Source organism: Microbacterium sp. GW821-FHT01D02, assembly GCF_059422585.1.
In genome coordinates, this window is sequence record NZ_JBWKXB010000003.1 from 392,133 (window position 1) to 616,004 (window position 223,872).

General features: G+C 69.3%; 218 protein-coding genes and 5 tRNA genes (2 of these 223 running past the window's edge). 121 read left to right on the plus strand and 102 right to left on the minus strand.

Going from position 1 to position 223,872, the window contains the following annotated elements; genetic code table 11:
• Positions 1–128, plus strand: partial view of a hypothetical protein gene (locus AC07VM_RS15425; protein ID WP_494912087.1) — the 3' portion only. Its footprint begins 397 nt before the window's first position; only the last 128 of its 525 coding nucleotides appear in the window; the start codon falls outside the window, past its left edge; the stop codon is at positions 126–128.
• A gap of 171 nt (positions 129–299) precedes the next feature.
• Here AC07VM_RS15425 and pdxY read toward each other — a convergent pair whose 3' ends face one another.
• Complete coding sequence (gene pdxY / locus AC07VM_RS15430) at positions 300–1,151, minus strand: pyridoxal kinase PdxY (protein WP_494912088.1); 852 nt, start codon at positions 1,149–1,151, stop codon at positions 300–302.
• A gap of 46 nt (positions 1,152–1,197) precedes the next feature.
• Positions 1,198–2,505, minus strand: coding sequence for an aminotransferase class I/II-fold pyridoxal phosphate-dependent enzyme (locus AC07VM_RS15435; protein WP_494912090.1), 1,308 nt, complete (start codon positions 2,503–2,505; stop codon positions 1,198–1,200).
• 91 nt (positions 2,506–2,596) lie between these two features.
• Here AC07VM_RS15435 and pdxS point away from each other — a divergent pair, with 91 nt between their 5' ends.
• Together pdxS and pdxT are read left to right on the plus strand one after the other, a co-directional pair.
• A complete protein-coding gene (gene pdxS / locus AC07VM_RS15440; RefSeq protein ID WP_494912092.1) occupies positions 2,597–3,490 on the plus strand; it encodes a pyridoxal 5'-phosphate synthase lyase subunit PdxS in 894 nt (297 codons plus the stop codon).
• On the plus strand, positions 3,480–4,091 hold the full coding sequence (pdxT, locus tag AC07VM_RS15445; protein WP_494912093.1) for a pyridoxal 5'-phosphate synthase glutaminase subunit PdxT: 612 nt from the start codon (positions 3,480–3,482) through the stop codon (positions 4,089–4,091). The genes pdxS and pdxT overlap by 11 nt, the downstream gene beginning before the upstream one ends.
• Before the next feature lie 76 nt (positions 4,092–4,167).
• Here the strand turns inward: pdxT and AC07VM_RS15450 are convergent, their stop codons facing one another.
• The 3 genes from AC07VM_RS15450 to AC07VM_RS15460 form a co-directional block, all read right to left on the minus strand.
• The gene (locus tag AC07VM_RS15450) at positions 4,168–5,115 is read right to left on the minus strand and encodes an aminoglycoside phosphotransferase family protein (protein ID WP_494912095.1); all 948 of its coding nucleotides are present in this window, start codon (positions 5,113–5,115) and stop codon (positions 4,168–4,170) included.
• A gap of 115 nt (positions 5,116–5,230) precedes the next feature.
• Entirely contained in the window at positions 5,231–5,917 is a 687-nt protein-coding gene (locus AC07VM_RS15455) for a carboxylesterase family protein (protein ID WP_494912097.1), read from the minus strand.
• A gap of 47 nt (positions 5,918–5,964) precedes the next feature.
• The gene (locus AC07VM_RS15460; protein ID WP_494912098.1) at positions 5,965–7,335 is read right to left on the minus strand and encodes a pyridoxal phosphate-dependent decarboxylase family protein; all 1,371 of its coding nucleotides are present in this window, start codon (positions 7,333–7,335) and stop codon (positions 5,965–5,967) included.
• 104 nt (positions 7,336–7,439) lie between these two features.
• On the opposite strand from AC07VM_RS15460, the gene AC07VM_RS15465 reads away from it, so the two are divergent.
• The 9 genes from AC07VM_RS15465 to AC07VM_RS15505 all read left to right on the plus strand — a co-directional run bounded on the left by AC07VM_RS15465 (position 7,440) and on the right by AC07VM_RS15505 (position 16,774).
• Positions 7,440–8,042: a hypothetical protein gene (locus tag AC07VM_RS15465; protein WP_494912100.1), complete on the plus strand. Its 603-nt coding sequence runs from the start codon at positions 7,440–7,442 to the stop codon at positions 8,040–8,042.
• A gap of 108 nt (positions 8,043–8,150) precedes the next feature.
• Positions 8,151–8,912: a YebC/PmpR family DNA-binding transcriptional regulator gene (locus AC07VM_RS15470; protein ID WP_267418550.1), complete on the plus strand. Its 762-nt coding sequence runs from the start codon at positions 8,151–8,153 to the stop codon at positions 8,910–8,912.
• Positions 8,913–8,957: 45 nt separating this feature from the next.
• Positions 8,958–9,539 (plus strand): crossover junction endodeoxyribonuclease RuvC, encoded by a 582-nt coding sequence (ruvC, locus tag AC07VM_RS15475; RefSeq protein ID WP_267414604.1) that lies wholly within the window; start codon positions 8,958–8,960, stop codon positions 9,537–9,539.
• Positions 9,540–9,548: 9 nt separating this feature from the next.
• Positions 9,549–10,169: a Holliday junction branch migration protein RuvA gene (gene ruvA, locus AC07VM_RS15480; RefSeq protein WP_494912102.1), complete on the plus strand. Its 621-nt coding sequence runs from the start codon at positions 9,549–9,551 to the stop codon at positions 10,167–10,169.
• Complete coding sequence (ruvB, locus tag AC07VM_RS15485) at positions 10,162–11,187, plus strand: Holliday junction branch migration DNA helicase RuvB (protein WP_267414600.1); 1,026 nt, start codon at positions 10,162–10,164, stop codon at positions 11,185–11,187. The genes ruvA and ruvB overlap by 8 nt, the downstream gene beginning before the upstream one ends.
• Before the next feature lie 72 nt (positions 11,188–11,259).
• Complete coding sequence (locus tag AC07VM_RS15490; protein ID WP_267414598.1) at positions 11,260–11,661, plus strand: preprotein translocase subunit YajC; 402 nt, start codon at positions 11,260–11,262, stop codon at positions 11,659–11,661.
• Positions 11,662–11,716: 55 nt separating this feature from the next.
• Positions 11,717–13,465, plus strand: a complete 1,749-nt coding sequence (gene secD, locus AC07VM_RS15495; protein ID WP_494912104.1) for a protein translocase subunit SecD — start codon at positions 11,717–11,719, stop codon at positions 13,463–13,465.
• Positions 13,465–14,454 (plus strand): protein translocase subunit SecF, encoded by a 990-nt coding sequence (gene secF, locus AC07VM_RS15500; RefSeq protein ID WP_267414594.1) that lies wholly within the window; start codon positions 13,465–13,467, stop codon positions 14,452–14,454. The genes secD and secF overlap by 1 nt, the downstream gene beginning before the upstream one ends.
• Before the next feature lie 67 nt (positions 14,455–14,521).
• On the plus strand, positions 14,522–16,774 hold the full coding sequence (locus AC07VM_RS15505) for a RelA/SpoT family protein (protein WP_267414592.1): 2,253 nt from the start codon (positions 14,522–14,524) through the stop codon (positions 16,772–16,774).
• Here the strand turns inward: AC07VM_RS15505 and AC07VM_RS15510 are convergent.
• Both AC07VM_RS15510 and AC07VM_RS15515 read right to left on the minus strand, forming a co-directional pair.
• Entirely contained in the window at positions 16,761–17,312 is a 552-nt protein-coding gene (locus AC07VM_RS15510; RefSeq protein WP_267414590.1) for a type IV toxin-antitoxin system AbiEi family antitoxin, read from the minus strand. The genes AC07VM_RS15505 and AC07VM_RS15510 overlap by 14 nt on opposite strands.
• A 64-nt stretch (positions 17,313–17,376) precedes the next feature.
• Positions 17,377–18,729 (minus strand): DUF349 domain-containing protein, encoded by a 1,353-nt coding sequence (locus tag AC07VM_RS15515; protein ID WP_494912105.1) that lies wholly within the window; start codon positions 18,727–18,729, stop codon positions 17,377–17,379.
• 214 nt (positions 18,730–18,943) lie between these two features.
• Between AC07VM_RS15515 and AC07VM_RS15520 the strand changes: the two genes are divergently transcribed.
• Positions 18,944–20,812 carry an NAD(P)/FAD-dependent oxidoreductase gene (locus AC07VM_RS15520; protein WP_494912106.1) on the plus strand — a complete coding sequence of 623 codons (1,869 nt, stop codon included), beginning with the start codon at positions 18,944–18,946 and terminating at the stop codon, positions 20,810–20,812.
• A 25-nt stretch (positions 20,813–20,837) separates the two neighbouring features.
• Here the strand turns inward: AC07VM_RS15520 and AC07VM_RS15525 are convergent, their stop codons facing one another.
• On the minus strand, positions 20,838–21,128 hold the full coding sequence (locus AC07VM_RS15525) for a hypothetical protein (RefSeq protein WP_494912107.1): 291 nt from the start codon (positions 21,126–21,128) through the stop codon (positions 20,838–20,840).
• A gap of 127 nt (positions 21,129–21,255) precedes the next feature.
• Here AC07VM_RS15525 and AC07VM_RS15530 point away from each other — a divergent pair, with 127 nt between their 5' ends.
• From AC07VM_RS15530 to AC07VM_RS15745, 44 genes are all read left to right on the plus strand, one after another.
• Positions 21,256–22,641: a replication-associated recombination protein A gene (locus AC07VM_RS15530; protein WP_494912108.1), complete on the plus strand. Its 1,386-nt coding sequence runs from the start codon at positions 21,256–21,258 to the stop codon at positions 22,639–22,641.
• Positions 22,642–22,823: 182 nt separating this feature from the next.
• The gene (rpsD, locus tag AC07VM_RS15535) at positions 22,824–23,453 is read left to right on the plus strand and encodes a 30S ribosomal protein S4 (protein WP_105670943.1); all 630 of its coding nucleotides are present in this window, start codon (positions 22,824–22,826) and stop codon (positions 23,451–23,453) included.
• 111 nt (positions 23,454–23,564) lie between these two features.
• The gene (locus tag AC07VM_RS15540) at positions 23,565–23,753 is read left to right on the plus strand and encodes a hypothetical protein (RefSeq protein WP_105721276.1); all 189 of its coding nucleotides are present in this window, start codon (positions 23,565–23,567) and stop codon (positions 23,751–23,753) included.
• Positions 23,754–23,808: 55 nt separating this feature from the next.
• Positions 23,809–26,469, plus strand: coding sequence for an alanine--tRNA ligase (alaS, locus tag AC07VM_RS15545; RefSeq protein ID WP_494912109.1), 2,661 nt, complete (start codon positions 23,809–23,811; stop codon positions 26,467–26,469).
• Complete coding sequence (ruvX, locus tag AC07VM_RS15550; RefSeq protein ID WP_267414570.1) at positions 26,466–26,939, plus strand: Holliday junction resolvase RuvX; 474 nt, start codon at positions 26,466–26,468, stop codon at positions 26,937–26,939. The genes alaS and ruvX overlap by 4 nt, the downstream gene beginning before the upstream one ends.
• Positions 26,940–26,941: 2 nt before the next feature.
• Entirely contained in the window at positions 26,942–28,465 is a 1,524-nt protein-coding gene (gene mltG / locus AC07VM_RS15555; protein WP_267414568.1) for an endolytic transglycosylase MltG, read from the plus strand.
• The gene (locus tag AC07VM_RS15560) at positions 28,462–29,268 is read left to right on the plus strand and encodes a shikimate dehydrogenase (protein WP_494912110.1); all 807 of its coding nucleotides are present in this window, start codon (positions 28,462–28,464) and stop codon (positions 29,266–29,268) included. Before mltG ends, AC07VM_RS15560 begins: the two co-directional genes overlap by 4 nt.
• 78 nt (positions 29,269–29,346) lie before the next feature.
• The gene (gene aroC, locus AC07VM_RS15565) at positions 29,347–30,576 is read left to right on the plus strand and encodes a chorismate synthase (RefSeq protein WP_494912112.1); all 1,230 of its coding nucleotides are present in this window, start codon (positions 29,347–29,349) and stop codon (positions 30,574–30,576) included.
• Positions 30,560–31,078: a shikimate kinase gene (locus AC07VM_RS15570; protein WP_267414563.1), complete on the plus strand. Its 519-nt coding sequence runs from the start codon at positions 30,560–30,562 to the stop codon at positions 31,076–31,078. The genes aroC and AC07VM_RS15570 overlap by 17 nt, the downstream gene beginning before the upstream one ends.
• Complete coding sequence (gene aroB / locus AC07VM_RS15575) at positions 31,075–32,163, plus strand: 3-dehydroquinate synthase (protein WP_494912114.1); 1,089 nt, start codon at positions 31,075–31,077, stop codon at positions 32,161–32,163. Before AC07VM_RS15570 ends, aroB begins: the two co-directional genes overlap by 4 nt.
• Entirely contained in the window at positions 32,160–32,597 is a 438-nt protein-coding gene (aroQ, locus tag AC07VM_RS15580; RefSeq protein WP_267414560.1) for a type II 3-dehydroquinate dehydratase, read from the plus strand. The genes aroB and aroQ overlap by 4 nt, the downstream gene beginning before the upstream one ends.
• 55 nt (positions 32,598–32,652) lie before the next feature.
• Positions 32,653–33,213 (plus strand): elongation factor P, encoded by a 561-nt coding sequence (efp, locus tag AC07VM_RS15585; protein ID WP_267414559.1) that lies wholly within the window; start codon positions 32,653–32,655, stop codon positions 33,211–33,213.
• Between the two features lie 3 nt (positions 33,214–33,216).
• Positions 33,217–33,627 carry a transcription antitermination factor NusB gene (gene nusB, locus AC07VM_RS15590; RefSeq protein WP_267414557.1) on the plus strand — a complete coding sequence of 137 codons (411 nt, stop codon included), beginning with the start codon at positions 33,217–33,219 and terminating at the stop codon, positions 33,625–33,627.
• 47 nt (positions 33,628–33,674) lie between these two features.
• Positions 33,675–36,635: a DEAD/DEAH box helicase gene (locus AC07VM_RS15595; RefSeq protein WP_494912115.1), complete on the plus strand. Its 2,961-nt coding sequence runs from the start codon at positions 33,675–33,677 to the stop codon at positions 36,633–36,635.
• A gap of 81 nt (positions 36,636–36,716) precedes the next feature.
• Positions 36,717–38,294, plus strand: coding sequence for a Rieske 2Fe-2S domain-containing protein (locus tag AC07VM_RS15600; RefSeq protein ID WP_494912117.1), 1,578 nt, complete (start codon positions 36,717–36,719; stop codon positions 38,292–38,294).
• A gap of 84 nt (positions 38,295–38,378) precedes the next feature.
• Positions 38,379–38,909 (plus strand): bifunctional pyr operon transcriptional regulator/uracil phosphoribosyltransferase PyrR, encoded by a 531-nt coding sequence (pyrR, locus tag AC07VM_RS15605; protein WP_267414552.1) that lies wholly within the window; start codon positions 38,379–38,381, stop codon positions 38,907–38,909.
• Entirely contained in the window at positions 38,906–39,871 is a 966-nt protein-coding gene (locus AC07VM_RS15610; protein WP_267414550.1) for an aspartate carbamoyltransferase catalytic subunit, read from the plus strand. Before pyrR ends, AC07VM_RS15610 begins: the two co-directional genes overlap by 4 nt.
• A complete protein-coding gene (locus AC07VM_RS15615; protein ID WP_494912119.1) occupies positions 39,868–41,172 on the plus strand; it encodes a dihydroorotase in 1,305 nt (434 codons plus the stop codon). The genes AC07VM_RS15610 and AC07VM_RS15615 overlap by 4 nt, the downstream gene beginning before the upstream one ends.
• The gene (locus tag AC07VM_RS15620) at positions 41,169–41,681 is read left to right on the plus strand and encodes a PH-like domain-containing protein (RefSeq protein WP_494912121.1); all 513 of its coding nucleotides are present in this window, start codon (positions 41,169–41,171) and stop codon (positions 41,679–41,681) included. The genes AC07VM_RS15615 and AC07VM_RS15620 overlap by 4 nt, the downstream gene beginning before the upstream one ends.
• On the plus strand, positions 41,678–42,856 hold the full coding sequence (gene carA, locus AC07VM_RS15625) for a glutamine-hydrolyzing carbamoyl-phosphate synthase small subunit (RefSeq protein WP_267414544.1): 1,179 nt from the start codon (positions 41,678–41,680) through the stop codon (positions 42,854–42,856). The genes AC07VM_RS15620 and carA overlap by 4 nt, the downstream gene beginning before the upstream one ends.
• Positions 42,856–46,143 (plus strand): carbamoyl-phosphate synthase large subunit, encoded by a 3,288-nt coding sequence (carB, locus tag AC07VM_RS15630; RefSeq protein WP_494912123.1) that lies wholly within the window; start codon positions 42,856–42,858, stop codon positions 46,141–46,143. The genes carA and carB overlap by 1 nt, the downstream gene beginning before the upstream one ends.
• Positions 46,140–46,985, plus strand: a complete 846-nt coding sequence (pyrF, locus tag AC07VM_RS15635; protein ID WP_494912125.1) for an orotidine-5'-phosphate decarboxylase — start codon at positions 46,140–46,142, stop codon at positions 46,983–46,985. The genes carB and pyrF overlap by 4 nt, the downstream gene beginning before the upstream one ends.
• Positions 46,978–47,889, plus strand: a complete 912-nt coding sequence (gene gmk / locus AC07VM_RS15640) for a guanylate kinase (RefSeq protein WP_494912127.1) — start codon at positions 46,978–46,980, stop codon at positions 47,887–47,889. Before pyrF ends, gmk begins: the two co-directional genes overlap by 8 nt.
• 66 nt (positions 47,890–47,955) lie before the next feature.
• Positions 47,956–48,210: a DNA-directed RNA polymerase subunit omega gene (gene rpoZ, locus AC07VM_RS15645; protein WP_017204385.1), complete on the plus strand. Its 255-nt coding sequence runs from the start codon at positions 47,956–47,958 to the stop codon at positions 48,208–48,210.
• Positions 48,211–48,298: 88 nt separating this feature from the next.
• Complete coding sequence (gene metK / locus AC07VM_RS15650; RefSeq protein WP_494912128.1) at positions 48,299–49,492, plus strand: methionine adenosyltransferase; 1,194 nt, start codon at positions 48,299–48,301, stop codon at positions 49,490–49,492.
• Positions 49,493–49,508: 16 nt separating this feature from the next.
• The gene (locus tag AC07VM_RS15655) at positions 49,509–51,467 is read left to right on the plus strand and encodes a primosomal protein N' family DNA-binding protein (protein WP_494912129.1); all 1,959 of its coding nucleotides are present in this window, start codon (positions 49,509–49,511) and stop codon (positions 51,465–51,467) included.
• A gap of 18 nt (positions 51,468–51,485) precedes the next feature.
• Positions 51,486–52,406: a methionyl-tRNA formyltransferase gene (gene fmt, locus AC07VM_RS15660; RefSeq protein ID WP_494912130.1), complete on the plus strand. Its 921-nt coding sequence runs from the start codon at positions 51,486–51,488 to the stop codon at positions 52,404–52,406.
• Positions 52,403–53,899: an RsmB/NOP family class I SAM-dependent RNA methyltransferase gene (locus tag AC07VM_RS15665; protein ID WP_494912132.1), complete on the plus strand. Its 1,497-nt coding sequence runs from the start codon at positions 52,403–52,405 to the stop codon at positions 53,897–53,899. Before fmt ends, AC07VM_RS15665 begins: the two co-directional genes overlap by 4 nt.
• Positions 53,900–53,903: 4 nt before the next feature.
• On the plus strand, positions 53,904–54,584 hold the full coding sequence (rpe, locus tag AC07VM_RS15670; RefSeq protein ID WP_494912133.1) for a ribulose-phosphate 3-epimerase: 681 nt from the start codon (positions 53,904–53,906) through the stop codon (positions 54,582–54,584).
• Positions 54,581–54,844, plus strand: a complete 264-nt coding sequence (locus AC07VM_RS15675; protein WP_267414526.1) for a phosphoribosyl-ATP diphosphatase — start codon at positions 54,581–54,583, stop codon at positions 54,842–54,844. The genes rpe and AC07VM_RS15675 overlap by 4 nt, the downstream gene beginning before the upstream one ends.
• Before the next feature lie 38 nt (positions 54,845–54,882).
• On the plus strand, positions 54,883–55,725 hold the full coding sequence (gene hisG, locus AC07VM_RS15680; RefSeq protein ID WP_494912134.1) for an ATP phosphoribosyltransferase: 843 nt from the start codon (positions 54,883–54,885) through the stop codon (positions 55,723–55,725).
• Complete coding sequence (gene hisF / locus AC07VM_RS15685) at positions 55,725–56,486, plus strand: imidazole glycerol phosphate synthase subunit HisF (protein WP_494912135.1); 762 nt, start codon at positions 55,725–55,727, stop codon at positions 56,484–56,486. Before hisG ends, hisF begins: the two co-directional genes overlap by 1 nt.
• On the plus strand, positions 56,483–56,890 hold the full coding sequence (gene hisI, locus AC07VM_RS15690; RefSeq protein WP_494912137.1) for a phosphoribosyl-AMP cyclohydrolase: 408 nt from the start codon (positions 56,483–56,485) through the stop codon (positions 56,888–56,890). Before hisF ends, hisI begins: the two co-directional genes overlap by 4 nt.
• Positions 56,887–57,474 carry a Trp biosynthesis-associated membrane protein gene (locus AC07VM_RS15695; protein WP_494912138.1) on the plus strand — a complete coding sequence of 196 codons (588 nt, stop codon included), beginning with the start codon at positions 56,887–56,889 and terminating at the stop codon, positions 57,472–57,474. Before hisI ends, AC07VM_RS15695 begins: the two co-directional genes overlap by 4 nt.
• Before the next feature lie 47 nt (positions 57,475–57,521).
• Positions 57,522–57,752, plus strand: a complete 231-nt coding sequence (locus AC07VM_RS15700) for an HGxxPAAW family protein (protein WP_267414514.1) — start codon at positions 57,522–57,524, stop codon at positions 57,750–57,752.
• Complete coding sequence (gene trpC / locus AC07VM_RS15705) at positions 57,752–58,525, plus strand: indole-3-glycerol phosphate synthase TrpC (RefSeq protein WP_494912139.1); 774 nt, start codon at positions 57,752–57,754, stop codon at positions 58,523–58,525. The genes AC07VM_RS15700 and trpC overlap by 1 nt, the downstream gene beginning before the upstream one ends.
• On the plus strand, positions 58,525–59,826 hold the full coding sequence (gene trpB / locus AC07VM_RS15710) for a tryptophan synthase subunit beta (RefSeq protein ID WP_267418549.1): 1,302 nt from the start codon (positions 58,525–58,527) through the stop codon (positions 59,824–59,826). Before trpC ends, trpB begins: the two co-directional genes overlap by 1 nt.
• Positions 59,823–60,626, plus strand: coding sequence for a tryptophan synthase subunit alpha (trpA, locus tag AC07VM_RS15715; protein ID WP_494912141.1), 804 nt, complete (start codon positions 59,823–59,825; stop codon positions 60,624–60,626). Before trpB ends, trpA begins: the two co-directional genes overlap by 4 nt.
• Before the next feature lie 10 nt (positions 60,627–60,636).
• Positions 60,637–61,683 (plus strand): prolipoprotein diacylglyceryl transferase, encoded by a 1,047-nt coding sequence (gene lgt, locus AC07VM_RS15720; RefSeq protein WP_267414508.1) that lies wholly within the window; start codon positions 60,637–60,639, stop codon positions 61,681–61,683.
• Between the two features lie 143 nt (positions 61,684–61,826).
• Positions 61,827–66,350, plus strand: a complete 4,524-nt coding sequence (gltB, locus tag AC07VM_RS15725; RefSeq protein WP_494912143.1) for a glutamate synthase large subunit — start codon at positions 61,827–61,829, stop codon at positions 66,348–66,350.
• Positions 66,343–67,809 (plus strand): glutamate synthase subunit beta, encoded by a 1,467-nt coding sequence (locus tag AC07VM_RS15730; protein WP_494912145.1) that lies wholly within the window; start codon positions 66,343–66,345, stop codon positions 67,807–67,809. The genes gltB and AC07VM_RS15730 overlap by 8 nt, the downstream gene beginning before the upstream one ends.
• Before the next feature lie 57 nt (positions 67,810–67,866).
• Positions 67,867–69,315: a pyruvate kinase gene (gene pyk / locus AC07VM_RS15735; protein WP_267414503.1), complete on the plus strand. Its 1,449-nt coding sequence runs from the start codon at positions 67,867–67,869 to the stop codon at positions 69,313–69,315.
• A gap of 109 nt (positions 69,316–69,424) precedes the next feature.
• Positions 69,425–70,081, plus strand: coding sequence for an esterase/lipase family protein (locus AC07VM_RS15740; protein WP_494912147.1), 657 nt, complete (start codon positions 69,425–69,427; stop codon positions 70,079–70,081).
• Positions 70,082–70,117: 36 nt separating this feature from the next.
• Positions 70,118–70,672, plus strand: coding sequence for a hypothetical protein (locus tag AC07VM_RS15745; RefSeq protein ID WP_494912149.1), 555 nt, complete (start codon positions 70,118–70,120; stop codon positions 70,670–70,672).
• 77 nt (positions 70,673–70,749) lie between these two features.
• On the opposite strand, the gene AC07VM_RS15750 is transcribed toward AC07VM_RS15745, so the two are convergent.
• Positions 70,750–70,832 (minus strand) — tRNA-Leu (locus AC07VM_RS15750).
• A 101-nt stretch (positions 70,833–70,933) separates the two neighbouring features.
• Between AC07VM_RS15750 and AC07VM_RS15755 the strand changes: the two genes are divergently transcribed.
• Positions 70,934–71,554, plus strand: a complete 621-nt coding sequence (locus AC07VM_RS15755) for an ANTAR domain-containing response regulator (protein WP_017202127.1) — start codon at positions 70,934–70,936, stop codon at positions 71,552–71,554.
• A 4-nt stretch (positions 71,555–71,558) separates the two neighbouring features.
• Positions 71,559–72,122: a GNAT family N-acetyltransferase gene (locus AC07VM_RS15760; RefSeq protein ID WP_494912150.1), complete on the plus strand. Its 564-nt coding sequence runs from the start codon at positions 71,559–71,561 to the stop codon at positions 72,120–72,122.
• Here the strand turns inward: AC07VM_RS15760 and AC07VM_RS15765 are convergent.
• Positions 72,097–72,525 carry a hotdog fold thioesterase gene (locus tag AC07VM_RS15765; RefSeq protein ID WP_267414492.1) on the minus strand — a complete coding sequence of 143 codons (429 nt, stop codon included), beginning with the start codon at positions 72,523–72,525 and terminating at the stop codon, positions 72,097–72,099. The two genes, AC07VM_RS15760 and AC07VM_RS15765, sit on opposite strands and share 26 nt — an antisense overlap.
• A gap of 45 nt (positions 72,526–72,570) precedes the next feature.
• Here AC07VM_RS15765 and polA point away from each other — a divergent pair, with 45 nt between their 5' ends.
• The 7 genes from polA to AC07VM_RS15800 are packed head-to-tail and all read left to right on the plus strand — an operon-like array spanning position 72,571 to position 81,876.
• Positions 72,571–75,204 carry a DNA polymerase I gene (gene polA, locus AC07VM_RS15770; protein ID WP_494912151.1) on the plus strand — a complete coding sequence of 878 codons (2,634 nt, stop codon included), beginning with the start codon at positions 72,571–72,573 and terminating at the stop codon, positions 75,202–75,204.
• A gap of 41 nt (positions 75,205–75,245) precedes the next feature.
• On the plus strand, positions 75,246–76,922 hold the full coding sequence (locus tag AC07VM_RS15775; RefSeq protein WP_494912153.1) for a DUF885 domain-containing protein: 1,677 nt from the start codon (positions 75,246–75,248) through the stop codon (positions 76,920–76,922).
• Positions 76,923–76,976: 54 nt separating this feature from the next.
• Entirely contained in the window at positions 76,977–78,011 is a 1,035-nt protein-coding gene (locus AC07VM_RS15780; RefSeq protein ID WP_494912154.1) for an LLM class flavin-dependent oxidoreductase, read from the plus strand.
• Positions 78,012–78,058: 47 nt separating this feature from the next.
• Positions 78,059–79,411 (plus strand): MFS transporter, encoded by a 1,353-nt coding sequence (locus AC07VM_RS15785; RefSeq protein ID WP_494912155.1) that lies wholly within the window; start codon positions 78,059–78,061, stop codon positions 79,409–79,411.
• A gap of 35 nt (positions 79,412–79,446) precedes the next feature.
• Complete coding sequence (locus AC07VM_RS15790; protein WP_494912156.1) at positions 79,447–80,202, plus strand: SGNH/GDSL hydrolase family protein; 756 nt, start codon at positions 79,447–79,449, stop codon at positions 80,200–80,202.
• A gap of 31 nt (positions 80,203–80,233) precedes the next feature.
• Entirely contained in the window at positions 80,234–80,980 is a 747-nt protein-coding gene (locus tag AC07VM_RS15795) for a formylglycine-generating enzyme family protein (protein WP_494912157.1), read from the plus strand.
• A gap of 56 nt (positions 80,981–81,036) precedes the next feature.
• The gene (locus tag AC07VM_RS15800; RefSeq protein ID WP_494912158.1) at positions 81,037–81,876 is read left to right on the plus strand and encodes an arginase family protein; all 840 of its coding nucleotides are present in this window, start codon (positions 81,037–81,039) and stop codon (positions 81,874–81,876) included.
• Here the strand turns inward: AC07VM_RS15800 and AC07VM_RS15805 are convergent.
• The gene (locus tag AC07VM_RS15805; protein WP_494912159.1) at positions 81,854–82,276 is read right to left on the minus strand and encodes a GNAT family N-acetyltransferase; all 423 of its coding nucleotides are present in this window, start codon (positions 82,274–82,276) and stop codon (positions 81,854–81,856) included. The two genes, AC07VM_RS15800 and AC07VM_RS15805, sit on opposite strands and share 23 nt — an antisense overlap.
• An 18-nt stretch (positions 82,277–82,294) precedes the next feature.
• The gene (locus AC07VM_RS15810) at positions 82,295–83,620 is read right to left on the minus strand and encodes an MFS transporter (protein ID WP_494912161.1); all 1,326 of its coding nucleotides are present in this window, start codon (positions 83,618–83,620) and stop codon (positions 82,295–82,297) included.
• A 74-nt stretch (positions 83,621–83,694) separates the two neighbouring features.
• Here AC07VM_RS15810 and AC07VM_RS15815 point away from each other — a divergent pair, with 74 nt between their 5' ends.
• Entirely contained in the window at positions 83,695–84,063 is a 369-nt protein-coding gene (locus tag AC07VM_RS15815) for a VOC family protein (RefSeq protein WP_494912162.1), read from the plus strand.
• Between the two features lie 19 nt (positions 84,064–84,082).
• On the opposite strand, the gene AC07VM_RS15820 is transcribed toward AC07VM_RS15815, so the two are convergent.
• The 5 genes from AC07VM_RS15820 to AC07VM_RS15840 form a co-directional block, all read right to left on the minus strand.
• Positions 84,083–84,526, minus strand: coding sequence for a hypothetical protein (locus tag AC07VM_RS15820; protein ID WP_494912164.1), 444 nt, complete (start codon positions 84,524–84,526; stop codon positions 84,083–84,085).
• 38 nt (positions 84,527–84,564) lie between these two features.
• Positions 84,565–85,095, minus strand: coding sequence for an RNA polymerase sigma factor (locus AC07VM_RS15825; protein ID WP_267414468.1), 531 nt, complete (start codon positions 85,093–85,095; stop codon positions 84,565–84,567).
• Positions 85,092–85,679 (minus strand): hypothetical protein, encoded by a 588-nt coding sequence (locus AC07VM_RS15830; RefSeq protein WP_494912166.1) that lies wholly within the window; start codon positions 85,677–85,679, stop codon positions 85,092–85,094. The genes AC07VM_RS15825 and AC07VM_RS15830 overlap by 4 nt, the downstream gene beginning before the upstream one ends.
• A gap of 145 nt (positions 85,680–85,824) precedes the next feature.
• Entirely contained in the window at positions 85,825–86,340 is a 516-nt protein-coding gene (locus AC07VM_RS15835; RefSeq protein WP_494912167.1) for a hypothetical protein, read from the minus strand.
• A gap of 35 nt (positions 86,341–86,375) precedes the next feature.
• Complete coding sequence (locus AC07VM_RS15840) at positions 86,376–86,915, minus strand: AAA family ATPase (protein ID WP_494912168.1); 540 nt, start codon at positions 86,913–86,915, stop codon at positions 86,376–86,378.
• 1,319 nt (positions 86,916–88,234) lie between these two features.
• Between AC07VM_RS15840 and AC07VM_RS15845 the strand changes: the two genes are divergently transcribed.
• The gene (locus AC07VM_RS15845) at positions 88,235–88,960 is read left to right on the plus strand and encodes a tyrosine-protein phosphatase (RefSeq protein WP_494912169.1); all 726 of its coding nucleotides are present in this window, start codon (positions 88,235–88,237) and stop codon (positions 88,958–88,960) included.
• 78 nt (positions 88,961–89,038) lie between these two features.
• On the plus strand, positions 89,039–89,884 hold the full coding sequence (locus AC07VM_RS15850) for a class I SAM-dependent methyltransferase (RefSeq protein ID WP_494912170.1): 846 nt from the start codon (positions 89,039–89,041) through the stop codon (positions 89,882–89,884).
• Positions 89,885–89,932: 48 nt separating this feature from the next.
• Here the strand turns inward: AC07VM_RS15850 and AC07VM_RS15855 are convergent, their stop codons facing one another.
• From AC07VM_RS15855 to AC07VM_RS15865, 3 genes are read right to left on the minus strand one after another with little or no spacing between them, the layout of a single operon-like run.
• Positions 89,933–92,290: an ATP-binding cassette domain-containing protein gene (locus AC07VM_RS15855; RefSeq protein WP_494912171.1), complete on the minus strand. Its 2,358-nt coding sequence runs from the start codon at positions 92,288–92,290 to the stop codon at positions 89,933–89,935.
• A gap of 30 nt (positions 92,291–92,320) precedes the next feature.
• Positions 92,321–92,731 (minus strand): VOC family protein, encoded by a 411-nt coding sequence (locus tag AC07VM_RS15860; RefSeq protein ID WP_267414454.1) that lies wholly within the window; start codon positions 92,729–92,731, stop codon positions 92,321–92,323.
• A gap of 5 nt (positions 92,732–92,736) precedes the next feature.
• Positions 92,737–93,135, minus strand: coding sequence for a helix-turn-helix transcriptional regulator (locus AC07VM_RS15865; protein ID WP_494912403.1), 399 nt, complete (start codon positions 93,133–93,135; stop codon positions 92,737–92,739).
• 183 nt (positions 93,136–93,318) lie between these two features.
• Between AC07VM_RS15865 and AC07VM_RS15870 the strand changes: the two genes are divergently transcribed.
• Complete coding sequence (locus AC07VM_RS15870) at positions 93,319–93,915, plus strand: HdeD family acid-resistance protein (protein WP_494912172.1); 597 nt, start codon at positions 93,319–93,321, stop codon at positions 93,913–93,915.
• A gap of 66 nt (positions 93,916–93,981) precedes the next feature.
• Here the strand turns inward: AC07VM_RS15870 and AC07VM_RS15875 are convergent, their stop codons facing one another.
• On the minus strand, positions 93,982–94,746 hold the full coding sequence (locus AC07VM_RS15875; protein WP_494912173.1) for an SDR family oxidoreductase: 765 nt from the start codon (positions 94,744–94,746) through the stop codon (positions 93,982–93,984).
• A 122-nt stretch (positions 94,747–94,868) separates the two neighbouring features.
• On the opposite strand from AC07VM_RS15875, the gene AC07VM_RS15880 reads away from it, so the two are divergent.
• From AC07VM_RS15880 to AC07VM_RS15895, 4 genes are all read left to right on the plus strand, one after another.
• The gene (locus tag AC07VM_RS15880) at positions 94,869–95,342 is read left to right on the plus strand and encodes an NfeD family protein (RefSeq protein ID WP_267414448.1); all 474 of its coding nucleotides are present in this window, start codon (positions 94,869–94,871) and stop codon (positions 95,340–95,342) included.
• A 9-nt stretch (positions 95,343–95,351) separates the two neighbouring features.
• Positions 95,352–96,284, plus strand: a complete 933-nt coding sequence (locus AC07VM_RS15885) for an SPFH domain-containing protein (RefSeq protein WP_267414446.1) — start codon at positions 95,352–95,354, stop codon at positions 96,282–96,284.
• Complete coding sequence (locus AC07VM_RS15890) at positions 96,281–97,057, plus strand: glycerophosphodiester phosphodiesterase family protein (protein WP_494912174.1); 777 nt, start codon at positions 96,281–96,283, stop codon at positions 97,055–97,057. Before AC07VM_RS15885 ends, AC07VM_RS15890 begins: the two co-directional genes overlap by 4 nt.
• Before the next feature lie 122 nt (positions 97,058–97,179).
• Positions 97,180–97,563, plus strand: a complete 384-nt coding sequence (locus tag AC07VM_RS15895; RefSeq protein WP_267414442.1) for an RNA polymerase-binding protein RbpA — start codon at positions 97,180–97,182, stop codon at positions 97,561–97,563.
• Here the strand turns inward: AC07VM_RS15895 and lnt are convergent.
• Genes lnt through AC07VM_RS15940 form a run of 9 tightly spaced genes read right to left on the minus strand, consistent with a single transcriptional unit; the run spans position 97,560 to position 107,280 of the window.
• Positions 97,560–99,083: an apolipoprotein N-acyltransferase gene (gene lnt, locus AC07VM_RS15900; RefSeq protein ID WP_494912175.1), complete on the minus strand. Its 1,524-nt coding sequence runs from the start codon at positions 99,081–99,083 to the stop codon at positions 97,560–97,562. The genes AC07VM_RS15895 and lnt overlap by 4 nt on opposite strands.
• Positions 99,084–99,094: 11 nt before the next feature.
• On the minus strand, positions 99,095–101,569 hold the full coding sequence (locus AC07VM_RS15905; protein ID WP_494912176.1) for a DEAD/DEAH box helicase: 2,475 nt from the start codon (positions 101,567–101,569) through the stop codon (positions 99,095–99,097).
• Entirely contained in the window at positions 101,566–102,324 is a 759-nt protein-coding gene (gene tatC, locus AC07VM_RS15910) for a twin-arginine translocase subunit TatC (RefSeq protein WP_267418547.1), read from the minus strand. The genes AC07VM_RS15905 and tatC overlap by 4 nt, the downstream gene beginning before the upstream one ends.
• 57 nt (positions 102,325–102,381) lie before the next feature.
• Positions 102,382–102,615 (minus strand): twin-arginine translocase TatA/TatE family subunit, encoded by a 234-nt coding sequence (gene tatA, locus AC07VM_RS15915; protein ID WP_267414437.1) that lies wholly within the window; start codon positions 102,613–102,615, stop codon positions 102,382–102,384.
• 44 nt (positions 102,616–102,659) lie between these two features.
• Entirely contained in the window at positions 102,660–103,643 is a 984-nt protein-coding gene (locus AC07VM_RS15920; protein WP_267414435.1) for a helix-turn-helix transcriptional regulator, read from the minus strand.
• Entirely contained in the window at positions 103,640–104,632 is a 993-nt protein-coding gene (locus AC07VM_RS15925) for a helix-turn-helix transcriptional regulator (RefSeq protein WP_494912178.1), read from the minus strand. The genes AC07VM_RS15920 and AC07VM_RS15925 overlap by 4 nt, the downstream gene beginning before the upstream one ends.
• Positions 104,632–105,561, minus strand: coding sequence for an FKBP-type peptidyl-prolyl cis-trans isomerase (locus AC07VM_RS15930; protein WP_267418502.1), 930 nt, complete (start codon positions 105,559–105,561; stop codon positions 104,632–104,634). Before AC07VM_RS15930 ends, AC07VM_RS15925 begins: the two co-directional genes overlap by 1 nt.
• Positions 105,562–105,571: 10 nt before the next feature.
• Entirely contained in the window at positions 105,572–106,591 is a 1,020-nt protein-coding gene (locus tag AC07VM_RS15935; protein ID WP_494912180.1) for a tRNA (adenine-N1)-methyltransferase, read from the minus strand.
• On the minus strand, positions 106,588–107,280 hold the full coding sequence (locus AC07VM_RS15940) for an HAD family hydrolase (RefSeq protein ID WP_267418500.1): 693 nt from the start codon (positions 107,278–107,280) through the stop codon (positions 106,588–106,590). The genes AC07VM_RS15935 and AC07VM_RS15940 overlap by 4 nt, the downstream gene beginning before the upstream one ends.
• Before the next feature lie 81 nt (positions 107,281–107,361).
• Here AC07VM_RS15940 and AC07VM_RS15945 point away from each other — a divergent pair, with 81 nt between their 5' ends.
• Positions 107,362–108,210 carry a PAC2 family protein gene (locus AC07VM_RS15945; protein ID WP_267418498.1) on the plus strand — a complete coding sequence of 283 codons (849 nt, stop codon included), beginning with the start codon at positions 107,362–107,364 and terminating at the stop codon, positions 108,208–108,210.
• Positions 108,211–108,232: 22 nt separating this feature from the next.
• On the opposite strand, the gene AC07VM_RS15950 is transcribed toward AC07VM_RS15945, so the two are convergent.
• Positions 108,233–109,057: an undecaprenyl-diphosphate phosphatase gene (locus AC07VM_RS15950; protein WP_267418496.1), complete on the minus strand. Its 825-nt coding sequence runs from the start codon at positions 109,055–109,057 to the stop codon at positions 108,233–108,235.
• Positions 109,058–109,099: 42 nt separating this feature from the next.
• Positions 109,100–110,395 carry a M20/M25/M40 family metallo-hydrolase gene (locus AC07VM_RS15955; protein ID WP_267418494.1) on the minus strand — a complete coding sequence of 432 codons (1,296 nt, stop codon included), beginning with the start codon at positions 110,393–110,395 and terminating at the stop codon, positions 109,100–109,102.
• Between the two features lie 114 nt (positions 110,396–110,509).
• Here AC07VM_RS15955 and AC07VM_RS15960 point away from each other — a divergent pair.
• Both AC07VM_RS15960 and AC07VM_RS15965 read left to right on the plus strand, forming a co-directional pair.
• Positions 110,510–110,592 (plus strand) — tRNA-Leu (locus AC07VM_RS15960).
• A gap of 173 nt (positions 110,593–110,765) precedes the next feature.
• A complete protein-coding gene (locus AC07VM_RS15965; RefSeq protein ID WP_494912183.1) occupies positions 110,766–112,106 on the plus strand; it encodes a DUF1254 domain-containing protein in 1,341 nt (446 codons plus the stop codon).
• A 15-nt stretch (positions 112,107–112,121) separates the two neighbouring features.
• On the opposite strand, the gene AC07VM_RS15970 is transcribed toward AC07VM_RS15965, so the two are convergent.
• A complete protein-coding gene (locus AC07VM_RS15970) occupies positions 112,122–113,219 on the minus strand; it encodes a VIT1/CCC1 transporter family protein (protein ID WP_494912185.1) in 1,098 nt (365 codons plus the stop codon).
• Positions 113,220–113,364: 145 nt separating this feature from the next.
• Positions 113,365–115,107 (minus strand): DEAD/DEAH box helicase, encoded by a 1,743-nt coding sequence (locus AC07VM_RS15975; protein ID WP_494912187.1) that lies wholly within the window; start codon positions 115,105–115,107, stop codon positions 113,365–113,367.
• A gap of 149 nt (positions 115,108–115,256) precedes the next feature.
• On the opposite strand from AC07VM_RS15975, the gene AC07VM_RS15980 reads away from it, so the two are divergent.
• The gene (locus AC07VM_RS15980; RefSeq protein WP_494912188.1) at positions 115,257–116,084 is read left to right on the plus strand and encodes an SGNH/GDSL hydrolase family protein; all 828 of its coding nucleotides are present in this window, start codon (positions 115,257–115,259) and stop codon (positions 116,082–116,084) included.
• Between the two features lie 4 nt (positions 116,085–116,088).
• Here AC07VM_RS15980 and AC07VM_RS15985 read toward each other — a convergent pair whose 3' ends face one another.
• Positions 116,089–116,889, minus strand: coding sequence for a TrmH family RNA methyltransferase (locus AC07VM_RS15985; RefSeq protein ID WP_494912190.1), 801 nt, complete (start codon positions 116,887–116,889; stop codon positions 116,089–116,091).
• Between the two features lie 113 nt (positions 116,890–117,002).
• On the opposite strand from AC07VM_RS15985, the gene AC07VM_RS15990 reads away from it, so the two are divergent.
• Both AC07VM_RS15990 and AC07VM_RS15995 read left to right on the plus strand, forming a co-directional pair.
• Positions 117,003–117,842: a Sir2 family NAD-dependent protein deacetylase gene (locus AC07VM_RS15990; RefSeq protein WP_494912191.1), complete on the plus strand. Its 840-nt coding sequence runs from the start codon at positions 117,003–117,005 to the stop codon at positions 117,840–117,842.
• Positions 117,839–118,426: a histidine phosphatase family protein gene (locus tag AC07VM_RS15995; protein WP_267418484.1), complete on the plus strand. Its 588-nt coding sequence runs from the start codon at positions 117,839–117,841 to the stop codon at positions 118,424–118,426. The genes AC07VM_RS15990 and AC07VM_RS15995 overlap by 4 nt, the downstream gene beginning before the upstream one ends.
• A 10-nt stretch (positions 118,427–118,436) precedes the next feature.
• Here AC07VM_RS15995 and AC07VM_RS16000 read toward each other — a convergent pair whose 3' ends face one another.
• The 5 genes from AC07VM_RS16000 to AC07VM_RS16020 are packed head-to-tail and all read right to left on the minus strand — an operon-like array spanning position 118,437 to position 124,371.
• On the minus strand, positions 118,437–119,243 hold the full coding sequence (locus AC07VM_RS16000; protein ID WP_494912193.1) for an HpcH/HpaI aldolase/citrate lyase family protein: 807 nt from the start codon (positions 119,241–119,243) through the stop codon (positions 118,437–118,439).
• The gene (locus AC07VM_RS16005) at positions 119,240–119,725 is read right to left on the minus strand and encodes a MaoC family dehydratase (RefSeq protein ID WP_494912194.1); all 486 of its coding nucleotides are present in this window, start codon (positions 119,723–119,725) and stop codon (positions 119,240–119,242) included. Before AC07VM_RS16005 ends, AC07VM_RS16000 begins: the two co-directional genes overlap by 4 nt.
• Before the next feature lie 10 nt (positions 119,726–119,735).
• Positions 119,736–120,887: an acyl-CoA dehydrogenase family protein gene (locus AC07VM_RS16010; RefSeq protein WP_494912196.1), complete on the minus strand. Its 1,152-nt coding sequence runs from the start codon at positions 120,885–120,887 to the stop codon at positions 119,736–119,738.
• Between the two features lie 2 nt (positions 120,888–120,889).
• The gene (locus tag AC07VM_RS16015) at positions 120,890–122,812 is read right to left on the minus strand and encodes an ATP-binding protein (RefSeq protein ID WP_494912198.1); all 1,923 of its coding nucleotides are present in this window, start codon (positions 122,810–122,812) and stop codon (positions 120,890–120,892) included.
• A gap of 5 nt (positions 122,813–122,817) precedes the next feature.
• Positions 122,818–124,371 carry a carboxyl transferase domain-containing protein gene (locus AC07VM_RS16020; protein WP_494912200.1) on the minus strand — a complete coding sequence of 518 codons (1,554 nt, stop codon included), beginning with the start codon at positions 124,369–124,371 and terminating at the stop codon, positions 122,818–122,820.
• Positions 124,372–124,481: 110 nt separating this feature from the next.
• On the opposite strand from AC07VM_RS16020, the gene AC07VM_RS16025 reads away from it, so the two are divergent.
• Entirely contained in the window at positions 124,482–125,087 is a 606-nt protein-coding gene (locus tag AC07VM_RS16025; RefSeq protein WP_267418478.1) for a TetR/AcrR family transcriptional regulator, read from the plus strand.
• On the opposite strand, the gene AC07VM_RS16030 is transcribed toward AC07VM_RS16025, so the two are convergent.
• The 3 genes from AC07VM_RS16030 to pdhA are packed head-to-tail and all read right to left on the minus strand — an operon-like array spanning position 125,080 to position 128,563.
• On the minus strand, positions 125,080–126,438 hold the full coding sequence (locus tag AC07VM_RS16030; protein ID WP_494912201.1) for a dihydrolipoamide acetyltransferase family protein: 1,359 nt from the start codon (positions 126,436–126,438) through the stop codon (positions 125,080–125,082). The two genes, AC07VM_RS16025 and AC07VM_RS16030, sit on opposite strands and share 8 nt — an antisense overlap.
• A complete protein-coding gene (locus AC07VM_RS16035; RefSeq protein WP_494912203.1) occupies positions 126,435–127,445 on the minus strand; it encodes an alpha-ketoacid dehydrogenase subunit beta in 1,011 nt (336 codons plus the stop codon). Before AC07VM_RS16035 ends, AC07VM_RS16030 begins: the two co-directional genes overlap by 4 nt.
• Positions 127,442–128,563 (minus strand): pyruvate dehydrogenase (acetyl-transferring) E1 component subunit alpha, encoded by a 1,122-nt coding sequence (pdhA, locus tag AC07VM_RS16040; RefSeq protein ID WP_494912205.1) that lies wholly within the window; start codon positions 128,561–128,563, stop codon positions 127,442–127,444. The genes AC07VM_RS16035 and pdhA overlap by 4 nt, the downstream gene beginning before the upstream one ends.
• A 171-nt stretch (positions 128,564–128,734) precedes the next feature.
• Between pdhA and AC07VM_RS16045 the strand changes: the two genes are divergently transcribed.
• Positions 128,735–129,208 (plus strand): Lrp/AsnC family transcriptional regulator, encoded by a 474-nt coding sequence (locus AC07VM_RS16045; protein ID WP_267418470.1) that lies wholly within the window; start codon positions 128,735–128,737, stop codon positions 129,206–129,208.
• Here AC07VM_RS16045 and AC07VM_RS16050 read toward each other — a convergent pair.
• Positions 129,180–130,079, minus strand: a complete 900-nt coding sequence (locus AC07VM_RS16050; RefSeq protein ID WP_494912206.1) for an alpha/beta fold hydrolase — start codon at positions 130,077–130,079, stop codon at positions 129,180–129,182. The genes AC07VM_RS16045 and AC07VM_RS16050 overlap by 29 nt on opposite strands.
• A 66-nt stretch (positions 130,080–130,145) precedes the next feature.
• Here AC07VM_RS16050 and AC07VM_RS16055 point away from each other — a divergent pair, with 66 nt between their 5' ends.
• The 3 genes from AC07VM_RS16055 (at position 130,146) to AC07VM_RS16065 (ending at position 132,318) form a co-directional block, all read left to right on the plus strand.
• Positions 130,146–130,871, plus strand: a complete 726-nt coding sequence (locus AC07VM_RS16055; protein WP_494912208.1) for a 3'-5' exonuclease — start codon at positions 130,146–130,148, stop codon at positions 130,869–130,871.
• A gap of 40 nt (positions 130,872–130,911) precedes the next feature.
• The gene (locus AC07VM_RS16060) at positions 130,912–131,826 is read left to right on the plus strand and encodes a helix-turn-helix transcriptional regulator (protein ID WP_267418464.1); all 915 of its coding nucleotides are present in this window, start codon (positions 130,912–130,914) and stop codon (positions 131,824–131,826) included.
• A gap of 174 nt (positions 131,827–132,000) precedes the next feature.
• Positions 132,001–132,318, plus strand: a complete 318-nt coding sequence (locus AC07VM_RS16065) for a DUF7882 family protein (RefSeq protein ID WP_494912210.1) — start codon at positions 132,001–132,003, stop codon at positions 132,316–132,318.
• Between the two features lie 44 nt (positions 132,319–132,362).
• On the opposite strand, the gene AC07VM_RS16070 is transcribed toward AC07VM_RS16065, so the two are convergent.
• Positions 132,363–132,623: a DUF6458 family protein gene (locus tag AC07VM_RS16070; RefSeq protein ID WP_267418462.1), complete on the minus strand. Its 261-nt coding sequence runs from the start codon at positions 132,621–132,623 to the stop codon at positions 132,363–132,365.
• A 118-nt stretch (positions 132,624–132,741) separates the two neighbouring features.
• The gene (locus AC07VM_RS16075) at positions 132,742–133,962 is read right to left on the minus strand and encodes a globin domain-containing protein (RefSeq protein WP_494912211.1); all 1,221 of its coding nucleotides are present in this window, start codon (positions 133,960–133,962) and stop codon (positions 132,742–132,744) included.
• A gap of 128 nt (positions 133,963–134,090) precedes the next feature.
• Between AC07VM_RS16075 and AC07VM_RS16080 the strand changes: the two genes are divergently transcribed.
• From AC07VM_RS16080 to AC07VM_RS16090, 3 genes are all read left to right on the plus strand, one after another.
• Positions 134,091–134,747: a winged helix-turn-helix transcriptional regulator gene (locus AC07VM_RS16080; protein ID WP_494912212.1), complete on the plus strand. Its 657-nt coding sequence runs from the start codon at positions 134,091–134,093 to the stop codon at positions 134,745–134,747.
• Between the two features lie 197 nt (positions 134,748–134,944).
• Positions 134,945–136,372: a DHA2 family efflux MFS transporter permease subunit gene (locus tag AC07VM_RS16085; RefSeq protein WP_494912214.1), complete on the plus strand. Its 1,428-nt coding sequence runs from the start codon at positions 134,945–134,947 to the stop codon at positions 136,370–136,372.
• A gap of 98 nt (positions 136,373–136,470) precedes the next feature.
• Complete coding sequence (locus AC07VM_RS16090) at positions 136,471–136,905, plus strand: universal stress protein (protein WP_494912215.1); 435 nt, start codon at positions 136,471–136,473, stop codon at positions 136,903–136,905.
• 110 nt (positions 136,906–137,015) lie between these two features.
• Here AC07VM_RS16090 and AC07VM_RS16095 read toward each other — a convergent pair.
• Positions 137,016–137,089 (minus strand) — tRNA-Ile (locus AC07VM_RS16095).
• A gap of 30 nt (positions 137,090–137,119) precedes the next feature.
• On the minus strand, positions 137,120–137,656 hold the full coding sequence (locus AC07VM_RS16100; RefSeq protein WP_494912216.1) for a gamma carbonic anhydrase family protein: 537 nt from the start codon (positions 137,654–137,656) through the stop codon (positions 137,120–137,122).
• Positions 137,657–137,786: 130 nt separating this feature from the next.
• Between AC07VM_RS16100 and AC07VM_RS16105 the strand changes: the two genes are divergently transcribed.
• Entirely contained in the window at positions 137,787–138,272 is a 486-nt protein-coding gene (locus tag AC07VM_RS16105) for a Dps family protein (RefSeq protein ID WP_494912217.1), read from the plus strand.
• A 74-nt stretch (positions 138,273–138,346) separates the two neighbouring features.
• On the opposite strand, the gene AC07VM_RS16110 is transcribed toward AC07VM_RS16105, so the two are convergent.
• Genes AC07VM_RS16110 through AC07VM_RS16130 form a run of 5 tightly spaced genes read right to left on the minus strand, consistent with a single transcriptional unit; the run spans position 138,347 to position 143,230 of the window.
• A complete protein-coding gene (locus AC07VM_RS16110) occupies positions 138,347–139,843 on the minus strand; it encodes an amidohydrolase (protein ID WP_494912218.1) in 1,497 nt (498 codons plus the stop codon).
• Complete coding sequence (locus AC07VM_RS16115) at positions 139,840–140,481, minus strand: FMN-binding negative transcriptional regulator (RefSeq protein WP_494912219.1); 642 nt, start codon at positions 140,479–140,481, stop codon at positions 139,840–139,842. The genes AC07VM_RS16110 and AC07VM_RS16115 overlap by 4 nt, the downstream gene beginning before the upstream one ends.
• A 39-nt stretch (positions 140,482–140,520) precedes the next feature.
• Positions 140,521–141,519: an Fpg/Nei family DNA glycosylase gene (locus AC07VM_RS16120; protein ID WP_494912220.1), complete on the minus strand. Its 999-nt coding sequence runs from the start codon at positions 141,517–141,519 to the stop codon at positions 140,521–140,523.
• 1 nt (position 141,520) lies between these two features.
• Positions 141,521–142,006 (minus strand): ribose-5-phosphate isomerase, encoded by a 486-nt coding sequence (locus AC07VM_RS16125; RefSeq protein WP_267418449.1) that lies wholly within the window; start codon positions 142,004–142,006, stop codon positions 141,521–141,523.
• A 39-nt stretch (positions 142,007–142,045) separates the two neighbouring features.
• A complete protein-coding gene (locus AC07VM_RS16130; RefSeq protein WP_494912222.1) occupies positions 142,046–143,230 on the minus strand; it encodes a ferrochelatase in 1,185 nt (394 codons plus the stop codon).
• A 179-nt stretch (positions 143,231–143,409) separates the two neighbouring features.
• On the opposite strand from AC07VM_RS16130, the gene pepN reads away from it, so the two are divergent.
• The 4 genes from pepN (at position 143,410) to AC07VM_RS16150 (ending at position 149,302) form a co-directional block, all read left to right on the plus strand.
• Positions 143,410–145,962, plus strand: a complete 2,553-nt coding sequence (gene pepN / locus AC07VM_RS16135) for an aminopeptidase N (protein WP_267418447.1) — start codon at positions 143,410–143,412, stop codon at positions 145,960–145,962.
• A gap of 156 nt (positions 145,963–146,118) precedes the next feature.
• Positions 146,119–147,192, plus strand: a complete 1,074-nt coding sequence (locus tag AC07VM_RS16140) for a mechanosensitive ion channel family protein (RefSeq protein ID WP_267418544.1) — start codon at positions 146,119–146,121, stop codon at positions 147,190–147,192.
• On the plus strand, positions 147,189–147,638 hold the full coding sequence (locus AC07VM_RS16145; RefSeq protein ID WP_324170131.1) for a globin: 450 nt from the start codon (positions 147,189–147,191) through the stop codon (positions 147,636–147,638). Before AC07VM_RS16140 ends, AC07VM_RS16145 begins: the two co-directional genes overlap by 4 nt.
• Positions 147,635–149,302 (plus strand): FAD-binding dehydrogenase, encoded by a 1,668-nt coding sequence (locus AC07VM_RS16150; RefSeq protein WP_494912224.1) that lies wholly within the window; start codon positions 147,635–147,637, stop codon positions 149,300–149,302. The genes AC07VM_RS16145 and AC07VM_RS16150 overlap by 4 nt, the downstream gene beginning before the upstream one ends.
• Positions 149,303–149,451: 149 nt before the next feature.
• Here the strand turns inward: AC07VM_RS16150 and AC07VM_RS16155 are convergent, their stop codons facing one another.
• The gene (locus tag AC07VM_RS16155; RefSeq protein WP_494912225.1) at positions 149,452–150,123 is read right to left on the minus strand and encodes a DUF8185 domain-containing protein; all 672 of its coding nucleotides are present in this window, start codon (positions 150,121–150,123) and stop codon (positions 149,452–149,454) included.
• A 49-nt stretch (positions 150,124–150,172) separates the two neighbouring features.
• On the opposite strand from AC07VM_RS16155, the gene AC07VM_RS16160 reads away from it, so the two are divergent.
• A complete protein-coding gene (locus tag AC07VM_RS16160; RefSeq protein ID WP_494912227.1) occupies positions 150,173–151,066 on the plus strand; it encodes an acyl-CoA thioesterase in 894 nt (297 codons plus the stop codon).
• Positions 151,067–151,121: 55 nt separating this feature from the next.
• Here the strand turns inward: AC07VM_RS16160 and AC07VM_RS16165 are convergent, their stop codons facing one another.
• The 4 genes from AC07VM_RS16165 to AC07VM_RS16180 all read right to left on the minus strand — a co-directional run bounded on the left by AC07VM_RS16165 (position 151,122) and on the right by AC07VM_RS16180 (position 154,459).
• Positions 151,122–151,607, minus strand: a complete 486-nt coding sequence (locus AC07VM_RS16165; protein WP_494912229.1) for an acyl-CoA thioesterase — start codon at positions 151,605–151,607, stop codon at positions 151,122–151,124.
• Between the two features lie 7 nt (positions 151,608–151,614).
• The gene (ettA, locus tag AC07VM_RS16170) at positions 151,615–153,294 is read right to left on the minus strand and encodes an energy-dependent translational throttle protein EttA (RefSeq protein WP_494912231.1); all 1,680 of its coding nucleotides are present in this window, start codon (positions 153,292–153,294) and stop codon (positions 151,615–151,617) included.
• Between the two features lie 62 nt (positions 153,295–153,356).
• Complete coding sequence (locus tag AC07VM_RS16175) at positions 153,357–153,854, minus strand: DUF6993 domain-containing protein (RefSeq protein WP_494912233.1); 498 nt, start codon at positions 153,852–153,854, stop codon at positions 153,357–153,359.
• Positions 153,855–153,931: 77 nt separating this feature from the next.
• On the minus strand, positions 153,932–154,459 hold the full coding sequence (locus tag AC07VM_RS16180; RefSeq protein WP_494912235.1) for a single-stranded DNA-binding protein: 528 nt from the start codon (positions 154,457–154,459) through the stop codon (positions 153,932–153,934).
• A 205-nt stretch (positions 154,460–154,664) separates the two neighbouring features.
• Between AC07VM_RS16180 and AC07VM_RS16185 the strand changes: the two genes are divergently transcribed.
• Positions 154,665–154,934, plus strand: a complete 270-nt coding sequence (locus tag AC07VM_RS16185; RefSeq protein ID WP_267418436.1) for a hypothetical protein — start codon at positions 154,665–154,667, stop codon at positions 154,932–154,934.
• A gap of 101 nt (positions 154,935–155,035) precedes the next feature.
• Here the strand turns inward: AC07VM_RS16185 and AC07VM_RS16190 are convergent.
• Positions 155,036–155,108, minus strand: a tRNA-Arg gene (locus AC07VM_RS16190).
• A gap of 87 nt (positions 155,109–155,195) precedes the next feature.
• On the opposite strand from AC07VM_RS16190, the gene orn reads away from it, so the two are divergent.
• The 6 genes from orn (at position 155,196) to AC07VM_RS16220 (ending at position 157,823) form a co-directional block, all read left to right on the plus strand.
• The gene (gene orn / locus AC07VM_RS16195) at positions 155,196–155,822 is read left to right on the plus strand and encodes an oligoribonuclease (protein WP_267418435.1); all 627 of its coding nucleotides are present in this window, start codon (positions 155,196–155,198) and stop codon (positions 155,820–155,822) included.
• Between the two features lie 36 nt (positions 155,823–155,858).
• Positions 155,859–155,931: transfer RNA gene (locus AC07VM_RS16200), tRNA-His, on the plus strand.
• A 91-nt stretch (positions 155,932–156,022) separates the two neighbouring features.
• A complete protein-coding gene (locus AC07VM_RS16205) occupies positions 156,023–156,652 on the plus strand; it encodes a LysE family transporter (protein WP_267418433.1) in 630 nt (209 codons plus the stop codon).
• A gap of 39 nt (positions 156,653–156,691) precedes the next feature.
• Positions 156,692–157,039, plus strand: a complete 348-nt coding sequence (locus tag AC07VM_RS16210; RefSeq protein ID WP_267418432.1) for a metallopeptidase family protein — start codon at positions 156,692–156,694, stop codon at positions 157,037–157,039.
• Complete coding sequence (clpS, locus tag AC07VM_RS16215; RefSeq protein WP_267418431.1) at positions 157,036–157,332, plus strand: ATP-dependent Clp protease adapter ClpS; 297 nt, start codon at positions 157,036–157,038, stop codon at positions 157,330–157,332. Before AC07VM_RS16210 ends, clpS begins: the two co-directional genes overlap by 4 nt.
• Positions 157,329–157,823, plus strand: coding sequence for a DUF2017 family protein (locus AC07VM_RS16220; protein ID WP_494912237.1), 495 nt, complete (start codon positions 157,329–157,331; stop codon positions 157,821–157,823). The genes clpS and AC07VM_RS16220 overlap by 4 nt, the downstream gene beginning before the upstream one ends.
• A gap of 12 nt (positions 157,824–157,835) precedes the next feature.
• On the opposite strand, the gene AC07VM_RS16225 is transcribed toward AC07VM_RS16220, so the two are convergent.
• Genes AC07VM_RS16225 through gatC form a run of 6 tightly spaced genes read right to left on the minus strand, consistent with a single transcriptional unit; the run spans position 157,836 to position 163,390 of the window.
• On the minus strand, positions 157,836–158,417 hold the full coding sequence (locus AC07VM_RS16225; RefSeq protein WP_494912238.1) for a nucleoside/nucleotide kinase family protein: 582 nt from the start codon (positions 158,415–158,417) through the stop codon (positions 157,836–157,838).
• Positions 158,401–158,718, minus strand: a complete 318-nt coding sequence (locus AC07VM_RS16230; protein ID WP_031206169.1) for a hypothetical protein — start codon at positions 158,716–158,718, stop codon at positions 158,401–158,403. The genes AC07VM_RS16225 and AC07VM_RS16230 overlap by 17 nt, the downstream gene beginning before the upstream one ends.
• A gap of 37 nt (positions 158,719–158,755) precedes the next feature.
• Positions 158,756–160,012, minus strand: a complete 1,257-nt coding sequence (gene dinB / locus AC07VM_RS16235; RefSeq protein ID WP_267418428.1) for a DNA polymerase IV — start codon at positions 160,010–160,012, stop codon at positions 158,756–158,758.
• 47 nt (positions 160,013–160,059) lie between these two features.
• Complete coding sequence (gene gatB / locus AC07VM_RS16240) at positions 160,060–161,577, minus strand: Asp-tRNA(Asn)/Glu-tRNA(Gln) amidotransferase subunit GatB (protein WP_494912240.1); 1,518 nt, start codon at positions 161,575–161,577, stop codon at positions 160,060–160,062.
• Complete coding sequence (gatA, locus tag AC07VM_RS16245; RefSeq protein WP_494912241.1) at positions 161,577–163,094, minus strand: Asp-tRNA(Asn)/Glu-tRNA(Gln) amidotransferase subunit GatA; 1,518 nt, start codon at positions 163,092–163,094, stop codon at positions 161,577–161,579. The genes gatB and gatA overlap by 1 nt, the downstream gene beginning before the upstream one ends.
• Positions 163,091–163,390, minus strand: coding sequence for an Asp-tRNA(Asn)/Glu-tRNA(Gln) amidotransferase subunit GatC (gene gatC / locus AC07VM_RS16250; RefSeq protein ID WP_494912242.1), 300 nt, complete (start codon positions 163,388–163,390; stop codon positions 163,091–163,093). Before gatC ends, gatA begins: the two co-directional genes overlap by 4 nt.
• Before the next feature lie 67 nt (positions 163,391–163,457).
• Between gatC and AC07VM_RS16255 the strand changes: the two genes are divergently transcribed.
• Entirely contained in the window at positions 163,458–165,158 is a 1,701-nt protein-coding gene (locus tag AC07VM_RS16255) for a long-chain-fatty-acid--CoA ligase (protein ID WP_494912243.1), read from the plus strand.
• Between the two features lie 47 nt (positions 165,159–165,205).
• A complete protein-coding gene (locus tag AC07VM_RS16260; protein WP_494912244.1) occupies positions 165,206–167,059 on the plus strand; it encodes a DEAD/DEAH box helicase in 1,854 nt (617 codons plus the stop codon).
• Between the two features lie 65 nt (positions 167,060–167,124).
• On the opposite strand, the gene ligA is transcribed toward AC07VM_RS16260, so the two are convergent.
• The 3 genes from ligA to AC07VM_RS16275 are packed head-to-tail and all read right to left on the minus strand — an operon-like array spanning position 167,125 to position 171,779.
• The gene (ligA, locus tag AC07VM_RS16265; RefSeq protein WP_494912245.1) at positions 167,125–169,458 is read right to left on the minus strand and encodes an NAD-dependent DNA ligase LigA; all 2,334 of its coding nucleotides are present in this window, start codon (positions 169,456–169,458) and stop codon (positions 167,125–167,127) included.
• Positions 169,459–169,496: 38 nt separating this feature from the next.
• A complete protein-coding gene (gene mnmA / locus AC07VM_RS16270) occupies positions 169,497–170,594 on the minus strand; it encodes a tRNA 2-thiouridine(34) synthase MnmA (protein ID WP_494912247.1) in 1,098 nt (365 codons plus the stop codon).
• Positions 170,595–170,603: 9 nt separating this feature from the next.
• Positions 170,604–171,779 (minus strand): cysteine desulfurase family protein, encoded by a 1,176-nt coding sequence (locus AC07VM_RS16275; RefSeq protein WP_494912249.1) that lies wholly within the window; start codon positions 171,777–171,779, stop codon positions 170,604–170,606.
• Positions 171,780–171,879: 100 nt separating this feature from the next.
• Here AC07VM_RS16275 and glgX point away from each other — a divergent pair, with 100 nt between their 5' ends.
• From glgX to glgB, 3 genes are all read left to right on the plus strand, one after another.
• On the plus strand, positions 171,880–173,952 hold the full coding sequence (gene glgX, locus AC07VM_RS16280) for a glycogen debranching protein GlgX (protein WP_494912250.1): 2,073 nt from the start codon (positions 171,880–171,882) through the stop codon (positions 173,950–173,952).
• A gap of 65 nt (positions 173,953–174,017) precedes the next feature.
• A complete protein-coding gene (locus tag AC07VM_RS16285; RefSeq protein ID WP_494912252.1) occupies positions 174,018–176,090 on the plus strand; it encodes an alpha-1,4-glucan--maltose-1-phosphate maltosyltransferase in 2,073 nt (690 codons plus the stop codon).
• Positions 176,087–178,291, plus strand: a complete 2,205-nt coding sequence (gene glgB, locus AC07VM_RS16290; RefSeq protein ID WP_494912253.1) for a 1,4-alpha-glucan branching protein GlgB — start codon at positions 176,087–176,089, stop codon at positions 178,289–178,291. The genes AC07VM_RS16285 and glgB overlap by 4 nt, the downstream gene beginning before the upstream one ends.
• Before the next feature lie 57 nt (positions 178,292–178,348).
• On the opposite strand, the gene AC07VM_RS16295 is transcribed toward glgB, so the two are convergent.
• Both AC07VM_RS16295 and AC07VM_RS16300 read right to left on the minus strand, forming a co-directional pair.
• Positions 178,349–179,272, minus strand: coding sequence for a tetratricopeptide repeat protein (locus AC07VM_RS16295; RefSeq protein ID WP_494912254.1), 924 nt, complete (start codon positions 179,270–179,272; stop codon positions 178,349–178,351).
• The gene (locus tag AC07VM_RS16300; protein WP_267418415.1) at positions 179,269–181,197 is read right to left on the minus strand and encodes a DUF8094 domain-containing protein; all 1,929 of its coding nucleotides are present in this window, start codon (positions 181,195–181,197) and stop codon (positions 179,269–179,271) included. The genes AC07VM_RS16295 and AC07VM_RS16300 overlap by 4 nt, the downstream gene beginning before the upstream one ends.
• 180 nt (positions 181,198–181,377) lie before the next feature.
• On the opposite strand from AC07VM_RS16300, the gene AC07VM_RS16305 reads away from it, so the two are divergent.
• Positions 181,378–182,439, plus strand: coding sequence for an AI-2E family transporter (locus AC07VM_RS16305; protein WP_267418414.1), 1,062 nt, complete (start codon positions 181,378–181,380; stop codon positions 182,437–182,439).
• Between the two features lie 16 nt (positions 182,440–182,455).
• On the opposite strand, the gene AC07VM_RS16310 is transcribed toward AC07VM_RS16305, so the two are convergent.
• The 9 genes from AC07VM_RS16310 to rpsB form a co-directional block, all read right to left on the minus strand.
• Positions 182,456–183,172 carry an alpha/beta hydrolase gene (locus tag AC07VM_RS16310; RefSeq protein WP_267418541.1) on the minus strand — a complete coding sequence of 239 codons (717 nt, stop codon included), beginning with the start codon at positions 183,170–183,172 and terminating at the stop codon, positions 182,456–182,458.
• Positions 183,173–183,174: 2 nt separating this feature from the next.
• The gene (locus tag AC07VM_RS16315) at positions 183,175–183,462 is read right to left on the minus strand and encodes an Rv1322 family protein (protein WP_267418413.1); all 288 of its coding nucleotides are present in this window, start codon (positions 183,460–183,462) and stop codon (positions 183,175–183,177) included.
• A 9-nt stretch (positions 183,463–183,471) separates the two neighbouring features.
• Positions 183,472–184,173 carry an aggregation-promoting factor C-terminal-like domain-containing protein gene (locus AC07VM_RS16320; RefSeq protein ID WP_494912257.1) on the minus strand — a complete coding sequence of 234 codons (702 nt, stop codon included), beginning with the start codon at positions 184,171–184,173 and terminating at the stop codon, positions 183,472–183,474.
• Between the two features lie 48 nt (positions 184,174–184,221).
• The gene (locus tag AC07VM_RS16325; protein ID WP_267418411.1) at positions 184,222–184,800 is read right to left on the minus strand and encodes a DivIVA domain-containing protein; all 579 of its coding nucleotides are present in this window, start codon (positions 184,798–184,800) and stop codon (positions 184,222–184,224) included.
• Entirely contained in the window at positions 184,800–185,945 is a 1,146-nt protein-coding gene (locus AC07VM_RS16330; protein WP_494912259.1) for a phosphatidate cytidylyltransferase, read from the minus strand. Before AC07VM_RS16330 ends, AC07VM_RS16325 begins: the two co-directional genes overlap by 1 nt.
• 5 nt (positions 185,946–185,950) lie before the next feature.
• Positions 185,951–186,505 (minus strand): ribosome recycling factor, encoded by a 555-nt coding sequence (frr, locus tag AC07VM_RS16335; RefSeq protein ID WP_267418409.1) that lies wholly within the window; start codon positions 186,503–186,505, stop codon positions 185,951–185,953.
• A gap of 68 nt (positions 186,506–186,573) precedes the next feature.
• Entirely contained in the window at positions 186,574–187,290 is a 717-nt protein-coding gene (pyrH, locus tag AC07VM_RS16340) for a UMP kinase (RefSeq protein WP_017830711.1), read from the minus strand.
• 91 nt (positions 187,291–187,381) lie between these two features.
• Entirely contained in the window at positions 187,382–188,209 is an 828-nt protein-coding gene (tsf, locus tag AC07VM_RS16345) for a translation elongation factor Ts (RefSeq protein WP_267418406.1), read from the minus strand.
• Between the two features lie 45 nt (positions 188,210–188,254).
• Entirely contained in the window at positions 188,255–189,196 is a 942-nt protein-coding gene (gene rpsB, locus AC07VM_RS16350; protein WP_267418405.1) for a 30S ribosomal protein S2, read from the minus strand.
• Positions 189,197–189,502: 306 nt separating this feature from the next.
• Between rpsB and AC07VM_RS16355 the strand changes: the two genes are divergently transcribed.
• A complete protein-coding gene (locus AC07VM_RS16355; RefSeq protein WP_494912261.1) occupies positions 189,503–190,027 on the plus strand; it encodes a peptidoglycan DD-metalloendopeptidase family protein in 525 nt (174 codons plus the stop codon).
• A 23-nt stretch (positions 190,028–190,050) separates the two neighbouring features.
• Here the strand turns inward: AC07VM_RS16355 and AC07VM_RS16360 are convergent, their stop codons facing one another.
• The 9 genes from AC07VM_RS16360 to AC07VM_RS16400 all read right to left on the minus strand — a co-directional run bounded on the left by AC07VM_RS16360 (position 190,051) and on the right by AC07VM_RS16400 (position 197,117).
• Positions 190,051–190,953: a tyrosine recombinase XerC gene (locus AC07VM_RS16360; protein WP_494912262.1), complete on the minus strand. Its 903-nt coding sequence runs from the start codon at positions 190,951–190,953 to the stop codon at positions 190,051–190,053.
• 60 nt (positions 190,954–191,013) lie between these two features.
• Positions 191,014–192,207, minus strand: a complete 1,194-nt coding sequence (gene dprA, locus AC07VM_RS16365; RefSeq protein ID WP_494912264.1) for a DNA-processing protein DprA — start codon at positions 192,205–192,207, stop codon at positions 191,014–191,016.
• Entirely contained in the window at positions 192,204–193,733 is a 1,530-nt protein-coding gene (locus AC07VM_RS16370; RefSeq protein ID WP_494912265.1) for a YifB family Mg chelatase-like AAA ATPase, read from the minus strand. Before AC07VM_RS16370 ends, dprA begins: the two co-directional genes overlap by 4 nt.
• Positions 193,730–194,092 carry a YraN family protein gene (locus AC07VM_RS16375; protein ID WP_494912266.1) on the minus strand — a complete coding sequence of 121 codons (363 nt, stop codon included), beginning with the start codon at positions 194,090–194,092 and terminating at the stop codon, positions 193,730–193,732. Before AC07VM_RS16375 ends, AC07VM_RS16370 begins: the two co-directional genes overlap by 4 nt.
• Positions 194,093–194,214: 122 nt before the next feature.
• Positions 194,215–194,541: a DUF2469 family protein gene (locus AC07VM_RS16380; protein WP_017830719.1), complete on the minus strand. Its 327-nt coding sequence runs from the start codon at positions 194,539–194,541 to the stop codon at positions 194,215–194,217.
• Between the two features lie 71 nt (positions 194,542–194,612).
• Positions 194,613–195,272, minus strand: a complete 660-nt coding sequence (gene rnhB / locus AC07VM_RS16385; RefSeq protein WP_494912268.1) for a ribonuclease HII — start codon at positions 195,270–195,272, stop codon at positions 194,613–194,615.
• Positions 195,269–195,994 (minus strand): signal peptidase I, encoded by a 726-nt coding sequence (gene lepB / locus AC07VM_RS16390; protein WP_267418365.1) that lies wholly within the window; start codon positions 195,992–195,994, stop codon positions 195,269–195,271. Before lepB ends, rnhB begins: the two co-directional genes overlap by 4 nt.
• Before the next feature lie 118 nt (positions 195,995–196,112).
• The gene (gene rplS / locus AC07VM_RS16395; protein ID WP_017830722.1) at positions 196,113–196,460 is read right to left on the minus strand and encodes a 50S ribosomal protein L19; all 348 of its coding nucleotides are present in this window, start codon (positions 196,458–196,460) and stop codon (positions 196,113–196,115) included.
• Between the two features lie 168 nt (positions 196,461–196,628).
• On the minus strand, positions 196,629–197,117 hold the full coding sequence (locus AC07VM_RS16400) for an MFS transporter permease (protein ID WP_494912269.1): 489 nt from the start codon (positions 197,115–197,117) through the stop codon (positions 196,629–196,631).
• Between the two features lie 110 nt (positions 197,118–197,227).
• Here AC07VM_RS16400 and map point away from each other — a divergent pair, with 110 nt between their 5' ends.
• Both map and AC07VM_RS16410 read left to right on the plus strand, forming a co-directional pair.
• Positions 197,228–198,010, plus strand: a complete 783-nt coding sequence (gene map, locus AC07VM_RS16405; protein WP_494912270.1) for a type I methionyl aminopeptidase — start codon at positions 197,228–197,230, stop codon at positions 198,008–198,010.
• Positions 198,011–198,062: 52 nt separating this feature from the next.
• Positions 198,063–198,656 (plus strand): histidine phosphatase family protein, encoded by a 594-nt coding sequence (locus AC07VM_RS16410; RefSeq protein ID WP_494912271.1) that lies wholly within the window; start codon positions 198,063–198,065, stop codon positions 198,654–198,656.
• 19 nt (positions 198,657–198,675) lie between these two features.
• Here AC07VM_RS16410 and trmD read toward each other — a convergent pair whose 3' ends face one another.
• The 4 genes from trmD to rpsP are packed head-to-tail and all read right to left on the minus strand — an operon-like array spanning position 198,676 to position 200,687.
• Entirely contained in the window at positions 198,676–199,395 is a 720-nt protein-coding gene (gene trmD, locus AC07VM_RS16415; protein WP_494912272.1) for a tRNA (guanosine(37)-N1)-methyltransferase TrmD, read from the minus strand.
• A gap of 19 nt (positions 199,396–199,414) precedes the next feature.
• Positions 199,415–200,032, minus strand: coding sequence for a ribosome maturation factor RimM (rimM, locus tag AC07VM_RS16420; RefSeq protein WP_267418359.1), 618 nt, complete (start codon positions 200,030–200,032; stop codon positions 199,415–199,417).
• Positions 200,016–200,246, minus strand: a complete 231-nt coding sequence (locus AC07VM_RS16425; RefSeq protein WP_017830729.1) for an RNA-binding protein — start codon at positions 200,244–200,246, stop codon at positions 200,016–200,018. Before AC07VM_RS16425 ends, rimM begins: the two co-directional genes overlap by 17 nt.
• A gap of 6 nt (positions 200,247–200,252) precedes the next feature.
• Positions 200,253–200,687 carry a 30S ribosomal protein S16 gene (rpsP, locus tag AC07VM_RS16430; RefSeq protein ID WP_267418358.1) on the minus strand — a complete coding sequence of 145 codons (435 nt, stop codon included), beginning with the start codon at positions 200,685–200,687 and terminating at the stop codon, positions 200,253–200,255.
• Positions 200,688–200,896: 209 nt separating this feature from the next.
• Here rpsP and AC07VM_RS16435 point away from each other — a divergent pair, with 209 nt between their 5' ends.
• Entirely contained in the window at positions 200,897–202,048 is a 1,152-nt protein-coding gene (locus AC07VM_RS16435) for a glutamate--cysteine ligase (protein WP_267418357.1), read from the plus strand.
• 11 nt (positions 202,049–202,059) lie between these two features.
• Here AC07VM_RS16435 and AC07VM_RS16440 read toward each other — a convergent pair whose 3' ends face one another.
• Positions 202,060–203,031: a sugar-binding transcriptional regulator gene (locus tag AC07VM_RS16440; RefSeq protein ID WP_267418356.1), complete on the minus strand. Its 972-nt coding sequence runs from the start codon at positions 203,029–203,031 to the stop codon at positions 202,060–202,062.
• A gap of 103 nt (positions 203,032–203,134) precedes the next feature.
• Here AC07VM_RS16440 and AC07VM_RS16445 point away from each other — a divergent pair, with 103 nt between their 5' ends.
• The 3 genes from AC07VM_RS16445 to glpK all read left to right on the plus strand — a co-directional run bounded on the left by AC07VM_RS16445 (position 203,135) and on the right by glpK (position 207,247).
• Entirely contained in the window at positions 203,135–204,844 is a 1,710-nt protein-coding gene (locus AC07VM_RS16445; RefSeq protein WP_494912273.1) for a glycerol-3-phosphate dehydrogenase/oxidase, read from the plus strand.
• A 92-nt stretch (positions 204,845–204,936) separates the two neighbouring features.
• Complete coding sequence (locus AC07VM_RS16450) at positions 204,937–205,692, plus strand: MIP/aquaporin family protein (protein ID WP_267418354.1); 756 nt, start codon at positions 204,937–204,939, stop codon at positions 205,690–205,692.
• A 40-nt stretch (positions 205,693–205,732) separates the two neighbouring features.
• Positions 205,733–207,247, plus strand: coding sequence for a glycerol kinase GlpK (gene glpK / locus AC07VM_RS16455; RefSeq protein WP_267418353.1), 1,515 nt, complete (start codon positions 205,733–205,735; stop codon positions 207,245–207,247).
• Between the two features lie 7 nt (positions 207,248–207,254).
• Here the strand turns inward: glpK and AC07VM_RS16460 are convergent, their stop codons facing one another.
• Positions 207,255–208,181 carry a LysR substrate-binding domain-containing protein gene (locus AC07VM_RS16460; protein WP_494912274.1) on the minus strand — a complete coding sequence of 309 codons (927 nt, stop codon included), beginning with the start codon at positions 208,179–208,181 and terminating at the stop codon, positions 207,255–207,257.
• A gap of 78 nt (positions 208,182–208,259) precedes the next feature.
• Between AC07VM_RS16460 and AC07VM_RS16465 the strand changes: the two genes are divergently transcribed.
• Positions 208,260–209,177 carry an EamA family transporter gene (locus AC07VM_RS16465; protein WP_494912275.1) on the plus strand — a complete coding sequence of 306 codons (918 nt, stop codon included), beginning with the start codon at positions 208,260–208,262 and terminating at the stop codon, positions 209,175–209,177.
• Between the two features lie 7 nt (positions 209,178–209,184).
• Here AC07VM_RS16465 and ffh read toward each other — a convergent pair whose 3' ends face one another.
• The 4 genes from ffh to AC07VM_RS16485 all read right to left on the minus strand — a co-directional run bounded on the left by ffh (position 209,185) and on the right by AC07VM_RS16485 (position 212,546).
• On the minus strand, positions 209,185–210,744 hold the full coding sequence (gene ffh, locus AC07VM_RS16470) for a signal recognition particle protein (RefSeq protein WP_494912276.1): 1,560 nt from the start codon (positions 210,742–210,744) through the stop codon (positions 209,185–209,187).
• Between the two features lie 13 nt (positions 210,745–210,757).
• A complete protein-coding gene (locus tag AC07VM_RS16475; protein ID WP_494912277.1) occupies positions 210,758–211,264 on the minus strand; it encodes an RNA polymerase sigma factor in 507 nt (168 codons plus the stop codon).
• On the minus strand, positions 211,261–211,893 hold the full coding sequence (locus tag AC07VM_RS16480; protein ID WP_494912278.1) for a hypothetical protein: 633 nt from the start codon (positions 211,891–211,893) through the stop codon (positions 211,261–211,263). Before AC07VM_RS16480 ends, AC07VM_RS16475 begins: the two co-directional genes overlap by 4 nt.
• A 65-nt stretch (positions 211,894–211,958) precedes the next feature.
• A complete protein-coding gene (locus AC07VM_RS16485; protein ID WP_267418346.1) occupies positions 211,959–212,546 on the minus strand; it encodes a TetR/AcrR family transcriptional regulator in 588 nt (195 codons plus the stop codon).
• Positions 212,547–212,645: 99 nt separating this feature from the next.
• Between AC07VM_RS16485 and lipB the strand changes: the two genes are divergently transcribed.
• Positions 212,646–213,299, plus strand: coding sequence for a lipoyl(octanoyl) transferase LipB (gene lipB, locus AC07VM_RS16490; RefSeq protein ID WP_494912279.1), 654 nt, complete (start codon positions 212,646–212,648; stop codon positions 213,297–213,299).
• Positions 213,296–214,285 (plus strand): lipoyl synthase, encoded by a 990-nt coding sequence (gene lipA, locus AC07VM_RS16495; RefSeq protein WP_267418343.1) that lies wholly within the window; start codon positions 213,296–213,298, stop codon positions 214,283–214,285. Before lipB ends, lipA begins: the two co-directional genes overlap by 4 nt.
• Positions 214,286–214,321: 36 nt before the next feature.
• Here lipA and AC07VM_RS16500 read toward each other — a convergent pair whose 3' ends face one another.
• The 3 genes from AC07VM_RS16500 to smc are packed head-to-tail and all read right to left on the minus strand — an operon-like array spanning position 214,322 to position 219,346.
• Positions 214,322–214,822: a DUF2004 domain-containing protein gene (locus AC07VM_RS16500; RefSeq protein WP_267418342.1), complete on the minus strand. Its 501-nt coding sequence runs from the start codon at positions 214,820–214,822 to the stop codon at positions 214,322–214,324.
• Positions 214,823–214,866: 44 nt separating this feature from the next.
• A complete protein-coding gene (ftsY, locus tag AC07VM_RS16505) occupies positions 214,867–215,739 on the minus strand; it encodes a signal recognition particle-docking protein FtsY (RefSeq protein ID WP_494912281.1) in 873 nt (290 codons plus the stop codon).
• A gap of 58 nt (positions 215,740–215,797) precedes the next feature.
• Positions 215,798–219,346: a chromosome segregation protein SMC gene (smc, locus tag AC07VM_RS16510; protein WP_494912283.1), complete on the minus strand. Its 3,549-nt coding sequence runs from the start codon at positions 219,344–219,346 to the stop codon at positions 215,798–215,800.
• 527 nt (positions 219,347–219,873) lie between these two features.
• Here smc and AC07VM_RS16515 point away from each other — a divergent pair.
• The 4 genes from AC07VM_RS16515 (at position 219,874) to AC07VM_RS16530 (ending at position 223,421) form a co-directional block, all read left to right on the plus strand.
• Complete coding sequence (locus tag AC07VM_RS16515; RefSeq protein ID WP_494912285.1) at positions 219,874–220,158, plus strand: hypothetical protein; 285 nt, start codon at positions 219,874–219,876, stop codon at positions 220,156–220,158.
• Positions 220,159–220,225: 67 nt separating this feature from the next.
• Positions 220,226–221,305, plus strand: a complete 1,080-nt coding sequence (locus AC07VM_RS16520) for a GNAT family N-acetyltransferase (protein ID WP_494912286.1) — start codon at positions 220,226–220,228, stop codon at positions 221,303–221,305.
• A gap of 101 nt (positions 221,306–221,406) precedes the next feature.
• The gene (locus tag AC07VM_RS16525; protein WP_494912288.1) at positions 221,407–222,102 is read left to right on the plus strand and encodes an ABC transporter ATP-binding protein; all 696 of its coding nucleotides are present in this window, start codon (positions 221,407–221,409) and stop codon (positions 222,100–222,102) included.
• Positions 222,099–223,421, plus strand: a complete 1,323-nt coding sequence (locus AC07VM_RS16530; RefSeq protein WP_494912289.1) for an FtsX-like permease family protein — start codon at positions 222,099–222,101, stop codon at positions 223,419–223,421. Before AC07VM_RS16525 ends, AC07VM_RS16530 begins: the two co-directional genes overlap by 4 nt.
• Positions 223,422–223,460: 39 nt before the next feature.
• On the opposite strand, the gene mutM is transcribed toward AC07VM_RS16530, so the two are convergent.
• Positions 223,461–223,872 carry the final stretch of a bifunctional DNA-formamidopyrimidine glycosylase/DNA-(apurinic or apyrimidinic site) lyase gene (gene mutM, locus AC07VM_RS16535; RefSeq protein ID WP_494912290.1) on the minus strand. Its footprint extends 452 nt past the window's final position, so only the last 412 of its 864 coding nucleotides appear in the window; the start codon falls outside the window, past its right edge — the gene reads right to left on this strand; its stop codon occupies positions 223,461–223,463.

Consider the following 223,872-nt stretch of genomic DNA (forward strand, 5'->3'; position numbering starts at 1 on the left):
AGGAGAGCGACCCCGGCCTGCCGTTCATGCTCGGTGGCCTCGCGATCTCGGGTATGCAGTACCTGTGCCCCGCCGACTACCCCGACTGGATCGCGGCGTATCGAGAGCTCCCGATCCCTACCGGGTGACCGAGTGACCGGGTGGAGCGCGTTTCGTCTCGCTGCGCTCGCTCAACGACCGGGTGGTGTGCGTTTCGTCTCGCTGCGCTCGCTCAACGACCGGGCGGTGGGCGAAGGCCTCCCGCCCGAACGGACGGTCGTTGAGCGAGGAGCGCAGCGACGAGACGAAACGTCCCCGGGTCAGCGCACCTGACGCGCGGTGAACTGCATCTGCGGGTTGGCGTAGAACTCCTGCGCCTCGACGAGCTGCAGCTCGCGCTCACCGGACTCCAGCGTCGCCTTGAGCAGGTCGTAGACGCTGGACGCGGTGCGCTCGAGCGCGGTCTTGGCGCTCCCGGTCTCGACATAGTGCGCGGTGAACAGTGCCGCCGTGACATCGCCCGAGCCGTTCGCCTTCATCGGCAGGTGCGGGGTCTGCACGATCCAGGCGCCGTGCTCATCGGCGGCGAGCATCTCGATCGTGCCCTCTTCGCGGTCCGGGCGCTCCACGCTCGTCACGAGCACCGTGCGCGGACCCATCGCGTGCGCGAGGTCGACCGAGGCGAGCGTCGACTCCAGCGTGTCCGGCTCGGTGTCGGTGAGGAAGCCGAGCTCGAACTGGTTCGGCGTGATGATGTCGGCGACCGGCACCACGCGTTCGCGCAGGAGCACCGGGATGGCCGGGGCGACGAAGCACCCGGACTTCGCGTTGCCCATCACCGGGTCGCACGCGTACAGGGCATTCGGGTTGGCGGCCTTCACGCGGGAGACCGCGTCGATGATCACGTCGCCGATGCCCTCGCCGCCCTGGTAGCCGCTGAGGATGGCATCGATGCCGCCGAAGACACCACGCTCCTCGATACCGGTGATCACCTCGCGCACGTCGTCCGGGGCGATCAGGGGTCCGCGCCACGCGCCGTATCCGGTGTGGTTGGAGAAGTTCACGGTGTAGACCGGGAGCACCTCGACGCCGATGCGCTGCAGCGGGAAGACGGCGGCGGAGTTGCCGACGTGACCGTAGGCCACGGCCGACTGGATGGAGAGGATCTTCATTCTCCGGTCCTTTCGTACTGGGCGGGCCGGTGCCCGCACGGGATGGTCATCGCCCGGCGGCGACGAGGTCGGCGACGAGTGCCTCGGCATCGTCGTCGGACAGGTCGTGCACGGTCAGGCGCAGATGGTGCGACGGCTCGGCGCGGTCGTCGAGGGCGAAGTCGTCGCCGGTGCGTGCGAGCCACCCGCGCCGCATCAGACGGTCGGCGACGGTCCGGGCGGGCTGCCCGAGCTCGACCCACAGGCTCAGCCCGTCGGATGCCGTCGCGTCGATGCCTCCGGCGCGCAGTCGATCCGCGAAGGCGGTGTTCCGCTCCGCGTAGTGCGCGGCCGCGCCGGCGACCTCGGCCATCACGGACTCGTCGGTCAGCTGCGTCAGCGCGAGGCGCTGGAGCAGGTGGCTGACCCAGGTGGTGCCGGGGCTCAGCCGCATCGCGAGGCGCTCGGCCGTCTCGGCATCGGTCGCGGCGATCGCGAGGCACATGTCGGGGCCGAGGAACTTCGACACCGATCGGACGAGCGCGAAACGGCGGTGGTCGGGCCCGATGAGCGACTCGTAGGGCCGCTGGGACAGCATCGAGAAGTGGTCGTCCTCGATGATCAGCACGTACGGGTGGTCGGCGAGCACGGCGCGCAGCTCTGCCGCCCGCGTCGCGGTGAGGCTCGCTCCGGTCGGGTTCTGCGCCCGCGGGGTGCAGATGACGGCGCGGACACCCGCGTCCAGCGCCGCGCGCAGCCCGTCCACGGTCATGCCTTCGGAGTCGACGGGTACCGGGACCGCGCGGTAGCCGCCCAGTCGCACGGTGTGGATGCTCGCCAGAAAGCAGGGGTCCTCGAGAGCCACCGCGTCGTCGCGCATCAGCGCCTGTGCGAGCAGCCGCTCGACCGCGTCGACGGCTCCGCTGGTGATGGTGATGCGGAAGTCGACGTCGGCCAGGTCGGTCGCGATCCACCGCCGCGCCCACTCGTCGAGTCCGCGATCGATCACGGGCTCTCCGTACAGCACGGGGCGCGAGGCGATCGTCATCAGGGCCGGTGCCGGGTCGGGGATGAGGCGCGGGTCGGGGTTGCCCGTGCCGATGTCGCGCAGCACGGTGTCGGGGGCGTAGCCCTCCTGCGCCACCGTCTCGAGTCCGGCCACGACCGTGCCGGCGCGGCCCCGCGAGATCACCAGGCCGGCCTGCGCGAGCTGCCGGTACGCGGCGACGGCGGTGTTGCGGTTGACGCCGAGCGTGGCCGCCAGCTCCCGCACCGGAGGCAGCAGGCTGCCGGGCTGGAGGATTCCGCGGTCGCGCAACGCCCGCACGCTGTCGGCGATCTCCGACGCGGTGGTGCCTGTGATCTGGTCGCTCATGGTCCTCCTCTGCGATTCTAGGTCGAATCGGACAGTGCTATGTTTGACATAGATCAAACCCGACTTCGGTGCATCCGACAGGAGTTCCCCCATGACCGATCAGACCACCACCGGATCCTCGCGCGTCAAGCGCGGCCTCGCCGAGATGCTCAAGGGCGGCGTCATCATGGACGTCGTCACGGCTGAGCAGGCGAAGATCGCCGAAGACGCCGGAGCCGTCGCCGTCATGGCGCTCGAGCGCGTGCCCGCCGACATCCGCGCTCAGGGCGGCGTCTCGCGCATGAGCGACCCCGACATGATCGACAGCATCATCGACGCGGTCTCCATCCCGGTGATGGCGAAGGCCCGTATCGGACACTTCGTCGAGGCACAGGTCCTGCAGGAGCTCGGCGTCGACTACATCGACGAGTCCGAGGTGCTCTCGCCCGCGGACTACGTCAACCACATCGACAAGTACGGCTTCACGGTGCCGTTCGTGTGCGGTGCCACCAACCTGGGCGAGGCGCTGCGCCGCATCAACGAGGGCGCCGCGATGATCCGCTCCAAGGGCGAGGCCGGCACCGGTGACGTCTCCGAGGCGATGAAGCACATCCGCAAGATCCGCGGCGAGATCGCCGCCCTCACGGCTCTCCCCAAGGACGAGCTGTTCGTCGCGGCCAAGGAGCTGCAGGCGCCCTATGAGCTCGTGGCCGAGATCGCCGAGACCGGCAAGCTCCCCGTCGTGCTCTTCGTGGCCGGAGGGGTCGCGACCCCGGCGGATGCCGCGATGATGATGCAGCTCGGCGCCGACGGCGTCTTCGTCGGATCGGGCATCTTCAAGTCCGGCAACCCGGTCGAGCGCGCCAAGGCGATCGTCAAGGCGACGACGTTCTACGACGACGCCAAGGTCATCGCCGAGGTCTCGCGCGGTCTCGGCGAGGCGATGGTCGGCATCAACGTCAGCGAGCTTCCCGCACCCCACCGGCTCGCCGAGCGTGGCTGGTAACACCCGCGTCGGAGTGCTCGCGCTGCAGGGCGACGTGCGCGAGCACGCCGCCCTACTCGCGGGCCTCGGTGCCGACGTCGTGCTCGTGCGTCGCCCCGAGGAGCTGGCCTCGGTCGACGGGCTCGTGCTCCCCGGCGGCGAGTCCAGCGTGATCGACAAGCTGTCCCGCATCTTCGGCATGCAGGGTCCGATCCGCGAGCGCATCGCGGCGGGACTTCCGGTCTACGGGACGTGCGCGGGGCTCATCCTCCTCGCCGACACCGTGCTCGACGGGATCGACGGGCAGGAGTCCTTCGGCGGGATGGACGTCGAGGTGCGCCGCAACGCCTTCGGACGGCAGACCGAGTCGTTCGAGACGGAACTCGACGTCCCGGTGCTGGGGGAGCAGGCCGTGCGGGCGACGTTCATCCGCGCGCCGATCGTCGAACGCGTCGGGTCGCACGTGGACGTGCTGGCCTCGCTCGCGGACGGCACGATCGTCGCCGTCGAGCAGGGGAGTCTCCTCGGCACGAGCTTCCATCCCGAGGTCGATGGGGAGACGCGCTTCCACGAGCGCTTCCTCGAGAAGGCACGTGCGTTCGCGGGAGTCGGCGCCCGATAGCCTGCATCGCGATCACTCGACCGCGAGCGTGCGGAGTGTCTCGCTTCGAAGGGCTGCTGCCGTCGGCGCGAGAGCGTCACGCCGCGCGATTCTGATCCCGTCGGAGAAGCGCGGCGAGCCACCGCAGGGCGGGGAGCGCCTGCGCGCGCTGGAACGCCCGGAGGCCGGGAAGCTGTGGAATCTCAGGCTGCGCCTGCTGGTACCAGAGGAATGACGCGAAGGCGGAGATCACGGGGAGCAGGGCGGCCTGGGGTGGCGCACCGTGCTCTTGGAAGACGCCCCATGCTTCCTCGCAGGACGGCCCGCCGGACGCCTCGACGCTCGGCAGCAGACAGGGCAGGTCGATCCACGCGGCCCCCCGGCGCGCGTGCGGCCAGTCCAGCAGGTGTGCTCGCCCGTCGCTGATCAGGATGTTGTCGGCGCGCACGTCGTCGTGCACGATGACGTCGCCGCGCAGTGCGTCGCCGAAGCCCTCTTCGAGGCGTAGGAGCTGCGGCATAAGAGCCGGCAGATCGTGTGGCAGTGCGCCGAGGAGGTGCGGGTCCGCCGCGATCTCCTTCCAGCGGGTGAAGCTCGGGACCATATGGTCCTCCGCCCGGGGCATCTCCGTCGGCGCGGGGGTGGCCGCCAGGGTTCGCAGCGCGCGCGCCACGGCGTGCAGGTCCTGGATGGTCCACGGCTCGCCCGGGTGGTGCCCATCGATCGCCTCGATGACGAGTGCGGCACCCACGGCATCGTCGACGGCGGCGAGAAGGCGCGGGGCGATCGGGGTCGGCAGATGAGCGAGGGTGCGCATCTCCTCGCGAAGGAAGAGCAGGGAGTCCGCGTGCCAATCGGCAGCAGAGGCTTTGACGAACGCGTGACCGGTGGTGGTCGTCACGACACCCGCGTACGAGGCGCTGAAGCCGCCGTGAGCGGGTTCGTCCGTCACGAAATCGCCGCCGATCACCGCGACGATCTGCGCACGGAGGGGGAGGGGAAGACTGGCCCAGGCGGGTCGGAGGCGGTCCGCTCCTGCGTTCATCGTGCCGAGCCCCCTGCATCGTGACGGTCCCGCCGGTGCGGAAGTTCCTCGACGCTAGCAGGGATGGGAGCGAACGGGCGCGACGCGACTCGAGCGGCGTGCGACCGCCCGAGCGTCAGGACGCGCGCCGCTGGGAGAGCAGCCAGTCGTAGAGCTCGGGGTTCTCGTACGTCTCGGTCCAGGAATCGTGACCGACGCCGGCGTATCGCGTGAACCGCGCGTCGGCCCCGAGCGTCCGGAGCTCGGTCACGATCTGCTCCGTGGCGGAGATCGGCACGACATCGTCGGCGTCGCCGTGGAACGCCCAGACGGGCAGGCTGCGGATCGGCGCCGCGCTCTGCATCCACAGTCCGCCGCAGACGGGCGCGATCGCGGCGAACCGATCCGGGTAGCGCACCGCCAGGCTCCAGGTCCCGTATCCGCCCATGCTGAGTCCGGTCACCGAGACGCGGGCGGGATCGATGCGGTGTGCGGCGACGACCTCATCGAGCAGGACGGACAGGGTCGAGAGCTCGGTGACCCACTGACTCGACTCGGCGCACTGGGGCGTGACGAGGATGAGGGGGAACTCGTGGCCGGCGTCCGCCAAGCTCGGTGGGCCGTGCACCGCGGCGAGGTCGAGGTCGGAGCCGCGTTCGCCCGCACCGTGCAGGAACAGGACGAGAGGCCAGAGCCGGTCCGGATCGGCGTCGTACTCGTCCGGCAGATGCACGAGGTATCGCAAGGAGTCCGCCGGTGTCGGCTCGCCGTCGCGGACGTCCGATGAGCGGTCGGCAGGAGTGATGTGTCGCGATCGGCGCATGCATCCATCCTGCTCCACTCGCGCGGTTCGTGAGAGAGCGGGATGCGCTATGCGGCGACCAGCGCGCGGATCGCCTGCACGGTGCGCTCGATGTCGGCCGGGGTCGTCGCCCAGGACGACATCGAACAGCGCAGAGCCGCGCGCCCTCGCCACTCGGCGCCGGTGAGCGCCGCGGTGCCCTCGTCCAAGATCGCGGCGCCGAGCGCTCGCGTGGCGTCGTCGGAGTCCACGCGGAACATCACCTGGGTGTACTCGACGTCGTTCAGGATCTGCACGGCATCGATCGCCGCGAGCCCGGCCGCCATGGCCACGGCGTTCGCGTGCAGGCGGTCCAGCAACCCGGCGATCCCCGAACGTCCCAGGCTGCGGAGCGCTGCCCACGCCGGCACGCCGCGCGCTCGACGCGAGAGCTCCGGGGTGACGTCCCACGGGTCGAGCCCTGAATAGATCAGATAGTCGCCTCCGGTGCGGAACGCGGCGATGGAGTCGGCCGGATCGCGCACGATCGCCATGCCGCAGTCGTACGGCACGTTCAGCGTCTTGTGGGCGTCGGTCGCCCAGGAGTCGGCGTCCGCCATGCCGGTCGTGAGACGGCTCAGGGCGGGAGACGCTGCCGCCCACAGACCGAAGGCCCCGTCGATGTGCACCCAGGCGCCGTGTCGGTGCGCGATCGGGATCAGCGCGGCGAAGTCATCGAAGGCGCCGGTGTGCACCTCTCCCGCCTGCAGACACACGATGAGGGGTCCCTCTCCGCCGACGAGAGCCTGCTCGAGCCCATCGGCGCTCATGCGTCCCTGGCCGTCCGAGGGGACGACCGTCAGCTCCGCGCGCCCGATCCCCAGGAAGCGTGCGGCGCGGTCGACGGAGCCGTGTCGGTCGGCGCCGACGACGAAGCGCAGCGGGGGAGAACCGCGGAATCCCTGCTCGGCGACGTCCCATCCCGCGCGCGCCAGCGCAGCGTGCCGCGCGGTGGCGAGGCAGGTGAAGTCGGCGAGCTGCCCACCCGTGACGAAGCCGACGCTGGCGGTCGCCGGGAGACCGAAGAGGTCGAGCATCCACTGCCCGGCGACGCGTTCCATCGCGACCGTGGCGGGTGTGAGGGTCGACGATCCCGAGTTCTGATCCCACGCCGAGACGAGCCAGTCCGCGGCCAGGGCTGCCGGATGGGTGCCGCCGATCACGAAGCCGAAGAATCGGCCGCCGGGGATCGCCACGAGCCCGGGATCGGCCAGCACGGCCATCTCCTCGATCACTGCCGGGGCGTCCAGTCCGTGGTCGGGGAGCGGGCCGCCGAACTCGGCCAGCATGTCGTCGAGTGATGCCCGAGGCCACACCGGTCGCTCGGCGACCGAGTCCAGGAAGCGGAGCGCGGCGTGATGCGCGGCGTCGAGCGCACGAGACCTGTCGTCAGGAGCCATCCCGTTCATGCCTCAGGCCTACACCCGGGTGCCGTCTCGCGCCAGAGGCCGCACGCTCGCGCCGGCTCGCGAGGAGCCCGATGGTCATCAGTAGGCTCGATCACATGATCAGCGCACGGGAATGGCAACTCATCGGCCTGAACAACCTCTACATGAATCTGCAGCGACTGCATGTCTACGATCGCGCTTCGGCGATGATCAGCGGCACGGCCGAGGACGAGGCACGGACCACTGCGCTCCGCGGATGGATGGACGCGATCGTGGCGGCCCTGGAGCCGACGCTGCAGGGCCGCGAGCTCGACCAGGCGACGCAGGAGTCCCTGCTGCCGCTGGCGCCCTGGCTTCGTGACGAGGTCGCGCGCTATTACGCGCTGCACGACCCGACCGCCCCGTTGCGGGAGCAGGCCGCGTTCGGAGCAGCCCACGTGCTCGCCTGCGACTACCAGGCGAAGGGCGAGCGAGCGATCGCCGAAGCGGTCGACAAGCCCGGGGATGCCGATCGCCTGCTGCAGCGCGTCCCGATGATGATGGCGCTGGTCCGTCAGGCGAACGCCGCCGTCGGAACCTGTGCCGCGGGTGAGCCGAGCGACGAGATCGCGGGGTACATCACCGAGCACGTCCGGGTCGCGCGTGGCGACGAATCGCGCATGATGCTGCAGATCGGCGCTGCCCCGGTGACGCTGCAGGGCCGAGACCCGCGCGAATGACGGCCGTGTGGTCGTCCGCCACGGTCGCCGCTCGGGCGACCGTGGCTTTTCGATAGAATGGACGACGCCCTGGGCACGCTCCGGGGCGGATACGACGAGCGGAGACTTATGTCCGGGCATTCCAAGTGGGCGACCACGAAGCACAAGAAGGCCATCATCGACTCCAGGCGCGCGAAGTCCTGGGCCAAGCTCATCAAGAACATCGAGGTCGCGGCGAAGCTCGGCGGCCCCGACCTCGCGGGCAACCCCACGCTCTTCGACGCGGTTCAGAAGGCCAAGAAGACCTCGGTCCCCAAGGACAACATCGACCGCGCGGTGAAGCGCGGTGCGGGCATCGGCGGCGAGGCCGTCGAGTACCTGTCGATCATGTACGAAGGCTACGGACCCAACGGCGTCGCCCTCATGATCGAGTGTCTGACCGACAACAAGAACCGCGCGGCCGCCGAGGTCCGCACGGCTCTCAGCCGCAACGGCGGCACGCTGGCCGACCCGGGCAGCGTCGCCTACAACTTCAGCCGCAAGGGCGTCATCGTCGTCGGCTCCGAGGGCACGACCGAGGACGACGTCATGATGGCGGCGCTCGAGGCCGGTGCCGAGGAGATCGAGCCGCACGCCGAGGGCTTCGAGGTCATCACCGAGGCGACCGACCTGGTGGCCGTGCGCTCGGCCCTCCAGGAGGCCGGCATCGACTACGAGTCGGCCGACGTGGAGTTCGTCCCGAACCTCAAGGTCGAGATCGACGCCGACACCGCCCGCAAGATCTTCCGCCTCATCGACGCGCTCGAAGACAGCGAAGACGTGCAGAACGTGTTCACCAACTTCGACCTCACCCCCGAGGTGCAGGCCGAGCTGGAGAACGACGAGGCCTAGGCGCGCCACACGCCCCGTGTCGGTTCCGCCGCCTAGCCTGGAGGAGTGACCTCCTCTCTGCGCGTCCTGGGCATCGACCCGGGGCTCACCCGGTGCGGCGTCGGCGTGGTCGACGTCGACGGCTCGCGCCGCGGCACGCTCGTCCACGTCGGGGTGATCCGGTCCTCGCCGGATGCGGAGACCGGCGATCGTCTCGCGATCGTCGCCGCCGGCATCCGTGCCGTGATCGCCGAGCATCGTCCGGATGCGGTGGCCGTCGAGCGGGTGTTCGCGCAGCAGAACACGCATTCGGTCATGGGGACGGCGCAGGCCAGCGGCGTGGCGCTGCTGATCGCCGCCGAGTCCGGGCTGCCGGCCGCCACGCACACGCCGAGCGAGGTCAAGGCCGCCGTGACCGGCTACGGCGCGGCCGACAAGCGGCAGGTGCAGACCATGATCGCGCGCATCCTGCGCCTGGACGCGCTCCCGCAGCCCGCGGATGCCGCCGACGCCCTCGCCATCGCCCTGTGCCATGCCTGGCGTCGAGGGGGCCCCGCAGCCTCCGGGCAGGGTGCGCTGACGCCCGCGCAGCGCGCCTGGGCCGACGCGGAGCGTGTCGCTCGTAGTTATGTTCGAGCCACCCCGTAGGCTGAGCAGATGATCTCCTCTCTGCACGGCGTCGTCCTGCACACGACGTCCGATCAGGTCGTCATCGACGTGGGCGGGGTCGGGTTCTCCGTCGCCGTTCCCGCCGACGTGGCGCACACCGCCACGGTGGGGGAGAAGCTCCTCCTGCACACGAGCCTCATCGTCCGCGAGGACGCGCTGTCGCTGTTCGGATTCGCCGATCGCGGTGAACTGGAGATCTTCGGCCTGCTCATCAGCGTCACCGGGGTGGGACCGAAGTCCGCTCTCGGCGTGCTGTCGCATCTCACGGCCGACCAGATCGCCGAGGCCGTCACCGCCGAGGACGACGCGCCGTTCCGACGGGTGTCCGGCATCGGCCCCAAGACGGCCAAGCTCATCGTGGTGCAGCTGGCCGGCAAGGTGCACGCCCTCGCGAGCCCGTCGAAGCCGGCATCCGGGGGAGCGACCGACGTCGTGACGCAGGTCGCGGCGGCGCTCATCGGTCTCGGCTGGTCGGAGAAGGTCGCCACCGAGGCCGCGACACAGACGGCCACGGATGCCACCGATGCGGAGCGCGGCTCCGTCGCGGCGCTGCTCCGGCGCACCCTCGCCCTCCTCGGCCCGGCGCAGGGAGGCCAGGCGCGTGTCTGACCCCCTCGACGCCTCCGAGCCGTCCGACGAGACCGAGCTCGCGATCGAGGGCGCCCTGCGTCCGACGAGCCTCGGCGACTTCGTGGGGCAGCAGAAGGTCCGCGGTCAGCTGCAGCTACTCCTCGACGCCGCCCGCATCCAGAGCCGCCCCGCCGATCACATCCTGCTGGCGGGCCCTCCGGGGCTCGGGAAGACGACGCTCGCGATGATCGTGGCCCACGAGAGCGAGCGCCCCCTGCGCCTCTCCAGCGGTCCCGCGATCCAGCACGCCGGCGATCTCGCCGCGCTGCTCTCCAGCCTGGTTCCCGGCGAGGTCCTCTTCATCGACGAGATCCACCGCATGGCGCGCTCCGCCGAGGAGATGCTCTACCTCGCGATGGAGGACTACCGGATCGACATCATGGTCGGCAAGGGGGCGGGGGCCACGAGCATCCCGCTCGAGCTCTCGCCGTTCACGCTCGTGGGCGCGACGACGCGATCCGGCCTGCTGCCGAACCCGCTCCGCGACCGATTCGGCTTCACCGGGCACCTCGAGTTCTACGAGGAGTCGGAACTGGAACAGGTGATCGCCCGCTCCGCCGCCGTCCTCGGCGTGGATCTGCCGACCGACTCGCTCTCGGAGATCGCCCGCCGCTCGCGCGGCACACCCCGCATCGCGAACCGCCTGCTCCGCCGGGTGCGCGACTACGCGCTGGTGCACGGCGGCGGTGCCGCGACGATCCAGGACGTCCGTGCGGCGCTGGAGCTCTACGACGTCGACTCGATCGGTCTCGATCGGCTGGACCGGGCGGTGCTCGAGGCGCTCGTCCGTCGCTTCCGCGGGGGACCGGTGGGCCTGAGCACGCTGGCCGTGGCCGTGGGTGAAGAGGCCGAGACCGTGGAGAGCGTGGTCGAGCCGTACCTCGTGCGTATCGGCTTCCTCGGCCGCACTCCGCGCGGGCGCGTCGCCATGCCGGAGGCGTACTCGCACCTGGGCGTTCCGCATCCGGACGGGATGCTTAAGTTGGATGACCTATAATCGCTGAAGACTTCCCGGTTACCTTCGCGCGCCCAAAGGCTGGAGCGTGCACCTGAGAAAGGCGCTTCCCCCATGCCCATGGAATTCCTGCTCTTCGGCCTTCTCGCCGTCCTCCTCATCTTCATGATCTTCAACACGCGCAAGCGTACGAAGCAGATGAAGGCCGAGCAGGAGGAGAAGGCCACCAAGACCGTCCCCGGCGCCAAGGTGCTGCTGCAGGGCGGCATCTACGGAACGATCGTCGCGTACGACCCCGAGGACCTCGACACCCCGGCCCTCGTCGAGATCGCTCCCGGAACCATCATCGACGTGCACAGCCAGGCGATCCTGCGTGTGGTCGAGCCGAAGGACGTCGTCGTCGAGTCGCCGGTCGACGAGATCGACGAGCCCGTCGCTGACGAGTCGATCGCGCCCGCCGTCGAGACTCCCGAGGAGACCCGCGCCCGCCTCGAGCGCGACGCCGACGACAAGTAAGTCCGCGGCCGGCGCGGCCGCTCGGATCCCCGTCCTTCCAGAAAGCTGAACACACGTGGCTTCATCCTCTCCCGTCCGTCACGCCTGGCGGGTTCTGCTCGGCCTGCTCCTCGTGACCGGCGTGCTCTTCGGCATCAACTCGCTGGGCGTGTACGTCCTCAAGGACGGTGACGGGGATCCGGTGAGCTCGTGGGCTCCCGAGCTCGCGCTCGACCTCCAGGGCGGCACCCAGATCGTCCTGAGCGCCGAGACGGAGGACGGGGCGGATCCCACGCAGGATCAGCTCGACCAGGCCGCGGCGATCATCCGCCAGCGCGTCGACGCCTCGGGCGTGGCCGAGGCCGACATCACGACCGAGGGCGGACGGAACATCGTCGTCCAGATCCCGGGTGAGGCCGACGCGCAGACACGTGAGCGCATCCAGGCCAGTGCGCAGCTCGAGCTCCGGCCCGTGCTGTACACCACGGCCGCCGGCACCGAGTTCGTCGGCGAGGACGGGAACTCGACTCCCTACCCGAGCCCGGACCCGACGCTGAACGCCACGCCGACGGCCAAGCCGACGGACGCGAGCGACCTGTCCTGGGTCACGGAGAAGCTCGCCGCGGAGTTCCAGGCCTACGACTGCGCGAGCCCCGACAACGATCCGGCACGCGAGCCGAAGGACAAGCCGCTGATCGCGTGCTCGCCCGACGGCACCCAGAAGTTCCTCCTCGGGCCGACAGAGCTCGACGGCACGGCCATCACCGATGCGTCGGCGGGTCGCGACCAGAAGTCCGGCGCGTGGATCGTCCAGCTGACCATGAACGGCGAGGGCGGCGACGCCTTCGGCAAGGTCAGCACGCGCCTGAACCAGAACCGCATCGACGGCCTCTCGCCCCGCGATCAGTTCGCGTTCGTGCTCGACGGCCAGGTCATCAGCGCCCCGCGGATGAACGGTGTGATCCTCGACGGACGCCCCAGCATCTCGGGCAGCTTCACGCAGGAGTCCGCGACCACTCTCGCCGATCAGCTGAAGTTCGGCGCCCTGCCGCTCAGCTTCACGGTGCAGAGCTCGGACACGATCTCCGCGACGCTCGGAACGCAGCAGCTCCAGATCGGCCTGATCGCGGGTCTCATCGGCCTCGCGCTGGTCGCGATCTACTCGCTCATCGTCTATCGCGCCCTCGGTTCGGTGATCATCGCCTCGATCACCGTGATGGCGGTCCTGACGTACATCATCATCTGCATCCTCGCGTGGCGGCTCGGCTTCCGCCTGTCGCTCGCGGGCGTCGCCGGTCTGATCGTCTCGATCGGATTCACGGCCGACTCGTTCATCGTCTACTTCGAGCGAATACGAGACGAGCTGCGAGACGGCAAGTCCATCACCGCGGCGGTGGAGGACGGCTGGGGTCGTGCGAAGCGCACGATCTACATCTCGAAGTCGATCAACATCCTGGCCGCCGTGGTGCTCTACATCCTGGCCGACGCCACCGTGAAGGGCTTCGCGTTCACGCTCGGACTCACGACACTCATCGACGTGTTCATCTTCGTGATCTTCACGCACCCCGTGATGCAGCTGCTCGCCAGGACCCGGTTCTTCGGCGGCGGACACAAGCTCTCCGGTCTCGACCCGGAAGCGCTCGGCGCCGTCTACCGCAGCCGCTCGCAGTATCGGGAGGTCGCGACGGCGTCCGCCGGGCGCGGGGCGAAGAACACCCGCTCCCGCGGCGAGGCGGAGCGCAGACAGACCATCGCGGAACGCAAACGCGCGGAAGCGCTCGCGGGCGATAAATCCTCGAAAGCCGGAAGTGAGGGAGACGACTGATGCCTTCCATGAATGAGTTCGGCAACAATCTCTACTCGGGCAAGACTTCTTTCCCGTTCGTCGGCAAGCGCCGTCTGTGGTTCATCATCGCGATCATCCTCGTCGTCGGGTCCGCGCTCGTGCCGTTGGTCCGTCCGATCCAGTTCTCCATCGAGTTCACCGGCGGATCGCAGTTCACCGTGCAGGACCCTGCGACCACCGATCAGGACACCGCCACGACGGCCGTGCAGTCGGTCGTCCCGGGCGCGGCGACCAAGGTCGTCGTCCTCAACGGCAAGGACATCCGCGTCCAGACGGACCAGATGAGCGCCGAGGAGACCCAGCAGGTCGCCGAAGCCCTGGCCAAGGCGTACGAGGTCGAGCCCGCCGATGTGACCTCCTCGTTCATCGGCCCGGCCTGGGGCGAGAACGTCACGAAGCAGTCGCTGTGGGGTCTCGCGATCTTCCTGGCCCTGACCTTCCTGATCCTCGCGATCTACTTCCGAACCTGGAAGATGTCGGCCGCGGCCATCCTCGGCCTGCTCGACGTGCTCGTGATCACCGTCGGCGTGTACGCGCTGGCGGGCTTCGAGATCTCCCCGGCCGCCGTGATCGGCTTCCTGACGATCCTCGCGTACTCGCTCTACGACACCACCGTCGTGTTCGACAAGGTGCGTGAGAACACCACGGAGGACGGCGAGAAATCGGGCCGGCTCTTCGGGGAGTCGGTGAACCTCGCGGTGAACCAGACGCTCGTGCGATCGATCAACACCTCGGTCGTCGCGGCACTCCCGGTCGGTGCCGTGCTCTTCATCGGTGCTCTCTGGCTCGGTGCCGAGTCGCTCACGGACATCTCGCTGTCGATCTTCGTCGGCATCCTGGTCGCCACCTACTCGACGCTGTTCGTCGCCGCGCCGCTGTACTCGCTCTTCCGAGAGAACGAGCCGCAGATCAAGGAGCGCGACGCGCGCGTGCGGGCGGCCCGCGAGCGGGCGGCGATCGACGCCTGAGCGGTCCCCTCGGCGGGCGCTCGGCCCGTACAGCACGCGTAGGATGAACTGATCGGGAGGTGAGTTGATGGCGGAACCGCAGACGTCATCGCAGGGTTCGAGTCTGCGACGACTGGTTCCCCGCATCTTCTCCCGCGCGTCCCGGATCAACGACCTCGACAACCTGATCCGCACCGTCCGTGCGAACCACCCCAAGGGTGACTTCTCCGTCATCGAGCGCGCCTACGCGGTCGCGAAGGAGAAGCACGAGGGACAGAAGCGGCAGAGCGGCGAGCCGTACATCACGCACCCGCTGGCGGTCGCGCAGATCCTCGCGGAGCTCGGGCTCGGGCCGCGTGCGGTGGCGGCCGCGCTCCTGCACGACACGGTCGAGGACACCGGTTACGCCCTGACCGACCTGACCGCCGAGTTCGGCGACGAGGTCGCGATGCTCGTCGACGGCGTGACCAAGCTCGACAAGGTCAAGTACGGCGAGAGCGCGCAGGCCGAGACGGTCCGCAAGATGATCGTCGCGATGTCGAAGGACATCCGGGTCCTGCTCATCAAGCTCGCCGACCGTCTGCACAACGCGCGCACCTGGGGCTTCGTCCCGCCGGAGAAGGCGGCGAAGAAGGCCAAGGAGACCCTCGAGATCTACGCGCCGCTGGCCAACCGCCTCGGCATCCAGGCCATCAAGTCCGAACTCGAAGACCTCTCCTTCGCGGTGCTGCACCCGAAGATCTACAACGAGATCCACAGCCTCATCGCGCAGCGGACGCCGCAGCGCGAGAAGTACCTCAACCAGGTGGTCGAGGAGATCGACGAGGACCTGCGCGATCTCCGCATCCGCGGCAAGGTCGTCGGGCGCCCGAAGCAGCTCTACTCCGTTTACCAGAAGATGGTCATCCGCGGACGCGAGTTCGACGACATCTACGACCTGATCGGCATCCGCGTGCTCGTCGCCTCCGTGCGCGACTGCTATGCGGTGCTCGGCGCGATCCACGCCCGGTGGACCCCGCTGCCCGGACGGTTCAAGGACTACATCGCCACCCCGAAGTTCAACCTCTACCAGTCGCTGCACACCACGGTGATCGGCCCCGCGGGCCGGACGGTCGAGATCCAGATCCGCACCCACGAGATGCACCAGCAGGCCGAGTACGGTGTGGCCGCGCACTGGATGTACAAGGAGCGGATGAACGGCGGCGGCAAGACCGAGGTGCGCGCCTCCGACACCGACATGGCGTGGCTCGCGCACATCTCCGACTGGCAGGCCGAGACGGCCGACCCGGGGGAGTTCCTCGAATCCCTCCGCTTCGAGATCGGCGCGAAGGAGGTCTACGTCTTCACGCCGAAGGGACGCGTGATCGGACTCCCGTCCGGGGCGACCCCGGTGGACTTCGCCTACGCCGTGCACACCGAGATCGGCCACCGCACGATGGGTGCCAAGGTCAACGGCCGCCTCGTGCCACTGGAGTCCGAGCTCAAGAGCGGCGACGTCGTCGAGGTGTTCACCTCGAAGAACCCCGACGCCGGTCCCAGTCAGGACTGGCTCGGCTTCGTCGCGAGCACCCGTGCCCGCAACAAGATCCGCGGGTGGTTCACGAAGGAGCGCCGCGAAGAGGCGATCGAGCAGGGCAAGGAGGCCATCGCCCGCGCGATGCGCCGACAGAACCTGCCGCTGCAACGTCTGATGAGCCATGACTCGTTCACGGAAGTGGCGCGGGGCATGCACTACGAAGACGTATCGGCGCTCTATGCCGCTGTCGGCGAAGGACACGTCTCCACCCAGTCGGTGCTGGAGAAGGTCACGGCCCTCGTCGCGGCGAACGATCCGACGACCGGCGCCATCGATCTCCCCGGCAGCGTTCCGACGCGGGAGCCGCGATCCGGCGACTCCGGTGTGCTCGTGCGCGGAGCCAACGACATCCTCGTGAAGCTGGCGAAGTGCTGCACCCCGGTTCCGGGCGACGCGATCGTCGGTTTCGTCACCCGGGGCAGCGGCGTCTCCGTGCACCGCGCGGACTGCGTCAACGTCAAGGCGCTGAGCGCGGAGCAAGACCGTTTCGTCGAGGTGTCGTGGGCGCCGACCACCAAGAGCGTGTTCCGCGTGCAGATCCAGGTCGAGGCTCTCGACCGCTCCGGGCTGCTCTCCGATGTCACCCGGGTCCTCAGCGAGCACCACGTCAACATCCTCTCGGCGACGGTGTCGACCACCGACGAGAGGCTGGCCCTGAGCCGGTTCGTGTTCGAGATGGGCGACGCCGTGCACCTGGACCGGGTGCTCAATGCCGTGCGGCGCATCGACGCCGTGTACGACGTGTACCGCGTCACCTCGTCCTGACGGCGAGCCTTTCGAGCGCAGCCAGGCCCGCCCGGCTTCCCGGTACGCGCCGGCGTGCACGGAGCGCTTCTGCCGCAGCCTCGGCCGTGCCGGGGCAGGCGACGGCGAGGCGGCTCATCCAGGTCAGCACCCGAGGATCGCGATGCAGCGTGGTCGCGAGATCGAGCATGGTCCGCGTCGGGGTCGTGACCGGGATCCCGCCGATCATCGCGACGTCGACGGCGGGGACCATGGTGTCGTGGAAGATCAGGCGCGCGCAGGTCAGGGGGCGGAGGCGTCGCTCGACGCAGCGCCGCACATGATGCACACCCGGGGCAGCGTCACCGGCGCCGTGGATCCAGGCGGCGGTCGGTCCGCAGGCGGCCGTGCCCGCCTGCACGAGCGTGGCGATCGCGCCGGCGCGGACATCCGGACCCTCCACCAGGTCTGCCGGGATGTAGGCATCGCCGACCTCGACCACATGACCGTCGAGCCGGGCGGCGCTCAGCTCGGACTGGCTCAGCCGCCCGCCCGGAACATACAGAAACGCGGGGTGCATCACGCCAGTCTGGCGTAGTGCACCCCGCGTCTTCGGTGGTCGCGGGCGACTGTGGAGAAACCGCTCAGCCGCCGAGAGCGTTCAGCCAGGCGCGGCGCGCCTCGAGGGCGTCTGCGGCTTCCTTCGCGGCCTTCTTGTTGCCGGCCTTCTCCGCGGCGGCGACCTCGGCCTCGAGCTTCTCGATGGCCTCGAGGAGCTGCGAGCTCATGTCGTTCGCGCGTGCCTTGGTCTCGGGGTTGTTCTTCTTCCAGTCCACGTCCTCGCGGGCCTTCAGACCCTGCTCGATCGTGCGGAGCTTGTCATCGAGGGCACGCTCCTTCTCGCGCGGGAAGATACGGCCGATCTCGTCCCACTGACGCTGGATGCCCGTGAGGAGGGCCCGAGCGCGCTTGATGTTGGACTCGTCGGCGACGGCCTTGGCCTCTTCGAGGAGTGCCTGGCGCGCTTCGATCTTCGGAGCGGACTCGGCCTCCTCCGCCGCGGACTGCTCCGCGCGGGCCGCGTAGAGCGCGTCGCCGGCCGCCTTGAAGCGGGCCCAGAGAGCGTCGTCGGCCTTGCGCCCTGCGCGCCCTGCCGCCTTCCACTCGTCGAGCAGCGTGCGGTAGGCGGGAATCCCGTCGGTGCCGCGCGGGGCGAGAGCCTCGGCGCGCTCGACCAGGCGGGTCTTCGCGTCGCGGGCGCTCTTGTGCGCGTCGTCGAGCTCGGAGTAGAACGCGCGGCGCTGCTTGTCGACCACGGCGCGAGCGTCGCGGAAGCGCTTCCAGAGCTGCTGCGAGATGCCCTTCGAGAGACGGGGGCCGTTCTGCTGCTGGGCCTGCCAGGCGTCGAACAGCTCACCGAGCTCTGCGGTCACCTGCTTCCACTGCACCTTGCTGAGGTCGCGGGCGGCGATGGCCTCGGCCTTCTCGACGAGAGCGGTGCGCTCGGCGATCGCCTGGTCGACGAGCTCCTTGGCCTGCTGCGCCTCCTGCTCGGTCGCCTCGGAGAGCGAGGAGGTGAGGGCGGTGAGTCGGTCGCGCAACCCGGCGAGGTCGCCGACGGCAGCCGCATCGGTCGCCTCGTCGATCAGGTGCGAAGCCTGCTTGGCGAGGTCGCTCGCCGTGGCGCCGCCTGCCTGCTGGCGCTGTTCGAGCGCGTGCACCTTGAAGGCGATGTCGTCGAACTTGCGGACGAAGTACGCGAGAGCCTCGTCCGGCGTCCCGTCGGGGTACTGGCCGACGACGCGCCAGGCATCGCCTTCGCGGACCTCGACGGTGCCGTCTTCGGAGACACGGCCCCAATCGGCGGATGTCGACGACGATGCCGGCACCGGGGCGACGGGCGCGACGGCAGCCGGTGTCGGCGCCTTGCGGGGCATCGGCACAGCGGGCGGTGCGGGAACGGGCGGAGTCGGCTTCGAGGGCTCGGTGGCAGACACGTGATTCTCCTTGCGCGGTAGGGCCGCGGGAGGCGGAAAGGACGAGGCTCAGCCTAGTACGACGGAGCGCCCGGGGTGAGGCCGCCGGAGCGGACCCGACCGTTATCGATCTGTGAGGAGAACGTTCGCCGGAGGACACACCCGCCGTCACATGCGGGAAACATGAGGCTCCTATCGTCGCGAGGACGACAGCCTTCCGGTCGACAGGAGCACGATGACAGAGACCGCATCCTCGGCGCGCCGCATCCTGGTCGTGGGAGCGGGGGTCGCGGCGCACCGGTTCGTCGCGTGTCTGCTCCGCGACCCCGGCGCCCCGGTGCGCGTGACGATGATCGGCGAGGAGGGCCGTGGGCCGTACGACCGGTCCGCGCTCACGAGCCTCCTCTCCGGTGCCGATCCCGCGGAGCTCGAGCTCGACCGGGCGGTGCTCCGCGACGATCGCGTGCGTCTGATCCGCGACGAGCGGGTGCTGCACATCGACCGCGCCCGCCGCACGGTGCGGACGCGTTCCCGACGCACCTATGCGTACGACGCCCTCGTCCTGGCCACGGGGTCGTACGCAGCGCGGGTCGCCGTCGAGGGCTCGGAACTCCCGGGATGCTTCGTGTTCCGCTCGATCGAGGACGCGGAGGCGGTGCGGGACTTCGTGGCGTCCCGCAGCCGTGAGCGCGGCCGTCCGCTCCGTGGCGCCGTGATCGGCGGTGGGCTGCACGGCCTGCGGGCGGCGCTCGCGCTGAGCGGGATGGGCGTCTCCACGACGGTCGTGCAGTATCCGGATCGCCTCCTGTCCGCGCACCTCGATCCGGTCGCCGCGAGCACCGTGCGCGCGGCCGTGGAAGCGCAGGGCGTGACCGTGCGCACGCGCACCCGCACGACGCGCCTGGACCCCGATGAGTCGGGTGCCGTCACCGCCCTCGAGTTCCAGGACGGCACTTTCGAACGCGCGGACGTCGTGGTCTTCACCGTCGGTGTGCGTCCGCGCGACGAGCTGGCCCGCAACGCCGGCCTCGCCGTGGATCCTCGCGGGGGCGTGGTCATCGACGACGGCTGCGGGACGTCCGACCCGCACATCCTCGCGATCGGGGAGGTGGCCAGGCTCGACGAGCGCGAGGTGTCCTTCGCCGGTGCGGCCCAGGTGATGGGCGAGGTGGCGGCCGCACGCGTGCTCGGTGGCGACGAGCGTCTCCTCCGGGTCGCCGAATCGGTGCACGCGACGCTCGGCGGGGTCGCGTTCGCGAGCTTCGGCGACCCGCTGCTCCGCGTCGGCGCCGTCGAGGTCGTGACGCACCGGGACACTGCGGCGGGCGTGTACCGGAAGCTCGTGTTCAGCGACGACGCTCGGACGCTGCTGGGCGGGATCCTCGTCGGCGATACCGGCGATCACGAGGCCCTCCGCGCGGCGGTCGGGTCGCCGGTGAGCGCGGACGTGGCGGCTCAGCTGCTGCCCGCCGAGGATGGGGCGACCGACGACCTCGGGATCTGCGACCATATCGGCGCATCGCACGCACGCCTTGTCGCGGACCTGCACTCCGCCGACGTCTCCCGGTTCAGCACCGCACGTCCGCTTGTCGGACGCGACGGCTGCGACGACTGCACGCTCGCGATCGCGCGCGCACTCCTCGACCTCGCCCGCTCGCGCGCGGGCTGGAGCGGGGTGGCCGAACCTCTCGCTGCCGTGCGTCCCACGGCACCTCTCCGGACGGACGGGACCTGGACGGTGCGGCCGTGGACCCGAGAGATGATGCTCTCCCCGGCAGATCTCGTCGCGCTGGGCCGGATCGCCGAGGAGTTCCGCCTGCAGCCACGGATCGTCGAGGCCGGGATCGAGCTGCACGGGGCGCGGCCGGCGCAGCTCGCGCCGCTGATCGAACGGCTCGCGGCCGCGGGGCTGGCGCCCGGCGACGGGGAGAGGGCAGCAGGCGAGACGCGGCCGGCGACGGAGCTTCGACCGGACAGTAGTCCGGAAGCTCCGGGCCGATCCGATTCCGCGCAGGGGAGGCGTGCGTCGGCTCCCGTGGCGTCGCGAGGAGCGGTATCCGTCGCGAACGGCTGGGGCTATCGACTCGTCGGCGCCGAACCCTGATCGGGGAACGCCGGTGGAGTCGGGCTCACTCCGCGGGCGTCTCGGTGGGGACGGGGGTCGGCGACTCGGTCGGAGCCGTCGTCCGCTGGACGGACGGCGACGGCGAGGGAGCGGGTTCCGGTGCGGTCACCTGCGCATGCATGACCTGGCTGACGATCGCGGCGACGACGATGAGTGCGCCGACGACTGTGGCGATGGTGTTGTCGCGCACGCGACGCCGGACCTGTCCCTCGTGCCAGAGGTTGCGCGCGGTGTGCAGTCGCGCGCGCTCCGCCGAGGTGCGTGCCTGTGCGTTCTTGGAACCGCGTGCGGCCATGCCCGTGAATCTCCCGTCCGGACGCCGCTCCACGACGTCGCCTGAGAGCCTACCGGGAGGCGCGGGATCGGCCGAAGTGCCGGGGCCCGCAGGCCGAAGTGTCGGGGCCCGCAGGTAGCCTGGAGGGATGACGTCCCCTGCCGCACTGCTCTCCGGGCAGACGCCCCTCGCCGTGCGCATGCGTCCGGTCTCCCTCGCCGAGGTCGCGGGGCAGCGGCACCTGCTGCGGGCCGGATCGCCCATCGTGGCTCTCGCGGATCCGGAGGCGACCTCGCCCGGTGCGGTGTCCATCATCCTGTGGGGTCCTCCCGGCACGGGGAAGACCACGCTCGCGCAGGCGATCGCCCGCTCTTCGGGGCGTCGTTTCGTCGAGCTCTCCGCGATCACGGCCGGGGTGAAGGACGTACGGGAGGTGATGCAGGAGGCGATCACACAGCGCGACCTGTACGGCCAGACCACGATCCTCTTCCTCGACGAGATCCACCGGTTCACGAAGGCGCAGCAGGACGCGCTCCTTCCCGGTGTCGAGAACGGCTGGGTCATCCTGATCGCCGCGACGACCGAGAACCCGTCGTTCTCTGTCATCTCGCCGCTGCTGTCGCGTTCCCTGCTCCTGACCCTGCAGCCGCTCACCGACGACGACATCGGGCTCCTCGTCGACCGGGCGGTCGCCGATGCCCGAGGGCTCAACGGCGCGGTCACGCTCAGCGACGAGGCGCGCTCCTCCCTGGTGCGACTGGCCTCGGGCGATGCGCGGCGCGCCCTCACCGGACTGGAGGCGGGCGCGGCGGTCGCGCTCTCCCACGCGTCGACCGGTGACTCCGAGCAGCCCTCCGACGACGAGGCCGATCCCGACGCGGCCGATCCCGACGCGGTGCCCGAGGTGTCGGCCGACGACGTCGCGCAGGCCGTCGACAAGGCGCTGCTGCGCTACGACCGGCAGGGCGACGAGCACTACGACGTCATCAGCGCGTTCATCAAGTCGATCCGGGGGTCCGATCCGGACGCGGCGCTGCACTACCTCGCGCGCATGATCGAGGCGGGGGAGGACCCGCGCTTCATCGCCAGGCGTCTGGTGATCTCCGCCTCCGAGGACGTCGGCCTCGCCGACCCCCACGCGCTCGGCATCGCGGTCGCCGCCGCCGACGCGGTCGCCTTCATCGGGATGCCGGAGGGGCGCATCCCCCTCGCCGAGGCGACCGTGTACCTCGCCACCACGGCGAAGTCGAACGCCGCGTACGTCGGGATCGACGCCGCGATCGCCGACATCCGCTCCGGCGGCTTCGGCCGTGTGCCGCTGCACCTGCGCGACGCCCACTACCCGGGGGCGAAGCGCCTCGGACATGGGCGCGGCTACGTGTACTCGCACGACAGCGAGTACGGCATCGTGCCCCAGCAGTATCTGCCGGACGAGCTCGACGGGCGGCGCTACTACGAGCCGAAGAATCTGGGCGCGGAGCGCGACATCGGGGCGCGTCTCGAGCGCATCCGTCGCATCCTCGGTGACCGCTGACCCTTCCGATCGGGCCGCGAGCGACGATCTGTTAGACTTGAGCGGCTCGAAACCGAGTTTTCGGGCATCTCCTCGTTCACACCACACCTTGCTGGCGCCCCGGCGTGCGCTCCAAGGCAGAACGCGGGTGATACGTCCGTGAGTCGTGAAAGACGCGACCACGTCATCGGAAGGACAACTTCGTGACCACGAAGTCCCAGGACCGCCGCAAGGTGCGTCTGAGCCGTGCCCTCGGCATCCCGCTCACCCCGAAGGCAGCCCGCTACCTCGAGAAGCGTCCCTACGCTCCGGGTGAGCACGGCCGCACCAAGCGCAAGGCCGACAGCGACTACGCCGTCCGTCTGCGTGAGAAGCAGCGTCTGCGCGAGCAGTACGGCATCCGCGAGAAGCAGATGCGCAACACGTTCAACGAGGCCCGTCGTCAGGACGGCCTGACCGGTGAGAACCTGGTCGAGCTCCTCGAGATGCGTCTCGACGCTCTCGTCGTGCGCTCGGGCTTCGCCCGCACCACGGCTCAGGCTCGCCAGCTCGTCGTGCACCGTCACATCCTCGTCGACGGCCAGCTCGTCGACCGCCCGTCGTTCCGCGTGAAGCCGGGCCAGCTCATCCACGTCAAGGCCAAGAGCGAGGGCACCGAGCCCTTCCAGGTGGCAGCAGCCGGCGGTCACGCCGAGGTCCTGCCCCCCGTTCCGGGCTACCTCGAGGTCGAGCTCGACAAGCTCCAGTCGCGTCTGATCCGTCGTCCGAAGCGCGCCGAGGTCCCCGTGACCTGTGAAGTGCAGCTCGTCGTCGAGTACTACGCGGCTCGCTGATCCAGCGAAAGAGCAATCAGGCAGGAGGCGTCGGGATTCCCGACGCCTCCTGTCGTTTCCGCATACGATGGTGACACCGCGCCTTCGCGGGTCAAGGGCAAGGATGACGACATGAAGAGCTTGCAGTGGTTCCTGATCGGTGTGATCGGCGGCTTCGTCGCGGCTCACTTCATGAACAAGGACCCGCGCGGTCATGACATCCTCGCCGAGGTCGACGCCCGGATCAACGGGTTCACCGCGATCATCGGCGACGCCTACCGCGAGCAGGAGGCACGGCTCACGGAGCCGGGCAAGAACTGAACCACCGCAGCAGCGCTCCGGCGCGGCATCTTCACGCAAGGACACCCGGCACTCTATGAAAACTGCGGATATCGCGCAGCGTTACCTCGACTTCTTCGAGAAGAACGACCACCTCATCGTCCCCTCCGCCTCGCTGGTCAGCGACGACCCGTCCCTGCTGTTCACCGTCGCCGGAATGGTGCCGATGATCCCGTATCTCACGGGCGTCGTCCCCGCGCCGCATCCGCGCATCGCCGACCTGCAGAAGTGCATCCGCACCAACGACATCGAAGAGGTCGGTCGCACCGCCCGTCACGGCACGTTCTTCCAGATGCTCGGCAACTGGTCGTTCGGCGACTACTTCAAGGAGGGCGCGATCCGCTACGCCTGGGAGCTGCTCACGAGCTCCGAGGCGGACGGCGGGATGGGCTTCGACGAGAAGGACCTCTGGGTCACCGTCTACGAGACAGACGACGAGGCCGAGTCGATCTGGCGGGACATCATCGGTCTGAAGCCGGAGCGCATCCAGCGCCTCGGCCGCGCCGACAACTACTGGAACACGGGCCAGCCCGGCCCCGGCGGCCCCGACTCCGAGATCTTCTTCGACCGCGGGCCCTCCTACGGCAAGGACGGCGGCCCGGCGGCGGATGACACGCGCTTCCTGGAGATCTGGAACCTCGTGTTCATGCAGGACTTCATCGAGAACATCCGCGGGAAGACGGAGTTCGACATCGTCGGCGAGCTGCCGATGAAGAACATCGACACCGGCATGGGCCTCGAGCGCGTCGCGTTCCTCAAGCAGGGCGTCGAGAACATGTACGAGACCGACCAGGTGCGCCCGGTCCTCGACCGCGCGGTGGAGCTCTCGGGCCGTCGCTACGGCGCGTCGCACGAGGACGACGTCCGGTTCCGCGTGATCGCGGACCACGTGCGCTCCTCGCTCATGCTGCTCTCCGACGGGGTCCGCCCGTCCAACGAGGGACGCGGATACATCCTGCGTCGTCTCATGCGCCGCACGGTGCGCGCCATGCGCCTCCTGGGCGTCGACGCCCCGACCTTCCCCGAGCTGTTCGCCGCGTCGCGCGACGCGATGAAAGAGGTCTACCCGGTTCTCGAGAAGGACTGGTCGGTGCTCTCCGCGTCCGCCTTCGCCGAGGAGGAGACGTTCCGTCGCACCCTCGTCGCCGGCTCCACGATCCTCGACCTCGCTCTGGACGAGACGAAGAAGGGCGGCGGGAAGACCCTGAGCGGACCCGAGGCCTTCCTGCTGCACGACACCTACGGCTTCCCGATCGACCTCACGCTCGAGGTCGCCGAGGAGGCGGGCCTCGACGTCGACCGCGTCGCTTTCGACACGCTCATGCAGGAGCAGCGTCAGCGCGCCAAGGACGACGCCCGCAACCGCAAGCGTCAGCTCGCGGACGTGTCGGTGTACCGCGACCTGCGCGCCCTGGGCGAGACCGGCTTCGACGGCTACACGGCCCTCGAGGTCGAGTCGCGCGTGCTCGGGCTGCTCGTGGACGGCGCCCCCGTGCGCAGCGCGTCCGAGGGACAGATCGCCGAGGTCGTGCTCGCCGAGACCACGCTGTACGCGGAGTCCGGTGGACAGGTCGCCGACAAGGGCACCATCGTCGGGCCGGGCTATGTGCTCGAGGTGCTCGACGTGCAGAAGCCCGTGCCGGGTCTGATCAGCCACACCGTCGAGGTGACGCGGGGCAGCGTGGCCGTCGACGATATCGCGACGACCGTGGTGGATGCCGCGAACCGTCGTGCCGCTCGCCAGGCGCACTCCGCCACGCACCTCGTGCACGCCGCCCTCCGCGACACGCTCGGACCGACCGCGACGCAGGCGGGTTCGCTGAACCGTGCCGGCTACATGCGGTTCGACTTCTCGTGGTCGCAGGCGCTCTCCGCCGACACCCGCAGCGAGATCGAGGAGATCACGAACCGCGCGGTGCAGGACGCCCTCGAGGTGACCACCCGCATCGTCTCGCTCGACGAGGCGAAGGACGCCGGCGCCATGGCACTGTTCGGCGAGAAGTACGGCGACGTGGTGCGCATGGTCGACATCGGCGGCCCCTGGTCGCGCGAGCTCTGCGCCGGCACCCACGTCAGCACGAGCGCCGAGATCGGGCTCGTCAGCCTCGTCGGAGAGTCGTCGGTCGGCGCGTCCAACCGCCGCATCGAGGCGCTCGTCGGCGCCGACGCCTTCCGCGAGCTCGCCGCCGAGCGGGCGATCGTGTCGCAGCTCACCAGCTCGCTCAAGACGCCGCGGGAGCAGCTGCCCGAGCGCATCGCCGATCTCTCCGCGAGCCTCAAGGCCGCGGAGAAGCGCATCGCCCAGTTCGAGGCGAAGGAGCGGGCCGGACAGATCCCCGCGATCGTCGAGGCCGCGTCCCGCATCGGCGCCTTCCGTCTGGCCGCGCAGAACCTCGGCGAGGCGGCCTCGGCCGATGACGTGCGCGATCTCGTGAACGGTGTCCGCGATCGACTCGGTTCCGATGCGGCCATCGTCGCACTCGGCGCGGTCGTCAACGGGCGTCCCGTCGTGGTCGTGGCGACCAACGATGCCGCACGCTCCGCCGGTGCGAAGGCGGGCGCGCTGGCCAAGCGCGCCGCCGGAGTCCTCGGCGGTGGCGGTGGCGGTCGAGACGACGTCGCACAGGGCGGCGGCGCGGACGCGTCGGCTCTGCCGGCGGCGCTCGAGGCCATCGCACAGGAGCTGCACGTCGCGTGAGCGGATTCCGCCGCGGGGTGCGGCTCGGCATCGACGTCGGTCGGGCGAGGGTCGGGGTGGCGCGCTGCGACCCGGACGGGATGCTCGCCGTACCGGTGGAGACGGTTCCCCGCGATGACGCATCGATCGCCCGACTCGTCGAGATCGCGGGGGAGTACGAGCCGCTGGAGTTCGTCGTCGGACTGCCGGTCAACCTGCAGGGTGCGGACACCGCGTCGACCACGGATGCGCGGGAGTTCGCCGCGGCTCTGCAGGAGCGCAGCGGTGTCCCCGTCCGCCTCGTGGACGAGCGCCTCAGCACCGTGACCGCACACGCGGCACTGCGAAGTTCCGGGAGATCTCAGAAGAAGTCTCGTAGCATTGTGGATCAGGTCGCCGCCGTGGTGCTTCTGCAGCAGGCGATCGACATGGAGAAGAGCACCGGAAACCCGGCCGGTGCCGCCATCTCGCCTGACGAGGAGCACGCCTGACGATGTCCGAACGCGACAGCGCTACGCCCCGACACGACGCCGACTCCCGCTTGGGGGACCTGTTCGAGAACCTGCCGGAGCCGACCCGTCAGATCCCGACGGTCGACAACAGCGCCCCTGCGCCCGGCTCGCGTCGCGCCGCGCGGGAGGCGGCTGCCGGTTCGCCCTCGTCGCCGACCCCTGCGGGCGCTCCGACGGATCCGTCGCCCGTGCCGGTCCGCGCGTCCGCCGATGACGCCGTCGCTTCCGAGACCGAGACGCCGTCGGTGACGCCCGTCCGCGCATCGGCCGATGCGGCGGACACTCCGACTCGCGCCGTACCGCAGGTGGACCCTGCCCTCGCCGCTCCCGTCGCGCAGCCGGATCCGGACCCCGTCATCGGCGGCGGTCTCGACGACCTGTTCGCTCCGCACGACGACCACGTCGACGCGCGACCGAAGAAGAAGCGACGCAAGGGATGCCTGATCGCGCTGATCATCGTCCTGGCGATCCTCGGCGGCATCGCGGCCGCCGGCGTCTGGGTGGCCAACACCTACGGCGACAAGATCGCCGACGCCATGGGATGGGGCGAGCCGAAGGACTGGGAGCCGGGTCTCGCGACCGGTGAGGCCCTCGTGACGATCAAGCAGGGCGACACCGGAGCGCCGGTGTCCGCCGCCCTCTACGAGGCGGGCGTCACGAAGACGGAGGACGTGTTCTACGACTATCTGGTCGATGAGAACATCGACGTCACGTTCTACCCGGGCGTCTACCGCCTGCAGGAGAAGATGACGGCCGAGGCCGCTCTGGCCGCGCTCCAGAACGACGAGAACAAGATGGCGAACGCGGTGTCGGTCTCCGAAGGCGGGACGGTCGTGTCGTCGCTGCCCAGCATGGCGGAGACGCTCGGCATCCCGCTGGCCGACTTCGAGGCCGCGGTCAAGGATCCCTCCGCCTACGGCGTCGACGCGCAGAGCCTCGAAGGCTGGCTCTTCCCCGCGGTGTACGAGTTCGATCCCGGGGTGACGGCTCCGCAGGTGATCCAGCGGATGGTCGACCGCACCCGTGAAGCGCTCGATGCCACCGGTGTGCCGGCCGCAGACGCGGAGCGCGTGCTGACGATCGCCTCGATCATCCAGCGCGAGGGTCTGACCGCGGATTTCCCGAAGGTCTCGCGCGTCATCCAGAACCGTCTCGACATCGACATGAAGCTGCAGATGGATTCGACGGCCCAGTACGGCTACGGCACCCTGCACGAAGGCGTCGTCTCCAGCTCGGCCGAGGCTCTCGCCGATCCGAACCCCTGGAACACCTACGTGCACACGGGGCTCCCGGTGACACCGATCGCGAGCCCGAGCGATGCGGCCATCAAGGCGGCGATGCACCCCGATGACGGTCCGTGGCTGTACTTCGTCACGATCAACCTCGCGACGGGGGAGACGCAGTTCTCGACGACGTACGACGAGCACCTCGCCGGCGTGGAGAAATGGCGCGCCTGGTGCCGCGACAATCCCGACAACAACGGATGCGCGGCCGGATCGCAATGACCCGTCTGGCGGTCTGGGGCGACCCGATCGGGCACTCCAAGTCGCCCGCCCTGCACGCGGCCGCGTACCGGGTGCTCGGTCTCGACTGGGAGTACGGGCGGCGTCAGGTTCCCGCTGAAGGATTCGCGACGGCGCTCGCTCAGCTCGACGGCACGTGGCGTGGTCTCTCCCTCACGATGCCGCTGAAGGAAGAGGCGTTCCGCGCGGCAGCGACGCGGGATCGGCACGCGGACCTCACCGGAGCCGTCAACACCCTGCTGCTCAGTGCGCGCCCCGCCGGCTTCAACACCGACGTGGGAGGCATCGTCGACGCGCTGGCAGAGGCCGGCATCGGCGACGTGGAGACGGTGCGCATCCTCGGCGCGGGCGCGACCGCGGCGTCGGCGCTGGTCGCCGTCGCGGAGATCGGCGCGGCGCGAGTGGATGTGCGTGCCCGACGACCGGAACGCGCGGCGCCGTTGATCGATCTCGGAGAGCGCGTCGGCGTCGTCGTCGAGGTCTCCGCGCTCGACGATCCGGTCCTCGGTGTGGACCTGACGATCGCGACCCTGCCCAGCGGAACCGTCCTCGCCACGGAGACCGCGGCGGTGCTGGCCGCGAGCGGCGGAGCCCTCTTCGACGCCGCGTACGCCCCGTGGCCCTCGTCCCTCGCGTCCGTCTGGGGGGACGCTCCTGCGATCTCCGGGCTCGGGATGCTGCTGCACCAGGCCGTGCGCCAGATCCGGATCTTCCGCCACGGCGACCCGTCCGTCGCCCTGCCCGACGAGGCCGACGCCATCGCCGCCATGCGCGCCGCCCTCTGATCCGCGTCGCTCCGGCGAAACGGCCCCACGGACGAAACGCGGCGCGGCGAGGGTGCGAACACATGGGAGACTGGAGCAATGCTCCGCGTGCTCACGGCCGGCGAATCGCACGGCCCAGAACTCATCGCCGTCATGGAGGGTCTGCCCTCCGGCGTTCCGGTGTCGTCCGAGGCCATCCAGGCCGACCTCGCTCGTCGCAAGCTGGGCTACGGCCGCGGCTCGCGCATGAAGTTCGAGCAGGACGAGCTGACGCTCTCCGGCGGCGTCCGTCATGGCAAGAGCCTCGGCAGCCCGATCGCCCTGCGCATCGGCAACACCGAGTGGCCGAAGTGGATCGAGGTCATGAACCCCGAGCCCGTCGAACTCACCGACAAATCCCGCGGACGCAGTGCTCCGCTGACGCGCCCGCGCCCCGGACACGCCGACCTCGTCGGCATGCAGAAGTACGACTTCGACGAGGCCCGTCCGATCCTCGAGCGCGCCAGCGCCCGCGAGACCGCCGCACGCGTGGCCCTCGGTGCGATCGCGCGCTCGTTCCTGGGCGAGCTCGGCATCCGCCTCGTCAGCCACACGCTGTCGATCGGACCGGTGCAGGTCCCCGCCGGATCCCCGCTCCCGACGCCGGACGACGTCGACGTCCTGGATGCCGATCCGCTGCGCTGCTTCGACCCCGCGACCTCCGCGTCGATGGTCGCCGAGGTCGATGACGCGAAGAAGGACGGCGACACGCTGGGCGGCATCGTCGAGGTCCTCGCCTACGGTCTTCCGCCGGGACTCGGTTCGCACGTGCAGTGGGACCGGCGTCTCGACGCGCGCCTCGCGCAGGCGCTCATGAGCATCCAGGCGATCAAGGGCGTCGAGGTCGGCGACGGCTTCGAGACCACGCGCCGCCGGGGTTCCGCTGCACACGACGAGCTGTTCGCCACGGCGGACGGCATCACGCGCGGATCCGACCGCGCCGGTGGCACCGAGGGCGGTATGTCCACGGGAACCGTGCTCCGTGTGCGCGCCGGCATGAAGCCGATCGCCACGGTCCCGCACGCGCTGCGCACGATCGACATCGCCACGGGCGACGACGCCACCGCCCACCACCAGCGTTCCGACGTGTGCGCCGTGCCCGCCGCGGGCGTGGTCGCCGAGGCCATGGTCGCGGTCGAGCTCGCGAACGCCGTGCTGGAGAAGTTCGGCGGCGACAGCATCCGAGAGACGCGCCGCAACCTCGAGGGGTACCTCGCCGGCATCCCCGCGGAGCTGCGCACGGCACCCGCGTCCGAGGCGGCGCTCATCGCGCATGACGAGCGAGGCTGATCCGCTGACGCTGGTGCTGGTCGGCCCGATGGCCGCCGGCAAGACCAGCGTCGGCAGGCGCGTGGCCCGCCGGCTCGGCGTCGCCTTCATCGACACCGACAAGCGCATCGTCGCGACGCACGGTCCGATCCCCGGCATCTTCGCCGAGCACGGCGAGGCGCATTTCCGCGACCTGGAGCGCGCCGCCGTCGCCGAGGCGTTGGCGGAGGGCGGAGTGATCTCGCTGGGCGGAGGAGCGGTGACGGAGGCGGCGACGCGCGACCTGCTGCAGCAGCACCCGGTGGTGTTCCTGACGGTGAGCGCCGAGGCCGTGGCCGACCGGCTGCGCGGCAGCAACCGCCCGCTGCTGGCGGGGGAGGACCCGCTCGAGCGGTGGAAGAGGATCTTCGAGGAGCGTCGGGGGTGGTACGCCGAGGTGTCATCGGCGACCTTCGACACCTCACGTCGTCCGATGCAGAAGATCGCGGACGAGATCGTGGCATGGAGGAGAGAGCAGCGATGAGCACGACGACCATCAGCGTCACGGGGAACGACGCCTACGACATCACGATCGGACGGGGGATCCTCGACCGGGTCTCGGCGGCCCTCGCGCCGGGCGTGCGCAAGATCCTCGTCGTGCACCCGCCGACACTCGCGGCCCGTGCCGCCGAGCTGCGCGACAGACTGCTCGCGGACACGGCCGACGGCCCCCGTGAGGTGCTGCTCGCCGAGATCCCGGATGCGGAGCAGGGCAAGCGCATCGAGGTCGCGGCCTTCTGCTGGCAGGTCATGGGGCAGGCGGACTTCACGCGCAGCGATGCCGTCATCGGCTACGGCGGGGGCTCGGTCACCGACCTCGCCGGCTTCGTCGCCGCGACCTGGCTGCGCGGCGTCCAGCTGATCCAGGTACCGACCACCGTCCTCGGTCTCGTCGATGCGGCCGTCGGCGGCAAGACCGGCGTGAACACCGCGGAGGGCAAGAACCTCGTCGGTGCGTTCTGGGCGCCGAGCGCGGTGGTGGGCGACCTCGACGAGCTCGCGAGCCTCAGCCCGAACGAGGCGACTGCGGGATTCGCGGAGGTCGTGAAGGCCGGGTTCATCTGGGCGCCGGAGATCCTCGACATCATCGAGGCCGACCCGACCCGCGCGGTCGACCCGACCAGCGAGGAGTTCCGTCGCACCGTCGAGCTCGCGATCGACATGAAGGCGAAGGTCGTCTCGGACGACTTCCGTGAGGCGGGGCTCCGCGAGATCCTCAACTACGGGCACACGCTCGGGCACGCGATCGAGCACGCCGAGCGCTACCGCTGGCGTCACGGCGCGGCGATCTCGGTGGGCATGCTGTACGCGGCGGAGCTCTCCCGTCTGGCTGGACGCCTCTCGGACGCGGCCGCCGAGCGTCACCGCACCATCCTCGAGTCGCTGGGCCTTCCGACCTCGTACCGGGCCGGCGCGTGGCCGCAGCTGCTCGCGACGATGCAGCGCGACAAGAAGAGCCGCGGCGGGATGCTGCGCTTCATCCTGCTCGACGACATCGCGAAGCCCACCGTGCTGCAGGCTCCGGACGAGTCGCTGCTGTTCGCGGCCTACCAGGAGGTCGGCGCGTGAGCCGCCGCATCCTCCTCGTGAACGGACCGAACCTCAACCTGCTGGGAACGCGCGAGCCCGAGCTGTACGGAACGGCCACGCTCGCCGACGTGGAGCAGCTCACCGCGGATGCCGCGGCCGAGGTCGGCTTCGAGGTGGCCGCCGTGCAGAGCAATCACGAAGGCGTGCTGATCGACGCGATCCACGCCGCACGCGAGGACTGCGTCGGCATCGTCATCAACCCCGGGGGTCTCACCCACACCTCCGTCGTGCTGCGCGACGCGCTCACCGGAGTGTCCCTGCCGTTCGCCGAGGTGCACATCTCCGACGTGTACGCGCGCGAGGAGTTCCGGCACCACTCCTACCTCGATGACGTCGCCGCGGTCCGCGTGGTCGGACGCGGCGTCCAGGGCTACGCAGACGCCGTGCGACAGCTCGCCGCACTCATCCCTTAGAATCGACTGTCGGCCTCGTCCGACCCCGCAGACTCACGAACGGAACTCGCAGCGCATGGCATCTACCGCAGACATCAAGAACGGCGTCGTCCTCAGCATCGACGGGCAGCTCTGGAGCGTCATCGAGTTCCAGCACGTCAAGCCCGGCAAGGGTGGCGCGTTCGTGCGCACCAAGCTGAAGAACGTCGTCTCCGGCAAGACGGTCGACCGCACGTACAACGCGGGCGCGAAGATCGAGATCGAGAACGTCGACCGCCGCGACTACACGTACCTGTACACCGATGGCGACGGCTACGTCTTCATGGACCAGACCGACTTCGATCAGATCACGGTCGGCGCCGCGACGGTGGGCGACGCGAAGAACTTCCTGCTCGAGAACCAGCAGGTGACCATCGCGATGAACAACGGCAACCCGCTGTACATCGACCTCCCCGCGTCCGTGATCCTCGAGGTCACCTACACGGAGCCCGGCCTGCAGGGCGACCGCTCGTCGGCCGGCACCAAGCCCGCCACGCTCGAGACCGGCTACGAGATCCAGGTGCCGCTGTTCCTCGAGACCGGCACCAAGGTCAAGGTCGACACCCGCACGGGTGACTACCTCGGCCGCGAGAAGTAAGGCGTGAGCGCCCGGACGAAGGCGCGCAAGCGCGCTCTCGACATCCTGTTCTCCGCCGATGTGCGCGGTGACGACCTCGCCGTGACCCTGGCCGCCGAGGCCAAGCGCGCGGCGAGCGAGCCCGCCCGCGAGGCCTCCTGGCTCTATGCGCGGGAGATCGTCGACGGCATCATCGATGCGCGCGACGAGATCGACGAGCAGATCACCACGCACAGCAGGGACTGGAAGCTGGAGCGGATGCCCGCCGTCGACCGCGCCCTGCTGCGCATCGCCGTGTGGGAGATCCTGCACAACGACGAGGTGCCGACGGCCGTCGCGATCGATGAGGCCGTCGAGCTCGCGAAGGAGTTCTCGACCGACGACTCCGGTGCGTTCGTGCACGGCGTCCTCGCCCGGGTGGCCCGCGCCGCCTGACCCGTCCGACACGAGGCACTGTCGGCGGTGTCGGAGAGGATGGGGACATGCCCCTCCCGAACGACGCCTCCCGCCCGGAGGGCTCGTCGTCCGCAGACTGGCGTTCCATCCTCGGAGCCCCGCGTGAGGATGCGGCGACGCCGCTCGCGCTGGGGGTCGAGCTCCGTGTGCGCGACGGGCGTGGGGCGAACCCCTGGGCCTCCCGCCCGCAGCGGACTGCGAGCGCGCGCGACGTGGCGAAGCGCACCGGCGAGATCCTGCTCGGCATCCGGCCGCTCGAGAAGAGCGCGGCGACCGGCGCCTGGGTGCAGGGAGCGGCGACCTGGGACGCGGTGCGACGATCGCCGACGCAGTACGGACGCGACCGCTCCCGATGGTTCGCCGATCTGCTCAGCATCGCGCGCGACACGCTGCTCTCCGGAACGGCGGGCGACTGGCTGGTCGCCGACCTGATCGAGTCCGGGCTGCTCTGGGGCCATCTGCGCGCGGCGGCCGACGTCGACATCCCGCTCATCGCCACACAGAAGAGCACGACCGTCGTGCTCGCCGAACGCGCCTCGATCGGCGCGACGGTCGGGCGTGACGACGGGGGTGAGCTCGTCGTACGCCCGGACATCATGATCGACGGCCGCGACGCCGACCCCGCCGACGTGCAGACGATCGGTCACAGCGGGCTGTACGAGGTCGCGCAACACGGCACGAAGCTGCGCGTGACGCTCGCCGAGGCGCCGATGGCGGAACCGGTGCACGCGCTGCTCGCCGCCAGGACCGGGCTCGAGGTGCCCGCGCGCGACGAATCCGCGTTCTTCCGCGACGCCTATCCGCTGCTCGCCCGTCGGATCGAGGTGCGTCCGCTCGGTCGCGTCGAGCTGCCGGAGCTGCCCGCACCCCGACCGGTGCTCGACCTGTCCTTCCTGCGCGGCGACACGGTCAAGTACACGTTCGAGTGGGATTACCGCGGGTTCGGACGGGTCCCGTTCCCGCCGGGCGGAGACGCCGTGCGCGACATGGCCGCCGAAGATGAGCTCCGCGATGCGCTCCAGGCGGTCTGGACGGAGCATCTTGGAGAGACGATCGCTCCGACGGGATCGTTCCATGACGTCGCCGCGGCCGAGTTCGTCACCCGCACGGTGCCCGCGCTCGAAGCCGAGGGTGTCACTGTCTCCGTCTCGGGCCGTCGCAAGAGCTATCACGAGCTGACGGGCGAGCCGGAGATCACCGTGACGACGGTCGAGAGCACGGACCCCGACTGGTTCGACCTCGGGGTGCTGGTCAAGATCGATGGGCGCACGATCCCCTTCGAGCCCCTGTTCACGGCGCTCAGCAAGGGGAAGAAGAAGCTCCTCCTCGTCGACGGCAGCTACTTCTCCCTGAGCCACCACGCCCTCGATCGTCTGCGGGAGCTGATCGACGAGTCGGGCGAGCTCGACGAGTGGGAGACCGGCCCCCGGATCAGCCGTCACCAGACCGACCTGTGGGAGGACTTCGAGGATCTCGCCGACGAAGCGCTTCCCGCGGTGACCTGGCGCGCGACCGCAGAGGGCCTGCGTCGCGCGGGGTCGGTCCCCGAGGTGCCCGTACCCCGCGGCGTCACAGCCGAACTCCGTCCGTACCAGAGGGAGGGCCTGAACTGGCTCGCCTTCCTCTGGGGCCATCGCCTCGGCGGCATCCTCGCCGACGACATGGGCCTGGGGAAGACGCTGCAGCTGCTCGCCCTCATCGTGCATGCCCGTGAGTCGGGGGAGCGGCGCCCCTTCCTCGTCGTGGTGCCCACCTCGGTGCTCTCCACCTGGCGGGACGAAGCTGCGCGCTTCGCCTCGACAATGCGCACGCTGCTCAGGGCCAGCACCCAGGGGCCGCGGCTGGCCGATGCCATCCTCGACGTCGACCTCGTCATCACGACCTATGCCGTCGCCCGACTCGACGAGACCGAGTACGCAGGAGTCGAATGGGCGGGGCTCATCCTGGACGAGGCGCAGTTCGTGAAGAACCCGGAGACGAAGCTGCACCGTGCGGTCGCATCGTTCCGCGCCGACGTCACCTTCGCCGTCACCGGCACGCCGATGGAGAACAGCCTCAGTGAGCTGTGGGCCCTGTTGAAGCTCACGGCCCCCGGTCTCTTCGCCTCGGCGCGCAAGTTCCGCGAGCGGTACATCCAGCCGATCGAGCAGGGGAAGGTGCCGGAGAACGAGGAGGGCGGGGCCTATCGCCAGCGTCGCCTCGAGCAACTGCGCCGACGGATCCGCCCGCTGCTCCTGCGCCGCACCAAAGAGCTCGTCGCCCCCGAGCTTCCGCCCAAGCAGGAGCAGATCCTCGAGGTCGAGCTCAGCGCCTCGCACCGCGCCCTCTACGAGACGGTCCTCCAGCGCGAGCGCCAGAAGGTGCTGGGGCTGCTGGAAGACCTGGACCGCAACCGCTTCATCGTGTTCCGTTCGCTCACCCTGATGCGCATGCTCAGCCTGGCGCCGGGACTCATCGACCCCGAGGATGCCAAGATCGGCTCCCGCAAGCTCGATGTTCTGCTCGAGCGCGTGATCGAGCTGCAGGCCGAGGGGCACCGGGCGCTCGTCTTCAGCCAGTTCACGACGTTCCTCGACATGGCGGCCGCGCGTCTGGAGGCGGCCGGCATCCCCTATGCGCACCTGGACGGATCGACCCGCCATCGCCAGAAGGTCGTCGAGGGCTTCACCTCAGGGGAGCAGCCGGTCTTCCTGATCAGTCTGAAAGCCGGCGGTTTCGGCCTCACACTGACCGAGGCCGACTACGTGTTCCTGCTCGACCCGTGGTGGAACCCGGCCGCCGAGGCGCAAGCCGTCGACCGCACGCACCGCATCGGGCAGGACAGCCAGGTGTTCGTCTACCGGATGATCGCCACCGGCACGATCGAGGAGAAGGTGCTCGACCTGCAGCGCCGCAAGGCGCGCCTGTTCACGGCGGTCCTCGACGACGAGGCGCTGTTCGCGCAGTCGCTCTCCGCCGACGACATCCGAGGACTGTTCGAGCGCTGACCGGAATACTCACGGCCGAGTCGACCGGGCGCACAGGGAGCCCTCGGTACAATCGAACGGTTCACTTTCGGGAGGAATGCAATGCGGATCACGGGACTCGGCCACGCCGGGATGTTCATCGAGACGTTGGGCGGGAACATCATCTGCGACCCGGTCCTCGGGCCGTCGTTCTACGGATCCTGGTTCCCGTTCCCCGACAACCGCGGTCTCGACTGGGAGCACTTCGGGCGCGACGCCGACTTCCTGTGGATCTCGCACCGCCACCGTGACCACTTCGACCCGAAGCTCCTCGAGCGGTACATCCGCAAGGACATCGAGGTGCTGCTGCCGGAGTACCCGACCGACGACCTCGAGAAGGATCTCCGCGCGCTCGGCTACACCAACATCACGTACGCCCCCGCGGGCCAGGTGATCCAGCGCGGCGAGCTCAAGATGATGATCACGCCGCTGCGCGCTCCGAGCGACGGGCCCATCGGCGACTCCTCCCTGAGCGTCGACGACGGCACCGGATCGGTGCTGAACCAGAACGACTCGCACCCGCTCGACCTCGAGAAGCTGCTCGACTTCGGCAAGCCCGACGCCTACTTCACGCAGGTCTCCGGCGCGATCTGGTGGCCCATGGTCTACGACCTGCCGCTGGATGCGAAGCAGAACTTCGCCCGCCTCAAGCGCGAAGCCCAGAACAAGCGCGCCATGTACTACATCGAGAAGGTCGACGCCCCGCACGTCTTCCCGATGGCCGGCCCGCCCATGTTCCTGCGCGACGACCTGTTCGACTTCAACGGCCTCGGCAAGAACGGCGAGTCGATCTTCACGGATCAGAAGCAGTTCCTCGCGCACATGAAGGAGCTCGCGCCGCAGTACGACGGCCAGCTCTTCATCCCCGGCACCGTCGTCACGGTCGACGGGGGAGTCGTCACGAGCGAGCAGACCCTCTACACCGAGGCCGAGATCTCGCACATCTTCGATGAGAAGTGGGAGTACCTCGAGGAGCAGCGCGCGTCCCGTCAGCAGGAGATCCGCGATGAGGAGGCATCCCGCGCCGAGATCATCCCTCCCGCCGAGATGCTCGAGGCGATCAAGACCTGGTGGGAGCCGCTGCTGAAGAAGTCCCGCACGATCCGGCTCGGCGTCGGCGGATGCGTGCGCTTCCGCATCGGCGACCTCGACATGGTCGTGGACTTCCCGCGCGCGAAGGTCCGCGAGTACGCGGGCGAGGAGTGCGTGTACTGGTACACGATCCCGGCCGACCTCGTCTCGACGAACATCGTCGACCACGAGATCGACTGGTCGAACTCGATCTTCCTGTCGATGCAGTTCTCGGTGGGCCGCAGCGGCAAGTTCAACGAGTTCCTCACCACGTTCCTCAAGTGCCTGTCGGTCGACCGCATCGAATACGTCGAGAACTGGTACCAGGAGCAGACCGACCAGACCGAGGACGCCGAGATCGGCGACTGGGTCGTGCAGCGCCGCTGCCCGCACCTCCGCGCCGACCTCACCCGTACGGGAACGGTCGACGAGGACGGCATCCTCACGTGCAGCATGCACGACTGGAAGTGGGACCTGAAGACCGGTCGTTGCCTGTCGACCGCCGGGCATGCGATCCGCTCCTCCAAGATCGACGAGGTCACCGACCCCGTGCTGCAGGAGGCGAGCTGATCCGCCGGAGTCGCCGCGCTCCGATAGACTGACGTCACAAGCAACCTTTAACACCGTCCTGTGAGGCGGAGAAGGGAGCGGCCGATGAGCATGCGCACTGTGCTGCACGAAGCCGACATCTCACGAGCGTTGACCCGAATCGCGCACGAGATCCTCGAGTCCAATCGAGGGGCCGAGAATCTCGTCCTGCTGGGCATCCCGACCCGCGGCGTCACTCTCGCCCATCGCCTCGGCCTGCTGATCAGCGAGATCGCCCAGCAGTCCGTCCCGGTCGGCTCGCTCGACGTCACGCTCTTCCGCGATGACCTCGCCAAGCACCCGACCCGCTCTCCGCAGCCCACCGAGATCCCGGTCGGCGGCATCGACGGCAAGACCGTCGTGCTCGTCGACGACGTGCTCTTCTCCGGGCGCAGCATCCGCGCGGCGCTCGACGCGATCCAGTCGATCGGCCGCCCGGCCGTCGTACGCCTCGCCATCCTCGTCGACCGCGGCCACCGCGAGCTCCCGATCCGTCCGGACTTCATCGGCAAGAACATCCCCTCCGCCCGCACCGAGCGGGTCAACGTACGCCTCTTCGAGAACGACGGGGCCGAGGAGGTGACGATCGGCGAATGAGACACCTCCTCGACACCCGCACGCTCGACCGCGCCACCGCGCTGCGCATCCTCGACGTCGCGGAGGACATGTCCGACACGCAGTCCCGGGAGGTCAAGAAGCTCCCGACGCTGCGCGGCAAGACCGTCGTGAACCTCTTCTTCGAGGACTCGACCCGAACCCGCATCTCCTTCGAGGCCGCGGCCAAGCGCCTGTCCGCCGATGTGATCAACTTCGCCGCGAAGGGCTCCAGCGTCTCGAAGGGCGAGAGCCTCAAGGACACCGCCCAGACCCTCGAGGCCATCGGCGCCGACGCGGTCGTGGTCCGTCATCCGGGCTCCGGTGCGCCGCAGACCCTGGCGACGAGCGGCTGGATCTCCGCCGGGGTCGTGAACGCCGGGGACGGCACGCACGAGCACCCGACGCAGGCTCTGCTCGACGCGTTCACGATCCGCAAGCGTCGTTTCGGCGCCGACAGCCGCGGCCGGGACCTGAGCGGTCTGCGCGTCGTGATCGTCGGCGACGTCCTGCATTCGCGGGTCGCCCGCTCGAACGTGTGGCTGCTCACCACGCTCGGCGCGGAGGTCACTCTCGTGTCTCCGCCGACGCTGGTGCCGCAGAACGTCTCGCTGTGGCCGGTCCGTGTCGTCTACGACCTGGATCAGGCGCTGGCGGACGAGCCGGACGCGGTGATGATGCTGCGCATCCAGCTGGAACGGATGAATGCGGCGTATTTCCCGACTGAGCGGGAGTATTCCCGTCGCTGGGGCCTGGACGCACGGCGTGTGGCCGCTCTTCCGAGCGGTAGCATTGTGATGCACCCCGGACCCATGAACCGGGGACTGGAGATCTCCTCGGAAGCAGCCGATTCCCCCCGCTCGACGGTGCTGGAACAGGTCACGAACGGGGTGTCCGTCCGCATGGCGGTGCTGTACCTGCTGCTGGCAGGGGAACGAGACGACGAACGAGGGGGAGACCTGTGAACGAGACCCTCGTCATCACCGGTGCACAGCTGCTCGGCGCGGAGAGCGCCGACATCATCATCGAGGACGGCCGGATCGCCGAGATCGGCAGCGGACTGCACCGCTCCGGCGCCCGGGTCATCGACGCGGCGGGACTCGTCGCGCTGCCGGGCCTTGTCGACCTCCACACGCATCTGCGCGAGCCCGGCTATGAGGCCTCCGAGTCGATCCTCACCGGGACGAGGGCTGCGGCCGCCGGCGGTTTCACCGCCGTCTTCGCGATGCCCAACACGTCGCCGGTCGCCGATACCGCCGGCGTGGTGGAGCAGGAGCTCGCCCTCGGCGAGGCCGCGGGCTACGCCACGGTGCAGCCCATCGGAGCCGTCACCGTCGGCCAGAAGGGCGAACGCCTCGCCGAACTGGGTGCGATGGCGACCTCGCGCGCACAGGTGCGCGTCTTCAGCGACGACGGATTCTGCGTGTTCGACCCGCTCATCATGCGTCGCGCACTCGAATACGTGAAGTCCTTCGACGGCGTCATCGCTCAGCATGCGCAGGACCCCCGCCTCACCGAGGGGGCGCAGATGAACGAGGGCACGGTCTCGGCGGAGCTCGGCCTCGCCGGCTGGCCCGCCGTCGCCGAGGAGTCGATCATCGCCCGCGACGTCCTGCTCGCCGAGCACGTCGGCTCGCGGCTGCACGTGTGCCACCTCTCGACCGCGGGTTCGGTGGACATCATCCGCTGGGCCAAGAAGCGGGGGATCAACGTCACCGCCGAGGTCACCCCGCACCACCTGCTGCTGACCGACGAGCTCGTCCGCGGCTACGACGCGCGCTACAAGGTGAACCCGCCGCTGCGCCGCGAAGAGGATGTCCTCGCGGTGCGCGAAGGCCTCGCGGACGGCACGATCGACATCGTCGCGACCGACCACGCTCCGCACCCGAGCGAGCACAAGGCCTGCGAGTGGCAGGCGGCCGCGAACGGCATGGTGGGTCTCGAGAGCGCGCTGCGCGTGGTGCACCAGTCGATGGTGCAGACCGGACTCATCGGCTGGTCGGACGTGGCGCGGGTCATGAGCTCGACGCCGGCGCGGATCGGTCGCCTCGCGGGGCACGGCACTCCGCTCGAGGTCGGGCAGCCCGCGCAGATCACGCTCTACGACGCCTCCGTCGACGGAGTCTTCACCGAGGCCGACCTCCACGGTCGCAGCGTGAACTCGCCGTACCTCGGCCGGGCCCTTCCCGGACGGGTGGAGTACACGCTCCACGGCGGCGTCCTCACGGTCGACGGCGGCAGCGTCGTCGCGGAGCTCGGCGCATGAGCGCTCGGGATCTGGCCGTCGCGATCACCATCGCGGTCGCCCTCCTGGTGCTCCTGGTCATGCTCCTCGCCTGGCGACGACGAATCCGCCGCGACTCCGTGTACACGGCCCCGCTGGGCGTTCCGGAGCACGCGGAGGTCACCCGTCGCGACGAGGTGCTGTACGTGTCCACGACACGACACGGACAGCCGCTCGAGCGCCTCGCGGTGTCGCCTCTCGCGTACCGGGCGCGCGGCGAGATCGCCGTCACGGATCGCGGCATCGCCCTCTGCCTCGACGGCACGCCGACGGTCTTCCTCGCGACCGACCGGATCGTCTCCGTCGACCGCGCCACGGTCACGATCGACCGCGTCGTGGAGCCCGGCGGCCTCGTGCGCATCGCGTGGCACATCGACGACGACACCATCGTCGACAGCTACCTGCGCCTCGCCACCGGCGACCCCCAGAACCTCATCTCCGACCTGCAGCGGCTCGTCCCCGCCGCCCCCGACACAGGAGCAACGTCATGACCCTCTCGACAACCTCCGGGCAGGCCCCCGCGGCCCAGCTCCCCGATCCCGCCGTGCTCGTCCTGGAGGACGGCACCCGCCACCTCGGACGCGCCTACGGCGCCCGCGGCCGCACCCTCGGCGAGGTCGTCTTCGCCACCGGCATGTCCGGCTACCAGGAGACGATCACCGACCCCTCGTACGCCGGCCAGATCGTGCTGCAGACCGCTCCGCACATCGGCAACACCGGCATGAACGACGAGGACGCGGAGTCCCGCCGCATCTGGGTCGCCGGCTACATCGTGCGCGACCCCTCGCGCGTCGTGTCGAACTGGCGCGCGAACGCCTCGCTCGACGACGTGCTCGTCGAGGACGGCGTCGTCGGCATCAGCGGCATCGACACCCGATCGATCACCCGCCACATCCGTTCGGCCGGCTCCATGCGCGGCGGCATCTTCTCGGGTGCGGACGCCGCACTCGACCCCGAGGAGCAGGTGCGCATCGTCCGCGAGGCGCCCGAGATGGCAGGACGCAACCTGTCCGCCGAGGTCTCGGTCGACGTCGCCACGGTGACGACCGCGATGGGGGAGCGGATCGGCAACCTCGCCGTGCTGGACCTCGGTGTGAAGCAGGCGACGATCGACAACCTCGCCGCGCGCGGCTTCGAGGTGCACGTGCTCCCGCAGAGCGTGACGATCGAGGAGATCCGCGCGATCGATCCGGTCGCGGTCTTCTACTCGAACGGCCCCGGCGACCCCGCGGCCTCGGGCGACCACGTCGAGCTACTGCGCTCGGTGCTCGACGACGGGCTGCCGTTCTTCGGCATCTGCTTCGGCAACCAGCTGCTCGGTCGCGCCCTGGGACTCGGCACCTACAAGCTGCCCTTCGGCCACCGTGGCATCAACCAGCCGGTCCTCGACAAGGAGACCGGCAAGGTCGAGATCACGGCCCACAACCACGGCTTCGCGGTCGAGGCGCCGATCGAGGGCACCTTCGACAGCCCGAACGGCTACGGCAAGGTCGAGGTCAGCCACGTCGGCCTCAACGACAACGTCGTGGAGGGCCTGCGCGCCCTCGACATCCCCGCCTTCTCGGTGCAGTACCACCCCGAGGCGGCAGCGGGACCGCACGACGCCAACTACCTCTTCGACCGTTTCCGCGACCTGGTCATCGCGAGCAAGAAGGACGCCAAGTAATGCCCAAGCGCGACGACATCAACTCCGTCCTCGTCATCGGCTCCGGCCCGATCGTCATCGGCCAGGCCTGCGAGTTCGACTACTCCGGCACCCAGGCGTGCCGCGTGCTCCGCGAGGAGGGCGTCCGGGTCATCCTGGTCAACTCCAACCCTGCCACCATCATGACCGACCCCGACTTCGCCGACGCGACGTACATCGAGCCGATCACGTGGCAGGTCATCGAGACGATCATCGCCAAGGAGCGCCCCGACGCGATCCTCCCGACCCTCGGCGGTCAGACGGCGCTGAACGCCGCGATCGAGCTGCACAACCACGGCATCCTCGAGAAGTACGGCGTCGAGCTGATCGGCGCCAACTTCGAGGCGATCAACAAGGGCGAAGACCGTCAGATCTTCAAGCAGCTGGTCCTCGACGCCGGTGCCGACGTGGCGGACTCCCGCATCGCGCACACGATGGACGAGGTGCTGGCCGCCGCCGGCGAGCTCGGCTACCCGCTGGTGGTCCGCCCGAGCTTCACGATGGGCGGCCTGGGTTCCGGCTTCGCCTACGACGAGGAAGACCTCCGCCGCATCGCCGGCGCGGGTCTGCGCGACTCGCCCACCACCGAGGTGCTCCTGGAGGAGTCCATCCTCGGCTGGAAGGAGTACGAGCTCGAGCTCATGCGCGACACCGCCGACAACACGGTCGTCGTCTGCTCCATCGAGAACGTCGATCCGGTCGGTGTACACACCGGCGACTCGATCACGGTGGCTCCCGCCCTCACGCTCACGGACCGCGAGTACCAGAAGATGCGCGACATCGGCATCGACATCATCCGCGCCGTCGGCGTCGACACCGGTGGCTGCAACATCCAGTTCGCGGTGGACCCGTCCAACGGCCGCATCATCGTGATCGAGATGAACCCGCGTGTGTCGCGCTCCAGTGCGCTCGCCTCGAAGGCCACCGGCTTCCCGATCGCCAAGCTCGCGGCCAAGCTCGCGCTCGGCTACCGCCTCGACGAGATCCCGAACGACATCACGGGCGTGACCCCCGCCAGCTTCGAGCCGACGCTCGACTACGTGGTCGTCAAGGTCCCGCGCTTCGCGTTCGAGAAGTTCCCGGCCGCCGATGCGACCCTCACCACGACCATGAAGTCGGTCGGCGAGGCGATGGCCATCGGCCGCAACTACGCGACCGCGCTGCAGAAGGCGCTCCGCTCGCTGGAGAAGCGCGGGTCGAGCTTCCACTGGGGCGTGGAGGAGCGCTCGGTGGAGGAGCTGCTCGAGATATCGAAGATCCCGACCGACGGCCGCATCGTCACGCTGCAGCAGGCGCTGCGCAAGGGCGCGACCGTCGAGCAGGCGTTCGACGCGACCGCGATCGACCCGTGGTTCCTCGACCAGATGGTCTTGATCAACGAGGTCGCCGAGATCGTGCGCACGGCCCCCGAGCTGGATGCCGCGACTCTCCGCTACGCCAAGGAGCACGGCTTCTCGGATGCGCAGCTCGCCGAGCTCCGCGGCATCACCGAGGCCGAGGTCCGCGGCGTGCGCCACGGGCTCGGCATCCGCCCGGTCTACAAGACGGTCGACACCTGCGCCGGCGAGTTCCCGGCTCTGACGCCGTACCACTACTCGAGCTACGACTTCGAGACCGAGGTGGCGCCGTCCGAGCGGACCAAGGTCGTCATCATCGGCTCGGGCCCGAACCGCATCGGTCAGGGCGTCGAGTTCGACTACTCGTGCGTGCACGCCTCGTTCGCGCTGTCGGACGCCGGCTTCGAGACCGTCATGGTCAACTGCAACCCCGAGACGGTCTCGACCGACTACGACACCTCCGACCGCCTGTACTTCGAGCCGCTGACGCTCGAAGACGTGCTGGAGGTGCTCGACGCAGAGGCGGCGAGCGGCACCATCCTCGGCGTCGTCTGCCAGCTCGGCGGACAGACCCCGCTCGGTCTCGCGAAGGGCATCGAGGCCGCGGGCTACACCGTGCTCGGCACCAGCCCCGAGGCGATCGACCTGGCGGAGGAGCGTGAGCTCTTCTCGCGCCTGCTCGACGAGGCGGGTCTCGTGGCACCGCGCAACGGCACCGCGATCGACGTCGAGGGCGCCGTGCGCATCGCCGAGGAGATCGGCTACCCGGTGCTGGTGCGCCCGAGCTTCGTCCTCGGCGGCCGCGGCATGGAGATCGTCTACGACACCGCCTCGCTGCGCGACTACTTCGTGCGCACCGCGGGCGAGGTCGTCATCGAGGAGGGCAAGCCGCTCCTCGTGGACCGCTTCCTCGACGATGCGATCGAGCTCGACGTGGACGCGCTCTTCGACGGCACGGACCTGTACATCGGCGGCGTCATGGAGCACCTGGAGGAGGCCGGCATCCACTCCGGTGACTCCAGCTGCACCCTGCCGCCGGTCTCGCTGGGCCGCACCGACGTCGACCGTGTGCGCGAGGCCACCCTCGCCATCGCGAAGGGCGTCGGCGTGCGCGGACTGCTGAACGTGCAGTTCGCCATCAGCGCCGGTGTGCTCTACGTCATCGAGGCCAACCCCCGCGCCAGCCGCACGGTCCCGTTCGTGTCGAAGGCGCTGGGGATCCCGATGGCCAAGGCCGCGAGCCGCGTCATGACCGGTTCCACGATCGCTGAGCTCCGCGCCGAGGGCATGCTGCCCGAGCAGGACGGCTCGCGGGTTCCGCTCGACGCCCCGGTCTCGGTCAAGGAGGCCGTGCTCCCGTTCAAGCGCTTCCGCACCGCGGACGGCAAGACGGTCGACTCCGTCCTCGGCCCGGAGATGCGCTCCACCGGTGAGGTCATGGGCATCGACCGCGACTTCCCGACCGCCTTCGCCAAGAGCCAGGCCGCGGCGTACGGCGGCATGCCGACCTCGGGAACCGTGTTCATCTCGGTCGCCGACTCGGACAAGCGTGCCGTGATCCTTCCGGCGCACCGCCTGCAGCAGCTCGGCTTCACGATCGTCGCGACCGAGGGCACCGCCGAGATCCTCTCGCGCAACGGCATCGCGGTGACCGTCGTCGAGAAGTACAGCGCGACGCAGGAGTCCGGGGCGAAGAACATCGTGGACCTCATCAACGAGGGCGAGATCGACATCGTCGTGAACACCCCGTCCGGTGGGGCGGCCCGTGCCGACGGCTACGAGATCCGTGCCGCGGCGGTCGCCGCCGACAAGGCCCTGTTCACGACCATGGCCGTGCTGGGCGCGGCCGTGAGCGGGATGGACGCCGCCCACGAGGGCTTCCAGGTGAAGAGCCTCCAGGAGTACGCGCTGGACCGGAAGGCGGCACTGTGAGCGAAGGCTTCGGCGAGCGGGTCCGCTCCGCGCTGAGCGTGCGCGGACCCCTCTGCGTCGGCATCGACCCCCACGCGGCACTGCTCGCCGCGTGGGGGCTCGCCGACGATGCGCAGGGCGTCCGGGAGTTCGGCCTCCGCACCGTCGAGGCGGCGACCGGACGCGTCGGCATCGTGAAGCCGCAGGTCTCGTTCTTCGAGCGCTTCGGGTCGCAGGGCATCGCGGCGCTGGAAGACGTCCTCGCCGCGGCGCGTGCAGCAGGTCTGATCGTGATCGCCGACGCCAAGCGCGGCGACATCGGCTCCACGATGGACGATTACGCGCGCGCCTGGCTCACGCCGGGCTCTCCTCTGGAGGCCGACGCGCTGACCGTGAACCCGTTCCTCGGCGTCGGCGCCCTGGCCGGGACGTTCGCCCTCGTTCAGGAGCACGGGAAGGGGCTGTTCGTGCTCGCCGCGACCAGCAACCCCGAGGCCGAGGGGCTCCAGCGGTCCCAGAGCCCGTCCGGCGCGACCGTGTCCGCGTCGATCGTCGCGGAGGTCTCGGAGCGCAACGCCGCGGCCGCCCGCGCGGGGGAGTGGGGGAGCTTCGGCTTCGTCATCGGCGCGACCGTGGACTGGGCCGCGGCCGGCATCGAGCCGTTCGCGCCCCTCGCCCCGATCCTCGCCCCGGGCTTCGGCGCCCAGGGCGCGACGCCCGCGGATCTCCGGACGCGCTTCGGTGCGATGTCCGACGCCGTGATCGCGAGCGAGAGCCGCAGCATCCTCTCCGCCGGCCCCACGGATCTGGCCGAGGCCATCTCCGCGCGCGCCTCCGAGTACCTCGAGGTGGCCGGTGTCTGACGTGCAGAGGACCGTTCCCGAGGTCGACCGAGCCGCTGCCGCGCGTCGCGCCGTCGAGCGACGCCGTGCCAGGGCCTCCGTCAAGCGCGACCTCACGATGCGGGTGGTGACTCCCCAGGCGGTGCTGCACCGGGCGACGGCGGATGCCGATTCGGTCGAGGGGTCGATGCGCATCACCGACTTCCTGCTGGCTCTCCCGGCGATCGGCGCCGGCAAGCGCGATCGCGTGTTGGAGGAGCTGCAGATCTCCCCGGTGAAGCGACTCGGAGGCCTCGGCGCCCGTCAGCGCCGCGTGCTGGAGGAATGGCTCGACTCCCGGTTCCCCGTGCCGTCTCCGCGTGGCGCGCGCAGCCGTCTGCTCGTGCTCGCCGGCCCGACCGCCGTCGGCAAGGGCACGGTGGCCGCGCACATCCGGGAGCACAACCCGGAGATCCACCTGTCGGTGTCGGCGACCACCCGGCCGCCGCGTCCGGGCGAGGTCGACGGTGTGCACTACTACTTCGTCGACGACGCCGAGTTCGACCGGCTGATCGCCGAGGACGAGCTCCTCGAGTACGCGGTCGTCCACAACAAGTCGCGCTACGGCACCCCTCGCGCCCCGATCGACGCGGCTCTCGCCGAGGGGAAGACCGTCCTCCTCGAGATCGACCTGCAGGGTGCGCGCCAGGTGCGGCGCGCCGAGCCGGCCGCGACGCTCATCTTCCTGCTGCCTCCGAGCTGGGACGAACTGGTGCATCGCCTGGTCGGCCGCGGCACCGAGGGAGCGGAGGAGCGGGCCCGTCGCCTGCGCACCGCGAAGGTCGAACTGGCCGCCCAGAACGAGTTCGATCACCTCATCGTGAACGAGGACGTCGCCACTGCGGCCCACGAGGTCGTAGAATTGTCTTCAAGCTCTGCGCGCTGAGCGTCTTCGCGCGCCTTTCGCACCGTTTTCCGCGACGATCCCGTCGCCTGATCAGGAGGTCTCACCATGGCCGGACACAACAACGGAATCATCGATCCCCCCATCGACAACCTGCTCGACCGCGTCGACTCCAAGTACGAGCTCGTGATCTACGCCGCCAAGCGCGCGCGCCAGATCAACGACTACTACTCGGACCTGCACGAGGGAAACCTCTTCGACAACGTCGGCCCGCTCGTGGACTCCTCGGTCGAGGACAAGCCGCTCACCATCGCGCTGCACGAGATCAACGAGGACAAGCTCCGCCTGCGTCACGCAGAGTGATATTCGAGACCGCGCCTCCCTTCTGTCGGAGGCGCGGTCCAGAATGGGTGCAACACCCTCCCACCGTCCGTCCCGTTCTGGAGAATCGATGAGCGCGCTGCGTCTGTTCACGTCCGAGTCCGTCACCGAAGGGCACCCGGACAAGATCTGCGACCAGATCTCGGACAGCATCCTCGACGGCCTCATCGCCAAGGACCCGGGCTCCCGCGTCGCGGTCGAGACCCTCGTCACCACGGGACTGGTGCACGTCGCCGGCGAGATCCGGACCGAAGCCTACGTCGACATCCCGACGATCGTCCGTCAGGTCGTCAACGGCATCGGCTACACGTCGAGCGACACCGGCTTCGACGGTGACTCCTGCGGCGTCAGCGTCTCGGTGGGCGAGCAGTCGACCGACATCGCCCACGGCGTCGACAGTGCACAGGAGCATCGCGACGGCTCGTCGATCGACCCGCTCGACGGTCTCGGCGCGGGCGATCAGGGCATCATGTTCGGCTTCGCGACGAACGAGACCCCGCAGCTCATGCCGATGGCCGCCTGGACCGCGCACCGCATCGCCGAGCAGCTGACGGCCGTGCGCCGCAGCGGCGTGCTGCCGTTCCTGCGCCCCGACGGCAAGACCCAGGTGACGCTCGGCTACGACGGCTTCACCCCGAAGACGGTCGATGCCGTCGTGCTGTCGACGCAGCACCACCCCGACATCTCGCAGGACGAGCTGAAGGCGCAGATCCGCGAGCACGTGATCGACCCGATCCTGGCCACGACCGGTCTCGACCTCGACGACGTCACCTACTACATCAACCCCGCTGGGCCGTTCGTCACCGGCGGCCCCAAGGGGGATGCCGGCCTCACCGGCCGCAAGATCATCATCGACACCTACGGCGGAGCGGCGCGTCATGGCGGCGGCGCCTTCAGCGGCAAGGACCCGTCGAAGGTCGACCGCTCCGGCGCCTACGCGACGCGCTGGGTGGCGAAGAACGCGGTGGCCGCGGGCCTCGCCGACCGCCTCGAGGTGCAGGTCGCCTACGCGATCGGCGTCGCGCGCCCCGTCGGGCTGTACGTCGAGACCTTCGGCACCGGCAAGGTGTCCGACGAGGTCATCACGCGGGCGATCTCCGACGTGTTCGACCTGCGCCCGCAGGCCATCATCGAGCAGCTCGATCTGCTCCGCCCGATCTACGCCCAGACGGCGGCCTACGGTCACTTCGGCCGCGAGCTCCCCGACTTCACCTGGGAGCGCACGAACCGCGCCGAAGAGCTGCGCCGCGCTGCCGGGCTCTGATGGGACCGCGGTCCTGATGCCTCCGGAGAGCCGGCGCATCGCGCGCGTGCTCCTCGACTCACCCTTGCCGCAGCTCGATCGACTCTTCGACTACGCGCTGCCCGCCGAGCTCGGCGATGTCCCCCTGGGCGTCCGCGTCCGGGTGCCCCTCCGCACGGCCGGGCGCGTGATCGACGGCTATGTCGTCGAGATCGACACCGAGGACGACGCCGACCGCCCGCTCTCCGAGGTGGAGAGCGTGGTGTCGCCGGTCCCGGTGCTGCCGGAGCGCCTGCATACGCTCGCACGTCGCGTCGCCGATCGCGCCGCGGGATCGGCCTCGGACGTGCTGCGTCTCGTGATCCCGAAGCGACAGGTGCGCGTCGAGAAGGCGTGGACCGCCGATACGCCGGCCGCGACGCCGACTCCCGAGGCGCAGTCCGTGGCGGACGAGGCCGTCGCGCTCTACGACGGTCTCGGTGCGGTCCTCGACGAGGGCGGCCGCGCGGCGGTGGAAGCCGTTCCTCAACTCGTCGACGGCGTCCAGGGCTGGGCGCGACTGCTGGCCGCGGCGGCCGCGCGGATGCTCACCGCCGGGAAGTCGTCGATCCTCATCGCGCCCGACCATCGCGATCTCGATCGACTGCTCGCGGCCCTCGACACGCTCGTGCCCGCCGATGCGGTCGTACGCCACGACTCGCGACAGACGAACCCGGACCGGTATCGCGCGTTCCTCCGCACGCTCGAGGACGCCCCCTGCATCGTCGTGGGCAACCGATCCGCCGTCTATGCGCCCGTCGTGGCCGGTCTCGTCGCGATCTGGGACGACGGCGATCCGCTGCTGGGCGAGCCGCTGGCCCCCTACGTCAACGCCCGCGACGCCGCGCTCGTGCGGCGGGAGCTCGAGGGGTCGGCGCTCGTGTTCGCCGGGCACACCCGCACCACCGATGTGGAGCGGCTCGTCGTCCTCGGCTGGCTGCAGGACATCACCGCCGTCCGTCGTGTGCTCCCTCGCGTCGTCCTCAGCACGCCGCAGGAGATGGAGCAGCCGACCGCGCAGCGGATGCCCTCTTCCGCGTTCCTCGCCGCACGCAACGCCGCGGCCGAGGGGCCGGTGCTGGTGCAGGTCTCGCGTCCCGGTTTCTCCCCGTCCCTCGTCTGTGCGGAGTGTCGCGCTCCGGCTCGCTGTCCGCACTGCGGTGGCCCCCTGGGCGCGCGGCATCGCGGTGCCGTTCCCGTCTGCGGATGGTGCGGTCGTGGCGCGAGCGCCTGGACGTGCCCCGCCTGCTCCTCCACGAAGCTGCGCCTCGCCTCGTCCGGGAGCGAACGCACCGCCGACGAGCTCGGACGCGCGTTCCCGGGCGTGCGGGTGATCGTCGCGGACAGCGCGCACCCGGTCGAGCGGGTCGACGCGAAACCCGCACTCGTCGTGGCGACACGCGGCGCCGAGCCGATCGCCGACGGCGGCTACCGCGCAGTCGTTCTGCTCGACGGCCCCCGCATGCTCCAGGCGCCCGACCTCCGCATCGCGGAGTCCTGCCTGCGCTGGTGGTCGAACGCCGCGGCTCTCGCGGCGCCCGGGGCGCCCATCCACCTCGTCGGTGTGAACGGTGCGGCGGCGAAGGCGCTGGCCACGTGGAATCAGGCCGGCCACGCGCGCTCCGAGCTCGAGAGCAGGGCGCCCCTGCACATGCCGCCGACGACCCGTGTGGCCCTGGTCCAGGGCTCGGTGCCCGCCGTCGGCCGGGCCCTCGCCGCGCTCACGGAGCTCGCCGTGCCGGGCGATGCCGTGCTGGGTCCGGTCCCCGTGGAGTCCGACGACATTCCGCCCCGCGTGCGCGCCCTCGTCCGCTTCGACTACGGCGCCGGCACCCGGGTGGCGACCGCTCTGCGCGCCGCCGTGGTCGCCGAGGCCGTGAGCGGCCGCCGGGGGAAGGGCCGTGCCACCAAGAGCACGCTCTCCGTCCGCCTCGATATCCTCGAACCAGAGCTCTGACCCTTCCGGAGAACCTTCATGCGCCTCGTCTTCGCCGGCACACCCGCTGCTGCCGTGCCCACCCTCCGCCGTCTGGCGACCTCCCACGAGATCGCCGCGGGCGTCACGCGGCCCGATGCCCCGCTCGGACGGAAGCGTGTGCTCACGCCCTCTCCGGTCGCTCAGGCGGCGGTCGAGCTCGGTCTCCCGGTCATCAAGGCCGCGCGCCTCGACGACGCCGCGACCGCCGAGATCTCCGCCCTCCAGGTCGACCTCGGGGTCATCGTCGCCTACGGCGGACTGGTGCGCGAGCCGCTGCTCTCCGCGCCGAGGGCCGGATGGATCAACCTGCACTTCTCGCTGCTGCCGGCCTGGCGCGGTGCCGCCCCCGTGCAGCGCGCGCTGATCGCCGGCGACCGGGTGCTCGGGGCGAGCGTGTTCCAGCTCGTTCCGGAACTCGATGCCGGCGACGTCTTCGCGCTCCGGGAGATCGAGGTCCCCGCGACCGCGACGGCCGGCGAGGCGCTCGAGGTCCTCGCCCAGGATGGTGCCGAGCTCACCGCGGAGGTCGTCGCAGCGATCGCGGACGGCACAGCCACGGCACGTCCGCAGGAGGGCGAGCCGAGCTTCGCGGCCAAGCTCACGCTTGCTGACGGTCTGCTGGACTGGCACGAGCCCGTCGAGACCGTGTTCGCACGCTTCCGTGGCGTGACCCCGGAGCCGGGCGCGCACACCACCGTGGACGGACAGCCCTTCAAGGTGCTGGAGGCCGCCCCTGCTGCAGACGCGGAGCCGCTGGCGCCCGGGCGATTCCGCGGTACCAAGTCGGCCTTGCACATCGGCACGGGCTCCACGCCGCTGGCGGTCACGCGGGTGCAGCCCGCCGGAAAGGGCGCGATGAACGCGGTCGACTGGTGGCGCGGACAGCGCGGCGGCGACGAGCTGCAGGCCGGCTCATGAGCGACGACGCACGCGGCCGCCGGTCGCCGCAGCCGCACGGTCGACGCTCATCCGGTCGGCCTTCGGGCGACGGGAGCCGCGCGGGACAGCGCGGGCCCACACGCACGGTGCAGCCCGCGAGGCGAGTCGCGTACGACGTGCTGCGCGCGGTGTCGGAGACCGATGCCTACGCCAACCTCGTGCTCCCGACGGCGATCGCCGAGGCACGACTCGGTCCGCAGGACGCGGCTCTCGCGACCGAGCTCACGTACGGCACCCTGCGTCGGCTCGGCACCTACGACGCGATCATCGCCGCCGCAGCCGATCGCTCGGCCGACAGCATCGATCCCGCCGTGCTCGATGCCCTGCGACTCGCCGTCCATCAGCTCCTCGCGACACGGGTGGCCTCCCACGCCGCGGTGAACGAGTCCGTGAACCTCGTGGCCACGGCGGCCGGTCGTGGCGCGTCGAGCTTCGCGAATGCGGTCCTCCGTCGCATCACCCGGGATTCGGGGGAGGCGTGGCAGGAGCGCATCGAAGAGGAGGCGCGGTCCGATGACGAGCGTCTGGCGCTGCGGTCGGCCCACCCGGTGTGGGTGATCCGAGCGCTCCGTCGGGCCCTGGCGGCGGAGGGGCGCGGTGACGAGCTCGATGCCCTCCTCGAAGCCGACAACGCCTCGCCGGAGGTCACCCTCGTGGCGCTCCCGGGGCTCGCGGAGCCCGGCGAGCCGCACCTCCCGTACGCGCCGACGGCCTTCGCATCGCCCGGTGGCGATCCGCGTCGATCCGTCGAGGCGTCGGGCGGCACCGTCCGCGTGCAGGACGAGGGCTCGCAGCTCGTCGCTCTCGCCCTGGCCGGTGCGGCTCCGATCGCCGAGGGGGAGCGGTGGCTCGATCTGTGCGCCGGTCCCGGTGGGAAGACGGCGCTCCTGGCAGCGGTCGCCCGGGAGCACGGCGTCACCCTGGAGGCCAACGAGGTCGTGCCGGTGCGCGCGCGCCTGGTGCGCAAGGCTCTGCGGGCGGTGCCGGGCGAGGTCGTCGTGCACGAGGAGGACGGCCGTGAGCTCGCCGCCGCCCGCCCCGGCGAGTTCGATCGGATCCTGGTCGATGCGCCGTGCACCGGACTGGGGGCGCTCCGCCGCCGCCCCGAGGCGCGGTGGCGGAAGTCGCCGGCTGACGTCGCAGAGCTGGTGCCGCTGCAGGTCGAGCTGCTCTCGGCCGCGCTGGAGGCGCTGGCTCCGGGCGGCATCGTCGCCTACGTCACCTGCTCGCCCCATCTCGCCGAGACCACCGGCGTCGTGCAGGAGGTGCTGCGCGGGCGCTCCGACGTCGTGGAGCTCGACGCACGTCAGGCCGTCGCCGACGTCGCGGTGTCTCCGATCGATCTCGCGGAAGAGGGCCGATCGAGCTCGGGCAGCGCGCAGCTCTGGCCGCACCGTCACGGCACCGACGCCATGTTCCTCGCACTCCTGCAGCGCACCGGAACGACGAACACCTCTGGGAAGGAAGACTAGGACCGTGGAACTGCCCCGCGCCCCGCGCATCAACCCGAGCATCCTCGCCGCCGACTTCGTGAACATGCAGGCGGATCTCGCCCGGATCGCGACGGCCGACTTCGCGCACGTCGACGTGATGGACAACCATTTCGTCCCGAACCTGACGTTCGGCCCGCAGATGGTCGAGCGGATCCAGGCGACGAGCCCGATCCCGCTCGACGTCCACCTGATGATCACGGACCCGGAGCGGTGGGCTCCCGGCTACGCCGAGCTCGGCGCGGCCAGCGTCACGTTCCACCTCGAGGCGGCCGCGGATCCGATCTCCCTCGCCCGGCGACTGCGCGACATCGGATCCCGTGCCGGCGTGGCGGTCAAGCCGGGGACCCCGGTCGAGGGCCTGTACGACGTGCTCGACGAGTTCGACCAGATCCTCGTGATGACGGTCGAGCCGGGCTTCGGCGGACAGAGCTTCATGCCCGAGACGATGCCGAAGCTCCGTGCACTCGCGGACGAGGCGCGTCGACGCGGATCGCAGATCTGGCTCCAGGTGGACGGGGGGATCTCGGACTCCACGATCGAGCTCGCCGCCGCCGCCGGCGCCGACACGTTCGTCGCCGGGTCCGCCGTGTATGGCGCCGATGACGTCGAGGCGGCCGTCACCCGGCTCAGAGACCTCGCGCGAGCCGCTAGCCTGGAACCGTGAAGACTTTCGACGAGCTGTTCGCCGAGCTCAGCGTCAAGGCCGAGACCCGTCCTGAGGGATCGGGCACGGTCGCCGAGCTCGACGGCGGCGTGCACACGATCGGCAAGAAGATCGTCGAAGAGGCCGCCGAGGTGTGGATGGCGTCCGAGTACGAGTCCCAGGAAGCCGCTGCCGAGGAGATCTCGCAGCTGCTCTACCACCTCCAGGTCATGATGATCGCGAAGGGTCTCAGCCTGCAGGACGTCTACCGACATCTGTGATGCGCTCCGTTCCTCTCCTCTCGAACTGAAAGCCATCCATGCTGCGCATCGCTGTTCCCAATAAGGGCTCGCTCTCCGAGACCGCCGCCGACATGCTCGCCGAGGCGGGCTACGCCGGTCGACGCGATCCCAAGACCCTGCACGTCGTCGACGCCGAGAACGACGTCGAGTTCTTCTTCCTCCGTCCCAAGGACATCGCCACGTACGTGGGCTCCGGCGCCATCGACGTGGGGATCACCGGACGTGACCTCCTGCTCGACGCCCGGATGCCCGGTGCTCGCGAGATCGAGGCCCTCGGCTTCGCCGGGTCGACGTTCCGGTTCGCCGCGCCGACCGGCCGCTACACCGATGTGAGCGAGCTCGACGGGCTGCGCATCGCCACCTCGTACCCGGGTCTGGTGGATGCATTCCTCGACGAGCGCGACATCGCGGTCGACCTGGTGCCGCTCGACGGTGCCGTGGAGTCCGCCGTCCGCCTGGGCGTCGCCGATGCGGTCGCCGACGTCGTCGAGACCGGCACCACGCTCCGTCAGGCGGGGCTCGAGGTGTTCGGCCCGGTCATCCTGGAGTCGGAGGCCGTGCTCATCGCCGGCCCGGTCGATGCCGAGGGTGCCGACACTCTCCTCCGTCGCCTGCGTGGCGTGATGGTCGCCCGTCGCTTCGTGATGATCGACTACGACCTCCCGGTCGCCCTCCTCGACGATGCCGTGAAGATCGCCGGCGGCGTCGAGTCGCCGACCGTCTCGCCGCTGCGCGACCCCGAATGGGTCGCGGTGCGGGTCATGGTGGCGCGTTCGCGCGTCAATCCCGTGATGGATGCGCTCTACGCCCTGGGCGCGCGGGCGATCCTGGTCACGGCCATCCACAACGCGAGGCTCTGATGGCCCTCGCCTGTCGGGTCATCCCGTGCCTCGACGTGGCCGACGGCCGCGTCGTCAAGGGCGTGAACTTCGAGAACCTCCGCGACATGGGCGATCCCGTCGAACTGGCACGGCACTACGCCGCCCAGGGCGCGGACGAGATCACGTTCCTCGACGTCACGGCCACCGTGGATGCGCGCGCCACCACCTATGACGTGGTGCAGCGCACCGCGGAGCAGGTCTTCGTGCCGCTGACGGTCGGCGGGGGAGTGCGCACGGTCGACGACGTCGCCCGGCTGCTTTCTGTCGGCGCGGACAAGGTGGGCGTCAACTCCGCCGCGATCGCGCGTCCGGAGCTGCTCGGTGAGATCGCGGACCGCTTCGGCGCGCAGGTGCTCGTCCTGTCGCTCGATGTGAAGCGCGCCCCGACGACGTCCTCCGGTTTCGTGGTCACCACGCACGGCGGCCGCACGCAGACCACCCTCGATGCCCTCGACTGGGCGCGCGAGGCGGTCGAGCGCGGTGCCGGTGAGCTGCTCGTGAACTCGATCGACGCCGACGGCACCAGGGACGGTTTCGATCTCGAACTCGTCGGTCTGATGCGAGAGGTGGCATCCGTCCCCGTCATCGCCTCCGGCGGCGCAGGACACGCCTCCGACTTCGCTCCGGCCATCAAGGCGGGCGCGGATGCGGTCCTGGCCGCGAGCGTCTTCCACACCGGCGCGCTCACCGTCGGCGACGTCAAGGACGCGCTGCGCGCGGAGGGAGTGCTCGTACGATGAACGCCGCAGATGGTGCAGACGGCCTCGACCGGACGGCGGCGCACGGCTCCTCCGTGGAGGAGCGCATCGCGCAGGTCGCCTTCAACGGGGACGGCCTCGCGCCCGTGATCGTGCAGCAGTGGGACACCCGCGAAGTGCTCATGCTCGCCTGGGTGGATGCGGAGGCGCTGCGCCGCACGCTGACCTCGGGACGTGCGACCTATTGGTCGCGGTCACGTCGGGAGTACTGGCGCAAGGGCGACACGTCCGGGCACATCCAGGTCGTGCACGAGGCGCGACTCGACTGCGACGGCGACGCCATCCTGCTGCTGGTGGCGCAGACCGGTCCCGCATGCCACACCGGCACCCGCACCTGTTTCGACACCAACGATCTCGAGGCCATCGCCGGGACGGACCAGCCATGACCTTCGCACAGCGCGGCCGTTCGCTGTCCGTCTCCGGATTCCTCCTCGCCGGTGCGATCGGCATCATCTCGTCCACCCAGACCTGGTTGACGGTCGAGCGCGCCGATGCCGGTGAGGCGATCCTGGTGCCCGGCGCCTCCGCACTCGTGCTGCTCGCCCCGCTCAGCCTCGCGGTCCTGGCGCTCGGCGCCGCGCTCGCGATCGCGGGCAAGGCCGTGCGCGTCGTGTTCGGCGTGCTCGCCGGGGCGACCGCCCTGTTCCTCGGCTGGTCGACGCTTCAGCTGCTGCTGGCCGAGCCCTTCGGTGCGGTCGCGGCGACCGTGACCGAGGTGACGGGTCTCGCCGGCGGCGATGCGGTGCACGAGGTCGTGACGCGCATCGTGCCGTCCGCCTGGCCGTACATCGCACTGGTCGGCTGGGTGATCCTGCTCGCCGCATCGATCGTGGTGCTGGTGACCTGGCGTGGATGGAAGGCCGGCGGACGGCGGTATCGCACCGACCAGGCCGCCGTGGTCCACGACGGACCCGTCGACGCCGTCGATTCCTGGGACGAGCTGTCCCGGGGAACCGATCCGACGCGCTGACCCCGATAGACTGATTCCGAACTGCACGTCGTCCCCCGGAGGAGAACATGACCAACCCGATCGCTGACCCCGGCCACGGACACTCGCCTGCAGCCTGGACCGCCGTCGTGATCATGCTGGTCGGCGTGACCGCCGGCACCGTCGCATTCTGCTTCGAGCAGCCCATCCTCGTGGTGATCTCGGTCGCGCTCATCCCGATCGGCGCGATCGTCGGCTGGGCGCTCTCCAAGGCCGGCTACGGCGTGAAGGGTCCGAAGTACGCTCCGAAGGCGCACTAATGGTCCTCGCCGACCTGACGGCCGGCGCTGTCGCAGACGCTGAGCGTCGCGCTCTGTCGCGCCCCCTGGCCGTCGTCGAGCGGGAGGCGCTCGCGCGTCCTGACGCCAAGGACGCGCTGTCGTTCCTGGCACCCGCCGACCGGGTGAAGATCATCGCCGAGGTCAAGCGGGCGAGCCCGTCCCGCGGCGCTCTCGCGGACATCCCCGATCCTGCGCACCAGGCGTCTCTCTACGAGACGGGTGGGGCCTCCGCGATCAGCGTCCTCACCGAGGAACGCCGCTTCGGCGGCAGCCTCGCCGACCTCGAGGCCGTCACGGCCCGGGTCGCGCTGCCGGTGCTGCGCAAGGACTTCATCGCGACCCGGTACCAGGTGCTCGAAGCACGGGCGGCCGGTGCCGACCTGGTGCTGCTGATCGTCGCCGGTCTCGAGCCCGATGTGCTTCGTGACCTCTTCGGCTTCATCGGCGAGCTGGGCATGACGCCCCTCGTCGAGACGCATTCCGCCGAGGAGCTCGAGGCGGCCATCGACCTCGGCGCACCGCTGATCGGCGTGAACGCCCGCGACCTCAAGACCCTCGAACTCGACCGCGACCTCTTCGGGCGCCTGGTGGAGCGGATCCCCGACACAGCGGTGAAGATCGCGGAGTCCGCGGTGCTGACGCCCGCTGACGTCGTGCACTACCGCTCTGCGGGTGCCGACGTCGTCCTGATCGGCGAGGCACTCGTGACCGGCGACCCCGTCGCCACCCTCAAGAGCTTCCTGGAGGCATGATGCGTCGTACTGAGCGAGCCGAGCGAGTCGAAGGAAGCCTGCGCGATCAGCACGGCCCCTTCTTCGGCGATTTCGGCGGCCGTTTCATGCCCGAGTCGCTGATCGCCGCGATCGACGAGCTGACCGTCGCGTACGAGGAGGCGATCGTCGATCCGGAGTTCCGGGCCGAGCTCGCGCACCTGCTCAGCTCTTACGCCGGGCGACCGTCCGCGATCACCGAGGTTCCGCGCTTCGCGGAGCATGCGGGGGGCGCGCGCATCTTCCTCAAGCGGGAAGACCTGAACCACACGGGATCGCACAAGATCAACAACGTGCTCGGACAGGCACTGCTCACCAAGCGTCTCGGCAAGACCAGGGTCATCGCCGAGACCGGTGCAGGACAGCACGGTGTCGCGACCGCCACAGCCGCTGCGCTGTTCGGGCTGGAGTGCACCATCTACATGGGCGAGGTCGACACCGAGCGCCAGGCGCTCAACGTCGCACGCATGCGCCTTCTCGGCGCCGAGGTGATCCCGGTCACCTCGGGCTCGCGCACGCTCAAGGACGCGATCAACGACGCATACCGCGACTGGGTGGCGTCGGTCGAGACGACCAACTACATCTTCGGCACCGCAGCGGGACCGCACCCGTTCCCCGCGATGGTCCGCGACTTCCAGAAGATCATCGGCGAAGAAGCTCGCGCACAGCTGCTCGACGAGGTCGGACGACTCCCCGACGCCGTGGTCGCCTGCGTGGGCGGCGGCTCCAACGCCATCGGCATGTTCGATGCGTTCCTCGACGACGAGGGCGTCAAGCTCTACGGCGTCGAGGCGGCGGGAGACGGCGTCGACACGGAGAAGCACGCGGCATCGATCGAACGCGGGCGCCCCGGGGTCCTGCACGGCGCGAAGACCTATGTGCTCCAGGACGAAGACGGGCAGACGGTCGAATCACACTCGATCTCCGCCGGCCTCGACTACCCGGGCGTCGGACCCGAGCACTCCTGGCTCGCCGACATCGGTCGGGCCGAGTACATCCCGGCGACCGACGACGAGGCCATGCAGGCACTGCGTCTGCTCAGCCGCACCGAGGGGATCATCCCCGCCATCGAGTCGGCGCACGCCCTCGCCGGCGCGCTGCGCATCGGCCGTGAGCTGGGTCCGGACGGACTGATCGCCATCTGCCTCTCCGGCCGCGGCGACAAGGACATGGACACCGCGGCACGCTACTTCGAGCTCTACGACGAGGCCGCTGTGGCGCACGACGTGACCGAGGAGAGCGACGAGGAAGACCAGGCGTCGAAGGGGGAGCCTCAGCTATGAGCCGCGTCGAAGAGGCGATCCAGCGTGCGCAGGACGCCGGCCGCAGCGCATTCGTCGGTTACCTCCCGGTCGGATTCCCGGATCTGGAGACGAGCATCCAGGCCGCCATCGCGCTGGCCGAGAACGGCGTCGACATCATCGAGCTGGGCCCGCCCTACAGCGACCCGGTCATGGACGGCGCGATCATCCAGGAGGCGACGACCAAGGCTCTGGCCGCGGGCTTCCGGATGGCCGACCTGTTCACCGCGATCCGCGAGATCACGGCCGCGACCGACGTGCCGGTGCTCGTGATGACCTACTGGAACCCGGTCATGCAGTACGGCATCGACCGGTACGCGGACGACCTGCTCGCCGCGGGTGGCGCGGGGCTCATCACCCCGGACATCACGCCGGAGGCGGCAGGGGAGTGGATCGCCGCCAGCGAGCGGACCGGCCTCGACCGTGTCTTCCTCGCGGCCCCGACCTCCTCGGACGAGCGTCTCGACCTGGTCGTGAAGTCGTCGACCGGATTCGTGTACACCGTCTCCACGATGGGTATCACGGGCGAGCGCACCGAGCTCGACCGCGCCGCCCGCACCCTGGTCGGCCGCCTGCGCGAGCACGGCGCCCACCGCGCGTGCGTGGGCATCGGCATCTCGACCGCCGAGCAGATCGCGGGGGTGTCGGAGTACGCCGACGGCGCGATCGTCGGCACGGCACTCGTCCGCGCCCTCCGTGACGGCGGTGTCCCCGCCCTCGCCGAGGTCACCCGAAACCTGGCAGCCGGCACCTCGTCGGCCCGCCCCGATCCCGAGAACTAGAATCGCACTCATGTCACTCGCGTTCCCCAGCACCGTCACCAACGTGCTCGCCAGCATCCCGAGCCCCCCGAGCTCTTACTGGGACTTCGGGCCCGTACGGATCCACTTCTACGCGCTGTGCATCATCGCCGGCATCATCGCCGCGACGCTCCTCACGAACCGCCGCCTGACGAAGCGGGGTGCGGAGCCGTGGGTCGTCATCGACATCTCGATCCTGGCCGTGCCGCTGGCGATCATCGGCGCGCGCATCTTCCACGTGCTCACCCACCCGAACTTCTACTTCGGCGAGGGCAGGAACACCTGGAACCCGTTCGAACCCGGCTCCGTCTGGGCGATCTGGGAGGGCGGGATCGCGATCTTCGGAGCTCTCATCGGCGGCGCGATCGGCGCCTACCTGGGCTGCCGCTGGACGGGCATCCGCTTCTGGACCTTCGCCGATGCGCTGGCGCCGGGCCTGCTGCTGGCCCAGGCCATGGGCCGCTTCGGCAACTGGTTCAACCACGAGCTCTTCGGACTCCCCACCGACCTCCCTTGGGGTCTCGAGATCCCCACGACCTACCCGTGGAACGGTCAGCCCAACACTGCGTTCCCCCCGGGTCTCCCCGAGGGCACACTGTTCCACCCGACCTTCCTCTACGAGGTGCTCTGGAACGGTCTGGGCGTCATCGTCCTGCTCTGGCTCGGACGCAAGCTCTTCTTCCAGTGGGGGCGCCTGTTCGCGATCTACCTCATCTGGTACAGCGCCGGCCGCGTCGTCTGGGAGTCCATCCGCATCGATCCGAGCGAGATCATCCTCGGTCTGCGCAGCAACGTCTGGGCGGCGATCATCGGCATTCTCGTCGGCCTCGCCATCCTGATCGTGCAGACGCGTCGCCACCCCGGACTGGAGCCCTCGCCGTACCAGCCGGGCCGCGAGAAGACCGACCCCGACGCTGATGTACAATCGCAGAACAATCCCTCTGACTTCGTGGACGTGAGCGAGCCTCCGACCGAAGAAGTCACCGCAGGAGCCACCGCCACAAGCACTGCTCCCACGAGCGAGGACGGCTCCCGATAACGCCGCCTCGTGGCGGGAGAACCATTGCACTGAACGAGCGGGCCGACGTCGTCCCCGGGTTTCACTCGAAGATCTGAGGACGGTAACTGGTGTACTTCCAGCCCCCTTACGGCGCCTCTGGCGCATACCCCCCGAAGCAGGGCATGTACAACCCGGCGTTCGAGAAGGACGCCTGCGGCCTCGCCATGGTCGCGACTCTGCGCGGCGAAGCCGGGCACGACATCATCGCGTTGGCCCTCGAGGCCCTGCGCAACCTGGAGCACCGCGGAGCCATCGGCTCGGATGCGGGCACCGGGGACGGCGCCGGCATCCTGACGCAGATGCCCGATGAATTCCTCCGCGCAGTCGCCGGCTTCGAACTGCCGCCCGTGGGGGAGTACGCCGCTGGACTGGCCTTCCTGCCTCGCGATTCGAGCGAACGCCGCCAGCAGAAGGCAGGGATCGAGAAGATCGCCCGTTCCGAGGGGCTTCGCGTCCTCGGCTGGCGTGAGGTCCCCACCGCCAACGAGAACCTCGGCAAGCTCGCCGATGAGGCGCGTCCCGCCTTCGAGCAGCTGTTCGTCAGCGCCGGCGGAGCGACCCACACCGATGCACCTCTCACCGGCATCGCCCTCGACCGCGTCGCCTACCGTCTGCGCAAGCGTGCGGGCCACGAGCTCGGCGCCTACTTCGTCTCGCTCTCGGCGCGCACCCTCGGCTACAAGGGCATGGTCACCACGCTGCAGCTCGAGCCGTTCTACCCCGACCTGCAGGATGAGCGCTTCGCCTCGGAGCTGGCCGTCGTGCACTCCCGATACTCCACGAACACGTTCCCGTCCTGGCCGCTCGCCCAGCCGCTGCGGATGCTCGCGCACAACGGCGAGATCAACACGGTCGGCGGCAACCGCAACTGGATGCGCGCCCGCCAATCGCAGCTCGAATCCGAGCTCCTCGGGGACGTCGCTCCGCTGCTCCCGATCTGCACCGACGGCGCCAGCGACTCCGCTTCGTTCGACGAGGTCCTGGAACTGCTGACCCTCACGGGCCGGAGCCTGCCACACGCGATCATGATGATGGTCCCGGAGGCGTACGAGAAGCAGGCCGACATCACGCCGGAGCTGCGTTCGTTCTACGAGTACCACTCGAACCAGATGGAGCCGTGGGACGGTCCCGCCGCGCTCATCTTCACCGACGGCACGCTCGTCGGCGCCACCCTCGACCGCAACGGCCTCCGCCCGGGGCGCTGGACCGAGACCACCGACGGCCTCGTCGTGATCGGGTCCGAGACCGGCGTGCTGCAGTTCGAGCCGGAGCGCATCAAGCGTCGCGGTCGTCTGCAGCCGGGCAAGATGTTCCTGGTCGACACCTCCCAGCGCCGCATCGTCGAGGACAGCGAGATCAAGCACGACCTCGCCACCATGCACCCGTGGCAGGAGTGGCTCGACGCCGGTGCCGTCCGGCTCGCCGAGCTGCCCGAGCGCGAGCACATCGTGCACCCGCCGGCCTCGATCACTCGTCGCCAGCGCACGTTCGGCTACACCGAGGAAGAGGTCCGCATCCTCCTCACGCCGATGGGCCAGACCGGTGTCGAGCCGCTCGGCGCCATGGGATCGGATACGCCGATCGCCGTGCTCAGCAAGCGTCCGCGCCTGCTGTTCGACTACTTCACGCAGCAGTTCGCGCAGGTCACCAACCCGCCGCTGGACTCGATCCGCGAAGAGGTCGTCACGAGCCTCAAGCTCGGCCTCGGCCCGGAGAGCAACCTCCTCTCGTGGGGACCGGAGCACACGCGCACGGTGTCGCTCGACTTCCCGGTGATCGACAACGACGAGCTCGCGAAGATCCGCCACATCGACAAGGCGATGCCGGGTCGGTCGAGTGCGACCATCCGCGGTCTCTACCACTTCGATGCCGGCCCCCAGACGCTCCAGGAGCGCCTCACCGAGATGTGCGCGGAGGTGGACGCGGCGATCGAGGACGGCGCGGAGTTCATCATCCTGTCCGACCGCGACTCGAACAAGGACCTCACGCCGATCCCGTCGCTGCTCATGGTGTCGGCGATCCACCACCACCTGATCCGGCGCGAGAACCGCATGAAGGTCGGACTCATCGTCGAAGCCGGAGACGTCCGCGAGGTCCACCACGTCGCGACGCTGATCGGCTACGGCGCCTCCGCCGTCAACCCGTACCTGGCGATGGAGACGGTCGAGCACCTCGTGCGCACCGGATACATCACGGGCATCACGCCCGAGAAGGCCGTCAAGAACCTGATCTACGCGCTCGGCAAGGGCGTGCTGAAGATCATGTCGAAGATGGGCATCTCCACGGTCTCGTCGTACGCGGGCGCTCAGGTGTTCGAGGCGATCGGCCTCAGCCAGGAGTTCATCGACGCGTACTTCACGCGGACCGAGTCCAAGCTCGGCGGCATCGGCATCGAGGAGATCTTCGCCGAGAACCAGGCGCGGCACGACTACGCCTACCCGGAAGACGCGGCGGCACGCGCGCATGAGCGTCTGTGGACCGGCGGCGAGTACCAGTGGCGCCGGGACGGCTCTCCGCACCTGTTCAACCCGGAGACGGTGTTCAAGCTGCAGCACTCCACCCGGACGCGCCGTTACGACATCTTCCGCGAGTACACGAAGCTCGTCGACGATCAGGCGGCGGAGCTGAAGACCCTGCGCGGTCTGTTCACGCTGCGCACCGGCACCCGCAAGCCCGTCCCGCTGGACGAGGTCGAGCCGGTCTCCTCGATCGTCAAGCGCTTCTCCACCGGGGCGATGAGCTACGGCTCCATCTCCCGCGAGGCGCACGAGACACTGGCGATCGCGATGAACAGCATCGGCGCCAAGTCGAACACGGGCGAGGGCGGCGAGGACCAGGACCGTCTGGTCGACCCCGAGCGTCGCAGCGCGATCAAGCAGGTCGCCTCCGGGCGCTTCGGAGTGACCAGCCTGTACCTCACCGAGGCCGACGACATCCAGATCAAGCTCGCCCAGGGCGCGAAGCCGGGCGAGGGCGGTCAGCTGCCCCCGACCAAGGTGTACCCGTGGGTGGCGCGCACGCGTCATGCGACGGCCGGTGTGGGACTCATCTCCCCGCCGCCGCACCACGACATCTACTCGATCGAAGACCTCAAGCAGCTCATCTTCGACCTGAAGCGGGCGAACCCCGAGGCGCGCATCCACACCAAGCTCGTGAGCCAGTCCGGTATCGGCGCGGTGTCGGCCGGTGTCGCCAAGGCGCTCAGCGACGTCATCCTGGTCTCCGGCCATGACGGGGGCACGGGCGCGAGCCCGCTGAACTCGCTCAAGCACGCCGGCACCCCGTGGGAGCTCGGCCTCGCCGAGACGCAGCAGACGCTCATGCTCAACGGCATGCGCGACCGCGTGGTCGTGCAGGTCGACGGCCAGCTCAAGACGGGTCGCGACGTGATCATCGGCGCGCTGCTCGGTGCGGAGGAGTTCGGTTTCGCGACCGCTCCGCTGGTCGTCAGCGGCTGCATCATGATGCGCGTCTGCCACCTCGACACGTGCCCGGTCGGTGTCGCGACGCAGAACCCAGTTCTGCGCGAGCGCTTCACGGGCAAGCCGGAGTTCGTCGTGAACTTCATGGAGTTCATCGCCGAGGAGGTGCGCGAGCTCCTCGCCGAGCTCGGCTACCGGTCGCTCGACGAGATCGTCGGCCGTGCCGACCTCATCGAGGTGAACGCGGCCGTCGAGCACTGGAAGGCCGAGGGACTCGACCTGACGCCGGTGCTCGAGGGGCCGGTCTTCCCGGCCGGGGAGCCGCGCCGCAGTGCGCGGACCCAGGACCACGAGCTCGAGAAGCACTTCGACGTGCAGCTCATCGACATCGCGAAGGGGGCGCTGCTCAACGGCGAACCCGTCGTGGTGGAGCTGCCCATCGCCAACACCGAGCGTGCTGTCGGAACGATGCTGGGCCACCAGGTCACCTCGCGCCACGGTGCGGCCGGTCTGCCGCAGGGCACCATCGACGTCACACTGCACGGAACGGCGGGGCAGTCGCTCGGCGCGTTCCTGCCGCCGGGCATCGTGCTGCGCCTGGAGGGCGACGCGAACGACTACGTCGGCAAGGGCCTCTCGGGTGGTGACATCACGATCCGTCCGCCGCGCGGGTCCGCGATCGCTCCGCACGAGAACGTGATCGCCGGCAACGTGATCGGATACGGCGCCACCTCGGGGACGATGTTCCTCTCCGGTGTGGTCGGCGAGCGTTTCCTCGTCCGCAACTCCGGGGCGACCGCGGTCGTCGAGGGTGTGGGAGACCACGCACTCGAGTACATGACGGGCGGATTGGCCGTGATCCTCGGATCGACGGGACGCAACTTCGGCGCCGGCATGTCCGGGGGAGTGGCGTACGTGCACGCGCTGGACACCAGCAAGGTGAACGCGCAGTCGCTCGGCAGCGGCGAGCTGCTGCTCGAGCCGCTCGATCGGGCGGATCTGGAAGTGCTGCGCAGCCTGCTGGTCGCGCATGTGGAGCGTACGGCCTCGCCGCGCGCGGCTGCTCTTCTCGAGAGCTTCGAGGAGAGCGCTGCAGAGTTCGTGAAGGTGCTGCCTCGTGACTTCGCCGCCGTGCGGAGCATGCGCGAGGAGGCGCTGGCCGAGGGGATCGACCCCGACGGCGACATCGTGTGGAACCGCATCCTGGAGGTGACCGGTGGCTGACCCCAAAGGCTTTCTGAAGGTGACCGAGCGGGAACTCCCCGCACGACGTCCGGTGCCGGTGCGCATCATGGACTGGAAAGAGGTCTACGAACCGGGCGACAAGCAGGTCCTGCGTCGTCAGGCCGGCCGCTGCATGGACTGCGGTGTGCCGTTCTGCCATCAGGGCTGCCCGCTCGGCAACCTGATCCCGGAGTGGAACGACCTCACGTGGCGCGGCGAGGGCCGCGAGGCGATCGAGCGTCTGCACGCGACGAACAACTTCCCGGAGTTCACCGGCCGGCTGTGTCCCGCGCCGTGCGAGAGCTCGTGCGTCCTCGGCATCAACCAGCCGGCGGTCACGATCAAGCAGATCGAGGTCTCGATCATCGACGAGGCCTTCGCCAAGGGCTGGGTCGAGCCCGAGCCGCCGGAGCGTCTGACCGGCAAGACGGTCGCCGTCGTCGGATCGGGCCCCGCGGGTCTCGCTGCCGCCCAGCAGCTCACGCGCGCCGGGCACACCGTCGCCGTGTTCGAGCGCGATGACCGCATCGGCGGCCTCCTGCGCTACGGCATCCCGGACTTCAAGATGGAGAAGACGCAGCTCGAGTCTCGTCTGCGCCAGATGCAGGAGGAGGGCACCCGCTTCCGTGCGGGCGTCGAGATCGGCAAGGACATCTCCTGGGCCGACCTGCGCGCCCGGTACGACGCGGTCGTCATCGCGACCGGCTCCACCGTGCCGCGCGACCTGGCCATCCCCGGCCGCGACCTCGACGGCGTGCACTTCGCCATGGAGTACCTGGTGGAGTCGAACCACGCCGTGGCGGGGGACAAGGTTCCCGACCAGATCAGGGCGGAGGGCAAGCACGTCATCGTGATCGGCGGCGGCGACACCGGTGCGGACTGCATCGGCACCGCACACCGTCAGGGGGCGCTCAGCGTCACCAACCTCGCGATCGGCAAGCAGCCGGGCGACGCCCGTCCCGACCATCAGCCGTGGCCGATGATGCCGACCCTGTTCGAGGTGTCCTCTGCGCATGAGGAAGGTGGCGAGCGGGTCTTCCTCGCGTCCACCGTCGAGTTCCTCGCCAACGAGGTCGGCGAGGTCCGCGCACTGCGCGTCGCCGAGACCGAGTACATCGACGGACGACGCGTTCCCAAGAGCGGCACCGAGCGGGAGATCCCGGCCGACCTCATCCTGATCGCCATGGGCTTCACCGGTCCGGAGCAGGACGGCTACACCGAGGAGACGCTTCCGCAGGTCACCGACCGTGGCTCCTTCCGCCGCGATGCCACGTACGAGTCGACGGTTCCGGGCGTGTTCGTCGCCGGCGACGCGGGTCGTGGGCAGTCACTCATCGTGTGGGCGATCGCGGAAGGACGCGCGGCGGCGGCGAATGTCGACCGGTTCCTGATGGGTACCACCGTGCTCCCCGAGCCGGTGCGCCCGAGCGATGTCGCGATCGGCCTCCAGCCCGCGTAGGCTGAGGGCGGCACCGTCGCCTGATTTACATCCCCCATTTCTACCCTGGAGTATCTGTTGAGACGCGCGAAAATCGTCGCCACCTTGGGCCCCGCAACTTCCACGTATGAGACGGTGCGCGCACTGATCGATGCGGGGGTGGACGTTGCGCGACTGAACCTCAGCCACGGTGACTACTCCGTGCACGAGAACAACTACGCCAACGTGCGTCGCGCGGCGGAGGACGCCGGCCGTCCCGTCGCGATCCTCGTGGACCTGCAGGGCCCGAAGATCCGTCTCGGCAAGTTCGAGGACGGCCCGTACGAGCTCGCCAAGGGCGACATCTTCAAGATCACCACCGAAGACATCATCGGCAACAAGGAGATCTGCGGAACGACCTTCAAGGGACTGCCGCAGGACGTCCGGCCCGGTGACTTCCTCCTGATCGACGACGGCAAGGTCCGCGTCGAGGTCGTGGAGACCGACGGCGTCACCGTCACGACGAAGGTCATCGTCGCCGGTGCCGTGTCCAACAACAAGGGCATCAACCTCCCGGGCGTCGCGGTGAACGTGCCCGCCCTGAGCGAGAAGGACGAGGATGACCTGCGCTGGGGTCTGCGCATCGGCGCCGACCTGATCGCGCTGTCGTTCGTGCGCAACGCCGCCGACGTCACCCGCGTGCACGAGATCATGGCCGAGGAGGGCGTGAAGGTCCCCGTCATCGCCAAGGTCGAGAAGCCGCAGGCCGTCGAGGCGCTCGAGGAGATCGTCGACGCGTTCGACGCGATCATGGTCGCCCGTGGCGACCTGGGCGTGGAGCTGCCGCTCGAGGCCGTGCCGATCGTGCAGAAGCGCGCAGTCGAGCTCGCTCGTCGCAACGCGAAGCCCGTCATCGTGGCGACCCAGATGCTCGAGTCGATGATCAACAGCCCGGTGCCGACGCGCGCCGAGACCTCGGATGTCGCGAACGCCGTCCTCGACGGTGCAGACGCCGTCATGCTGTCCGGCGAGACGTCCGTCGGCGACTACCCGGTCGTCGTGGTCGAGACGATGGCCCGCATCATCGAGTCGACCGAGGAGCACGGCCTGGAGCGCATCGCGCCGCTCACGAGCAAGCCCCGCACCCAGGGTGGTGCGATCACCCTCGCCGCACTCGAGGTCGCCGAGTTCGTCGACGCGAAGTTCCTCTGCGTGTTCACGCAGTCGGGCGACTCCGCTCGCCGTCTTTCGCGTCTGCGGTCGCGCATCCCGATGATCGCGTTCACGCCGGAGCCCGGCATCCGCCGTCGTATGGCGCTCACGTGGGGCATCCGTTCGACGCTCGTCGACATGGTGCAGCACACCGACCTGATGTATCACCAGGTCGACGAGTATCTGCTCGGAAACGGCCTCGCCGCCGAAGGTGACAAGGTCGTCGTGATCTCCGGTTCCCCTCCCGGAATCATCGGATCGACGAACGACCTTCGCGTGCACAAGGTCGGCGATGCGATCCGCGGCGCGGCACCGATCTACAAGGCCGGCGTCTGACGTACAGCATCCAGAGGGGGTGGGGCTTCGGCTCCGCCCCCTCTGTCGTGCGCGTCGGGTAGCTTTCAGTCATGGATCTGCATCGTCGTCGGGGGAGCACGTCATCGGCGTGCTGAGGAAGGCGGGCTGGTGGATCGCCGACTACGTCTACGCGGGCTCCTGGCAGCTTCGTGCCCTCTTCGATCGCACGGACCCCGCCTCCTTCGAGTCCGGTGACGGTCCGCACATCGTGGTCCTCCCCGGGGTGTACGAGACGTGGAAGTTCATGCAGCCGCTCGTCACGGCTCTCCACGAACGCGGACACCCCGTCCACGTCGTCGACACCCTCGCGCGGAATCAGCGTCCGGTAGCGGACATGGCCGCGGCGGTGGCCGAGTTCCTGGAGCAGCGCGGCTTGACCGACGTGATCCTGGTCGCGCACAGCAAGGGCGGGCTCGCCGGGAAGCTCGTCATGACCGGGGCCGCGGGGGAGAGGGTCCGCTCCATGCTGGCGATCGCGACGCCGTTCGGAGGCTCACGCTACGCGCGGCTCATGCTGTCCCGCACCCTCCGCGAGTTCTCGCCGGAGGCCCCGTCCATCGTGGGTCTCGCGCTGCAGCTGACGATCAACGAGCGGATCGTGTCGATCTACGCGGCGTTCGACCCCCACATCCCCGAGGGGAGCGAGCTGGCCGGCGCCAAGAACGTGCGCCTCGACACCGGTGGCCACTTCCGGATCCTCGCGCATCCCCGGGTGCTGGCGGAGCTCGCCGTTCTCGCCGAATGACCTTGGATGATTGCCTCGGCTCGATACGATCGCAGCATGACCGACACTTCTCGCCTTGCCTTGGCGACCACCGGCGTCGCCGCTGCGCTGCTGTTGAGCGGATGCTCTTCCGCGCCAGAGGCCGCAGTGACGCCGGCGCCGACAATCACCGTCACGGCGACAACGGAGGCCGAGGTGCCAGCGCCTTCCCCGGAGGTCACGCTGCCCGCTGCGGACGATCTCAGCTGCGACACGATGCTCGAACCCCTCGTGGTCGACACGATGGAGGCGATGAACCTGACGTCGCGGGCCAAGCCGCTGGGCACGAGCATCGGCGAAGTCTCGGGTCCCTCCCTCTCTTGTGGATGGGGCTTCGACGGTCAGATGCATCCGATTGCGGCATATGGCTGGGGAGCGATCACTGCGGAGGAGCGAGATGCACTGATTGCTGCAATGGCGCCCCAAGGCGGCTCGACCGTTACCACCGACGCCCGGGGAACCTGGGAGGTCGACATTCCCGGACCCTCGCCGCTCGTCTTCCTCGTTGCAGACGACTGGGTAGCTTTCGCACCGAGCGTTGAACTCATCGATGCGATCGTCTGGACGCGCTGACACCAACTGATGCGTGTGCTCACGTTGGTGAGGCTCGGCCGTTCACGGGACCGGGGACGACAGACGTCGATGGAGGGTGCCGGCGGTGGGACTCGAACCCACACGCCCTTTCGGACAAAGCATTTTGAGTGCTCCGCGTCTGCCATTCCGCCACGCCGGCTCGTGTGTCGCGTCTACGACTGTAGCGCAGGGGGCGGACGGGATTCGTCCGCGCCGACCGCCTACGGCCTGCTGACAGGGGCACTCCACTAGGATGGTTCTGTGACCGAGCACGAAGAACAGGCTGAGCAGCCCACGTCATCCGCACCCCGACGCGTCGTCGTCGCCGAAGACGAATCGCTGATCCGTCTCGACATCGTCGAGATCCTCCGCGACAACGGCTTCGATGTCGTCGGCGAGGCCGGTGATGGAGAGACCGCCGTCGCGCTCGCGACCGAGCTGCGCCCCGACCTGGTGATCATGGACGTCAAGATGCCGCAGCTCGACGGCATCAGCGCGGCCGAGAAGCTGCACAAGGGCAACATCGCACCCGTCGTCCTCCTCACGGCGTTCAGCCAGAAGGAGCTCGTGGAGCGCGCCAGCGAGGCCGGTGCCCTCGCCTACGTCGTGAAGCCGTTCACCCCGAACGATCTCCTCCCCGCGATCGAGATCGCGCTGGCCCGTCACGAGCAGATCATCACGCTCGAGGCCGAGGTCGCCGACATGGTCGAGCGCTTCGAGACCCGCAAGCTCGTCGACCGGGCCAAGGGCCTGCTCAACGAGAAGATGGGCCTGAGCGAGCCCGAGGCGTTCCGCTGGATCCAGAAGGCGTCCATGGACCGCCGTCTGACGATGCAGGACGTCGCCAAGGCGATCATCGAGCAGCTCGCTCCCAAGAAGTAGAGCGGTGTTCCGACTCGACTCGGAGCACATCCTGCGGCCGGTCCGCCTCGGCGACGGGGCCGCCCTCGCACTCGCCTACTCGGAGAACCGGGAGCACCTCGCGCCCTGGGAGCCGACGCGCGATGAGAGCTTCTTCACGGAGGCATCCCAGGAGCAGCACGCGCAGCAGTGCGTGGACGACGCCGCTGCCGGACGGAGCGTCCGACTCGTGATCGAGTCCGACGACGGCGAGATCCGCGGACGGATGAACATCAACAACATCGTCCGCGGGGCGTTCTGGAGCGCCGATCTCGGCTACTGGGTCGGAGCGTCCCGGCTGCGACGGGGACTCGCGAGCCGCGCCGTCGCACGCACCGCGGAGTACGCACAGGATGAGCTGCGGCTCCACCGGATGCAGGCGGCCACACTTCTTCACAACGTCGGATCCCAGCGGGTGCTGCTCGGCAACGGCTTCGAGCGCATCGGGCTCGCGCCGAAGTATCTACGCATCGCGGGGGAGTGGCAGGACCACCTGCTGTTCCAGCTGCTGCTGGAGCAACCGCTCAGCTCGCGGCGGGAAGGTCCTTGATCATGTTCGTGATCCGGATCGTCGAGCACCGTCGGCCCTGATCGTCGGTCACCACGATCTCGTGGACGGTGATGCTGCGCCCGAGGTGCACGGGCGTGCAGACTCCGGTGACCACTCCGGAGGTCGCTGAACGCGTGTGGGTGGCGTTGATGTCGACGCCCACAGCGAGTCGGCCTGCTCCGGCGTGCAGATTGGCGGCCATCGACCCCAGCGATTCGCCGAGCACCACGTATGCGCCGCCGTGCATGAGGCCGACGGGCTGCGTGTTCCCCTCGACCGGCATGGTCGCGACGCAGCGATCGACGCTGAACTCCACGAACTCCATGCCCATCTTCTCGGCCAGCGCGCCCATCCCGCGGGCCGTGGCCCAGTCGAGTCCCTCGCTCGTCGCGACGTCGCTCATGCATCCTCCTCAGCGGGTGTCTGTCGTCCTCGTTAGGCTGACAGGGTGACGGACTCCGCAAAGCCTACCCTCATGGTCGTCGACGGCCACTCGCTCGCCTATCGTGCCTTCTTCGCCCTCCCGGTGGAGAACTTCACGACCAAGGACAACCAGCACACGAACGGCATCTACGGCTTCCTGTCGATGCTGGTCAACCTCATCAAGGCCGAGCAGCCGACGCACTTGGCCATCGCCTTCGACACCTCGCGTCACTCGTTCCGGACCGACGAGTACCCGGAGTACAAGGCCACCAGGTCGGAGTCGCCGCAGGAGTTCAAGGGGCAGATCCCGCTCCTCCAGGACTGCCTCGCCGCGATGTCCATCCCCGTCCTGACCAAGGAGGGCATCGAGGCCGACGACATCCTCGCGACCCTCGCGTCGCAGGGTGCCGAGCAGGGCTTCGACGTCCTCGTCGTCTCGGGCGACCGCGACACCATCCAGCTCGTCAACGACGACGTGACGCTGCTGTATCCGTCGGTCCAGGGCGTCTCTCAGCTCAAGCGATACGACCCGACGACCGTGCAGGAGCGTTACGGCGTCCGCCCGGAGCAGTACCCCGACATCGCGGCGCTCGTCGGAGAGACCAGCGACAACCTGCCCGGCGTGCCGAAGGTCGGCGAGAAGACCGCGGTCAAGTGGCTCACGCAGTTCGGCTCGCTCGACGACCTGATCGCCCGCGCCGATGAGATCAAGGGCGTGGTCGGCGGCAACCTGCGCGACCACATCGATGACGTCCGTCGCAACCGCAAGCTCAACCGTCTCCTGACCGATGTGGAGCTTCCGGTCGGACCGGCCGATCTCGCGGTGGCTCCCATCGATGCACAGGCCGTTCGCGACATCTTCGCGCGGCTCGAGTTCCGTACCCTCCTGCCTCGCGTGTTCGAGGCAGTCGGCGCCGGTGAGGTCGCGGACGATCCGGCCTCCGTGGTCGTGCTGCCGGTCCCGGGCGAGGTCTCTCCCGCCGAGCTCGCGACCTGGGCTGCGGCGCAGGAGGGGGATGTGGCACTCCGCCTGACGACGCAGGGCGGCGCTCCGGTGCGCATCGGCGCCGCCACCCTCACCGAGCTGCGCGAGGCGGACTGGACCGATGCCGCGGCCGACGAGCTCCGCGGCTGGCTCGAGTCCGATGGTGCGAAGGTCCTGCACGACGCGAAGCCCCAGGTGAAGGCTCTGGTGCGCCAGGGCATCCGCCTCGGTGGTCTCGCCTACGACACGAGTCTCGCCGGCTGGCTGCTGCGGCCGAGCTTCCCCGACAAGACGCTCTCCGATCTCGTCGAGCGCTACCTGGGGGAGAAGCTCCCCGAGGCCGACCCGTCCCAGCTCGTGCCCGAGACCGAGGGGGCGACACCCTCGCAGGAGGCGTGGTTCTCCCTGCGCGTCGCCGATGCCCTTCGGGAGGACATCCCCGAATCCGTGGCGAAGGTCCTGGTCGACATCGAGCTGCCGACCCTGCTGACCCTCGCCGATATGGAGGTGGCGGGCGTCGCGGTCTCCCACGAGGTGCTGTCGACGTTCTCCGGCGAACTCGCGACGCGGGCTGAGGGCCTCGCGCAGGAGGCGTTCACGGTCGTGGGGCGCGAGTTCAACCTCGGTTCCCCGAAGCAGCTGCAGGAGGTCCTTTTCGAAGACCTGCAGCTCCCGAAGACGCGCAAGACCAAGACCGGGTACTCGACCGATGCCGCCGTCCTCGCCGACTTGCAGGAGTCGCACCCGCACCCGTTCCTGAGCCTGCTCCTCCAACACCGCGAGGCCACCAAACTCCGTCAGATCATCGAGTCGCTCGACACGGCGATCGGGGATGATCACCGCGTGCACACGACGTACGTGCAGACCGGAAGCCAGACCGGGCGGCTCTCCAGCACCGACCCCAACCTGCAGAACATCCCGGTGCGCACGGAGGAGTCCCGCCGCATCCGCAGCGCGTTCCAGGTGGGCGCGGGCTACGAGGCGCTCCTCACAGCGGACTACTCACAGATCGAGATGCGCATCATGGCGCACCTGTCGGGCGACGAGGGCCTGATCGAGGCGTTCAACAGCGGGGAAGACCTGCACCGCTTCGTCGGCGCCCGTGTGTTCGGCGTCGAGCCGAGCGACGTGACGCCGGCGATGCGCACCAAGGTGAAAGCGATGTCCTACGGGCTGGTCTACGGCCTGTCGGCGTTCGGGCTCTCCAAGCAGTTGCGCATCGAGCAGTCCGAGGCCAAGCAGCTGATGGTCGAGTACTTCGCGCGCTTCGGCGCCGTGCGCGACTACCTGCGGGCATCGGTCATGAAGGCGAAGGAGGTCGGTTACACCGAGACGATCTTCGGCCGCCGTCGCCCGTTCCCCGACCTCGCCAGCCCCAACCGCGTGCTGCGCGAGAACGCGGAGCGCGCCGCGCTCAACGCGCCGATCCAGGGCAGTGCCGCCGACATCATGAAGATCGCCCTCCTGCACATCCACGATGATCTCCGCACCGAGGGACTCGCCTCGCGCGTCCTGCTGCAGATCCACGACGAACTCGTGGTCGAGGTCGCACCCGGGGAGTGGGATGCCACCGAGCGCATCGTCCGCACCCGGATGGGTGACGCGGCGACGCTGTCGGTGCCCCTCGACGTGCAGGTCGGTCGCGGTCGGGATTGGAACGAAGCCGCGCACTGAGGTCCCCGTGCGGAAGGGGGTCGGGGATTAGGCTGGAAGGCATGACTTCAGCTCCCCGCACCCCCACCGCCATCGACGCCGTCGCCGATGAATGGGTCGACACGATCGCGGTTCTGGCACCCACTCTCGGGACCTACATCGGCCGCGACGAGGTAAACGACCGCTTCGGCGACCTCAGCCCTGCAGGCCACGAGGAGATCGCCGCAGCGACCCGCGTCACGCTCGACCGGCTCTCGGCGCTGGAGCCCGTCGACGCGATCGACGAGGTGACCAAGACGGACCTCAGCGCGGAGCTGCGGCTGGACCTCGAGCTGCACGATGCGAAGTGGCACCTGCGCGACCTCAACGTCATCGCCTCCGCCGCGCAGGACGTCCGCTCCGCATTCGACCTGATGCCGACCGCGACCGTCGACGACTGGGATGTCGTCTCGACCCGACTCGCCGCCGTCCCCGCGGCGCTCCGTGGATACGTCGAGACCCTCAGGACCGGTATCGCGGAGGGCGTCATGCCGGCGCGCCGCCAGGTGACCGAGGTGGCGATGCAGATCGATCGCTACACCGCCGACGACGGGTTCTTCGCCGCGTTCGTCGCGCACGCCGATCCGGACGAGGGCCAGCTCCCGGCGTCGCTCGCGCGTACTCTGGCGGACAACTCCGCGGCCGCCCGCGTCGCCTACGACGAGCTGCGTCGCTTCCTCGCCGAGGAGCTCGCCCCCGCTGCCGGCGAGGTCGATGCCGTCGGCCGGGAGCTGTATGCGCTGAACTCCCGTCGCTTCCTCGGCGCGACGATCGACCTGGACGAGACGTACGAGTGGGGCCGTGAGGAGCTCGAGCGCATGGTCGCCGAGCAGACGGCGATCGCGAACGAGATCCTGCCCGGCGCGTCCGTCGAGGAGGCCGTCGCGCACCTCGAGGCCGACCCCGCCCGGAAGCTCGTCGGCACCGACGCGCTGCAGAAGTGGATGCAGGAGACGAGCGACCGCGCGGTCGCCGAGCTCGGCGCCTCCCACTTCGACATCCCCGAGGCGATCCGCACGCTCGAGTGCATGATCGCGCCGACGCAGGAGGGCGGGATCTACTACACCGGACCGACCGACGACTTCTCGCGTCCCGGTCGCATGTGGTGGTCGGTGCCGGAGGGCGTCACGGAGTTCGACACCTGGCGCGAGCTCACCACCGTGTTCCACGAGGGCGTTCCGGGCCACCACCTCCAGATCGCCCAGGCCGTCTACAACCGCGCCGAGCTCAACTCCTGGCGCCGTCTCCTGGCCGGCACCTCGGGTCATGCCGAGGGCTGGGCGCTGTATGCGGAGCGCCTCATGGAACAGCTCGGCTACCTCGACGACCCGGCCGACCGCCTGGGCATGCTCGACGGACAGCGGATGCGCGCGGCACGCGTGGTCCTCGACATCGGCGTGCACCTGGGCAAGCCGCGTCTCGACGGCACCGGTGTCTGGGATGCGGAGTACGCCCTCGACTTCATGCGCCGCAACGTGAACATGTCCGATCAGTTCGTCCAGTTCGAGGTCAACCGCTACCTCGGGTGGCCCGGACAGGCGCCGTCCTACAAGGTCGGCCAGCGCATCTGGGAGCAGGTCCGCGACGGAGTGCGCGCCGCACAGGGCGACGACTTCTCCTTCAAGGACTTCCACAAGCGTGCGCTGGACATGGGAGGCGTGGGCCTCGACACGCTCCGCACCGCGCTGCTTCCGCGCTGACGGGAATGCGGCTCGGGTCGCGTGTGTTCATTCACCTGAATGGAAAGGGATGACATGGGCATCGAATTCGGGCTGGACACCTTCGGCGACATCACGAGGGACGCGGACGGAGAACTCCTCACCGGAGCGCAGACGATCCGCAACATCGTCGCGCAGGCGGAGCTCGCCGACACCGTCGGCGTGGACTTCTTCGGCGTGGGGGAGCACCACCGCACCGAGTTCGCGGTCTCCGCGCCGGAGATGGTGCTCGCTGCGATCGCCGCACGGACCGAGCACATCCGCCTCGGCACCGCGGTGACGGTGCTCTCGTCCGACGACCCCGTCCGCGTGTTCGAACGCTTCTCGACCCTCGACGCTCTCTCCAACGGTCGCGGCGAGGTCGTGCTGGGCCGCGGATCCTTCATCGAGTCCTTCCCGCTGTTCGGCTACGACCTGCGGGACTACGACGCGCTGTTCGAGCAGAAGCTCGAGCTCTTCGTGGAGCTCCTCAAGGAAGAGCCGGTCACGTGGTCGGGGACCATGCGCGCGTCGCTGGAGAACGCGAACGTCTTCCCCAAGACGGAGAAGGGCCTCCGCACGTGGGTCGGCGTCGGCGGCAGTCCCGAGTCCGTCGTGCGGGTCGCCCGCCACGGCCTCGGTCTCATGCTCGCGATCATCGGAGGTCCGGCAGGGCGGTTCAAGCCGTTCGTCGACCTGTACCACCGCTCCGTCGCCTCGTTCGGCACCACCTCCCACCCCATCTCGGTCCACTCGCCCGGACACATCGCCGAGACGGACGCGGAGGCGTGGGATGCCGCGTACTCCGGATTCGAGGCGATGAACAACACCATCGGCCGCGAGCGCGGCTGGCCCGCGTACAGCCGTGCTCGGTTCCAGAACGACGTCGGGCCGGAGGGTGCCATCTACTCGGGGTCGCCCGACCGGGTGGCCGCGAAGATCGCCGACACCGTCACGACGCTGGGGCTCGGCCGGTTCGATCTGAAGTACGCCACGGGCACCCTGTCGCACGAGTCGATGATGCGGAGCATCGAGCTCTACGGCACCGAGGTGATCCCGCGGGTGCGGAAGATCCTCGCAGCCCGCGACTGACGACATCTCGCGCGGACCGTCCGGCGCTCGGCTCTACGATGAGGGACATGGCCAACACCGCCCTGCCGAGCCGCTCATCGCTGGCTGAGCGCCTGGACGTCCTGCCGTTCACGCGTCGACACCTTCGCCTGCTGACCGGGTCCGGACTCGGCTGGGCGCTGGATGCGATGGATGTCGGGCTGATCTCGTTCATCCTCGCCGCACTCACCCAGCAGTGGGACCTGAGCAAGAGCGACGCGGGCTGGATCGCCTCCATCGGCTTCCTCGGCATGGCCATCGGCGCCACGCTCGGTGGTCTCCTGGCCGATCGCTTCGGACGCCGACAGGTGTTCGCCCTCACGTTGCTCATCTACGGCGTCGCGACCGGCGCGAGCGCGCTCGTCGGCGGCCTCGCCGCCCTGCTGGTGCTGCGGTTCCTCGTGGGCCTCGGACTCGGTGCAGAGCTCCCCGTCGCGTCGACGTACGTCAGCGAGTTCGCGCCTGCCCGCATCCGCGGTCGGCTGATCGTGGTGCTGGAGGCGTTCTGGGCGCTGGGTTGGACGGCGGCGGCCGTCATCGGGTTCCTCGTCATCCCGGCATCCGACGACGGCTGGCGCTGGGCGTTCGCGCTGGGAGCGATCCCCGCCGTGTACGCGCTCTTCGTGCGCTGGCGGATGCCGGAGTCGCCACGCTGGCTCGCGTCGCGGGGACGTATCGCGGAGGCCGACCGCATCGTCTCTGCGTTCGAAGCGGATGCCCGTGTCGTCACCGCCCCGGCCATCCGGAAGGAGCCCGCCTCCCGCGCGATCGCCGTCACGGCGCGCGCGCGACTGGCGACGCTTTGGAACCGCGAGTTCCGGGTACGCACCCTGTGCCTGTGGCTGGTCTGGCTGGGCGTGAACTTCGCGTACTACGGCGCATTCATCTGGATCCCGAGCATCCTGGTGGATGCGGGCTTCGACCTGGTGCGCTCCTTCGGCTTCACCTTGATCATCACTCTCGCCCAGCTGCCGGGCTACGCGGTGGCCGCATGGCTGATCGAGGTGTGGGGGAGGCGTCTGACGCTCTCGGTCTTCCTCGTCGGGTCTGCCGTGTCCGCCGTCCTGTTCGGCACCGCCACGGCGGAGAGCGCGATCATCATCGCCGGCATGGCGCTGTCCTTCTTCAACCTCGGCGCCTGGGGTGCCCTCTACGCCGTGACGCCGGAGATCTATCCGACGTCGCTCCGTGGGACGGGCGCCGGCTGGGCGGCCGGGGTGGGGCGGATCGCGTCGATCGTGGCGCCCCTGTCGGTTCCGGCGCTGCTCGCGGCCGGGGGAGCACCGCTGCTGTTCGCGATCTTCGGCTGCTGCTTCCTCGGCGCGGCAGCTGCGGCATGGGGGCTCGTCGATCGGGGCGGCGCGGCGCTCGACGACCGTTGACGCCCGCTGTCGGCGTACCGCAATAGGCTGGTCCGATGGCAGATGTGCGCTTCGTGGCGATCGGCGACTCGTTCACCGAGGGAGTCGGCGACGTCCTTCCCGACGGGCGCGAGCGAGGGTGGGCCGACCTCGCCGCGCAGGGATGGGCCGACGCCGCCGGCCACCCGATCCAGTACGCGAATCTCGCGATCCGCGGCAAGCTCGCCTGGCCGATCGTCGAGCAGCAGCTCGAACCCGCACTGGCGCTGCGTCCCACGCACCTCTCGTTCAACGGCGGCGGCAACGACATGCTGCGACCGCGGACCGACGTCGAGCACATCGCCGATGCGTTCAGCCGGGTGCTGCGCCGCTGCGACGAGGAGGGCGTGACCATGATCCTGCTGTCCGGCGCGAACCCCAGCGGTCAGCTCCCGATGGGGTCGCTCGTGCAGCGGCGCGGAGATCTGCTGTCGGATGCGGTGCTGCGACGGATCGAGGAGCGCCCCGACGTGATCCGCGCCCTGAACTGGCCTGATCGGGAGCTCTCGCGCGGCGCCTACTGGGCCGATGACCGTCTGCATATGAACGCGTCCGGTCATCATCGGGTGGCCGCACGGGTGCTGCACGCTCTCGGCTTCGAGCCGCCGGAGACGTGGTGGGCTCCGAGTGATCGGATGGGGGCAGGGCCGTCCGGCATCGCGTACTATCGCGAGTTCGTGGGCCCGTGGGTGCGCCGTCGCGTCACGCGCACCTCGTCCGGCGACGGACGCACCGCGAAGTACCCGACCTGGGTCGAGCGGGTTCCGTCGTGAATCGTCCTCGACCGACGCGACGAGCCACCGCGTGAGCGACATCGAGCTGGCGCGCATCTCCGCGGGGTCGCTGACGATGACGGATGCCCGCCGTGCCGAGCAGCACCACGTCGCGCTCGAGCCCTTCGAGATCGGCGTGTATCCGGTCACGGAGGAGCAGCTCGCGGAGGTGCTGGGTGTCCCGGCGCGGCACCCCGACCGCCCGGCCGCCGACCTCAGCTGGCTGCGCGCCGTGCACTTCTGCAACGCGGCATCCGAGTGGGAGGGCCTCGATCGGGTCTACCTGTTCGACGGCGAGGACGTGAGCTGGGACACGACGGCGGACGGCTACCGGCTTCCCACCGAGGCCGAGTGGGAGTATGCGTGCCGGGCCGGTTCCACGGGCCCGCACTACGCCCCGCTGGCGGACGCCGCCTGGACGAGTGCGGACGGCGTCCGGTCACCGCAGAACGTCGGTGGCAAGCTGCCGAACCTGAACGGTCTGTTCGACACCCTCGGCAATGTCTGGGAGTGGTGCTGGGACCTGTTGGATCCGGCGCGCTACGACGACTACCGCGTGTTCCGTGGCGGCGGTTTCGCCGATGACGCCTGGAGCGTCCGCGCTTCGGTCCGCCGCGGGGGAGCACCGCGCATGCACCATGAAGACGTCGGGCTCCGGCTCGCGCGCGGCGCGTTCGACACACCGGATCGTGCGCAGGGCTGGTCGGCCTCCGCCGACCGCGAGCGTGCGGCGCTGGACGGCCCGCTCCCTTCCGGGTGGACACCGCGCCGAGCCTGAGCGCTCTGCCGCTGCTCGCTTTGCCGGGACAGGGCGGCGGATGCCAGGCTGGTGTCATGACATCCGCGTACTCCCTCATCGTCTCTCAGGGACGTGTCGCCGACCGCACCGACGGCGCTCTCATCGGTGCACGTCGCGTCGGTGCGGCTCTTTCGACGCTCCTGGCCGTCGAGTCCGTGGTCGTCGGCACTCCGTCGGCGGGCACGGTCGATGACTGGACGGTGGCGCTTCCCGAGGCTGCGGGGACCCTGACGGGGCTGCGCGACGCGCTGGGTGACGCCATCGGCCGAGGGACGACTCCGGTCCTGGTGACCAACACGTGCGCGGCGAGCCTCGGCACCCTGCCGACCGTCGCGGAGCGTCACCCCGATGCCGTCCTGCTATGGATCGATGCGCACGGAGACTTCAACACCCCGGAGACCACCGAGTCCGGGTACCTGGGCGGCATGGTCCTCGCGGCGGCATGCGGGCTCTGGGACAGCGGTCATGGTGCGGGCATCGATCCGCAGCAGGTGATCGTGGTCGGCGGACGCGACATCGATCCCGCGGAGGCGGATCTCCTGGACGGCGCCGGCGTGACCGTGCTCTCCCCGGCCGAGAGCACTCCTGAGCGGATCCGCGAGCTGGTCGCCGGGCGCCCGGTCTGGATCCATGTGGACTGGGATGTCCTCGAACCGGGCTACATCCCTGCCGCGTACCGCGTGGGCGGGGGGCTGCTGCCGCACGAGGTCGCGGCGATCTTCGCGGCGCTGCCGGTGGAGTCCGTCCGCGGAGTCGAGCTCGCCGAGTTCGAGGCCGGCGACGCGGAGGTCCCCGAGCACGTGAGTGTCGAGCTCATCGTGGAGACCGTCCAGCACCTGCTCCGCTGCCGTCTCAGTCCGCGGTCAAGCTCTTGATCATGTAGCGGTTCGGATCCGCCGGCGGGGCGAAGCCGTACTGTGCGTACAGGCCGTGCGCGTCGGCCGTCGCGAGGACGATGCGACGCAGCGGCAGAGGCTCCAGGTCGGCGACGACACCGGCGACGAGCATCTTGCCGACACCCGATCCGCGCACGCGCTCATCGACGAAGACGTCGCAGAGCCACGCGAACGTCACGCTGTCGGTCACGACCCGTGCGTAGCCGACCTGCTCCCCGGCGGCATCCCAGACGCCGTAGTTGCGCGAGGCATCGATCGCCGCGTCCTGTGCCTCCCGTGGGCGTCCCTTCGCCCAGTAGGACTGCTCGCTGAGCCAGCGATGCACGCGGGCGCGGTCGATTCTCGTCGAGTCGTGGGAGAAGGTGAAGTCGGAGGCCACGCCTCATCCTAGAAGGATTCAGCGGCGTCGCTCGGGATCGAGCCCCATGCGGATGCGGGTCCGCTTGCGTTCGATCAGGATGAACACGGTTCCGAGGATCCAGAGCGGAATCGGCATGAGGAAGGCGATCCGGAAGGCCTCGAGCGTGTAGGTCTCGGGAGTGCCGGCGCCCTGCAGGTCGAGGACGAGACCGATCAGGAAGATCGCGATGAGGGCGGCGATGAAGCCGCCGGCGTTGGTGACGCCGGTCGCCGTGCTCAGACGATGGGTGGGGTTGTGCGTCCGCGCATGGTCGAACGCGATCATCGAGGCCGGGCCTCCGGTGGCCAGGGCGACCGCCAGCACGTACAGGAGCCAGATGGGAGCGGTGTCGGGGAGCGCGATCACGGCGATCCACGCGGCCATCTGCACGCCGACGGCCGGGAGCACCAGTGCCAGTGACCGGTGGTTCGGGAGGCGTCGTGAGAGGTCTCCGATCACCGGTCCCAGAAGCATGCCGGCAACGACATATACGGAGATGATGCCGGCGGCATGCGCGGTGTCGAGGCCCTCTGCGGCGGTGAGGAAGGGCATTCCCCAGAGCAGGACGAAGGCCGTGCCCGCGAACGGCGTGGTGAAGTGCGACCAGAAAGCCAGTCGGGTGCCGGGATGGGCCCAGGCGGCACGGATGCCGACCCCGGTGTCGATCGCGGAGGTGACGACGCGGACGACGCCCGTGTCGGTGTTCACCGTGACGTCGGCGCCGCTCTCGGCGGGATGGTTGCGGATGACGAGGGCCACGAGGATCGTGAAGAGGACACCGAGCCCGGCGATGCTCCCGAACGTGATGGTCCAGCTCGTCGCGTGCAGCAGCGCGGCGAGGGGCACGAGGGCGATGAGCTGGCCGGTCTGCCCGATGATGCCGGTGAACTGCACCATGAGGGGTCCGCGCTGGGCGGGGAACCAGGTTGCGACCAGGCGGAGGACGGCGGGGAAGATCGCCGCGTCGCCGGCGCCGAGCAGAACGCGAGCGAAGATGGCGATCCCGATGCTGGGGGAGAGGGCCATGGTGAGCTGGCCTGCCGCCATGAGGAGCATGCCGATCGTCATGATCGGGCGCGAGCCGAAGCGGTCGAGGAGCACACCGACCGGGATCTGCATGCCGCCGTAGACGGCGAGCTGCACGACGGCGAAGAGCGCGAGGGTCGACGCGTCGGCCTGGAACCTGTCGGCAGCCTCGACGCCGACCGCGCCGAGCGAGGTGCGGTTGGTGATCGCGAGCACATAGGCTGCGACGCCGACCGACCAGATCACCCAGGCTCGCCACCCCGGAGTCGACACGGGGGAGGGGGAGACCTTCGGCACGTCTCCACGCTACTCCTGTGACGGCGTCGCTCCGATCGGAGCGCCGTGTCGGATGCCGGCGCTAGCCTGACCGCATGACCACCTCACCTCTGCACCATTCGATCGACTACGTCGAGCTCGTCGTCACCGACCTCGATGTGGCCAAGCGCTTCTTCACCGCGGCGTTCGGCTGGAGCTTCAACGACTACGGCCCCGGCTACGCGGGCATCGCCTCTCCGCGTGGGGATGGCAGCGAGGTCGGCGGGCTCCTGCTGGCCGACGAGCCGCGACCGGTGGGCGGACCGCTCGTGCTGCTCTACTCGGATGACCTCGACGCCACGATGGATGCAATCGCGGCAGCGGGGGGCACCATCCTGCAGCAGCCGTACGAGTTCCCGGGCGGCAGACGACTCCACTTCGCCGATCCGACGGGGAACGAACTCGGCGTCTGGTCCGCGCAGTAGTTCCGGCTCAGGGAGCGACTCAGGGCACGACGGCGCCTCGATCGCCGACGCGGGTGACCTCCACCGTCTGCTCGTCGTCGAAGTCGGTGAAGATCAATCGGGAGGTGTCCGGCACGGTGGAGCCGACCGACGCGGCTGTGAAGACGTGGGTCGTCGGGCCCATGTCCGCGGTGCACGGGCCCTCGGAAGGGGGCTCGAACGTGGCGATGAACTCGCCGTCCTTCTTCTCGACGGATGTCGCCATGGCGGGGCAGCTGGAGCTTCCCCACGTCACGACGTCGACACCGCCGTCGTCGTAGGCGACCACGACGGGTCCCTCCGTGAACGGAGCGATCTCGACGCCCGCCGGCGTCCCCGGACGGCGCTCGTCGGCCACGCCTATGGACGGAACCATCGAGCAGGCGGCGAGGCCGACGAGGAGAGCGACTCCGCCGACGCTGATGAGTCCGCGCCTCAGGTGCATGACGACAGCGTAGCGACTGCGCCGAACGCCCGAGGGGTTCACCGTCCGTCGAGCGCGTAGGTGACGTCCCGGAGTTCCTCGCGCAGCCGCTCGCGCGCGCGGTGGTAGCGGCTGCGGACGGTGCCTTCCTTCATCCGCAGCACACGGGCGATCTCGACGAGCGGGAGACCATCCCAATGGCGGAGTGCGATGATGTCGCGATCCGTCTGGTCGAGCAGGCGGAGTGCCTCGTGCAGTTCCCCGAATGCCGTGGGATCCGCGAAACCCGAGGCCTGCTCCGTCGAGAGCTGGCTGCGGAGACGGTCCGCGAGCGCGTGGTGCCTCGCGGCGCCGCGACGATGGTGGAGCAGGACGTTCCTGGCGATGCCGAACATCCAGGGACGGATCTCGTCGTCGTCGTCAGGCAGCGCATTCGCGCGCTTCCAGAGGGCGAGCAGGGTCTCGGCAAGGAGATCCGCGGCGAGGTGGGCCGGATCGACACGTCGCACGAAGTAGGCGAGGAGCGCAGGGGAGTGCTCCGGAACGGCTCGCTCGATGCGCCGCCGCTTCTCGTCCGCCCGCCCGCTCACTGCTCGTCCACCCGGCAGCTCAGCCCCATGGCGCCGATGGCGACGGTGTCGCCGTCTTCGCCGAGTTCGAGCACATGGGGCAGGACCGCTTTGGTCATCTCGACGAGCGCGGGGTAGAGCTCGTTGCCCACCCGCTCCTCGCTGTCGGTATCGCCCGGGACGGCGGTGCCCTGCGCATAGAGCTGCTGGCCGAAACCGGTCCAGTCGCGCGCTTCGAGCGAGGCGTCGAGTGCCGCCAGATCGCCGTCCTCGGCGTTGCGCAGCTCGATGTATGCGCCGCAGTTCTCCGAGTGACCCTCATCCGTCGTGTATTCGACCGGAATCCGGATGGTGCGTTCATAGCCGTCCGGCAGACTCACCCAGGGCCACACCGAGAGCTCCGCGGTGGTGATGCTCGCGGCGCCGGTGAGCGCCACTGCCCCCAGCACGATCACCGGAACGAACCACCGCGGCCGCGGCATCCGGCCCCGTCGCAGGCGCGCGGGCCTCGTCTCGCTCGCCAGCACGGTCGCCGCCTGCGTCACAGCGGCGGGCAGCGGTGCGATCGATGCCGCGAGCAGGTCGTCGAGCTCCGTATCCTTCATGTCCACTCCATTCGTCGTCTGCACCTACATTCCCGGCAGGGGGCGAAACGTTGCACGACGGGGGATCGATCTTTTCGCGGAGGCGAGGAGTGGGCGCGCGGGGGTGAACCGATGGAGAACACGTGACCGCACTGCACGGGTGCGATCAGTAGTTGAAGCAGCGATCGGAGTCCGGCGTGGTCTCCGGCTCGCCCTGATAGAGGATGAACCAGTTCTCTGCGGTCGCCAGGTCGACCTGAGCGTCGAGCAACGTGCAGGTGTACAAGACGCCGCCCTCGCTCCGGAAGTCAGCGAATATCCGGTTCATGTTGCACGGGGACTCGCGGTCCGACGTCAGCGTGATCTGGTTTTGCGACAAACCGTCGCCCTCCTCCCAGGTGCCCGAGAAGTCGATGGTCTCTCCTCCGCGCAACTCGGCCGCTGTGCGCGGTGGGTGCCCGCTGCAACCCACGTCCAGCGGCCACGCGGTCGCCTGGAACGTCCCATCGTCGGCGAGTTGGAGTGTCGCGGGGAGGTCGCTTCCCGCGCGCCATGTTCCGTACGCATCCTCCTCGGTGAGGTTGAAGTCGGAGTCCCCACAGGCCGCCAGGACCAGTGCGAGAGGGAGGCACGCAAGGAGGGCAGCGAATCGACGGTTCCGCGTGGATGGGAGGGTGGCCACGAGCCCATCATGTCGCAGCGGAGAGCTTCATGGCATCACCGGGGAGCTGAACGCTGAGGGCCGAGGTCGTCGAGGATCGACGAGACGAGTTCGTCGACCGACGTCTCCCGCCCGATCCTTCGTTCCTCATACCAGGGGAGTGGTTGCCACCCGTCGTACCAGTCGCGGAGTTGCGGCTCCCCGAAGGCCGTCGCGAGCGGACGACTGGCATGTCGACGAAGGGTCTCTTCGAGGCCGACGTCGAACTGATAGATGCGTGTGACCCCGCGATGATCACGATGCAGGTTCTCGAAGGGTGCGGAGTAGTCGCGCAGATTGAAGACGCCATCCAGGATCACGTCGTAGCCGAGGTCGAGAGCCTGGCGGGCGGCTGCGGTGATCAACGCGCTCGCATTCCTCGACAGCCGGCGGGAGTCGGTGTCGTGAAGCAGCTCGCGACGTACATAGTCCTGATGGATCAGCGCGACCCGCGGACCGAGAAGCGGCCGTAGTGCGAGCGCCGTCGTCGTCTTGCCGGAACCGGAGTCGCCGCGAAGGATCACGAGACGCGTCTGCGCATCACCCACCGGAGTCATCGCACCATTGTCGCAGTGCTCGCAGGGGAGCGCCGTTCCGGCGGTGTGACGACGTGAACTGACATAATGTGCATTATCGGATAATCGTCATTCACTAAGATTTCGCCGATCTCGCTTGTTCGTAGCGTTGGATCGCGCTGCAATACGAAGAAGGCCCACGTGCGAACGTGGGCCTTCTTCGTATTGCTGGTCAGCGGCGACGTGTCGACGTTCAGCCGGGACGATCTTGCCTCGCTCGACTTCCGCCGATGCGGACTCGAGTGCGTGGACGAGCGTCTTGTTCGAGAGCAGTCGTCGTTCGTAGTCCGAGATGACGGTGACGGGTTCGAGGGTGACGGGGCCAGCTCGCGGTTCAGTGCAGCGATTGCTCACCGCGTCATGAGATCAGACAGTTCTTTAGCCGCACTGGAGCTTGTAATCGCCGGAGCTGAGCTGAGCTGACGCAGCGGTGACATCCTTGGCCCCAGAGGCTTTGAAATACGAGACAACGCGGAACGTGTGCTGCCCGGTCCCATTGCATTTGTACTGGACACTTTTTTGCACTATGTTCCACGCGCCAAAACTCTCGAAGGCTTTAGTGACGGGAACCCAGAGCCACCCGTTATGCATGAAAACGATGGACCTGATGTACGTCTTGGTGACGGCTCCCCCAACAACTAGAGATTGCTGGCTTCGCGCCCACTGAACCGGAGGGGAACCCCTGTCCGGATGATCTCTTCCACATTTGTCCCACCGCAAAATAACAATTTCCTACTACCGTCGCTCTCGTGGTCGCACCTGGCGTCGATTCAGGAGCGCCGATGCTCGTGTCCGACCCAAGTGCATCCATCTCCGCGTCCGTCATCACCACCGCATCAGCAGGAAGTGGTGTTCCATCCGGGTAGACGAGGTACTCGTCGGGAACGTCCGCCGAGCTCACCGCTGTGAGTGGCGGGAGGTCGGGCGCGTCGTTCTCTGATTATGACGCGCGGTAGGAGAGTCGTAGCCTCTACTGCGAATAAAGAGGCCCATCTGTTCCTGCGACCCGATAAGGCACAGAGACGGGGGTAAGCAGAACTGAGAGTCCGCTATCAGCCGCATACTTTTCCTGGAATTCGTACGCGTCGCTTTCGACGTCAAAAACGCCGATGAAACCAGGAGTTTCTTCCAAGTACACGATCCACACCATCATAAATGAAATGTATCACTTTCGACCCAGTGGCCGCTGGCTAATCTGACATGAGATACATTATCGGCTATATCTCGAGAGGGGTCATGGCGCAGCGCCCCGGCGGAATGCAGCACGGAGACGAACCGTGGTCGGATGCGAGACTGTTGCGATGACAAGCACCCTCCGCATCGCCGGCCTGGCCAACGCGCGCGACCTCGGTGGCCTCGAGCGTGCCGACGGGACGGTGACGCCGTCAGGCGTTTTCGTCCGCGCAGAACGACTCGATCTCGTCGATGCATCCGGCTGGGACGAGCTGCAGGCTGCGGGTGTGCGCACCATCATCGATCTGCGTCGGCCCGATGAGCACAGTGGAGACGTGCCGTCATCGATCACCCGCACCCGCGTGGACCTCGACGGCGACGACGTCGAGTTCTGGGCGGCATACGAAGCCGATGGCCGGTGGGGTACTCCGCTCTACTATCTCGATCACCTCCGCGAGCTCCCCGAGCGGCTCGGAGACGTCCTGACGGCGATCGCCACTGCCGACGACGGCGCGATCCTCTTCCACTGCTCCGCCGGGTGGGATCGCACGGGTCTCGTGTCCGCGGTTCTCCTCCGGGCGCTCGACGTCACGACCGAGGCCGCAGTCGCGGACTACCTCGCCTCGTTCGGAAACGCCGGCGAGATGGAGATCCTGCACGGGCGATCCTTCGAGGTCGCCGAACGCCACGAGATCCTGAGGCGGTTCGGGCACACGCCGGACTCGGCGTTTCGGGACATGTACGAGCATCTGGACCTCGACGCGTGGTTCCGCGCGGCCGACGTGGACCAGAGTACGCGCGCGGTGATCGAGACCTGGCGTGGGGCAGCACCAGCGAACCGCGTCTCTCGGTGAGGTACTCCCCCTGCGCATCATTTTTTGGGATACCAAAGCATCGCTCGTCTCTCTGGAGCGCCTCGGTAGGCTCGAACCGTGAACGGAAGCAACGTCGACATCGACTGGGAGTCCGCCCGCCACGCGAACAAGGAAAACTGGGAGGACCGAGTTCCCGTCCACGCGGAGGCCTACGGGCTCGACGCCTTCGACGATCCCGAGCACCTGAGCGACGTCGTCCGTGACGATCTCGCCTCGCTGATGCCCTTCCTCCCGCCAGCTGGGCTGTCCGGGCTCGACCTGTGCCACCTGCAATGCCACATCGGCACCGACACGGTCTCTCTCGCCCGCGCTGGCGCGACGGTCACGGGCGTCGATTTCTCCCCGGCCGCGCTCCGCACCGCCCGGGAGTTCGCCGCCCGACTGGGAATCGAGGCGACCTGGGTCGAGACCGATGTCCTGGATGCGCGTGCCGCGGTCGCGGGCGACTTCGACGTCGTCTACACGAGCATCGGGACGGTCACCTGGCTCGATGACTTGGATCGGTGGGCTGCCCAGATCGTCGCGCTGCTTCGTCCCGGCGGTACGTTCTTCATCCGAGACGGCCATCCCGCCCTCTATGCGCTGGACGAAGAAGCCCCGGCGCTGACCACCCGCTATTCGTACTTCGCAACCGGACATGCGCAGCAGTGGGACGATGACTCTACCTATGCCGGCGACGGGCGCATCGCGCACGCCCGCACCTATGAGTGGCCGCACGCCCTGTCGGAGATTCTCGGCGCGCTCCTGCGGGCCGGCCTCCGGCTCGTGCACTTCGACGAAGGACGAACGCTGCCGTGGCGCTTCAGCGAGCGGATGGTCGAGGTTCCCGGCGGCTATGCCTGGCCGGAGGCCGAACGTGACCTCCTGCCGTGCACGTACACGATCGTCGCCCGACGCGACTGAACCGAGTTGCCCGAGCCCGGCGCGCGTCGGGTACGCCCCTCCCCTGCCTCAGGCACCCACGTACTCCGCGAGGTGCTCCCCCGTGAGTGTCGACTTCTGGGATACCAAATCACTCGGCGTTCCCTCGAAGACGACCTTGCCGCCGTCGTGACCGGCACCCGGACCGATGTCGATGATCCAGTCCGCGTGCGCCATGACCGCCTGGTGGTGTTCGATCACGATCACGGTCTTGCCGGCGTCGACGAGTCGATCCAGCAGACCGAGGATCTTGTCGACATCGGCGAGGTGAAGTCCCGTCGTGGGCTCGTCGAGCACGTACACGTCGCCCTTCTCCCCCATCTGGATCGCGAGCTTGATGCGCTGGCGCTCACCGCCCGACAGCGTGGACAGGGGCTGGCCGAGTGACAGGTAGCCGAGCCCGACGTCTTCCATCCGGCCGAGGATCGCCGCGGCGGCCGGGAGCTTGGCCTCGCCGTCGCTGAAGAAGACCCGCGCCTCGGACACCGGCAGGTCGAGCACCTCGGTGATGTCCTTGCCCGCGAGCTTGTACTCCAGCACGCTCGCCTGGAAGCGCTTGCCACCGCAGTCCTCGCACGGCGTCTCGATCGTGTCCATGAAGCCGAGTTCCGTGATGATCACGCCGGCGCCCTTGCACGACGGACATGCCCCCTCGGAGTTCGCGCTGAACAGGGCCGGCTTCACGCCGTTGGCCTTCGCGAACGCCTTGCGGATCGGCTCGAGAAGGCCGGTGTAGGTCGCCGGGTTGCTGCGCCGGGAGCCCTTGATGGCGGCCTGGTCGATCGCCACGACGCCCTCCCGCTTCGACACAGAGCCGTGGATGAGCGAGCTCTTGCCGGAGCCCGCCACGCCCGTCACCACGGTGAGCACGCCCGTCGGGATGTCGACGTCGACATCCTGCAGGTTGTTCGCGGTGGCGCCGCGGACCTCGATCGCTCCCGCCTTCGAGCGCACCGAGTCCTTCAGCTGTGCGCGGTCCTCGAGGTGATCGCCGGTCTTGGTGCCGCTGGCCTTGAGACCCTCGACCGTGCCCTCGAAGCAGATCTCCCCGCCGGCGCTGCCCGCCCCCGGCCCGAGGTCGATGACGTGGTCGCCGATCGCGATGGTCTCCGGCTTGTGCTCGACCACCAGGACGGTGTTGCCCTTGTCCCGCAGCTGCAGCAGCAGACCGTTCATGCGCTGGATGTCGTGCGGGTGCAATCCGATGGTCGGCTCGTCGAACACGTAGGTGATGTCCGTCAGAGAGGAGCCGAGGTGGCGCAGCATCTTGATGCGCTGCGCCTCTCCCCCGGACAGGGTGCCCGACGGCCGCTCCAGGCTCAGGTAGCCGAGACCGAGTGTGACGAACGCGTCGAGGTTCGCGCTGAGCGCCTGCAGCAGCGGACCGGCTTCCGGAAGATCGAGACCGCGCACCCACGCGGCCAGGTCGGTCACCTGCATCCGGCAGGCGTCCGCGATGCTGACGCCCTCGATCTTCGACGAGCGTGCGCCCTCCGTGAGGCGCGTCCCGTCGCACTCCGGGCACACCGCGAACGTGGCGACGCGTTCGACGAAGGCGCGGATGTGCGGCTGCAGGGCGTCGAGGTCCTTCGAGAGCATCGACTTCGTGATCTTCGGGATCAGTCCCTCGTAGGTCATGTTGATGCCGGAGATCTTCACCTTCGTGACCTCGCCGTAGAGGAAGAGGTGCCGCTGCTTCTCGGTGAACTGCGAGATCGGCTTGTCCCCCGGGTAGAAGCCCGACTGTGAGAAGCCCTTCACCATCCACCCGTCGGCGGTGTACCCGGGCACCATGATGGCGCCCTCGTCGAGGGACTTCGACTCGTCGACGATCTGCGCGAGATCGAGGTCGGACACCGCTCCCCTCCCCTCGCATCGCGGGCACATCCCGCCGAGGTAGATCGCGTCCTTCACGATCTTCTTCTCGCCGCCCGGGCCGGTCATCACGCCGCTGGCCTTCTGCGTGGGGATGTTGAAGGAGAACGCCGTCGGACCGCCGATGTAGGGGTGGCCGAGCTTGCTGAACAGGATCCGCAGCATCGCGTTCGCATCCGTGACGGTGCCGACGGTCGACCGCGGGTTCGCTCCCAGACGCTCCTGGTCGACGATGATCGCCGTGGTCAGCCCCTCGAGCACGTCGACGTCGGGGCGCGGGACCGAGGGCATGAACCCCTGCACGAACGCGCTGTACGTCTCGTCGATCATGCGCCGGGACTCCGCCGCGATCGTGTCGAAGACGAGCGAGCTCTTGCCCGAGCCGGAGACGCCGGTGAACACGGTCAGCCGTCGTTTGGGGATGTCGACGCTGACGTCCTTCAGATTGTTCTCGCGTGCGCCCTGCACACGGATCAGATCATGGGTGTCAGCGGGATGCTCGTCAGCAGTCATCGGTGTCTCTCGGTCGGTGCAGCAGAGGGTTCAGGCGGTCTGGTTGATACGGAGCAGGTTGCCGGCGGGGTCACGGAAGGCGCAGTCGCGGACGCCGTAGGGCTGGTCCATCGGCTCCTGCACGACATCGGCGCCGCCCTCGACGAGGCGCTCGAACAGGCCGTCGACGTCGTCGCTGGCCAGGGTGAGCGCCGCATAGCTGCCCTTGGCGATCAGCTCGAGGATCGTCTGACGCTCGGCGTCCGTGATCCCGGGGTCGGTTGCCGGCGGATGCAGCACGATCGAGGTCTCCGGCTGGCCCTCGGGGCCGACGGTGAGCCAGCGCAGCCCGTCGTAGCCGACGTCGTTGCGCACCTCGAAGCCGAGGGCGTCGCGATAGAACGCGAGGGCCGCATCGGCGTCGGTGTGCGGGAGGAAGGCGTAGTGGATGCTGATGTTCATGGTGTTCACGTTAGGTGCGCATCGGTGCGCGGCGCTTCTCGATTCCTGATCGGTCTGGTGACCTGCTTCGCCTGGAACGAGGGGATCCCCTCGACGTTCGCGGCGCGTTCACGGTACACGCTGGGTGCGACACCGACCAGCTCCGAGAATCGCGTGCTGAAGGTGCCGAGCGACGAGCAGCCGACTTCGAAGCAGACCTCCGTGACGGACAGGTCGCCTCGTCGCAGCAGCGCCATGGCGCGTTCGATGCGCCGCGTCATGAGATAGGAGTACGGCGACTCCCCGTAGGCTTCCCGGAACTGCCTGCTCAGATGCCCCGCCGACATGTGCACGCCCCGCGCGAGGGCCTCCACGTCGAGGGGCCTCGCGTACTCCCGGTCGATGCGATCCCTGACCTTCCGCATCACGACGAGTTCGCGCAGGCGGGATTCGTCCACGGCTTTCACGAGTCGATCTTGCCATGTCGCCGGAAGTCGCGACATGACGGCGAGAAACGCGGGCGGAGACATCTCCCCCGCACGGACCCGGGAGAGCGCTACCCTGAGGGTGCATCCTCACAGGATCTTCTCAGAAAGGGGTCCCCCACCATGTCTGAACCGCTCACCCAGGCGAAGTCGGTGTTCAAGTCGATCCGCGTCACGCTGGCCGTCGCCGGTGTCCTCGCGCTCATCGCCGGAATCGTCCTCCTCGTCTGGCCGGTGAAGTCCGCGGTCATCGTGACGGCCATCTTCGCCTCGTATCTGATCATCGCCGGCCTCGTGTACATCGGGCTCGGCATCTTCTCGAGCAGCAAGGGAGGATGGGCCCGTGTCGGCCACATCGTCCTCGGTCTGCTCTACATCGCCGCCGGCGTCATCGCGTTCTTCAACCTGAACGTCGCCGCCGCCACGCTGGCCTTCGTCGTCGTGATCTTCATCGGTGTGAGCTGGATCGTGGACGGAGTCGTCGCCCTGACGCTCCTCGGCCGCGACGGCTCGCGCGTGTGGACGGTCATCTACGCGATCCTCAGCATCGTGGCCGGAATCATCGTGCTGTTCTCGCCGCTCATCGCCGGCTTCGCATTCTGGCTGCTGCTCGGCATCTCGCTGGTCGTCCTCGGCATCATCCAGATCGTGCGTGCCATCACGCTCGGCAAGGATGAGAAGGAGTACGTCTCCGCTGTGCAGGGAGACCCGGTCAGCTGACCCTCCCCCGACACGAATCGGCCCCGTCCTGCGCGATGCAGGACGGGGCCGATTCCGTGGGGACTGCTATTCGGCGACGAAGGCGCTGACGTCGCCCACGAGGCGCGTGTTGTCCGCCGGGACCGGATCCACGGCGGCCTTGGCGACCTCCGCCGCGAACTCGGAGACGTTGTAGAGCTTGCCGGCCGACTCCCGGCGCTCGGCGATCGCGCCCGGGTTCGCGCGCTCCAGCAGGGTGGCCGTGATCGTGCCCTCGATCATGTCGCCGGAGACGACGGTGAAGCCGATGCCCTTCTCGGCGAGGCCGGGGGTGAGCTCGCGGAGAGCGTCCTCGCCGGCACGCTTCGACAGCGCCACCGGCTCGTACTCCGGCATGGTCGGCGTGGTGCGGATGAAGTGCGCCTGGTGGCTGGTCACGAACACCACGCGTGCACCCTCGCCCAGGAGGGGCGTGGCGGCGTTGAGGACGTTGAGCTGGGCGTCGCGGTTGAGCGTGAGCGCGTAGTCCTCGGCCATGCCGGACTCCATGCCGCCGGAGGCGTTGAGCACCAGGACGTCGAGACGACCGTACGCGGCGCGGATGGCCTCGAACATCTCGGCGACGGATGCCGGGTCGGTGAGGTCCGCACCGACGACGAGGGCGCGGCGTCCGAGCTCACGAAGCTGCGCGGCGAGCTTCTCCGCTCGGGGAGCCTTGTTGCGGAAGTTGATGACGACGTCGGCTCCGGCCTCGGCCAGGTAGCGCACGGTGTCGGCGCCGATGCCCCGCGATGAACCGGTGACAAGGGCGACCTTGCCGTCGAGGGATCCTGCGGGAAGAACGTCGGTCACGGTGACTCCTCATGATGCGTGAAAACGCCGTGATCGCACGGCCCTCACACACTACCAAGCGCGCGCTGCGGCACCGGGATCGGCGGTCCCCCGCGTGATACGTTGACCACAAAGGAGGCCGCATGGACAACTTCACGACATTCGTCACGTTCATCGACCATTGGGCTTGGATCGGCTGGCTGGTCCTGATCGCCGTCTTCCTCGTCATCGAGATGCTGTCGCTGGACTTCACGTTCCTGATGCTGAGCTTCGGAAGCGTCGTCGGTCTGGTCACCGACCTGATCGGCGTGCCGGTCTGGGTGCAGGTGATCATCGCCGCGGCCGCCGCCGCGCTGTTCATCCTCTTCCTGCGCCCACCGCTCCTCAAGCGCCTGCGCCGTGGGGAGGATCCCACCAAATCCAACGTCGACGCTCTCGTCGATCTGCGCGGGATCGCGCTGCACGAGATCACGCAGATCTCCGGTCAGGTCAAGCTCGCCAACGGCGACACCTGGACGGCCCGCAGCGCCTCGTCCGTGCCGATCCCTCCGGGTGCACCCGTCGCCGTGAGCGCGATCAACGGCGCCACCGCCATCGTCCGTCCCGTCAACGACTAGGAGAACTCCGTGAACGACGCATCGTTCATCCCCACCGCGATCCTGTGGATCCTCGTGATCGCGGTGATCATCTTCGTGGTGGTCACCGTCGCCCGCGCGATCCGCATCATCCCGCAGGCAACCGCCGGAGTCGTGGAGCGCCTCGGCCGCTACCACAAGACCCTGACCCCCGGTCTGAACGTGCTGGTCCCGTTCATCGACCGTCTGCGTCCCCTGATCGACATGCGCGAGCAGGTCGTCTCGTTCCCCCCGCAGCCGGTGATCACCGAGGACAACCTCGTGGTGTCGATCGACACCGTCGTCTACTTCCAGGTGACCGACGCCCGGGCCGCGACCTATGAGATCGCGAACTACCTGGGCGCCGTCGAGCAGCTCACGACCACCACTCTGCGTAACGTCGTCGGTGGCCTCAACCTCGAAGAGGCCCTCACCAGCCGTGACAACATCAACGGTCAGCTGCGCGTCGTGCTCGATGAGGCGACCGGGAAGTGGGGCATCCGCGTCGGCCGTGTCGAGCTCAAGGCGATCGACCCGCCCATCTCCATCCAGGACTCGATGGAGAAGCAGATGCGCGCCGAGCGCGACCGCCGCGCGGCCATCCTGACCGCGGAGGGCACCAAGCAGTCCGCGATCCTCGAGGCCGAGGGTGCTCGTCAGGCCGAGATCCTCCGCGCCGAGGGTGACAAGCAGGCCGCTGTGCTCCGTGCACAGGGTGAGGCCGAGGCCATCCAGAACGTGTTCAGCGCGATCCACCAGGGCGAGCCGGACGACAAGCTCCTCGCCTACCAGTACCTCCAGATGCTCCCGAAGATCAGCGAAGGCCAGTCCAACAAGCTGTGGATCATCCCGAGCGAGCTCACCGAGGCGCTCAAGGGCATCGGCAGCGCCTTCACGCCGAAGCCGGGCCAGCAGGGTCCCACCAACACACTGCCGGGCGCGTGACGCACCCGTACTTCACGAAGACGCGGCATCCCCGAGTCCTCGCCCATCGCGGTCTCGTCACCGCGGCGGGCGAGGATTCGGGCGTCTGGGAGAACTCCGCCGCCGCGTTCGCCGCCGCTCACGCCGCCGGCGCCGAGTACGTCGAGACCGACTGCCAGGTCACCGCGGACGGCGATGTGGTCCTGTTCCATGACGCGACGCTCGAACGACTCGTCGGCGACCCCCGGGCCGTGCGCGAGGTCCGCACCCGCGAGCTGCGTGCCGTGTTCGCCGATCACGGCGGCCTGCTCACCGTGGCCGAGGCGTTGACCTCCTTCCCCGACGTCCGGTTCAACATCGACGTGAAGACGTCGGCGGCGGTCGAGCCACTCGGGCCGATCCTGGCCGAGCACACGCATCGGGTGCTCGTCACGAGCTTCTCGGATGCGAATCGTCGCGCGACCCTCGCGTCGGTGCTGAGAGCCGGTGCGGAGATCCGGCCCGCGACGTCCGGAGGCAGCAGGACGATCGCCGCGCTGCGGGCGCTCTCCGCTCTCCGCCTCTCCCCCGTTCGTGTGCTGCGAGAGGTCGACGCACTCCAGATCCCGGAACGATACGGCGCGCTGCGGGTGCTCACCCCCGCACTCCTCCGCGCCGCGCATCGACACGGCGCGGAGGTCCACGTGTGGACGGTCAACGACCCCGAGACGATGCGCCGACTCGTCGAGGTCGGCGTCGACGGCATCGTCTCCGATCGGGCCGACGTCGCTCTCAAGACGCTCTCTCCTCGCTAGCTCGACGCGCCCCATAACCTCCGCCGCTGGGATTACCCTGTGAATCCCGCCGAGAAGACGCTCGCGTGGATGAAGCGCACAGGCTGGAGCGTTATACCTGACAGCGACGAGAGGACCACAAAATGGCAGATCGCAGCCTGCGCGGCATCCGACTCGGCGCCCAGAGCCTACAGAGCGAAGAGGGCGTCGTTTTCATGGAGCGCCGTGAGACCACCTACACCTGTGACACCTGCGGCCACGTCACGAACCTCATGTTCGCGGCAGACGCCGAACCGCCCCAGACCTGGGAATGCCGCGCATGCGGCGCCGAGGCCCGCCTGAATGTCGACGGCCACGCCGTGACGCTCGAGGCCAGCGACGAGAAAGCCGCCCGCACGCACTGGGACATGCTCCTGGAGCGTCGTACCCGCGCAGAGCTCGAAGAGCTCCTGGAAGAGCGCCTCGCGTTCATCCGCGCCCGCCGCGGTGCCGGCGAGGACCCGACCCGCGAGAAGATCGGCGCCTAGCGCTTCCGGGCGCGCCACCACCCGAGGCCGAGCGCGCCCAACCCGCCCCAGAGCAGGATCATCTGGATCCAGGGGCCCAGGACAACCCCCGCCGTGAGGCCGGACCGGAGCTCGACATCTTCGAGCATCGCTCCGGCCTCTCCTGCGTCCAGGCTCGTGACCGTGGTCCCGTCTGCGCGGATGACCTGGCTCGTCCCGACCGTCGAGACGTTCACGACGCTGCGTCCGGTCTCGATCGCGCGCATGCGGGCGAAGGCGAGCTGCTGCAGATTCTCGTCGGTGCCGCGGAAGTCGGCGTTGTTCGTCTGGAACACCAGGACCTGGGCGCCGTCGCCGATGCCTTCCCAGATGACGTCGTCGTAGATCACGTCGAAGCAGATCGCGAGACCGACCAGCACCCCGTCGACATCCATGATGGGCGGGTTCGATCCGGGGGTGTACTCCCGCTGGATGAGCCCGATCAGATCGGGGACGATCGCGTTGTAGAAGGCGCGATCCGGGACGTACTCCCCGAACGGCACCGGGTGGCGCTTGTCGTGGGTCTGGGTCGCGGTGCCGTTCGACGTCCACAGCATCGAGGTGTTGAAGTACAGGCCGTCACGACCGGTCGCCGCGTTGGCCAGCAGCGGCGCGTCGATCCTGTTCGTGATCAGGGTCATGCGTCTCGCGAGAGCGTCGTTCTGGAACGGGTCTCCGTCGAGCGATCCCTCCGGCCACACCAGCAGGTCGACGTCCTCTCCGTAGAGCGGAGCGGTCGCGTCGGTCTGGGCCTGGATGACCGAGAACGGCTCGCGATCGTCGAAGTACCCCGTCGGACCGTTTCCCTGAACGGCTGCGATCCGCATGGAACCGGTCGACGAGGTGGGGAACAGCGGCGTGAAGAGCAGGACCACGACGAGCGCAGCGGGCGCGAGGACGCGCAAAGGACGACGCCAGGCGCGCAGTCGCACGACCTCGATGAGCATCGCGACGAGCAGCACCATCAGGAAGCTGAGTCCACTGACGCCCAGCCACGACGAGATCGGCGCGAGCGGGCTCTCCGCCTGGCTCATCCCGATGCGCGCCCACGGGAAGCCCCCGTACGGCCAGGAGCCGACGAAGAGCTCGCGACCGACCCAGAGGGCCGCGACGGTCGCCGGAAGGCCCAGAAGGCGCCCTGCAGCGCCGGGGAAGGCTCGTGGGAGCCAGCGATAGGCCAGGGCGATCGGGATCAGGGCCAGGGCGGTCAGGCCCCCCTCGACGACGCTGAGAGCGCCCCACGGGATCGGGCCGAGGTAGCGCGAGGTCCACGAGACCAGGAGCCCGAAGAAGAGGATGCCGTAGACGAGTCCGACCAGCAGCGCGCCCCCGAAGCGCCTCCCGATCAGGGAGAGCAGCAGCAGGGCGGTCGCGGGGAACGCGAGTGCCCAGACCGCCGCCTCCGGGTAGGCGAGATTCATCAAAAGAGCGGCGAGAGCGGCGGCCAGCACCGCGGCCCAGAGCGGGAGAAGGGCGCGCTCGCGCGCTCGGGACTCGGACATCCCCTCCATTGTCACATCGACGAGTAGGCGACGATGCCGCGCCGGACGCCGTCGAGCGCGGTCCGCGCGGTGCGCGCGAGGGCCCCGTCCTCCGCGACGATCGAGAGCTGGTCGAGCAGATCGATGGTCTGCTTCGCCCAGCGCACGAAGTCACCGGCGGCCATGTCCGCGTCGATGAGGACCCGATCGAGAGATCCTCCCCGTGCCCACGCGTGCATCGCGCCGGCCAGGCCCGCGGCGAGCGGCTCGCTACCGGGCAGGTGATGGTCCTGTTCGAGATCGTCGAGCTCGGCCCAGAGCGTCGTCGTCTTCTCGTAGGCGGTACGGAACGCGCCGCGGGGAAGGCCCCGCTCCCCCGCATTCGCCTCATCGCGTCGCGGCTCATACACGAGACAGCACGCCATGGCGGCGAGAGACGGGGCGTCGAGACCGGCCCACAGGCCCTGTCGGAGCGACTCGGCGACGAGGAGGTCGCGTTCGCCGTAGATGCGGCGCATGGTGCGTCCGGCCTCCGTCAGCGCGGTCTCGCCGTCGACCTCGGTCAGATAGTCCAGAGTCTCCAGCACCTCGACGACGCGATCGAAGACGCGCGCCACCGTTCCCGTGCGCGTCTCGATCTGGCGACGGATGCGGTCGGTCTGCCTCTTGAGCTTCCAGTAGCGCTCGGCCCACCGGGCATGCGCCTCGCGATCGGGGCATCGATGGCACGGATGGCGCTGCATCTGGGTGCGCAGGGTCTGGATGCGCTTCATGCGCTTGTCGCGGGAGGCTCGGGGCGCCTGCGAATCCTGACGGTTCTTCTTCTCCAGATCGCTCAGCTCGCGACGGATGGCCGCATACTCCGGGAAGTCGCCGTGCTCGCACGCCATCGCGCTCTGGTAGCCCGCCAGGGACTCCTCGGCCTCCCGCACCTGACGGGCGAGCCCGACGACCGCACGGTCCGCCTGGAACTGCGCGAACGACGATTCCAGGATCTGTCGAGCCCTCGTCTTGCCGAACATGTCGATGAGGTTCACGGCCATGTTGTACGTCGGTCGGAAGCTGGAGTTCAGCGGGTAGGTACGCCGAGAAGCGAGCGCCGCGACCGCCTGCGGGTCCATCCCCTCGGTCCACTGGACCACGGCATGGCCCTCGACGTCGATGCCGCGACGACCGGCACGGCCGGTGAGCTGGGTGTACTCCCCCGACGTGATCGCGACGCGGGCCTCGCCGTTGAACTTCTCCATCTTCTCGAGCACGACCGTGCGCGCCGGCATGTTGATGCCGAGCGCCAAGGTCTCGGTGGCGAAGACGACCTTCACGAGCTTGCGCTGGTAGAGCTCCTCGACGACCTCCTTGAACGCGGGCAGCAGCCCCGCGTGGTGGGAGGCGACGCCGCGCTCGAGGTTGTCCAGCCACTCCCAGTAGCCGAGCACGTCGAGGTCCTCGTCTTGCAGCGTCCTGGTGCGGTCCTCGACGATCGAGCGGATCTCGGTGCGCTCCTCCGTGGAGGTCAGTCGCAGTCCGGATCGGCGCACCTGCTGGACGGCGGCGTCGCAGCCGACGCGGCTGAAGATGAAGAAGATGGCCGGCAGCAGGTTGGCCCGCTCGAGGAGGCGGATCACGTCGGGACGGTCCATCCGCTCGATCCGCTGCGTGTTCCCGGGGCGAACGGGTCGTCGGCCCCCGCGATGCGGGCGCTTCGCCTGACGTCCCGCATGCCGATCGCTGCGATAGGACTGCGCCTGCCGGTTGCTCTCGTACGTCGAACCCGTCGAGGAGCGGAAGCGCATCAGCTCCTGGTTCACCTTCGCCGTCGCCAGGCCCGCGCGGTCGTCGAACAGGGGAAGGAGGTCGTCGCGCACGAGCACGTGCTGCTCCAGCGGAACCGGGCGGATCTCGGAGACGATCACCTCGGTGTCCCCGCGCACGGTGTCGAGCCAGTCGCCGAACTCCTCCGCGTTCGAGACCGTGGCGCTCAGCGAGACGAGCCGCACCTGCTGCGGCAGGTGGATGATGACCTCTTCCCACACAGCGCCGCGGAAGCGGTCGGCGAGGTAGTGGACCTCGTCCATGATCACGTAGCGGAGATCACGCAGCGCCGCCGAATCGGCGTAGATCATGTTCCGCAGCACCTCGGTGGTCATCACCACGATGCGCGCGTTCCCGTTGATGTTCGTGTCGCCGGTGAGGAGCCCGACCTGATCGGCGCCGTAGACGTCGACCAGCTCGCGGAACTTTTGGTTGGACAGCGCCTTCATGGGCGTCGTGTAGAACGCCTTGTCGGCCGGAGTCCGCATCGCGAGATGGATCGCGAACTCGCCCACGATCGTCTTGCCCGCGCCGGTGGGCGCTGCGACGAGCACGCTGCGGCCGTTCTCCAGGGCGTGGCATCCGGCAACCTGGAAGGGATCGAGATCGAACTTCTGCAGGGCGGCGAACGCGGCGGACTCGGGATGCTCCGCCGCCTGCTGGGCCTGGGCGTACCTCTCGGAGGGCGAACTCATGCCGCGTCCGGCAGCAGCCCCGACGCCGCTTCGCGCTTGCGCTTGCGACGGTCGAAGAGCAGCGAGAGACCGGCGGCTGCGAAGAAGAGGACGATGAGGATGCCCGCGAGCATCAGCATGCTGATGACATCGGCGGCGGGGGTTGCGAGGGCAGCGAAGACGGTCGCGATGATGATGGCGACACGCCAGCCCTTCAGGATCGCCCGGCCGGACATGATGCCCGCGACGTTTAGAGCCACCAGGAAGACCGGGAGGACGAACGAGATCCCGATCACGATCATGAGCTTGAAGATGAAGTCGTAGTACTCCTGCGCCTGGAAGAGGTTCTTGGCACCCTCCGGCGTGAACCCGGCCATGAGCTCGATGATGTGCGGCTGGATCATCACACCGACGTAGCAGCCGGCGAAGAACAGCGGCACTGCCGCGGCGACGAAGGAGACGGTGTAGCGGATCTCCTTGCGGGTCAGTCCGGGCATGATGAACGCCCAGATCTGCCACAGCCATACCGGCGCCGAGATGAACAGACCCAGCGAGAAGGCGATCCGCATCCGCATGTCGAAGGGACCGGTGATCGTGGAATACACGAGCGCCGCGACATCTTCGCCGCGTTGCTCCGCGATGTCGTTGATCGGCTTGGTGATGAAGCTGATGACCGGATCGGTGATGAGGAACGCGATGACCATGCCGACCACCAGCGCCAGCGCTGCGTACATCAGACGCTTGCGCAGTTCGACGAGATGCGCACCGAGCGACATCCGCCGATCCCGCTCAGCCTTCGGCTTCACGGTCGGTTCGATGGCTGCCACGGCCGGTCAGGCGCGAGGCGGAGTCTCAGGCTCGGAACCAGGGTCCTTCACCGTGGGGTCGACAGAGGTGGAGTCCGCACGACCGGCGTCCTCTTCCTTCATCGCCTTCATCTCGCCCTTGAAGACGCGGGCGGACTGACCCATGCTCTTCGCGAGCGCCGGCAGCTTGGCAGCACCGAAGAGGAGAAGGATCACGGCGAGCACGATGAGCAGGTGCCAGCCTTGCATTCCAGCGAACATGTCGAGATTCCCGTCGTTGGTGGGCGTTCGGTTCAGTCTACAGATCAAATCCGTGCATCGGGGCTGCGGTAGAGCGCGAGTCCGGCAGACGCCCAGTCGCGTGTCGCCGTTCGGGCGATGCCCGGATCGAGCACTTCCATCGCACCGCCGAAGCGTGCCGCGAGCCGTTTGATGCCACGGGGGTCGGCGAGATGGAGCCGAGCCGTCACGGATCCCTCTCCCGCATCGATCGCCTCGGACGGGAGGAACCCGTTCAGCAGCGGGGCGAGTCGCTCCGGCACGCGCACGGTGACCTCGCGTTCATCGTCGAGCCCGGCGAAGGCCTCCGGGACCTGGTCGCCGCCGTGGGTGATCGGGATGTCGGTGAGGCTCGGCGCGCTCACCCGGTCGAGGTGGAACGTGCGCATCGCCTGGCGAAGGTGGCACCAGCCCTGCAGGTACCACTGGCCGTTCGTGATGAGGATCTGCACGGGGTCGACCGTGCGTGTCGTCGGCGACGCATCCGGCGCCTGATAGGTGAAGGAGATCGCGACGCCCTCGTGGAGACCGCGGGCGACCGCTTCGCGGACCTCATCGACGGCGCTCGGAGCGACGACGACATCGGCGGGCGCGTCCGCGGCGCCTCGCGAGAGCTTCGAGATGAGTCCGGCGACGAGCCCCGAATCCGAGACGGCCGGTACGGCGGCGACCATCTGCAGTCCCGCCAGGAGGGCCGCAGCCTCGCGCGCGGTGAATCGTGGCACCCGCCGGAGGGCGACATCGTTGGTGATCTCGATGACGTCTTCGAGGTCGAGCAGATCCCAGTTGATGTCGAACATCTCCTGGGGCTGCTGCCAGTAGCCGGACTCACCGGGGAGTCCGATCACGGTCAGCTTCTCGACCATGCCCCGCATCTCCTGCGGGGTCACGCCGAACTCCTCGGCCGCCTCTGCGAGTGAGACCTGGCCGTGCTCGAGCAGGTACGGCACGAGCGTCAGATACAGCCGGACGCGCTCGGCGGCGAGCAGCGGCTTCGACTTCGCGCTCATCGTGCCTCCTCGATGTCCGTGTGGGTGTCGACGACTGCTCGGAGGCGCGCGATCACGGCATCCCGCAGCGGCGCGGGCTCGACGACGCGGACCTCGGGTCCGTACGACGCGAGCTCGTCGGCGAGGATGTGCAGGTCGACGAACGGCACGCGGATGCCCTGGGCCGCGGAGGTGGCGCGCCGTCCGAGACGGAGTGCCGCCTCGGTGCCCGGCGTGATCTCCAGAAGGGCGGAGTTCTCGGCTGCGACGCGCTCGAGTCCGGCCAGAGCCCGCTCCCCTGCGCCGTCGCGGAGCACCGGGTCGAAGGCGGTCGGGCTGACCTTGACATCGCCGACGATGCGGCTGAGCAGGAAGGTGCGATCCTCCTCGACGTTGACATCCACGCCGAACACATGCCAGCGTGCCTCGTAGTCGACCAGAGCGAGCGGTCGGATCCGCCGCCGACGAGGAGCGTCCTCCCCCGGCTTGAGGTAGTCGAACGTGACCACCTTGGAGCGCTCGATCGCATCCTGCAGCGGCGAGAACGCGGCGTCCCGCGCGGTGATGCGCGGCGCGAAGCCGATGATCGGCTCGTCACCGTCGATGCCCAGTGCACGGATCTTGCGCACCCCGGACTGAGCGTCACCCGAGACCGACTCCGCGCTCCACACGCTTCCGGCCAGCCGCAGCACCGCCAGCTCCGCGGGAGAGAACTCGATGTCGCTGGGCAGGTCGTACTCGGCCTGCGGAATGCGATAGCGGGCTTCGCGGAGGTCGTTCGGGTCGGCGGCGTCGCCGATCGTCTCGATCGGGACGCCCAGCGTTCGCAGCTCGTCCTTGTCGCGCTCGAACATCTTCTCGAGCGCGTCGGATCGCGTGCCGGCGTCCGCGCGCTGACGATAGCCGGAGACGTTGTCGAGGATCTGCTGCTTGGTCAACCCGATCTCCGTGGCCATCAGCGCCACGACGAGATTCGTCAGGCGCTCCTCCGCGGGGATACGGGTGGCCATCACTGCGTCGGCGCCGTGACTGCGCCCAGGATGTCGACCACGTAGGCGACGGCCTGTCCGCTCTCGCCGGCGGGCGTCACGACCAGGATCTGCGATCCGACGGTCTGGCCGATCAGGGCCTCTCCGACGGTCGGGGCGGACTTCGAGAGGTCGCCGGTGGGGCTCTGGCCCCAGGTGGTGGTGATGACCTTCTTGCTGTCCCAGCCGACGGCCGTGACGTTGAGCAGCGGGAGCTGGCCGGCCTCGACCTTGTCGCCGTCCCCCTTGATGAGGGTCTGCACGACCTGCTTGGTCGGGGCGGCGCTGTCCGGGATGATCACGCCGGGCGTGCCGTCGGAGGCGCGCACCACCGTCGGCATGCCCTTCGCGTCGTTGAACTGCAGCGTGCCCTCGGCGCGGGAGAGGTACACGTCGACGACGTCGATCACGAACACCGCATTGTCGTCCGCGGAGAGCCCGAAGGCCTGGAGGTTGTTGGCGCCGAAGTCGTCGGACGTGAGACCCGCGACGATCCGCGATCCGGCCGTCGCGCACTCGAACACGTCCGCGAGCCCCGGGGACTGCTTCGCCCAGAATGTGGCGGACGAGACGTTGCCGCGATTCCCGTCGTACGGAGTCGAGTAGACCTTCTTCCCCGTCTCGCCGCTGAAGATCGAGAGCTCGACCACGAGCAGCTGCTGGTCGGTGAGGATCTCCCGCCCGTCGCCGACGGTCGCGTCCGCGAACGACGACTTCTTCAGGTGCAGCGGCGAGTAGACGTCGACGTCCGGCGCGGACCCGACGTCACCCGAGACGCTGACCGCATCCAGGATGTCGGTTCCCCCGGCAGCACGATCGCAGGCGACGCCGCCGGGCGCCGCGGCGGTGCACCCGGTCAGGGCGAGGACGGCAAGGCTGAGAGAGGCCAGAACGGCGGACGTTTTACGCACGCGCTCCAGTCTATTCCGTCGCGTGCCCGGAATCGCGCGAGGCAGCGGCAAGGCGCGCCCCCTCCGCGGCCTTCTCGGCTTCTCGGGCGCGCTTGCGCAGGTTCTTGTCGCTGATCTCGCGATCGCCGACGGCGCCGGGAGTCCAGAGCTCCACGTCCTCATCTCCGTAGCTGCTCTTCGACGCGCGTCGCTTCACCGACGGTGCCACCGCGCCCGGGGCGAGCCTGCGTGCGGTGAGGAGGAACCCGGTGTGCGCGACCATGCGGTGGTCCGGCCGCACGGCCAGACCCTCGACATGCCAGCCGCGGACCATGGTCTCCGAGGCATCGGGGTCGGTGAAGAGGCCGGTGGAGCGGATGTACTCGGCCACCCGGGAGAGCTGCGTCGCGGTCGCCACGTAGCAGAGGACGACCCCGCCGGGGGTGAGCGCATCGGCGACGGCGTCCATGCACTCCCAGGGAGCGAGCATGTCGAGGACCACGCGGTCGACCGAACCCGCGGTCACCTCGTTCGGCAGCGCCTCGACGAGATCTCCGACGACCACGCGCCAGGTGTCGGGCGACTCGCCGAAGAACGTCTCGACGTTGCCGCGGGCCACATCGGCGAAGTCCTCGCGACGCTCGAAGGAGATCAGGCTGCCGTCGTGACCGACGGCGCGCAGCAGCGACAGCGAGAGCGCTCCGGAGCCGACGCCGGCCTCCACCACGACGGCGCCGGGGAAGATGTCGGCCTGCATCACGATCTGCGCGGCGTCCTTGGGGTACACGATCGCCGCACCGCGGGGCATCGACATCGCGAAGTCGCGCAGCAGCGGGCGCAGCGCCAGATAGTCGTGCCCGGAGCTGTTGGCGACCACGGAGCCGTCGGGCAGGCCGATCAGATCGCGGTGCCGGAGCACTCCCTGGTGCGTGTGGAGCTCTCCGTCCTCACGGAGCGTCACGGTGTGCAGACGGCCCTTCGGACCGGTGAGCTGCACGCGGTCGCCGATGCGGAAGGGTCCGCTCGGACGGGGAGCGCGGGAAACGGTCATCGGGTCGCTCCCGTCATGGTGCTCTTCTCGTCGTAGAGGTCGGCGAGGTCATCCGCTCCGCGACCCGCGAGGGTCGTCCAGAGCTCATGTGCGCCGAGGTGGTCCAGCGGCACGATGTGCGGCACGGCCAGCGTCACGGCGCCCGAGGCGAGTCCGGCACGGACACCCGTCGGGGAGTCCTCGATGACCACGACGTCCGCGATGTCCACGTCGAGGAGGGCCGCTGCCTGCAGGTAGGGCTCGGGGTGGGGCTTCGGGTTGTCCACGTCGTCGCCCGCGACGACGATGTCGAACGCCTCGAAGTCGATCAGTTCGACGACGTTGAGGGCCATCCGCCGCAGCGACATCGTCACCAGGCCGGTCGGGATGCCGGCGTCCCGCAGATCGCGCAGCAGCTCACGGGCCCCGGGGCGGAACGGGACTCCCTGGGTGCGCAGGGACTCCTGCACCATGTCCGTCAGGTGCGAGACGATCGCCTCGGCCTCCATCGCGACGCCGGCCTTCTGCAGGATCGCGGCGCTGTCGAGGAGGCCGCTGCCCACGAGCTGCAGTGCGTCCTCGTGGCTCCAGGTGCCGCCGAAGGACTCGACCAGCGTCGTCTCCGCCGCCATCCAATACGGTTCGGTGTCGACGAGTGTTCCATCCATGTCCCAAAGGACCGCGCTGGGCTTTCTGCTCACTGAACCCATGCTAGCCGGGGTGCCGCCCGCATCCCGTCCTCGCGGACTAGCCTGGAAGGATCACGACCGCGATCTCGAAGGGAGCCCTCGATGGATGTTCTCGGTCCGCGCATCGTCATCGCCGCCTTCGACGGCTGGAACGATGCGGGTGAAGCAGCGAGCGGTGCCATCGAGGCGCTGCGTGCATCGACGGAGTACGACCTCGTGCACTCCGTCGACCCCGAGCTGTACTTCGACTACCAGTACACGCGCCCGTCGACGCGGATGGACGCGGAGGGACGCCGACAGCTCACCTGGCCGGAGGCGGGGCTGTGGCGCCCGCGCGACCCCGGTCCCGGCCCCGAGTTCTGGCTCCTCACCGGCGCCGAGCCCGCGCGCACCTGGCAGGCGTTCGCCTCGGAGTTCATCGACGTGGCCCTGCGGGACGACATCACCGGTCTCGTGACGCTCGGAGCGATGCTCTCCGATGTACCGCACACCCGACCGATCTCGATCTTCGCCTCCAGCCAGAACGAGCAGGTGCGGGAGTCGCACGGTCTCGAGCGTTCGCTGTACGAAGGCCCGGTCGGGATCCTCACCGTCTTCGAGCACTTCGCTGAGAATGCGGGCATCCCCACGGCCAGCCTGTGGGCCAGCGTCCCGCACTACGTCGCCTCCGCGACGCCTTCGCCGAAGGTGACGCTCGCACTCCTGGATCGCCTCGAGGAGCTCACCGGCGTCGACGTCGACCGCCAGACGCTCCGCACCGAGGCCGCCGCCTGGGAGGCATCGATCGACGCCGCCGCGTCCGAGGACGAGGACATGGCGGAGTACATCCGCCAGCTCGAGCGCACCCGCGACACGTGGGACTCCCCCGAGGCGTCCGGCGACGCGATCGCGCAGGCGTTCGAGCGTTACCTCCGTCGTCGCGACGACGGCCCGGGCGACCGCAAGCGCTGAACCGCCCGGCGGCGAGGCCGGCTCAGGCCGCGATCACGCCGGTGCCGAGGAGCACCAGCAGCACGCTGCCGAGCAGGATCCGGTAGATCACGAAGGGCAGGAAGCTGCGCTTCGAGATCCAGTTCATGAAGAACGCGATCACACCGAGGGCGACCACGAACGCGATGCCGGTGGCCGCGAGGGTGTCGCCGAAGGAGAAGAACGACGGCTCGTCCCAGCTCTTGAACACCTGGTAGAAGCCGCTGCCGAACACGGCGGGGATCGCGAGCAGGAACGCGTAGCGAGCCGCAGCAGCGCGCTCGTACCCGAGGAACAGCCCCATCGTGATGGTGCCGCCCGACCGGGAGACGCCGGGGATCAGGGCGAGGGCCTGCGCGAACCCGAAGGCGATGCCGTGCGGGTAGGTCAGGTCGTCGAGCTTGCGGCGCTTCGCTCCGACGTAGTCGGCGATCCCGAGCAGGATGCCGAACACGATGAGCATGATCGCCACGATCCACATCGAGCGGAGCACGGTCTCGATCTGGTCCTGGAACAGCAGGCCGAGCACGACGATCGGGATGCTGCCGATGATGATCAGCCACCCCATCCGGGCGTCCGGATCGTTGCGGGGCGCCTTGCCGACGAGCGAACGGCACCACTGCGTGATGATGCGCACGATGTCACGCCAGAAGAACACCACCACGGCGGCTTCGGTGCCGATCTGCGTGATCGCCGTGAAGGCCGCCCCAGGGTCCTCCCCCGACGGCAGGAAGGTGCCGAGGATGCGCAGATGGGCGCTGGACGAGATCGGGAGGAACTCGGTGAGTCCCTGGACGATGCCGAGGATCAGTGCTTCGAGCAGGTGCATGGAAGAGCCTTCAGGTCAGGGACGGCACGGAGCGCGCGGCGCTCAGAACGTGCGCAGCAGATCGGCCAGCACCCGCTGACCGAAGACAAGCGATTCTACGGGCACTCGCTCGTCGACACCGTGGAACATGCCTGTGAAGTCGAGGTCGGCCGGCAGCTTGAGCGGCGCGAAGCCGTAGCCGGTGATGCCGAGGTAGGCCAGCGCCTTGTTGTCGGTGCCGGCGCCGAGGAGATACGGGATCACGGGGATCCCGGGGTCGTGGCGGCCGATGCTGGCGACCATGGCCTCGACGAGGTCACCCTCGAAAGGCGTCTCCATGCCGATGTCCCTCACCACCGTCTGGATCTCGATGTCGTCGCCCACGATCTGCTGGAGCTCGGCGAGCACATCGTCCTCGGTGCCGGGGATCACGCGGACGTCGATCAGCGCCTCCGCGCGCTCGGGGATCACGTTGTGCTTGTAGCCGGCGGTGAGCGCCGTGGGATTCGTGGTGGTGCGGAACGACGAGCGGAGGAAAGCCTCCGCAGGACCTGCGGCGGACGCGAGGGCATCGGGATCGTCCGTGCTGCGTCCGGTGAGCTCGCTCAGGCCGTCCAGCAGGGCCTTCGTCGTCGCCGTGAGGCGGATCGGCCACCGCGTCCGTCCGATGGCCGCCACGGCCTCCGCGAGCTTGGTGACGGCGTTGTCGTCGTGCAGGCGGCTGCCGTGGCCCGCACGCCCCTTCGCGACCAGACGGATCCAGATCAGCGCCTTCTCGCCGACCTGGAGCAGGTAGGCGCGACGGTCGTCGACCGTGATGGAGTACCCGCCGACCTCGCTGATGGCGGCCGTGGCGCCCTCGAACCACTCGGGGCGGTCCTTCACCACGAGTGCGGAGCCCTCCACCCCGCCGTTCTCCTCGTCGGCGAAGAACGCCAGCACGAGATCGCGCTCCGGCTGCTCTCCCGCGCGGAGGATCTCGGCGACGGCCGTGAGGATCATCGCGTTCATGTTCTTCATGTCGACCGCGCCGCGGCCCCACAGCATCCCGTCCTGCACGATCCCGGCGAAGGGATCGACGGTCCAGTCCTCGGGCATCGCCGGTACGACGTCGAGATGCCCGTGCACGACCAGGGCGGGCTTGTCCCTGTCACGACCGCGGACGCGGGCCATCACGTTGGTGCGGCGCGGGATCGGCTCGTAGTACTCGACCTCGAGGCCGAGTTCCTCGAGGTACGCGCCGACGTACTCCGCAGCCTCCCGCTCGCCCTTCGCATTCCCTCCGCCGAAGTTGGAGGTGTCGAAGCGGATGAGGTCGCTCGCGATGCGCACGACCTCGGGAAGCGAGGGATCGATCATGTGCTCAAGGCTATCGAAACGGCGAGCCACGCCCGGGCGTACCGCTCGGTTCGAAGCCCGCCGGATATCGTGCTAATCTCATTCTTCGGTCGGCAACGATCAAATCCAACACCTGCGCGGGTGGCGGAATGGTAGACGCGCTACGTTGAGGTCGTAGTGCCCGTAAGGGCGTGGGGGTTCAAGTCCCCCTCCGCGCACAGACAGCCCCGGAGCATCCCTGGTTCACCAGGAATGCTCCGGGGCTTCTTCGTATCTGCCCCTCTTTCCCTCCGCGGGTGGTCCCGTCGGGCGCCTCGTCGTCGCCGTATGCCTCATCCGGTATGGATGATCCCTCGATCCTGATCTCGCGCCGTGTGGCTAGCCTGCGTGCATGACCGACCTCGACGCAGACCGTGCCGCCATCCTCCAGGCCTACCTCTACGGATTCCCGCTCGTCTTCAACCTCGATCAGGTGATCCGCTACACGACGACGGGGGTCGGAGCGAACCCGGCCGCCCCCTTCAACACGTTCAGCCACGCCCGCACACTCGCCGGGCCCGACGACACCTTCGTCACGATCAACAACGACACGCTGTATTCGATGGCGCAGGTCGACCTGAGCGTCGGACCGGTCGAGCTGCGCGTGCCGGACACGGCCGGGCGCTACTACGTGCTGCAGTTCGTCGACGCCTGGACGGACAACTTCGCCTACGTCGGCCATCGCGCGACGGGGACGGCCGCGGGCACATTCCTCCTGGTCCCGCCGGAATGGTCGGGAGACGCCGGTGGCCTGACGGTCATCCGGTTCCCCACCACCGTGGCCTCGATCGTCGGCCGGTGGGCCGTCAGCGACGATGCCGACCTTCCGACCGTGCACGCGCTCCAGGACGCGACGACCCTTCGGCCGCTCGACGACGGGGCCTCCCCCGCGGGCCTGGCCGAACCGGACCCGCTCGTCCCGGAGAGCGCGCGCTTCCTCGAGAAGCTCCGGGTCTGGTCCCAGCAGTTCCCGCCGGCGCCCCGCGACGTCCCGCTGCAGGACTCACTCGCCGCGACGGGCATCACCACGACCGGCCCCTCGCCGTATGCGTCGATCTCCCTGTCCGAGGCCGCCCGGCTCGTGGGAGACCTGGACGCGGCGAAGGAGGTGCTGCACACGGCCCTGACCCACGGGTCCAGTCCCGAGGAGAACGGGTGGAAGCTCACGTTCCACGCGTTCGACTACAACCTCGACTACTTCGAGATCGGCGCGCTCGACGATGATCGATTCAAGATGAGCGACCCGAAGCTGCGCATCGTCGAACGCGCGGCCGCCGCCCTCGGAGGCCTCTGGGGAAACCACCCTTATGAGGCGGCGTACATCATGACCTACGTCGACGACCGTGGTGAACAGCTCACGGGTGCACGGACGTACACGCTGCGGCTCGATCCCCCGCCGCCCGTCGCCGCTTTCTGGTCGCTCACGATGTACTCGGTTCCGGACTTCTACCTCGTCGAGAACCCGATCGCCCGCTACTCGATCGGCGATCGGACGCCGGGGGTCGTCCGCGACGAGGACGGGGCCCTGACCATCACGATCAGTCATGAGCCGCCGGCCGAGCCCACCGCCGCGGCGAACTGGCTGCCCGCGCCGGCCGGTGACTTCCGTCCGGTGATGCGGATGTACGAACCCGACGCGTCCGTCCTCGACGGCGGCTACACGTTCCCCGCGATCACCCGCTCTGACGGCTGACGGGACGATCCTCGATCAGACCGCACCCACGCCGAAGAGGAGACCGAGGACGTAGGTGATCGCGGCGGCGCCGAAGCCGATCGCGAGCTGGCGCAGGGCGCGACGCAGGGGCGGGCCGCCGGAGAGCACACCGACCATGGCGCCGGTGCTGAGCAGGGCGATGCCGACCAGCACGAGCGCCACGATGATCGCCGTCGCGCCCTGGAGGCCGAAGATCCACGGCAGCACGGGGATGATCGCGCCGGACGCGAAGAGGAGGAAGCTGGAGATCGCGGCCGTCCAGTCGCTGCCGACGATCTCGTGGTCGTCTCCGCTCTGGATGTTCACCGGTCCGGTCGCCGCGCGACGGACACCGGCCTGCGCCGCCTCCACGATACGGTGCGCCCGCGCCAGGGACTCCTGCTGGTCCATGCCCCGCGCGCGGTAGACGAGTGCCAGCTCGTTCTCATCGATGTCCAGGTCGACCGCGGCGGCCGCCGCATCCTCGTTCGCCTCAGTCGCGGCCAGGAGCTCGCGCTGGGAGCGCACCGAGACGAACTCCCCTGCCCCCATCGACAGGGCGCCGGCCAGGAGCCCCGCGATGCCGCTGAAGAGCACGAAGCCGGAGCTGACCCCGGTGGCGCCGATGCCCAGCACGAGCGCGAGGTTGCTCACCAGACCGTCGTTGGCACCGAACACGGCGGCGCGGAACGAGCCGGAGAGCCGGCGACGACCGCGGGCGGCGAGACCGCGGACGACCTCGTAGTGCACCTTCTCATCGGCCCGCATGGCGGGCGTCGCGTACTGCTCGGAATCGTAGGGAGAGCGAGCCTCAGCGCTCTGTGCGAGAGCGAGGACGAAGATCGATCCGAACCGTCCGGCCATCCACCCGAGCATGCGGGAGCGGATACCGGCACGAGGCAGACGTGCGGGTTCGGAGCCGAGCAGGTCCAGCCAGTGCTGCTCGTGGCGGCGCTCGGCATCGGCGAGGCTGAGCAGGATCTCCCGCTCCTCCCCCTCTCGGCGCGCGGCGAGCTTCTGGTACACGGCGCCCTCGGCGCGCTCCTCGACGAGGTAACGGGCCCAGCGCCGGCGATCGGCGGGGGTCGGGTCGGCGGCAGCAGGGGCTGTCATGGTTCCTCCAGGTGGGGCAGTGCCCGGAGCGCGGGCAACCGTTCCACGCTATCCGCGCCGCCGGTCGGACACCTCGCTCAGCCGCGGATTGACAGCATTTCGGGGCTCCGAAGCGCGGCAGCGGACGTGGCCCGAGACGCACCCGTCAGGAGCGGACGCGCTTGCGCAGGACCTCGATGCGCGACTGCAGCTGCGTCACGGTCGCCTGCGCCACCGCGGGCCCGCCGCAGATGCGCCGGAGCTCCGCGTGGACGGCGCCGTGCGGCTCGCCCTTCTGCCGGGCGTACAGACCCACGAGACTGTTCAGCAGCTGCCGCTGCTCCTTGAGCGTGCGATGCAGGGGCGGGGGCAGCGTCGTGGTCTCGGTCGGTGCCGTGGAGGCCTCGCGCGCCTCACGCAGCCGCGACTGCCGGCTCTGACGCTGCATGAGCAGCTCGTGCACGTGCTCGGGCTCCAGGAGTCCGGGGAAGCCGATGAACTCCTCCTCCTCCGGCGTACCGGGTTCGGCCAGCTGTCCGAACTCCTGCCCCTCGAACACCACACGGTCGAAGTGCGCCACGGACGAGAGCGCCTGGTAGCTGAACTCCTGGGTCAGCGCATCGGAGGTCTCCTCCTCGCGATTGGCGCTCTCGAGGAGCGAGTCGTCGAGGCCGTCCTCCTCCTTCGACTGCCGGTCGAGCGCGTGGTCGCGCTGCTTGTCCATCTCGTTCGCGAGCCCCATCAGCACGGGCACCTGCGGAAGGAACACGCTGGCGGCCTCACCCCGACGTCGGGCCCGCACGAAGCGGCCGATCGCCTGCGCGAAGAACAGCGGCGTGGACGACGACGTCGCGTACACGCCCACGGCGAGACGGGGGACGTCGACGCCCTCGGACACCATGCGCACGGCGACCATCCACCGCGAGTCGTTCGCGCTGAACCTCTCGATCCGCTCCGAGGCCGTGGCGTCGTCGGAGAGCACGACGGTCGCCTGCTGGCCCGTGATGCTGTGCAGGATCTTGGCGTAGGCGCGCGCGACCGTCTGGTCGGTCGCGAGCACGAGTCCACCGGCATCCGGTACGTGATGTCGGATCTCGGTGAGACGTCGATCGGCCGCCGACAGCACCGCCGGCATCCAGTCGCCCTCGGGGTCGAGCGCCGTCCTCCAGGCCTGCGACGTCACGTCCTTCGTGTTGTCCTGACCGAGGTGCGTCTCGAGTTCATCGCCGGTGGTCGTGCGCCAGCGCATCTTGCCCGCGTACATGTGGAACAGCACGGGGCGGACGACGCCGTCGGCGAGTGCCCGGCCGTAGCCGTAGTTGTAGTCGGTGCGGGAGATGCGCGCACCGGACTCGTCCGGGTGGTACTCCACGAAGGGAATCGGCGCCGTGTCGCTGCGGAAGGGGGTACCGGAGAGGAGGAGGCGGCGCTTGGCGGGTCCGTAGGCATCGCGGATCGCGTCGCCCCAGCTGAGCGCGTCGCCGCCGTGATGCACCTCGTCGAGGATGACCAGGGTCTTCGCGTCTTCGGTGAGGTGCCGGTGCACCGAGGACTTCGCCGCGACCTGCGCGTAGGTCACCACCGCACCGTGATAGTGCCGCGCCGGCGCCCAGTCGCTGTTGCGGAACCGCGGGTCGAGGCGGATGTGCACGCGTGCGGCGGCGTCGGCCCACTGCGTCTTGAGGTGCTCGGTCGGGGCGACCACGATGATGCGGTTGACCTCCCCCATGCGCATGAGCTCGACGGCCAGCGTGAGGGCGAAGGTGGTCTTTCCTGCGCCGGGGGTGGCGGCGACGAGGAAGTCCCGCTGGTCCGCCTCGAAGTACTGGTCGAGCGCCTCCTGCTGCCAGGCGCGCAGCTTGCTTGCGGTTCCCCAGGGGGCGCGCTGAGGAAAGGACGGAGAGAGCATCGAGTCCACGATAATCGCTGCCGCGGACACTGGATCACTCGCCACGGTTCCCGCGCGTGCCCCTCCCCCGGACGTGCCGCTGCGGGTAGGCTCTGTCTCTGCGCTGCGGCCACCGTCGCGGGCGCAGAACGTTCGCGAAGGAGAGCTGGATGACCGACCAGGATTCGCCTCGGACCCCCTACGTCCCCAACGAGACCGCGCACCCGTGGCGCCGTTTCGTCGCCGTCGGAGACTCCTTCACGGAGGGCATCGGCGACCCTGATCCGGCGCATCCGGGCAACCACCGGGGCTGGGCGGACCGCGTCGCCGAGGTGCTCGCCGCCCAGGTCGACGACTTCGCGTACGCGAACCTCGCCGTCCGCGGAAAGCTCATCGCCCAGATCGTCGCCGACCAGATCGAGCCCGCCGTCGCCCTGCGCCCCGACCTGGTGTCGATCTGCGCCGGCGGCAACGACGTGATCCGCCCCGGCACCGATCCCGACGCGATCGCGAGCCAGCTCGAGGACGCGGTGTCCCGCCTGTCATCGACCGGAGCCGCCGTCCTCCTGTTCACCGGCATCGACACCGGCTTCACGCCCGTGTTCCGTGCGTTCCGCGGCAAGGTAGCCATCTACAACGAGAACGTCCGTGCCATCGCCGAGCGCCACGACTGCATCGTCGCGGACCAGTGGGCGCTCAAGGTCGTGCAGGATATGCGCTTCTTCGACGACGACCGGCTGCACTACAACGCTCTCGGACACCACGAGGTGGCACGGATGGTGCTGCGTGCGCTCAACGTCCCGAACGACCTGGAGGCCATGCAGCCCGAGCCGTTCCCGCTGCGCACCTGGCGGGAGGCGCGATCCGAGGACCTCGGCTGGGCGCGCGAGCACCTGGTCCCCTGGGTCCTGCGTCGGCTGCGGCACCAGTCATCGGGCGACACGATCACGGCCAAGCGCCCCGAGCCCTCGCCGGTGATCTTCCCCGAGCGGGACTGACGGGTCAGCTCTTCACGGCCCAGAGGGCGACGGCCGCAGCCGAAGCCACGTTCAGCGAGTCGACGCCACCCGACATCGGGATCGTGACGACCGTGTCGGCGTGATCGAGCACCGTGCGGGAGAGACCGTCGCCCTCGGATCCCATCACGAGGGCGACGCGTTCGGGTCGGTCGGCGACATAGGCTTCGAGGGTGACCGCGTCGTCGCGCAGGGCCAGTGCCGCGATGTCGAAGTGCGCGGCGTGGAGGTCGGCGACGGCGGAGTCCCAGTCCGTGATGCGGGTCCACGGCACCTGGAAGACGGTGCCCATGCTCACGCGGACACTGCGCCGGTAGAGGGGGTCCGCCCCTCCCGGGGACACGAGCACGGCGTCCGCACCGAGACCGGCGGCCGCGCGGAAGGCCGCACCGACGTTCGTGTGGTCGCCGATGTTCTCCAGGATCAGCACGACGGTGGCGCCCTCGAGCACCTCACCCACGGTCGGCAGGGCCGGACGGTGCATCGACGCGATCGTCCCGCGGTGCACGGCGAAGCCCGTCACCGCTTCGGCCACCTCGTCCGGGACGACGTAAACCGGGACGTCGAAGGTGCCGACGATCTCGCGGATGTCCTCCACCCGACGCTCCTGCACCAGGACCGAGCGCGGACGATGACCCGCCGCGACCGCACGGGCGATGACCTTGGTCGATTCGGCGATGTACAGGCCGCCGGACGGCTCGGACAGGGCGCGGAGCGCGGTGTCGGTGAGTCCGCGGTAGTCGTCGAGTCGAGGGTCGTCGGCATCCGTCACAGGCAGCAGTTCCACGGGGTCCACTCTGCCACCGCACACCGGCCGCGCCGAACCCGGGGCGTCGGACGGCCCCTCCCGCGGGAAGCCCCGTCCCGCCCGCACGCCGTAGACTCGCTCGAGGAGGTCCTGTGAGCGTGTCGAACACCGCCGAGCTGTCGGCCACCATCGCCCACGCCGCCGAGCTGCTGCGCGACAGGCGCATCGCACTCCTGACCGGCGCCGGCATCTCCACGGACTCGGGCATCCCCGCGTACCGCGGAGAGGGCTCCCGGACCCGCAGCGACCCGATGACGATCCAGACCTACCTGGGTGACGAGGCCGCGCGGCGTCGCTACTGGGTCGGCGGGCACCTCGGCTGGCGCGCCTTCGCGCAGGCCGGGCCGAACGCGGGACACATCGCCCTTGCGCAGATGGAGGCGTCGGGGCACGTCTCGGGCGTCATCACCCAGAACGTCGACGGCCTGCACCTTCGGGCGGGCAGCTCGCACGTGATCGAGGTGCACGGCACCATGCGTCGCGTCCTGTGTCTGCGGTGCGGCCAGGTCTTCGACCGCCGCGACATCGCCGTGCAGATCGAGGAGCTCAATCCCTGGATCACCGTGCCGGAGAACGTCGCGCTCGCCCCGGACGGCGATGTGCTGCCGGAGAGCACGGAGGGCTTCATCGTCCCCGTCTGCACCGTGTGCGGCGGGATGCTCAAGCCCGACGTCGTGTTCTTCGGCGAGTACGTCCCGCAGGACCGCTTCCGTGCGGCGGAGTCGCTGCTGCGCTCCAGCTCCGCCCTGATCGTCGCCGGCTCCTCGCTGGTGGTCAACTCCGGTGTGCGTCTCGTCGAGCGCGCGCGCCGCCGCAGCATCCCTCTGATCATCGTCAACCGCGAGCCGACGCGTGCGGACGCCTGGGCCGATGTCACCATCGCCGCAGGCACCAGCGACGTGCTCCCCGCACTTCAGGAACTCCTCTCGTGACCCACCTCACCCTCGTCCGCCATGGCCAGACCGACTGGAACCTCGCTCGTCGCATCCAGGGTTCCACCGACATCCCGCTGAACGACACCGGGCGGGAGGATGCACGCTGGGCGGCAGAGAAGCTGGCCGGCAGCACGCATCACGCCGTCTACACGAGTCCGCTGCTGCGAGCCAAGGAGACCGCGGAGATCATCGCGGAGCGCCTCGGGCTGGAGGTGGTCGGTGTCGTGCCCGACATCCGCGAGCGGGAGTTCGGCGACGGCGAGGGCATGCTCGTCGAGGACTACATCGCGACCTACGGCGACTGGCATGCCGAGGTACCCGGTGCCGAGTCGCTGCAGGAGGTCGGCGAGCGTGCCATCACCGCCCTGCACGCCATCGCGCGCGAGGCACGCCGCCGGTCCACGCCTCGGGCGGAATCGGTCATCGTCGTCGCGCACGGTGGAGTGATCCGCGCCGTCATCGATCATGTCTCCGGCGGCACTCTCCCCCGCGAGGGCGAAGTGCTGCGCAACGGATCGGCGCATCGCTTCGTCGCCGCACCCGGCTACCTGCGTCTGCTCGAGGAGTCGCCGGTTCTCTGACCGGATGGCTTCAGCCCGCGCGGGAGATCACCGAACGCGCGTGTCGGAGCACCGGCTCGTCGATCATGCGCCCCCGGAAGCGGAAGACGCCCCGCTCGCTCCGCGCCGCCTCCAGCACCGCGTGCGCCCAGGCCACGGCGTCGCCGTCCGGCCGATAGGCGGCGCGGATCGCCGCGACCTGGTTCGGATGGATGCAGGCGGTGGCGCGGAATCCGGACGCCGCGGCATCCACGGCCTCGCGCTCGAGTCCCGCCGCGTCATCCAGGTCGATGTGCACCGCGTCGATCGCGGACTTGCCGTGGGCGCCCGCCTCGAGGAGCACGCGGGACCGGGCGTAACGGGCGATCTCCCGGTACTCGCCGTCGGCGTTCCGTGACGAGGTGCCCCCGAGGGACGCGACGAGATCTTCCGCGCCCCACATCATCGCCACGACCAGCGGATGGGCGGCGATGCGGTCCGCGGCGTGGATGCCACGGGCGGTCTCGCACAGGGCGATCAGCGAGTACCCGTCGTCGAAGCCGGACAACGCCTCGGGGCTCTCGGTCTTCGCCACCATCACGGTGCGGAAGTCGGTCCGTGCGAGCGCCTCGAGGTCGGCGGCGAAGGCATCGCTGTCGGGGGCGTTCACACGCACGATCACGCGCGCCGGGTCGAGGTCGGCGGTGATCACGTTCCCCCGCGCGGTCTCCTTCGCGTCCGGCAGGACCGCATCCTCCAGGTCGAGGATGATCGCGTCGGCCCTCTCCAGCGCCTTGCGGAAGCGCTCGGGACGGTCGGCGGGGCAGAACAGCAGCGCGGGTCCGAGGTCGAACGTCATGCGGCGGATCCTTCCGGAAGGCAGCGGACCAGCACGGAGCGCACGGCCGTGGCCACGACGGTGTCGTCCTGGTTGCGACCGGTGTGGGCGATCTGCACGATGCCCTGACCCGGCCGGGACGACGAGAGGCGTCGGTCGACGATCACGCTCTCGGTGTACAGCGTGTCCCCCGCGAACAGGGGATGCGGGAAGGTGATGTCGCCGAAGCCGAGCTGCGCCACCAGCGTGCCCTGCGTCAGCTGCGCCACGGAGGCGCCGACCATGGTCGAGAGCGTCCACATCGAGTTCATGAGCCGCGCGTGGAACGGCTCCTGGGCGTCGGCGAAGGCCGCGTCGAGATGCAGCGCCTGCGTATTCATGGTGAGCGTCGTGAAGAGCACGTTGTCCGCCTCCGTGGCGGTGCGCCCCGGGCGATGCAGGTAGCGGGCATCGAGCTCGAACTCCTCGTAGTACAGGCCCCGCTGGAGGATGTCGTGCGTCATGATGGCCACGCTACCCGGCGAGGCCGAGCCCGCGGGCGATGACGAGCAGCTGCACCTCGGTCGTGCCCTCGCCGATCTCGAGGATCTTCGAGTCGCGGTAGTGCCGACCCACGGGGAACTCGTTCATGAAACCGTTCCCGCCGAAGATCTGGGTCGCATCTCGGGCGTTGTCCATGGCCGCCTCGCCGCCGACGAGCTTCGCGATCGCCGCCGCCTCGGCGAACGGCTTCCCCGCATCGCGCAGCCGGGCGGCGTGATGCCATGCGAGCCTGGCCGTGTGCACGCGGGCTCGCATGCGTGCGAGGGTGAATTGGGCGTTCTGGCGGGTGCTGAGTGCGCTGCCGAAGATCGTGCGGCTCTTCGCGTACTCGACCGCCGCCTCCAGGCATCCTTCCGCCGCGCCGGTGGACAGTGCCGCGATGGCGATGCGTCCCTCGTCGAGGATGCTGAGGAAGTTGCGGAAGCCGGTGCCCCGCTTCCCGACGAGGTTCGATGCGGGCACGCGTGCGCCGTCGAACGTGAGCGGGTGCGTGTCGGACGCGTTCCAGCCGACCTTGTCGTAGGGTGCCTCGACGGTGAAGCCCGGTGTGCCGTTCGGGACGATGATCGTGGAGATCTCCTTGCGCCCGTTGTCGGCGGTGCCGGTGACCGCGGTCACGGTGACGAACCGCGTGATCGGGGTGCCCGAGTTGGTGATGAACTGCTTCGAGCCGTCGATCACCCATTCGTCGCCCTCCAGCCGGGCGGTCGTCCTCGTCGCGCCGGCGTCGCTGCCCGCTTCCGGCTCCGTGAGTCCGAACCCCGCCAGCGCCCGTCCGGCGAGGAGGTCGGGCAGCAGCTCCTCGCGCTGCGCCTCCGTGCCGAACCGGAAGATCGGCATCGCTCCGAGACTCACCCCCGCCTCGAGGGTGATCGCGATGGACTGGTCCACGCGACCCAGCGCCTCGATCGCGATGCCGAGTGCCATGTAGTCGCCGCCCTGGCCGCCGTATTCCTCCGGGAACGGCAGGCCGAACAGGCCCAGGTCGCCCATCTGCGATACGACGTCCATCGACAGCGTGTGCGTGCGGTCGGCCTCGTAGGCCTGAGGGGCCACGACGGTGTCGGCGAACTCACGCACCATGGCGGCGAGCTCGCGCTCCTCCTCGGACAGGTCTTCCATGATCAACTCTCCTCCGTCGTCACACGGGCGACCGGTTGGTCGCGCCGCACCTGATCGCCCACGGCGACCAGCAGATGCACCACGCCGTCGTGCGGCGCGAGCACCTGGTGCTCCATCTTCATCGCCTCGATCGCGACCAGCGGGTCGCCGGCCGACACGGTGTCGCCGTCCGAGACGTGCACGGCGACCACACTGCCCGGCATGGGTGCCCGTCCCTCCGGCTCCGTCGCCGCCGAACCCGCCTCCCGGGCGGCGAGACGACGCAGCATCCGCTGTCGTCGGTCGAGCGGGCGCAGTCGGACCGTGTGGCCCTCCTCCGCGACCCACACCGCCCCCTCGGCATCCACGGCGGCACGCACGGGACGTCGCGAAGCCGCTCCCGGAGCAGACTCGAGCTCGACCGTCTCGTCGTCGTCGGTGAGCGCCACGAAACGTCCTGATGCCACGCTCTCGGCCCCGAGCCGCCACCCCGGTCGCTCGCGCCACAGATCGCTCGTGCGGGGCGGAGTGCTCGGCACCGCGACGGCATCCGCGGCCGCCGCGAGCTGCGCGGACGAGGGGTGCTCGACCGCCAGGGGCAGCAGGGTCTCGATGAGGCCGGTGTCGAGGTCCCCCGCGACGACCCGCGCGTCACGGCAGAGCCGGCGGAGGAACGCGATGTTCGTGTCCACGCCCAGCACGACCGTGCGGGCGAGAGCGTCGTCGAGCCGCGCGAGGGCGGTGGCGCGATCGTCGGCGAACGCGATCACCTTGGCGATCATCGGGTCGTAGAACCCGGTCACCTCGCTGCCGGTCTCGATCGCGGCGTCGACGCGCACCCCGACCGGCTCCTCGAACAGCAGGACCGTGCCGGTGGAGGGGAGGAAGCCGCGCTCGGGCGACTCCGCGTACACCCGCGCCTCGACCGCATGGCCGCGGAGCCGGGGAGTGACGTCCAGCGCGAGCCCATCCGCGGCCCGGAGCTGGAGGGCGACCAGGTCGAGACCGGTGACCTCCTCGGTCACCGGATGCTCCACCTGCAGCCGCGTGTTCATCTCGATGAAGAAGACCTCGTCCGGCGCGTCGGCATCGACGAGGAACTCCACGGTGCCGGCGCCGACGTACTCGACGCTCTCCGCGGCGAGCACCGCGGCGGACAGCAGTCGCTCACGCGTGTGCGCGGGGATGCCGGCGGACGGCGCCTCCTCGATCACCTTCTGATGGCGACGCTGGAGCGTGCACTCGCGCTCGCCGAGGGCGACGACCGTCCCGTGCGTATCGCCGAACACCTGCACCTCGATGTGCCGCGGGCGGCGGATGAGCCGTTCGAGGATGAGGGAATCGTCCCCGAAGGCGGATGCCGCGACCCGTCGCGCCGACGCGAGTGCAGCTCGGAGACCCGCCGCGTCCGCGACGACCTCCATGCCCTTCCCGCCGCCGCCGGCACTCGGCTTGACGAGGAGCGGGTACCCGACCCGGTCGGCCTCCTCGGCGATCTCGAGATCGGACAGCCCCTTGGCGTCGAACCCGGGGACGACGGGCACACCGTAGCGCAGCACGTGTTCACGAGCGCGCGCCTTGTCCCCCATGATCTGCAGGGCGTCGACGGACGGACCGATGAACACGATGCCGCTCTCTGCGCAGGCCTCGGCGAGTCCGACGCTCTCGGAGAGGAAGCCGTAGCCCGGGTGGATCGCCTGCGCCCCCGTGCGGCGGGCTGCGGCGATCACCGCATCGATGTCGAGGTAGGAGTCGGAAGCGGGTGCGGGGCCGATCCGCACGGCGACGTCGGCCTCGCGCACATGCGGTGCTGCGGCGTCGGCGTCGCTGTAGACCGCCACGCTGCGGATCCCGAGGGCGCGCAGGGTGCGGATCACGCGGCGGGCGATCTCCCCGCGGTTGGCGACGAGGACGGTGTGGAAGGAGACGGTGTTCGACGGCGACATGGCACTCACATCCGGAAGACGCCGAAGCGCGGCTCGGGCAGCGGACTGCGGGCGACGACGTCGAGGGCGAGGCCCAGGAGGTCGCGGGTCTGCGCGGGATCGACGATGCCGTCGTCCCACAGGCGGGCGGTGGCGTAGTAGGGCTCGCCCTGGTTCTCGTACTGCTCGCGGATCGGGTCCTCGAATGCGGCGCGCTCGTCACCGGTCCAGGACTCCCCTCGGGCGGTGAGCTGATCCTCCTTGACGGTGGCCAGGACCGACGCGGCCTGCGCCCCGCCCATGACCGAGATCCGGCTCGCGGGCCAGGTCCAGAGGAACCGCGGCGAGTACGCGCGCCCGCACATCGAGTAGTTCCCCGCACCGAAGGAGCCGCCGATGATGACGGTGAGCTTCGGCACCCGGGTGCTGGCGACAGCGGTGACCATCTTCGCGCCGTCCTTCGCGATCCCTCCGGCCTCGGCGTCGGACCCGACCATGAAGCCCGTGATGTTCTGGAGGAAGAGGAGCGGGATGCCGCGCTGGTCGCACAGCTCGATGAAGTGCGCCCCCTTGAGCGCGGATTCGCTGAACAGGACCCCGTTGTTCGCGACGATGCCGACCGGGTGACCGTGGAGGCGTGCGAAGCCCGTGACGAGCGTGGTTCCGTACGCCGGCTTGAACTCCAGGAACGTGTCGCCGTCGACCAGACGCGAGATCACCTCGTGCACGTCGTACCCGGCGTTCACGTCGACGGGGACGACGTCGTACAGCGGAGTGAGCTCGGACGGCGGTCGACTGCGCTGCACCTCCCAGGCGGGAGCCGCGGGCGGAGGGAGCGTGGCGACGATGTCGCGGAGGATCTCGAGAGCGTGCTCGTCGTCCTCCGCCAGGTGATCGACGACACCGCTCCGTCGCGCGTGCAGCTCGCCGCCACCCAGCTCCTCCGCCGTCACCACCTCGCCGATCGCGGCCTTCACCAGCGGCGGGCCGCCGAGGAAGATGGTGCCCTGTCCGCGCACGATCACGGTCTCGTCGCTCATGGCGGGAACGTAGGCGCCACCGGCCGTGCACGAGCCGAGCACCGCCGCGAGCTGCGGGATCCCCTCGGCCGACATACGGGCCTGGTTGAAGAAGATCCGGCCGAAGTGCTCCCGATCGGGGAAGACCTCGTCCTGTTTCGGCAGGAACGCTCCTCCCGAATCGACCAGGTACAGACAGGGCAGGCGGTTCTCGAGCGCGATCTCCTGCGCGCGCAGGTGCTTCTTCACCGTGAGCGGGTAGTACGTGCCGCCCTTCACGGTCGCGTCGTTGCAGACGACCATCACCTGGCGTCCGTGGACGAGCCCGATGCCGGCGATGACTCCGGCGCCCGGCGCCTCTCCCCCGTAAAGTCCGTCGGCGGCGAGCGGTGCGACCTCGAGGAAGGGGCTGCCCTCGTCGAGCACCCGCGTGACGCGGTCCCGAGGGAGCAGCTTGCCGCGCGACACATGCCGCTCGCGAGACGCCTCCGGTCCCCCGCGGGCGGCTTTCGCGAGGCGCTCGCGCAGCTCCTGCGCGAGGGACTCCTGGGTTGCGGGCATCGTGACGTCCTCCTCGACTCACGTTCGCGCGGGCGAGCCCTGGCGCGGTGCAGGCATTCTCGGTTAGTGTTCACTAACCCGTTCGATCAGGTTAGCGAGGATTAACTGAGATGACAAGCCCGGTCACCGCCCGCGACCGCGCCAAGGCCGAACGGTCCGACGCGATCCTGCACGCTGCCGCACGACTCTTCGCCGCGCGCGGCTACAGCGGCGTGAGCCTCGAGGACATCGGGGCAGCCGTGGGCGTGTCCGGTCCCGCCGTGTACCGTCACTTCGCCGGCAAGCAGGCCCTGCTGGGGGCGGTGCTGGTGAAGGTCAGCCAGGACCTCATCCATGGCGGGGGTCGTGTGGCCGAGGAGGCTGCCGCCCCCGATGAGCGGATGCGTGCGCTGATCCGCTTCCACGTGGAGTTCGCCCTCGGCAACGCCGAGGTCATCCAGGTGCAGGACCGCGACGTCGCGTTCCTGTCCTCCGCCGACCGCGCCGAGGTCCGCCGTCTGCAGCGCGCCTACATCGAGCTCTGGATGGACGCGCTCTCCCCGCTGCATCCGTCCGACGCCGACACGGATCGGGACGAGCTGCGTCTGCGGGTGCAGGCGTGCTTCGGTCTGATCAACTCGACCCCGCACAGCACCCGGGCTGCCGCCCGACGCCACTCCGCCACCGCGACCGTGCTGGTCGCGATGGCGGAGGCCGCACTGCGAGCGCCTAGCTGAGCAGCATCGCCCGTCCGGGCTCCTCGAGGATGTCGGCGACGTCCTTGAGGAACCGCGCCCCCTCGGCTCCGTCCACCAGACGGTGGTCGAACGAGAGGCTCAGGGTCATGACCTGACGCAGGGCGATGTCTCCCCGGAACTCCCACGGCTGTCGGCGGACGGCGCCGACAGCGAGGATCCCGGACTGACCGGGCGGGAGGATCGGTGTGCCCGCGTCGACTCCGAACACCCCGATGTTCGAGATCGAGAAGGTCCCGCCGGCGAGTTCGGCCGGGGAGGTCTTCCCCGAGCGCGCCACCTCTGCGAGAGTCTTCACGGCGTCGGCCAGCCCCACCAGGGTCAGGCGTTCCGCGTCGCGGATCATCGGGACGATGAGGCCCCGCTCCGTCGCCGCGGCGATCCCGAGATCGACGTAGTTGTGCTGAACGATCTCCCCGGCGGGCTCGTCCCAGCGCGAGTTCAGACCCGGGGTCCGACCGAGGGCGAGGCACACGGCCTTCGCCACGACGGCGAGTGGACCGATCCGGTGCTCGCTCAGCGAGCGGTCGTCGCGGAGCTTCGCGAGGAGGTCCATGGTCGCCGTCACATCGACGGTATGGAAGACCGTGACGTGCGGTGCCGTGAACGCGCTCTGCACCATCGCCGCCGCCGTGTGCTTGCGCACTCCGCGGATGGGGATGCGCGTCTCGCGCTCGTCCGCCGCGAGTGCCGCCGGGCTCGACGGTACGGAGGTCGCGATCGACGGCGCCTCGTCCGCTCGTGTTCCGCGTGCACCGGTGCGTTCTGCATAGGCGTCGACGTCGGCGCGGGTGATCAGCCGGTCGCCGACTTCCGAGGCCACGAGGACGAGGTCGATACCGAGCCGCTTGGCGTGCGCGCGCACCGGAGGCGTGGATCGCGGCCGCTCGACGACGGAGTCGATCGCCACGGTCGGGGCCGCATCATGCGGTGCCGCCTCGAGGACCGCCGTGTCGACGACGGCGGGCGTGCCACCGATGCGGCGCGCTCGGCGAGCTGGCCTTCCGGCAGTCGTGGGGGCGGCCCCGTAGCCGACGAGGTTCGGTTGCGCCTTCTCGGCACCGTCGTCGGACGACACCGGAGCTTCCTCTTCACCGACGACGTCGAACGCGATCAGCGGTGCACCGACGGCGACGGTCTCCCCCGCCTCCGCATGCAGTGTCGAGACCGTCCCCTCGTACGGCGACGGCAGCTCCACCACGGCCTTGGCCGTCTCCACCTCCGCGAGCGTCTGGTTGAGAGCGACCTGGTCCCCGGGGGCGACCAGCCACTGCACCACCTCGGCCTCGGTGAGTCCCTCGCCGAGGTCGGGAAGCCGGAACTCCGCGATCATGCGTCCGCTCCCGTCAAGCTGTTCGGTCGGTCGAGCACGCGGTCGACCGCGTCGAGCAGCCGGTCGAGGTCGGGCAGGTGGTACTTCTCGAGCTTCGCGGGCGGGTAGGGCACGTCGTGTCCGGTGACCCTCAGGGGCGCGGACTCCAGGTACTCGAAGCACCGTTCCGTGATGCTCGCGATCACCTCGGCGGCCACCCCGGCTTCGCGCGACGCCTCGTGCGCGACGACGACCCGTCCGGTCTTGCGGACGGATGCGGCGACGGAGTCGTAGTCGACCGGCGAGAGCGAGCGCAGATCGATCACCTCCAGCGAGATCCCCTCGTCCTCGGCGGCTTCCGCCGCCTGGAGTGCGGTGCCGACCATCGCGCCGTAGGTGATCAGCGTGGCGTCGGTACCCGCACGCACCACCCGTGCCAGGCCTATCGGCGGCGCGTCGGCCAGCGGAGCCTCGAGGTCGACCTCTCCCTTGTGGTGGTAGAGCCGCTTCGGTTCGAAGAAGATCACCGGGTCGTCGGAAGCGATCGCCTGACGCAGGCTCCGGTACGCATCCTCGGGGTTCGAGACGGCGACGACCCGGAGGCCGGCGGTGTGCACGAAGTACGCCTCCGGGGACTCGGAGTGATGCTCGGCCGCGCCGATGCCGCCCGCCCACGGGATGCGGATCGTGATCGGCATCTTCACGCGCCCCTGCGTGCGGTAGTGGAGCTTGGCCACCTGCGCGACGATCTGGTCGAACGCGGGATAGACGAAGCCGTCGAACTGGATCTCGACGACCGGACGGTATCCACGGAAAGCCAACCCCACCGCGGTCCCGACGATGCCGGACTCGGCCAGGGGCGTGTCGATCACCCGGGCGGCGCCGAACTCGTCGAGCAGACCGTCGGTGATGCGGAACACGCCGCCGAGTCGGCCGATGTCCTCGCCGAGGAGGACGACCTTGTCGTCGTCCCTCATCGCCTGACGGAGGCCGGCACCGAGCGCCTTGCCGAGGGTGAGTTCGGTCATGCTCCGGCCTCGCTCTCGAAGCTCGCGAGGTAGGCGGCGTACTCGTCGCGCTGCCGGTCGAGACCGGTGTGCGGTTCGGCGTAGACGCCGTCGAAGACGGCGAGGGGCGGGCGCGTCACCATGCCGAGGCACGCGGCGCGCATCTCCTTCGCGACGATGTCCGCTGCCGCCTGCGTGTCGGCGAGGTGCTCCTCCGACAGGTCCCCCCTCGCGCGCAGGTGGGCCTCGAGCCGGGCGATCGGGTCGCGCCGGCGCCACGACTCGAGCTCGGCCTCATCGCGGTACCGGGTCGGGTCGTCGGCCGTCGTGTGCGGGCCCATCCGGTAGGTCACGGCCTCGATGTAGGCGGGCCCCTTGCCCGAGCGCGCGTGCTCCAGGGCCCAGCGCATGGCGGCCATGCAGGCGATGACGTCGTTGCCGTCGACCCGGACGCTGGGGATCCCGAAACCGGGCGCCCGTCCGGCGATCGGGTACTGCGACTGGACCGACACCGGCTCGGAGATGGCCCAGTGGTTGTTCTGGCACACGAAGACCACGGGCGCCTGGTACGAGGAGGCGAAGATCATCGCCTCGTTGACGTCGCCCTGGCTCGTCGCACCGTCTCCGAAGTACGTCACCGCCACCTCGGCCGCGCGGTCGTGCTGGATGCCGAGCGCGTAGCCGACGGCGTGCAGCGTCTGCGCGCCGATGATGATCTGCAGCGGCGCGACGCCGAGGGCAGCGGGGTCGTATGCCGCCCCCTCTTCTCCGCGCCACATGCGGACGTAGTCGCCCGGCTGCGCGCCGCGCGCATAGATGACGCCGGTCTCGCGGTAGCTGGGGAACACGTAGTCCTCCGGGGCGAGTGCCCTGGCGGTGCCGATCTGCGTCGCCTCCTGACCCTGGCAGGGTGCCCAGAGGCCGAGCTGACCCTGTCGCTGCAAAGCGACGCCCTCGGCGTCGATGCGGCGGAGGATGACCATGTCGCGGAGCAGGGAGCGCAGCTGCTCCGCATCGACGTCGGCGACGAACGGGTCGAGCCGGGAGTTCGCGATGCGGGTTCCATCCGGCGCCAGGATGCGCTCGGCGAGCTCCAGATCCTGGGCGGTGTCTGCGATGGGGGTGATCTGCGGTGACATCGTCGTCCTCCTCGTCCTCGGCGGCCCTCGTGAGGCTCCGCGCACTGATGTCGGCGTCATCACCGGCATGGTCTGAGAGTACGTCTGCTGCACACCTCGCTCAAGCATTCGAGATCGCCTTGAGCATGTTGCTCAATATGCGTCCTATCGGTGCTGCTAGGGTTTGGCACTATGCCAGGACTGGACCGCATCGATCTCGAGCTTCTCGCCGCTCTCGCCGACGACCCGAGGACCACGATCGTCGCGCTGGCGGAGAATCTCGGCCTCTCCCGCAACACGATCCAGGCGCGGATGGCGCGCTTGGAGCAGACCGGCATCTTCCTCTCCTACGAGAGGTCGTTCTCACCGGATGTGCTCGGCTTCCCCCTGCAGGCCTTCGTGAGCATCGGCGTGCGCCAGACGGAGTTGCCGCGGATCATCAACGAGCTCGCCCGCATCCCCGAGGTCGTGCAGGCGCACGGGCTCAGCGGCTCCATCGACCTGCTCGCGCGGGTCGCGTGCCGCGACGCACGTCACCTCTTCGACACCGATGCGCGCATCCTGTCGATCGAGGGCGTCGAGCGGACCGAGACCTCCCTCGCGATGGGCGAGGTGATCCCGTTCCGGGTCGCCGGGCTCATCGGCCTCGCGCGACGGGAATCCTGAGGAAGCGTCGCACGGCACCCGCAGCCTCGGCCGGCGTCTCGTAGTGGATGAGGTGCCCCACATGGGCGATCTCGACGAGCGACGCCTCGGGGAACAGCGTGGCCAACGTGCGCTCGGCCTCGATGGGGGTGATGTCATCGCGTTCGGCGGCGACGAGCAGCGTGGGCACGTCGATCGCGGGGGCGAACTCACTGACGTCGTGGGAGACGCTCGCCACGAAGGCGTCCCGAAGCACATCTCGGTCCGAGAATCGTGAGAAGTAGGTGTCGTGCTGGTCGTGGATGAACCGACGCAGCCCCGGGTCGTTCGTCTTCGCCATCGTGATGCTCATCACGCGGACGATGATCCGGTTGCGCAGCAGCGCGGTGCCGAGCTTCTCCGGGAGCCGGGCGCCGAGGGCGTAGTAGAGCACCGCGAGGCGCGTCATCAGGCCCTTCGGCCCCTCGAGCGCGGGCGCACCGATCGGGTTGAGCAGGATCAGACGCGGCGTCTGCAGTCCTCGGGCGACGGCGGCGGACGACACGATCGATCCGAACGAGTGTCCGAGGATGACGGCGCCCGGAGCGACCGCCGCGGCGAAGTCGGTGAGCCACCCGGCATACTCGTCGAGGTCGTGTCTGCGGCCGGGCAGCGGCGCCGATTCCCCGAATCCGGGGAGATCGGGGGCGACCACCCGCACCTCCGGAAGGTAGGCGAGCACGGGTTCGAGACCGTGGTGCTCGCCGCGGAATCCGTGGACCGCGACGACCGTGGTCTCGGCGTCCTCCGGCCCGTACACCCAGTAGGCGGTGGTCGCACCGCGCACCTCGACCTCGAAGCGGCGCACGGGGAGGCGACGAAGACGATCCGCATAGGGGGAAGGCACGGTCATGCTCCGAGTCTACGAGTCGCCGTGCGCCTTCTCCTGAATGTCGGCGCCCGGCCATAGCGTGGGGACATGCCGTCCGGTCTCGCCCTCCCCGCGTGGCTCACCCGCGTCGGGGTGTTCGACCTGGAGACCACAGGGGTGGATGTGACGACCGACCGTGTCGTCACCGCATACGTGGGCGTGCTCGATGCCGAGGGTCGCGAGATCGCCGCGCGGTCCTGGTTGGCCGACCCGGGGGTCCCGATCCCCGAGGGCGCCACCGCCGTGCACGGCATCACGACGGAACACGCGCGGTCGCATGGTCGTCCCGCTCGCGAGGTCGTCGCCGAGGTCACCGCGGCACTGCGCTCGTTGTTCGACCAGGGCGTGCCCGTGGTGGCCTACAACGCGTCCTACGACTTCTCCCTGCTCGCGTTCGACGCCGTCCGGCACGATGTGGAACCGCTGGCCGACCCCTCGCCGATCATCGATCCGCTCGTGATCGACAAGGCGTACGACCGCTACCGCCGGGGGAGGCGCACACTCGAGGTCGTGGCCGCCCACTACTCGGTCGCACTCGAAGCCGCCCATGAGGCATCCGCCGACGCGATCGCCGCCGGTCGCGTGGCCCAGGCGCTGGCGCGTCAGTTCGCCCTTCCGGAGACGCCGATCGAGCTGCACACCCACCAGATCGGCTGGGCGAGATCACAGGCTGCGAGTCTCACCGAGTACTTCGTGAGCATCGGGCGCCTCGACCCCGAGGATGCTCTCGACGGAACGTGGCCCGTACGATCGATTCGGCCCGTCACCGGCTGAAGCCCCGACAGACGACGGCGCGGAGAACAAGGAGGAGCGCATGCAGTTCACCTCCACGGATGTGGAGCAGGTGGAGTCCACGTGGCAGCAGTACGTACCCTCGTCGTCGCTCCAGCGCGCTGATCCGCACCGCTTCCGCTTCGACTGGCGATCCGAAGACCTCGACGACGCGACGCTCGTGAACTACCGGCTCGCCGCGCAGGTGCACTCGACCGCCGAGCCGCACGACCAGATCCTCGTGTGCCGCGTCGACGCTCCCACCGCCCGCGTGTGGGCCGGTCGCGACACCCTGGATGCCCGTTCGCCGTGGATCTCCGACGGCACCCGGGTCGACGCGGAATGGGACCGTACCGCCGACGTCCGGGCCGTGATCTTCGATCGTCGGGCCGCCGAGGACCTTGCGCGGCAGCTCACCGGAGACGACCGGAGCGAACTGCGCGCGGCCGGACTCGTCCCCCACTCCCCCGCTGACGCGCATCGCTGGGAGAAGTCGTTCGCGTACGTCGAGCAGCTCCTCGGGACGGCGGGAGCGGAGCCCCTGCTGCGCGCCGAGCTCGAGCGGCATGCCCTGATGATGACGCTCTCGGCATTCCCCACGACCTTCAGCGATGCGCTCCGTCGACCCGCTCAGCGTTCCGGTGCGCCGGCGTCCGTCCGCCGCGCCCTGGCGTACATCGATGAGAACGCGCACCTCCCCATCACGATCGACGAGGTGGCGGCCGCGGCCTACATCTCGACGCGGGGTCTCCAGTACGCGTTCCGCCGCGCTCTCGACATCACGCCGGCACAGGCGCTGCGTCGCGCTCGGCTCGAGGGCGCCCATCGGGATCTGCAGGTCGGCGGCGCCCGCTCGGTGGGCGAGGTCGCCCGTCGCTGGGGATTCAGCAACTCGTCGCGCTTCACCGCCGCGTACCGAGAGGCCTACGGCGTTCCACCTGCGCTGCCCGCTCCGTGACACCAGGCGAACACTCTGTTCGCCTGCGACGGCGGGTCGACGCCCGACGCCGGAGCCTGCGCGCTGTCCTGGCTAGAGTTCGAGTACCCGGACCGCGCTTCTCGGTCCTTCGCGCATGCCCTCGAGGAGTCCCATGGTCCGTCCCCCGCACACCGCCGAACCCGTCACTCGCTGATGGGTAGCCTCTATTACGGAGACGCGAAGACACCGATCCAGATCGATGACCGTGCACTCGCGCATCTGAAGGTCGTCATCGCCACCAAGCTCCGTCGCAACGAGAGCTTCACCCTGTCCTGGCGGCACCCGGAAGGGGACGCGCCCGGGCGATCGACGCTGTGGCTGCACCCGTCGATCCCGCTCCGCTTCGTGTTCCAGGAGCCGGAATCACCGGAGCTGAGCAGGAAGTGGATCGAGGAGCTGGCCCACTCGGCGAGTTCGAGCGGCGGGATCATGCTCGTGGAGGAGCACCTGGAGAGCACGCCGACCGACTGACGGCTCCGCGTCGCTCCGTGCGCGGATGCCGCCAGCCGTCCTGCTCACACCGGCTCGTCGCCGCTGGAGCTGACCGATCGGCGCGTCGTCGGCTCGCCGGTGGCGGGATCGACGAACGTGCGGGACACCGTCTCCGTGCGGCGGCGACGCGCCAGCAGCACGATGCCGATGAGGAAGATGAGGACGCCGGCGCCCATCAGGATGTAGCCGACCATGTCCAGGTCGATCCACGGTACGTCCACGTTCACCGCGAAGACGAGGATCGCTCCGATCACGAAGAGGGCGATTCCACTTCCGATGCTCATGATGCCTCCCGTTCTGCGGCCCGCTGCCGCACATCACGAGGATGGCGTCGAGCGTCGATCCCGAGGAGGGGGTTGACAGCGCCCCGCCCCTTTCTTCGCCCACGCCGTGCGCGGGCCCTCAGGCGGCGTCGGTGCCGGGCTGCCGGGCCCACAGGTCCGGCCCGAAGACCTCATAGGAGATGCGGTCGGCCGGCACTCCACGGGCCATCAGGGTCTCCCGTGCGGCGCGCATGAACGCGAGCGGCCCGCACATGAAGACCACCGCGTCGTCCGGGAGCTCGACCTCGGCGAGGTCCATGCGTCCGGGAAGCGCGGGGTGCAGCGTGGGCGCGAGTTCCGCGTCGGACTCGTACCAGTTCTGTGCGCGGGCATCCTCCATCGCGAGCACCTGGCGGCGGAGCGTGGCATAGAGCGCGTGGGTGTCGTGCGCGCGATCGGCGTGGAACAGACGCACCGTGCGCGACGGCGATCGGCGTGACAGGTCTTCGAGGATGGCGGCGATCGGGGTGATGCCGATCCCGGCCGAAACGAGCACGAGCGGATGCTCGGCGTCGTCGAGGACGACGTCTCCCGCGGGCTGCGACACGTCGAGCACGGTGCCGGGATGCGCGTTCTCGTGAAGCCAGGTCGAGACCTGCCCGGCCGGCGTCTCGCCATCGCCGCGCACGCGTTTGATGGTCACGCGCAGGGTGTCGCCGCGGGGGCCGGACGAGATCGTGTACTGGCGGGGCTGGCGCGCCCCGTCCGGGAGGTCCACGGCGATCGCCACGTACTGTCCGGTGCGGTGCGGCGCCACTTCGCCGGTCACGGGCGCCAGGAGCAGCGAGATCACGTCCGGCGACTCCTCGATCCGCTCCACGACGCGGTGCGCGCGCCACGGCTGCTCCGGGTCGGTCCCGCCCAGCGCGTAGAGCTTGGCCTCCTCCGCGATGAGGGAGCAACCGAAGAGCCAGTAGACCTCGTCCCAGGCGGCGCGCACCTCGGGTGTGACGGCGTCTCCGAGGACGACACCGACGGCATCGAGGAGATGATGTCCGACGATCGTGTACTGCCGCGCCTGGATCCCGAGCGACACGTGCTTGTGGGCGATCCGCTGCATGATCGGTGTGAAGTCCGGTGCCTCCGGGTCGATGAGGTGCACGGCGAAGGCGACGACCGATGCGGCGAGGGCCTTCGGCTGCTCGCCGATCGCCTGATTCGCGCGGTTGAAGACGCGGAGCAGCTCCGGGTGCGCGGCGAACATCTCCCGGTAGAACAGCGTCGTGATCTCGTCGGCATGCTGCGCGACGACCCCGGCGGTGGCGTGGACGATGGACTCGGACTCCGGGGAGAGCGTCATGACTCCCCTTCTCGTGTTCGTCATGATCTCCACCCTCGCCGACCGTGAACGAAGGCACCGCCGGTTCCACCGGGTTATTTCCGGTCGAACATCCAGCGCGTACAGGTCGCCGCGCCTACGCTCACCACATGCCTCGTCGCGCTCACGACTTCCGCGGACTGACACAACCCCGTCGGCTCCGTCTGCTCCGCATCGTCCAGGAGAAGCCCGGACGCTCCGCCCGCGCGCTCGCCCAGGAGAGCGGCATCCCGCTCAACACCGCTCGGGATCACCTCCGGGTCCTGGAAGACGAGGGCCTGATCCGGAGCGAGACGCTGAGGGCGGGAACGCGCGGTCGTCCGCCGGTGGTGTTCCACCCGGTCCACGAAGCGTCATCGAGTTCCGTGGCCGCTGCGCGTGTCGAAGGCGCGATGACGCGAGGCCGGATGTACCGCGCGACGACGTCCGCCGGCGCGAGGAGACTCGACGCCGACGCGTTGCGCCAGGTCGACGTGCTGTATGAGCACCTCGACGACGTGGGCCTTGATCCCGTCGTCGATGAGGATGCGCTGCGGATCGACCTCGTCCCCTGCCGCTATCGGCGACAACTCGCCGAGGATCAGGATCTCGTCTGCGACGTGCATGCTCAGCTCGTGCGCGACGTGCTCCGGCAGAGCGGTGGGCCGCTGGAGGTGCAGCGTCTGGACCCCTTCGTCACCGAGCACCGCTGCCTGCTGCTGCTCACTGCTTCGGGTCACCAGAACGACGTCGACGACCATGAAGACGGAGAAGACACGCGAGGCTGAGTCCTCCCCGGAGTAGTCGCCCTGTGTGGTCGTCCTGTGCAATCGGCCCTCTGCGAGTTCCCCGTCGTCTGCGCCCGCCCTTCGCCGACTCCGCTGTGTCTTCGTCGATGGATCTATACCGTACCCCCCTAGGGTATGGTTCCGGAGGAGGGATTCCCCTCTCCACTCCTTGCCTCCTCGTCGAAACGGAGCACGTCGTGTCAGCGTCATCCTCAAGAAGTCCCGCCCGCTGGTGGGGACTCACCCTCATCGCCCTGGCGCAGTTCATGGTGATCATGGATGCATCGATCATCGGAGTCGCACTGCCGCGCATGCAGGCGGATCTCGGCTTCAGCCCGCACACCCTGTCCTGGGTCTTCAACGCCTACGTCATCGCCCTCGGTGGTCTGCTGCTGCTCGGCGGCCGACTCTCCGACCTCTTCGGGCCGCGGAAGATGTTCGCGATCGGCTGGGTCGTCCTCGCGATCAGCTCGCTCGTGGCCGGCTTCGCCGGAAACGTCCCTGTGGAACTGCTCGGCCGCATCCTGCAGGGCGTCGGCTCCGCGCTGATCGCCCCGGCCGCACTCACACTGCTGATGATGATCTTCGGCTCCAACCCCAGGGAGCTCACCAAGGCCATGGCCTTCTACGGTGCGGCGGCCCCTGCCGGTGGCACCGCCGGGGTCTTCCTCGGCGGCGTCATCACCGAGTTCGCCTCGTGGCCCTGGGTCTTCTTCATCAACGTGCCGATCGCCGTGATCGTGCTGGCCGTGATGTGGAAGGCACTCCCCGGCGGCAAGCTCGGCGCACGCGGATCCGTGGACATCCTCGGGGCTCTCACCGTGACACTCGGTCTCGCGGCCCTCGTCTACGGCATCGTGCGCGCCGAGGTCGCCGGCTGGGCATCGGCGGAGACCTGGATCGCGATCGGCATCGGCGTCGTCCTGCTGGTGCTCTTCGTGATCATCCAGAGGGTGAAGCGTGACCCGCTGATGCGCCTGTCGATCTTCCGGTCCCCGAATCTCGGGGCCGCGAACATCGCGCAGGTCCTGCTGGGCGCTGCCTGGGTGCCCATGTGGTTCTTCCTGAACCTCTACCTGCAGCAGGTCCTCGGGTTCTCCGCGTTCCCCGCGGGAGCCGCCCTGCTGCCGATGACCATCCTGATCATGATCGGGATGATCGTGCTCGCCCCGCGCATCATCGCGGCGGTCGGCCCCAAGGTCCCGATCGTTCTCGGCCTGATCATCTTGGCCGCGGGACTCGGCTGGATGGCATTCATCCGCCCCGACGGCAACTACTGGGTGGATGCCTTCGGGCCCTCCCTCGTCGTGGCATTCGGACAGGCTCTCGCCTTCATCCCGTCCCTGCAGACCGCGATCTCGGCGGCTCGACCCGAGGAAGGGGGCCTCGCCTCCGGCATCGTCAACACCAGCTACCAGGTCGGTTCCGCGATCGGGCTCGCCGTGGTCTCGGCGATCGCGGCAGGCTTCGGGTCGGGGCAGCTCGACGACCCCGTCGCTCTGACGAGCGGGTACTCGGCGGCGTTCATCGCCGCCGGCTCCATCGCGCTGCTCGGGGCCCTGCTCACGCAGATCCTCTTCCGCACGAAGAGGTCCGCCCACGCGATCGACACCCGCCAGGTGTAGCGATCACGCTGCCGCGCACGCGAGCCCGGCAGCTCCACCGCAAAGGGGGTGCCCGGGAGTCCCCGGGCACCCCGCCCCGAGATGAGAGAAGAACACACATGTCCACTCCCCGACTCCTGATCGCCTACGACGGCTCGACGAATGCGAAGAGCGCGGTCGAGACCGCCGCATCACTGTTCCCCGGCGCCGAGGCCGTCCTGCTCTACGCCCGACAGCCGATGGAGAGCTTCGCCGCCCATCTGCAGGGCCACCCGGATTTCGAGAACCTGCAGGGGCTCGCCGCCGCGGACCTGGACGCGTCCGAGCTCGTCGCTTCCGAGGGCGCGGAACTCGCGCGGGCGCACGGGCTGAAAGCCGAGCCGCTCGTCTCATCGACGGTCTCGACGGCATCCGAGGCCATCATCGAGGCGGCCGAAGAGCTCGACATCACCCTGATCGTGCTCGGCTCGCGGGGACTGCGGGGCCTCAAGGCCACGCTGCTGGGCAGCACCTCCGCGAACGTGCTCCACCAGGCCACCAGGCCACCCTGGTGATCCCTTCGGACGCCGTGGCGCGAGCTCGCAACGAGAGCAGAGCCACCGGAGACCACGCCTGAGTCGTATCGCCCCGGGGAAACCCGGAAGCGGGGCGCGGACTCGACGGGTAGGGCGGGCGGGACTTGAACCCGCGATCGTTGGGTTATGAGCCCACTGCCTTAACCAGCTTGGCCACCGCCCCGTACGGATCTCAGCCTATCGGTCGGGGCGTTCAGACCGGAGTCGCCGCCGCGTGGGTCTGCGAGTGGCCGAGGTAGATGTCCGCGTTCGCGATCAGACCGGCGCGCTCGTCCTCGTCGAGGGCACGACGCACCTTCGCCGGCACACCGGCCACGAGTGATCCGGCGGGGATCTCGGACCCGCCGAGGACCACGGCGCCGCCGGCGATCAGGCAGCCCGCTCCGATGACGGCACCGTTGAGGATGACCGCGCCCATGCCGACCAGCGTGCCGTCTCCGATCGTGCACCCGTGCACGACGGCGTTGTGCCCGATCGAGACCTTGGCACCCACGACCACGGGATGACCGGAGTCGACGTGCACCGAGACGTTGTCCTGCACGTTGGAGCCCGGTCCGATGACGATGCCTGCCGAGTCCCCGCGCAGCACGGCGTTGTACCAGACGCTCGAGCCGGCGGCGAGCGAGACGTCTCCGATGATGCGCGCGCCATCCGCCACGAACGCCGATCCGTCGATCGACGGCGCGCTCCCGGGAAGGGCGAGGACGGAGGCTTCGGCGGCGATGCTCATGAGGCGAGACTACCCTCACTGCCGCGGAAAAACGCGGAAGTGAGCCGAGCCTCAGCTTGCTTGCGGAATGTCTGAGGCTGAGTAGCGTTGTCTACATCAGATACGAGAATCCGTTCCGGAGGAGCACAAGATGAGCAAGGCACAGACCGTTTCCACCACCGCCATCGACCCGACCGTGGCTGCCGGCGCAGCCCAGTTCCTCTCCCCCGTCGTGCTCGGCCTCCAGGCCCTGACCGTCAACGGCAAGCAGGCCCACTGGCACGTCCGCGGCGCCAACTTCATCGGCGTCCACGAGCTGCTCGACACGATCGTCGCGCACGCCGGCGACTTCGCCGACACGGCCGCGGAGCGCATCGTCGCCCTGGGTCTGCCGATCGACGCGCGTGTGAACGCCGTCTCGGAGAAGGCCGGCGCCACCGCGGTCCCCGCAGGCTTCACCCCGTCGGACGACCTCGTCCGCGCGGTCATCTCCGACATCGACGCCATCCTCGTTGACGTCAAGGCTGCGGTCGAAGGCCTCGACGAGGTCGACCTGACCAGCCAGGACGTCGCGATCGAGATCCAGCGCGGCCTCGAGAAGGACCGCTGGTTCCTGGTCTCGCACATCGCCGCCTGATCAAGGTCGCCTGACACTCGAAGGGGTGGTCCTCGGTTCTCCGAGGACCACCCCTTCGTCGTGCGTTCCGCGGGTTACGCGGTGTGCGTGACGTGACCGGCCAGCACCGTGGCGACGACCGGCATGGACCGGAGACCCTCCCCCGTCGCGGTGCGCGGGTCGACGGCGCAGAGGACGATGTCGGCCGGTTCCCCCGGGCGCAGGGTCGACCGCACACTCGCCTCGATCGCCTGGTCGACCGTGATCCGCTCCTCCGGATGCCACGGCTCCCGCTCATCGTCGGTGCGCGATACGGCGGCGGAGATGGCGTGCCACGGATCGAGCTCGGAAACCGGAGCATCGGATCCGAAGCGCAGATGCGCTCCGGCGTCGCGCAGGGAGGCGAGCGGGTAGCCGATCGCGGTCTGCTCCGCCCAATGGCGGTCGACCAGATCGCGGTCGTCGACCGCATGCTGCGGTTGGACGCTGGCGAAGACGCCGAGACGCGCGAACCGGGCGAGGTCCGCGTGCCGCACCAGTTGCACGTGCTCGATCGAGCCGACGGCACCCGTGGTGGTGAACGCGTCCAGCGCCGAGGTGATCGCCCGGTCGCCGATCGCATGCACGGCGACGGCCAACCCGGAGCCGGTCGCCCGGGTCAGGAGTGCGACGAGCTCGTCGGACGGAACCGTAAGCACCCCGAAGTTGCCCGGATCGCCGGGATAGGCGTGCGAGCAGGCTGCCGTGCGCGTTCCGAGAGAGCCGTCGGTGATGACCTTCAGGGGGCCGACATGGATGAGCCCCCGTCCGGCGACCGGGACGTCGGGCTCCTCGCGGAGCTCTCCCGTGCGCAGACCGGCGGCGATCGCGCGCTCGAGGTCGAACGGGTACACGGCGAACTCGACGCGGTGCGAGGCGAATCCCGCCTGGACGCGACGGGGCCACGCCTCCGCGCTCCACGCCATGTCGAAGTCGACCAGACCGGTGATGCCGCGCGCGGCCGCCTGCTCCCCCGCGCGCATCATCGCACGGTCGCCATGGGCGGCATCGACCGCGTTCAGGCGACGGGAGATCTCGAACGCGTCCGTCTCGCGCAGGACCCCGTCATCGGTGCGGAACCCTTCTCGCGCCAGGGCGGCCGTGTTGAGCCAGACGCTGTGCACATCGGCGTTGATGAGGTAGGTCGGGACCACGCCGGTCGCGGCGTCGAGGACCTCGAGCGATGGCCGGTCGGCCCACAGGGCGTCGCGGAACCCGGTCCCGACACGACGCCCGTCCGGGAGCGCTGCGACGTCGCTCATCGCCGCGGCCGCCGCCGCAGCGGAGTCCGCCTGGCCCAGCGGTGCGCGCTCCGACGTCAGAGCCCACTGCACGGTGTGGACGTGGTTGTCCCACAGTCCGGGCACCGCCCAGGTGCCGTCTGCGTCGATCACCTCGCCCCGCGCCGGCAACGCGCCGGTGGGAGCGATGTCGACGATGCGTCCATCCGCGATGAAGATGTCCACCGGCTCGTCGTCGATCAGGAACTCGCGTCCCGGTCCGGCGATCCGCACGGCCCTGATGGTGTCGATCGCGGTTCCGCGTTCCGTCACTGCTTTCCTCCTCGGCGCGCATCCTGCGCACGCCGCATCTCCGCGGCCAGGGCCGGGTTCGTGTACGGGCCATCGTCCGTGAGCGCGGCGATGACCGTCTCGATCGTCTCCGGCGACTTGTTCTGGCTGAGCTTCCTCTTGGCGACGACCCGGGTCGGGGTCAGCCGGAATCCGACCGTCCCCGCCGCGAGCCGCTCCACGTAGGCCGGGTCGTTCGGGCGCTCCCACATCCGGCGCGGCTCCGGCATCCTCGACTCGAATCGCTCCACCAGTCGGTCGAGGACCATGAGATTCTCCTCGGCGGTGAGGATCTCCGGCACGCCCGCGAGGTGCACCGCGGTGTAGTTCCACGTGGGGACCGCCGGGACATCGCCGTACCACCCAGGCGAGATGTAGCCGTGCGGTCCCTGGAAGACGATGAGGAGCTCGCGCGCCCCCATCCCGTGGATCAGATCATCCGGGCGCCCGACGTGACCGACGACGGTGAGGTCGTCGCGCGCGTCGTCCAGGAGCACGGCGTAGTGCGAGGCGACCAGCCCCTCGTCGGCGGCACTCATGATCGTCGCCCACGGATTCGCCTCGATCACTCGGCGGATCTCGGGCACATCGGCCAGCGTGAAGCTGGGATTCTGTCGCATCCGTTCAGCCTAGAACCGTTGTGTCGATCGGGGGCGGGGTCACGCCTGGCAACGCGGGCACCAGTAGAGCTTGCGGGCGCCGATCTCCTCGAGAGCGATCTCGGTGCCGCAGATCCGGCACGGCAGGCCCGCGCGGTGGTAGACCCAGTGCCGGTCGTCGCGATTCGCCATCGCCGCGCGATAGTCCGCGCCCGTGAGCCCGTCCATCGTCATCATCTGGCCGGTCTCGACCCCGATCGCAAGGAGTCGCACCCAGTCGTGCCAGAGTGCACGCACGATCTCCTCGGGAACGTCCCGTCCCGGAGTGTGCGGGTTCAGACGCTGGCGGAACAGCATCTCGGCGCGATAGACGTTGCCGATTCCGCTCACGACCGACTGGTCCATCAGCAGCAGCGCGATGACGGTCGACTTCTTCCCGACGGCGCGGACGAAGCGCTCCTCGTTCTCCACGGGGTCGCCGACGAGAGGGTCGGGTCCGAGCTTCGCCACGGTCGCCAGCATCTCCTCCGGCGTCTGCAGCACGCAGGCCGTCGGTCCGCGCAGATCGGCGGCGGTGATGTCGGTCATCAGTCGGAGACGCACCTGCCCGACGACCGGCGGGGGCCACTCCATGCCCTCGTCCGCGAGGCCTTTCGTCTGCTCCGACATGCGCACGTGCACGCGGGTGCGCCGAGGGGCGCCGATCGACGCGAGCGAGTTCTCCCCGGCATCGTCGAGGATCGGCTCATCGAGCACCGTGCCGCGCTGGTTCGTCTGTCCCATCCGGCCGTTGGCCGAGGCGATGGTCGGATCGACGACGATCTCGCCGGCGAAGTCCCAGGCGCCGTAGAGGCCGAGGTGCACGCGGAGCCAGAGGTCGCCCTCCGTCTCGAGGAACATCTGCTTTCCGACGGCCTGCACGCTGACCGCCGCCCGTCCGTCGAGGACAGCGGCGCCCTCGGCGAACCGGCCCTGCGGGCTGGAGGCGCTCAGGGTCTTGCCGACGAAGTTGCGGTCGAACTGCCGAGCGATCCGGTGGACGGAATGACCCTCGGGCATCTCAGGCCCGCGGGTCCGGAAGGAGGGAGCCGTCGCGCTCGAAGTCCGCGATCTGACCGATGCGGCGCACATGCCGCTCGTCACCGGAGAACGGGGTCTCGATGAAGCGGTCGATGAACGACGTCACCTCGTCGTAGGTGTGCTGCCGTGCGCCGATGGAGATGACGTTGGCGTCGTTGTGCTCGCGTGCCAGCTCCGCCGTGGAGAGGTTCCACACGAGGGCGGCGCGCACGCCTTCGACCTTGTTGGCGGCGATCTGCTCGCCGTTGCCCGAACCGCCGAAGACAACGCCGAGAGCCTCGACACCGGCGCGCTGGTCGGAGATGACCGCCTGCGCCGCCCGGATGCAGAACGCCGGGTAGTCGTCCACCGCGTCGTACTCGATCGGTCCGTGATCGACGACCTCGTGCCCCGCCGTGCGCAGGTGCTCCTGCAGCTTCGTGGAGAAGTCGAGTCCCGCGTGGTCGGTGGCGATGTGGATGCGCATGGCTTCCATCCTAGAAGTGCCCGCCGACGAACCGGGGTGTCACGGCGCGACGCCGGCGGCGGCCGGCTTGAAGCCCGCGCGGATGTTCTCGCAGCAGCCGGGGCGGCAGACGTCGAAACCGCCGGGAAGCGACGTCACGTGCGCACGCTCCTCGTTGGGACGCCCCTGGAGGCGCTCCTCGATGAGGTCGACGATGCCCGCGACGAAGGCGGGAGCGACTCCCGGCGTCGGGGTGCGCGTGAAGGCGAGACCGGCCTCCTCCGCCGCCTCGGCCGCCTCGGTGTCGAGATCCCACAGGACCTCCATGTGATCGCTCATGAACCCCACCGGGACGACGGCGACGGCCTTGCGTCCGCGCGCGGGCAGTTCGCCGATGACGTCGCAGACGTCGGGCTCGAGCCACGGCTGCGAAGCGGGGCCGGAACGGGACTGGTAGACGAGCTCCCAGGACACGTCGGCCGCGGCCGGAACGGTCTGGCGGACGCGGTCCATGACCCAGGCGGCGACAGCCAGGTGCTGGGCGGCGTACGCGCCGCCCTCACCCCACTCGATGTCGCGCGCGCCGGACCGCTCGGCGTCGGCCGTCGGGATGCTGTGGGTGGAGAACAGGATCTGGATGTCGGCCGGGGCGATCCCGTCGGCGAGGAAGCCCTCGACCGCCTCGCGGACACCCGTCTCGAACGCTTCGACGAAGCCGGGGTGGTCGTAGAAGGGACGGATCTTGTCGATCGTGACGGTCTCCCCCAGTCCCGTCTCCTCCAGGATGCGGGCGAAGTCCTCACGGTACTGACGGCAGCTGGAGAAGGAGCTGTAGGCGCTGGTCGCGAAGGCCAGGAGCGTGTTGTGGCCGTTGGTCGACGCCTCGGTCACGACCTCTTCCAGATACGGAGCCCAGTTGCGGTTCCCCCAGTAGACGGGGAGCGTGATGCCGCGCTCGACGAGGGCGTTCTGGAGCGCCTCCTTGAGCACGCGGTTCTGGCCGTTGATCGGGCTCACCCCGCCGAAGTGGCGATAGTGATGCGCGACCTCCTCGAGCCGTTCGTCGGGGATCCCGCGCCCGCGGGTCACGTTCCGGAGGAACGGGATCACGTCCTCCTGGCCCTCCGGCCCGCCGAATCCGGCGAGCAGGATCGCGTCGTAGGCGACCGGCGTGGTCACGAAGGGCGCACCACCGGCGGCAGCAGGAGAGGCAAAGGGAACGGCATTCGGCTCGATCGCAGTCACCCCTCCATCCTTCCACCTCGACGGAGCGGTGGCGTCCGTCGTCCACCGTTTCTATCCACGGCCCCGCATGACGTCGAGGATCGAGGGCATCCACGGCACTGGCGTAGGCTGTCAGGGTTGCCGTCGGCGCCAACTGCGCCGAGCCCCGGTGGCATCCCCTCACCCCTGGGAGTACAGCTGTGCCTGGAGAGAACCTCACCCGTATCGAAGCGCAGGAGCGCCGCGACGTCATCGACACCCAGTCCTATGAAGTCGCTCTCGATCTGACCAAGGGCGCCGAGGTGTTCGGCTCCCGCAGCGTCGTGCGCTTCACCGCGACTCCGGAGGGCTTCACCTTCATCGACCTGATCGCCCGGGAGGTACGCGAGATCTCGCTCAACGGCGAGCAGCTCGACCCGAACGAGGTCTTCGCCGACTCGCGCATCGCCCTGACCGGCCTGCAGGCAGAGAACGTGCTGGTCGTCGACGCCGACTGCGAGTACACCAACACGGGCGAGGGCCTGCACCGCTTCGTCGACCCCGTCGACGGGGAGGTCTACCTCTACTCGCAGTTCGAGGTGCCCGACTCGCGTCGCGTTTTCGCCGTGTTCGAGCAGCCCGACCTCAAGGCGACGTTCCAGTTCACCGTGACGGCTCCGGCCGCGTGGAAGGTCGTCTCCAACTCCCCCACGCCCGAGCCCATCGTGCACGACGACGACGTGACCGCGACGTGGGGCTTCGAGCCGACGCCGCGCATCTCGTCGTACATCACGGCGCTCGTCGCCGGGCCGTACGAGTCCACGTTCTCGGAGCTGACGAGCGCGTCCGGCCGCGTGATCCCCCTCGGCGTTTACGGCCGCAAGAGCCTCTGGCAGCACCTCGACGCCGACTACATCTTCGACAAGACCCGTGAGGGCTTCGCCTACTTCGAGTCGAAGTTCGGTGTGCCGTACCCGTTCGCCAAGTACGACCAGCTCTTCGTGCCCGAGTTCAACGCCGGTGCCATGGAGAACGCGGGAGCGGTGACGTTCACGGAGACCTACGTCTTCCGCAGCAAGGTGACCGACGCCGTCAAGGAGCGTCGCGTCGTCACGATCCTGCACGAGCTCGCGCACATGTGGTTCGGCGACCTCGTCACCATGAAGTGGTGGAACGACCTGTGGCTGAACGAGTCGTTCGCCGAGTGGGCCTCCACCATCGCGACCGCCGAGGCCACCGAGTGGACCGAGGCGTGGACCACGTTCAACGCCATGGAGAAGACCTGGGCGTACCGTCAGGACCAGCTCCCCTCGACGCACCCGATCGTGGCCGAGATCAACGACCTGGAGGACGTGCAGGTCAACTTCGACGGCATCACGTACGCCAAGGGCGGCTCCGTGCTGAAGCAGCTCGCGGCCTGGGTCGGCATCGAGGAGTTCTTCGCCGGCGTCTCGCAGTACTTCCAGAAGCACTCCTGGGGCAACACCGAGCTGAGCGACCTGCTCTCCGAGCTCGAGGCCACCAGCGGCCGCGACCTAAGCACCTGGTCGAAGAAGTGGCTCGAGACCGCGGGCGTGAACACGCTGGAGCCGGTGATCGCCGAGGACCACGACGGGAAGATCTCGCGCTTCGCGATCACGCAGACGGCCCCGGCCGACTACCCCACGATCCGCCCGCACCGTCTCGGCATCGGCTTCTACACGCTGACGGACGGCTCGCTGACCCGTTCGCACTACGTCGAGGTCGACGTCGACGGAGACCGCACCGAGGTGCCGGAGCTGCACGGCATCGACCGTCCCGACCTCGTGCTGCTCAACGACAACGACCTCGCCTACGCGAAGATCCGTCTCGACGAGAAGTCGCTCGCCACCGCGATCGCCCACCTGGCCGACATCCACGACCCGCTGGCCCGCTCGCTGGTCTGGGGTGCCGCCTGGGACCAGACGCGTGACGCCGAGACCGGTGCATCCGCCTACCTCGACCTCGTCCTCGGCAACATCGGCCGCGAGACCGAGTCGACCACGGTGCGCACCACGCTCGCTCAGCTCCGCACCGCCGCGAACCTCTACGTCGCACCCGCCGACCGCGAGGCCGCCCGCCTCAAGGTCGCCGACGGTCTGTGGAACCTCGCGGAGTCCGCGGCGCCGGGCAGCGACAGCCAGCTGCAGTTCGTCACCGCGTTCGCGAACGCCCTCGTCACTCCCGAGCACGCCGGCATCATCGGTCGTCTGCGCTCGGGCGAGGACACGCTCCCCGGCCTCGAGGTCGACGCCGATCTGAACTGGCAGCTGCTCGTCGGCCTGGCCACCATCGGCGCGACGGATGCCGGGGCGATCGACGCCGCGCTCGCTGCGGACAACACCGCGAAGGGCGGCGAGTTCGCCGCGCAGGCTCGGGCATCGCTCCCGGACTCCGCCTCGAAGAAGGCCGCGTGGGCGTCGCTCATCGAGCGCGATGACGCTCCCAACACGATCGTCCGCTCGGCGGCGCTCGGATTCACGCACCCGGCCGGTGCCGCGGTGCTGGCCGAGTTCGTGCCCGCGTACTTCGACATGCTCCTTCCCGTGTGGGAGTCGCGCACCTACCAGATCGCGCAGTACCTGATCGTCGGGCTGTTCCCGACCGCACTCGCCGACGTCGCGCTGCGTGACGCCACGCGTGCGTGGCTGGCGGCGAACCAGGATGCCGCGCCCGCACTGCGACGCCTCGTCCTCGAGAACCTCGCCGACGTCGAGCGTGCGCTGGCCGCACAGTCGCGCGACGCGGAGGACTGACCGCTCCCCCGCGCTGACCGCACCGAAACGGAGACCATCTCGCCCTCAGACGGCCTGTCCCACCGGGACTCGCCCTGACGGGAGCGGATGGTCTCCGTTTTCGCATGGCGGATCACCCAGCCGGCACAGAGGCCGGATCGCTAGGATCTGGAAGTGATGATGCTCCCCTTCACGACCACCCCTGCCCCCGATCCCGTCGAGATCCCCAAGATGTGGGCGGACCTCTCGGAAGGTCTGATCGAGCTCGGCAAGAAGGCCCTGGCCATCGCGATCATCATCGCGGCCTGCGTCGTGATCGGCCTCGTCCTGCGGATCGTGATCCGGCGCGTCGTGCACCGCATCGTGGACAGTGCGAAGAGCAAGGCCTCGGTCGACGACACGCAGGCTCTGGAACGATCGCCGCTCGCCGACATGCGTCTGGTGCAGCGCACGAGGACGCTCGGCACGATCCTGCAGAACATCGTGAACGTGATGCTCGTCGTGATAGCCATCGTGCTGATCGTGAACGCGATCGACAACAGCCTCCTCGGCTCGCTGACCCTGCTCACCGCCGCTGTCGGCGCCGGCCTCGGCTTCGGGGCGCAGAACATCGTCAAGGACGTCCTGAACGGCATCTTCCTCGTCGCCGAGGATCAGATCGGCATCGGCGACGTGGTCGACCTCGGGCTCGCGAGCGGTGTCGTCGAGTACGTCAGCGTCCGCATCACCCAGGTCAGGGACGTGAACGGCACTCTCTGGTACGTGCGCAACGGCGAGGTCACCCGCATCGGCAACATGTCGCAGGGCTGGGCGCGCGCGATCATCGACCTGGGCGTGCCCGCGGACTCCGACCTCGAGCAGGTCGAGCACATCATGCTCGAGACGGCGCAGGGGCTGGCGAAGGACCCGAAGTGGCGCACCCGCATCATCGAGAAGCCGGAGCTGTGGGGCCTGGAGTCGGTCGACGGGGACGCCCTCGTGGTGCGCATCGTGGTCAAGGCTCGCGCCAATGCGAAGGACGACGTCGCACAGGAGCTGCGTCGCCGCCTGCGGGCCGCCCTGCTCGAGAAGGACATCGCCGTGCCGAGCATGGCCGACGTCATGCCCACGGGCCTCGACGGAGCCCGTCGGGTGCGCGGGGCGAACCCGCCGAAGACCCGGCCGAATGCCGTCACGGGCGTGCCGATCATCCCCGACCGCGGCATCTGGCGCCGCAAGAAGCCCACCGACGACGGGAGCTCCCAGAAGTGACGTTCTACGACGAGATCGGCGGACACGAGACGTTCGCGAAGATCGTCTCGGTGTTCTACCGCGAGGTCGCCCTCGACCCGGTCATGAAGCCCATGTATCCCGAAGAGGACCTCGGCCCCGCGGAGGATCGTCTGCGGATGTTCCTCGAGCAGTACTGGGGCGGCCCGACGACCTATGGCGACACGCGCGGCCACCCTCGGCTGCGCATGCGCCACATGCCGTTCCACATCGATGCGGACGCGCGCGATCGTTGGCTTCGTCACATGAGGACGGCCGTCGACGAGGCCCAGTTGTCTCCCCTGCACGAATCGACGCTGTGGGACTACCTGGAGCGCGCCGCCTATGCCATGGTGAACACATTCGAGCCGTCGGGGATCGGCGCCGGCCCCGCCGGACGCCCCACTCTCGAGACCCGCTCACGTCAGGAATCAACGGAGAACTCATGACGAACACGCCCCTGTCCGCAGACGTCCTGGTGATCGGATGGGGGTTGGCCGGCCTGGTCGCCGCCGCAGAGGCGCTCGACGCGGGGTGTCGCGTCATCCTGGTGGACCAGGAGCCGCGGACGAACCTCGGCGGGCAGGCCTGGTGGTCGTTCGGCGGGCTGTTCTTCATCGACTCGCCCGAGCAGCGTCGCTTCGGCATCAAGGACTCCCTGGAGCTCGCGACCCAGGACTGGTTCGGGAATGCGGCGTTCGATCGTCCCGAGGACGAGTGGCCCCGCCGGTGGGCGGAGGCGTACCTGCAGTTCGCGGCCGGCGAGAAGCGCGCATGGCTCCGTGAGCGCGGAGTGGGGTTCTTCCCCGTCGTCGGATGGGCGGAGCGAGGCGGATACGGCGCGATCGGCCCCGGCAACTCGGTCCCCCGCTTCCACATCACCTGGGGCACCGGTCCCGGCATCGTCGCTCCGTTCGCGGCCGCCGTGGAGCAGGGCGAACGCGAAGGCCGTCTCACCGTGCTCCCGCGCCACCGCGTCTCGGAGCTGATCGTGACCGACGGCACCGTGACGGGTGCCCGCGGCAGCATCCTCGCCTCCACCGGTGCCCGGCGCGGTGAGGAGACGACGCGCGACGTCATCGGGGACTTCGAGATCACCGCCGGTGCCACCGTCGTCTCGTCGGGAGGCATCGGAGGCAATCACGACCTGGTGCGCGCCGCATGGCCGGCACGCCTCGGCACCCCACCGGAGCACATGCTCACCGGCGTGCCCGCCTACGTCGACGGCTCCATGCACGCCGTCAGCGAGGCTGCGGGCGCCCGTCTGATCAACGGCGACCGGATGTGGCACTACGTCGAGGGCATCACGAACTGGGACCCGGTGTGGCCGTCCCACGGGATCCGCATCCTGCCGGGCCCCTCCTCGCTCTGGCTCGATGCCACGGGCTCGCGCCTCCCGGTGCCGCTCTTCCCCGGATTCGACACGCTCGGCACGCTCCAGCACCTGCGCACGACCGGCCATGACCACTCGTGGTTCGTCACGTCGCGGCAGATCGTGGAGAAGGAGTTCGCGCTCTCCGGCAGCGAGCAGAACCCCGATCTCACCGGCAAGGATGTCGGGCTGCTGCTGAAGTCGCGGCTCGCCAAGGGCCCGACGGGCCCGGTGCAGTCCTTCCTCGACGAGGGCGCCGACTTCCTCGTGGAGAACGATCTCGACTCGCTGCTCGAGCAGATGCAGAAGCACCCGGGTGGCGAGCTCCTCGACATCGAGAACGTGCGTCGCGAGGTGGTCGCCCGCGACCGTGAGATGGAGAACGACTTCACGAAGGATGCCCAGATCGGGATGCTGCGCTCCATGCGCGGCTACCGGGGCGACAAGCTCATCCGGACGGCCGCACCGCACCGCCTGCAGGACCCCACCGCGGGTCCGCTCGTCGCGGTGAAGCTGCACGTCCTCACCCGCAAGTCCCTCGGCGGGATCAACACCGACCTCGAAGGTCGGGCCCTGAACGCTGCGGGGACCCCGATCCCCGGGCTCTACGCGGCGGGCGAGGCGAGCGGGTTCGGTGGAGGCGGCGTGCACGGGTACCGCGCGCTCGAGGGGACCTTCCTCGGAGGGTGTCTCTTCTCCGGTCGCGCGGCAGGACGAGCGGCTGCCGCGGCTGCAGGCTGAGCACGCGGGTTCCGGCCACGGGCGGATTCCGCGGTGCTGGCGGTTCGGCGGTGCTGGCGGTTCGGCGGCGCCGGCGGATCGGTCTCCGCGTATCCCTGTCCTCGGCGCGCGACCAGTGTGGGTGATCGGCGCCTCGGCGCTGTGGCGACCTAGAGGGCGGAACCGGAGCCGGTGCCGCGCACGCTCGTGAGTCCGGAGGCCACCGGTCCACGGGCGAGCACATGACCACGGCGGAACGCCAGGCGGGTCCACCGGCCGGACCGTGACACGGGCACCTGCTCCTCGCCGGAGATGAAGCCCATCGCGTCGGCGGCGAAGGCGATCCCACGCGGAAGGCCGTCGAGGTCTTCGTCCGGCTCGCCCCAGATGGCGGCGCGCAGGGCGCGAACCGCCTCCTCGCCCGAACCCGGGCCGGCGCCGCGGGCGACCGCGGAGATCCCCCACTGGGCGCGCTGGGCGATCACCGACGCCGCGAGCGTCGACACCGGCGCCCACCCGCTCCGCGGAGGAGCGACACCCGCCCACGCCGGGGAGAGCCCCGTGTCGGGGAGCGTCAGTCGGTGCTCCTCATCCGTCTTCGTGAGCTGGTCGACGACGACATCGCACTCGAGCTCGGGGTCGGCGTGCACGATCCGCATCGCCAGGATCGTCGGTGTCTGGTCGAACAGGCCGTGCGGAGCGAGGGCTGCCGTCGTCAGGGCGAGGACGCCGTTCGTCGCCTGCAGCCGGATCCCCTCATCCGAGATCCTGGTCGCTCGACCGACGAATGTGAGGACGTCCTTGGCGGTGTCCGGGTCGGCGAGGAGAAGGTGATGCGGCACGCGTTCTAAACTACCAACGGAGCGGCGCCTCGGTCGCGGAGAGGAACCCATGAGCGCGGAAGCACACGCCGTCCAGACCGTCCAGCGACTTCTCGAGGTCCTCGACCTCGACTCGACCCAGGCGCGGACCACGGAGGACATCTTCACCGGTTCCTCGCACCCGATGCCCACCGGACGCATCTACGGCGGACAGGTTCTCGCGCAGACGCTTCTCGCGGCGGAACGCACCCTTCCCGAGGACCGCGCGGTGCACTCGATGCACGGTTACTTCCTCCGCCCGGGCGACGCCAGCCAGGGCATCACCATCGCCGTCGACCGCATCCACGACGGACGCTCGTTCTCGACGAGGCGAACGCAGGCGTATCAGAACGGCGTGCCGATCTTCTCGATGATTGCCTCGTTCCAGGATGAGGACCCGGGCGTGGAGCACGCCGAGCCGATGCCCGAGGGCATTCCCGCACCGGAGGACCTGGCGCCCGACGAGGAGCGCGTGCACGGGCTGCCGGACGGCACCGCCCGCATGCTGAGCGACCGCGCCGCGGACATCCGCCACGTGGACTCGCCGATGTACCTGCCGAGCACCGACTCCCGGGTACCGCGTCAGGCCGTGTGGATGCGCCTCCGGGCGCCGCTTCCCGACGACCAGCGCCTGCACCGCGCCGCTCTCGCATACCTCAGCGACATGACGATCCAGGAATCGATCCTGCGGGCCCACGGCGTCTACTGGGCGCTGCCCGGCCTCAAGGTCGCGAGTCTCGACCACGCGATGTGGTGGCATCGTCCGGCACGCGTGGACGAGTGGCTGCTGTACGTGCAGGAGTCCCCCAGCGCCCGCGGAGGCCGCGGACTCGCGACGGGACGCATCTACACGCGCGACGGTGTGCTCGTCGCGAGCGTCGCGCAGGAGATCATGATCCGCGTTCCCGACTCAGACCCGTCCTGAGGTCTGCGCCTCCGCGGGCCGGTCGACGAACGCGAGGTCGTCGACCGGAGGATGCTCAGCGGTGCGCGTACTCGATCGACGGGCCGACGAACGGCTCCCAGGCGTCGCGCATCTCCTGCGTGAGGCGTGTCGGGCGCCCCGTCTGCGCGTCGACGAGCACGATGATCGCCGTCGAGCGCGCGTAGATCTGCCGCGGCTCGGTGGCAGGATCGTTGTGCACCTCGTAGCAGACCTCGACGCTGGATCCCCCGAGCTTGCCGAACCACATCTGCACTTCGAGGGGACGACGCTGGTACGGCACCGGAGCGAGGTACTCGATCTCCTGGCGCGCGATGAGCGTCAGGATCCCCTCGTCGATGCCGGAATCGAGCACGGCCGTCGTGGGCGCCTCTTCACCGGGGCCGGCACGCCAGAACGCGCGTACGCGCGCCTCCTCGAGCAGTTTCAGCATCGAGGTGTTGTTGACGTGGTTGAACGCATCCAGGTCACCCCAGCGGAGGTGGATCGGGATGTGCAGGCGCGGCCCCGGCGAAGCGGACATCACGGCCTCAGTCGCGGGTGAGCTTGCGGTGCGTGGAACGGTGCGGCTTGGCGGCATCCGGTCCGAGGCGCTCGATCTTGTTCTCCTCGTACGCCTCGAAGTTACCCTCGAACCAGTACCACTGGTCGGGCTTCTCGTCGGTGCCCTCGTAGGCGAGGATGTGCGTCGCGATGCGGTCGAGGAACCACCGGTCGTGGGTGATGACCACCGCGCAGCCGGGGAACTCGAGCAGGGCGTTCTCGAGGGAGCTCAAGGTCTCGACGTCGAGGTCGTTCGTGGGCTCGTCGAGGAGCAGCAGGTTGCCACCCTCCTTGAGCGTCAGAGCGAGGTTCAGGCGGTTGCGCTCACCACCGGAGAGCACGCCGGCCTTCTTCTGCTGGTCGGGGCCCTTGAAGCCGAACTTCGACACGTAGGCGCGGGACGGGATCTCGGTCTTGCCGACCGTGATGTAGTCCAGGCCGTCGGAGACGACCTCCCACAGCGTCTTGTTCGGGTCGATGTTGGAGCGGGACTGGTCGACGTAGCTGATCTTGACCGTCTCGCCGACCTTCAGGTCGCCGCCGTCGAGCGGCTCCAGGCCGACGATCGTCTTGAAAAGCGTGGTCTTTCCCACACCGTTCGGACCGATGACGCCGACGATGCCGTTCGGCGGCAGGCTGAAGCTCAGGCCGTCGATGAGCGAACGCCCGTCGAAGCCCTTCTTCAGGTTCTTGGCCTCGATCACGATGCTGCCCAGACGCGGACCCGCGGGGATCTGGATCTCCTCGAAGTCCAACTTCCTGGTGCGCTCGGCCTCGGATGCCATCTCCTCGTAGCGGGCGAGACGGGCCTTGGACTTGGTCTGGCGACCCTTCGCACTGGAGCGGACCCAGTCCAGCTCCTCCTTGAGGCGCTTGGCGAGCTTCGCGTCCTTCTTGCCCTGGATCTCCAGGCGCTCGCCCTTCTTCTCCAGGTAGGTCGAGTAGTTGCCCTCGTAGCCGATCAGGCGGCCGCGGTCGACTTCGGCGATCCACTCGGCGACGTGGTCGAGGAAGTACCGGTCGTGGGTGATCGCGATGACCGCGCCCTTGTACGCCTGCAGGTGCTGCTCGAGCCAGAGAACGCTCTCGGCGTCGAGGTGGTTGGTGGGCTCGTCGAGGAGCAGCAGGTCGGGCTTCTGGAGAAGGAGCTTCGCGAGCGCGACACGACGCTTCTCACCACCGGAGAGCGGGGCGATCGCGGCGTCTCCCGGCGGGGTGCGGAGGGCGTCCATCGCCTGGTCCAGCTGCGAGTCGAGGTCCCAGCCGTCCGCGGCGTCGATCTCCTCCTGCAGCGAGCCCATCTCCGCGAGGAGTGCATCGAAGTCCGCGTCGGGGTCGGCCATGAGCGCCGAGATCTCGTTGAAGCGGTCGAGCTTCGCCTTGATCGCGATGCCGTCCTGGATGTTCTCGAGCACGGTCTTCGACTCGTCGAGCTCCGGCTCCTGCATCAGGATGCCGACGGTGTAGCCCGGGGAGAGCTTGGCCTCACCGTTGGACGGCGTGTCCAGACCCGCCATGATCTTGAGGATCGTCGACTTACCGGCACCGTTCGGGCCGACCATGCCGATCTTCGCTCCCGGGAGGAACGCCATCGTGACGTCGTCGAGGATGAGCTTCTCGCCCACCGCCTTGCGCGCACGAACCATCGAGTAGATGTACTCAGCCACCGAAAACCGCTCCTTCTATTGGCGTCGAAGATCGACACTCCAGCCTACCGGCCCCTGGCGTGTCACCAGTCGATCGGACGTGTGGTGCCGACGAGGCAGCGTCCTTCCGCGAGCTGAGGCATGACCGCGGTGACGACCTGACCCGTGGACGGCCCCACCTGGCCGATCAGGCAGTCGCTCTTCCCCCAGCGCACCGAGAACTGCAGGCTCTCGGCCGGGTTGCCCACCGTCGACTGGTCCTGCGTGACCTGCATGGCCGCGCGATCGAAGCCCGCACCGATCAGCGCATCGATGTAGGCCCGCCCGGACCCGCGCTGGTCCGTCCCCCAGACGCCGTCGGCGACCGCCGTGAAGACGGGGAGGTTGTCTTCCGCTGTGCCGTCCGGCACGAACACCGGCGCCGCCGGAGTCGTGGGCGCCGCGCTCGGCGAGACCGTGGCCGACGGCGACGCCGAGGGCCCGGGGCCCGGGGCGCAGGCCGACAACAGCAGGAGAGCAGCCACGGAAGTCGCGAGGACCCCTGCCGCACGGGAAGACGAGAGGACCGATCGACGAAGCACGTGCCCGATTCTACGTCGCCCTCCTTCCGGCTCCGCTCGATCGCTCGACCGTCGCGGACATCGCCGGTCTCCGTGATTCAGGGCCGCCCGCTCACCGCTCCCACCTCGGCATCCGTGCTCGGCACCGCCCACGCCAGGTCGAGCGGCGCGGACTCGATGCCGCCGCTCTCCGCCCGTTCGGCTGCTGTCCCCTGCTCCCCGGCTTCGGCCGAGCCGCTCTCCGGTGATTCGACGCGGGGCGTCGTCGAGCGCGTCTGGGGGCGATACGCGGTGGTCCCCCACCGCAGGTCATGACCGATCGCGTCGGCCTCGATGTCGACGCTCGTGCCGTGCCGGTCGTTGCTCTCCCAGTCGCGGATCCTGAGTCGCCCGGTGACGATCACGCTGTCACCGGTGCGCAGCGACGCCTTGGCATGCTCCCCCAGCTGCCGGAACGCGGCCACCGAGAACCAGTTCGTGCCGGAGTCGGTCCACGTCTGCGTCGCCTCGTCGAAGCGTCGGTGAGTGCTGGCGAGACGGAAGTTCGTGACCGGCACCCCTCCCTTCGTCTGGCCCTGCGTCGGGTCTGTGGCCACTCTTCCCACGATGGTCAGCGTGTCGATCATGTCTCTGTCCTTTCGGTGACCGGATCTCGTCCGGGATCTGACCAGCGTGCGCGACACGACCGTTGGCCCGGAGCCAGGAACCCGCGTCCGGTGGACAGTTCCCTCGAGCGGTGCAGTGTGCAGAAAGGGCAGATGGCACGCAGTTCCCGGCTCCGGAACGAATGTCGGTGGTCGGTCATATCTTCGAAGCGAGAAAGGAGTTCCGATGACCGACAACCTGATCACCTCACTTCCCGAGATCCCGATCGCGACGCCCCGACTCTCCTCTGCCCGAGAGCACCTGGTGCGTGCGGCGGATCACCTCTGGCGGGTCCAGGACCGGCGTGAGCATGTCCTCGGACATCTCCGCGTCGTCTCCGATCCGCTCGGTCTCCGCTACCGCGCCGAACGCCTCCACCTGGCGACCGGTGCCTTCCGCGTCATCGGCGAGTTCTGGCGCGTGGACGATGCCGTCGCGGCCCTGCGCAACTCCTGAAGGGGCCGGCATGCCCGCACCAGCGGCCGGCGGTGACTCGCCGAACACCGTCACGATCATGCGGAGACGAACGGCTGCGGCGTTGCATCGAACCTGGGAAGCGCCCCCGGCAGGATTCGAACCTGCGACCAAGAGATTAGAAGGCTCCTGCTCTATCCCCTGAGCTACGGAGGCGGATGCATCTACCGTACCGCGACCCCGTGGCGTCGTGCGGTACCGCACCCCGGCAGACGATGTCGGGGCCGTCGATAGTATGGCGACATGGTATCTGCGTCCGAGAACGATCGTCTCGTATGGATCGACTGCGAGATGACGGGGCTCGACCTGGCGGTCGATGAGCTCGTCGAGATCGCCGTCGTCATCACCGATTTCGAGCTCCGCCCGATCGACCCGGGGTTCCAGGTGGTGATCCGCCCGAGCGAAACCGCCCTCGCCCACATGAACGACTTCGTCACCAAGATGCACGAGACGTCCGGTCTCATCGAGGAGATCCCCCTCGGCGTCTCCCTCGAGGAGGCGGAGGCTCAGACGCTCGCGTACATCAAGCGTTTCGTCCCGCTCGAACGCAAGGCGCCCCTCGCCGGCAACACCATCGGCACCGACCGGATGTTCCTCGCGAAGTACATGCCGCAGGTGGACCAGTGGCTGCACTACCGGAACGTCGACGTCTCGAGCATCAAGGAGCTCTCGCGTCGCTGGTATCCGCGCGTGTTCTTCCAGGCCCCCGCGAAGGACGGCGGGCACCGCGCTCTCGCCGACATCCTCGAGTCGATCCGCGAGCTCCGCTACTACCGCGAAGCCGTCTTCGTCGAGGAGCCCGGACCCTCCAGCGACGACGCGCGGGAGATCGCCGCCCGCACGGTGTCCGAGTTCACTCCGAACATGTAATAGACTCGTATGGTTGCCCGCTCCGGTGGGCACATGGTGGGTATAGCTCAGCTGGTAGAGCGCTGGCTTGTGGTGCCGGATGTCGCGGGTTCGAGTCCCGTTACTCACCCTCCGGAAGAAGGCCCGAATCGCGAGATTCGGGCCTTCTTCGCATTCCGGCGGAGAGCGGCGCCCCTCCCCCGAAGCTCTAGACTGACGTGGTGTCACTCGCGGTCTGGTTCTCGTTGCTCACCGCGTCCGTCGTCATCAGCTTCACACCAGGGGCCGGTGCGATCAACACGATGTCGAATGCCCTGAATCAGGGGTGGCGACGCTCGATCTGGGGCATCGTCGGACAGCAGATCGCCCTGGTCGTGCACGTCGCGATCGTCGCCGCCGGCGTGGGACTCCTGGTCTCCCGCTCGGAGTTCCTGTTCAACGCCATCCGTTATGCGGGTGCCGCGTACCTCGTGTTCCTCGGGATCCGCCTGATCCTCACCAAGCCCGCCGTCGTCGTGGACGAAGCGCCCGTCCCCGTCGACTCCCGCGAGAGCCACTGGTCGATGATCCGCCGCGGCTTCTGGGTCAACCTCCTCAACCCCAAGGCCATCGTCTTCTTCCTGGCCTTCATCCCGCAGTTCATCCGTCTGGACCAACCTCAGCTGCCGCAGTACCTCACGCTCATCGCGACCGTGATCGTGGTCGACGTGATCGTCATGTGGGGGTTCTTCGCCGCAGCCGCGCGCCCGTTCCGACGGCTCACCCGCTCCGCGCGCGGCCAGCGCATCCTGAACACCGTGTTCGGCGCGCTCTTCATCGTGGTGGCCGCCATCCTGGTGCTCCTGCACTGAGCACCGCGGTCGTGGTCGCGCGCCCCTAGGCTGGAGGGGATGGACATGGATGCCGCCGCTTTCGAGGAGCTCGTGATCGACGAGCTCGATGCGCTGCCCGACGACATGGTCGAGGGCCTGGAGAACGTCGTCTTCGTCGTCGAGGATCGCCCCGAGGACGGCACCCTCGACCTGCTCGGGCTGTACGACGGGCTGGCACTCACGGAACGGACGCAATACGGCATGGGCGAGCTGCCCGACCGGATCGTGCTGTACCGCGAGCCGCACCTGGCCCAGTGCGAGACCCACGACGAGCTGCGCGACGAGATCCACACCACGCTGGTCCACGAGATCGCGCATTTCTACGGCATCGACGACGAGCAACTGCACGAGATGGGCTGGGCATGACGACGCCCGCCGCCGTGCCGGAGCTCGACGAGATCACCGATCTGCGCGCCGCCCCCATGGAACCCTGGCAGGTCGTCGTGTGGAACGACCCCGTGAATCTCATGAGCTACGTGGTCCGCGTCTTCCGCACCTACTTCGGCTACTCCGCGGATCGCGCGACCGCGCTCATGCTCGCGGTGCATCACGAGGGGCACGCGGTCGTCGCCACGGGGCCGCGCGAGACGATGGAGGTGCACGCCCAGGCGATGCACGACTACGGACTGTGGGCGACGGTCAGGAAGGCCCCGCAGTGAGCACCGAGATGATCGTGATGCCGATCACCGTGATCGAGGAGTTCCACCTCGCCCAGCTCGTCGACGACTTCGTCGAGCTCGTCGACGGGTCCCGGGACGACGGCGACCCGGCTCTGGAGAGGCTGACGCCGAGCCCCTATCCCGATGACGCGGATGCCGCCGCAGGGTTCGCCGACACCACGCGCGATGACCTCCTGGACCGGCGCCTGGTGGACGCACGTCGGGTCCGGGCATCCCTCGACGAGTTCCGCAGCGGCATCGACGCCCTGTCGGAGGGCGAAGCGCTTCGGACCCATGACGTGCTCGTCCCCACCGACAGCATCGACGCCTGGCTCCGGACCCTCACCGCCATCCGCCTCGTCATCGCGACACGGCTCGGGATCACCTCGGACGACGAGACCGGAACGGATGGCCGGCACGACGTGTACGACTGGCTCGGCTACCGCCTGGAGCTGCTGATCCAGGCCGCCGATGAGCTCGACGCCGACTGAGCGGCGACCGCTCTAGGGGATCTCGACGATCCGGGTGGCGAGTGCCCGAGGATCGTCACGCTCGATGTGTCGACGTTCTTGCGCCGCCCAACGGTCCCAGTGCGGACGATAGGTTTCGCCGTCGCGAGCCAGGGCACGAGCCTTCCGCGACTCCGCTGCCGACTCCACCCAGACTCTGATGTCGGCCAGTCCAGCCGTGGAAGGCCGCAGGATGCCGCTGCCCTCCACGATCACCCCCAGCGCGGGGTCGACGGCGTGACTCTCCGCCTCGGCCTGCGCCTCCCAGTCCCACCGACGCCAGGTCCCGAGGTATCCACGGCCGTGCGGGCGCAGAATCCACTCGAGCGCCCGTTCCGCTCCGTCGTCGAGCCCGTCCCATCCCGGATACAGCGAGTCGAGCGCGATCAGCTGCACGTTCCCGAGGACAGGCCAGCGCCGCACCAGCCGCGCCGCCAATGACGACTTGCCCGCTCCGCTGCCGCCGTCGATCAAGACGACGGGATTCGCCGCGGCGACGGCCCGCACGTCTTCCTCGATCAGCGCCGCAGCGTGCTCCAGAGCCGCTGCGACCGGGTCGTCACTTCTTGAGGGCACGGATGATGCGAGTGAGTGCCCGCCCGGCGACCCAGACGAACGGCACGGCCACGACGAGCAGCGTGACGATGTTCGGCTCGAACCGCAGCCCCTCCTCACGCCGGACGTAGACGCCGACCGGCACCGAGACACCGCCGCCGCCACCGCCCTCGGCTCCGTCGCCGCTGCCACCGCCGAAGCCGGAGTAGGTGAATGCGACCGGAGTGATGCTCACCCCATCGACGTCCTGCGGCTCTCCGTACGCGCTCTTCACGCCGAAGGACGCAGCTTGCTTTCCGAGTTCCAGTGCAATGTTCGGCATACCCCCACGGTAGTCGAGGAACACGCGGCGCGTGGGATCAATCCAGGCCGTGCGCCTTGGGATGCTGCGCGGCACCGCGACCGTCTCCTCGGCCGATGTGTCGTGCACGGCTGATCGTCGCCGTGCCGAAGCGGGCGACGGCCTCGTCGACGGCACCCTCGACCTTGCGCCAGTCCTCGTCGTCGTCCCAGAGACCCAGACCGCCGCCGCCCGCCGGGCGCAGGTTCTCCGCGCGGACGCCGACGAGTCGTACGGGGTCGCGCCGATCGATCTGCTCGAACAGCGTCTGGGCGGCCTCCCCGATGCGCTGGCCGACCGCGGTGGGCTCGCTCAGCGTCATCGAGCGGTTGAGCGTGCGGAAGTCGTCGAAGCGGATCTTGATCGCCACGGTCGCCGTCTCCCACTCCGCGCGTCGGAGCCGTGCCGCGACGCGGTCGGCTAGGCGCAGGAGCTCGGCGCGGAGGAAGCCGCGATCGAGGATGTCCTCGTCGAACGTCTCCTCGTGCCCGATGCTCTTCTCCACACGCTCGGTGTCCACGGCGCGTGCATCCTCTCCGCGGGCGAGCAGGGTCAGGCGCGCGCTGAGGGCGGGGCCGACCGCGCGCTCGAGCATCTCGCGCGAGGACTCCCGGATGTCGCCCACGGTGCGGATGCCTCGCGCTTCGAGCGCTTCCGCAGCTTTGGGGCCGACGCCCCACATCGCTCGCACCGGACGCGGCGTCAGGAAGTCGAGAGTCTCCTGTGCGGGGACGACCAGCATGCCGTCGGGTTTGGCGATGGTCGAAGCCATCTTCGCGACGTGCTTGGTCGCCGCGACACCGACGCTGCAGGTGATGCCGACCTCGTGGAGGACGCGCTCGCGGATGAGCTCGGCGATCTGCGCCGGACTCCCCCACAGCCGCCGCACCCCCTGCACGTCGAGGAAGGCCTCGTCGACGGACAGCGGCTCCACGAGCGGCGTGAACGACTCGAAGATCGCCATCACCTGCCGCGACACCTCCTGGTAGCGGTGGAAGTGCGGGAGCACGATGCGCGCGGACGGGCACAGCCGCAGCGCCTGCGAGACCGGCATCGCCGCGCGCACGCCGTAGCGGCGGGCCTCGTACGAGGCGCTGGACACGACCGAACGCCCGTCCGGCGCCCCGATGATGAGCGGGAGGCCGCGGAGAGAGGGATCATCGAGCACCTCGACGGCCGCGTAGAACGCATCCATGTCGACGTGCAGGATGCGCGTCCCGGTGTCGTCGGCGTCGGCGGACGAGACGATCCGCCCTCTGCCGTCACCGTGTCCCATACGACCATTCTCCCCCGGACCTCCGACAGGAGACCCGGGGGCACGCGCTACTGGGCAGCGCGCTCGAGAATGAGTTCGCGGACGCGCGCGGCGTCGGCCTGGCCCTTCATGGCCTTCATCACGGCGCCGATCACCGCTCCGGCGGCCTGCACCTTGCCGTCCTTGATCTTGGCCATCACGTCGGGCTGCGCGGCGAGGGCCTCGTCGATGGCGGCGATCAGCGCGCCGTCGTCGGACACGACCGCGAGTCCACGGGCGTCGACGACCTCCTGCGGGGTGCCCTCACCGGCGATGACACCTTCGAGCACCTGGCGCGCGAGCTTGTCGGTGAGCGTTCCCGCGTCGACGAGCTGCTGCAGAGCCGCGACGTTCTCCGGGCTGATCAGCTCGGTGGCGTCCTTCTCCTGCGCGTTCGCGAGACGGGAGATCTCCCCCGTCCACCACTTGCGGGCCGTCGCCGGAGTCGCACCGGCGGCGATCGTCGCCTCGACGACTTCGAGCAGTCCGCCGTTGCGCACGTCCTGGAACTCCAGGTCGGTGAAGCCCCACTCCGTCATGAGACGGCGACGGCGGGCCACCGGCTGCTCGGGCAGGGCTGCGCGCAGCTCCTCGATCAGTTCCGCGGCGGGCTCCACCGGCAGCAGATCGGGCTCGGGGAAGTAGCGGTAGTCATCCGCATCCGACTTCGGACGACCCGGCGAGGTGGTGCCCGTGTCCTCGTGCCAGTGCCGCGTCTCCTGCGTGATGGTGCCGCCGTCGGCGAGGATCTGCGCCTGACGCTGGATCTCGTACTTCACGGCCCGCTCGACGGAGCGCATCGAGTTGACGTTCTTCGTCTCGGTGCGGGTGCCGAGCTTGTCGGTGCCCCGCGGACGCAGCGAGACGTTCGCGTCACAACGCAGGTTTCCGCGCTCCAGCCGGGCCTCGGAGATGCCGAGACCGCGGACGATGTCGCGGATGGCCTGCACGTAGGCCTTGGCGACCTCCGGTGCGCGGTGCTCGGTGCCGTAGATGATGTTCGTCACGATCTCGACCAGGGGGACGCCCGCGCGGTTGTAGTCGACGAGCGAGTACTCGGCGCCCTGGATGCGACCGGTCGCTCCACCCATGTGGGTGAGCTTGCCGGCGTCCTCCTCCATGTGCGCGCGCTCGATCGGGATCGTGATGAGCATGCCGTCCTCGAGCTCGACCTCGACCGATCCCTCGTACGCGATCGGCTCGTCGTACTGCGAGATCTGGTAGTTCTTGCCCAGGTCCGGGTAGAAGTAGTTCTTCCGGGCGAAGCGGCTCGACTCCGCGATCGAGCAGCCGAGCGCGAGGCCCAGGCTGATCGACGAGCGGATCGCCGTCTCGTTCACGACGGGCAGCGAGCCCGGCAGACCGAGGTCGACCGGGGCGATGAGCGTGTTCGGCTCCGCAGCGTGGAACGCCTCGTTGGCCGGGTTCGGTGCATCGGAGAACATCTTCGTGTTCGTGTTGAGCTCGACGTGCACCTCGAAACCGAGGACCGGCTCGAACAGCTCGAGCGCCTTGTCGAAGTCCATGAGCTTGGCGGCGGCGGCCATCAGCGGTTCCCTCCTGCGAGCTGCGGGGCACGGGTGAGCAGCGGCGCCCCCCACGAGTCGACGAGCAGCGTCTCGAGCGCGGCACCGACCTTGTAGAGACGGGCGTCCTCGCGCGCCGGAGCGATGAACTGGATGCCGACGGGCAGACCGTCGTCGTCCGCCAGACCGCTCGGGATCGAGATACCAGGGACGCCGGCGAGGTTCACCGGGATGGTGGTGATGTCGTTGAGGTACATCTGCAGCGGGTCGTCGATCTTCTCGCCGAGCTTGAACGCCGTGGTGGGCGCCGAGGGCGTGGCGATCACGTCGACCTCGGCGAACGCGTTCGCGAAGTCCTGCTGGATGAGCGTGCGGACCTTCTGCGCGCTGCCGTAGTAGGCGTCGTAGTATCCGGCCGAGAGGGCGTAGGTGCCGAGGATGATGCGGCGCTTGACCTCATCGCCGAAACCGGCGTCGCGGGTCGCGGACATGACGTCCTCGACCGTCGGGTTGCCGTCGGGGGTCACGCGCAGGCCGAAGCGCACCGAGTCGAACTTCGCGAGGTTGCTCGACGCCTCCGCGGGGAGGATCAGGTAGTACGCGGCGACACCGTACTCGAAGTGCGGGGCGCCGATCTCGACGATCTCGGCACCCTGCGCCTCCATGAGAGCGAGAGCGCTCCGGAACGACGCCGCGACGCCGGGCTGGAAGCCGCTGTCCGGGAGTTCGCGGATCACGCCGACCTTGAGGCCCTTGAGAACGTCGCCGCGTGCGCCCTCGCGAGCGGCTTCGGCGAACGATGGCCAGGCGTCGCGCAGCGAGGTCGAATCCTTGGGGTCGTGCCCGCCGATCGCGTCGTGCAGCAGGCCGGAGTCGAGGACCGTCCGGGACACGGGACCGACCTGGTCGAGGCTGGAGGCGAGAGCGATCGCGCCGTAGCGGCTCACGCCGCCGTACGTGGGCTTCACGCCCACCGTGCCGGTGACGTGCGCGGGCTGACGGATCGATCCGCCGGTGTCCGAGCCGAGAGCGAGCGGAGCCTCGAAGGCGGCGACGGCCGCAGCCGAGCCGCCGCCCGAGCCGCCGGGGATCCGTTCGAGGTCCCAGGGGTTGTGCGTGGGTCCGTACGCCGAGTGCTCGGTGGACGACCCCATGGCGAACTCATCCATGTTGGTCTTGCCGAGCGGGATCAGTCCCGCAGCACGCGAACGCGCGACGACGGTGGCGTCGTAGGGAGAGCGGTAGCCCTCCAGGATGCGCGAGCCGCTGGTCGTCGGCTGGTCGGTCGTGACGAGCACGTCCTTGATCGCGAGCGGCACCCCGGCGAGCGGGCCGAGGGCCTCACCGGCGGCGCGACGCGCATCGATCGCCGCTGCGGCCTCGAGTGCGCCCTCGTTGACGTGCAGGAAGGCATGGATGTCGCCGTCGACGGCGGCGATGCGGTCGAGGTGCGCCTGCGTCGCCTCGACGCTCGTCACCTCGCCCGCGGAGAGCTTGGCGGCGAGGTCGGCCGCGTTCAGTCGGATGATGTCGCTCACTGCTCTTCTCCCAGGATCGCGGTGACGCGGAAACGGCCGTCGGCGGCATCCGGGGCGTTCTGGAGCACCTGCTCGTGCGTGAGCGTCTGGCCGACCACGTCCGGCCGGAACACGTTGCTCAGCGGGATCGGGTGGCTCGTCGCGACGACGTCGGCGGTCGCGACCTCCGAGACCTTCGCGATGTTGTCGACGATCGCGTCGAGCTGGCCCGTGAGCCGCGACACCTCGTCGTCGTTCAGCTGGATGCGTGCGAGCAAACCGAGATGGCGCACGAGTTCAGGGGTGATTTCAGACACTCCCCCAGTCTAGTTGGCGCGCTCCGAACTCCCATGCCCTGGCGCGCGCTCGTCCTATGCTGGGCGGGTGAGCACGTTCCAGCCCCCTCGCCCATGGATCGCCAGCTATGCCACCGGAGTCCCGGAAGACCTCCCTCCTGTGGAGGGCTCGCTGGTCGACATCGTCGCCGCTTCCGCGAGGGACTACCCCGAGGCCCCCGCCCTGCAGTTCTTCGGCCGTGAGACCACCTATGCCGAGTTGCAGCACGCGATCGATCGCGCCGCCTCCGGTCTCCGCGATCTCGGCGTCCGCGCCGGGGACCCGGTCGCGATCGTGCTGCCGAACTGTCCGCAGCACATCGTGGCGTTCTACGCGGTGCTGCGCCTCGGCGCCGTCGTGGTCGAGCACAACCCGCTCTACACGCCCCGCGAACTGCGGAAGCAGTTCGAGGATCACGGCGCGAAGCACGCGATCGTCTGGAACAAGGTCGTCTCCACCGTGCAGGAGTTCCCTGCCGACCTGGCCGTGACGAACCTGATCTCGGTGGACGTGACGCGCGCCATGCCGTTCCTCACCCGGTTCGCGCTGCGCCTTCCGATCGTGAAGGCCCGGGAATCGCGCGCCGCCCTCACCGAGAAGGTGCGCGGAACCGTCGCCTGGGACGCACTGATCGACGCCGCCCCGCTTCCCGCCTCGCACCCGAAGCCGGCCACCGACGACCTCGCGATCATCCAGTACACGTCCGGCACCACCGGAACGCCGAAGGGCGCCGCTCTCACGCACCGCAACCTGCTCGCGAACGCCGCCCAGGCCCAGGCCTGGGTGCCGTCGATCCAGCGCGGCAAGGGCTGCGTCGTCTACGCGGTGCTGCCGATGTTCCATGCGTACGGGCTCACGCTCTGCCTCACCTTCGCCATGTCGATGGGCGCGCGCCTCGTCCTCTTCCCGAAGTTCGACCCCGACCTCGTGCTCGACGTCGTGAAGAAGCACCCCGCCACGTTCCTGCCGCTGGTTCCGCCCATCGCCGATCGCCTGCTCGCCGCGGCGAAGGACAAGGGCGTGTCGCTCGACGGCATCGAGGTCGCGATCTCGGGGGCCATGGCTCTCCCGCACGAGCTGGTCGTGCCGTTCGAGGAGGCCACCCACGGCTTCCTCGTCGAGGGCTACGGACTGAGCGAGTGCTCTCCGGTGCTGATGGCCAACCCGGTCGCCGACAACCGCGTGCCCGGAACGGTCGGGCTTCCGCTGCCCGGAACCGAGTGCCGCGTGGTCGACCCGGAGAACCCGACCGAGGATGTGCCGGCAGGATCCGCCGGCGAACTGGTCGTCCGCGGTCCGCAGGTCTTCTCGGGCTACTACGGCAAGCCGGAAGAGACCGAGGCCGTCTTCGTCGATGGCTGGTATCGCACCGGTGACATCGTCACGATCGACGAGGCCGGCTTCGTCCGCATCGTCGATCGGATCAAGGAGCTCATCATCACGGGCGGCTTCAACGTCGCGCCCACCGAGGTGGAGAACGCGCTGCGCCAGCACCCGCAGGTCGCGGATGCCGCCGTCGTCGGACTCCCGAGCGATCACTCCGGCGAGGAGGTCGTCGCGGCCATCGTCGTCGACCCCGGCACCGATGTCGACGTCGAGGCCATCCGCGAGTTCGCACGGAGCATCCTCACCCCCTACAAGGTGCCCCGGCGCGTGTACGTGGTCGACGAGCTCCCCAAATCGCTGATCGGGAAGGTCCTCCGACGTGAGGTGAAGGAGAGGCTGGTCTCGCTCACGAGCGGCGCCTGAGGACGCCCTCACAGGCACGAGACGGCGCCGCGCGCTACCCTTGGGAAGTGACCCCTGAAGATGCAGTGCTGACCGACGCCCCCGAGGACTCCCCCGCGACCCCCGGATTCGAGGAGCTCGGCATCACCGGGCCCGTCCTCAAAGCCATCAAGGATCTCGGATACGAGACCCCGTCGCCCATCCAGGCGGCCACCATTCCCACGCTTCTCGCCGGCCGCGATGTCGTCGGCATGGCGCAGACCGGTACCGGCAAGACCGCGGCGTTCGCGCTCCCCGTGCTCGAGCGCCTCGACGTCTCGCAGAAGACCCCGCAGGCCCTCGTCCTCGCGCCCACCCGTGAGCTCGCCCTCCAGGTGTGCGAGGCATTCGAGTCCTACGCCTCGAAGATGAAGGGCGTGCACGTCCTCCCCGTCTACGGCGGCCAGGGCTACGGCGTGCAGCTGTCGGCGCTCCGCCGCGGCGTCCACGTGATCGTCGGCACTCCGGGCCGCATCATGGATCACCTCGCCAAGGGCACACTCGACCTGTCGCAGCTGCAGTACCTGGTGCTCGACGAGGCCGACGAGATGCTGAAGATGGGCTTCGCGGAAGACGTGGAGCAGATCCTCGCGCAGACGCCCGAGGAGAAGCAGGTCGCCCTGTTCTCGGCGACGATGCCTCCCCAGATCCGCCGCCTCGCGCAGAAGTACCTGCGTGAGCCGGAAGAGATCAGCATCAAGTCGAAGACCGCGACCGGCACCAACATCACGCAGCGCTACCTCGTGGTGTCGTACGCGCAGAAGGTCGATGCGCTCACCCGGATCCTCGAGGTCGAGAACTTCGACGGCATGATCGTGTTCGTCCGCACCAAGAACGAGACCGAGACGCTGGCCGAGAAGCTGCGCGCGCGGGGCTACTCCGCCGCAGCCATCAACGGCGACGTGCCGCAGATGCAGCGCGAACGCAGCGTCAACCAGCTCAAGGACGGCAAGCTCGACATCCTCGTCGCGACCGACGTGGCCGCGCGCGGCCTCGACGTCGAGCGCATCAGCCACGTCGTCAACTTCGACATCCCGACCGACACCGAGTCGTACGTGCACCGCATCGGCCGCACGGGACGCGCCGGACGCTCGGGCGACGCGATCAGCTTCATCACGCCGCGCGAGCGCTACCTGCTCAAGCACATCGAGAAGGCGACGCGTCAGCAGCCGGCCCAGATGCAGCTGCCGAGCACCGAGGACGTGAACACCACGCGCCTCAACCGCTTCGACGACGCGATCACCACCGCGCTCTCGGAGACCGGGCGCATCGAGGCGTTCCGCGACATCGTCGCGCACTACGTCCGCCACCACGATGTGCCCGAGGGCGATGTCGCAGCGGCCCTGGCCGTCGTGGCGCAGGGCGACAAGCCTCTGCTCCTCGACCCCGCGAACGACCCGCTCTCGAAGGCCGTGGAGGCGGACAACCGCCCTCCACGCGAGCGCGCGACCCGCGATTCCCGTGAACCGCGGGAGCCCCGCACGGAGCGTCGCGGCCGCGGCGACTACGCGGCGTACCGCATCGAGGTCGGGCGCCGGCACCGCGTCGAGCCGCGTCAGATCGTGGGTGCGCTCGCGAACGAGGGTGGACTCGGCCGTGATGACTTCGGTGCGATCAACATCCGTCCCGACTTCTCGATCGTCGAGCTGCCCGCGAACCTCGACCCCGCCGTCCTCGAGAAGCTGCGCGACACGCGCATCTCCGGACGCCTGATCGAGATCAAGCCCGACCGTGGCCCCGGCGGAGCCCGCCGCAGCGCCGGTTCTCGTGACAGCCACGATTCCGGCGGACGCGGTGGCTACGAGCGACGCGCCCGCGACGACCGCCCGGCGCGCGACAGCCGCGACGAGAAGCCGTTCCGGAAGCCGCGCCACAAGAGCTGACCGCGATGCGTGTGCGGATCGGGGTCAGCCCGATCCGCACACGTGTCCGTCGGGGACGTCGGCCGTCAGGCGCCCTCGCCCACAGGCGGGAGCGCATCCGGTCCCTCGGTCACGAGGATGTGGAACTGTGCGGCATCGAGGATCCGCAGGCCCAGCTCCTCGGCCTTGGCAAGCTTGGATCCCGCGCCGGGGCCGGCCGCGACGAAGTCGGTCTTCTTCGAGACGCTCGACGCCGCCTTGCCACCCGCGTTGATGATGGCCTCCTGCGCCCCGTCGCGCGTGTAGCCGTCCAGCGAACCGGTCGCGACGACCGTCAACCCCTCCAGCACTCCCCCCGCCGCCACGGCGGCCCCCGGGCCGGGGTGGCCGGGCGTCGACCACTGCACGCCGGCATCGGCCCACTGCCGGACGATGTCCTGATGCCAGTCGACCTCGAACCAGGCGAGCAGGGAATCGGCGATGATGCCGCCGACGCCCTCGACCGCGGCGAGCTCCTCGCGGGAGGCGGCGCGGATCGCGGCGAGCGACCCGAACCACTGCGCCAGCGCACGCGCGGCGACGGGCCCGACGTGGCGGATGTTCAGCGAGACGAGCAGACGCCAGAGGTCCTTGGTCTTCGCCTTCTCCAGCTCCGCCAGCAGCGTGAGCGCCTGCGAGGACGGCTGGGGTCCCTCCAGGCCGGACTTCTTCTCGGCTGCGGTGGGGTTCCGGCGGAAGGGGGCGCGCGTCTTGACGATGCCGTCCTCATCCTCCTTCGGCAGGCCCGTCTCGGCGTCGCGCACGAACAGCTCGATGGGCACGAGCTCGTCCAGGGTCAGAGCGAACAGCCCCGCCTCGGTCTCCAGCGGAGGCACCGCCGGTGAGGTCGGCTGCGTCAGCGCGGCCGCGGTGACCTCGCCCAGTGCCTCGACGTCGAGAGCGCCCCGGGAGCCGATGTGCTCGACACGGCCGCGCACCTGCGCCGGACAGGACCGGGCGTTCGGGCAGCGGAGGTCGATGTCGCCCTCCTTCATCGCCCGCAGCGGCGTCCCGCATTCGGGGCACTCGACGGGCATCACGAACTCCCGCTCGCTGCCGTCGCGCTTCTCGACGACCGGCCCGAGGACCTCGGGGATCACGTCGCCGGCCTTGCGCAGCACCACGGTGTCGCCGATCAGCACGCCCTTGGCCTTGACGACGTCTTTGTTGTGCAGCGTCGCCTGACGCACCACGGAGCCGGCCACGTGCGCGGGTGCCATCACCGCGAACGGCGTCGCGCGTCCGGTGCGGCCGACCGACACGACGATGTCGAGGAGCTTGGTCTGCACCTCTTCCGGCGGGTACTTGTAGGCGATGGCCCAGCGCGGCGCGCGGCTCGTCGCTCCGAGTTCGTCGTGCAGTTCGAGCTCGTCGACCTTGACCACGATGCCGTCCAGCTCGTGCTCGATGTCGTGCCGGTGCTCACCGAAGTACTCGACGAACTCCACGACCTCGTCGATCGTGCGGCACACCCGGGTGTGCGGGCTCGTGGGCAGGCCCCACTCCGAGAGCAGGTCGTACACCTCGCTCTGCGCGGCGACGGGAGGGTTCGACCACGCGCCGACGCCGTGCACGTAGAGCGCGAGCGACTCGATCCGCAGCATCCCCGCTTCGAGCTCCAGCCCGTTCTTCTTGTCGATCTGCTGACGGAGTCCGCCGCTGGCCGCGTTGCGCGGGTTCGCGAACGACGGGAAGCGCCGAGCCGCGGCCGTCGTGGCCTTCTCTTCGTCGAACGGCTTCTTGACCCCTCCGCGCGACTCCCAGCGCGAGAGCGCGTCGGCGTAGGCGCGGTCACGGAAGGCGGCCTGCGCCGCGTTGAGTCGCTCGAACGCCGCGACGGGGATGAAGACCTCGCCGCGCACCTCGACGATCTCGGGGTGGCCTTCACCGCTCAACCGGTACGGGATCTCCGGGAGGCGCAGGGCGTTCTCGGTGACGATCTCGCCCACGCGCCCGTCGCCGCGCGTCGCCGCCGAGGTCAGGACGCCGTTCTCGTAGCGGAGGTTGATCGCGAGTCCGTCGATCTTCAGCTCGGTGAGCCAGGCGACGTCGCGCCCCGCTGCGGCCTTGGTCTTCGCCGCCCACTCCCGCAGCTCGTCGATCGAGAAGACGTTGTCGAGGCTGAGCATGCGCTCGGCGTGCTCGATCGTCGCGAGGCCTGTCGCCTCGGCCGCACCGACCATCTGCGTGGGCGAGTCCTGCCCCTGCAGCTCGGGATGCAGACGCTCGAGTTCCTCGAGCCGATGCATCCACCCGTCGTAGGTGAAGTCGTCGACCAGTGAGGTGTCGCGTCCGTAGTAGGCGTCTTTCGCCTCCAGGATGCGAGTGGTCAGCTCCTCGGCTTCGGTTCGGGCGTCTTCCAGCGAGATGTTCTCCGGCACCCCGTCAGTCTACGAGCGGGCACCGACACCGGAAGCGTCTACGCGCCGACGGGGACCGCCGACACCGTGGTGTCGATCGTGAACTGCCCGAGGACCCGGGTCCCGACGTACAGGACGGCAGTCTGCCCCGGTGCGACACCGTCGAGCGGCACCTCGGGGGTCACCCGCACGCCATCCGCGGACACCACCGCGTGCGCGGGCACCGGCTCGGCGTGCGCGCGGATCTGCACGTGGCACTCGAACGCGGAATCCGTGGGCGCGGCGCCGGCCCAGCTGAACCGCTCTCCGGCGATCTCTGCGATCGCGAGCGCCTCCTTGGGTCCGACCACCACCGTGTTCGACACCGGACGCACCTCGAGGACGAACCGCGGCTTGCCGTCCGCCGCAGGCACGCCGAGCTTGAGACCACGACGCTGCCCGACCGTGAACGCGTGGGCGCCCTCGTGCGACCCGACGACATCGCCGTTGCGGTCGACGATCTCGCCCGTCGCCGTGCCGACCTTCTCGGCGAGCCAGCCGCGGGTGTCGCCGTCGGGGATGAAGCAGATGTCGTGGCTGTCCGGCTTCTGCGCGACGCTCAGGCCACGGGCCTCCGCCTCCGCGCGGACGATCGCCTTCGAGGGCGTCGTGCCGAGCGGGAAGTACGTGTGCGCGAGCTGCTCGGCGGTGAGCACGCCCAGCACGTAGGACTGGTCCTTGGCGTTGTCCGAGGCGCGGTGCAGCTCCAGGCCTTCGGCACCGTCGATGAGCGTCGCATAGTGTCCGGTGCACACGGCGTCGAACCCGAGCTCGATCGCGCGCTCCAGGAGGGCTGCGAACTTGATCTTCTCGTTGCAGCGCATGCAGGGGTTGGGCGTGCGCCCGGCCTGGTACTCGGAGATGAAGTCGTCGATCACGTCGTCGCGGAATCGCTCCGAGAAGTCCCAGACGTAGAACGGGATGCCGAGCAGATCGGCCGCACGTCGCGCGTCGAGGGCGTCTTCGATCGTGCAGCAGCCGCGGCTGCCCGTACGCAGGGTGCCGCCGGCGCGGGAGAGCGCCAGATGCACCCCGACCACGTCGTGCCCCGCCTCCACGGCCCTGGCGGCCGCGACGGCGGAGTCGACTCCACCGCTCATCGCCGCAAGGATCCGCATGTCACCAGTCTACGAGCGCGTGGCTGTGCCGGCGCCGGATGCGCGCGAGTAGGCGTCGGCGATCGCGGCGAGCACCGCATCGACGTCGGCATCGGTCGACGTCCGGCCGAGCGAGAAGCGGAGGACGCTGCGCGCGTCCCGCTCGCTCCGCCCCATCGCCATCACCACGTGCGAGGGCTCGGCGACACCCGCCTGGCATGCGGACCCGGTCGACGCGGCGACGCCCGCGACATCGAGGAGGAACAGCAGGCTCTCCCCGACCGCGCCGGGGAACAGCACGTGGGCGTTCCCGGGGAGGCGGTCGAGCGGATCGCCCAGGAGCTCGGCCGCGGGCACGGCGGAGCGGATGCCGGTGACGAGGCGATCACGGAGGATGCGCAGACGGGCCGTCTCCTGCTCCCGCTCGGCCTCGGCCAGCTCGAGGGCCGTGGCGAAGGCCGCGGCTCCGGCGATGTCCTGCGTGCCGGCCCGGAGACCGCGCTGCTGGGCGCCACCGCGCAGCAGCGCCGTCAGCCTCGCCGTTCGCGCCGCGACGAGGACTCCCACGCCGACCGGCGCGCCGATCTTGTGCCCGGCGAGGCTCATCGCCACCAGGCCCGCACCGGCGGGCGCGTCACCACGCAGCGCGCGGAACGAGAGGGGAACGTGTCCGAGCGCGGCGACCGCGTCGAGGTGCAGGGCGACGCCGGCATCCGTGCTCGCCAGCGCGAGCGCAGCGGCGTCGTTGATCGTGCCCGCCTCGTTGTTCGCCACCAGGGCGGTCGCGAGGGCGGCACCGGGGAGCGCGGCGGCGAACTGCTCCGCATCGATGCGCGCCTCGCGCGTGACGGCGACCCGGCGCAGCTCCGCGCCCTCGTCCGCGAGCGCGGCCACCGTGTCCATCGTCGCGTGATGCTCCCCGTCGGGGATCACGATCGCCGACGTCCCCTCGGGGCGCGCGTGCCACAGACCCTGCAGCGCGAGGTTGATCGACTCCGTGCCGCCCGAGGTGAACACGATCTCGATCGGATCGGCGTCGAGCTCCGCGGCGACCCGCTCACGCGATTCCTCCAGGAGCCGGCGTGCGTCCTGGCCCGCGCCGTGGGTGGACGACGCGTTCCCGACCGTCTCCGAGGCGGCCAGCCAGGCGTCGCGCGCCTCCGGTCGCAGTGGCGTGGTCGCCGCGTGATCGAGGTAGTGCCGCATCCTTCGATTCTCTCGCGGATCCCGGGCGACCGGGCCCCTGCCGGTGGAACCCGGTACGCCCTGACATGAGACGGCAACACAACGCGCCTAGTGTGTACTCATGCCCGCGTCCCGAGACCTCCCCGTGCCCGGCGGCTCCACCCTCGACAACCTCGGCGTCCGTCTGCACGACGGCGTCGGCACGCTGCGTGTCTGGTCGCAGAACGCGTCGTCCGTCGAGCTCGTGGTCTTCGATGCCACCGACCTCGACTGGGCGACCGACGAGCTGCCGCTCGAACGTCTCGCCGGCGGTATCTGGGAGGTCACCACCGAGCTCCTGCAGCCGGGCATCCGCTACGCCGTCCGCGTCGGGGGCCCGCACGGCCCCGGCAACACGTTCAACCCGGAGACCCTGCTGCTCGATCCGTACGCGCGGGGCCTCGCTCAGGGAGACGGCTACGAGGAATGGCGCTCCGTGGTCATCGTCGACGGGTTCGACTGGGGCGACTCCCAGAAGCCGCGGGTGCCGCTCGATCGGACGGTCATCTACGAGGGCCACCTCAAGGGCCTCACCAAGCGCCACCCCGACGTGCCGCCCGCCCTCCACGGCACCTACGCCGGACTCGCCCACCCGGCCATGATCGAGTACTTCCACTCGCTCGGGATCACGTCCATCGAGCTGCTCCCGGTGCATGCGTTCGTCCCGGAGCCGCGCCTGCTCGAGCGGGGCCTCACGAACTACTGGGGCTACAACACCCTCAACTTCTTCACGCCGCACACCGCCTACGCCACCGAGGACGCACGCAAGGAGGGGCCCGAGGCCGTCCTCGCCGAGTTCAAGGGCATGGTGCGCCTGCTCCACGAGGCGGGACTCGAGGTCATCCTCGACGTGGTCTACAACCACACCTCGGAGGAGGGCATCGGCGGTCCGCGCTCGAGCCTTCGCGGCATCGACAACGCGAACTACTACCGCCAGGACGAATCCGGCGTCTACATCGACACGACCGGCTGCGGCAACACGCTGAACACGGCGACCGACGCCGGGGCCCGGCTCGTGCTGGACTCCCTCCGCTACTGGGCGCAGGAGATGCAGATCGACGGCTTCCGCTTCGACCTGGCCACCGCCATCGCCCGGGACGCCACGCACACGTACACGCCGGATCACCCGCTCCTGGCGGCGATCGCGAACGATCCGATCCTCGCCGACACCAAGCTCATCGCCGAGCCGTGGGACGTGGGGCTGGGCGGCTGGCAGACCGGGAACTTCCCGGCCGGGTGGCACGAGTGGAACGACCGCTACCGCGACCGCGTGCGCAACTTCTGGCTGAGCGATATCGACTACGCGCGGCGGGCGTCGGCTCCGGTCGGCATCGGCGGATTCGCGACGCGTCTGGCCGGGTCCTCGAACACGTTCAGCGAAGACCGCGGCCCGCTCGCCAGCGTGAACTTCGTCACGGCGCACGACGGCTTCACCCTGCACGACCTCGTCTCGTACGACGTCAAGCACAACGAGGCGAACGGCGAGCAGAACCGCGACGGCGCCGACATGAACCGGGCGTTCAACCACGGCATCGAGGGTCCGACAGACGACCCGACGATCCTGGCCGCGCGGCGCAAGGCCATGCGCAACCTGCTCGGTACGCTCCTGCTCTCCGCGGGCATCCCGATGCTCACAGCCGGCGATGAGGTCGGACGCACCCAGCGCGGGAACAACAACGCCTATGCCCAGGACTCCGCGATGACCTGGCTCGGATGGGAGTTCGAGCCCTGGCAGAGCGACCTCCGCGCGCATGTCTCGCGCCTGATCCGGCTGCGGCAGGAGAACCCCGCCCTCCGACCGAGTCGCTACGCACGACTCGGCGAGCACATCCCCAATGCGTCCGTCATGGACTGGTACGACCAGAACGGCGAGACGATGGAACAGGGGCAGTGGGCCGACCCCGGCAACCGCACGCTGCAGTACGTCGCCGCGTCCACACCGGACACCGAGGCCTACAACCGCATCCTGCTCATCGTGCACGGCACGGAGTCGCCGATCGATGTGCGTCTTCCCGAGGAGATCGAGGGTGCGACCCGCTTCGTGTCGCTGTGGTCGAGCGCGCAGGAACGTCCGTCCGACGAGGACGAGGTCTTCGCTCCGGGCGATGTGCTGCCGGTCTCCGGCACCTCGATGAGGCTGTTCCGCGTCGAATGACGCCGGGTCCCGACGCACCCCGCGGCGCGCTACCCGCGGCTGCGTCCGCGCGGTACATTCGGGATGTGGCTGCACGTGCTGGTATTCGGTCCTCGGCTCTCCGGAGCCCCGCTCAGATCCCGACGCGCGCATCGGGTGACGCGGATCTCCCCGGCTCGCTGCGCACGACGCGCATCCCCCTGCTCGACCCTGCACCCGCCGTGCCGGGAGGGTTCCCGCCGAAGGCCTTCGTCGGAGAGGTCGTGCCGTTCCGCGTCGTCTCCTTCCGGGAGGGGCACGACACCATCGGCGTGCACGTGCGGCTCACCTCCCCCTCGGGTGACGAGAGTCTGCACCGCCTGACGCCGCGCGGAGACGGCACCGACACCTGGTCGGCCGACATCGCGCTGGACGAGCAGGGTGCATGGCGCTACCGGTTCGAGGGCTTCTCCGACGACTTCGCGACCTGGGCGCACGCTGCCGAGCTGAAGGTCGCCGCCGGGGTCGACGTGCCGGTGATGGCGGCGCTCGGTGCGGAGCTGCTCACCCGGGCATCCGCGGAGAAGGACCGTCCGGCCGCCCAGCGGAAGCGCCTGCTCGCCGTCGCCGACGCCCTCCGCACCGGGGATGCCGCGACGACATCGGCCACGTCGACGGATGCCGCGCTCGCCGAGGTGTTCCGGGAACGCCCGGTGACGACGTTCCGTTCCGCCACGACGGAGCACACGCTCATCGTCGACCGGGTCGCCGCCGGCGTCGGCGCCTGGTACGAGTTCTTCCCCCGGTCGGAGGGCGCCCGGCGTCTGAAGGACGGAACGGTCAGGAGCGGCACGTTCCGCACCGCCGCGAAGCGCCTTCCCGAGGTCGCCGCGATGGGGTTCGACGTCGTCTACCTCGTGCCGATCCATCCGATCGGGACCACCCATCGCAAGGGCCGCAACAACACGCTCACCGCCGAACCCGGAGACCCCGGCTCCCCCTATGCGATCGGTGCCGCAGAAGGCGGGCACGACGCGATCCACCCCGACCTCGGCACCGCGCATGACTTCCGCTCCTTCGTCCGGGCCGCGCAGAAGGAAGGGCTCGAGGTCGCACTCGACCTCGCACTCCAGGCCTCCCCCGACCATCCCTGGGTCGCGGAGCATCCGGAGTGGTTCACCACGCTCCCGGACGGGACCATCGCGTTCGCCGAGAACCCGCCGAAGAAGTACCAGGACATCTACCCCCTGAACTTCGACAACGACCCGGCCGGCATCTACGCCGAGATGCTGCGCGTCGTGCAGCACTGGGTCGCGCAGGGCGTGAAGATCTTCCGGGTCGACAACCCCCACACCAAGCCGCTGCAGTTCTGGGAGTGGCTCATCGCCGAGGTGAACGCCTCCGACCCGGACGTGATCTTCCTCGCCGAGGCGTTCACCCGCCCTGCCGTGATGCGCGCGCTCGCCGCGGTGGGGTTCCAGCAGAGCTACAGCTACTTCACCTGGCGCAACACCAAGGCCGAGCTCGAGGAGTTCCTCACCTCCGTGTCGCACGAGACCTCCGACTACATGCGGCCCAACCTGTTCGTGAACACGCACGACATCCTCACCGAGTACCTGCAGTTCGGCGGCAGGGCCGCCTATCGCATCCGCGCCTGCATCGCGGCGACGGCCGGTCCGGTGTACGGGGTCTACGCCGGCTACGAGCTGTTCGAGAACGTGGCTCGGCCCGGTTCCGAGGAGAACATCGACAACGAGAAGTACGAGTACAAGGTGCGCGACTGGGTCGGAGCCGAAGCCCGCGGAGAGTCCCTCGCACCTCTGCTCCGACGGCTCAACGAGATCCGCGCGGCGCACCCCGCCCTGCGACAGCTCCGCAACCTGTTCACGCACTGGAGCGACGACGACGCCGTCCTCGTCTACAGCAAGCACCTCGCCGCCCCCTTCACCGGCACCGGGCGCGCGGACACGATCATCGTCGTGGCCAACGTCGACCCGCACTCCGTGCGCGAGACCACCGTGCACCTCGACACCACCCGGTGGGGCGTGCCGCTCGGCGAGACGTTCGAGGTCGAGGATCTCCTCACCGGCGCCGTCTGGACCTGGAGCGACCACAACTACGTGCGACTCGACGCCTTCGCCGAGCCGGTGCACATCCTGAAGGTGAGGGAGCGATCATGAGCTACACGGAAGACGTCGCCGCATCCACCGAGTGGGAGGCGATCTCGTCAGCGACGCACCACGATCCGCATGCCGTGCTCGGGGCGCATTCGGGCAAGGACGCCGCCGATCGCACCGTCACCGTGATCCGGGTCCGACGCCCTCTCGCCGCCGGAGTGGCGGCCGTGTTCGGCGACGGCAGCAGGCTCGAGCTCGGCCATGTGGCCCACGGCATCTGGGAGGCGCAGCACGTCGGTCCTCCGCTGCCCTATCGGATCGCCACCCGCTACGCGCACCATGAGGAGACCGTGTCCGGCGACCCCTACCGCCATCGTCCGACGCTCGGCGATCTCGACCTGCACCTGATCGCGGAAGGACGTCACGAGCGCCTCTGGGAGGCCCTCGGGGCCCACGCCCGCACGCACGACGGCGAACAGGGCGTCTCCTTCGCGGTCTGGGCGCCCAACGCCACCGCCGTCCGTGTGGTGGGCGACCACAACGAGTGGAACGGCGAGGCCCACGCGATGCGCTCCATGGGCGTCAGCGGGGTCTGGGAGCTCTTCATCCCGGATCTGCCGATCGGCACGCGATACAAGTACCAGATCCGCACCCGAGACGGTTCCTGGATCCTGAAGGCGGACCCGATGGCGCTCGCCGCCGAGGTTCCGCCCGACACCGCGTCCGTCGTGACCGCATCGTCGTACACCTGGACGGACGGCGCGTGGATGACCCGTCGCGCGGCGACGCACGCCGTCGCGCAGCCCCTGTCGGTCTACGAGATCCACGTCGGCTCCTGGCGCGCGGGGCTCGGGTACCGCGACATCGCCGAACCGCTGATCCAGCACGTGACGGAGGCGGGTTTCACGCACGTCGAGTTCATGCCGCTCGCCGAGCACCCCTTCGGAGGCTCCTGGGGCTACCAGGTCAGCGGGTATTACGCACCCACGAGTCGCTTCGGCAGTCCGGATGACCTGCGCTACCTGATCGACCGGCTGCATCAGGCCGGCATCGGCGTGATCATGGACTGGGTCCCGGGTCACTTCCCCAAGGATGCCTTCGCCCTCGCACGCTTCGACGGCCAGCCTCTCTACGAGCACCCGGATCCTCGCCGCGGAGAGCACCAGGACTGGGGAACGCTCATCTTCGACTACGGCCGGCCCGAGGTGCGGGGGTTCCTGGTCGCCAACGCCCTCTACTGGCTCCAGGAGTTCCACGTCGACGGCCTCCGCGTCGACGCGGTCGCCTCGATGCTCTACCTCGACTACTCCCGCGAAGCAGGTGAGTGGGAGCCCAACATCCACGGCGGGCGCGAGAACCTCGAGGCGATCCGCTTCCTGCAGGAGGTGAACGCCACCGCGTACCGGCTGCACCCCGGGATCATGATGATCGCCGAGGAGTCCACCAGCTTCCCCGGCGTCACGGCGCCGACCGACCACGCCGGTCTCGGATTCGGCTTCAAGTGGAACATGGGCTGGATGAACGACTCGCTCCAGTACATCTCCCGTGACCCGATGTATCGCGGGCACCACGAGGGCGAGATGACCTTCTCGTTCGTCTACGCGTTCGGCGAGAACTACCTGCTGCCCATCAGCCACGACGAGGTCGTGCACGGCAAGGGCAGCCTGCTCGCCAAGATGCCCGGCGACCACTGGCACAAGCTCGCCAACGTCCGTGCCTACCTCGCCTACATGTGGGGGCACCCGGGCAAGAAGCTGCTCTTCATGGGGCAGGAGTTCGGTCAGCTCGCCGAGTGGTCGGAGGGCCGCGAACTCGACTGGTGGCTCCTGGATCAGCCCTCCCACGCACAACTGCAGGGCTTCGTCGGCGCGATGAACCGCGCGTACCGGGCCCAGGCGCCGCTGTGGGCCCGGGACAACGACGGCTCGTCCTTCAGCCGTCTCGGGGCGCCCACCTGGGACCCGACGGTGATCGCATTCGAGCGGCGTGACGCGCACGGGGGGCGACTGGTCGTCGTGAGCAACTTCGCCGGGGTGGAGCGGAGCGGATACCGTCTGGCCCTCCCCCGCGAGGGCGTCTGGCAGGAGGTGCTCAACACCGATGCCGCCGATTACGGCGGTCGAGGTTCCGGAAACCTCGGCATGGTCGTCGCGAGCGCCGACGACGGCGGATCACCGACCGCCAGTGTCACGCTTCCGGCACTGTCGACGCTGTGGTTGCGCCATCAGCCCGAGCCGCACGTGCCGACCGTGACCCACGCCTGACGCGCGGGCCGGCCGGACGGCGCTTCGAGAAGCAACCGCCTCTGGAAGAAGCCGCCTCTAGAAGAGCAACGACGAGAGACGGTTGCGCGCCGACACCACGCGCGGGTCGGCGGCGCCGATGAGGCCGAACAGCTCGATCAGGCGCTCCCGCACCGGTGTGCGCTGGTCGGAGGGCAACTGGGAGAACAGGTCGAGGAGACGTCCGAAGGCGTCGTCCACGTGACCGCCGGCGAGGTCAAGATCGGCCACGTCGAACTGCGCCTGGACGTCGAGGGGGCCGTTCGCCGCCGCGGCACGCGCCGCCTGCAGGTCGAGTCCCTGCACACGGTCGAGCAGACGCACCTGGCCGAGACCGGCGAGAGCTTCCTCGTCACGCGGGTTCTCGGCAAGGGCCTTTTCGTACGCCCGGATCGCGGCGGCGTAGTCGCCGACCTCGATCGCCGCGTACGCCTCGGCGTGCAGCGGAGGCAGTTCGGGCTCCTCCGGCGCAGCGGGGGCATCGGCGTCGGTCCCGACCGACAGAGTCCCGGTGACGCCGTTCTGCGCGGCCACCTGCAGCAACTGGGCGAACACGTCGCGCACCTGCTGCTCGGGCACCGCACCCGTGAACATCGGCACCGGCTGGCCGGCGATCAGTGCCACGACCATCGGGATCGACTGGGCGCGGAAGCTCTGCGCGAGCTGCGGGTTCGCGTCCACGTCGACCTTGGCGAGCAGCACGCGTCCGCCGAGCTCCCTGGTGACCTTCTCGATGATCGGGCTCAGCTGCTTGCAGGGTCCGCACCATTCAGCCCACAGGTCGACGACGACGGGGACGGTCCGCGAGATCTCGAGGATCTGGCCGAAGGTCTCGTCCGTCGCATCGACGACGAGATCGACGACGCCGGGAGCCGGCGCCCCCTCTGCCGGCGATGCCGGTCGGTTGCGGAGGCTCGACAGGTCGACGGCGCCGCGCAGAGCGGCGGGAGAGATCTCACTCACTTGATCACCTTCACGGAAACGAGGTCCTGGTGGACTGCCAGGAGCCTGATCTGCTCCGTCGACCCCTGCGCGGGGACCGAGAAGAACAGCTGGAACTCGTACGTCGTCTCGACGCCCTTCGCCGACTCGGTCGCCCCGGTCAGCGCCTTGGCCTGGGGGTTCTCCCCGAAGCGGATCATCACGTCGCTGGCGGTCGGCTTCACGCTCTCGACATCGATCATCGACACGGCGACGATCGCCCCGCTGTCGAGCGTCGTCATCGAGATCGGCGCGTCCTTCGTGGGCGACATGTCGAACGACGCCTTCGACGTCTTGGCGGCTCCCTTGTCGGCGAGCCCCTTCACCACGACCTGACGGCTGGCGGTGACGGAATCGGCGAGCTTCAGCGACAGATCATCGAACTTGCCGTAATACTCGCTCTTCTCCCCCGAGTCGACCACATCGGCGAAGGCCGACGCGACCTCGGCCGGCGGGATCGAGAGGAAGGCCGAGTCCGAGGGGACGAGGGAGGCTCCGAGCCACGGTGCGGCGACGTCCGGGAACACCGCGTCCGCGGACATCTCGGCCATGTTCGTGACCTTGTAGTTCGACCAGGGGTCCGCCTGCGACATCATGAGCAGGACCGGGGGCACGGTGTCGTCGCCCGTGCTCTTGGAGAGCATGAGGACGGTACGGGGCCAACGATCCGTCGCCTCCGGGAGGATGACCTCGAAGTCGTCGGTCGGAATCGCCGCGGGGGCCTTCATGCCCTTGATCTTCGCGCGCAGGGCATACTCCGTGGTGCGCGCGGCGAGGGCGGGACCGTCGAGGCGCGTGGCGGCCTGGTCGATGTCCATCGCCGTGTCGGCCTCCACCACGGTCTCGGAGATCTCCTTCAGAATGCGCTTGGCCTGGCCTTCGGTCACTGCCGGCGGCTTCTGGTTCTCGGGCGCGATCACCGTCGGGCTGGGCGACGGCGTCGGCGAGCCCTCGCCGACCTGCGGCCACGAGTCGGCGGAGCAGCCGGCGGCCAGGATCGCCGTGAGCCCGAGCGCCGGGATGACGAGCAGGCGACGGCGACGGCGCACGGCGGGGGCTGCGCGCATCGAGCTCTTCGTGTCGGACTCCTTGGTGTCGTCGATGATCTCCGCGTCCTCCACATCGGTGTCGGTCGGTGCTGCCGCCGGGTCCGCGGCCGGGGCGTCGGTGCTCTCGATGGCGGCACGCTCCGCCGGGGGAAGAACCGCGACGTCGATCGGCTCGGTGGCCGGAAGCGGACCGGGGCCCTTGCGTCGAGGACCGCGTCCGCGACGCTGGTGACGGATCCCGAGGATGTAGAGGATGAGGCCGATCAGCAGCATGATGCCACCGGCGACCATGAGCGGTCCGGCGAAGGGGGTCCGGTTGTCGAGCGGCCAGGACACGACGATGTCGTCGGGCGCATCCTGCGTGCCGTCGTAGGCGACGAGCATGCTGGTGCCTTCGGGGAGCTGCATCTTGTCGGCGATGAGGCGGCCCTCGTCCGTGAACGAGTGGAGCCAGAGATCGGAGCCGCGGGGATCGCGCCCGGCGGGCTCGTCCGTCGCTCCATCGCCGTCGCCACCGGCTTCGGCCGCGTCGTCCTGTGCCGCGACGTGCTCGACCGCGAGGTCGCCGTCGTCGTCGACCGTGACGCGGTTGTAGTCGGTGTCGGCGAGCCAGGCCTCCATGTCGGCCGTGCGACCGTAGCTGCCGAAGATCTCGCCCTCGCCGCGGACGATGAGGGTCTGAGCGCCCGGGTGCATCCGGAGCACGTCACCGTCCAGGAGGACGAAGGGGGCGGGTTCGTCGATGCCGACCTTCGTCTGCTGCGACTCCGGTCCCAGGAAGATGGTGCGCTGGGCGATACCCGCGCCGATCAGCGCGGCGGCCAGCACGAAGGCCACCACGGCCCATACGAAACGCACGAATAGTCTCCTCACGCGTCCCGGGCATCTGCCCGCGACGCAACACTCGACATTTCAGACTAGCGAAATCAGCTGTGTGTTGCCCACGAGCAGATGCAGTGCGTGCTGGATCGGCACGTCGCCCGCGACGCGACCGGACTGATGGATAGCCTTGCTCCAGCCACCCCGAGGAGTCACCCGATGAAGATCCACAACCCCTTCCGCACCGCCTTGGTGGCGACACTCGGCGTGGGATTGGGGATCCTGCTGATCAGCAGCGTCCAGACGCTCTCGAGCGTCCTCCTCTACGTGGGAACCGCGCTGTTCCTGAGCCTGGGCCTCGATCCGCTCGTCTCCTTCCTGGAGCGGCGTCGGCTGCCGCGCTGGCTGGCGGTCCTCGTGACGATCCTCGCGGTGCTCGCGGTGTTCGTCGGGATCGTGCTCATCATCCTCCCCGTCCTGGTGGATCAGATCTCGCAGCTGATCGCGCAGATCTCGGCGATCGTCCAGCGAGGCACCCTGATCCCCGACCTCAAGGAATGGATGCAGGACGCCTTCCCGAATCTGCGGGTCGACCTCGTCTTCACCTACGTCACGGACTGGCTGACGACGAACCTGGCGGAGATCGGCGGCTCCATCGGGCAGGGGGTCCTCATCGCCAGCGGTGCCGCGCTCAGCGGGCTCTTCGGAGCCTTCATCATCCTCATCCTCACGATCTACCTCACGGCGTCGACGCCGTCGCTCAAGCGCGCCGTCTACCAGCTCGCGCCGGCGTCGAAGCGCGAGCGCTTCATCGACCTCTCCGAGCAGATCACGGACTCGGTCGGCTACTACGTCATGGGACAGGTCACGCAGGGCGTGATCAACGGCGTGCTCAGTGCCATCTACCTGTCGATCATCGATGCGCCGTTCCCGGCGGTGCTCGCGATCATCGCGTTCTTCTTCTCCCTGATCCCGCTGGTCGGCACGCTGACCGGATCGACGATCATCGTCCTGGTCTGCCTCATCCCCGGACTCGGCTCCCCCGGGATCGCGATCGCCGCGGCCATCTACTACCTCGTCTACATGCAGATCGAGGCGTACGTGATCTCCCCGCGCATCATGAGCCGTGCCGTCTCGGTTCCCGGCGCCGTCGTGGTCGTCGCGGCTCTCGCCGGCGGCAGCCTGCTCGGACTCCTCGGGGCGCTCATCGCCATCCCCGTCGCCGCGAGCATCCTGATCATCTACCGTCAGGTGCTGATCCCGCGCATGAACGAGCTCTGAGGCTCCCGCGGTCGGCTCAGGCCGACGGCGGCCAATGCGTCGCGAGCGGCAGGGCGGAGGGGTTGACCGCCGCCACGATCTCCGTCAGCACACGCCGCGTCTGCGTCTCGCCGACCCACAGGTGCTTGCCGCCCTCGACGGCGATCAGCTGTGCGTGCGGGATCGACGCGAAGCGCTCACGGGCCTCGGCCGGTCGGAGGTAGTCGTCGAACTCCGGGACCAGCACGATGACCGGGACGTCGGTCGCCGCCCAGGCCGCGACCTCGTCCTCCGTCGCGCGATGGAGCGGCGGGGAGAGCAGGATGATGCCCTCGATCTCGTGCTCGCGGCCGTACTTCAGCGCGAGCTCGGTGCCGAAGGACCAGCCGAGGAGCCAAGGACGCGGTAGTCCGCGCTCCCGGACGAACGACATCGCCGCGGCGACGTCGAACTGCTCCGCACCGCCGCCGTCGAAAGCGCCGTCACTCGTACCGCGGGGTGAGGTGGTGCCGCGCGTGTTGAACCGCAGGACCGCGAGATCAGCCAGCGCAGGAAGCCGCGCGGCCGCCTTGCGGATGATGTGCGAGTCCATGAATCCGCCGGCGGTGGGCAGCGGGTGCAGCGTCACGAGGGTGGCGACCGGGGCGGCTTCCTCCGGAACGGCGAGTTCGCCGACCAGGGTCAGTCCGTCGGCGGTCGCGAGCTCGATGTCCTCTCGCTGCGCCGGAAGCTCCAGCGGTCCTCGGATCTCCATGCTCACGCCATCCTCCAACAGTGTGTGTGCCAATGCCGACGAGCGGCCAGGTCGGCCGCATCGCCCAGCACGCCGTCCGCGCGCCACGCGACCAGATGAGCCGTCCCCGACTCGATGGTCCGGCCGCAGCCCGGACAGATGTACTCCTTCTGCGCCTGCAGGGCGGAAACCGGCTGCACCGTCCACTCGCTGCCGCGCCGCGTCTCCGAGCGCTTCCAGCCCGCGAGCAGTCGATCGAACGAGTCCTCGGTGTCAGGGCGCGCCGGAGGGCGCTTGCGGGAGCGGGGCATCGTGCCTGCTCACCACCAGTGGTTGTTGACCCAGAAGTTGTACGCGCCGGACCAGCTGCCGTAGCGGCCGGTCGCATAGCCGGTGGCCCAACGCAGGTTGTCCACGGGGTTGTAGCCGTTGCCGGGAACCTTGCTGCAGGGCAGCGCCTGCACGAGACCACAGGCTCCGGAGGAGCTGTTCGTTGCGTTCGGGTTCCAGCCGCTCTCCCGCGAGACGATGTAGTCGACGTACTGCCAGTCGCCCTGCGCGATGCCGGCGGCGGCCATCCACTCGGCAGGCGCTCCGCCGCCGGAGTACGGGGGCAGGGCCGAACCGCCGGAGGATCCGCCGGACGAACCCGAGTTCGACTGCGAGGCCACCGTGGGAGCCGGCTTCGGCTTGGGCTTCGGCTTCACGTACACCTCGAAGGTGCCGCGTTCCACGGGGGCGATGGTGGCCCCGGTGACCGTGACCGTGAGGTTCTGCGTGTCGGCGAGTGCCAGCGAGTATGCGGAATCGGGTGCATCCGGCGCGGCCGGCTCGGCCATGGCCACGCCGGTCGGAGCGACGAGCGCACCCGCGAATCCGACGACCGCGAGCGCGCTGATCACGCTGGCCACACCACGACGGCGAGACCGACGAGGAGCGCCCTTGCGTGCGGCGGAAACCGTCGCCGCAGACACCGGCGGGAGGGCGCGTGATTCGGGGTTCATGTCGTTTCGGGAGTTCACGATGGAAGACAGTCTACGCAAAGCCGCCTGAATCGACCATCAGGATGGTCAGCGGACGGCGAGGATCACGTCGATGGTCGCGTCCAGGAGGGCATCGACCTGCTCCTCGCGGTAGCCGCCGCGCTGCATGCGGAACGCGGCGGAGCGCAGCTGCTCGGCGGACAGGGCATCCCCGTCGCGGAGGTAGCGGACGATCCTCGTCGACACGTGATCGACCTCATCGATCCGGTATCCGAAGGTGAGGACGCCCGTGCGCGCGAAGCGGTGACGACGCGGGCGCGCCAGGTGGTCGAGGATCGTCTGCGCGTCCGCGCGCGCCTGCTCGACCCAGGCTCCGGCGCCCTGAGAGCGGACGGCGCGCTCCCGCTCCCTGGCGGCGAAGGCGTCCTCGACACGGCCGAGAGCGGCGTCGACGTCCGCGACGACGTAGCCGTTCTTGACGAGCGGGAACGAGGCGGTCCGGACGTCGTCGGCACCGAGCTCGTCGCCGCCGGTCTCGAACGCGCGACGCGCCGAGGCGAGGAACGTGTCGACCGCGGTGCGGTGGTACCCGCGCTCGCGACCGGATGTCAGGGCGAACGCGGGCGGTGCCTGCGTCGACTCTGCATCGAGCTGGTCTTGGTTCATCACAGCACCACCCAGGGAGAGAGGAGGAAGTACAGGCACAGCGCCGGGATCGTCGACGGGAGGATGCTGTCGAGTCGATCGAGCAGGCCGCCGTGACCGGGAAGCCAGGAGCTCATGTCCTTGATCCCGAGGTCGCGCTTCAGCATCGATTCGCCCAGGTCGCCGAGCGTCGCCGACAGCAGGATCGACGCACCGAAGATGAGGCCGGCCCACCACGGGAGCTCGAGGAGGAAGATCGCGAGGAGCACACCCGCGAGAAGCGAGGCGACGACGGCACCGCCGAAGCCCTCCCAGGTCTTCTTGGGGCTGATCTTCGGTGCCATCGGATGACGGCCGAAGGCGAGACCCGCCGCGTACGCGCCGGTGTCGGCGGCTACGGCGATCGCGATGAAGCTGAGCACCCACCACTGGCCGCCCTCCTGCTCGAGCAGGATCAGAGCGACGCCGGCGAGGAACGGGACATACACCTGCACGAAGCCGCTGATGACGGCATCGGCGAGCACATCGCCGTAGGTGCGTCCGTCCTGGGCCACCATCTGGGCGATGAGACGCCACACGATCACGAACGCGACCGAGACGAAGAGCATCACCCAGCTCAGCCAGGGCTCCGCGAAGTACGCGGAGAGCACCAGGAAGGCGGCGGCGAGCAGCTGCGGGACCACATCGATGCGACGGCCCGAGGCGCGGAGGGCCCTTGAGAGCTCGTACACGCCGAGCAGAGCAGCGGCGAGAGCGAACGGGACGAAGAGCGCCTTGATGAAGAGCAGGGACCCGAGCAGCGCGGCGCCGAAGGCGAGGCCGATCAGGATCGCGAGCACCAGGTCGCGTCCGGTGCGCTGCTTGATCCGCTCGTTCGCCTGATCGAGCTGGTCACGGGCGTGCGAGACGTGGCTGCCGAGCTCATCACGGGCCGCGCGCCACTGCTCGCGGATCGCGTTGTGGTCGGCGGTGTCCAGGGGCCCCACGGTCACCGGCACCGCGGCGTCGCCGGGCACCGGAAGCGGCGGGCGAGGCGGGACGGCGGCCGCGTCGAACGACGGGAACGCCGCATCCACGAGCGGGACGCCGTCGGACGATGAGCCGGCAGGCGCGTCAGGACGCGCGGCCGGCTTGCCCTCCTCGGCATCTCGCGTTTCGTCGGACATCCTGACTACACCTCGAGGAGTTCGGCCTCTTTGCGCTTCAGCGCGTCGTCGATCAGGTCGACGTGCTGACGCGTCAGGCCGTCGAGCTCCTTCTCGCCGCGGGCGATCTCGTCTTCACCGAGCTCGCTCTTGAGCGCATCGAGCTCGTCCTTCGCCTTGCGGCGGATGCCACGGACGTGGACCTTCGCGTCCTCGGCCTTGGTCTTGACGAGCTTGACGTACTCCTTGCGACGCTCCGCCGTGAGCTCGGGCATCGTCACGCGCACGAGGTTGCCGTCGTTGGTGGGGTTCGCCCCCAGGTTCGGCATGTCGCGGATGGCCTGCTCGATCGCCTTCAGCGCCGACTTGTCGTACGGCGTGATGATGAGGGTGCGGGCCTCCTGGTTGGCCAGCGACGCGAGCTGCGCGATGGGGGTCGGCGTGCCGTAGTAGTCGACAAGGACCTTCTGGAACATCTGCGGGTTCGCACGACCCGTGCGCACCGTGGAGAAGTCCTCCTTGGCAGCTTCGACCGCCCGGTTCATCCGGGAGGTGGTTTCAGCGAGGACGTCCGCGATCACGGTGACTCCTATCGTCGGGGTGTTCTGCAAATTCTATCGGGCGAAGTCTTCTCCGCCGTGTCACACGCTCACGCGGTGACGAGGGTTCCGATCGGCTCGCCGAGCAGGGCGCGCGTGACGTTGCCGGCCGGCTCCATGCCGAACACCCGCATGTCCATGCTGTTGTCCATGCAGAGGCTGAAGGCCGTCGAGTCGACCACCTTGAGGCCGCGCTGCAGCGCGTCGCGGTAGGTGACGCGCTCGATGCGCTCCGCGTCGGCGTGCTTGTTCGGGTCGGCGGTGTAGATCGCGTCGACGCCGTTCTTGGCGACCAGGACCTCGTCCGCGCCGATCTCGAGTGCGCGCTGCGCGGCCACGGTGTCGGTGGAGAAGTACGGGAGCCCGGCGCCGGCGCCGAAGATCACGACGCGGCCCTTCTCGAGGTGCCGCTCGGCACGACGCGGGATGTAGGGCTCCGCGACCTGGGTCATCGAGATGGCCGACTGCACGCGGGTCGCGGCACCGGCCTGCTCGAGGAAGTCCTGGAGGGCGAGGGCGTTCATGACGGTGCCCAGCATGCCCATGTAGTCGGCACGTCCGCGGTCCATCCCGCGCTGGCTGAGCTCTGCTCCGCGGAAGAAGTTGCCACCGCCCACGACGATCGCCACCTCGACACGATCGACGGCCGCGGCGATGTCCCGGGCGATCTGGGAGACGACGTCGGGGCTGACACCCAGCTGCCCTGCTCCGAAGGCCTCTCCGGAGAGCTTGAGAAGGACGCGGCGGCGTCCGGTGCGTTCAGTCATGGGTGGGTGTCCTCTCGTCCCGATTCAAGATAGTGCCTCGTGGGCATGAAGAAGGGGTTCGGATCTGGCGATCCGAACCCCTTCGACGTTGCTACGCGCCGACCTTGAAGCGCGCGAAGTCCGTCACGGTGATACCGGCGTCCTTCGCCACCTGGGCGACAGAGAGCTTGTTGTCCTTCGCGTAGTCCTGCTCGAGCAGGGCGACCTGCTTGATGAACGCGGACACGCGACCCTCGACGATCTTCGGGAGAGCCGCTTCCGGCTTGCCCTCGTTGCGGGAGATCTCGGTGACGATCTCGCGCTCCTTCTCGACGGCGTCGGCCGGGACGTTCTCGCGGGAGAGGTACGTCGGGTTGGCGAACGAGATGTGCTGGGCGATGCTGCGCGCGGTCTCGGCGTCGTCACCCGAGTAGGCGACGACGACACCGATCTGCGGCGGCAGGTCCTTGCTCGTGCGGTGCAGGTAGACCTCGACCTTGTCGCCGGAGATCGTGCGCACCTGGCGCAGCTCGACCTTCTCGCCGATGATCGCGGCCTCTTCCGAGATGACCTGCTCGACGCTCTTGTCGCCCGCCGAAGCGGCGAGAGCGGCGTCGACCGAGTCGGCCTTGACGGCAGCGGCAGCGTCGGCGACCTTGTCGGCCAGCGCGATGAAGCGCTCGTTCTTCGCGACGAAGTCGGTCTCGCAGGCGAGCTCGATGAGCGTCACGGCGCCGTCCTGCTCGCGAGCGACGATGAGTCCCTCGCTGGTGGACCGGTCAGCGCGCTTCGCGTTGCCCTTCGCACCCTTCAGACGCAGGATCTCGGTGGCCTTCTCGACGTCTCCGTCGGCCTCCTCGAGCGCCTTCTTGGTGTCGACCATTCCCGTGCCGAGCTGCTCACGCAGCGCCTTGAGGTCAGCGATGGTGAAGTTGGCCATGTGTGGTGGCTCCTTGCTTCGTTATGTATGTGTGTGTACGAGGGATTACTTGGCGTCGGCAGCCTCGGCGTCGGCGACCTCGGCGGTCTCCTCACCGGAAGCGGCGGCGATCGCCTCGTCGTGTGCCTCGGCACCGGCCTCGTCGGCGGCGGTCTCGTCGGCAGCGGGCGTCTCGACGACAGCGGCCTCGTCGTCCGCGGTCACGATCTCGGCGGCGTCAGCGGACTCCTGGACCGGGGTCTCGAGAAGCTCCTTCTCCCACTCGGCCAGCGGCTCCGCGTCGCCCGACTCCGGGTTGTGCTTCTGCTGCAGGCCCTCGGCGGCGGCGTCGGCGATGATGCGCGTCAGCAGCGAGACGGAGCGGATCGCGTCGTCGTTACCGGGGATCGGGTACTGGAAGTCGTCCGGGTCCGCGTTCGTGTCGAGGATGCCGATCACGGGGATGCCGAGCTTCTTGGCCTCGTCGATGGCGAGGTGCTCGCGCTTGGCGTCGACGACCCAGAGAGCCGACGGCGTCTTCGTCAGGTTGCGGATACCGCCCAGCGACTTGTGCAGCTTGTCGAGCTCGCGCTTCTTGAGAAGCAGCTCCTTCTTCGTGAAGCCACTGTTCGCCGGGGTCTCGTAGTCGAGCTCCTCGAGCTCCTTCATGCGTGCGAGACGCTTGGAGATCGTGGAGAAGTTGGTGAGGAGTCCACCGAGCCAGCGCTGGTTGACGAAGGGCTGGCCGACGCGCGTGGCCTGCTCCGCGAGGATCTCCTGCGCCTGCTTCTTGGTGCCGACGAAGAGGATCGTGCCACCGTGGGCGACGGTCTCCTTGACGAAGTCGTAGGCCTTGTCGATGTAGCCGAGCGACTGCTGAAGGTCGATGATGTGGATGCCGCTGCGCTCGGTGAGGATGAAGCGCTTGACCTTCGGGTTCCACCGACGGGTCTGGTGTCCGAAGTGCACGCCGCTGTCGAGCAGCTGGCGGATGGTGACCACAGCCATGGTCGTCTCCTGGTTCTGGCGCGATTCTGCGCCGTTGAGGTTGTCAAGCCGATCGGATGATCGGACTTCCTGGCGCCCGGCTCACACCCGCCCCCTCGAGAGGAAGACCTGTGGATGTGGATGCCGCGAGATGAATCGCTCTGGGCACGCGTAGTCACCCCGATATCGAGGTGCTCCCCCAGCATACAGGATGCCGCGGCCACACTCCCCCTGCACCGCAGGCGATACGGCCCGCTCCTCCCGACCTCTCGTCGCCGTCCGCCACTCCGCGCGCGAGGAGCGTGCGCGAGACGCGAGGATCCCCCCATGCGCACCAAGCTCCGCTCGTCCATCGCTCTGGTCGTCGCCGTCCTGCTCTGCCTGGTCTCGGCCACCCCCGACGCCCTCGCTGTCGGCGAAGGCACGACCGAGATGCCTCGTTGGCGCTGGCCGATCGCGGGCCCCCGCGTGGTCGTCGAACCGTTCCGCGCTCCGGCACACGCCTACGGTGCGGGTCACCGCGGCGTCGATCTGGGGGCAGCCGCCGGCGCGAGTGTGGTGGCTCCGGCCGATGGCACCGTGGCCTTCCGCGGCACGGTGGTCGATCGCCCTCTGCTCACGATCGAGCATGCCGGTGGTCTCGTGACGACGTTCGAACCGGTGCGATCGTCGCTCCAGCCCGGCGACGTCGTGGCCTCGGGCCAGGAGATCGGCATCGTCGATGTCGGCGGGCACACACCGTCCGGCGCTCTCCATCTCGGAGTACGCCGCGAAGGCGAGTACATCAATCCGATGCTGCTGTTCGGCGAGGTTCCGCGCGCGGTCCTCCTCCCCTGTTGCGGACGCGGGTGAGGATCCGCGCGGGGCAGCCGGCGTCAGGCGCGGGGATGTGCCAGCCGGTAGGTGGCCGTCAGCCGCTCGGCCGAGACATGCGTGTAGATCTGCGTGGTGCCGAGGCTGGCATGCCCGAGGATCTCCTGGACCGCGCGGAGGTCCGCTCCGCCGTCGAGCAGATGCGTCGCCGCCGTGTGGCGCAGTGCATGGGGGCCGACCGTCTCCGCGCCGACGATGGGCGCGAGGACGCGGGCGACCAGCTCGTACACGGATCGCGGTCCGATCCGCGCGCCTCTGCTGCCCAGGATCAGCGCCGGGGTGAAGGTCCTCGCCCGGGCCACGAGCGCAGGTCTGCCGCGACGCAGATACGCGCTCACCGCATCGCGCGCCGGCGCGCCGAACGGCACCACGCGCTCCTTCGCCCCCTTGCCCAGCACCCGAGCCGTCCCGCGATCGAGGTCGAGATCGTCGATGTCGAGCCCGCACAGCTCGGAGACGCGGATGCCGGACCCGTAGAGCAGTTCGAGGATGGCGTGATCCCGCAGCGCGATCGGATCCCCCTCCTGCGCCGCTTCTCGATGCGCGTCGAGAAGACCGGACATCGCGTCGCGCGAGGCGACCGTGGGCAGCGTGCGCCCCTTCTTCGGAGCGATCAGACGCAGACTCGGATCGTGGGCGATCAGCTCCTGCTCCTGCGCCCAGCGGAAGAACGAGCGAGCGGCCGCAGATCGGCGCGCGAGCGTCGAACGGGCGTCGCCTCTCTGCGTCGCGCGCCAGAGCCAGTCCCTGAGCACGTCCAGGTCGACGTCCTCGAGCGGCACGGCACCGGCGGCGGCCTCCAGGTCGCGAAGGTCCGCGCGATAGGCCCGCACCGTCGCGGGAGACAGCCGACGCACCCGTTCGAGGTGGTCGGCGAATGCCTCCGTGGCCGCCGCGAGATCCATGTAGCCAGCATGCCCCCGCCGCTGAGGTCCGCTCCGGAGCCTCGCCGTGATGCCGCCCCGTCACCGCCCCCGGGTGCCGGTGGAGCGACTCCAGCCCGCATCCTCGACGGCGACCGCCCCCTCCAGGTGCATCAGTCCCAGGACCGCACGCACCCGGTCGGGCGACATCCCCGAGCGCCGGGCGATCTCCTCGACCGAGAGGCGTGTGCGCGTACCCAGGGCGTCGAGCACACGGCTGCGGTTCGGATCCGCCACGTCGTGCGCGGTCGGCGGCGCATCCGCCTGGCCCCACAGCTCGCGCACCTCGCGCGCCGAGGTGACGCACTGGGCGTCGTACTCCCGCAGCAGTCGATGGCACCCGGCGGACGACGCCGACGTCACCGGTCCCGGCACCGCGCCGAGCGGACGGCCGAGGGTCGCCGCATGCCCGGCCGTGTTCAGCGAGCCGCTGCGCCATCCCGCCTCGACGACGACGGTGGCCTGGCCCAGCGCGGCGATGAGGCGGTTCCGGGCGAGGAAACGCCATTTCGTCGGCGCCGTCCCACAGGGCGGTTCGCTCACCAGTGCCCCTTCCTCGGCGATCTGCTGCAGGAGCCGGTGATGGCCGGCGGGGTAGACGCGGTCCACTCCGCCCGCGAGGAACGCGACGGTCGCGCCCCGAACCCCCAGTGCTGCGCGATGCACAGCGCCGTCGATCCCGTAGGCACCGCCCGACACGATGAGGGCTCCCGTCGTCGCGAGGTCTCCGGCGAGTTCGGCTGCGACGTGCTCGCCGTAGCCACTCGCGGCTCGCGCACCGACCATCGACACGCGGGGCTCGTGCACGAGCAGTTCCGCACGACCGCGAACCCAGAGTGCGCTCGGGGCGTGCGGCCCCAGATCACCCAGCGCCTCCGGCCAGGACGGGTCACCGGGGACCACCAGTCGCGCATCGACGTCGACGGCGGCACGGAGCGCGTCCCGTACGGCTTTCGGCGTGGCCCGGGGGCGCCATCGTGCTCTTCCCTCCTTCAGGGCGCGCGCTGCGCGGGCATCGACATGCCCCGTCGACCGCACCGACGCCGAGTCGTCCAGGGCGAAGGAGAGCGCCTCCGGAGCGCCGAGGGCATCGATCAGCGCTCCGGCGACGGCGTCCCCGGGCTCCGCGATCACCGTCCATGCCGCACGTGCCAGGCAGTCCGCCACCGCTTCTCCGGGATGCAGACGGCGCGCCGCGGCCACGGTGTCGGCGTCGTCGAGCAGGAGCTCCATCATCGCGGGAGTCCTCTCCGCAGGTGCAGCGCGCGCCCGACCTCTTCGAGCCCCGGGCGGTCGAGCTCGCCCAGGTCGGCCATGGTCCACGCGACCCGGAGCACACGATCGTAGCCCCGCAGTGTGAGCGCGCCGCGCTCCAGCGCACGATCCAGGGGCGCCCGGACGGTCGCGGGCAGCCGAAGGGCGCCCTGCCGCAGCCAGGTGCCGGGGATGTCGGCATTGCGTCGCCACCGTGTGCTCCGCCACCGCCGCGCCGCCCTCTCTCTGGCGGCCGACACCCGCGTCCGCGCTTCGGACGTCGTCATGCCCGACGTGCTCTCCCCCGTCGCCCTCGACGCGGACACACGACTCACCTGCAGGTCGACGTCGATCCGATCCCGCAGCGGCCCGGACAGCCGGGTCGAGTACCGGCGGATCGCCATAGGCGGACAGATGCACTCCGCACCTCTCACGCCGTGGTTTCCGCAGGGGCAGGGATTCATGGCGAGCAGAAGCTGGAACCGGGCAGGGAACGCCGCTGTGAACCCCGCGCGGTGGACCTCGATGACGCCCGACTCGAGGGGCTGACGCAGCGCGTCCAGGGCCACGCGGGAGAACTCCGCAGCCTCGTCGAGGAAGAGCACCCCGCAGTGCGCTCTCGCGATGGCGCCAGGACGTGCCGTGCGGGAGCCTCCCCCGACCAGTGCCGCCACCGAGGCACTGTGGTGCGGAGACTCCAACGGCGGGACACGGTCGAGTGCGGCGACGGGCTCACCGCTGAGCGAGCGGATCGACGCGACTTCGAGAGACTCGTGGTCGCCGAGAGGAGGCATGATCCCCGGCAGACGGCGGGCGAGCATGGTCTTGCCCGCGCCGGGCGGTCCGCTCAGGAGCATGTGATGTCCACCGGCGGCTGCCACCACAAGCGCCTCCACGGCGTCCTCCTGTCCGACCACGTCCTGCAGATCGACCGCTGCCTCCTCCCTCACGGGCCCCGCAGACGCCTCGACGGGCAAGACCTCGGGCACGTCGATGTCGGCCCCATGCCAGACGGCGACCTCCGCGAGCGAGGTGGCGGCGCGCACCTCCAGACCGGGGACCAGTCGGGCCTCCTCTTCGTTGCCACGGGGCACGATCACGGTGCCGAACCCCGCCCGAGCTGCCGCGAACACGGCGGGGAGCACGCCGGGCACGGGCCTTATCCGCCCGTCGAGGCCGAGCTCCCCGACGTGAACCGTCGCAGCGATGGAGCGCGGGTCGATCGCGCCACCGGCGGCGAGGGAGGCCACCGCGATCCCGAGATCGAATCCCGCACCGTGCTTGGGAAGGCTCGCCGGGGACAGGTTCACGGTGAACCGCCGCCGCGGGAGGTCGAGTCCCGAGTTCTTGCAGGCGTTGTGCACGCGCTGGACGGCCTCCCCCAGCGACTTGTCCGGGAGGCCGATGATGCGGAACTCCGGTGTCTGGTTCGAGAGGTCGGCCTCGACCTCCACGAGGTGCCCGTCCACGCCGGTGAGCGCGACGGCCCAGGTGCGCGCCGTGCTCATGCGATGTCCACGAGGTGCTCAAGGGCGCCCTGCGCCGGATCCGCCCCGATGATGCCGATCGCCTCGAGTCGCACGACACGCCCGCGGGCGGCATCGGGGTGCTCGGCCACCCACGCCTGCGCGAGCTGCCAGAGGCGACGACGCTTCCGGGGGTCGATCGCCTCGAACGGGTGCCCGAAGACGGCTGTGCGCCTCGTCTTGACCTCGACCACGGCCAGGTGACCGCCGCGCGAGGCGATGATGTCGATCTCGCCCTGGACGCACCGCCAGTTCCGCGCGAGCACCGTGTACCCGATACGCGTCAGGTACTGCGCCGCACGTTCTTCTCCGGCTCTGCCGAGCTCGTCTTTCGCTGCCATGCCCTCAGCATCGTGCGCGAGGCGTCCGCTCGGAGTCGACGGCCCGGCATCAGCACGAGGGCTGGGGAGAAGTCAGAAGTCCGAGGGTGTGTGGAGAATCGTCTCGGCTCCGCGAGGACGGTTCACTCGCCGTCGAGGGAGAGCTCCTGCGGCAGCTCGAACTCGCGGCGCTGCAGCTCCTCGACGTTCACGTCCTTGAAGGTGAGGACGCGCACCGCCTTGACGAAGCGATCGGCGCGGTAGATGTCCCACACCCAGACGTCGGTCATCGAGATCTCGAAGTAGAAGTCGTGCTCGGTGTCGCGGCGGACGACGTTGACCTCGTTGGCCAGGTAGAAGCGGCGTTCGGTCTCGACGACGTACTGGAACTGCGACACCACATCCCGATACTCCCGGAACAGTGCGAGCTCGAGCTCGCGGTCGTAGTCGTCGAAGGCTTCCTCATCCATGATGAGTCCATCCTAGAGTCGCGGGCGTCGCCATGCGGCATCGCCGTCCCGCGCCCGAGTCGCGAGCTCGATCAGAACAGGGTGGGCGCGTCGGCGATGGCCCAGGACGCGCGGTGGAACGGCGACAGTCCGTTGCTCCGGATGGCGTCACGGTGCTCGGGGCTCGCGTAGCCCTTGTTCCGATTCCACTGATAGGCCGGATGGTTCTCGTGGATCTCCGCCATGTATCCATCACGAGCCACCTTGGCGATCACGGATGCCGCCGACACCGAGGCGCAGTCGCGGTCGGCCTTGATCACCGGGCGCACCCGGAGCGGCAGCGGGTGGACCCGCGACACGTAATCGTGATTGCCGTCGAGCAGGATGAGCGCCTCCCCCACCGCGACCCCCTCGTCGGCGATCGCCAGCACCGCGCGCGAGGCCGCCAGCCCGAGTGCGCGCATGATGCCGACCTCGTCGACCTCCGCGGCGCTCGCCCAGCCGACGGCGGAGGCCTGCACCCATGCGGCCGCACGAGCGGCCACCTCGGGCCGTCGTCTCTCGGTCACGAGCTTCGAGTCGCGCAGCCCCTCGGGCACCCGGCGTCGAGCGCCGGCCGCGTCCATCATGGCCGCGCCCACGGCGACCGGACCCGCCAGGGCACCACGGCCGACCTCGTCGAGCGAGATGATCAGCTCGCACTCGCCCAGGAGCTTCCGCTCCAGGGTCAGCTTCGGCGTGATGACGGTCATTCCGGGTCCGGAACCCCGTTGAAGATGTCGTGGTGTCCGTCGATCGGGCCGAGACGGTTCAGCGGCCAGGTCGTGAGGAACGCCTTGCCGACGATGTTCTCCATGGGCACGAAACCTCCGCTGGGAAGGTCCTGATGCGCCCGTGCGTCGCGCGAGCTATCGCGGTTGTCGCCGAGAAGCCAGACCGAGTCCTCCGGCACCACGACGTCGAAGGGCTCGTTCGACGCGGCGGTGTCGCCCTCGGGCAGGTTCAGGTAGCTGAGCTCATCGATCGGGGCACCGTTGATGGTGATCTGGCCCAGCGCGTTGCAGCACACGACATGGTCCCCGGGGAGGCCGATCACGCGCTTGACGAGGTGGTCCTGCGCGTCCGTCGCGGAGATCCCGACGAAGTTCAACACCCAGTCGACTGCCTGCACGAGGGGCGGCTGGGCCGGAGGCTGCGGCTGAACGTCGAGCCACCCACCCGGGTCCTTGAAGACGACCACGTCGCCGCGTTCGTAATCGGTCCACCGCGGGGTCAGTTCGTCGACGAGGATCCGGTCCTTGACCAGGAGGGTGCGCTCCATCGATGCCGAAGGGATGTAGAACGAGCGCACCACGAAGCTCTTGACCACGAAGGAGACGAGCGCGGCGATGACGATGATCACGAGCACGTCCCGGAGGAAGACCAGGAACCCGCGTCGTCGTCGGGTGCTGCGCGCGGCCGGGGAATCAGTCATCGGGTTCCTTCTCGAGTCATACACCGCTTTGGCGCGACCACATCAAGGTTCGCACACCGGGGAGAGAACACAGCACCCCAGGACATCGTGTCCTGGGGTGCTGTGGAGAACCTGCGCGTCAGCGGTCGCGCTTCTCCTTGATCTTCGCCTTCTTGCCACGGAGCTGGCGGAGGTAGTAGAGCTTCGCGCGACGCACGTCACCGCGGGTGACGACCTCGATGTGGTCGATCACCGGGGAGTGCACGGGGAAGGTACGCTCGACGCCCACCTGGAAGCTGATCTTGCGGACCGTGAAGGTCTCGCGCACGCTGTCGCCCTGGCGGCCGATGACGACGCCCTGGAAGACCTGGATACGAGAGCGGCTGCCCTCGGTGATGTTGACGTGCACCTTGACGGTGTCACCGGGGAAGAAGTCCGGGATGTCCGAACGGAGGGAAGCCGCGTCGACGGCGTCGAGGATCTGCATGATCGTCTCTCTCTGCACCCGCCACAGGTCGCATGCATGTTTTCAAAGGAACAAGAAGAGGATTGAGCTGTACGGAGCTGACGCGTCCGCGGGCTCCCCTGTGGCAGAGCCGGTCACAGCACAATCATCCATTCTGCCATGGATGCCGCGCCCGGCCAAAACGGGACCTCAGTCGCGGATGTCGGTCTCCCGCACCACGATGACCTCGTGTGCGCGCGTCGGCGGCGCCGGCTCGTCGACCGTGGGGATCGTCGACCACGAGATGGTCTCGCGAAGACGCGTCCCGCTGCCCCTGGCCTCGTTCCACAGCTGCCAGATCTGCAGCCAGACGAGACCGATACCCGCGACGATCGCTCCGGTGAGCAGCCACGGGAACACCCCGTCGATGAAGAAGCCGACAGCGATCGTGAGACCGTGCCAGACGGTGAACCCGGCGACGTCCCACCAGGACACGGCGCGCTCGATGCGCACCGACGGACGGGAACGGGTGAGGAGCGTGAGCAGGAGCTGTCCGAGGAAGACGGAGGGCATCGCGATGAGCAGCACCCAGAGGATCGACCAGCCGCCCTGGAAGATACCCCATCCGATGAGCAGCCACAGCGGCAGCAGGAAGGCCGCCGGGAGGAGCCAGCGGAAGAAGGCCTGTCGCAACCACATGCCCCGATCGTACGACGACCGTCCAGCGCCGAACCCGGTGTTCGCTGAGAGCGCTCGGCGGGATCGTCCCCTCCCGATCAGGGAGAATGGAGGGGACGAGAGGACACCCGATGATCGAATTGCGCACCCCTGCCGAGATCGAAGAGATGCGCGCCGCCGGCCGGTTCGTCGCAGAGACCCTGGCGACGCTCCGCGATGAGACGAAGGTCGGGACGAATCTCCTCTCGATCGATCGCCGCGCGCACGACATGATCCGCAAGGCCGGGGCGGAGTCCTGCTACATCGACTACCACCCCTCCTTCGGCGCGAGTCCGTTCGGCAAGGTCATCTGCACCTCCGTGAACGACGCCGTGCTGCACGGGCTCCCCCACGACTACTCGCTGCGCGACGGCGATCTCGTCACGCTCGACTTCGCCGTCTCCGTCGACGGCTGGGTCGCCGACTCCGCCGTCTCGTTCGTGGTCGGCACCGCGCGCGAGGAGGACCTCCGCCTCATCGACACCACCGAACGCGCCCTGACCGCCGCGATCGAGACCGCGACGGTCGGCAACCGCATCGGCGACATCTCCGCGGCCGTCGCCGCGGTCGCCCACGGGGAGGGCTACTCGATCAACACCGACTTCGGCGGACACGGCGTCGGTCGCACCATGCACGGGGATCCGCACGTGCCGAACGACGGCCGCGCCGGCCGGGGCTTCCCGCTGCGCGCCGGCCTGGTCCTCGCTCTGGAGCCCTGGTTCCTCGCGACGACCGACGAGCTCGTGACCGACCCGGACGGCTGGACGCTGCGCAGCGTCGACGGCTCCCGTGGTGCGCACTCCGAGCACACGATCGCCATCACGGACGACGGACCCATCATCCTGACGGACCGGTCCTTCCTCGGCGTCGACTGACGGCGGTTTCCGGCAGGAGACCGCGACCGGCGGCGTATGCCATTCTGAGTGCATGATCCCGCAGGACCGTCACGTGCCGGAGCGACTGTTCCTCGCTCGGCATGGACAGACGGCCTGGAACCTCGAGCGTCGACTGCAGGGGCAGCTGGACTCTCCGCTCACGGACCGGGGCGTGGCACAGGCCCGGGAGATCGCGGAGCGGCTCGCCGATCGCGGGATCCTCACGGTGTGCACCAGTCCCCTGGGCCGGGCCATGCAGACGGCGGTCATCATCGCGGAGCGCCTCGGGGCCGACGTCATCGAGGTGCCGGATCTCGCCGAGGTGGACCATGGCGAGCTGGCGGGTATGACCTGGGAGGAGATCGACGAGCTCCATCCCACCGCCCGCGAGGAGCGCGCCGCCAATCGCTACGGATGGGCGTTTCCGGGCGGAGAGAGCTATGCCCAGGCGCGGGCTCGTGCGCGCAAGGCGCTCAGCAGCTGCGGATGGTCGTCCGACGGCGTGCCCCTGCTGGTGAGCCACGAGATGATCGGACGCATGCTGCGCGCGGAACTCCGCGGCCTGGACTCCCCCACCGCGCTCGGTCTGCGGCATCCGCACGGGGTGGTCTTCGAGATCGACCGGTCCGGGGAGCGGATGCTCTGAAGAGAGGCCTGCGTGGACCTCAGGACGGGAGGGTTTCGTCCCCCGCCAGCAGGTCGGGCCGACGGCGGCGCGTCCGCTCGAGCTGCTGTTCGCGACGCCAGCGCGCGATCGCGCCGTGGTTTCCGCTCAGCAGCACATCCGGCACGGAGCGATCGAGCCACGACGCCGGTTTCGTGTACGACGGGTACTCCAGCAGGCCGTCCTCGTGGGATTCCTCGACGAGGCTCTCCGGATTGCCGACCACCCCGGGGATGAGCCGGCCGATGGCCTCGATCATCGCCATGGTGGCGACCTCTCCCCCATTGAGCACGTAGTCCCCGAGGCTGATCAGCCGCACCTCGCCGAGGTCCGCCGCGTACTCGAACACCCGCTCGTCGATGCCCTCATAGCGACCGCAGCCGAAGACGAGGTGCTCACGGGTGGCCAGCTGACGAGCGGTCTTCTGCGTGAAGACCTCCCCCGCCGGAGACGGGAAGATGATGGTCGGGCGCTCGGCACCCTGATCCTTCGACGACCCCGCGACCTCATCGAGTGCAAGACCCCACGGCTCGGGCTTCATCACCATGCCGGCACCACCGCCGTAGGGCGTGTCGTCCACCGTGCGATGACGATCGAACGCCCAGTCCCGCAGGTCGCGGACGCGGAGGTCGATGATCCCGGATTCCTGGGCCTTCCCGAGCAGGGAGAGCGTCAGACCGTCGAAGTACGACGGGAAGATGGAGAGGACGTCGATGCGCACGGAGGAACCGTACCAGCGGTCACTCGGACGCGTCGGCGTCGGAACCCGACGGCGACTCGGTGTCCGCGGCGCCCGGAAGTTCCTCGAACAGCCCGGGCGGCGGGGTCACGATCACTCGTCCGGCCGCCACGTCGACGGTCGGCACGATGGCCGCCACGAACGGGACCATGACCTCGTTCTCGCCCGCCTTGACGATGAGCAGGTCCTGCGCGGGGAAGTGCTCGACGCGGACGACGCGGCCGATGACCGTGTCGTCGCGGACCACATCGAGACCGACGAGCTGGTGGTCGAACCACGCGTCATCCTCGACCTCGTCCGCATCCTGATCGATCCACAGGATGGCGCGGACCAGGCTGTCGGCGGCATCGCGGTCGTCGACGTCATCGAAAAAGACGACCGGGTTGCCGTTCATCACGCGATACTCGCGGACAGTGATCTCCTTGCCGTGCCACGGAGATGCCTCGGGCACCTGCAACGTGAATCCGGCACCGGGGGTGAAACGGCCCTCGGGATTGTCGGTGTACAACTCGAGCTTGAGACCGCCCTTGAGACCGTGCGCCTTGACGAGGCGCCCGACACGGAGCTGGTTCTTGCCCTGGTTCCGGTCCTTCGGCACCACGTCAGTCGTCCGCGACATCGACGCGGACCCGACGCCCGTCAGCGAGAGCGCTGACGAGGGTGCGAAGGGCCTTCGCGGTGCGGCCGCCGCGCCCGATCACGCGTCCACGGTCATCGGGGTGCACGCGCACCTCGAGGAGGTCGCCTCGCGGCGAAGTGGATTCGTTGATGCGGACATCCTCCGGGTGATCGACGATCCCCTTGACGATGTGTTCGAGCGCGGCGGCGAGCACGACGGATTACTCTGCGTCTGCGGCGGGAGCCTCAGCGGCCTCCGCGTCGGCCGCGGCGGGAGCCTCCTCAGCGGGAGCCTCCACCTTCTTCTCCGCCTTGGGCTTGACGACGGACTTCTTGGACGCGTCGATCTCGAAGGGTGCCTTCGGCTCGGCGACCTTGAGCGTGGACTTGGCGTCCTTGTCGCCCTTGAACTTGCCCCAGTCACCCGTGATCTTGAGGATGGCGGCGACCTGCTCGGTCGGCTGCGCGCCGACGGAGAGCCAGTACTGCGCCCGCTCGGAGTCGACCTCGATGAACGAGGGCTCCTCGGTGGGGTGGTACTTGCCGATCTCCTCGATCACGCGACCATCGCGCTTGGTCTTCGAGTCGGCGACGACGATGCGGTAGTACGGCGCACGGATCTTGCCCAGGCGCTTGAGACGAATCTTGACAGCCACGATTCTCCTGAATTGTGTGGAAGGAAACGAACTGATCGCCTGGAGAGTGGGGTGCACACCCGGCGGAAGCTCAAATGAGTGTGGACGAAAGCTGGATAGAGGGTCGAGCAGCCGTCCGACCCTCTATTCTGCCAGATGCGCGCGCCAGGCGCGAAACGTGGAGACACGGCCGTTCCCGTGTCGCGTCATGCGCATGCCAGACTGTGCGGGTGAAACTCGAGTTCGCCTCCTCGGCCCGCTCCACCGTCGGCCTCGAATGGGAGATCATGCTCGCGGATCCCGTGAGCGGTGATCTGGTGGGGCGCGCCCCCGAGCTGCTCGCCGCCCTCGAAGCCGAGAGCGCCGATGAGCGCCACACGGTCACGGGCGAGCTGCTCACCAACACGATCGAGGTCACCAGCGGCATCGGAGACTCGGTGGCGCACGCCGTCGACGACATCGCGAACGCGATCACGGCCGTGCGATCGGCGACGGATCCGGCCGGAATCGAGCTGCTCTCGGCGGGCAGCCACCCGTTCGCCCAGTGGTACGACCAGCAGGTGACGGACAAGTCGCGCTATCACACGCTCATCGAGCGCACCCAGTGGTGGGGGCGCAACATGATGATCTGGGGCATCCACGTCCACATCGGCGTCGAGGACCACCGCAAGGTGTTCCCCATCATCAACGCCCTCTCCGCCTTCCTGCCGCACCTTCAGGCACTTTCGGCATCGAGCCCGTTCTGGGCGGGCGAGCGCACCGGCTACGCGTCGAACCGCGCGCTGGTGTTCCAGCAGCTCCCGACCGCGGGCCTCCCCTGGCCGCTGCGCGACTGGTCCGAGTACGAGTCGTACCTCGACGACATGGTCCGCACCGGGGTGATGGCCGACGCCACCGAAGTCCGCTGGGACATCCGTCCCGCTCCCCGCTGGGGCACCATCGAGGTGCGCGCGTGCGACGGCCTCTCGACCCTCCCCGAGCTCGCGTCCGTCGCGGCGCTCGTCCAGGTTCTGGTGGAGCACTTCTCCCGCATGCTGGACGAGGGGCGGACGCTGCCCGAGCTCCCGGCCTGGTTCCACCGCGAGAACAAGTGGCGGGCCGCACGCTACGGACTCGATGCGCGGGTGATCGTCGACGCCGCCGGCGCACAGCGCCCCGTACGCGAACACCTCGCCGAGGTCATCGAGGAACTCGCCCCCATCGCCGTCGAGCTCGGCTGCGTGCGGGAGTTCGGCGGCAACGCCACGACCCTCGAGAACGGTGCGAGCTACGAGCGGCAGCTCGTGATCGCCAATGCCACCGCGGGCGATCTCACGGCCGTGGTGCAGCACCTCATCCGCGAGTTCCGCTCCGGCCCCGAGTCCTCGACCGACGAGGCGTAGCGGACCCTCGCTCAGTCCTCGACCAGGCGCCTCGCCAGCCCCTCGTCCAGGACCACATCGGTGACGAGTCCCGCCGAGAGCGCGGCGCGGAGGCTCACGAGCTTCGGGATGCCGGACACGACGCAGACCCGACGCGGCACCCGGCGCAGACGATCCAGGCCCGGCCCGGTCGCTCGCGCGTTGACGCGGATGTCACGCCAGGATCCGTCGGATCGGAAGAACACGGTGGCGACGTCGCCGATCGCGTGATCCTCGCGGAGGCTGCGGTAGTCGTCCCGCCCGAGGTAGCCGCCCACGTAGACCCGGCTCGGGACCTCGGCGGCGGGCGAACCCAGACTGAACACGGCCACGTCCATCTTCGCCTGCAGATCCAGCACGCGCCTGGTGCTGCGCTCCCGCCACATCGCCTCGCGCGTCGCGGGGTCGTCGAAGAAGGCGGGGACGGGGAACTGCTGCACCTGTGCACCGAACGCGCTCCCGAATCGCTGCAGGATGTCGCTCGAGTACTCGACCCCTGTCGTCTGCGTGTTCCCGGCGCCGTTCAGCTGGACGAACGTCGTGTTGTGCGTCTCCTTCTGCGTGAGTCCACGGCTGACGGCGCTGATGGTGGATCCCCAGGCCACACCGATCACCATGTTCGAGTCGACGAACTGCGACAGCAGCCGCCCGGCCGTGAGCGCCACGCGCTCGAGCCGCTCGACCTCGCTCAGGATCTCCGGCATCGGCACCACGTGCGCAGCCACCCGATGACGGTCGCGGATGCGCTGCTCGAGCATGCCGAGGCGCTCCAGCGGGGAGTTGATGCGGATGTCGACCAGGCCGCTCTCCCGGGCGAAGCTCAGCAGGCGCGACACGGATGATCGCGACGTGCCGAGCTCCTGTGCGATGACCTCCATCGTCTTGTCCTGCATGTAGTAGAGCTGCGCGGCGGTGAGCGCCGCGATCAGCTTGCTGTCGCGCGATTCCGCACCTTGACCGGCCATGACGACCTCCTCATCCTCGATCCTTGCACATATGTGCAGTGGGCTTGCGCGGGATGCCACACAGGTCGATGCTGGTTGGCAAGCAAGGAAGAGAGGGTCGACGATGATCGATTCGACACACTCGTCAGCGGAGCGCGCGGAGGTTCGCGCGGTTCGTGAATCCGGACGCACGAGCGTCCTCGTCATCGGCGGCGGGATCAACGGGATCTCCACGTTCCGGGACCTGGCTCTTCAGGGAGTCGACGTGGTCCTCGTCGAACGCGGCGACTTCGCGTCCGGCGCGTCGTCCGCATCGAGCCACATGATCCACGGCGGTATCCGCTACCTGGAGAACGGCGAGTTCCGTCTCGTGCGCGAGTCGGTCGAGGAGCGCAACGGCCTCCTCAAGATCGCCCCGCACTACGTCAAGCCGCTGCAGACCACGATCCCGATCTACTCGACGTTCTCGGGCATCCTGTCGGCCCCGCTGCGCTTCCTCACGCACAAGAGCGGGAAGCCGCAGGAGCGCGGCGCGTTCCTCATCAAGGTCGGCCTCACGATCTACGACACGTTCTCCCGTGACGGCGGCACGGTCCCGCGCCACCGCTTCCTCGGTCGCAAGAAGTCGCTCGCCGAGCTGCCCTCGCTCGACCCGAAGATCAAGTACACCGCGACGTACTACGACGCCTCCATGCACGATCCCGAGCGTCTCGCGCTGGACGTCCTGCAGGACGGCCGCTCCGCACACCCCGGCACGCACGCGCTGAACTACGTCGAGGCGATCGCCCGCGACGGCGACAAGGTCGTGCTCCGCGATCGCGAGAGCGGCACCGAGTTCACGGTGCAGGCCGACGTCGTCGTGAACGCCTCGGGCCCGTGGACGGACCTGACGAACGACGCCCTGGGCACGGACACCCGCTTCATGGGCGGCACCAAAGGCTCGCACATCGTGCTCGACCACCCGGAGCTCCTCGAAGCCACGCAGGGCCGCGAGATCTTCTTCGAGCACTCCGACGGCCGCATCGTGCTCATCTACCCGCTCAAGGGCCGCGTCCTGGTCGGCACCACCGACATCGACGCCGACCCTCGCGAGGTGCCGGTGTGCACCGAGGAGGAGGTCGACTACTTCTTCGATCTCATCCACCACGTGTTCCCGACGATCCCGGTCGCACGCGACCAGATCGTGTATAAGTTCTCGGGCATCCGCCCGCTGCCGCGCCATGAGGACACGGCACCCGGATTCGTCTCCCGCGACTACCGCGTCGAGGTGGACGAGAAGGGCGCCGTCCCGCTCGTGAGCCTCGTCGGCGGCAAGTGGACGACGTTCCGCGCGCTCGGCGAGTCGCTCTCGGACATCGTCCTGGGGCTGATCGACCGCACCCGCACCGTCTCCACGGCCGGACGCGCGATCGGCGGCGGCCGCGACTTCCCGCGTACCGAGAAGGCCAAGCGCATCTGGATCCAGGAGAACCTGCCCGGAGCCGGAGCACGGGCCGAGCGCCTGCTCGCCCGCTACGGCACCCGCGCCGCGCAGGTGTGGGAGTACGTCGAGCAGGGAGCGGACGCCCCGCTCGCCGGCGGCGACCTCTCGACGCGCGAGCTCGAGTGGATGGTGCAGAACGAACTGGTGGCGCGTCTCGAGGACGTGGTCCTGCGCCGCACCAGCATCGCCTTCACCGGCAATGCGGACGCCGAGGTGCTCGACGAGATCGCCGACGCCCTCGCGCCGATGCTCGGCTGGGACCGTTCGCGCCACGATGCCGAGCTCGACCAGACCCGGCAGCTGCTGAACGAACGACACGGACTCGATATCCCGTCCCGCACCCGCGGCTGACAGGACTTCGGACTGCCGCCCTCCTCGCGGTGCAACCCCCATAAAGTGTCGGGGCAGAGGGGCCCCGACACACAAGAAAGGTCAAAGAAGACATGGCTGATGTGAATCTCGGTCTCTACTTCCTCTCCGAACTCGTCGGCACCGCGATGCTGATCCTGCTCGGTTGTGGCGTGGTGGCCAATGTCGCGCTGGCGAAGAACAAGGGCTTCGGCGGCGGTTTCCTGATGGTCAACTGGGGATGGGGTCTCGCCGTCTTCGCCGGTGTGCTCGTCTCCGCGTACTCCGGTGCGATCCTCAACCCCGCAGTCGGCATCGGCCTCCTGGTCGCCGGCAAGATCTCGTTCGTGATGTTCCTGACGGCCACGGCCGCGGAGCTCGTGGGTGCGATCATCGGTGCGATCGTGGTCTGGCTCGCGTACAAGCAGCACTTCGACGAGGAGCCGGAGCCGGCCAACAAGCTCGGCGTCTTCTCGACCGGGCCTGCCATCCGCTCCTATGGCTGGAACCTCGTCACCGAGATCATCGGCACGTTCGTGCTGGTGTTCGTCATCTTCGCCTTCGCCGACTACGGCGACATCGAGGTCGGCGTTCCCGGTGGCCTCGGACCGCTCACGGCCCTTCCCGTCGCCCTCCTCGTGGTCGCGATCGGTGCCTCCCTCGGTGGCCCGACCGGCTACGCGATCAACCCCGCCCGTGACCTCGGCCCGCGCATCGCGCACGCGATCCTGCCGATCAAGGGCAAGGGTGCCAGCGACTGGTCCTACTCGTGGGTCCCCGTCGTCGGTCCGCTCATCGGTGGTGTGATCGCCGCACTCGCCGCACCCGTGCTGCTCGGCCTCGCCGGCTGACGCACGCCCCATCCGCACTGGAATTCAAAGGAGAGCACAAGTGGCTGACTACATCATCGCGATCGACCAGGGAACCACGTCGAGCCGCGCGATCATCTTCGACAAGAAGGGCAGCATCGTCGCGACCGGGCAGAAGGAGCACGAGCAGATCCTGCCCAAGGCCGGCTGGGTGGAGCACGATGCCGCCGAGATCTGGCGCAACGTGCAGGAGGTCATCGGTCTGGCCCTCGGTCGCGCCGACCTGACGCGACACGACATCGCCGCGGTCGGCATCACGAACCAGCGCGAGACCGCCGTCGTGTGGGACAAGAAGACCGGCAAGCCGATCTACAACGCGATCGTCTGGCAGGACACCCGTACGCAGGAGATCGTCGACCGCCTCGCGGCCGACGGGGGCGTCGAGCGGTTCAAGCCGGTCGTCGGGCTCCCCCTCGCGACCTACTTCTCGGGCACGAAGATCGCCTGGATCCTGGAGAACGTCGACGGCGCCCGCGAGAAGGCGGAAGCCGGAGACCTGCTCTTCGGAACCACCGACTGCTGGGTTCTCTGGAACCTCACGGGCGGTGCGGACGGCGGCGTGCACGCGACGGACGTCACGAACGCCTCGCGCACCATGTTCATGGACCTCGAGACGCTGGAATGGCGCGACGACATCCTCGAGGCGTTCGGCGTGCCGCGCTCGATGATGCCGGAGATCCGCTCCTCCTCCGAGGTCTACGGCACCGCGGAGAGCTCCTCGCTGCTGCGCGAGACTCCGATCGCCGGCATCCTGGGCGACCAGCAGGCCGCGACGTTCGGACAGGCCGCGTTCCAGACCGGTGAGAGCAAGAACACCTACGGCACGGGCTGCTTCCTGATCTTCAACACGGGCGAGGAGATCGTCCACTCGAAGAACGGGCTGCTGACCACCGTCGGCTACAAGCTCGGCGACGGACCGACGCACTACGCGCTGGAAGGATCGATCGCCGTCACCGGATCGCTCATCCAGTGGCTGCGCGATCAGCTCGGCATCATCTCCTCTGCCCCCGAGGTCGAGAAGCTGGCCGAGCAGGTCGAGGACAACGGCGGGGTCTACATCGTCCCGGCGTTCTCCGGACTGTTCGCGCCGTACTGGCGTCCGGACGCGCGCGGCGCGATCGTGGGTCTCACCCGCTACGCGAACAAGAACCACATCGCGCGCGCCGCCCTGGAGGCCGTGGCCTTCCAGACCCGCGACGTGCTCGACGCGGTGAACGCGGACGCCGGAGTGGATCTGACCGAGCTCAAGGTCGACGGCGGCATGGTCGCCAACGACGCGCTCATGCAGTTCCAGGCCGATGTCCTCGGCGTCCCGGTCGTGCGCCCCGTCGTCGCGGAGACGACGGCACTCGGTGCGGCCTACGCCGCCGGTCTCGCCGTCGGGTTCTGGAACGGCCTCGACGACCTGTCCGCCAACTGGCAGGAGGACAAGCGCTGGGAGCCGTCGATGGAGGCGGACGAGCGCGACCGTCAGCTGCGTCTGTGGCGCAAGGCCGTCACGAAGTCGATGGACTGGGTCGACGAAGACGTGAAGTGATCTGACATCACGCGGAAGCGGGTCCGGAGGTTTCCTCCGGGCCCGCTTCCGCGTTCTCGGACCCGAGGCGGTCGATGACCGCGAGGAAGGCGCGCGCGACGCTCCGCGGCGCCGCGAGGTCCCACGCCAGGTGCTCCACCCGTTCCGGCCCGTCCCGCACTTCGGCGGTCGCGACGGCGAAGGACGCTCGTGCGACCGTCCCCGGCGCGAGCAGCGTCACCGCGAGTCCGGCTTCGACCAGCCCGAGGATGAGCGTCGCCGAGTCGGCCTCGAAGGCCACGTCGCGCGTGAGACCGGCGGACGCGAACGCCGCATCGCTCTGCGCGCGCCCCGATGTGCCCGCGGGAAAGTCCGCGAAGGTCAGCCCCGCGAGGTCCGCCAGTCCGATCGCGCCGGTCTCCGCGAGCGCATGGCCGGGCGGCAGGGCGGCTACCAGGCGGTCGCGGAGGAGCGCCCGGGAAGCCACGCCGGTCGGGGTGAGTCCCGCGCGGAGGCCGAGCAGAGCCACATCCAGCGCCCCCTGTCGGAGCGCGGCGACCAGCTCGTCGCTGTTCCCCATCCGCAGCTCGACCCGCGCGTGGGGGTGCGCCGCACGGAACGCGACCAGAGCCGCGGGGAGGTCGATCGCCGTCACCGTCGGGATGACGCCGACCCGGAGAGTCCCGATCACCGCGCCTCCGACAGCCGCGGCATCCTCCTTCGCCTGGTCCGCCGCACGGAGCGCTGTGCGTGCGTGCACGAGGAACGCCTCGCCTGCTTCCGTCGCGCGGACGCTGCGACTCGACCGCACGAACAGACGCTGGCCGAGGTCGCGCTCGAGGGCGGCGATCTGATGACTCAGCGCCGACTGGGTGACGAAGCACCGTTCCGCGGCGCGCGTGAAGCTCGACGTGTCGGCGACCTCGACCACATACCGCAGCTGCTGGAGTTCCATGCATTCATGGTTTCAGTTCATGGTTAGCGTGACAAGTATGCGTTGGACTCATCCCTGAGTCGCGCGCAGGCTGGAGGGATGAACCGCCTCACGCTCGTGCTGCTGACCGCGCTCGCCCCCATCGCGTGGGGAACGACCTACCTGGTCACGACAGAGCTGCTTCCTCCGGGGCACCCCCTCTTCGCCGGGCTGCTCCGTTCCCTGCCCGCCGGCCTCCTCGCCGTCGTCGTCACGCGCAGGCTTCCCCGCGGTGCCTGGTGGTGGAAGGCGTTCGCCCTCGGCGCGCTCAACATCGGCGCGTTCTTCCCGCTGCTGTTCCTCGCCGCCGAACGACTGCCCGGCGGCGTCGCCGCCGCCGTGGCCGGCGCCCAGCCGCTCATCGTGCTCGCCCTCGGTGCCCTCGTGTTGCAGGAGCGGATCAGGCCGCTCACGGCCGCGGCCGCCGTGATCGGTGCCGGCGGGGTGGCGCTCGTCGTCCTCGGGCCCGCGGCGGAGCTGGACCTCTGGGGGATCCTCGCGGCGCTGGGCGGCGTCACCGCGACCGGAGTCGGGATGATCCTGACGAAGCGCTGGGGCCGACCGAGCGGCGTCGGACCGGTCGCCTACGCAGGCTGGCAGCTCACCGCGGGAGGAGTCCTGCTGCTCCCGCTGACCCTGCTCATCGAGGGCATCCCGTCCGAGATCGACACCGGGGCGGCCCTCGGCTACCTGTGGCTCGGCACCGCGGGCGGCATCGTGGCGTACACGCTGTGGTTCCGCGGAATCCAGCAGCTCCCCGTGATCGCCCCGGGGCTGCTCGCCCTGCTCTCCCCCATCGTCGCGACGACGCTCGGGGTGCTGGTGGCGGGTGAGCGGTTCACCGTGGTCCAGGTCATCGGTCTGACCCTCACGATCGGAGCGCTCGTGCTGGGGCAGGTCGTCGCCCGCCCGTCCGCCAGGGATCGCGCGGCGGTGGACGGCCCGACGGCTTCCGCAGCGTTGGCGGCTCCGCGCTGAGCGCGGGTCAGCTCTTGCCGAACAGCTTCTGGATCTCGGCGAGGTCGGCTTCGCTCGGCGCCTGACCGGCACCGCCGCCGAGGCCGAATCCCGAGCCGGTCGGCGTCGAGGTCGCGGTGATCCCGGCGTTCTCGGCCGCGCGCTTCGCCGGGTTACCCGAACGGGATCCCTTCGACGCCTTGCCCTTCTTGCCGCGCTTCGACGACGCGCCAGGACGTCCCATGCCGGGCACCGGGCCCATTCCGGGGATGTTGGGCGTGCCGCCACGGGCGACCGTCTTCATCATCTTGGCGGCCTGCTCGAAGCGCTGCACGAGCTGGTTCACGTCGGTGACCGTCATGCCGGAACCGCGAGCGATGCGCAGGCGGCGCGAGCCGTTGAGCACCTTCGGGTTGCGACGCTCCCCCGGGGTCATCGAACGGATGATGGCCTCGGTGCGATCGATCTCCCGCTCGTCGAAGTCGTCGAGCTGCTGCTTCATCTGCCCCATGCCCGGGAGCATCCCGAGCATCTTCTTCATCGAGCCCATCTTTTTCATCTGCTGAAGCTGGTCGAGGAAGTCCTCGAGGGTGAAGGCCTCGGTCGCGAGCTTCTCGGCCATCTTCATGGCCTCTTCCTCATCGAAGGCCTGCTGGGCCTGCTCGATGAGGGTCAGGATGTCGCCGAGGTCGAGGATGCGGCTCGCCATGCGGTCGGGGTGGAACGGCTCGAGGTCTTCGAGGCGCTCGCCCGTCGAGGCGAAGATGATCGGGCGACCGGTGACGGAAGCGACCGAGAGGGCCGCGCCACCGCGCGCATCGCCGTCGAGCTTCGACAGCACCACGCCGGTGAAATCGACGCCCTCCTGGAAGGCCTTGGCCGTGTTGACGGCGTCCTGACCGATCATCGCGTCGATGACGAACAGCACCTCGTCGGGGTTGACCGCCTTGCGGATGTCGGCGGCCTGCTTCATGAGCTCGGCGTCGACACCGAGGCGACCCGCGGTGTCGATGATGACCACGTCGTGCTGCTGGCGGCGCGCGTACTCGACGCCGTCGCGGGAGACCTTCACGGGGTCGCCGACGCCGTTGCCGGGCTCGGGGGCGTAGACGGTGGCGCCGGCCTGCTCCGCGACGACCTGGAGCTGGTTCACGGCGTTGGGACGCTGGAGGTCGGCCGCGACGAGCAGCGGCGTGTGCCCCTCGCCCTCGAGCTGCTTCGCGAGCTTGCCCGCGAAGGTGGTCTTACCGGAACCCTGGAGGCCGGCGAGCATGATCACGGTCGGCGCGGTCTTGGCGAACTGCAGTCGACGCTGCTCGCCGCCGAGGATCTGCACGAGCTCCTCGTTGACGATCTGCACGACCTGCTGCGCGGGGTTCAGGGCCTTGTTGACCTCGTCACCGAGCGCGCGCTCGCGCACCTTCGCGGTGAACTCCTTGACCACGACGAGCGCGACGTCGGCGTCGAGCAGCGCGCGACGGATCTCGCGCACGGTGCCGTCGACATCGGCCGCGGTGAGCTTTCCCTTCGTGCGGAGGTTGCGGAAGGTTTCGGTGAGCCGATCGGAGAGCGTGCCAAAGGTAGCCATGGTGCTGTCGATTCTACGCGAGCGGAGCCTCCATGCTCAGCGCGGCACGGAGCTCGCCCTTCGCCCGCTGATAGCGACCACGCGCCGTGGATGCCGGGATGCCCAGCAGCTCCGCCGCATCGGTCAACGAGAAGCCGTCCCAGTGCACCAGGCGGACGAGCTCGGCCAGCTCGGGATCGAGCCGTGCGATGGCGTCCCGGACATCCGCCCCGGCGTCGGCGGGGGCCGCCGACAGATCCTCCCCGGCGTGGGAGCGGATGCGGTCTGCCAGCGCCCAGCGCCGCCGCTCGCCGCGCGCATGGTTGAGCAGCGTGCCGCGCGCGACGCCGAAGAGCCACATCCGGGCGCGCTCGGGGTCATCCGGGAGCTGTCGCACGCGTCGCCAGGCGACGACCATGGTCTCGCCGAGAAGGTCTGCGGCGTCGTCCGGGCCGACCCGACGCGAGAGGTAGGCGAGCAGGTCGGACGCGCTCGCCTCGAAGGCGGCGATGAGCGCCGCATCCTCCGGGTGCCGGGTCACGGCGTGCCACCCTCGCCGCCCCAGTCCTCGTACTCGCAGTGCAGCTGGCTATGAGCCTCCGCCCCCTCCAGATCCCCGCGTCCGGTATCGATGCCGTTCGCCTTGAGCTCCTCATGGAGCGCCTCGGAGAGGGCTTGATCGTGTGCGAACCACGCATTCAGGTCCGGCATCCGCGGATCCGTGATCTCTTCGTCCGACTCGGCCTGATCGGACTCGAAGGCGGCGAGGTACTTCGCCACGTACGGCGCCGCGGCCGCCTCGACGTCCGTGTTCGCGAACCAGTCGTCGATGATCCGGTCCACCTGAAGCTGTGTCAGCGGGTTGTGCGTATCCCAGCCGCTGTAGCGGATCTCGCACTGCCCCCAGGTGGGCGCCGTGTACGTGTAGCTGCGATCAGGGTTCTCCAGCCCCGGGCTCCACAGCCAGTCCGACGACGCCGTCGCGATGCCCGCTCCGCCCACCAGCAGCAGACCCAGCGCTCCGCTCAGCACCGCTGCACGGCGCGTCCTCCGCCTCGGCTGCGCGGCGGTCCGTGCCTCGGAGAGCATCGCGCGCAGCTCTGCGGTCTCGATCGTCGTGCGCGGCGGTGCCGATGCGTCCAGCAGCTCGTCCAGCTGATCCGGGATCATGAGTTCCTCCTCAGGGGTGGGTTCACTCATGACCTGTCCGGACGACGTCGTTTCGTCCGCGCGACTCAATCCGACCAGGGCAGATCGTGGATCAGGCCGAGCGCATCGTGCAGCACGGCCTCCGGCGTACCGCGCCCGGCGCCCTGCTCCGCCCACACCCGCAGCGCCGAGAGCACGGCCGCCGCATGCGCCGCGCCCACGATGTCGGCGCGGATCACATCGATGCCGGCCGTGCGTGCGGCGGCCGAGACCGCATCGGAGAGACGGGCGAGCCGCAGCCCCGTGTCGCGGACGAGCTCCTCCTGGAGGCCCATCGCCGGGGCATTGCGGAGTGCGAGGGCGAGGGGGTCCGGCGCGAAGTCGCGCACGATGAGGAGCAGGATTCCCCGGACCGCATCCCCCGAGGCGGCTCTGCCCAGCGCGCCGAGTGCACGTGCCGCCTCGTCGATGCGCTCATCGACGCCCGACCACAGCACGTCGCTCTTCGACGTGAAGTAGTTGAAGAAGCTGGACCTGCTCACGCCGGCGCGCTGCGTGATGTCGGCGACGGAGGTCGCGTCGTAGCCGCGTTCGAGGAACAGCTCGCACGCCGCCTCCGCGAGCGTCTCCCGCGAGGACGCCTTGGGGCGTCCGGCACGACCGGTCGGATTCATGCCTTCACGCTACCGCTCGGCGTGGCGCGACGATGCCCGGAGCCACGCGAGAGCGTATTGTTGGACACAATCCAACTACTCGTGAAGGTGGCCTTGCGCATGCTCGACATCCTGACCCCCGGCTTCTCCCCCGACCCCGTGCCGTACACGGACGGATGGGACCTCCAGCGGCGCGTCCATGCGGACGTGGTCGCCGGCAGCCGACCCGACACGCTGATCCTGCTGGAGCACGAGGCCGTGTACACGGCGGGAAAGCGCACCGAGCCGCACGAGCGGCCCCAGGACGGGACCCCCGTGATCGACGTCGACCGCGGAGGGAAGATCACTTGGCATGGGCCGGGACAGCTCGTCGGGTATCCGATCGTCCGCCTCGTCGAACCCATCGACGTCGTCGCTCATGTGCGGCGGCTGGAGCGCCTGCTCATCGACGTCCTGCGCCCGTTCGGCGTGGATGGCTATCAAGTCGACGGCCGGAGCGGCGTCTGGGCGCGCCGCCCGCTGTCGGAGGACAAGGTCGCCGCCATCGGTGTGCGCGTCCAGCAGGGCGTCACCATGCACGGGTTCGCGATCAACTGCGACAACACCCTGGCCGGGTTCCGGGGCATCATCCCGTGCGGCATCAGCGACGCCGGGGTCACGACCGTGAGCGAGGTGGTCGGCGCCGCCGTCTCCCCGCTCGATCTCGTCGACGCGGTGACCGACGCCTTCGTCGCCGACTATGCCCGTACCGAGCTGACAGGAGTCCGCGCATGACCGCCGCCCCCGAGGGACGCAAGCTCCTCCGCCTCGAGATCCGCAACGCGGAGACCCCGATCGAGCGCAAGCCGGAGTGGATCCGGACCAAGGCGAAGATGGGACCCGAGTACACCGCGCTGCAGTCGCTCGTGAAGAGCGAGGACCTGCACACGGTGTGCCAGGAAGCCGGCTGCCCGAACATCTACGAGTGCTGGGAGGACCGGGAGGCGACGTTCCTCATCGGCGGCTCGCAGTGCACGAGGCGCTGCGACTTCTGCCAGATCGACACCGGCAAGCCGGACGCGTACGACACCGACGAGCCCCGTCGCGTCGCGGAGAGCGTCGTGCGGATGAACCTCCGCTACGCCACCGTGACCAGCGTCGCCCGCGACGACCTCCCTGATACCGGCGCGTGGCTCAACGCCGAGACGGTGCGGAAGATCCACGAGCTCAACCCGAACACCGGCGTCGAGCTGCTGGCGAACGAGCACAACGCCGATCCCGCGTTCCTCGGGCAGATCTTCGACGCGCGCCCCGAGGTGTTCGCGCACAACGTCGAGACCGTGCCCCGCATCTTCAAGCGCATCCGCCCCGCCTTCCGGTACGAGCGCTCGCTGAACGTGCTCACCCAGGCGCGCGATGCCGGACTGATCACCAAGTCGAACCTCATCCTCGGCATGGGAGAGGAGCCGGAGGAGGTCGTCCAGGCGCTGAACGACCTGCACGACGCCGGCTGCGACATCATCACGATCACCCAGTACCTGCGGCCGACGCCCCGCCACCACCCGGTCTCACGCTGGGTGAAGCCGGCCGAGTTCGTCGAGTTCAAGGAGGAGGCGGAGCGCATCGGCTTCCTCGGCGTGCTCGCGGGCCCCCTGGTGCGGTCGTCCTACCGCGCGGGGCGGCTCTGGGCGCAGTCGATGATCTCCAAGGGTCGTGAGATCCCGGACCACCTCAGCCACATCGCCGAGAGCGCCGATCTCGGCTTCGCGCAGGCGGTCTGAGCAGCGTCGCGCTCCGGACTGCCGTCGGACGCGGGGTCAGTCGGCGCTCATGACGGACTGCACCCTGCCGTCCGAGCCGAGGTTGACGAGCAGGACGTCGTCGCTGGACGTGTCGTCGAGCGCGTACTCGAGGACCGCGAACGGCTCGGAGCCGCCGTGCTCGTCCGCGAGGATCGTCATGCTCATCAGGCGCAGCGAGCGGATGATGTCCACGGCGGCGTCGCCCGAGACGTCCACGAGCACGTCGGGCAGATCGTCGCCGTACGCCTCCTGCTGCTGAAGGATGTACTCGGTCACCTCACTGGTGCGATCGTCCACCTCGGCGAGCATTCCACGGCGCGCGGTGTCGTCCACGCCCTCCAGGCCGGCGATGAGGCTCGCGGCGATGTCGAGCGCGTCCGCGGAGACGTCGTCCTGGTCCGGAGCGGTCAGATCGACGGTGACGCTCTGGTCGCCGAGTTCCACGGTCTCCGACCAGAAGATCGAGCCGTCGGGTCCCGAGGACAGGAGTCCGAAGTAGTCGTGTTCGATCGCCATAACGCTATGAAACCAGCCTCGTGCTCACTGCGGTAGTCCCGTCATCAACCGACCAACGACTGGACGAACACATGGGGGGTGAATCCGGTGAGATCGTCGATCCCCTCGCCCTGTCCGAGCAGCTTCACCGGGATGCCGGTGCGCTCCTGAACGGCGAGCACGAACCCGCCCTTGGCGGATCCGTCGAGCTTGGTGAGGACCAGTCCGGTGACGCCGGCGTGCTCGAGGAAGGCCTCCGCCTGCATCACGCCGTTCTGACCGGTCGTGGCGTCGAGGACGAGCAGGACCTCGCTGATCGGCGCCTGCTTCTCGATGACCCGGCGGACCTTGGAGAGCTCGTCCATGAGGCCGCCCTTGGTGTGCAGGCGACCGGCCGTGTCGATGATCGCGATCTCGACGCCCTCGCGCTTGGCGTACTCGACGGTCTGGAAGGCCACGGACGCCGGGTCCTGACCCTCCTGCTGCGGGCGCACGATGGCCGCTCCCCCGCGCTGGGCCCAGGTCGCGAGCTGATCGACCGCGGCCGCGCGGAACGTGTCCGCGGCACCGACGACGACGCTGCGCTGGTAACCCCGGAGGAACTTCGTGAACTTGCCGATGGTCGTCGTCTTGCCGACGCCGTTGACCCCGACCACGAGGACGACCGCCGGGCGCTCCGTGAGCTTCAGCGTCGTGTCGAACTTCGCGAAGTGCTCCTCGAGAGTCTCGCGGAGCATGCGCTGCAGATCCTTCGGATCAGTGGTGCGATACCGCTCGACCTTCGCACGCAGCTCTTCGACGACACGCTCGCTGATGTCGGGCCCGAAGTCTGCCGTGATGAGCGCGGTCTCGAGGTCCTCCCAGGTCGTCTCATCGATGGTGGGCTTGACGAACATGCCGCGCAGCGCGCGACCGAGAGACCAGGACTTCTCCGCCATCCCTCCAGCCTACGGGTAGCGCCGGTGGATCGATCGCGCACGACGCGGATCGGGTCGCTCAGACGGTGGCCGCCGCCCGATCCCCCACGCGCTGACCCACGACGGCGGACACACCGTCCTGGCGCATCGAAACGCCGTACAGCGCGTCGGCGATCTCCATCGTGCGCTTCTGGTGCGTGATCACGAGGAGCTGCGAACTTTCGCGCAGCTGCTCGAAGACCGTGAGCAGGCGGCCGAGGTTCGCGTCGTCGAGGGCGGCTTCGACCTCGTCGAGGATGTAGAACGGACTTGGTCGCGCCTTGAAGATCGCGACGAGCAGCGCGACCGCTGCGAGCGAGCGCTCACCGCCGGAGAGCAGAGACAGGCGCTCGATCTTCTTCCCGACCGGACGGACCGAGACCTCGATGCCCGTCGTCAGCATGTTGTCGGGGTCGGTGAGAGAGATGCTCCCGGTCCCTCCGGGGAACAGCAGCGGGAAGACCTGGGTGAAGGCCTCCTTCGTGTCCTCGAAGGCACTCGCGAAGATCGTCTGCATCCGCTCGTCGAGGTCCGCGATGATCGTGAGCAGATCCTGCCGCGTCTGCGTGAGATCGGCCAGCTGCTCGGTGAGGAAGGCGTGGCGCTGCTCGAGAGCGGCGAACTCCTCGAGCGCGAGCGGATTCACCCGGCCGAGCTGCGCGAGCTTGCGCTCCGCCTCCGCCAGACGGCGCTGCTGGATGCGGCGGTCGAACGGGATCGCCGTGTCTTCGTTCGGCTCCTCTGACGAGAGCTCCACGCCCGGATCGCGAGGAACCAGCTGGTCCGGGCCATATTCCGCAATGAGAATATCTTCGTCGAGCGCCAACTCCGAGGAGACCCGCTCGAGCAGGCTGTTCAGGTGCAGCTTCTTCTCGTGGATCTGCAGCTCGAGCCCGTGGACGCTCTCCGTCAGGCCGGCCAGCCGCTCGCGGAGCGAGGTCTCCTGGGCGCGCAGCGCGACGAGCTCCTGGTTCTGCGCCGAGCGTGCGGCCTCCGCCTCGCCGAGTGCGAGACGCGCCTCGGTCACCGAGCGATCGAGGGAGTCGAGGATGCGCGGGAGCTCCTCGGCCACACCGGACGCCGCCTCGCGCTGGGCCCGCCGGATGACGGCACGTCGCGCCGACTCAGCAGCGGCATCGCGCTCCTGCTCGCGCTGACGTTCGAGGCTCGCGACCCTGGATTGGGCGGCCCGGACGCGCTCACGCAGCGTCTCGATCTCCAGCCGCGCCCGCACCTCGCCCTCCCGGGCGAGCTCCAGGGCTTCGAGCAGGCCGTCGCGCGCAGACGCGTCGAGGACCGGTCGTGGCGCCGCGACCGCCTCGTCCAGCGCGGCCTTCGTCTCCTCGGCCTTGGCCTCGGCATCCGCCACCGCCGCCTGCGCCTGCGCGAGACCGGTCTCCAGTCGCTCGCATTCGGCGACGGCGGACTCGTGGCGCACCGTGACGCGGTTCACCTGCTCGGCGTGCGTGGCGAGAGCGGCGTCGTGCTCACGGAGCGAGCGCAGCGCGTCTTTGGCCTGACGCCTGGTCGTCTCGACCGCCTCGTTCGCATCCTCGCGGGCCTCTCGGAGCGAATCGACGACGACCTGGATCTCGGCGAGCCGCTCGGCCGCCGCATCCCGCTCCGCCGCGAGCTCGAGGCGCGAGCGCTCGCCCCCGGATCCGGTCCGCAGCGTCTGCGCCGTGACGACGTCGCCGCCGAGGGTGACGATCGTCGTGGCCGTGTCGCCCGCGACATCGAGTGCCGTCCGTGCTGCCCGCGCGGCGTCGAGGTCGTCGGCGATGAGCACATGCGACAGCACACCGCGCACACCATCCGGCGCGCTCACGGTGTCGACAGCGGCGGTGACACCGGCGATCGACGGGAGCTCGACACGCGCCGGGACGCCGGCATCCGCGATGACGAAGTCGACCACTCCCCTGCGCTGCTCCGCCGCCTGCGCCGCGAGGGCGAACGCGTCGGCGGCCGTGTCGATGAGCACGCCCTCGGCGAGCGGTCCGAGCACCGCCGCGATGGCGGCTTCGAAACCCGCGCGCACCTGGACGGCGTCGCCGACCAGACCGCGCACGCCCGTGCCGCCCGCCTTGACGATCTCCGCCGCGCCGCCCGACAGCGCGAGAGCGCTGCTCAGGGCTGCCGCCTTCGCCGTGAGGGAGTCGACCTCGCGCTCGGCGGCGTGCAGTCGCTCGCGCAGCGTCTCCCGTTCGGCCTCGGCCGCGGTCGCCGCCCGCTGTGCGCTCTCGTAGGCCGCCGCATGCTCGGCCGCCGTGCCCTCTGGAGCCTCGGCGTCGTCGATGGTCTCGAGTGCCTCCTCGGCTTCACGCCTGCGGGCGTTCGCGGCTTCGAGCGCGTTCTCCTGGCGGAGCACCGCACCGCGGACCGCGGCCAGCGCCGAGGCCGCCGCGTCGGCGGTGCCCCGAAGGGACGAGAGTCGCATGTCGTACTCCGAGACCAGGGCGCTCTGCTCCGCGATGTCGACGTCGAGCGTGTCCAGCTCGGCCCTGGCGTGGACCACCTCGCGGCTGGCGGAAGCCGCCGCGTCCTGCGCATCCCCGAGGCCGGCGGAGATCGCGTCGATCTCGTCCTTCGCCTCGTCGATCGTGCTCTGCGTCACCGTGACGGCGGTCACCGCGGCGTCGTCCTCCTCGGAGCCGAGCAGCGCCAGGCGCTGGTTCGCGAGCGTGTACAGCCCCCGCATCCGCTCCTGTACCTGCTCCAGCCCGAAGGCCACGCCGCGTGCCTGGTCGACGGCCACCGAGTTCTGATCCTGCTCGAGTCGGGCGATGCTCGCGCGCACCGTCTCCGCCTGGTCCGACAGCACCAGGCGCTCGGTGTGGCGTTCGTTCTCCGTGCGGGTGTGGTCGGCGAGGGCGGAGCGCAGCGCGACCACGTCGTCGGCGAAGATGCGCGCCTTGGCATCGCGCACCACGGCCGCGATCGTCTGGGCCTCGCGTGCGATCTCGGCCTGGCGCCCCAGGGGCTTCAGCTGGCGGCGGATCTCTCCGGCCAGGTCGCTGAGACGCGTGAGATTGGTCTCCATGGCGTCGAGCTTGCGGAGGGTCTTCTCCTTGCGCCTCCGGTGTTTGAGGATGCCGGCAGCCTCTTCGATGAAGCCGCGGCGGTCCTCCGGAGACGCCTGCAGGACGGTGTCGAGTCGCCCCTGTCCGACGATCACGTGCATCTCGCGGCCGAGGCCGGAGTCGCTGAGCAGCTCCTGCACATCCAGCAGACGGCAGCCCTCGCCGTTGATCGCGTACTCGCTGGACCCGTTGCGGAACAGCGTGCGACTGATCGTCACTTCCGCGAACTCGATCGGCAGGGCTCCGTCGGCGTTGTCGATCGTGAGCTGCACCTCGGCACGCCCCAGTGGCCCGCGGGTCGACGTGCCGGCGAAGATGACGTCCTCCATCTTGCCGCCGCGCAGCGTCTTCGCTCCCTGTTCGCCCATGACCCAGGCGAGGGCGTCGACGACGTTCGACTTGCCCGATCCGTTCGGTCCCACGATGCAGGTGACGCCGGGCTCGAAGACGAAGCTCGTGGGCTGCGCGAACGACTTGAACCCTTTGAGCGTCAGGCTCTTCAGATGCATGCGGGCACCGCTCGTCCGGGGAGAATCACGCGGCTACGCTACCGGAATTCCGCGCCTCGACCGTCATCCCGCGCGGGCGGCAGCGGAACTCGGACGGCCTGCGACACGCCGGTTCCGCGCCGATGTGCTTGACGTCGAACCTCACCGTTCGCTACCGTGGCCTCCGGATCGCCACACGAAAGGAGGTTACCGATGATGATCACTCAGCTCAACGCACAGGCCACTGGCCTCGCCGCGCCCGCGCACTCTGCGCCGCGCTCTGCGTTCTCGGTAACCGCCGGCGTCCGCATCAGCGCGCTCTCCTAGAACCGCACCCCGAGAATCCGGGCCCGTAGTGGGCTCACTCCGGGCCGTTCTCCGGCGCGCCACCCTCTGATCCGTCTCCGGATCATGGATCCTCCGCCGCTTCGGCGACCACCTACGTGTGGTCACCGTGAGCCGCGCTCTTCCGCACCGTTCCCGGCCGCTCCCGCTGCCGACGTGCGGCGTCTCTGTGCCCCATCACCATCCCTTTCGAAGGAAACCTCGTGAACACCACGTTGCATCGCAGCATCACCCACCCGCCCGATATCGAGGACCGCGAGGTCCTCCAGATCCCCCGCCCCGACGAACTGCGCCGCCTCTCGCTCGCAGACCGTCTCTCCCTCCGGATCGGCCTCTGGCTGTTCCAGAGGGCGCAGCGCCCGCGACGCGAGCGCCGCACCCGCTCCGTCGACGCGGAGGCCCTGCTGCGACTCAAGCAGCAGCGACTGCGCGCCGAAGCGGATGCCAGCGTCCACATGGTCTACGACCTCCAGCGCGGTCTGCGCTGAGTCTCCGGCGACCATGAGCACGCGACTCCGGCACCCCACCTCGATCCACCCTCAGGAAGGACCTGACATGACCATCGCCGAACCGACGATCACGCCGTTGATCGTCCCGGCCTCTCTCGACGACGATGACGCGGCAGAGTTCCGCGCCTACGGCGATCTCAATCGCCGGATCTGCGACGAGCAGGTCGGACTTCCCGACCTCGCTCCGGATGCGGCGCAGATCCTGCCGGGCTGGCAGGACGACACCGACTCGCTCGACCGCGGCTTCGTGGCTCGCGTGGACGGGGCGATCGTCGGCATGGTGACCATCTCCTTCGCCCAGGAGGAGGAGGCGCACGCCGCCGAGTTCGACATGCTGGTGCCCGAGGAGCACTGGGGCCGCGGCATCGAGAACGCGCTGCTCGCGCGAGCCGAAGCCGAGGCCCGAGCCCACGGTCGCAGCGTGCTGCAGCTGTGGAGCCTGCACCGACCGGAGCAGGCCGAGCGCACGCTCGTGCCGCGCACGGGGTGGGGCCGGGTGCCGGCCACACCGTTGAGCGATCTGGTCGAGTCCGCCGGGTACACGCTCGAGCAGGTGGAGCGGAACAGCGAGTTCGATCTGCGGTCCGATCCCGCGCCGCTGCGGTCGGCACTCGCGGAGGCCATCGCCTTCGCCGGTCCCGACTACCGGGTCGTCGAGTGGACGATGCCCACTCCCGAGGAACTGCGTGCACCCTATGCCGCGGTGCTCGCGAGGCTGTCGACGGACGCGCCGAGCGGCGAGATGGACTTCGTCGCCGAGGTGTGGGACGCGGATCGGGTCGCTCGTCGGGAAGCCCGGATCGCGGCCTCGGGTCGGGCGGTGTCGGTCGTGACCGTGCAGCACGTGCCCAGCGGCGACCTCGTCGCGTACAACGAGCTGCTGATCGGCGCGGATCGCACCGGCGTCACGCAGCAGTTCGGCACGCTGGTGACGAAGGGCCATCGCGGTCACCGTCTCGGCATGATCGTGAAGTGCGCCAACCTGCTCCGCTGGCGGGAGCTGATGCCGGATTCGGCCGTCGTCTCCACCTTCAACGCGGAGGAGAACCGACCGATGCTCGACATCAACGAGGCGATCGGCTTCGTTCCGGTGTCGTACGCGGGCGCCTGGCAGAAGAAGGTCTGAGACCCGCGCGGATCCGATCTCATTCTTCGGGATGACGTCGGATCCGCGCGGTCATCCGCGCGGGCGACGACACCGCTCGGGCGGATGACGAGGCTGGAATCATGAACATCCCCGTGATCGAAGCCCACGCCCTCACCAAGAACTTCGGGACGACCCGCGCCCTCGCCGGCGTCGATCTCGCGATCCAGCGCGGGGAGGCCGTCGCGATCATGGGCGCCTCCGGGTCCGGGAAGACGACCCTGCTGCACGTGCTCGCGGGGATCACCGCCCCCGACGCGGGGAGCGTCACCTTCCGCCCGTCCGAGGGCGCACCCATCGAGGTCACCGCGCTCGGAGAGTCCGCGCGTTCGCGGCTGCGCCGTGAGCGCTTCGGCTTCGTCTTCCAGCAGGGTCTCCTCATCCCGGAGCTGACGGCGGTGGAGAACGTCGCCCTCGCCTCGATGATCAACGGCATCCGCCGTCAGGACGCCGTGCAGCATGCGGCATCCTGGCTCGCGGCCCTCGGACTCGCGGGCATGGAGGACCGACGCATCGGCGAACTCTCCGGCGGCCAGGCGCAGCGTGTGGCCATCGCCCGTGCTCAGGCGACCGGGGCGGAGCTGGTGTTCGCCGACGAGCCCACCGGCGCTCTCGACTCGCAGACCTCCACGGAGGTGATGGACGCGCTCCTGTGGTCGACGACCGGTCAGGGTCGCACCCTCGTCGTCGTCACGCATGACCCCGACGTCGCCGCCCGCTGCACGCGGACGATCGCCGTGCGCGACGGACGCATCGTCTCCTCGGCGGTGGCGGCATGAACCGCAACGTGCTCGCCCTGCTCCTGCGCCCCGCGCCCGGACAGAGCGGCGTGCTCGCGCTCCCCGTGGTCGCCTTCGGCATCGTGACCACACTGGTGCTCACGGTCGTCGGCGGTGCACAGTCCTTCTGGGGCTGGACCGACGAGCTCGCGCCCCTCTATCAGGCCCTCGCCGCCATCGCCCTCGTGCTGCTGGTCGTTCCGCTCATGTCGCTCGGTGGCGCGGCGGCACGGCTCTCCGCACGGCGCCGGGACGAGCGGCTCTCGACGCTCCGCCTGCTCGGAGTGTCGCCCGCGGGCGTCACGGTCGCCACCGTCGCGGAATCGGTTCTCGTCGCCGCCGTCGGAGCTCTCGCCGGTGTCGTCGGTCACGTCGCGCTCAGCCCGTTGATCGGCCTGATCCCGTTCCGCGGCGAGGCGCTCGGCTTCGGCGCCGTCGTGCTTCCCCCGCTCCAGATCGCGCTGGTGTTCACGGCCGTGCTCGTGCTCGCCGCGACCAGCGCCGTGATCGGTCTCCGCCGGGTCGTGATCTCCCCGCTCGGCGTCCGCACCCGCACCGAGGTGTCGAAGGTGCACTGGATCCGCGCGGTACTCGCGGCGGGGTCGATCGCGATCGCCTTCGTGCTCGTCAAGGTGTTCCCCGCGGTCGGGGGCCTCCTCCTGACCATCATCGTCCTCGCCGCGCTCTTCGCCGCAGCACTCGGCGTGCTGAACCTCGTGGGGCCGTGGGTGCTCAAGGTCACCGCGTCGAGCCAGCTCCGTCGGGCCGAGCGGCCGGAGAGTCTGCTCGCCGCCCGCATCGTGCTCGACTCCCCCAAGGCGGCATGGCGTCAGGTCGGCGGCATCGCGATGGCCAGCTTCATGGCGGTGTTCGCCGGCACCGGAGTCGCGCTGCTGAACGTGATGACCGGGCCGGAGGCCGACGCGTCGGACTTCGCGCTGGCCGGGGACATCCGCACCGGACTCATCATCACCCTCGTCGGGTCGTTCCTCATGGTCGCGGCCTCCGTCGGCGTGAACCAGGCGTCCGACGTGCTCGACCAGCGCGAGCTGCACCGCAGCCTCCACCACCTGGGCATGCCCGTGGAGACCGTGGACAGCGCGCGGCGTCGCGCCATCATGTCGCCGCTGCTGATCACGGCGATCGGATCCGCCCTCGTCGCCGCGATCCTGGTGTTCCCCCTGATGGGGATCGCCCTGATCACCGCGCCCGAGTCGCTGCTGACGATCGCCGCGGTCGTCGCGATCGGCATCGGCGTGGTGTGGGCGAGCACCTGGGCGACGCGCCCGCTGCTGAGCGGGGCGTTCCAGATCGCGTGACGCACGCCGGACGCCGCTGATCCGCTCCCTGCGAGCAGGTCAGCGGCGTCGCTGGCAGCGGGGGCAGAAGTGGGAGCCGCGGTTCATGAAGCTCTCCCGTACGATCGGCGTGCCGCAGCGCGGGCAGGGCTTCCCCTGCTGTCCGTAGGCATTGAGCGAGTGGGCGAAGTATCCCGCCTGCCCGTTGACGTTGACGTACTGGGCATCGAAGCTGGTGCCGCCCTCGGCCAGAGCCTTCGACAGCACGAGTCGCACCTCGGCCAGCAGGCGGCGCACGGCCTGCGTCGACAGCCGGTTCGCCGGCGTCTCCGGGTGGATGCGCGCGGCCCAGAGCGACTCGTCGGCATAGATGTTGCCGATCCCGCTCACCACTCCCTGGTCGAGGAGCACGCGCTTGATCGCGCTCCCTCGTTTGGCCAGGGCCACCCGGAACGCCCGGTCGTCGAAGTCG

Excerpts from the sequence above, each read along its gene's own strand:
- AC07VM_RS16305 (WP_267418414.1), top strand. The coding sequence starts at position 181,378 with ATGAAGATCCACAACCCCTTCCGCACCGCCTTGGTGGCGACACTCGGC.
- aroC (WP_494912112.1), top strand. The coding sequence starts at position 29,347 with ATGCTCCGCGTGCTCACGGCCGGCGAATCGCACGGCCCAGAACTCATC.
- AC07VM_RS15460 (WP_494912098.1), bottom strand. The coding sequence starts at position 7,335 with ATGGCTCCTGACGACAGGTCTCGTGCGCTCGACGCCGCGCATCACGCC.
- dprA (WP_494912264.1), bottom strand. The coding sequence starts at position 192,207 with ATGATGGAGCTCCTGCTCGACGACGCCGACACCGTGGCCGCGGCGCGC.
- AC07VM_RS16065 (WP_494912210.1), top strand. The coding sequence starts at position 132,001 with ATGGGTAGCCTCTATTACGGAGACGCGAAGACACCGATCCAGATCGAT.
- AC07VM_RS16010 (WP_494912196.1), bottom strand. The coding sequence starts at position 120,887 with ATGGAAGACCTGTCCGAGGAGGAGCGCGAGCTCGCCGCCATGGTGCGT.
- rimM (WP_267418359.1), bottom strand. The coding sequence starts at position 200,032 with ATGTCGCGGACGACTGACGTGGTGCCGAAGGACCGGAACCAGGGCAAG.
- AC07VM_RS16330 (WP_494912259.1), bottom strand. The coding sequence starts at position 185,945 with ATGTCCGACGAAACGCGAGATGCCGAGGAGGGCAAGCCGGCCGCGCGT.
- smc (WP_494912283.1), bottom strand. The coding sequence starts at position 219,346 with ATGCATCTGAAGAGCCTGACGCTCAAAGGGTTCAAGTCGTTCGCGCAG.
- rplS (WP_017830722.1), bottom strand. The coding sequence starts at position 196,460 with ATGCAGATCCTCGACGCCGTCGACGCGGCTTCCCTCCGTTCGGACATC.
- AC07VM_RS16210 (WP_267418432.1), top strand. The coding sequence starts at position 156,692 with ATGGACATGGATGCCGCCGCTTTCGAGGAGCTCGTGATCGACGAGCTC.
- AC07VM_RS15700 (WP_267414514.1), top strand. The coding sequence starts at position 57,522 with ATGACCAACCCGATCGCTGACCCCGGCCACGGACACTCGCCTGCAGCC.
- tatA (WP_267414437.1), bottom strand. The coding sequence starts at position 102,615 with ATGTTCGCTGGAATGCAAGGCTGGCACCTGCTCATCGTGCTCGCCGTG.
- ruvA (WP_494912102.1), top strand. The coding sequence starts at position 9,549 with ATGATCTCCTCTCTGCACGGCGTCGTCCTGCACACGACGTCCGATCAG.
- tatC (WP_267418547.1), bottom strand. The coding sequence starts at position 102,324 with ATGTCGCTCGGTGCGCATCTCGTCGAACTGCGCAAGCGTCTGATGTAC.
- AC07VM_RS15800 (WP_494912158.1), top strand. The coding sequence starts at position 81,037 with ATGACATCCGCGTACTCCCTCATCGTCTCTCAGGGACGTGTCGCCGAC.
- AC07VM_RS16060 (WP_267418464.1), top strand. The coding sequence starts at position 130,912 with ATGCAGTTCACCTCCACGGATGTGGAGCAGGTGGAGTCCACGTGGCAG.
- secF (WP_267414594.1), top strand. The coding sequence starts at position 13,465 with ATGCCTTCCATGAATGAGTTCGGCAACAATCTCTACTCGGGCAAGACT.
- AC07VM_RS15920 (WP_267414435.1), bottom strand. The coding sequence starts at position 103,643 with ATGAGCGCGAAGTCGAAGCCGCTGCTCGCCGCCGAGCGCGTCCGGCTG.
- AC07VM_RS16375 (WP_494912266.1), bottom strand. The coding sequence starts at position 194,092 with ATGGCAGCGAAAGACGAGCTCGGCAGAGCCGGAGAAGAACGTGCGGCG.
- lipA (WP_267418343.1), top strand. The coding sequence starts at position 213,296 with ATGACCGCCGCCCCCGAGGGACGCAAGCTCCTCCGCCTCGAGATCCGC.
- lgt (WP_267414508.1), top strand. The coding sequence starts at position 60,637 with ATGTCACTCGCGTTCCCCAGCACCGTCACCAACGTGCTCGCCAGCATC.
- AC07VM_RS15965 (WP_494912183.1), top strand. The coding sequence starts at position 110,766 with ATGACCGACCTCGACGCAGACCGTGCCGCCATCCTCCAGGCCTACCTC.
- AC07VM_RS15785 (WP_494912155.1), top strand. The coding sequence starts at position 78,059 with ATGGCCAACACCGCCCTGCCGAGCCGCTCATCGCTGGCTGAGCGCCTG.
- AC07VM_RS15525 (WP_494912107.1), bottom strand. The coding sequence starts at position 21,128 with ATGGCCGCACGCGGTTCCAAGAACGCACAGGCACGCACCTCGGCGGAG.
- carA (WP_267414544.1), top strand. The coding sequence starts at position 41,678 with ATGACCCTCTCGACAACCTCCGGGCAGGCCCCCGCGGCCCAGCTCCCC.
- AC07VM_RS16035 (WP_494912203.1), bottom strand. The coding sequence starts at position 127,445 with ATGACCGAACTCACCCTCGGCAAGGCGCTCGGTGCCGGCCTCCGTCAG.
- gatB (WP_494912240.1), bottom strand. The coding sequence starts at position 161,577 with ATGGCCGCCGCCGCCAAGCTCATGGACTTCGACAAGGCGCTCGAGCTG.
- pdxY (WP_494912088.1), bottom strand. The coding sequence starts at position 1,151 with ATGAAGATCCTCTCCATCCAGTCGGCCGTGGCCTACGGTCACGTCGGC.
- efp (WP_267414559.1), top strand. The coding sequence starts at position 32,653 with ATGGCATCTACCGCAGACATCAAGAACGGCGTCGTCCTCAGCATCGAC.
- AC07VM_RS16140 (WP_267418544.1), top strand. The coding sequence starts at position 146,119 with ATGATGCTCCCCTTCACGACCACCCCTGCCCCCGATCCCGTCGAGATC.
- AC07VM_RS15530 (WP_494912108.1), top strand. The coding sequence starts at position 21,256 with ATGACGTCCCCTGCCGCACTGCTCTCCGGGCAGACGCCCCTCGCCGTG.
- AC07VM_RS15940 (WP_267418500.1), bottom strand. The coding sequence starts at position 107,280 with ATGGGTTCAGTGAGCAGAAAGCCCAGCGCGGTCCTTTGGGACATGGAT.
- AC07VM_RS16520 (WP_494912286.1), top strand. The coding sequence starts at position 220,226 with ATGACCATCGCCGAACCGACGATCACGCCGTTGATCGTCCCGGCCTCT.
- AC07VM_RS15465 (WP_494912100.1), top strand. The coding sequence starts at position 7,440 with ATGATCAGCGCACGGGAATGGCAACTCATCGGCCTGAACAACCTCTAC.
- AC07VM_RS15780 (WP_494912154.1), top strand. The coding sequence starts at position 76,977 with ATGGGCATCGAATTCGGGCTGGACACCTTCGGCGACATCACGAGGGAC.
- orn (WP_267418435.1), top strand. The coding sequence starts at position 155,196 with ATGGTATCTGCGTCCGAGAACGATCGTCTCGTATGGATCGACTGCGAG.
- AC07VM_RS15510 (WP_267414590.1), bottom strand. The coding sequence starts at position 17,312 with ATGCACCCCGCGTTTCTGTATGTTCCGGGCGGGCGGCTGAGCCAGTCC.
- AC07VM_RS15490 (WP_267414598.1), top strand. The coding sequence starts at position 11,260 with ATGCCCATGGAATTCCTGCTCTTCGGCCTTCTCGCCGTCCTCCTCATC.
- AC07VM_RS16230 (WP_031206169.1), bottom strand. The coding sequence starts at position 158,718 with ATGCCGAACATTGCACTGGAACTCGGAAAGCAAGCTGCGTCCTTCGGC.
- AC07VM_RS15895 (WP_267414442.1), top strand. The coding sequence starts at position 97,180 with ATGGCAGATCGCAGCCTGCGCGGCATCCGACTCGGCGCCCAGAGCCTA.
- AC07VM_RS15655 (WP_494912129.1), top strand. The coding sequence starts at position 49,509 with ATGCCTCCGGAGAGCCGGCGCATCGCGCGCGTGCTCCTCGACTCACCC.
- AC07VM_RS16115 (WP_494912219.1), bottom strand. The coding sequence starts at position 140,481 with ATGCGACAGAATCCCAGCTTCACGCTGGCCGATGTGCCCGAGATCCGC.
- AC07VM_RS15970 (WP_494912185.1), bottom strand. The coding sequence starts at position 113,219 with ATGACAGCCCCTGCTGCCGCCGACCCGACCCCCGCCGATCGCCGGCGC.
- AC07VM_RS16125 (WP_267418449.1), bottom strand. The coding sequence starts at position 142,006 with ATGCGCATCCACATCGCCACCGACCACGCGGGACTCGACTTCTCCACG.
- hisG (WP_494912134.1), top strand. The coding sequence starts at position 54,883 with ATGCTGCGCATCGCTGTTCCCAATAAGGGCTCGCTCTCCGAGACCGCC.
- AC07VM_RS15935 (WP_494912180.1), bottom strand. The coding sequence starts at position 106,591 with ATGACCGTTTCCCGCGCTCCCCGTCCGAGCGGACCCTTCCGCATCGGC.
- AC07VM_RS16315 (WP_267418413.1), bottom strand. The coding sequence starts at position 183,462 with ATGCCCCGCTCCCGCAAGCGCCCTCCGGCGCGCCCTGACACCGAGGAC.
- AC07VM_RS15520 (WP_494912106.1), top strand. The coding sequence starts at position 18,944 with ATGACAGAGACCGCATCCTCGGCGCGCCGCATCCTGGTCGTGGGAGCG.
- AC07VM_RS16005 (WP_494912194.1), bottom strand. The coding sequence starts at position 119,725 with ATGACGCACGACATCCTCCAGCGGGGCCTGTACTACGAGGAGTTCGAG.
- AC07VM_RS16460 (WP_494912274.1), bottom strand. The coding sequence starts at position 208,181 with ATGGAACTCCAGCAGCTGCGGTATGTGGTCGAGGTCGCCGACACGTCG.
- AC07VM_RS15855 (WP_494912171.1), bottom strand. The coding sequence starts at position 92,290 with ATGACTGCTGACGAGCATCCCGCTGACACCCATGATCTGATCCGTGTG.
- AC07VM_RS16450 (WP_267418354.1), top strand. The coding sequence starts at position 204,937 with ATGGCTGATGTGAATCTCGGTCTCTACTTCCTCTCCGAACTCGTCGGC.
- AC07VM_RS16440 (WP_267418356.1), bottom strand. The coding sequence starts at position 203,031 with ATGGCCGGTCAAGGTGCGGAATCGCGCGACAGCAAGCTGATCGCGGCG.
- AC07VM_RS16070 (WP_267418462.1), bottom strand. The coding sequence starts at position 132,623 with ATGAGCATCGGAAGTGGAATCGCCCTCTTCGTGATCGGAGCGATCCTC.
- AC07VM_RS15860 (WP_267414454.1), bottom strand. The coding sequence starts at position 92,731 with ATGAACATCAGCATCCACTACGCCTTCCTCCCGCACACCGACGCCGAT.
- AC07VM_RS15830 (WP_494912166.1), bottom strand. The coding sequence starts at position 85,679 with ATGAAGGATACGGAGCTCGACGACCTGCTCGCGGCATCGATCGCACCG.
- AC07VM_RS16370 (WP_494912265.1), bottom strand. The coding sequence starts at position 193,733 with ATGAGCACGGCGCGCACCTGGGCCGTCGCGCTCACCGGCGTGGACGGG.
- AC07VM_RS15775 (WP_494912153.1), top strand. The coding sequence starts at position 75,246 with ATGACTTCAGCTCCCCGCACCCCCACCGCCATCGACGCCGTCGCCGAT.
- AC07VM_RS15620 (WP_494912121.1), top strand. The coding sequence starts at position 41,169 with ATGAGCGCTCGGGATCTGGCCGTCGCGATCACCATCGCGGTCGCCCTC.
- AC07VM_RS16400 (WP_494912269.1), bottom strand. The coding sequence starts at position 197,117 with ATGTGGTTGCGACAGGCCTTCTTCCGCTGGCTCCTCCCGGCGGCCTTC.
- AC07VM_RS16185 (WP_267418436.1), top strand. The coding sequence starts at position 154,665 with ATGACCGACAACCTGATCACCTCACTTCCCGAGATCCCGATCGCGACG.
- fmt (WP_494912130.1), top strand. The coding sequence starts at position 51,486 with ATGCGCCTCGTCTTCGCCGGCACACCCGCTGCTGCCGTGCCCACCCTC.
- tsf (WP_267418406.1), bottom strand. The coding sequence starts at position 188,209 with ATGGCCAACTTCACCATCGCTGACCTCAAGGCGCTGCGTGAGCAGCTC.
- AC07VM_RS15610 (WP_267414550.1), top strand. The coding sequence starts at position 38,906 with ATGAGACACCTCCTCGACACCCGCACGCTCGACCGCGCCACCGCGCTG.
- AC07VM_RS15975 (WP_494912187.1), bottom strand. The coding sequence starts at position 115,107 with ATGCTCTCTCCGTCCTTTCCTCAGCGCGCCCCCTGGGGAACCGCAAGC.
- AC07VM_RS15765 (WP_267414492.1), bottom strand. The coding sequence starts at position 72,525 with ATGAGCGACGTCGCGACGAGCGAGGGACTCGACTGGGCCACGGCCCGC.
- clpS (WP_267418431.1), top strand. The coding sequence starts at position 157,036 with ATGACGACGCCCGCCGCCGTGCCGGAGCTCGACGAGATCACCGATCTG.
- AC07VM_RS15820 (WP_494912164.1), bottom strand. The coding sequence starts at position 84,526 with ATGCACCTGAGGCGCGGACTCATCAGCGTCGGCGGAGTCGCTCTCCTC.
- AC07VM_RS16500 (WP_267418342.1), bottom strand. The coding sequence starts at position 214,822 with ATGGCGATCGAACACGACTACTTCGGACTCCTGTCCTCGGGACCCGAC.
- AC07VM_RS16160 (WP_494912227.1), top strand. The coding sequence starts at position 150,173 with ATGAGCGCGGAAGCACACGCCGTCCAGACCGTCCAGCGACTTCTCGAG.
- AC07VM_RS15435 (WP_494912090.1), bottom strand. The coding sequence starts at position 2,505 with ATGAGCGACCAGATCACAGGCACCACCGCGTCGGAGATCGCCGACAGC.
- AC07VM_RS16105 (WP_494912217.1), top strand. The coding sequence starts at position 137,787 with ATGAGCAAGGCACAGACCGTTTCCACCACCGCCATCGACCCGACCGTG.
- AC07VM_RS15790 (WP_494912156.1), top strand. The coding sequence starts at position 79,447 with ATGGCAGATGTGCGCTTCGTGGCGATCGGCGACTCGTTCACCGAGGGA.
- AC07VM_RS16355 (WP_494912261.1), top strand. The coding sequence starts at position 189,503 with ATGCGCACCAAGCTCCGCTCGTCCATCGCTCTGGTCGTCGCCGTCCTG.
- AC07VM_RS15455 (WP_494912097.1), bottom strand. The coding sequence starts at position 5,917 with ATGCGCCGATCGCGACACATCACTCCTGCCGACCGCTCATCGGACGTC.
- AC07VM_RS16015 (WP_494912198.1), bottom strand. The coding sequence starts at position 122,812 with ATGTCGCCGTCGAACACCGTCTCCTTCCACACCGTCCTCGTCGCCAAC.
- AC07VM_RS16030 (WP_494912201.1), bottom strand. The coding sequence starts at position 126,438 with ATGATCGCGGAGTTCCGGCTTCCCGACCTCGGCGAGGGACTCACCGAG.
- AC07VM_RS15560 (WP_494912110.1), top strand. The coding sequence starts at position 28,462 with ATGACCCGTCTGGCGGTCTGGGGCGACCCGATCGGGCACTCCAAGTCG.
- AC07VM_RS15945 (WP_267418498.1), top strand. The coding sequence starts at position 107,362 with ATGGATGTTCTCGGTCCGCGCATCGTCATCGCCGCCTTCGACGGCTGG.
- lepB (WP_267418365.1), bottom strand. The coding sequence starts at position 195,994 with ATGACTGATTCCCCGGCCGCGCGCAGCACCCGACGACGACGCGGGTTC.
- metK (WP_494912128.1), top strand. The coding sequence starts at position 48,299 with ATGAGCGCGCTGCGTCTGTTCACGTCCGAGTCCGTCACCGAAGGGCAC.
- AC07VM_RS15505 (WP_267414592.1), top strand. The coding sequence starts at position 14,522 with ATGGCGGAACCGCAGACGTCATCGCAGGGTTCGAGTCTGCGACGACTG.
- AC07VM_RS15955 (WP_267418494.1), bottom strand. The coding sequence starts at position 110,395 with ATGATCGATCCCTCGCTTCCCGAGGTCGTGCGCATCGCGAGCGACCTC.
- pyrR (WP_267414552.1), top strand. The coding sequence starts at position 38,379 with ATGAGCATGCGCACTGTGCTGCACGAAGCCGACATCTCACGAGCGTTG.
- ffh (WP_494912276.1), bottom strand. The coding sequence starts at position 210,744 with ATGGCTACCTTTGGCACGCTCTCCGATCGGCTCACCGAAACCTTCCGC.
- AC07VM_RS16445 (WP_494912273.1), top strand. The coding sequence starts at position 203,135 with ATGATCGATTCGACACACTCGTCAGCGGAGCGCGCGGAGGTTCGCGCG.
- AC07VM_RS15870 (WP_494912172.1), top strand. The coding sequence starts at position 93,319 with ATGTCTGAACCGCTCACCCAGGCGAAGTCGGTGTTCAAGTCGATCCGC.
- trpC (WP_494912139.1), top strand. The coding sequence starts at position 57,752 with ATGGTCCTCGCCGACCTGACGGCCGGCGCTGTCGCAGACGCTGAGCGT.
- pdhA (WP_494912205.1), bottom strand. The coding sequence starts at position 128,563 with ATGTCACCGCAGATCACCCCCATCGCAGACACCGCCCAGGATCTGGAG.
- rpoZ (WP_017204385.1), top strand. The coding sequence starts at position 47,956 with ATGGCCGGACACAACAACGGAATCATCGATCCCCCCATCGACAACCTG.
- AC07VM_RS16180 (WP_494912235.1), bottom strand. The coding sequence starts at position 154,459 with ATGATCGACACGCTGACCATCGTGGGAAGAGTGGCCACAGACCCGACG.
- AC07VM_RS15450 (WP_494912095.1), bottom strand. The coding sequence starts at position 5,115 with ATGAACGCAGGAGCGGACCGCCTCCGACCCGCCTGGGCCAGTCTTCCC.
- AC07VM_RS15980 (WP_494912188.1), top strand. The coding sequence starts at position 115,257 with ATGACCGACCAGGATTCGCCTCGGACCCCCTACGTCCCCAACGAGACC.
- trpA (WP_494912141.1), top strand. The coding sequence starts at position 59,823 with ATGAGCCGCGTCGAAGAGGCGATCCAGCGTGCGCAGGACGCCGGCCGC.
- mnmA (WP_494912247.1), bottom strand. The coding sequence starts at position 170,594 with ATGCGGATCCTTGCGGCGATGAGCGGTGGAGTCGACTCCGCCGTCGCG.
- pdxS (WP_494912092.1), top strand. The coding sequence starts at position 2,597 with ATGACCGATCAGACCACCACCGGATCCTCGCGCGTCAAGCGCGGCCTC.
- AC07VM_RS16360 (WP_494912262.1), bottom strand. The coding sequence starts at position 190,953 with ATGGATCTCGCGGCGGCCACGGAGGCATTCGCCGACCACCTCGAACGG.
- AC07VM_RS16000 (WP_494912193.1), bottom strand. The coding sequence starts at position 119,243 with ATGACGTTCGACCTCGGACCCGCGCTGCTGTTCTGCCCCGCCGACCGT.
- glgX (WP_494912250.1), top strand. The coding sequence starts at position 171,880 with ATGCCCGCGTCCCGAGACCTCCCCGTGCCCGGCGGCTCCACCCTCGAC.
- AC07VM_RS15925 (WP_494912178.1), bottom strand. The coding sequence starts at position 104,632 with ATGGCCACCCGTATCCCCGCGGAGGAGCGCCTGACGAATCTCGTCGTG.
- AC07VM_RS15815 (WP_494912162.1), top strand. The coding sequence starts at position 83,695 with ATGACCACCTCACCTCTGCACCATTCGATCGACTACGTCGAGCTCGTC.
- lnt (WP_494912175.1), bottom strand. The coding sequence starts at position 99,083 with ATGTCCGAGTCCCGAGCGCGCGAGCGCGCCCTTCTCCCGCTCTGGGCC.
- AC07VM_RS16325 (WP_267418411.1), bottom strand. The coding sequence starts at position 184,800 with ATGAACCAAGACCAGCTCGATGCAGAGTCGACGCAGGCACCGCCCGCG.
- AC07VM_RS16075 (WP_494912211.1), bottom strand. The coding sequence starts at position 133,962 with ATGACGCTCTCCCCGGAGTCCGAGTCCATCGTCCACGCCACCGCCGGG.
- AC07VM_RS16485 (WP_267418346.1), bottom strand. The coding sequence starts at position 212,546 with ATGAATCCGACCGGTCGTGCCGGACGCCCCAAGGCGTCCTCGCGGGAG.
- AC07VM_RS15540 (WP_105721276.1), top strand. The coding sequence starts at position 23,565 with ATGAAGAGCTTGCAGTGGTTCCTGATCGGTGTGATCGGCGGCTTCGTC.
- AC07VM_RS15950 (WP_267418496.1), bottom strand. The coding sequence starts at position 109,057 with ATGCACCTGCTCGAAGCACTGATCCTCGGCATCGTCCAGGGACTCACC.
- AC07VM_RS16310 (WP_267418541.1), bottom strand. The coding sequence starts at position 183,172 with ATGGAGATCCGAGGACCGCTGGAGCTTCCGGCGCAGCGAGAGGACATC.
- map (WP_494912270.1), top strand. The coding sequence starts at position 197,228 with ATGATCGAATTGCGCACCCCTGCCGAGATCGAAGAGATGCGCGCCGCC.
- rnhB (WP_494912268.1), bottom strand. The coding sequence starts at position 195,272 with ATGACCGTCATCACGCCGAAGCTGACCCTGGAGCGGAAGCTCCTGGGC.
- pyrH (WP_017830711.1), bottom strand. The coding sequence starts at position 187,290 with ATGACTGAACGCACCGGACGCCGCCGCGTCCTTCTCAAGCTCTCCGGA.
- AC07VM_RS16150 (WP_494912224.1), top strand. The coding sequence starts at position 147,635 with ATGACGAACACGCCCCTGTCCGCAGACGTCCTGGTGATCGGATGGGGG.
- rpsB (WP_267418405.1), bottom strand. The coding sequence starts at position 189,196 with ATGGCTGTGGTCACCATCCGCCAGCTGCTCGACAGCGGCGTGCACTTC.
- AC07VM_RS15570 (WP_267414563.1), top strand. The coding sequence starts at position 30,560 with ATGACGAGCGAGGCTGATCCGCTGACGCTGGTGCTGGTCGGCCCGATG.
- aroB (WP_494912114.1), top strand. The coding sequence starts at position 31,075 with ATGAGCACGACGACCATCAGCGTCACGGGGAACGACGCCTACGACATC.
- AC07VM_RS15745 (WP_494912149.1), top strand. The coding sequence starts at position 70,118 with ATGACCGACACTTCTCGCCTTGCCTTGGCGACCACCGGCGTCGCCGCT.
- AC07VM_RS16050 (WP_494912206.1), bottom strand. The coding sequence starts at position 130,079 with ATGACCGTGCCTTCCCCCTATGCGGATCGTCTTCGTCGCCTCCCCGTG.
- AC07VM_RS16530 (WP_494912289.1), top strand. The coding sequence starts at position 222,099 with ATGAACCGCAACGTGCTCGCCCTGCTCCTGCGCCCCGCGCCCGGACAG.
- AC07VM_RS15595 (WP_494912115.1), top strand. The coding sequence starts at position 33,675 with ATGCCCCTCCCGAACGACGCCTCCCGCCCGGAGGGCTCGTCGTCCGCA.
- AC07VM_RS15840 (WP_494912168.1), bottom strand. The coding sequence starts at position 86,915 with ATGACTCCGGTGGGTGATGCGCAGACGCGTCTCGTGATCCTTCGCGGC.
- AC07VM_RS15665 (WP_494912132.1), top strand. The coding sequence starts at position 52,403 with ATGAGCGACGACGCACGCGGCCGCCGGTCGCCGCAGCCGCACGGTCGA.
- hisI (WP_494912137.1), top strand. The coding sequence starts at position 56,483 with ATGAACGCCGCAGATGGTGCAGACGGCCTCGACCGGACGGCGGCGCAC.
- AC07VM_RS15470 (WP_267418550.1), top strand. The coding sequence starts at position 8,151 with ATGTCCGGGCATTCCAAGTGGGCGACCACGAAGCACAAGAAGGCCATC.
- ftsY (WP_494912281.1), bottom strand. The coding sequence starts at position 215,739 with ATGGCGGAGAAGTCCTGGTCTCTCGGTCGCGCGCTGCGCGGCATGTTC.
- AC07VM_RS15905 (WP_494912176.1), bottom strand. The coding sequence starts at position 101,569 with ATGAGTTCGCCCTCCGAGAGGTACGCCCAGGCCCAGCAGGCGGCGGAG.
- AC07VM_RS16120 (WP_494912220.1), bottom strand. The coding sequence starts at position 141,519 with ATGCCCGAGGGTCATTCCGTCCACCGGATCGCTCGGCAGTTCGACCGC.
- AC07VM_RS16045 (WP_267418470.1), top strand. The coding sequence starts at position 128,735 with ATGCCAGGACTGGACCGCATCGATCTCGAGCTTCTCGCCGCTCTCGCC.
- trpB (WP_267418549.1), top strand. The coding sequence starts at position 58,525 with ATGCGTCGTACTGAGCGAGCCGAGCGAGTCGAAGGAAGCCTGCGCGAT.
- AC07VM_RS16100 (WP_494912216.1), bottom strand. The coding sequence starts at position 137,656 with ATGAGCATCGCCGCCGAAGCCTCCGTCCTCGCCCTTCCCGGGAGCGCG.
- AC07VM_RS16025 (WP_267418478.1), top strand. The coding sequence starts at position 124,482 with ATGACAAGCCCGGTCACCGCCCGCGACCGCGCCAAGGCCGAACGGTCC.
- gltB (WP_494912143.1), top strand. The coding sequence starts at position 61,827 with ATGTACAACCCGGCGTTCGAGAAGGACGCCTGCGGCCTCGCCATGGTC.
- hisF (WP_494912135.1), top strand. The coding sequence starts at position 55,725 with ATGGCCCTCGCCTGTCGGGTCATCCCGTGCCTCGACGTGGCCGACGGC.
- AC07VM_RS15695 (WP_494912138.1), top strand. The coding sequence starts at position 56,887 with ATGACCTTCGCACAGCGCGGCCGTTCGCTGTCCGTCTCCGGATTCCTC.
- AC07VM_RS16055 (WP_494912208.1), top strand. The coding sequence starts at position 130,146 with ATGCCGTCCGGTCTCGCCCTCCCCGCGTGGCTCACCCGCGTCGGGGTG.
- AC07VM_RS15600 (WP_494912117.1), top strand. The coding sequence starts at position 36,717 with ATGCGGATCACGGGACTCGGCCACGCCGGGATGTTCATCGAGACGTTG.
- AC07VM_RS16525 (WP_494912288.1), top strand. The coding sequence starts at position 221,407 with ATGAACATCCCCGTGATCGAAGCCCACGCCCTCACCAAGAACTTCGGG.
- lipB (WP_494912279.1), top strand. The coding sequence starts at position 212,646 with ATGCTCGACATCCTGACCCCCGGCTTCTCCCCCGACCCCGTGCCGTAC.
- AC07VM_RS16020 (WP_494912200.1), bottom strand. The coding sequence starts at position 124,371 with ATGCCCGCAACCCAGGAGTCCCTCGCGCAGGAGCTGCGCGAGCGCCTC.
- AC07VM_RS16465 (WP_494912275.1), top strand. The coding sequence starts at position 208,260 with ATGAACCGCCTCACGCTCGTGCTGCTGACCGCGCTCGCCCCCATCGCG.
- AC07VM_RS15865 (WP_494912403.1), bottom strand. The coding sequence starts at position 93,135 with ATGCGGAAGGTCAGGGATCGCATCGACCGGGAGTACGCGAGGCCCCTC.
- AC07VM_RS16090 (WP_494912215.1), top strand. The coding sequence starts at position 136,471 with ATGTCCACTCCCCGACTCCTGATCGCCTACGACGGCTCGACGAATGCG.
- AC07VM_RS16165 (WP_494912229.1), bottom strand. The coding sequence starts at position 151,607 with ATGTCCGCTTCGCCGGGGCCGCGCCTGCACATCCCGATCCACCTCCGC.
- mltG (WP_267414568.1), top strand. The coding sequence starts at position 26,942 with ATGTCCGAACGCGACAGCGCTACGCCCCGACACGACGCCGACTCCCGC.
- carB (WP_494912123.1), top strand. The coding sequence starts at position 42,856 with ATGCCCAAGCGCGACGACATCAACTCCGTCCTCGTCATCGGCTCCGGC.
- AC07VM_RS15880 (WP_267414448.1), top strand. The coding sequence starts at position 94,869 with ATGGACAACTTCACGACATTCGTCACGTTCATCGACCATTGGGCTTGG.
- AC07VM_RS16275 (WP_494912249.1), bottom strand. The coding sequence starts at position 171,779 with ATGCGGCACTACCTCGATCACGCGGCGACCACGCCACTGCGACCGGAG.
- glgB (WP_494912253.1), top strand. The coding sequence starts at position 176,087 with ATGAGCTACACGGAAGACGTCGCCGCATCCACCGAGTGGGAGGCGATC.
- AC07VM_RS16410 (WP_494912271.1), top strand. The coding sequence starts at position 198,063 with ATGATCCCGCAGGACCGTCACGTGCCGGAGCGACTGTTCCTCGCTCGG.
- dinB (WP_267418428.1), bottom strand. The coding sequence starts at position 160,012 with ATGGGACACGGTGACGGCAGAGGGCGGATCGTCTCGTCCGCCGACGCC.
- AC07VM_RS16480 (WP_494912278.1), bottom strand. The coding sequence starts at position 211,893 with ATGATCCCGGATCAGCTGGACGAGCTGCTGGACGCATCGGCACCGCCG.
- AC07VM_RS16380 (WP_017830719.1), bottom strand. The coding sequence starts at position 194,541 with ATGGATGAGGAAGCCTTCGACGACTACGACCGCGAGCTCGAGCTCGCA.
- AC07VM_RS16080 (WP_494912212.1), top strand. The coding sequence starts at position 134,091 with ATGCCTCGTCGCGCTCACGACTTCCGCGGACTGACACAACCCCGTCGG.
- alaS (WP_494912109.1), top strand. The coding sequence starts at position 23,809 with ATGAAAACTGCGGATATCGCGCAGCGTTACCTCGACTTCTTCGAGAAG.
- AC07VM_RS15845 (WP_494912169.1), top strand. The coding sequence starts at position 88,235 with ATGACAAGCACCCTCCGCATCGCCGGCCTGGCCAACGCGCGCGACCTC.